General features: G+C 65.9%; 200 protein-coding genes, 5 tRNA genes and 1 pseudogene (2 of these 206 running past the window's edge). 129 read left to right on the forward strand and 77 right to left on the reverse strand.

Going from position 1 to position 230,686, the window contains the following annotated elements; genetic code table 11:
• The 8 genes in view from R9J51_RS12000 to R9J51_RS12035 are tightly spaced (at most 10 nt apart) and all read right to left on the reverse strand, a layout consistent with a single transcriptional unit that may run on beyond the window.
• Positions 1-776 carry the 5' portion of a molybdopterin molybdotransferase MoeA gene (locus R9J51_RS12000; RefSeq protein ID WP_179504572.1) on the reverse strand. Its footprint begins 469 nt before the window's first position, so 776 of the gene's 1,245 nt are visible here — the first part of the coding sequence; its start codon is at positions 774-776; its stop codon lies beyond the left edge, outside the window.
• Positions 773-1,243: a cyclic pyranopterin monophosphate synthase MoaC gene (gene moaC, locus R9J51_RS12005; RefSeq protein WP_169474267.1), complete on the reverse strand. Its 471-nt coding sequence runs from the start codon at positions 1,241-1,243 to the stop codon at positions 773-775. Before moaC ends, R9J51_RS12000 begins: the two co-directional genes overlap by 4 nt.
• Before the next feature lie 7 nt (positions 1,244-1,250).
• Positions 1,251-1,685: a reverse transcriptase-like protein gene (locus R9J51_RS12010; protein ID WP_432787417.1), complete on the reverse strand. Its 435-nt coding sequence runs from the start codon at positions 1,683-1,685 to the stop codon at positions 1,251-1,253.
• Between the two features lie 7 nt (positions 1,686-1,692).
• Complete coding sequence (gene trpC / locus R9J51_RS12015) at positions 1,693-2,481, reverse strand: indole-3-glycerol phosphate synthase TrpC (RefSeq protein WP_179504573.1); 789 nt, start codon at positions 2,479-2,481, stop codon at positions 1,693-1,695.
• Between the two features lie 10 nt (positions 2,482-2,491).
• Entirely contained in the window at positions 2,492-3,487 is a 996-nt protein-coding gene (trpD, locus tag R9J51_RS12020; RefSeq protein ID WP_179504574.1) for an anthranilate phosphoribosyltransferase, read from the reverse strand.
• Complete coding sequence (locus tag R9J51_RS12025) at positions 3,484-4,068, reverse strand: anthranilate synthase component II (protein ID WP_168554679.1); 585 nt, start codon at positions 4,066-4,068, stop codon at positions 3,484-3,486. The genes trpD and R9J51_RS12025 overlap by 4 nt, the downstream gene beginning before the upstream one ends.
• Before the next feature lie 10 nt (positions 4,069-4,078).
• The gene (gene trpE / locus R9J51_RS12030) at positions 4,079-5,626 is read right to left on the reverse strand and encodes an anthranilate synthase component I (protein WP_179504575.1); all 1,548 of its coding nucleotides are present in this window, start codon (positions 5,624-5,626) and stop codon (positions 4,079-4,081) included.
• Positions 5,627-5,630: 4 nt separating this feature from the next.
• On the reverse strand, positions 5,631-7,574 hold the full coding sequence (locus tag R9J51_RS12035; protein ID WP_168554680.1) for a peptidylprolyl isomerase: 1,944 nt from the start codon (positions 7,572-7,574) through the stop codon (positions 5,631-5,633).
• A gap of 276 nt (positions 7,575-7,850) precedes the next feature.
• On the opposite strand from R9J51_RS12035, the gene tpiA reads away from it, so the two are divergent.
• The 3 genes from tpiA to R9J51_RS12050 all read left to right on the forward strand — a co-directional run bounded on the left by tpiA (position 7,851) and on the right by R9J51_RS12050 (position 10,928).
• Complete coding sequence (gene tpiA, locus R9J51_RS12040) at positions 7,851-8,621, forward strand: triose-phosphate isomerase (protein ID WP_168554681.1); 771 nt, start codon at positions 7,851-7,853, stop codon at positions 8,619-8,621.
• A 75-nt stretch (positions 8,622-8,696) separates the two neighbouring features.
• Positions 8,697-9,092: a preprotein translocase subunit SecG gene (gene secG / locus R9J51_RS12045; protein WP_168554682.1), complete on the forward strand. Its 396-nt coding sequence runs from the start codon at positions 8,697-8,699 to the stop codon at positions 9,090-9,092.
• Between the two features lie 204 nt (positions 9,093-9,296).
• On the forward strand, positions 9,297-10,928 hold the full coding sequence (locus R9J51_RS12050) for a CTP synthase (RefSeq protein WP_168554683.1): 1,632 nt from the start codon (positions 9,297-9,299) through the stop codon (positions 10,926-10,928).
• A 91-nt stretch (positions 10,929-11,019) separates the two neighbouring features.
• Here R9J51_RS12050 and R9J51_RS12055 read toward each other — a convergent pair whose 3' ends face one another.
• A complete protein-coding gene (locus tag R9J51_RS12055; protein ID WP_168554684.1) occupies positions 11,020-11,484 on the reverse strand; it encodes an Hsp20 family protein in 465 nt (154 codons plus the stop codon).
• A 170-nt stretch (positions 11,485-11,654) separates the two neighbouring features.
• Between R9J51_RS12055 and grxC the strand changes: the two genes are divergently transcribed.
• From grxC to R9J51_RS12075, 4 genes are all read left to right on the forward strand, one after another.
• Positions 11,655-11,930, forward strand: coding sequence for a glutaredoxin 3 (grxC, locus tag R9J51_RS12060; protein ID WP_179504576.1), 276 nt, complete (start codon positions 11,655-11,657; stop codon positions 11,928-11,930).
• Positions 11,927-12,781 carry a carbon-nitrogen hydrolase family protein gene (locus tag R9J51_RS12065; protein WP_179504577.1) on the forward strand — a complete coding sequence of 285 codons (855 nt, stop codon included), beginning with the start codon at positions 11,927-11,929 and terminating at the stop codon, positions 12,779-12,781. The genes grxC and R9J51_RS12065 overlap by 4 nt, the downstream gene beginning before the upstream one ends.
• Complete coding sequence (locus R9J51_RS12070; protein ID WP_169474275.1) at positions 12,778-13,287, forward strand: DUF1178 family protein; 510 nt, start codon at positions 12,778-12,780, stop codon at positions 13,285-13,287. Before R9J51_RS12065 ends, R9J51_RS12070 begins: the two co-directional genes overlap by 4 nt.
• Before the next feature lie 54 nt (positions 13,288-13,341).
• Positions 13,342-13,418 (forward strand) — tRNA-Arg (locus R9J51_RS12075).
• A gap of 101 nt (positions 13,419-13,519) precedes the next feature.
• Here the strand turns inward: R9J51_RS12075 and R9J51_RS12080 are convergent.
• The 3 genes from R9J51_RS12080 to R9J51_RS12090 all read right to left on the reverse strand — a co-directional run bounded on the left by R9J51_RS12080 (position 13,520) and on the right by R9J51_RS12090 (position 16,170).
• Positions 13,520-14,416 (reverse strand): histone deacetylase family protein, encoded by an 897-nt coding sequence (locus tag R9J51_RS12080; protein WP_179504578.1) that lies wholly within the window; start codon positions 14,414-14,416, stop codon positions 13,520-13,522.
• A gap of 104 nt (positions 14,417-14,520) precedes the next feature.
• Positions 14,521-14,955, reverse strand: coding sequence for a GNAT family N-acetyltransferase (locus R9J51_RS12085; protein WP_179504579.1), 435 nt, complete (start codon positions 14,953-14,955; stop codon positions 14,521-14,523).
• Positions 14,956-15,027: 72 nt separating this feature from the next.
• Positions 15,028-16,170: an FAD-dependent monooxygenase gene (locus R9J51_RS12090; RefSeq protein WP_246865891.1), complete on the reverse strand. Its 1,143-nt coding sequence runs from the start codon at positions 16,168-16,170 to the stop codon at positions 15,028-15,030.
• A gap of 162 nt (positions 16,171-16,332) precedes the next feature.
• On the opposite strand from R9J51_RS12090, the gene R9J51_RS12095 reads away from it, so the two are divergent.
• The 3 genes from R9J51_RS12095 (at position 16,333) to R9J51_RS12105 (ending at position 20,911) form a co-directional block, all read left to right on the forward strand.
• Positions 16,333-18,822, forward strand: coding sequence for a TonB-dependent receptor (locus tag R9J51_RS12095; RefSeq protein WP_432787419.1), 2,490 nt, complete (start codon positions 16,333-16,335; stop codon positions 18,820-18,822).
• A 112-nt stretch (positions 18,823-18,934) separates the two neighbouring features.
• Positions 18,935-19,852, forward strand: coding sequence for an NAD-dependent epimerase/dehydratase family protein (locus R9J51_RS12100; protein WP_179504581.1), 918 nt, complete (start codon positions 18,935-18,937; stop codon positions 19,850-19,852).
• Between the two features lie 45 nt (positions 19,853-19,897).
• Positions 19,898-20,911, forward strand: a complete 1,014-nt coding sequence (locus R9J51_RS12105) for a LysR family transcriptional regulator (RefSeq protein WP_179504582.1) — start codon at positions 19,898-19,900, stop codon at positions 20,909-20,911.
• A 39-nt stretch (positions 20,912-20,950) separates the two neighbouring features.
• Here R9J51_RS12105 and R9J51_RS12110 read toward each other — a convergent pair whose 3' ends face one another.
• The gene (locus tag R9J51_RS12110; protein WP_179504583.1) at positions 20,951-21,415 is read right to left on the reverse strand and encodes a winged helix-turn-helix transcriptional regulator; all 465 of its coding nucleotides are present in this window, start codon (positions 21,413-21,415) and stop codon (positions 20,951-20,953) included.
• Between the two features lie 105 nt (positions 21,416-21,520).
• Between R9J51_RS12110 and R9J51_RS12115 the strand changes: the two genes are divergently transcribed.
• The 6 genes from R9J51_RS12115 (at position 21,521) to R9J51_RS12140 (ending at position 27,707) form a co-directional block, all read left to right on the forward strand.
• The gene (locus R9J51_RS12115; protein ID WP_179504584.1) at positions 21,521-22,333 is read left to right on the forward strand and encodes an SDR family oxidoreductase; all 813 of its coding nucleotides are present in this window, start codon (positions 21,521-21,523) and stop codon (positions 22,331-22,333) included.
• Complete coding sequence (locus R9J51_RS12120; protein ID WP_179504585.1) at positions 22,330-23,916, forward strand: phytoene desaturase family protein; 1,587 nt, start codon at positions 22,330-22,332, stop codon at positions 23,914-23,916. The genes R9J51_RS12115 and R9J51_RS12120 overlap by 4 nt, the downstream gene beginning before the upstream one ends.
• Positions 23,913-24,155, forward strand: a complete 243-nt coding sequence (locus R9J51_RS12125) for a hypothetical protein (protein WP_246865893.1) — start codon at positions 23,913-23,915, stop codon at positions 24,153-24,155. The genes R9J51_RS12120 and R9J51_RS12125 overlap by 4 nt, the downstream gene beginning before the upstream one ends.
• A 135-nt stretch (positions 24,156-24,290) precedes the next feature.
• On the forward strand, positions 24,291-25,328 hold the full coding sequence (locus tag R9J51_RS12130) for a VOC family protein (RefSeq protein WP_179504586.1): 1,038 nt from the start codon (positions 24,291-24,293) through the stop codon (positions 25,326-25,328).
• Positions 25,329-25,342: 14 nt separating this feature from the next.
• Positions 25,343-26,473, forward strand: coding sequence for an FAD-dependent oxidoreductase (locus tag R9J51_RS12135; RefSeq protein WP_179504587.1), 1,131 nt, complete (start codon positions 25,343-25,345; stop codon positions 26,471-26,473).
• Between the two features lie 163 nt (positions 26,474-26,636).
• Positions 26,637-27,707 carry a VOC family protein gene (locus R9J51_RS12140; protein ID WP_246865894.1) on the forward strand — a complete coding sequence of 357 codons (1,071 nt, stop codon included), beginning with the start codon at positions 26,637-26,639 and terminating at the stop codon, positions 27,705-27,707.
• 116 nt (positions 27,708-27,823) lie between these two features.
• On the opposite strand, the gene R9J51_RS12145 is transcribed toward R9J51_RS12140, so the two are convergent.
• Positions 27,824-28,231: a VOC family protein gene (locus R9J51_RS12145; protein ID WP_169474284.1), complete on the reverse strand. Its 408-nt coding sequence runs from the start codon at positions 28,229-28,231 to the stop codon at positions 27,824-27,826.
• 5 nt (positions 28,232-28,236) lie between these two features.
• Complete coding sequence (locus tag R9J51_RS12150; RefSeq protein WP_169474285.1) at positions 28,237-29,388, reverse strand: alpha/beta hydrolase; 1,152 nt, start codon at positions 29,386-29,388, stop codon at positions 28,237-28,239.
• Between the two features lie 357 nt (positions 29,389-29,745).
• On the opposite strand from R9J51_RS12150, the gene R9J51_RS12155 reads away from it, so the two are divergent.
• Genes R9J51_RS12155 through R9J51_RS12165 form a run of 3 tightly spaced genes read left to right on the forward strand, consistent with a single transcriptional unit; the run spans position 29,746 to position 31,996 of the window.
• On the forward strand, positions 29,746-30,702 hold the full coding sequence (locus R9J51_RS12155) for a fumarylacetoacetate hydrolase family protein (protein ID WP_168555493.1): 957 nt from the start codon (positions 29,746-29,748) through the stop codon (positions 30,700-30,702).
• A complete protein-coding gene (locus R9J51_RS12160) occupies positions 30,699-31,232 on the forward strand; it encodes a cupin domain-containing protein (protein ID WP_168554701.1) in 534 nt (177 codons plus the stop codon). The genes R9J51_RS12155 and R9J51_RS12160 overlap by 4 nt, the downstream gene beginning before the upstream one ends.
• A gap of 11 nt (positions 31,233-31,243) precedes the next feature.
• Positions 31,244-31,996 carry an SDR family oxidoreductase gene (locus tag R9J51_RS12165; protein ID WP_179504588.1) on the forward strand — a complete coding sequence of 251 codons (753 nt, stop codon included), beginning with the start codon at positions 31,244-31,246 and terminating at the stop codon, positions 31,994-31,996.
• A 4-nt stretch (positions 31,997-32,000) separates the two neighbouring features.
• On the opposite strand, the gene R9J51_RS12170 is transcribed toward R9J51_RS12165, so the two are convergent.
• The 3 genes from R9J51_RS12170 to R9J51_RS12180 are packed head-to-tail and all read right to left on the reverse strand — an operon-like array spanning position 32,001 to position 35,274.
• Positions 32,001-32,642 (reverse strand): TadE/TadG family type IV pilus assembly protein, encoded by a 642-nt coding sequence (locus tag R9J51_RS12170; protein WP_169474288.1) that lies wholly within the window; start codon positions 32,640-32,642, stop codon positions 32,001-32,003.
• Between the two features lie 20 nt (positions 32,643-32,662).
• Complete coding sequence (locus R9J51_RS12175; protein WP_218847415.1) at positions 32,663-33,262, reverse strand: TadE/TadG family type IV pilus assembly protein; 600 nt, start codon at positions 33,260-33,262, stop codon at positions 32,663-32,665.
• On the reverse strand, positions 33,262-35,274 hold the full coding sequence (locus tag R9J51_RS12180; protein WP_169474290.1) for a pilus assembly protein TadG-related protein: 2,013 nt from the start codon (positions 35,272-35,274) through the stop codon (positions 33,262-33,264). Before R9J51_RS12180 ends, R9J51_RS12175 begins: the two co-directional genes overlap by 1 nt.
• Before the next feature lie 316 nt (positions 35,275-35,590).
• Here R9J51_RS12180 and R9J51_RS12185 point away from each other — a divergent pair, with 316 nt between their 5' ends.
• The 3 genes from R9J51_RS12185 to folE all read left to right on the forward strand — a co-directional run bounded on the left by R9J51_RS12185 (position 35,591) and on the right by folE (position 38,265).
• A complete protein-coding gene (locus tag R9J51_RS12185) occupies positions 35,591-35,920 on the forward strand; it encodes an FtsB family cell division protein (RefSeq protein WP_168554706.1) in 330 nt (109 codons plus the stop codon).
• 175 nt (positions 35,921-36,095) lie between these two features.
• Positions 36,096-37,592, forward strand: a complete 1,497-nt coding sequence (locus tag R9J51_RS12190; protein ID WP_432787422.1) for a phospholipase D-like domain-containing protein — start codon at positions 36,096-36,098, stop codon at positions 37,590-37,592.
• Between the two features lie 46 nt (positions 37,593-37,638).
• Positions 37,639-38,265 (forward strand): GTP cyclohydrolase I FolE, encoded by a 627-nt coding sequence (gene folE, locus R9J51_RS12195; RefSeq protein ID WP_168554707.1) that lies wholly within the window; start codon positions 37,639-37,641, stop codon positions 38,263-38,265.
• A 52-nt stretch (positions 38,266-38,317) separates the two neighbouring features.
• Here folE and R9J51_RS12200 read toward each other — a convergent pair whose 3' ends face one another.
• Positions 38,318-38,797: a peroxiredoxin gene (locus R9J51_RS12200; protein ID WP_168554708.1), complete on the reverse strand. Its 480-nt coding sequence runs from the start codon at positions 38,795-38,797 to the stop codon at positions 38,318-38,320.
• A 218-nt stretch (positions 38,798-39,015) separates the two neighbouring features.
• Here R9J51_RS12200 and R9J51_RS12205 point away from each other — a divergent pair, with 218 nt between their 5' ends.
• From R9J51_RS12205 to trxA, 9 genes are all read left to right on the forward strand, one after another.
• Complete coding sequence (locus R9J51_RS12205; RefSeq protein WP_179504590.1) at positions 39,016-39,540, forward strand: hypothetical protein; 525 nt, start codon at positions 39,016-39,018, stop codon at positions 39,538-39,540.
• 145 nt (positions 39,541-39,685) lie between these two features.
• A complete protein-coding gene (gene ahcY / locus R9J51_RS12210) occupies positions 39,686-41,092 on the forward strand; it encodes an adenosylhomocysteinase (protein ID WP_168554710.1) in 1,407 nt (468 codons plus the stop codon).
• 145 nt (positions 41,093-41,237) lie between these two features.
• The gene (locus R9J51_RS12215) at positions 41,238-43,598 is read left to right on the forward strand and encodes a sensor histidine kinase (RefSeq protein ID WP_179504591.1); all 2,361 of its coding nucleotides are present in this window, start codon (positions 41,238-41,240) and stop codon (positions 43,596-43,598) included.
• Between the two features lie 58 nt (positions 43,599-43,656).
• The gene (gene tsaE / locus R9J51_RS12220; protein ID WP_168554712.1) at positions 43,657-44,103 is read left to right on the forward strand and encodes a tRNA (adenosine(37)-N6)-threonylcarbamoyltransferase complex ATPase subunit type 1 TsaE; all 447 of its coding nucleotides are present in this window, start codon (positions 43,657-43,659) and stop codon (positions 44,101-44,103) included.
• Complete coding sequence (locus R9J51_RS12225) at positions 44,100-45,092, forward strand: phosphotransferase (RefSeq protein ID WP_179504592.1); 993 nt, start codon at positions 44,100-44,102, stop codon at positions 45,090-45,092. Before tsaE ends, R9J51_RS12225 begins: the two co-directional genes overlap by 4 nt.
• Positions 45,089-45,823 carry a nucleotidyltransferase family protein gene (locus R9J51_RS12230; RefSeq protein ID WP_179504593.1) on the forward strand — a complete coding sequence of 245 codons (735 nt, stop codon included), beginning with the start codon at positions 45,089-45,091 and terminating at the stop codon, positions 45,821-45,823. The genes R9J51_RS12225 and R9J51_RS12230 overlap by 4 nt, the downstream gene beginning before the upstream one ends.
• Positions 45,824-45,836: 13 nt before the next feature.
• Entirely contained in the window at positions 45,837-48,845 is a 3,009-nt protein-coding gene (addB, locus tag R9J51_RS12235) for a double-strand break repair protein AddB (RefSeq protein ID WP_179504594.1), read from the forward strand.
• Positions 48,815-52,294 (forward strand): double-strand break repair helicase AddA, encoded by a 3,480-nt coding sequence (gene addA, locus R9J51_RS12240; RefSeq protein WP_179504595.1) that lies wholly within the window; start codon positions 48,815-48,817, stop codon positions 52,292-52,294. Before addB ends, addA begins: the two co-directional genes overlap by 31 nt.
• Positions 52,295-52,395: 101 nt before the next feature.
• Positions 52,396-52,716, forward strand: coding sequence for a thioredoxin (trxA, locus tag R9J51_RS12245; protein ID WP_110760936.1), 321 nt, complete (start codon positions 52,396-52,398; stop codon positions 52,714-52,716).
• Positions 52,717-52,836: 120 nt separating this feature from the next.
• On the opposite strand, the gene R9J51_RS12250 is transcribed toward trxA, so the two are convergent.
• From R9J51_RS12250 to argJ, 3 genes are read right to left on the reverse strand one after another with little or no spacing between them, the layout of a single operon-like run.
• Positions 52,837-53,646, reverse strand: a complete 810-nt coding sequence (locus tag R9J51_RS12250; RefSeq protein WP_179504596.1) for an inositol monophosphatase family protein — start codon at positions 53,644-53,646, stop codon at positions 52,837-52,839.
• Positions 53,643-54,248 (reverse strand): glutathione S-transferase, encoded by a 606-nt coding sequence (locus R9J51_RS12255; protein ID WP_179504597.1) that lies wholly within the window; start codon positions 54,246-54,248, stop codon positions 53,643-53,645. The genes R9J51_RS12250 and R9J51_RS12255 overlap by 4 nt, the downstream gene beginning before the upstream one ends.
• A 5-nt stretch (positions 54,249-54,253) precedes the next feature.
• The gene (gene argJ / locus R9J51_RS12260) at positions 54,254-55,480 is read right to left on the reverse strand and encodes a bifunctional glutamate N-acetyltransferase/amino-acid acetyltransferase ArgJ (protein ID WP_179504598.1); all 1,227 of its coding nucleotides are present in this window, start codon (positions 55,478-55,480) and stop codon (positions 54,254-54,256) included.
• Between the two features lie 127 nt (positions 55,481-55,607).
• On the opposite strand from argJ, the gene R9J51_RS12265 reads away from it, so the two are divergent.
• From R9J51_RS12265 to R9J51_RS12280, 4 genes are all read left to right on the forward strand, one after another.
• Positions 55,608-56,225: an energy transducer TonB gene (locus R9J51_RS12265; RefSeq protein ID WP_179504599.1), complete on the forward strand. Its 618-nt coding sequence runs from the start codon at positions 55,608-55,610 to the stop codon at positions 56,223-56,225.
• 65 nt (positions 56,226-56,290) lie between these two features.
• Positions 56,291-56,557, forward strand: coding sequence for a hypothetical protein (locus R9J51_RS12270; RefSeq protein WP_179504600.1), 267 nt, complete (start codon positions 56,291-56,293; stop codon positions 56,555-56,557).
• A gap of 132 nt (positions 56,558-56,689) precedes the next feature.
• Complete coding sequence (gene secA, locus R9J51_RS12275) at positions 56,690-59,422, forward strand: preprotein translocase subunit SecA (protein ID WP_179504601.1); 2,733 nt, start codon at positions 56,690-56,692, stop codon at positions 59,420-59,422.
• A gap of 81 nt (positions 59,423-59,503) precedes the next feature.
• Positions 59,504-59,704, forward strand: a complete 201-nt coding sequence (locus R9J51_RS12280) for a hypothetical protein (RefSeq protein ID WP_110760943.1) — start codon at positions 59,504-59,506, stop codon at positions 59,702-59,704.
• Positions 59,705-59,756: 52 nt separating this feature from the next.
• Here R9J51_RS12280 and R9J51_RS12285 read toward each other — a convergent pair whose 3' ends face one another.
• A complete protein-coding gene (locus R9J51_RS12285; RefSeq protein WP_179504602.1) occupies positions 59,757-61,772 on the reverse strand; it encodes a M13 family metallopeptidase in 2,016 nt (671 codons plus the stop codon).
• Between the two features lie 139 nt (positions 61,773-61,911).
• Positions 61,912-62,319 carry a low affinity iron permease family protein gene (locus tag R9J51_RS12290; protein ID WP_168554724.1) on the reverse strand — a complete coding sequence of 136 codons (408 nt, stop codon included), beginning with the start codon at positions 62,317-62,319 and terminating at the stop codon, positions 61,912-61,914.
• 513 nt (positions 62,320-62,832) lie between these two features.
• Here R9J51_RS12290 and R9J51_RS12295 point away from each other — a divergent pair.
• From R9J51_RS12295 to R9J51_RS12345, 11 genes are all read left to right on the forward strand, one after another.
• On the forward strand, positions 62,833-65,259 hold the full coding sequence (locus R9J51_RS12295; protein WP_179504603.1) for a TonB-dependent receptor: 2,427 nt from the start codon (positions 62,833-62,835) through the stop codon (positions 65,257-65,259).
• A 2-nt stretch (positions 65,260-65,261) separates the two neighbouring features.
• Positions 65,262-66,647 carry an LLM class flavin-dependent oxidoreductase gene (locus R9J51_RS12300; RefSeq protein ID WP_432787423.1) on the forward strand — a complete coding sequence of 462 codons (1,386 nt, stop codon included), beginning with the start codon at positions 65,262-65,264 and terminating at the stop codon, positions 66,645-66,647.
• Positions 66,644-68,083, forward strand: coding sequence for an MFS transporter (locus R9J51_RS12305; RefSeq protein ID WP_179504604.1), 1,440 nt, complete (start codon positions 66,644-66,646; stop codon positions 68,081-68,083). The genes R9J51_RS12300 and R9J51_RS12305 overlap by 4 nt, the downstream gene beginning before the upstream one ends.
• A 399-nt stretch (positions 68,084-68,482) precedes the next feature.
• Complete coding sequence (locus tag R9J51_RS12310; protein ID WP_179504605.1) at positions 68,483-69,448, forward strand: TauD/TfdA dioxygenase family protein; 966 nt, start codon at positions 68,483-68,485, stop codon at positions 69,446-69,448.
• 83 nt (positions 69,449-69,531) lie between these two features.
• Positions 69,532-69,705: a hypothetical protein gene (locus R9J51_RS12315; protein WP_432787424.1), complete on the forward strand. Its 174-nt coding sequence runs from the start codon at positions 69,532-69,534 to the stop codon at positions 69,703-69,705.
• Positions 69,684-70,205 (forward strand): glutathione S-transferase family protein, encoded by a 522-nt coding sequence (locus R9J51_RS12320; RefSeq protein ID WP_432787426.1) that lies wholly within the window; start codon positions 69,684-69,686, stop codon positions 70,203-70,205. The genes R9J51_RS12315 and R9J51_RS12320 overlap by 22 nt, the downstream gene beginning before the upstream one ends.
• Entirely contained in the window at positions 70,202-71,053 is an 852-nt protein-coding gene (locus tag R9J51_RS12325) for a TauD/TfdA family dioxygenase (protein WP_179504607.1), read from the forward strand. The genes R9J51_RS12320 and R9J51_RS12325 overlap by 4 nt, the downstream gene beginning before the upstream one ends.
• 142 nt (positions 71,054-71,195) lie before the next feature.
• Positions 71,196-71,272, forward strand: a tRNA-Pro gene (locus R9J51_RS12330).
• A 119-nt stretch (positions 71,273-71,391) separates the two neighbouring features.
• Positions 71,392-72,357 (forward strand): thymidylate synthase, encoded by a 966-nt coding sequence (gene thyA / locus R9J51_RS12335; protein ID WP_179504608.1) that lies wholly within the window; start codon positions 71,392-71,394, stop codon positions 72,355-72,357.
• A 118-nt stretch (positions 72,358-72,475) separates the two neighbouring features.
• Positions 72,476-72,552, forward strand: a tRNA-Asp gene (locus R9J51_RS12340).
• Between the two features lie 132 nt (positions 72,553-72,684).
• Positions 72,685-72,761: transfer RNA gene (locus R9J51_RS12345), tRNA-Asp, on the forward strand.
• An 89-nt stretch (positions 72,762-72,850) separates the two neighbouring features.
• Here R9J51_RS12345 and R9J51_RS12350 read toward each other — a convergent pair.
• The 4 genes from R9J51_RS12350 to R9J51_RS12365 form a co-directional block, all read right to left on the reverse strand.
• Complete coding sequence (locus R9J51_RS12350; RefSeq protein WP_179504609.1) at positions 72,851-73,090, reverse strand: DUF2842 domain-containing protein; 240 nt, start codon at positions 73,088-73,090, stop codon at positions 72,851-72,853.
• Positions 73,090-73,725: a 5-formyltetrahydrofolate cyclo-ligase gene (locus R9J51_RS12355; RefSeq protein WP_179504610.1), complete on the reverse strand. Its 636-nt coding sequence runs from the start codon at positions 73,723-73,725 to the stop codon at positions 73,090-73,092. Before R9J51_RS12355 ends, R9J51_RS12350 begins: the two co-directional genes overlap by 1 nt.
• A gap of 156 nt (positions 73,726-73,881) precedes the next feature.
• A complete protein-coding gene (locus R9J51_RS12360; protein ID WP_246865896.1) occupies positions 73,882-74,232 on the reverse strand; it encodes a cell division protein ZapA in 351 nt (116 codons plus the stop codon).
• 55 nt (positions 74,233-74,287) lie between these two features.
• The gene (locus tag R9J51_RS12365; protein WP_168554733.1) at positions 74,288-74,563 is read right to left on the reverse strand and encodes a hypothetical protein; all 276 of its coding nucleotides are present in this window, start codon (positions 74,561-74,563) and stop codon (positions 74,288-74,290) included.
• Positions 74,564-74,811: 248 nt separating this feature from the next.
• Between R9J51_RS12365 and tkt the strand changes: the two genes are divergently transcribed.
• The 4 genes from tkt (at position 74,812) to R9J51_RS12385 (ending at position 80,202) form a co-directional block, all read left to right on the forward strand.
• Positions 74,812-76,779, forward strand: a complete 1,968-nt coding sequence (gene tkt / locus R9J51_RS12370) for a transketolase (RefSeq protein ID WP_179504611.1) — start codon at positions 74,812-74,814, stop codon at positions 76,777-76,779.
• A gap of 68 nt (positions 76,780-76,847) precedes the next feature.
• On the forward strand, positions 76,848-77,855 hold the full coding sequence (gap, locus tag R9J51_RS12375; RefSeq protein ID WP_169474314.1) for a type I glyceraldehyde-3-phosphate dehydrogenase: 1,008 nt from the start codon (positions 76,848-76,850) through the stop codon (positions 77,853-77,855).
• A 93-nt stretch (positions 77,856-77,948) separates the two neighbouring features.
• A complete protein-coding gene (locus R9J51_RS12380; protein WP_179504612.1) occupies positions 77,949-79,145 on the forward strand; it encodes a phosphoglycerate kinase in 1,197 nt (398 codons plus the stop codon).
• A 154-nt stretch (positions 79,146-79,299) separates the two neighbouring features.
• Complete coding sequence (locus R9J51_RS12385) at positions 79,300-80,202, forward strand: fructose bisphosphate aldolase (RefSeq protein WP_179504613.1); 903 nt, start codon at positions 79,300-79,302, stop codon at positions 80,200-80,202.
• Here R9J51_RS12385 and R9J51_RS12390 read toward each other — a convergent pair.
• Complete coding sequence (locus tag R9J51_RS12390; protein ID WP_179504614.1) at positions 80,192-80,554, reverse strand: hypothetical protein; 363 nt, start codon at positions 80,552-80,554, stop codon at positions 80,192-80,194. The genes R9J51_RS12385 and R9J51_RS12390 overlap by 11 nt on opposite strands.
• Before the next feature lie 91 nt (positions 80,555-80,645).
• On the opposite strand from R9J51_RS12390, the gene thiE reads away from it, so the two are divergent.
• The 3 genes from thiE (at position 80,646) to R9J51_RS12405 (ending at position 84,621) form a co-directional block, all read left to right on the forward strand.
• Entirely contained in the window at positions 80,646-81,344 is a 699-nt protein-coding gene (gene thiE / locus R9J51_RS12395) for a thiamine phosphate synthase (RefSeq protein ID WP_179504615.1), read from the forward strand.
• Between the two features lie 122 nt (positions 81,345-81,466).
• A complete protein-coding gene (locus tag R9J51_RS12400) occupies positions 81,467-82,576 on the forward strand; it encodes a L,D-transpeptidase family protein (RefSeq protein WP_179504616.1) in 1,110 nt (369 codons plus the stop codon).
• A gap of 80 nt (positions 82,577-82,656) precedes the next feature.
• Positions 82,657-84,621 carry an OPT family oligopeptide transporter gene (locus tag R9J51_RS12405; RefSeq protein WP_168554741.1) on the forward strand — a complete coding sequence of 655 codons (1,965 nt, stop codon included), beginning with the start codon at positions 82,657-82,659 and terminating at the stop codon, positions 84,619-84,621.
• Between the two features lie 4 nt (positions 84,622-84,625).
• Here R9J51_RS12405 and R9J51_RS12410 read toward each other — a convergent pair whose 3' ends face one another.
• Positions 84,626-85,030, reverse strand: a complete 405-nt coding sequence (locus R9J51_RS12410) for a hypothetical protein (protein WP_179562280.1) — start codon at positions 85,028-85,030, stop codon at positions 84,626-84,628.
• 136 nt (positions 85,031-85,166) lie between these two features.
• On the opposite strand from R9J51_RS12410, the gene efp reads away from it, so the two are divergent.
• From efp to R9J51_RS12475, 13 genes are all read left to right on the forward strand, one after another.
• Positions 85,167-85,730 carry an elongation factor P gene (gene efp / locus R9J51_RS12415; RefSeq protein ID WP_054131025.1) on the forward strand — a complete coding sequence of 188 codons (564 nt, stop codon included), beginning with the start codon at positions 85,167-85,169 and terminating at the stop codon, positions 85,728-85,730.
• 4 nt (positions 85,731-85,734) lie between these two features.
• On the forward strand, positions 85,735-86,553 hold the full coding sequence (locus R9J51_RS12420; protein ID WP_168554743.1) for an inositol monophosphatase family protein: 819 nt from the start codon (positions 85,735-85,737) through the stop codon (positions 86,551-86,553).
• A gap of 104 nt (positions 86,554-86,657) precedes the next feature.
• Positions 86,658-86,741: transfer RNA gene (locus R9J51_RS12425), tRNA-Leu, on the forward strand.
• A 37-nt stretch (positions 86,742-86,778) separates the two neighbouring features.
• Positions 86,779-88,569: a chloride channel protein gene (locus tag R9J51_RS12430; protein WP_179504618.1), complete on the forward strand. Its 1,791-nt coding sequence runs from the start codon at positions 86,779-86,781 to the stop codon at positions 88,567-88,569.
• Positions 88,570-88,627: 58 nt separating this feature from the next.
• Positions 88,628-89,995, forward strand: a complete 1,368-nt coding sequence (gene radA / locus R9J51_RS12435) for a DNA repair protein RadA (protein ID WP_168554745.1) — start codon at positions 88,628-88,630, stop codon at positions 89,993-89,995.
• Between the two features lie 10 nt (positions 89,996-90,005).
• Positions 90,006-90,620, forward strand: coding sequence for a CvpA family protein (locus R9J51_RS12440; RefSeq protein ID WP_179504619.1), 615 nt, complete (start codon positions 90,006-90,008; stop codon positions 90,618-90,620).
• Between the two features lie 3 nt (positions 90,621-90,623).
• The gene (locus R9J51_RS12445) at positions 90,624-91,055 is read left to right on the forward strand and encodes an iron-sulfur cluster assembly scaffold protein (protein ID WP_169474322.1); all 432 of its coding nucleotides are present in this window, start codon (positions 90,624-90,626) and stop codon (positions 91,053-91,055) included.
• Positions 91,056-91,094: 39 nt separating this feature from the next.
• Positions 91,095-92,702, forward strand: a complete 1,608-nt coding sequence (locus tag R9J51_RS12450) for an MFS transporter (RefSeq protein ID WP_169474323.1) — start codon at positions 91,095-91,097, stop codon at positions 92,700-92,702.
• Between the two features lie 42 nt (positions 92,703-92,744).
• Entirely contained in the window at positions 92,745-93,824 is a 1,080-nt protein-coding gene (locus R9J51_RS12455; RefSeq protein ID WP_432787433.1) for an alanine racemase, read from the forward strand.
• A 90-nt stretch (positions 93,825-93,914) separates the two neighbouring features.
• Positions 93,915-94,496 (forward strand): polyhydroxyalkanoate synthesis repressor PhaR, encoded by a 582-nt coding sequence (phaR, locus tag R9J51_RS12460; protein ID WP_168554749.1) that lies wholly within the window; start codon positions 93,915-93,917, stop codon positions 94,494-94,496.
• A 69-nt stretch (positions 94,497-94,565) separates the two neighbouring features.
• Complete coding sequence (gene proS / locus R9J51_RS12465) at positions 94,566-96,113, forward strand: proline--tRNA ligase (protein ID WP_179504620.1); 1,548 nt, start codon at positions 94,566-94,568, stop codon at positions 96,111-96,113.
• Positions 96,114-96,212: 99 nt separating this feature from the next.
• Entirely contained in the window at positions 96,213-97,574 is a 1,362-nt protein-coding gene (locus tag R9J51_RS12470) for a M28 family peptidase (RefSeq protein WP_432787434.1), read from the forward strand.
• A gap of 29 nt (positions 97,575-97,603) precedes the next feature.
• Positions 97,604-98,185 (forward strand): DUF805 domain-containing protein, encoded by a 582-nt coding sequence (locus R9J51_RS12475; protein WP_179504622.1) that lies wholly within the window; start codon positions 97,604-97,606, stop codon positions 98,183-98,185.
• Here R9J51_RS12475 and R9J51_RS12480 read toward each other — a convergent pair whose 3' ends face one another.
• Positions 98,186-98,953: a class I SAM-dependent methyltransferase gene (locus R9J51_RS12480; RefSeq protein ID WP_179504623.1), complete on the reverse strand. Its 768-nt coding sequence runs from the start codon at positions 98,951-98,953 to the stop codon at positions 98,186-98,188.
• An 80-nt stretch (positions 98,954-99,033) separates the two neighbouring features.
• On the opposite strand from R9J51_RS12480, the gene R9J51_RS12485 reads away from it, so the two are divergent.
• Together R9J51_RS12485 and R9J51_RS12490 are read left to right on the forward strand one after the other, a co-directional pair.
• Entirely contained in the window at positions 99,034-99,795 is a 762-nt protein-coding gene (locus R9J51_RS12485; RefSeq protein ID WP_168554753.1) for a helix-turn-helix domain-containing protein, read from the forward strand.
• Between the two features lie 150 nt (positions 99,796-99,945).
• Complete coding sequence (locus R9J51_RS12490; protein ID WP_179504624.1) at positions 99,946-102,240, forward strand: VacB/RNase II family 3'-5' exoribonuclease; 2,295 nt, start codon at positions 99,946-99,948, stop codon at positions 102,238-102,240.
• Between the two features lie 118 nt (positions 102,241-102,358).
• On the opposite strand, the gene R9J51_RS12495 is transcribed toward R9J51_RS12490, so the two are convergent.
• Positions 102,359-102,820, reverse strand: coding sequence for a universal stress protein (locus tag R9J51_RS12495; protein WP_168554755.1), 462 nt, complete (start codon positions 102,818-102,820; stop codon positions 102,359-102,361).
• A 269-nt stretch (positions 102,821-103,089) separates the two neighbouring features.
• On the opposite strand from R9J51_RS12495, the gene R9J51_RS12500 reads away from it, so the two are divergent.
• From R9J51_RS12500 to R9J51_RS12525, 6 genes are all read left to right on the forward strand, one after another.
• The gene (locus R9J51_RS12500; protein ID WP_179504625.1) at positions 103,090-104,388 is read left to right on the forward strand and encodes a pyruvate dehydrogenase complex dihydrolipoamide acetyltransferase; all 1,299 of its coding nucleotides are present in this window, start codon (positions 103,090-103,092) and stop codon (positions 104,386-104,388) included.
• Positions 104,385-104,759, forward strand: coding sequence for an acyl-CoA thioesterase (locus R9J51_RS12505; protein WP_168554757.1), 375 nt, complete (start codon positions 104,385-104,387; stop codon positions 104,757-104,759). The genes R9J51_RS12500 and R9J51_RS12505 overlap by 4 nt, the downstream gene beginning before the upstream one ends.
• Before the next feature lie 12 nt (positions 104,760-104,771).
• The gene (gene lpdA / locus R9J51_RS12510; RefSeq protein WP_179504626.1) at positions 104,772-106,184 is read left to right on the forward strand and encodes a dihydrolipoyl dehydrogenase; all 1,413 of its coding nucleotides are present in this window, start codon (positions 104,772-104,774) and stop codon (positions 106,182-106,184) included.
• Positions 106,185-106,301: 117 nt separating this feature from the next.
• On the forward strand, positions 106,302-107,471 hold the full coding sequence (locus R9J51_RS12515; protein ID WP_179504627.1) for an NAD(P)/FAD-dependent oxidoreductase: 1,170 nt from the start codon (positions 106,302-106,304) through the stop codon (positions 107,469-107,471).
• Positions 107,472-107,651: 180 nt separating this feature from the next.
• A complete protein-coding gene (locus R9J51_RS12520; protein WP_179504628.1) occupies positions 107,652-109,106 on the forward strand; it encodes a M10 family metallopeptidase C-terminal domain-containing protein in 1,455 nt (484 codons plus the stop codon).
• Positions 109,107-109,222: 116 nt separating this feature from the next.
• The gene (locus tag R9J51_RS12525) at positions 109,223-110,944 is read left to right on the forward strand and encodes a M10 family metallopeptidase C-terminal domain-containing protein (protein WP_179504629.1); all 1,722 of its coding nucleotides are present in this window, start codon (positions 109,223-109,225) and stop codon (positions 110,942-110,944) included.
• 281 nt (positions 110,945-111,225) lie between these two features.
• Here the strand turns inward: R9J51_RS12525 and R9J51_RS12530 are convergent, their stop codons facing one another.
• Positions 111,226-111,501, reverse strand: coding sequence for a hypothetical protein (locus tag R9J51_RS12530; RefSeq protein WP_179504630.1), 276 nt, complete (start codon positions 111,499-111,501; stop codon positions 111,226-111,228).
• A gap of 217 nt (positions 111,502-111,718) precedes the next feature.
• Here R9J51_RS12530 and R9J51_RS12535 point away from each other — a divergent pair, with 217 nt between their 5' ends.
• A complete protein-coding gene (locus tag R9J51_RS12535) occupies positions 111,719-113,677 on the forward strand; it encodes a glycoside hydrolase family 127 protein (RefSeq protein WP_432787437.1) in 1,959 nt (652 codons plus the stop codon).
• 21 nt (positions 113,678-113,698) lie between these two features.
• On the opposite strand, the gene R9J51_RS12540 is transcribed toward R9J51_RS12535, so the two are convergent.
• The gene (locus R9J51_RS12540) at positions 113,699-114,337 is read right to left on the reverse strand and encodes a CoA transferase subunit B (RefSeq protein WP_179504632.1); all 639 of its coding nucleotides are present in this window, start codon (positions 114,335-114,337) and stop codon (positions 113,699-113,701) included.
• Entirely contained in the window at positions 114,337-115,047 is a 711-nt protein-coding gene (locus tag R9J51_RS12545) for a CoA transferase subunit A (RefSeq protein WP_168554766.1), read from the reverse strand. Before R9J51_RS12545 ends, R9J51_RS12540 begins: the two co-directional genes overlap by 1 nt.
• Positions 115,048-115,153: 106 nt before the next feature.
• On the opposite strand from R9J51_RS12545, the gene R9J51_RS12550 reads away from it, so the two are divergent.
• The 3 genes from R9J51_RS12550 to R9J51_RS12560 all read left to right on the forward strand — a co-directional run bounded on the left by R9J51_RS12550 (position 115,154) and on the right by R9J51_RS12560 (position 117,702).
• On the forward strand, positions 115,154-116,023 hold the full coding sequence (locus R9J51_RS12550; protein WP_169474338.1) for a LysR family transcriptional regulator: 870 nt from the start codon (positions 115,154-115,156) through the stop codon (positions 116,021-116,023).
• Between the two features lie 63 nt (positions 116,024-116,086).
• The gene (locus tag R9J51_RS12555; RefSeq protein ID WP_432787438.1) at positions 116,087-116,860 is read left to right on the forward strand and encodes a hypothetical protein; all 774 of its coding nucleotides are present in this window, start codon (positions 116,087-116,089) and stop codon (positions 116,858-116,860) included.
• Positions 116,824-117,702 (forward strand): AAA family ATPase, encoded by an 879-nt coding sequence (locus R9J51_RS12560; protein WP_432787439.1) that lies wholly within the window; start codon positions 116,824-116,826, stop codon positions 117,700-117,702. The genes R9J51_RS12555 and R9J51_RS12560 overlap by 37 nt, the downstream gene beginning before the upstream one ends.
• A 286-nt stretch (positions 117,703-117,988) precedes the next feature.
• Here the strand turns inward: R9J51_RS12560 and R9J51_RS12565 are convergent, their stop codons facing one another.
• On the reverse strand, positions 117,989-119,470 hold the full coding sequence (locus R9J51_RS12565) for an exopolyphosphatase (RefSeq protein ID WP_179504634.1): 1,482 nt from the start codon (positions 119,468-119,470) through the stop codon (positions 117,989-117,991).
• 8 nt (positions 119,471-119,478) lie between these two features.
• Positions 119,479-121,635, reverse strand: coding sequence for an RNA degradosome polyphosphate kinase (locus R9J51_RS12570; RefSeq protein ID WP_179506453.1), 2,157 nt, complete (start codon positions 121,633-121,635; stop codon positions 119,479-119,481).
• 570 nt (positions 121,636-122,205) lie between these two features.
• Between R9J51_RS12570 and R9J51_RS12575 the strand changes: the two genes are divergently transcribed.
• Both R9J51_RS12575 and R9J51_RS12580 read left to right on the forward strand, forming a co-directional pair.
• Positions 122,206-122,394 (forward strand): YezD family protein, encoded by a 189-nt coding sequence (locus tag R9J51_RS12575; RefSeq protein ID WP_168554771.1) that lies wholly within the window; start codon positions 122,206-122,208, stop codon positions 122,392-122,394.
• Between the two features lie 143 nt (positions 122,395-122,537).
• Positions 122,538-125,036, forward strand: a complete 2,499-nt coding sequence (locus tag R9J51_RS12580) for a TonB-dependent receptor (RefSeq protein ID WP_179504635.1) — start codon at positions 122,538-122,540, stop codon at positions 125,034-125,036.
• 141 nt (positions 125,037-125,177) lie between these two features.
• Here the strand turns inward: R9J51_RS12580 and R9J51_RS12585 are convergent, their stop codons facing one another.
• Entirely contained in the window at positions 125,178-126,011 is an 834-nt protein-coding gene (locus R9J51_RS12585; protein WP_179504636.1) for an AIM24 family protein, read from the reverse strand.
• A gap of 167 nt (positions 126,012-126,178) precedes the next feature.
• Between R9J51_RS12585 and R9J51_RS12590 the strand changes: the two genes are divergently transcribed.
• Positions 126,179-127,522 carry a cytochrome b/b6 domain-containing protein gene (locus tag R9J51_RS12590; protein WP_432787441.1) on the forward strand — a complete coding sequence of 448 codons (1,344 nt, stop codon included), beginning with the start codon at positions 126,179-126,181 and terminating at the stop codon, positions 127,520-127,522.
• Between the two features lie 61 nt (positions 127,523-127,583).
• Here the strand turns inward: R9J51_RS12590 and R9J51_RS12595 are convergent, their stop codons facing one another.
• The 5 genes from R9J51_RS12595 to R9J51_RS12615 form a co-directional block, all read right to left on the reverse strand.
• Positions 127,584-128,315, reverse strand: a complete 732-nt coding sequence (locus tag R9J51_RS12595) for a TetR/AcrR family transcriptional regulator (protein ID WP_218843468.1) — start codon at positions 128,313-128,315, stop codon at positions 127,584-127,586.
• The gene (locus tag R9J51_RS12600) at positions 128,272-128,541 is read right to left on the reverse strand and encodes a hypothetical protein (protein ID WP_168554775.1); all 270 of its coding nucleotides are present in this window, start codon (positions 128,539-128,541) and stop codon (positions 128,272-128,274) included. Before R9J51_RS12600 ends, R9J51_RS12595 begins: the two co-directional genes overlap by 44 nt.
• A gap of 113 nt (positions 128,542-128,654) precedes the next feature.
• A complete protein-coding gene (locus R9J51_RS12605) occupies positions 128,655-130,127 on the reverse strand; it encodes an efflux transporter outer membrane subunit (protein WP_179504638.1) in 1,473 nt (490 codons plus the stop codon).
• Positions 130,127-131,740, reverse strand: a complete 1,614-nt coding sequence (locus R9J51_RS12610) for an MDR family MFS transporter (RefSeq protein WP_168554777.1) — start codon at positions 131,738-131,740, stop codon at positions 130,127-130,129. Before R9J51_RS12610 ends, R9J51_RS12605 begins: the two co-directional genes overlap by 1 nt.
• Complete coding sequence (locus R9J51_RS12615) at positions 131,740-132,897, reverse strand: HlyD family secretion protein (RefSeq protein ID WP_179504639.1); 1,158 nt, start codon at positions 132,895-132,897, stop codon at positions 131,740-131,742. The genes R9J51_RS12610 and R9J51_RS12615 overlap by 1 nt, the downstream gene beginning before the upstream one ends.
• 516 nt (positions 132,898-133,413) lie before the next feature.
• Between R9J51_RS12615 and ahpC the strand changes: the two genes are divergently transcribed.
• The 5 genes from ahpC to R9J51_RS12640 all read left to right on the forward strand — a co-directional run bounded on the left by ahpC (position 133,414) and on the right by R9J51_RS12640 (position 138,518).
• Positions 133,414-133,977 carry an alkyl hydroperoxide reductase subunit C gene (gene ahpC, locus R9J51_RS12620; RefSeq protein WP_168554779.1) on the forward strand — a complete coding sequence of 188 codons (564 nt, stop codon included), beginning with the start codon at positions 133,414-133,416 and terminating at the stop codon, positions 133,975-133,977.
• A 202-nt stretch (positions 133,978-134,179) separates the two neighbouring features.
• Entirely contained in the window at positions 134,180-135,736 is a 1,557-nt protein-coding gene (gene ahpF / locus R9J51_RS12625; RefSeq protein ID WP_179504640.1) for an alkyl hydroperoxide reductase subunit F, read from the forward strand.
• Between the two features lie 202 nt (positions 135,737-135,938).
• The gene (locus R9J51_RS12630) at positions 135,939-137,411 is read left to right on the forward strand and encodes an ATP-binding protein (protein WP_179504641.1); all 1,473 of its coding nucleotides are present in this window, start codon (positions 135,939-135,941) and stop codon (positions 137,409-137,411) included.
• Positions 137,412-137,529: 118 nt separating this feature from the next.
• Positions 137,530-138,012, forward strand: a complete 483-nt coding sequence (locus R9J51_RS12635) for a MarR family winged helix-turn-helix transcriptional regulator (RefSeq protein WP_168554782.1) — start codon at positions 137,530-137,532, stop codon at positions 138,010-138,012.
• Positions 138,013-138,125: 113 nt separating this feature from the next.
• On the forward strand, positions 138,126-138,518 hold the full coding sequence (locus R9J51_RS12640) for a c-type cytochrome (RefSeq protein ID WP_168554783.1): 393 nt from the start codon (positions 138,126-138,128) through the stop codon (positions 138,516-138,518).
• Between the two features lie 4 nt (positions 138,519-138,522).
• Here R9J51_RS12640 and R9J51_RS12645 read toward each other — a convergent pair whose 3' ends face one another.
• The 3 genes and pseudogenes from R9J51_RS12645 to R9J51_RS12655 all read right to left on the reverse strand — a co-directional run bounded on the left by R9J51_RS12645 (position 138,523) and on the right by R9J51_RS12655 (position 141,936).
• Positions 138,523-139,311, reverse strand: a complete 789-nt coding sequence (locus R9J51_RS12645; protein ID WP_168554784.1) for a DeoR/GlpR family DNA-binding transcription regulator — start codon at positions 139,309-139,311, stop codon at positions 138,523-138,525.
• Positions 139,312-139,415: 104 nt separating this feature from the next.
• Positions 139,416-140,479 (reverse strand): annotated as a pseudogene (gene rhaT, locus R9J51_RS12650) (L-rhamnose/proton symporter RhaT).
• A 32-nt stretch (positions 140,480-140,511) separates the two neighbouring features.
• Positions 140,512-141,936 carry a carbohydrate kinase gene (locus tag R9J51_RS12655; RefSeq protein ID WP_179504643.1) on the reverse strand — a complete coding sequence of 475 codons (1,425 nt, stop codon included), beginning with the start codon at positions 141,934-141,936 and terminating at the stop codon, positions 140,512-140,514.
• A 193-nt stretch (positions 141,937-142,129) separates the two neighbouring features.
• Here R9J51_RS12655 and R9J51_RS12660 point away from each other — a divergent pair, with 193 nt between their 5' ends.
• The 3 genes from R9J51_RS12660 (at position 142,130) to R9J51_RS12670 (ending at position 149,153) form a co-directional block, all read left to right on the forward strand.
• On the forward strand, positions 142,130-144,268 hold the full coding sequence (locus tag R9J51_RS12660) for a bifunctional rhamnulose-1-phosphate aldolase/short-chain dehydrogenase (RefSeq protein WP_432787442.1): 2,139 nt from the start codon (positions 142,130-142,132) through the stop codon (positions 144,266-144,268).
• Positions 144,269-144,290: 22 nt separating this feature from the next.
• A complete protein-coding gene (gene rhaI, locus R9J51_RS12665; RefSeq protein ID WP_179504644.1) occupies positions 144,291-145,583 on the forward strand; it encodes an L-rhamnose catabolism isomerase in 1,293 nt (430 codons plus the stop codon).
• Between the two features lie 252 nt (positions 145,584-145,835).
• Positions 145,836-149,153, forward strand: coding sequence for a glycosyl hydrolase (locus R9J51_RS12670; RefSeq protein WP_432787443.1), 3,318 nt, complete (start codon positions 145,836-145,838; stop codon positions 149,151-149,153).
• Here R9J51_RS12670 and R9J51_RS12675 read toward each other — a convergent pair.
• A complete protein-coding gene (locus R9J51_RS12675; protein WP_179504645.1) occupies positions 149,150-150,235 on the reverse strand; it encodes a LacI family DNA-binding transcriptional regulator in 1,086 nt (361 codons plus the stop codon). The genes R9J51_RS12670 and R9J51_RS12675 overlap by 4 nt on opposite strands.
• A gap of 131 nt (positions 150,236-150,366) precedes the next feature.
• Here R9J51_RS12675 and R9J51_RS12680 point away from each other — a divergent pair, with 131 nt between their 5' ends.
• From R9J51_RS12680 to R9J51_RS12695, 4 genes are all read left to right on the forward strand, one after another.
• The gene (locus R9J51_RS12680) at positions 150,367-152,628 is read left to right on the forward strand and encodes a beta-glucosidase family protein (RefSeq protein WP_432787444.1); all 2,262 of its coding nucleotides are present in this window, start codon (positions 150,367-150,369) and stop codon (positions 152,626-152,628) included.
• A gap of 5 nt (positions 152,629-152,633) precedes the next feature.
• Positions 152,634-154,160, forward strand: a complete 1,527-nt coding sequence (locus tag R9J51_RS12685) for a carboxylesterase/lipase family protein (protein ID WP_432787445.1) — start codon at positions 152,634-152,636, stop codon at positions 154,158-154,160.
• 102 nt (positions 154,161-154,262) lie between these two features.
• Positions 154,263-154,706, forward strand: a complete 444-nt coding sequence (locus R9J51_RS12690; protein WP_168554790.1) for an RrF2 family transcriptional regulator — start codon at positions 154,263-154,265, stop codon at positions 154,704-154,706.
• A gap of 123 nt (positions 154,707-154,829) precedes the next feature.
• Positions 154,830-155,639 carry an outer membrane protein assembly factor BamD gene (locus tag R9J51_RS12695; protein WP_169474351.1) on the forward strand — a complete coding sequence of 270 codons (810 nt, stop codon included), beginning with the start codon at positions 154,830-154,832 and terminating at the stop codon, positions 155,637-155,639.
• An 88-nt stretch (positions 155,640-155,727) separates the two neighbouring features.
• Here the strand turns inward: R9J51_RS12695 and R9J51_RS12700 are convergent, their stop codons facing one another.
• The 11 genes from R9J51_RS12700 to R9J51_RS12750 form a co-directional block, all read right to left on the reverse strand.
• Positions 155,728-156,018 (reverse strand): barstar family protein, encoded by a 291-nt coding sequence (locus tag R9J51_RS12700; RefSeq protein ID WP_179504647.1) that lies wholly within the window; start codon positions 156,016-156,018, stop codon positions 155,728-155,730.
• A gap of 82 nt (positions 156,019-156,100) precedes the next feature.
• Entirely contained in the window at positions 156,101-156,358 is a 258-nt protein-coding gene (locus R9J51_RS12705) for a hypothetical protein (protein WP_169474353.1), read from the reverse strand.
• A 168-nt stretch (positions 156,359-156,526) separates the two neighbouring features.
• On the reverse strand, positions 156,527-156,655 hold the full coding sequence (locus tag R9J51_RS12710) for a hypothetical protein (RefSeq protein ID WP_282435860.1): 129 nt from the start codon (positions 156,653-156,655) through the stop codon (positions 156,527-156,529).
• A gap of 128 nt (positions 156,656-156,783) precedes the next feature.
• Complete coding sequence (locus R9J51_RS12715) at positions 156,784-156,993, reverse strand: hypothetical protein (protein WP_168554793.1); 210 nt, start codon at positions 156,991-156,993, stop codon at positions 156,784-156,786.
• A 70-nt stretch (positions 156,994-157,063) separates the two neighbouring features.
• Positions 157,064-157,270: a cold-shock protein gene (locus R9J51_RS12720; protein ID WP_168554794.1), complete on the reverse strand. Its 207-nt coding sequence runs from the start codon at positions 157,268-157,270 to the stop codon at positions 157,064-157,066.
• A 321-nt stretch (positions 157,271-157,591) separates the two neighbouring features.
• Positions 157,592-158,335, reverse strand: coding sequence for an energy transducer TonB family protein (locus R9J51_RS12725; protein WP_179504648.1), 744 nt, complete (start codon positions 158,333-158,335; stop codon positions 157,592-157,594).
• A gap of 32 nt (positions 158,336-158,367) precedes the next feature.
• Positions 158,368-158,664 (reverse strand): hypothetical protein, encoded by a 297-nt coding sequence (locus R9J51_RS12730; RefSeq protein WP_169474355.1) that lies wholly within the window; start codon positions 158,662-158,664, stop codon positions 158,368-158,370.
• Positions 158,665-158,863: 199 nt separating this feature from the next.
• The gene (locus R9J51_RS12735; RefSeq protein WP_169474356.1) at positions 158,864-159,478 is read right to left on the reverse strand and encodes an outer membrane protein; all 615 of its coding nucleotides are present in this window, start codon (positions 159,476-159,478) and stop codon (positions 158,864-158,866) included.
• A gap of 177 nt (positions 159,479-159,655) precedes the next feature.
• A complete protein-coding gene (gene amyA / locus R9J51_RS12740; protein WP_179504649.1) occupies positions 159,656-161,140 on the reverse strand; it encodes an alpha-amylase in 1,485 nt (494 codons plus the stop codon).
• A 145-nt stretch (positions 161,141-161,285) separates the two neighbouring features.
• On the reverse strand, positions 161,286-162,344 hold the full coding sequence (locus R9J51_RS12745) for a glycosyltransferase family 4 protein (RefSeq protein ID WP_179504650.1): 1,059 nt from the start codon (positions 162,342-162,344) through the stop codon (positions 161,286-161,288).
• On the reverse strand, positions 162,344-163,249 hold the full coding sequence (locus R9J51_RS12750) for a UDP-2,3-diacylglucosamine diphosphatase (protein WP_432787447.1): 906 nt from the start codon (positions 163,247-163,249) through the stop codon (positions 162,344-162,346). Before R9J51_RS12750 ends, R9J51_RS12745 begins: the two co-directional genes overlap by 1 nt.
• 145 nt (positions 163,250-163,394) lie before the next feature.
• Here R9J51_RS12750 and recN point away from each other — a divergent pair, with 145 nt between their 5' ends.
• From recN to R9J51_RS12770, 4 genes are read left to right on the forward strand one after another with little or no spacing between them, the layout of a single operon-like run.
• Positions 163,395-165,059, forward strand: coding sequence for a DNA repair protein RecN (gene recN, locus R9J51_RS12755; RefSeq protein WP_179504651.1), 1,665 nt, complete (start codon positions 163,395-163,397; stop codon positions 165,057-165,059).
• Complete coding sequence (locus R9J51_RS12760) at positions 165,056-165,760, forward strand: GNAT family N-acetyltransferase (RefSeq protein ID WP_179504652.1); 705 nt, start codon at positions 165,056-165,058, stop codon at positions 165,758-165,760. Before recN ends, R9J51_RS12760 begins: the two co-directional genes overlap by 4 nt.
• Entirely contained in the window at positions 165,760-167,838 is a 2,079-nt protein-coding gene (gene ligA / locus R9J51_RS12765; protein WP_179504653.1) for an NAD-dependent DNA ligase LigA, read from the forward strand. Before R9J51_RS12760 ends, ligA begins: the two co-directional genes overlap by 1 nt.
• Before the next feature lie 5 nt (positions 167,839-167,843).
• Complete coding sequence (locus tag R9J51_RS12770; protein ID WP_168554803.1) at positions 167,844-168,470, forward strand: LysE family translocator; 627 nt, start codon at positions 167,844-167,846, stop codon at positions 168,468-168,470.
• 129 nt (positions 168,471-168,599) lie between these two features.
• Here the strand turns inward: R9J51_RS12770 and R9J51_RS12775 are convergent, their stop codons facing one another.
• Positions 168,600-169,556, reverse strand: a complete 957-nt coding sequence (locus R9J51_RS12775) for a 50S ribosomal protein L11 methyltransferase (RefSeq protein ID WP_169474362.1) — start codon at positions 169,554-169,556, stop codon at positions 168,600-168,602.
• Positions 169,553-170,497: a subclass B3 metallo-beta-lactamase gene (bla, locus tag R9J51_RS12780; protein ID WP_179504654.1), complete on the reverse strand. Its 945-nt coding sequence runs from the start codon at positions 170,495-170,497 to the stop codon at positions 169,553-169,555. Before bla ends, R9J51_RS12775 begins: the two co-directional genes overlap by 4 nt.
• A gap of 155 nt (positions 170,498-170,652) precedes the next feature.
• Here bla and sdhC point away from each other — a divergent pair, with 155 nt between their 5' ends.
• From sdhC to R9J51_RS12800, 4 genes are all read left to right on the forward strand, one after another.
• Entirely contained in the window at positions 170,653-171,078 is a 426-nt protein-coding gene (sdhC, locus tag R9J51_RS12785) for a succinate dehydrogenase, cytochrome b556 subunit (protein WP_168554806.1), read from the forward strand.
• A 36-nt stretch (positions 171,079-171,114) separates the two neighbouring features.
• Positions 171,115-171,498, forward strand: a complete 384-nt coding sequence (gene sdhD, locus R9J51_RS12790) for a succinate dehydrogenase, hydrophobic membrane anchor protein (protein WP_168554807.1) — start codon at positions 171,115-171,117, stop codon at positions 171,496-171,498.
• Positions 171,499-171,501: 3 nt separating this feature from the next.
• Positions 171,502-173,307 carry a succinate dehydrogenase flavoprotein subunit gene (gene sdhA / locus R9J51_RS12795; protein ID WP_179504655.1) on the forward strand — a complete coding sequence of 602 codons (1,806 nt, stop codon included), beginning with the start codon at positions 171,502-171,504 and terminating at the stop codon, positions 173,305-173,307.
• A gap of 224 nt (positions 173,308-173,531) precedes the next feature.
• Entirely contained in the window at positions 173,532-175,673 is a 2,142-nt protein-coding gene (locus R9J51_RS12800) for a hypothetical protein (protein ID WP_179562278.1), read from the forward strand.
• A 45-nt stretch (positions 175,674-175,718) separates the two neighbouring features.
• Here R9J51_RS12800 and R9J51_RS12805 read toward each other — a convergent pair whose 3' ends face one another.
• Together R9J51_RS12805 and ypfJ are read right to left on the reverse strand one after the other, a co-directional pair.
• Positions 175,719-176,324 (reverse strand): hypothetical protein, encoded by a 606-nt coding sequence (locus R9J51_RS12805; protein WP_168554810.1) that lies wholly within the window; start codon positions 176,322-176,324, stop codon positions 175,719-175,721.
• A gap of 76 nt (positions 176,325-176,400) precedes the next feature.
• Positions 176,401-177,309, reverse strand: a complete 909-nt coding sequence (gene ypfJ, locus R9J51_RS12810) for a KPN_02809 family neutral zinc metallopeptidase (RefSeq protein WP_179504657.1) — start codon at positions 177,307-177,309, stop codon at positions 176,401-176,403.
• Between the two features lie 196 nt (positions 177,310-177,505).
• On the opposite strand from ypfJ, the gene R9J51_RS12815 reads away from it, so the two are divergent.
• From R9J51_RS12815 to R9J51_RS12830, 4 genes are all read left to right on the forward strand, one after another.
• A complete protein-coding gene (locus R9J51_RS12815; protein WP_179504658.1) occupies positions 177,506-179,113 on the forward strand; it encodes a M28 family peptidase in 1,608 nt (535 codons plus the stop codon).
• 66 nt (positions 179,114-179,179) lie between these two features.
• Entirely contained in the window at positions 179,180-180,637 is a 1,458-nt protein-coding gene (gene guaB, locus R9J51_RS12820) for an IMP dehydrogenase (protein ID WP_168554812.1), read from the forward strand.
• The gene (locus R9J51_RS12825; RefSeq protein ID WP_179504659.1) at positions 180,634-181,815 is read left to right on the forward strand and encodes an RsmB/NOP family class I SAM-dependent RNA methyltransferase; all 1,182 of its coding nucleotides are present in this window, start codon (positions 180,634-180,636) and stop codon (positions 181,813-181,815) included. Before guaB ends, R9J51_RS12825 begins: the two co-directional genes overlap by 4 nt.
• A 65-nt stretch (positions 181,816-181,880) precedes the next feature.
• Positions 181,881-182,387, forward strand: coding sequence for a tetratricopeptide repeat protein (locus tag R9J51_RS12830; RefSeq protein WP_248290293.1), 507 nt, complete (start codon positions 181,881-181,883; stop codon positions 182,385-182,387).
• Between the two features lie 156 nt (positions 182,388-182,543).
• Here R9J51_RS12830 and R9J51_RS12835 read toward each other — a convergent pair whose 3' ends face one another.
• Both R9J51_RS12835 and R9J51_RS12840 read right to left on the reverse strand, forming a co-directional pair.
• Complete coding sequence (locus R9J51_RS12835; RefSeq protein WP_179504660.1) at positions 182,544-183,032, reverse strand: RNA pyrophosphohydrolase; 489 nt, start codon at positions 183,030-183,032, stop codon at positions 182,544-182,546.
• Positions 183,033-183,049: 17 nt separating this feature from the next.
• Entirely contained in the window at positions 183,050-184,033 is a 984-nt protein-coding gene (locus R9J51_RS12840; RefSeq protein ID WP_432787448.1) for an alpha/beta hydrolase, read from the reverse strand.
• Positions 184,034-184,156: 123 nt separating this feature from the next.
• On the opposite strand from R9J51_RS12840, the gene R9J51_RS12845 reads away from it, so the two are divergent.
• Positions 184,157-185,524 carry a cryptochrome/photolyase family protein gene (locus R9J51_RS12845; RefSeq protein WP_179504661.1) on the forward strand — a complete coding sequence of 456 codons (1,368 nt, stop codon included), beginning with the start codon at positions 184,157-184,159 and terminating at the stop codon, positions 185,522-185,524.
• Positions 185,525-185,559: 35 nt separating this feature from the next.
• On the opposite strand, the gene R9J51_RS12850 is transcribed toward R9J51_RS12845, so the two are convergent.
• The 3 genes from R9J51_RS12850 to purF all read right to left on the reverse strand — a co-directional run bounded on the left by R9J51_RS12850 (position 185,560) and on the right by purF (position 188,291).
• Complete coding sequence (locus tag R9J51_RS12850) at positions 185,560-185,910, reverse strand: PilZ domain-containing protein (protein WP_168554817.1); 351 nt, start codon at positions 185,908-185,910, stop codon at positions 185,560-185,562.
• 168 nt (positions 185,911-186,078) lie between these two features.
• Positions 186,079-186,810, reverse strand: coding sequence for an SDR family NAD(P)-dependent oxidoreductase (locus tag R9J51_RS12855; RefSeq protein ID WP_168554818.1), 732 nt, complete (start codon positions 186,808-186,810; stop codon positions 186,079-186,081).
• Between the two features lie 2 nt (positions 186,811-186,812).
• Positions 186,813-188,291, reverse strand: coding sequence for an amidophosphoribosyltransferase (gene purF, locus R9J51_RS12860; RefSeq protein ID WP_168554819.1), 1,479 nt, complete (start codon positions 188,289-188,291; stop codon positions 186,813-186,815).
• Positions 188,292-188,598: 307 nt separating this feature from the next.
• Between purF and R9J51_RS12865 the strand changes: the two genes are divergently transcribed.
• The 10 genes from R9J51_RS12865 to R9J51_RS12910 all read left to right on the forward strand — a co-directional run bounded on the left by R9J51_RS12865 (position 188,599) and on the right by R9J51_RS12910 (position 201,281).
• Positions 188,599-190,371, forward strand: coding sequence for a diguanylate cyclase (locus R9J51_RS12865; RefSeq protein WP_179504662.1), 1,773 nt, complete (start codon positions 188,599-188,601; stop codon positions 190,369-190,371).
• Positions 190,372-190,525: 154 nt separating this feature from the next.
• Positions 190,526-191,767, forward strand: a complete 1,242-nt coding sequence (locus tag R9J51_RS12870) for a lipoprotein-releasing ABC transporter permease subunit (protein WP_179504663.1) — start codon at positions 190,526-190,528, stop codon at positions 191,765-191,767.
• Positions 191,768-191,774: 7 nt separating this feature from the next.
• Complete coding sequence (locus R9J51_RS12875; protein WP_168554822.1) at positions 191,775-192,449, forward strand: ABC transporter ATP-binding protein; 675 nt, start codon at positions 191,775-191,777, stop codon at positions 192,447-192,449.
• A gap of 103 nt (positions 192,450-192,552) precedes the next feature.
• Complete coding sequence (locus R9J51_RS12880) at positions 192,553-192,819, forward strand: hypothetical protein (RefSeq protein ID WP_168554823.1); 267 nt, start codon at positions 192,553-192,555, stop codon at positions 192,817-192,819.
• Between the two features lie 80 nt (positions 192,820-192,899).
• Positions 192,900-193,400, forward strand: a complete 501-nt coding sequence (locus tag R9J51_RS12885) for a glutathione peroxidase (RefSeq protein ID WP_179504664.1) — start codon at positions 192,900-192,902, stop codon at positions 193,398-193,400.
• Positions 193,401-193,474: 74 nt separating this feature from the next.
• Positions 193,475-195,313, forward strand: a complete 1,839-nt coding sequence (locus tag R9J51_RS12890) for a DUF885 domain-containing protein (RefSeq protein WP_179504665.1) — start codon at positions 193,475-193,477, stop codon at positions 195,311-195,313.
• 60 nt (positions 195,314-195,373) lie between these two features.
• On the forward strand, positions 195,374-198,982 hold the full coding sequence (gene dnaE, locus R9J51_RS12895; protein ID WP_179504666.1) for a DNA polymerase III subunit alpha: 3,609 nt from the start codon (positions 195,374-195,376) through the stop codon (positions 198,980-198,982).
• A 45-nt stretch (positions 198,983-199,027) separates the two neighbouring features.
• Entirely contained in the window at positions 199,028-200,629 is a 1,602-nt protein-coding gene (locus tag R9J51_RS12900; protein WP_179504667.1) for a long-chain fatty acid--CoA ligase, read from the forward strand.
• Between the two features lie 32 nt (positions 200,630-200,661).
• Complete coding sequence (locus R9J51_RS12905) at positions 200,662-200,997, forward strand: YbjQ family protein (RefSeq protein ID WP_168554828.1); 336 nt, start codon at positions 200,662-200,664, stop codon at positions 200,995-200,997.
• Entirely contained in the window at positions 200,994-201,281 is a 288-nt protein-coding gene (locus R9J51_RS12910; RefSeq protein WP_179504668.1) for a hypothetical protein, read from the forward strand. The genes R9J51_RS12905 and R9J51_RS12910 overlap by 4 nt, the downstream gene beginning before the upstream one ends.
• Positions 201,282-201,421: 140 nt before the next feature.
• Here the strand turns inward: R9J51_RS12910 and R9J51_RS12915 are convergent, their stop codons facing one another.
• From R9J51_RS12915 to R9J51_RS12930, 4 genes are all read right to left on the reverse strand, one after another.
• Positions 201,422-202,492, reverse strand: a complete 1,071-nt coding sequence (locus tag R9J51_RS12915; protein ID WP_179504669.1) for a PA0069 family radical SAM protein — start codon at positions 202,490-202,492, stop codon at positions 201,422-201,424.
• Between the two features lie 66 nt (positions 202,493-202,558).
• Positions 202,559-203,086, reverse strand: coding sequence for a molybdenum cofactor biosynthesis protein B (moaB, locus tag R9J51_RS12920; protein ID WP_168554831.1), 528 nt, complete (start codon positions 203,084-203,086; stop codon positions 202,559-202,561).
• Positions 203,076-204,851 (reverse strand): lytic transglycosylase domain-containing protein, encoded by a 1,776-nt coding sequence (locus R9J51_RS12925; RefSeq protein ID WP_179504670.1) that lies wholly within the window; start codon positions 204,849-204,851, stop codon positions 203,076-203,078. Before R9J51_RS12925 ends, moaB begins: the two co-directional genes overlap by 11 nt.
• Positions 204,851-205,612, reverse strand: coding sequence for a uracil-DNA glycosylase family protein (locus R9J51_RS12930; RefSeq protein WP_179504671.1), 762 nt, complete (start codon positions 205,610-205,612; stop codon positions 204,851-204,853). Before R9J51_RS12930 ends, R9J51_RS12925 begins: the two co-directional genes overlap by 1 nt.
• 178 nt (positions 205,613-205,790) lie before the next feature.
• Between R9J51_RS12930 and R9J51_RS12935 the strand changes: the two genes are divergently transcribed.
• The 7 genes from R9J51_RS12935 to R9J51_RS12965 all read left to right on the forward strand — a co-directional run bounded on the left by R9J51_RS12935 (position 205,791) and on the right by R9J51_RS12965 (position 213,915).
• Positions 205,791-207,437, forward strand: coding sequence for an electron transfer flavoprotein-ubiquinone oxidoreductase (locus tag R9J51_RS12935; RefSeq protein WP_179504672.1), 1,647 nt, complete (start codon positions 205,791-205,793; stop codon positions 207,435-207,437).
• Positions 207,438-207,455: 18 nt separating this feature from the next.
• Positions 207,456-208,253: a 4-(cytidine 5'-diphospho)-2-C-methyl-D-erythritol kinase gene (locus R9J51_RS12940; protein WP_179504673.1), complete on the forward strand. Its 798-nt coding sequence runs from the start codon at positions 207,456-207,458 to the stop codon at positions 208,251-208,253.
• Positions 208,250-208,981, forward strand: coding sequence for an N-formylglutamate amidohydrolase (locus R9J51_RS12945; protein ID WP_179504674.1), 732 nt, complete (start codon positions 208,250-208,252; stop codon positions 208,979-208,981). The genes R9J51_RS12940 and R9J51_RS12945 overlap by 4 nt, the downstream gene beginning before the upstream one ends.
• Positions 208,982-209,083: 102 nt before the next feature.
• The gene (ilvD, locus tag R9J51_RS12950; RefSeq protein ID WP_168554837.1) at positions 209,084-210,940 is read left to right on the forward strand and encodes a dihydroxy-acid dehydratase; all 1,857 of its coding nucleotides are present in this window, start codon (positions 209,084-209,086) and stop codon (positions 210,938-210,940) included.
• Positions 210,940-211,305, forward strand: coding sequence for a hypothetical protein (locus R9J51_RS12955; RefSeq protein WP_179504675.1), 366 nt, complete (start codon positions 210,940-210,942; stop codon positions 211,303-211,305). The genes ilvD and R9J51_RS12955 overlap by 1 nt, the downstream gene beginning before the upstream one ends.
• Entirely contained in the window at positions 211,286-212,713 is a 1,428-nt protein-coding gene (locus R9J51_RS12960) for an NAD(P)H-hydrate dehydratase (protein ID WP_179504676.1), read from the forward strand. Before R9J51_RS12955 ends, R9J51_RS12960 begins: the two co-directional genes overlap by 20 nt.
• The gene (locus tag R9J51_RS12965) at positions 212,710-213,915 is read left to right on the forward strand and encodes a class I SAM-dependent RNA methyltransferase (protein ID WP_179504677.1); all 1,206 of its coding nucleotides are present in this window, start codon (positions 212,710-212,712) and stop codon (positions 213,913-213,915) included. The genes R9J51_RS12960 and R9J51_RS12965 overlap by 4 nt, the downstream gene beginning before the upstream one ends.
• A gap of 6 nt (positions 213,916-213,921) precedes the next feature.
• Here the strand turns inward: R9J51_RS12965 and R9J51_RS12970 are convergent, their stop codons facing one another.
• From R9J51_RS12970 to R9J51_RS12980, 3 genes are all read right to left on the reverse strand, one after another.
• Entirely contained in the window at positions 213,922-214,344 is a 423-nt protein-coding gene (locus R9J51_RS12970; RefSeq protein WP_349237446.1) for an MAPEG family protein, read from the reverse strand.
• Between the two features lie 106 nt (positions 214,345-214,450).
• Positions 214,451-215,104 (reverse strand): class I SAM-dependent methyltransferase, encoded by a 654-nt coding sequence (locus R9J51_RS12975; protein WP_432787452.1) that lies wholly within the window; start codon positions 215,102-215,104, stop codon positions 214,451-214,453.
• The gene (locus R9J51_RS12980; protein WP_179504678.1) at positions 215,101-216,339 is read right to left on the reverse strand and encodes a DUF3419 family protein; all 1,239 of its coding nucleotides are present in this window, start codon (positions 216,337-216,339) and stop codon (positions 215,101-215,103) included. The genes R9J51_RS12975 and R9J51_RS12980 overlap by 4 nt, the downstream gene beginning before the upstream one ends.
• A gap of 215 nt (positions 216,340-216,554) precedes the next feature.
• On the opposite strand from R9J51_RS12980, the gene R9J51_RS12985 reads away from it, so the two are divergent.
• The 3 genes from R9J51_RS12985 (at position 216,555) to R9J51_RS12995 (ending at position 220,541) form a co-directional block, all read left to right on the forward strand.
• Positions 216,555-217,760 (forward strand): saccharopine dehydrogenase family protein, encoded by a 1,206-nt coding sequence (locus R9J51_RS12985; RefSeq protein WP_179504679.1) that lies wholly within the window; start codon positions 216,555-216,557, stop codon positions 217,758-217,760.
• A gap of 152 nt (positions 217,761-217,912) precedes the next feature.
• The gene (locus R9J51_RS12990) at positions 217,913-219,109 is read left to right on the forward strand and encodes a carboxynorspermidine decarboxylase (RefSeq protein WP_179504680.1); all 1,197 of its coding nucleotides are present in this window, start codon (positions 217,913-217,915) and stop codon (positions 219,107-219,109) included.
• 226 nt (positions 219,110-219,335) lie between these two features.
• On the forward strand, positions 219,336-220,541 hold the full coding sequence (locus R9J51_RS12995; RefSeq protein ID WP_179504681.1) for a type III PLP-dependent enzyme: 1,206 nt from the start codon (positions 219,336-219,338) through the stop codon (positions 220,539-220,541).
• A 223-nt stretch (positions 220,542-220,764) separates the two neighbouring features.
• Here R9J51_RS12995 and R9J51_RS13000 read toward each other — a convergent pair whose 3' ends face one another.
• Entirely contained in the window at positions 220,765-223,839 is a 3,075-nt protein-coding gene (locus R9J51_RS13000; RefSeq protein ID WP_432787453.1) for a TonB-dependent receptor domain-containing protein, read from the reverse strand.
• Positions 223,840-224,341: 502 nt separating this feature from the next.
• Here R9J51_RS13000 and katG point away from each other — a divergent pair.
• Entirely contained in the window at positions 224,342-226,609 is a 2,268-nt protein-coding gene (gene katG / locus R9J51_RS13005) for a catalase/peroxidase HPI (RefSeq protein WP_179504682.1), read from the forward strand.
• A gap of 132 nt (positions 226,610-226,741) precedes the next feature.
• Here the strand turns inward: katG and hemA are convergent, their stop codons facing one another.
• Both hemA and murI read right to left on the reverse strand, forming a co-directional pair.
• Complete coding sequence (gene hemA, locus R9J51_RS13010; RefSeq protein WP_168554847.1) at positions 226,742-227,968, reverse strand: 5-aminolevulinate synthase; 1,227 nt, start codon at positions 227,966-227,968, stop codon at positions 226,742-226,744.
• A 310-nt stretch (positions 227,969-228,278) separates the two neighbouring features.
• The gene (gene murI, locus R9J51_RS13015) at positions 228,279-229,103 is read right to left on the reverse strand and encodes a glutamate racemase (RefSeq protein ID WP_179504683.1); all 825 of its coding nucleotides are present in this window, start codon (positions 229,101-229,103) and stop codon (positions 228,279-228,281) included.
• Between the two features lie 84 nt (positions 229,104-229,187).
• Here murI and plsY point away from each other — a divergent pair, with 84 nt between their 5' ends.
• A complete protein-coding gene (plsY, locus tag R9J51_RS13020) occupies positions 229,188-229,799 on the forward strand; it encodes a glycerol-3-phosphate 1-O-acyltransferase PlsY (protein WP_432787454.1) in 612 nt (203 codons plus the stop codon).
• Positions 229,799-230,686: the 5' portion of a DNA-processing protein DprA gene (gene dprA, locus R9J51_RS13025; protein ID WP_179504684.1), read on the forward strand. 252 nt of this gene lie beyond the right edge of the window; the window shows 888 of its 1,140 coding nt (coding positions 1-888); its start codon is at positions 229,799-229,801; its stop codon lies off the right edge, out of view. Before plsY ends, dprA begins: the two co-directional genes overlap by 1 nt.

Here is a 230,686-nt window from a genome sequence, read left to right on the forward strand (position 1 = left end):
CCCACCGAAGCGCCGCCGCTGGTCACCACCACATCGGCGTCGCGCACGCCATCGATGGCGGCGGCCAGGGCATCGAGCCGATCGGGCACGGGGCCGATGCGCCGCACGTCCACCGGCAGGGCCGCGGCCATGGCGGCCAGCATCGGCCCGTTGCTGGCCGGGATCTGGTGCGGCAGCAGGGGGCGGCCGGGGGCGGCGAGTTCATCGCCGCTGTCGATCACCGCCAGGCGCAGGCGGCGGCGCACCGGCACATGGCCGTGCCCGGCGCCGATCGCCAGGGCAATCTGCGCGGCGCCAAGCCGCGTGCCGGTGGGCAACAGCGGATCGTGCGTGGCAAAATCCATCCCGGCCGGGCGGATGTGCCGCGACGGCGGGCTGGGCGGGGTGCCGGTGAGCATGAGCGCATCGCCCTGGCGCGCGGCGTCTTCCTGCAAGAGCACGCAATCCGCGCCGGCCGGCATGGCCGCACCCGTGCTGATCCGCACCGCCTCGCCATGCCCGACATTGCCGGCAAACGGATGGCCCGCCGCGCTTTCGCCCAATACCGTCCACGGCCCGGGCAAATCCGCGCCACGCAGGGCATAGCCATCCATGGCGGAAAGCGCAGTGGCCGGTTGGGTGCGCGCGGCCAAGAGCGGGGCGGCAAGGTAATGCCCCAGCGCTTCGGCCGTGGCGCGATGTTCTACCGAAAGATGTGGCGCCATGGCGACCAGGCGGGCCTGCGCGTCTTCCAGTTGGAGCGGAGGCTGGCGGCCGTTGCTAACCGGGCTGGTCATGGCGCAGACCAATCGCCCGACTTGCCGCCGCGCTTGGCCACCAGGCGGACCGCGTCGATCACCATGCCCTTGTCCACCGCCTTGGCCATGTCGTAGATTGTCAACAAGGCCACGCAAGCGGCTGTCATCGCTTCCATTTCCACGCCGGTCTTGGCGGTGAGAGAGGCTGTTGCGGTGCATTCCACACCCTGTTCGACGAACGCGAATTCCACCGCCACGGCATCGAGCGACAGGGGGTGGCACAGCGGGATCAGTTCGCCGGTTTTCTTGGCCGCCATGATCCCGGCGATGCGCGCGGTGGCCAGCACATCGCCCTTGGGCACGGTGCCATCGCGGATCGCGGCAAGGGCGGTGTCTGACATGCGGATCATGCCGCGCGCCACGGCCACGCGCTGCGTGGGCTGCTTGGCGCCGACATCGACCATGCGTGCATGGCCCTGGGCATCGAGATGGGTAAGCTGCGTCATGCCCTGCTCATGCCATGTGCGGGAAAACGCGCAAGTCCTGTTGCTCGGCCAGTGGCTGTGGCGGAGCCAACCCGGCGCGCAGATAGTCCAATGCGATGCCGGCCAGGTTCTGCGCGCGGCCGACATGGCGCACCCGCACGCGGGAAAATGAAACGAGGCCGTTCCGATAGGCTGCCAGGTAATCGGCCGAGGCGGGATGGGCGGCGGTGCGACCCCGGATCTGATCGATCACGAAGGCGGAATCGCTGCAGAGGATCACATCGGTTTCGCCCAGGCGGCGGGCCAGGTCCAGCGCGCCAAGCAGGGCCAGCCATTCGGCGCGATTGCTGTCCCCCTTGCCGCAATCGGGCGCAAACCAGGTTTGGCCGTGGGCGACGACGGCCATTTCCATGCGGCCGGGGTTGGGCCGGCAGCCGCCATCGAACCACAGCTTGCGCGCCAAGGCGCCCTCAGCCCTGGAGCAGGGCCTGGGTTGCGGCCGTCACGTCGGGCTGGCGCATCAGGCTTTCGCCCACCAGGAACGTGCGTGCCCCGCAGGCGGAGAGGCGCACCAGATCGGCGTGGTGGTTGATCCCGCTTTCGGCCACCAGCAGGGTACCCTCGGGCGCGCGCGGGGCAAGCCGCTCGGTGTTGGCGATGTCGGTCACGAAGCGCTTGAGATCGCGGTTGTTCACCCCGATCAGCCGCGAATGGAGCTGCGCGGCGCGATCCATTTCGGCTTCGTCATGCACTTCGACCAGCACGTCCATGCCGTGCTCGCGCGCGGCCGCCTCGATCTCTGCCATCTGCGCATCGCTGAGCGCGGCGACGATGATCAGGATCGCGTCGGCGCCGATCGCGCGGGCTTCGGCCACCTGCCAGGGATCGACCATGAAATCCTTGCGCAGGACCGGCAGCGCGCAGGCGGCACGCGCGGCCACGAGGAAATCTTCATGTCCTTGGAAATAGGGCGCGTCGGTGAGCACCGAAAGGCAGGCGGCGCCGCCTGCCTCATAGGCACGGGCATGCTCGGCGGGCTGGAAATCGGAGCGGATCAGGCCCTTGGAGGGGCTGGCTTTCTTGATTTCGGCAATCAGGGCAAAACCGCTGGCGGCGCGGGTGCGCAGCGCGGCTTCGAATCCGCGTGGCGCGGTTTGCGTGGCGGCGCGCGCGGCCAGGTCTGCCAGCGACGTGGCGGCCTTGCGCCGGGCCACTTCGGCGCGGGTGGTGTCGCAGATTTCGGTGAGCTTGTCGGTCATTCCAGGGGCCTTACTTCAGCGCGTCGATCCAGCAACGCAGCAGGGCAAGGGCGAGGCCCTTGTCGATGGTTTCGGCGGCTTCTTCCACGCCTTCGTGCCAGTCGGTCACTTCGCCCGCCACCATCAGCGCGGCCGCGGCGTTGAACAGCACAGCATCGCGATAGGGTCCGTGCTGGCCATCGAGCAGGGCCTGGAGCGCGGCGGCGTTGTAGGCCGCGTCGCCGCCGCGGATGGCGTCGACGGGCGCAACGGCAAGGCCGGCGTCGGCCGGCGCAACCCGGTGCATGAGGATCGCTTCGCCATGCACATCGGCCACTTCGTTGCCGCCGGCCAGGCTCAGTTCGTCCAGCCCTTCGTCACCCGAGACGACGAACGAGCGCGCCGTGCCCAGGCGCGCCAGGGCATCGGCATAGATCGGCACATAGGCCGGGCGCGCGATGCCGACGAGCTGGCGCTGCACGCCGGCGGGATTGGCCAGCGGGCCCATCAGATTGAAGATCGTGCGGCGGCCGATGGCGCGGCGGATCGGCATTATCCGGCCCATCGCGGGATGGTGCTTGCCGGCGAACAGGAAGCAGATGCCCAGGTCCGCCAGCGTCTCTTCCGCCGTTTCCACCGCGCGATCGAGATTGAGGCCCAGTGCCTCCAGCGTATCGGCCGCGCCCGCCTTGGAACTGGCGGCGCGGTTGCCGTGCTTGGCCACGGGCACGCCGCAGGCCGCCACCACCAGGCTGACGGCCGTGGAGACGTTGAGCGTGTGGTGCCCGTCGCCGCCGGTGCCGCACACGTCGATGGCGTTTTCCGGCGCAGCCACGGCGATCATGCGTTCGCGCATGGCCTGGGCGGCGCCGGCAATCTCGCTGGCGCTTTCGCCGCGATCGGACAGCGCGACAAGGAAGGCGATGGTGGCATCGTCGTCCACTTTGCCATCGAGAATGGCGGCAAAGGCGGCCTGCGCTTCGTCTTGCGGCAGCGGGGTTTCCGCCACCTGCGGCAGCAGGCTCATGCCGGCATCCGCACGTTCACCCCGCACAGCGCCAGGAAATTGGCAATCAGCGCGTGGCCATGTTCGGTAGCGATGCTTTCGGGATGGAACTGCACGCCATGGATCGGCAGGCTGGCATGGCGAAAGCCCATGGTGTGGCCATCATCCGAGCGCGCGTTGACCACGAGGCATTCGGGCACGTCTTCCACCACCAGCGAGTGATAGCGCGTGGCGGTGAACGGCGAGGGCAGCCCGGCAAACACGCCGGTGCCATCATGGGTGACGGGCGAAGTCTTGCCGTGCATCAGCCCGCCGCGCACGACCTTGCCGCCGAAATATTGCCCGATCGACTGGTGGCCCAGGCACACGCCGAGCAGCGGCACGCCAGCCTGCGCCGCCGCGCCGACGAGATCGAGGCTGACGCCCGCCTCGTTGGGCGTGCAGGGGCCGGGCGAGAGCAGGAAACCCTTGGCGCCGCTGGCCAATGCCTCGGCCGCGGTGAGCGCATCGTTGCGCACCACGTTCACCTGCGCGCCCAGTTCCATCAGGTAGTGGACCAGGTTCCAGGTGAAGCTGTCGTAATTGTCGATGACGAGGATCATGGCCTAATCCCTATTGCCCGAACGCCGGTTCGGCGGCGACGCGGATGGCTTCGCGGGCGGCGGCGAAGAGGGCGCCGGACTTGTGCTCGCATTCGCGCTGTTCGGCCGCCGGGTCGCTGTCGGCGACGATGCCGGCGCCGGCCTGGACGTGCATCACGCCATCCTTGAGCACGGCGGTGCGCAGCACGATGCAGCTATCGACCGAGCCATCGGGCGCGAAATAGCCCACGCCGCCGGCATAGGCGCCGCGCGTTTCGGGCTCGAGTTCGGCAATGATCTCGCACGCACGGACCTTGGGCGCGCCGCTGACGGTGCCGGCGGGGAAGCCGGCGAGCAGGGCATCGACCGAGTCGGCGCGCTTGGTATCAAGCTGGCCGACCACGTTGGAGACGATGTGCATCACGTGGCTATAACGCTCGATCGTGTAGCTTTCGGTGACTTTCACCGTGCCGGCGGCAGCCACGCGGCCCACGTCGTTGCGGCCAAGGTCAAGCAGCATGAGATGCTCGGCGCGTTCCTTGGGATCGGCCAGCAGGCTTTCCTCGTTGGCGCGGTCTTCGGCCGGGGTGGCGCCGCGCGGGCGAGTGCCGGCGATCGGGCGGATCGTCACTTCCCCGTCGCGGATGCGCACCAGGATTTCCGGGCTCGACCCGATCAGGGAAAAGCCGGGCAGATCGAGGAAATAGAGGAACGGCGAGGGATTGATCCGGCGCAGCGCGCGATAGAGCGCCATCGGCGGCAGGGGGAACGGCGCGGTGAAGCGCTGCGCCAGCACGACCTGGAAGATATCGCCGGCAGTGATGTAGTCACGCGCGCGGGCGACCATCTGGCCATAGCGTTCGGGTGCCATCTGCGGTTCGCGCACCAGATCGACCGGCTCAGGCAGGCGCGGATCGGCCGGCAGCGGGCCGTGCAGGCGGGCAAGCGCGGCATCGATGCGGTCGGCCGCGCGGGCCAGCACCACCTCGGGCGTGCCTTCACCGGCCCAGACCGGTGCCACGGCGGTGAGTTCGTCGGTCAGCCGGTCGAACACCAGCAGCACGGTGGGGCGGACGAACAGCATGTCGGGCAATTCGAGCGCGCTTTGTTCGGCACGCGGCAATTTTTCCACCAGGCCGATGGTTTCATAGCCGAAATAGCCCACCAGGCAGGCGAGCGTGGGCGGCAGGCCTTCCGGCACGTCGATCCGGCAGCGTTCGACCAGCGCGCGCAGTTCTGCAAGGCTGTTGCCGGGCAGCGCGGCAAAGGCCTCGCGGTCGGTCTGCCACGTGGTGTTGACCTCGGCCGCGGGACCAGTGGCGCGGAACACCAGGTCGGGATCGAGCCCGACCAGGCTGTAGCGCCCGCGCACTTCGCCACCTTGCACCGATTCCAGCAGGAAATCGCCGCGTTCGGGCACGAACAGCTTGCGCGCGGCGCTCACCGGGGTTTCGCTGTCGGCAATCAGCTTGCGCCAGACCAGCGCCGGCTTTCCGGCCGCCAGCGCGGCGAAGGCCGCCGCGCTGTTTTCGGGCTGGGCGCCGGTGGGCGGCGCGGGACGCGACAAGGTCTGGGTCATGGTCTTACTGGGCACCGACAAGCTTGGCATTGAGCGCACGCAGCGCGGTTTCATTGCGGGAAACGCCCACGCTCTTGCGGATCGCGAGGCGCAGTTCCTCGGCGAGCTCGCGGCCCATGTCGAGGCCGAACTGCTTGCCCGCCTGGCCCAGGAAGGGATCGCCGGCCGGGATCGTGCCGGGCGTCACGTTCTTGAGCGCGATGACATAGAAGCCGGCCTTGTTCGGCGCTTCGAGCGGCTTGGACGTGCCCTTGGACATGGCGAAGAGCAGCACCAGCGGCGGCGGCAGTTGGCGTCCGCTCTGCTGCATGGCGGCCAGCTGTTCGCGGGTGATGCTCACTGGCTGGGCCGGGGGCAGCGTCACGCCCAGGGCCTTGAGCGCATCGGCCAGCGAAGCACCCTTGGCCATGGCATCAAGCACCTTGGTCGACGCTTCCTTGGCCTTGGCCACGCCCTGTTCGGTGGCGAAATCACGCGCGACCTGGTCCTTGATCTGCGCCAGCGGAGCAGGGGATGCCGGGGTGATCTGGCCAACGTCATAGATCGCGATGCGCTTGCCATCGGCTAGCGGGGTCACCTGGCCTTCGCCTTCGTGTTCCATGGCAAAGGCACCCTGGAGCAGTGCGGCGACATCGGCGGGTGCCTTTTGCCCTGCTTGGCCGAACACGGTGCCATCGGCGGTCAGCGCGGGCGTGGTGGCCAGCGTCAGCCCCTGGGCCTTGGCCACGTCGGCGAGGCCGGTGTGGTTTTCGAATTCTTCTTCCAGGCGGGTCGACAGGTCGAGCAGCGCGGCGTGGCGCTTTTCCACCGTCAGATCGGCCACGATTTCGGACCGGGCCTGCTCCAGCGTCTTGCCGGGCTTCTTGACCACGGCATCGACGCGGATCACGTGCCAGCCAAGGCCGCTCTTTGCCGGGGTGGCGACTTTGCCCTGGGCCGCGGCAAACACGGCATCGGCCACGGCGGCAGACGTCTGCCCAGCTAGCTTGTCACGCGTAAGATCGGCGATCTTGCTGGCGGCAAGGCCCTGGGCACGGGCGGCGGCCTCGATGCTGGTGCCACCGGCCACTTGCGCGGCAAGCGCCTGCGCGGCGGCCTGGGTCGGCACGACGACCTGGGTCACGGTGCGCGTCTCGCTGGGCGCATAACTATCGGCCTTGGCCTTGTAGCGGGCGGCGATATCCGCGTCGCTGGGGGCGGGCACATTGGCCAGCGTGGCTTCGTCGATCACGGCATAGCGCACGGTGCGGCGCTCGGGCTGCTGGTAGCGCGCGGCGTTGGCCTTGTAATAGCCGGCCAGCACGTCATCGGAAGGCTTGTCCTTGCTCGCAAAGGCCAGGCTGGGCAGGAAGGCGATGTCGCCGTCGCGCTTTTCCTTGAGCATGGCGGCATAGCGCGCGGTGGCCGAAGCGGGCAGCGCCGTGCCGACGGAAACCGGCGAGAGCACCTGGCGCACGATCAGGCTTTGCGTGATCGACTTGCGCACGGCCGCGTCGGTCAAGCCGCGCTGGGCCAGGAACGCGCGATAGACCGCATCGCTGAACTTGCCATCCGGGCCCTGGAACGCCGGCTGCTTGGCGATTTCGCTGTCGACCAGGCGGTCGGACACGCCCATGCCAGAGCGCGCGGCCCATTCCTGCAGCGCGGCGCGGTCGGCCAGGCCGGTGAGCGCATCATTGAGCACGCCCTGGGCCAGGAACTGCTTCATCGTCAGCGTCGGGTTCTGCTCCCGTTCCTGATCGAAGGCAGTGGTGATGGTCTTTTCCAGCTCTGCCACGGCCACCTGGCTGCGGCCGACAGTGGCCGCCGCTTCGCCGCCGCCGGTCTGGCCGACGCGAAGGCCGGTCACGTCGGCGCCGGCAAAGGCCAGGGCAAGGAGACCGATGAACACCAGGGCGAAAAGCGCGCCGATGCGGGAATGGATCAGTTTACGAAACAGCGAGAGCATGGGATGCGATCAAATCCGCCATATATCTTGGTTGGCCTGCCTTAGGAGGCTTGCGCCGATCCCGCAATGCCTGTGGCGGGTGCCGGGGCGGGGCGTTTGGCCTGCCCGGCGCACGGCACTTCATCGCGCGGGCCTTGCGCTGGCGGGCCAATTGCAGGCAAGGGGATTGCAAGGAATCGGGATTCTGCAATCCGCCCGCCGGCAGGTGCCGTGCCGGCAGGGGCGGATTGCCAGCACCCGGTCACGGGGCAAACAGCACGAGGGACAAGGCCTGCCATGGCACAACGACCATACATCGTCGGGAACTGGAAGATGAACGGAAGCCGGGCCATGATGGCCGAGGCCCGCGCAATCGACCGGGCCGCGGCGCGCCATCCCCAGGTGGATATCGCGCTGGCCCCGCCCTTTCCGCTGATCGGCCTGCTGCGCGAAGCGGTGACCGGCATCGGCGTGGGCGGCCAGGATTGCCATACCCAGGCCAAGGGGGCCCACACTGGTGACGTTTCGGCCGCGATGCTGGCCGATATCGGCGCCGACTTCGTGATTCTGGGCCATAGCGAGCGCCGCCGCGACCATGGCGAAAGCGATGCCCTGGTGCGTGCCAAGGCCGATGCCGCCCTGGCCGCCGGGCTGGGCGTGATCATCTGCGTGGGCGAAACCCTGGAAGAACGCGACAGCGGCCGGGCCGAAGCCGTGGTTGCCGGGCAAGTCGATGGCTCGCTGCCGACGGGCGACGCCGCGCTGGAAGCGGCCAATGCCGGCAAGCTCGCCGTCGCCTATGAACCCGTCTGGGCGATCGGCACCGGCCGCGTGGCCGACGTGGAAGACGTGGTGGCGATGCACGCGGCCGTGCGGGCACGCCTGGTGGCGGCCTATGGCGAGGCCGGCAGCCGCCCGCGCATCCTGTATGGCGGTTCGGTCAACGCCGGGAACGCCGCGGCGCTCCTGGCCGCGCCCGAAGTGGGCGGCGCCTTGGTGGGCGGCGCAAGCCTGACTGCCGATGCCTTTCTGCCGATCGTGGCAGCCGCCGGCGCGGGCGAGGGCTGAGAGTCGGGAAATCGGCCCCTTGCGCAAGGGGCCGGCGCGCCCTAAGTGCGCCGCAACAGTTTCAGGCGGAACCTCATGTCGCTCTTTATCTTCCTCACCGTCATCCAGGCGCTTGTCGCAGCAGCGCTGGTCGGCGTGATTCTCATCCAGAAGTCCGAAGGCGGCGGCCTTGGCGTGGGCGGCAGCCCGGCCGGCTTCATGTCGGCCCGTGGCGCGGCTGATTTCCTCACCCGCATGACCTCGATTCTCGCCGCGCTGTTCGTGGGGCTGAGCATCGTGCTGGCGGCCATGGCGGTGAACACAGGTGGCACGCGCAGCCTCGACACCTCGTTGCAGCGCACGGCCGATCCGCTGGCCGGGCAAAGCCAGCAAGGTGGGGCACAGCAGCCCGCGGCCCCGGCCGCTGATCCTTCGGCGGCGGCGGCTCCGGCTGCACCGGCCGATCCTTTGGGCGGCGCCGCCAAGCAGTAATACCGTGCAAGCATGAAGCCAGGCGTTCCCGCCGCACAGGCGGGGGCGCCGGTTTTGTTTTTGCGCACCCATTTCGTGACGGTCCCCGCGCCCGCAGGTGGCACGGGGACGGCCACGGTTCGTCTCGCGCTTGTGGATTGCCATGCCATTCGGCGTCGGTTCCGCTTGCGCTCCTGTCCCTTCTGACGCTAAGGCCCAACTCCCATGGCGCGGTACATTTTTATCACCGGCGGCGTGGTCTCCTCGCTCGGCAAAGGTCTCATGGCGGCAAGCCTCGCGGCGTTGCTCCAGGCTCGTGGCTATCGGGTGCGGATCCGCAAGTTCGACCCCTATCTCAACGTCGATCCGGGCACGATGAGCCCCTATCAGCACGGCGAAGTCTTCGTGACCGACGATGGCGCCGAGACCGATCTCGACCTTGGGCACTACGAGCGCTTTACCGGGGTTTCGGCCCGCCAGGCTGACAACATCACCTCGGGCCGCATCTATCGTGACATCATCGCCAAGGAGCGGCGCGGCGATTACCTGGGCGCAACCGTGCAGGTGATCCCGCACGTGACCGACGCGATCAAGGACTTCGCCCAGACCGAGACCGAAGACCTCGATTTCGTGCTGTGCGAAATCGGCGGCACGGTCGGCGACATCGAAGGCCTGCCGTTCATCGAGGCGCTGCGCCAGCTGCACAACGAGCTGGACCGCGACCAGACCTGCTTCGTCCACGTCACGCTGGTGCCCTATATCGCGGCGGCGGGCGAGCTGAAGACCAAGCCCACGCAGCACTCCGTGCGCGAGCTGACTGGCCTTGGCATCCAGCCCGACATCCTGCTGTGCCGCTGCGAAAAGCCGCTGCCCGAGGGCGAGCGCGCCAAGATCGCGCAGTTCTGCAACGTGCGCAAATCGGCGGTGATCCCCGCGCTCGACGCCAGCAGCATCTATGCCGTGCCCTTGCAGTACCATGCCGAGGGGCTGGACGCGGAAGTGCTGCGCCACTTCGGCATGACCGCGCCCGAACCGAACCTGGCGGTGTGGGACGATATCGTCGACCGCTACCAGAACCCGGAAGGCGAAGTGACCATTGGCGTGGTCGGCAAGTATGTCGGCCTGCAGGACGCCTACAAGTCGCTCAACGAAGCACTGGCGCATGGCGGCATGGCCAACCGCGTCAAGGTCAACGTGCGCTGGATCGACGCCGAACTGTTCGAGCGTGAAGACAGCGAGATTGCCGCCCATCTTGAGCCGATGCACGGCATCCTGGTGCCCGGCGGCTTTGGCGAGCGCGGCTCGGAAGGCAAGATCGCCAGCGTGCGCTTTGCCCGTGAGCGCGGCGTGCCGTTCTTCGGCATTTGCCTGGGCATGCAGATGGCCTGCATCGAAGGTGCGCGCAACACGGCCGGGATTGCCGAGGCTTCGTCCACCGAGTTCGGCCCGACCAAGGAGCCGGTGGTGGGCATCATCACCGAATGGATGACCGCCGAAGGCCTGGAAAAGCGCGAGGCTGGCGGCGACCTGGGCGGCACGATGCGGCTGGGCGCCTATGAAGCGCACCTGGCCGGCAACAGCCACGTATCGAGCATCTATGATGCCACCACGATCAGCGAGCGCCACCGCCACCGTTATGAAGTGAACGTCGCCTATCGCGATGCGCTGGAGCAGGGCGGCCTGCGCTTTTCCGGCATGTCGCCCGATGGACTGCTGCCCGAAATCGTTGAGCGACCGGACCATCCGTTCTTCATCGGCGTGCAGTTCCATCCCGAACTGAAGAGCCGCCCGTTCGATCCGCATCCGCTGTTCAAGGGCTTCATCGCGGCGGCGGTGAAGCAGGCGCGGCTGGTTTGATCCTGGCCTCGTTTCAGGGTTTCAACGCATGAAAAAAGGGGCGCTGGCCGCATATGGCCAGCGCCCCTTCTTGTGTCAGGCTGTCAGTGGATCAGGCGGCCGCGCTGGCGTCGCCGCCGTCCACCACCGAAAGCGCCTTCTGGTTGCCGATCAGCACCTTCTTGGGCTTCATCGCTTCGGGCACTTCGCGCACCAGGTCGATGGTCAGGAGGCCATCGGCAAGGTCGGCCGCGCTCACCCGCACGAAATCGGCGAGTTCGAAGCGGCGTTCGAAGCTGCGGTTGGCGATGCCAAGATGCAGGTACTGCTTGTCGGCCAGATCGGCCTTGCTGCCCTTGACCACCAGCAGGTTCTGCTGCGCGGTGATATCGAGTTCCTCCGGCTTGAACCCGGCGACGGCCAGCGTGATGCGATAGGCATCGTCGCCCTGGCGTTCGATGTTGAAGGGCGGATAGTTGTCACCGGCATTGGCGCGGGCCTGGCGTTCGAGCAGGTCGAACAGGCGATCGAAGCCCACGGTGGTGCGGCGATAGGGGGTGAAATCGAAACGGTTCATGGCAATATCCTCTTGTCGAGCAATCTGCACGTGCCCCGGCCCGGGAAACTCCGGCGCTGGAGCGGGTTGAAAGTGATGCGCCCGGCTTGCGGCGCGCCTCACGAACAACCATGTGTGGGCTGCGTCGCGCATTTCAAGGCCCCCATTTCACCATTTCAAGCGGAGCGAGCATGAGCCAGAGCCCAACCCCCAAGGTCGAAATCTACACCAAGTGGGGCTGCCCCTATTGCGTGCGTGCCAAGGCCCTGCTCGACGCCAAGGGCGTTGCCTATGAAGAGCATGACGTGACCATGGGCGGCCCGAAGCGCGCCGAAATGCTGGAGCGCGCGCCCGGCGCCGCCACGGTGCCGCAGGTCTTCGTCAACGACCAGGCGCTGGGCGGTTCCGACGATATCCACGCCCTCGATCGCGCCGGCAAGCTCGACGCGCTGCTCGGCCTCGCATGAGCGAAGCGGTAAAAGTCGCCCTGTTGCAGATGACCAGCGGGATCGACCCGCTGGCCAATGCCGCCACCATCGCCGATGCCGTGGCGCGCGCGGCGGGGGAGGGGGCGGCGATGCTGTTTACGCCCGAGATGGCCGGCCTGATCGATCGCGATCGCGCGCGCGCCGCGCCGCACATCGTGCCCGAAGAGGCCAATCCCGTGCTTGCTGCCGCGCGCGAGGCGGCGGCACGCCATGGTATCTGGGTGCACCTGGGCTCGCTGGCGGTGAAGCCCGATGGCGCCGCCGGCGCTTCGGGTGATGGGCGATCGGCCAACCGCGCTTTCGTGATCGACGCGGCTGGTGACATCGCCGCGCGGTACGACAAGATGCACATGTTCGACGTGGACCTCGCCACGGGCGAAAGCTGGCGCGAATCGGCCGCCTATCGACCGGGCGAGGCCGTGGTGACGGTGGCAACGCCGGTGGGGCGGCTGGGCCTGGCGATCTGTTACGATATCCGTTTTCCGGCGCTGTTCGAGGCACTGGGCCAGGCGGGCTGCGATTGCATCGCGATTCCCGCCGCGTTTACCGTGCCCACGGGCAAGGCGCACTGGCACCTGATGCAGCGCGCCCGCGCTGTGGAAGCGAGCGCTTTCGTCATTTCCGCCGCGCAGACCGGCCGGCATGAAGACGGGCGCGAAACCTATGGCCACAGCCTGGTGGTCGATCCGTGGGGTGATGTGGTGCTCGACATGGGGGGCGACGCCGGCCTGGGCTTTGCCGAAATCGATCCGGCGCGCACCGCGGCCGTGCGGCAGCAACTGCCGAGCCTTGCCAACAAGCGGCCCGTGCCCATATCGCACGCGTCATGATTGTCTTCGATCTGCAATGCACCGGCGGCCAGCACCGCTTCGAAGGATGGTTTGCCTCGTCCCGCGACTATGCACAGCAGCAGGAACGCGGGCTGGTTACCTGCCCGGTGTGCGGCAGCGACGACGTGGTCAAGGCAGTGATGGCCCCGGCCGTGGGACGCAAGGGCAATCAGGCGCCCGCCATGCCTACGGCCGCGCCCGCGCAGAGCGCTGCGCCGGGCGGGGCAGCGGCACCAAAGAGCGCGCCGGCCACACCACCCCCATTGCCGCCCGAAGCAGTGGCCATGCTGCGCGCCGTCGCGCTGGCCCAGGCCGAGGCGATCAAGAGTTCGACCTGGGTGGGCGATTCGTTCGCCCAGGACGCCCGCGCCATGCATTATGGCGACAAGGATGTTGCCCCCATCCATGGCCAGGCAACGCCCGAGGAAGCGCGCGATTTGCTGGACGAAGGCATTGCCATCGCGCCGCTGCTGATCCCGGTGGCGCCGCCTGGCGAAGTCAACTGAACCGGGCCAAACGCACATTGCCTTGCCGCCACCACGCCCTTAAGAGAGGCGCGGGCGCCCGTAGCTCAGCAGGATAGAGCACCAGATTCCTAATCTGGGGGCCATGGGTTCGAATCCCGTCGGGCGCACCAACAAAATGCCCGGTCTCGTAGAGGCCGGGTTTTTTGTTGGTGGGTCACAGGCAGGATTGGAAGTTCGAGCCGGAGCACAGCGGCGGCAACCGCTGGCGGGTTCAGCCAATCAGGGCACCCAGAGTGAGAATCGTGCGGGCGTGGCGGCGGGCCACGGCCTGGCGGTCTGCGCCGTAACCGCCGCCCAGCGTGCTGGCGAGGGGGATGCCGCGTCGCCAGGCTTGCGAGGCGACGAAGCGGTCGCGCGCGGCAAGGCCTTCGTCGGTGAGGGCAAGGCGGCCCAGGCGGTCGTCCGCATGGGCATCGACGCCCCCCTGGAGCAGGATGAGGTCGGGGGCAAAATCATCGAGCACCGGCACGAGGGCGCTGTTCAGGGCTTCGAGATAGTCAGCGTCGCCGGTCTGGTCGGGCAGGGCCACGTCGAGCGAGGAGCGCGCCTTGCAGGTGGGGAAATTCTTTTCGGCGTGGAGCGAGAGAGTAAAGATGTCCTGGCGCCCGGCGGTGAGCATGGCGGTGCCATCGCCCTGGTGCACGTCGAGATCGAGAATCAGGATGCGCGCCACGTCGCCTTCCGCGATCAGCCGGTTGGCGGCCACGGCCAGATCGTTGAACACGCAATATCCCGCGCCGCTCTCGGCCAGGGCATGGTGGCTGCCGCCAGCGCTGTTGGCGGCATAGCCGTGGCGCAAGGCCAGCTTGGCCGCCAGCCAGGTGCCACCGGGCGACAGCTGCGACCGGCGCGCGATCGGCGGATCGATGGGGAAGCCGATGCGGCGCTGCTTTTCGGGCGGGACGGCGCAGGCCAGCACTTCCTGGACATAGGCCGGATCGTGCACCGCTTCGAGCCAGGCGGGCGGCATGATCTCGGGCGCGTGGACCGTCATCGGCGTGCCGCTTGCGTGCAGTGCCTGCATGACCAGCGCGTATTTGTCGTGCGCAAAAGTGCCAGGCCGATCGGCATGCACGACATAGCCGGGATGATGGACGACATGCAGCATGCCGGCCGCGTTACCGGCCCTGGCCGCGCGGGTCGAGCCGTCTTGCCCCAGTGGGCAGGCGCCGAACCCAGACCGGCCCACCGCGAGCGCTTTGCATCACACGCTCAGGCAGCAAGGGGTGCCAGCGGTTTCTGCAGGAAAAAGCGACTTTGCCCGCGCGGGTGGTCTGCCAGGGTGCCGAACACGGCAAAGCCGAGCTTTTCGTAAAAGCCGCGTGCCTGGAACGCATAGGTATCGAGCCAGATGCCGACGCACCCGTGCGTGCGGGCAAGGGCTTCGGCCCGCGCCATCAGGGCTTCGCCATGACCCTGGCCGCGATGGCTTGCGGGCACGGCGAGGAGTTCGATGAACAGCCAGTCGTAGGCGATCTTGCCCCACAGGCCGCCCAGTTCGGCGCCATCGGCATCGGTCAGCAGCAGCGCGACCGGGACGAGGCCGGGGTTCCCCCCTTCGCGCAGGTTATAGGCGCGCAAAGGGGCAAGGATGGCTTCGCGCTGCGCGTCGGTGGGGTGGGCGGCGTGGGTGATAGTAAGCGTCATGGCGCCGTTCTTGGCCGCAAACCGCGCGGGCGGCAACGGCCAAGGCTGGCGCCACGAGCGGCGTTGGGCGGTTCAGAACGGCTGGTTGAGCCGATCGAGCGCGCCTTCCAGGATATGGGCATGCTCGGCCGGGCTGCCATGGGCAAGTTGCAGGCGGCCCACCGCGATCGAGCTGTCGATCACGTCCTGGCAGCGCGGATAGCGGCGTTCCTGATAGGCATGCAAGCCGGCGGCCACGTCTGCCCCGGCGCGGGCGAGTTCCTCGGCCAGGACGATGCCGCTTTCCACCGCCATGCCCGCGCCCGAGGCGAGATGCGGAGTGGTGGCGTGGACGGCATCGCCGAGCAGGACGACGCGACCGGTGTACCACGGGCGCGGCTGAAGCGCGGCGGCTAGCGGGCGATAGTTGATCCAGTCCGCCGGGGTCATTGTATCGCGAATCCAGCCGGCATGGCCGCCGAAATCGGCCAGCAGGGCCTTGAGATCGTCGAACAGTTCCTGCTCGGTACGGAAGGTTTCGCGCTCTTCATGCGCGGTGAGCATCCACATGTAGATGCTGTCGGGGCTGCACGGCGTGATGCCGCAGGGGTTTTCGTGCCCGAGGTAGAATTCGCCCATGTCGAGCGTGGGCGGCTTGCGCATCGAGATGCGCCAGCAGCCCTGGCCGGTGGGCAGGGCGGGCGCCATGTGGGGGAATGCCAGGGTGCGCATGTGCGAGAAAACGCTGTCAGCGCCAACCACCAGGTCATAACGCCCGGCGCTGCCGTCGGAAAAGGTGACATCCACGCCATCGCCGCTTTCCGTGAGGTTGCTGACCGTCAGGCCCAGGCGCACCGGGATGGCCAGTTCGCGCACGCGGCCCTGCATGATCTTGTGCAGCACCGGGCGCATGATGCCCCCGGTGGCCGGCAAGCCTTCCTCGATCACCGGCTCGTCCAGATCCTTGATATGCGCGCCGTCAAAGCGGAAAAGCCGGGTCTTGTTGGTGATCGCGCCCTGCGCCTTGATCTGGTCGAGCAGCCCCAGGCGGCGATAGGCCCGCAAGGTTGGCCCGGTAATGGTGATGCCCGCGCCATAGACGCGCCATTGCGGGTCCAGGTCGATCAGTTCGACCGACACGCCGCGTTCTGCCAAGGCGATGGCTGCGGCCATGCCGCCGATGCCGCCGCCAACGATCAGCGTCTTGGTGACGCCGGTGATGTTCTCCCGTTCCATGCCGCCATGGCTAGAGCGCAGCGCGAAGGACGCAAATCCGAAGCATGGATAGGCGCCCATCCACACAATCGGTAAGACGGGCCGGCATGATTGCCTTACGTGACGCCCCATGAGGTTTGCCGCGCCAAAGATGCGCGGAAATGCTCCGGGGAGGACTTGTACATGACAAAGATGCGCGCATGCGCCGGCTTTTCGGTTTCCGTTCTGGCTCTGGCCGTGGCTGCAACAGCGGCACAGGCACAGGACGCAGCGCAGCCGGTGGCACCCCAGCAAGCCACGCAGGGCGCCGCGAGCGGCGATACCGGCCTGGGCGAGATCGTGGTGACGGCACAGCGCAAGTCGGAAAGCATCCAGAAGGCAGCGATCGCGATCGATGCCGTTTCCGGCAACGACCTGATGCAACGCGGCGTGACCAACGCCCAGGACATCACCAAGCAGGTTCCAGCCATCAGCGTGACCAATGGCGGCGGATCGAACACCTCGATCTTCCTGCGCGGCGTGGGCAACGTGACCAACAGCTCGTACAACGATCCGGCCGTCACGCCCAGTTATGACGGCGTGGTGCTGGGCCGTGCGGCGGGCGCATTCTCGGCCGCGTTCTACGATCTCCAGCGGGTCGAAGTGCTCAAGGGGCCGCAGGGCATTCTCTATGGCCGCAACGCCACGGGCGGTGCCGTTAACATCATCCCGGCGCGCCCGGAACTGGGCAAGAACGGGATGGGCTTCAACCTGTCTTATGGCAATTACGACGCGGTCAACGTCGATGGCCACGTCAACCTGGCGCTGGGCGACAGCACGGCGCTGCGCGTCGCCGGCACCCGCCAATACCACAAGGGCTATAACCGCGATGGTTCGGACGATCTGGATCGCAGCGGGGTGCGTGCGCAACTGCTGTTCGAACCGAGTTCGGATTTCAGCCTGCGCCTGGGCGCGGACTGGACCAAGGTGGGCGGCGTCGGCACGGGCAGCAGCTATGTCGGCTCGTTCGATCCCAGCTACAATTTCATCCCCGCCGGGTTCGATACCAGCGAAGGTCTCAACACCAAGGCCGCCAATGCCTGGCGCCAGCAGCAGCTGGCGGCGCCGGGCTTCGGCTTCCTGAACGCGATGAACCGGCAGCAGTCGATCGACTTCACCTATTGGGGGGTGAATGCAGAGCTGAACTGGAACACCGGCCTGGGCAAGCTGACGATCATTCCGGCCTATCGCAAATCCAGCGGGGAAAGCTATTTCTATGGCCCCGCGTTCAACACTGCCTATGCCAACGAAACCGACAACCAGTTCAGCCTGGAAACCCGCCTGTCGGGAAGCAAGGGCATGGTGGACTATGTGCTGGGCGGGTTCTTCTTTGACGAAAAGATCAAGTCGGTCAGCGAGTACAACCAGGAATTCGTGCTGCCGATCCAGTCATACACGCACAAGACCACGAGCTGGGCGCTGTTCGGCCAGTTGACCGCCCATGTGACCGACCGGCTGCGCCTGGTGGGTGGTGCGCGCTATACGCACGACCACAAGGACATGAACGGGATGATCAACAATTTCATCACGTTCTGCGGCGGTGCCCCCGATGGCGTGGCGCCCGAACTGATCACGCCGCCAGCTTCGTTCGCCTATGGCTGCGCCAGCCCCAGCGCCTTGCCGCGCTACCCCAACCTGCTCAGCACCGGGGCGACGGTCGACTGGCTCAAGTCCAACGGCTGGATCTCGTCCAGCGCCACCGACCAGGCGAACGTGCAACTGTTCGACCTGACCACCGGCAAGGGGCAGATCCTCAAGACCTACAATCCGGTGGTGGCGCAGGGCAGCTATTCGCGCGTCACGTGGAAGGGCGCGGTGGAATTCGACGTGGGGCCGCGCTCGCTGCTCTATGCTTCGGCCGAAAGCGGCTATCGCGCCGGCGGGTTCCAGCTGGCCGAGGGGCGCCCCAGCTACAAGCCGGAATTCATCACGGCCTATACCATCGGTTCCAAGAACCGCTTTTTCGACAATCGCGTCCAGCTGAACCTGGAAGGCTTCCTGTGGAAGTACAAGGACCAGCAGATCACCTATTTCACCTATGATACGTCGGGTACGGTGATCAATTCCAACGAGAATGCCGGCCGTTCGACCATCAAGGGTTTTGACATCGACGCCATGGTGCGCCCGTTTGCCGGCACCACGCTGACCGGCAAGGTGCAATACCTCGATGCCAAGTACAACGACCTGCACCTCTATACCGCCGCCCCGCGCGACAACATCGGTTGCCCTTATACCTATACGGGGGCTTCGGCCGGTGGCGCGCCGGTCAAGGATTTCAACTGCTCGGGCAAGCCGCTGCTGTTTGCGCCCAAGTGGACGGTGAACCTGGGCGCGGAGCAGGTGGTGCCGGTGGGCCAGGAACTGGAACTGGTGGGCAACGTCAACACCGCCTGGCGTGCCGACCAGTGGGGCGCGTTCGAATACCTCGATTTCGAGCACATCCGCGCCTATTGGACCACCGACCTCGCGCTCACCCTGCGCAAGGCCGATGGCGGCTGGTCGCTCGGCGGCTTTGTCAGCAATCTGGAGAACAAGCGCCGGGTGGCAATGCCGCAGCTTTCGCCGATCGGCATGGCCGTTTCGCACTATGGCGCGCCGCGCACCTATGGCGTGCGGTTTTCGGCGAACTTCTGATCCGCAAGGCCACATCGCATTTCCGGGCGCCGGGGGCCACACTGGCCCACGGCGCCCGTCTACCGTTATCCGTTTGACCGCGTTATCCTTCCGCACGAGGAGTTGCCATTCCATGACCATTCTCATCACCGGTGCCGGTGGCTTCGTTGGCCGCGAAATCGTTGCGCGCTTGCTGGCACAGGGACGGGGCGTGGTGGCCATGGACACCGTGCCCGACGGCATTCCTGCCGGCGCGCGGGTGGTGGCGGGTGACCTGGGCGATGCGGCGGTGCGTGCAGCGGCGCTGGGCGAGGGGGTGAGCGCGATCATTCACCTGGCCACAGTGCCGGGCGGCGCGGCAGAAGCCGATCCGGCCGCTTCGCGGCGGATCAACATCGATGCCATGTACGATCTTCTGCTGGAAGCCACCGCGCTGGGCCGGCCGCGCTTTGTCTATGCCAGCTCGATCGCGGTCTATGGCGATCCGCTGCCCGCGCGGGTGGACGATGCCACGCCGCTCAGCCCCAAGATGATCTATGGCGCGCACAAGGCGATGATGGAGCATGCCGTCGCGCTGTTTGCCAATCGCAGCGCGATCGAGGGCGTGACGGTGCGGCTGCCGGGTATCCTGGCGCGGCCCAAGGGGCCATCGGGGATGAAAAGTGCCTTCATGTCCAACCTGTTCCACGCGCTCAAGGCCGGGGAAGCGTTCGTCTGCCCGGTTTCGGCCGGCGCGACCATCTGGGCGCAATCGGTGGCGGCCTGTGCCGACAATTTCCTGCACGCCCTGGCGCTCGATACCGCGCTGCTGCCGCCCACTTATGCCGTGACATTGCCGGCATTGCGGGTGACGATGGGCGATCTGGCCTCCGAAGTGGCGCGGCAATGCGGCGTTCACGCCGATCTGGTCAGCTATGCGCCCGATGCTGCGCTGGAAGCGGCGTTCGGGGCACAGCCGCCGCTGGAAACGCCTGCGGCAGAGCGGGCAGGCTTTGCCCATGACGGTGATATTGCTAGACTGGTGGAAAGCGCGTTGGCGACACTGGCCTGACACAACAAGAAAACGGGCCGCCAACGCCGGGAAGAGGAACAAGCCATGCGTTTCCAACGACTGGATCTCAATCTGCTGGCGGCGCTTGACGTGCTGATGCAGGAAAAGAGCGTGAGCCTGGCGGCCGACCGGCTGTGCCTGTCGCAATCGGCCACGTCGAGCGCCCTGGGCCGCCTGCGCGAGTATTTCGGTGACGAACTGCTGGTGATGAAGGGCCGCTCCATGGTCCTGACCGCGCGGGCGGAGGAGCTGATCGAGCCGGTGCGCGCCGTGCTCGACCAGATCCGCACGACCATTGCCATTGCCCCGCCATTCGATCCGGCAACGTCGGATCGGCAAGTGCGGATCATGGCTTCGGACTATTCGACGCAAGTGCTGCTGGCGGGGGCTTTGGCCGAACTGGCCGAGCGGGCGCCGGGCATGCGCTTTGAAATCCAGCCGATGGGAGACAATCCGGTCGACGTGCTGGAGCGCGGGCAGATCGACCTGCTCCTGACCATCGACCTGGCGATCAGCGCCGATCATCCCAGCCAGTTGTTGTTCGAAGACGATTACGTGGTGGTGGGCGACGCGGGCAATCCGGCCCTGCACGGCGAGATGACGCGCGAGCGCTATTTCGAACTGGGCCATGTCACCGCGCGCTTTGGCAAGACGCGCACGCCGGCTTTCGATGACTGGTTCGTGCGGCGGCAAAAGACGCAGCGGCGGATCGAAGTGATCGCGCCATGCTTCCTTTCGCTGCCCGGGCTGGTGGTGGGAACCCGCCGCGTGGCAACGATGCACCGCCGCCTGGCGCGCCAGATGGTCAAGACCCAGCCGCTGGTGATGCGCGAACTGCCGTTCGACATGCCGACCATCCGCGAAGCAGTCCAATGGCACATTTCCAACAACAACGACCGCCCGTTGCGCTGGGTGGTGGAGCAACTGGCTGCTTTCGCCAACGACGGCGAGCAGTGCGACAGTAGCAACGTGGTGCCGATCGCCGAATTGCGCCGCGATGAAATGGCCATGGAATTCCAGCAGAAGCACGGCCACCTGGCGAGCAAGCCAAACGCCTGAGCGGCAAGGGCAGGCGTTCACGCAGGCGCGGCGGTCGCCTCAATCCTCGTCGCGCGTGTCGAACGCGGCGCGCGCGGCCGCGATCGCGGGGCCGCGCGCATTGACCCAGTCGATCAAGGCGCGCACCTGGCCGGCGAGATCGTGGCCCAGGGGCGTGAGCGCATAGGACACGCGCGGTGGCACGTCTGCCGTGACGTGGCGCTCCACAAAGCCATCGCGTTCCAGCGCGCGCAGCTTGAGCGTGAGCACGCGCTGTGAAATCGCCTGCTCTGCCGATAGTTGCGAAAGCGCACGGCGCAAGTCGGCATGGCGCCAGGTGCCGATCATCAGCACTTGCAGGATAAGCGCGGTCCAGCGATCGCCCATCATGGCCATGACCGCACGCGTGGGATCGGATCGCTGCGTGCCGTGGGCGGCCATGTCGACTGCCAGGGCGATCAGGCCGGGGCGCAGCGCGGCGGGAAAACGGGCGGTTTCCACTGTCACCTCAAGATCGCGTCCCATGGCCGGCCCTTCATGCCGGGACGGGCACAAAAATGTGCCTTCTTCCGGTTTGATGCATGACGATTAAGACCATCCCCAACACGACGAGACAAGGGGAGAGAACACGTGTCTGTGGATGCAATCCGCATGGACGGCAAGGTTGCGATCGTCACCGGCGGGGCCGGCGGCATTGGCGCAGCGACGGCCCGCCTGCTCACCGCCCGCGGCGCCCGCGTGGCTATTGCCGACATCGCCTTTGATCGCGCGCGCGAACTGGCCGATGCGATCGATGGCGCGCTGGCGATCCACCTCGATCTGGAACGCGAGGACAGCGTGGAGGCGATGATCGCCGACACCGTGAAAGCATTCGGCCGGATCGACGTGCTGCACAACAATGCTGCACTGCTCGGCCCCGATATTGCGCAAAACGACGGCCACGTGGAGCACATGGCCACGGCATTGTGGGACCGCACCTTTGCTGTCAACGTGCGCGGCACGATGATCGGCTGCCGCGCCGCGCTGCCCCACCTGCGCGCCACGGGCGGGAATATCGTCAACACCGTCAGCAACCTGGCGTTGCAGGGCCACATGATCCAGGCCGCCTATTCCAGCAGCAAGGCCGCGATCATCCAGATGACGCGCGCGATTGCCGCCAGCCATGGCGTGCACGGGGTGCGTTGCAACGCGGTGGCGCCGGGCATGACGATGACGCCGGCATTGCGCGAAGCCTTTCCCCCGGCGCTGCGCAAGGTGGTGGAAGACGAAACCCTGCGCGACCGCCTGGGCGCGCCGGAAGACATCGCCGAGGCGGTGGCGTTCCTGGCGAGCGATGCGGCGCGCAACATCACGGGACAGGTGCTGGTGGCCGATGGTGGTGGCGCCAGCCACGTGCCCGGCCTGGCCGGTTTCCGTGCCTTCTTTTCGGGAGAACACGCATGAGCCAATACGACATCGTGGTGATGGGCGGCGGGCATAATGGCCTGACCGCCGCAGCCTACATGGCCAAGGCCGGCAAGAAAGTGCTGGTGCTGGAAAGGAAGCCGCACTTTGGCGGCGGCGTTTCCACGCGTGAGTTGATCCAGCCCGGCTTCTGGCATGACGAGCACTCCAACGTGCACATCATGATCCAGGGCAATCCGATGCTGCGCGAAGACGAACTGGGCCTGCTCGGCCGGTTCGGCCTTGAATACATCTATCCCGAACTGCCGCACGCCTCGATCTGGGAAGATGGCACGATCGTGCGGTCGTGGAAGGATCTTGATCGCACCTGCGAGGAAATCGCCAGCTTCAGCCCGCGCGATGCCGAGGCCTATCGCAAGTTTGCCCGCGCCAGCATGGCAGCCCTGCCCATGTTCATGGGCGGCCTTTATGCCCCGCCGTTCCCGATGGGCGCCTTCGTGGCGATGATGGACCAGTCCGACGAAGGGCGATTCCTGCTCGATGTGATGAGCCGCAGCGCGCTCGACGTGGTCAACCAGTATTTCGAAAGCGACCTATTGCGCCTCCACATCGTGCGCATGGTCACCGAGAACCTGCAGATGCCCGATGAACTGGGCACCGGGATGGGCGCGTTCCTGATGCCGGGCATCATCCACACCTATGGCTGTTCGATGCCCAAGGGTGGATCGGGCCAGCTCTCCAAGGCCTTGGTGCGCGCGATCGAGCATTTCGGTGGCGAAGTGCGCTGCAGCGTGGAAGTGAAGCGCGTGCTGGTCTCTTCGGGCAAGGCGGTGGGCCTGGAAACCAGCGAGGGCGAAACCTTCATGGCGCGCGACGGGGTGATCGGTGCGATCCACCCGCATGTGCTGCGCAAGTTCGTGGCCGAAACCCCCGAACCCGTGCTGGAGCGCGCCGAGCGGGTGACGCAGTCGACCTTCTCGATCAATCTCACGCATCTCACGCTCAAGGAGCGGCTCAAGCTCAAGGTTGGGAACGACACCAACGCGATGATGACCGAGCTGATGGATTTCTACACCATCCGCGACATGCTGCTGGAATACGACAAGTTGCGCCGGGGTTTGACCGCGCCGCGCCTGATCGCCGGCGGCGACAACACCATTTTCGATCTCAGCCGGGCGCCTGCCGGGGCAGGGGTGTTCTATGGCGTCAACTTTGCGCCCTATGACTTGTTCGATGGCGGCCCGGCCGCCTGGGACGCGCGCAAGGAAGAAGTCGCCGATGCGGCCCTGGCGCAATATCGCAAGTTCTATTCCAACCTGACGGATGACAACATCACCGGTCGCCTGATCCGTTCGCCGATCGATCACGAGCGCGACAGCCCGGCCAGCTTCGTCAAGGGAGACATCCATGGCTGCGCCCCGTTCATGTACCAGTCGGTGGCGCACCGGCCCACACCCGACCTCGGCTCTTTCCGGGTGCCGGGCATCGAAAGCCTCTATCTGGTGGGGCCGTTCATGCATCCGGGCGGCGGCGTGTTCGGTGCCGGCCGCGCCACGGCGATCCAGATGATGGACGACATGGGGATCGATTACGACAAGGTTTGCGGGAGGGACGTGCAATGAATGCTGCAGTGAACGCCGCCAAGAAGCCGCCGCAAATGCGGGTGCTCGACGCTAGCGACAAGGAGCTGATGACCGTGCGCAAGATCGAGCGCGACGGCAATGCCCTGGTCATTCGCGGCAAGATCTTCGGGGCCATGCCGATGGTGGCCAAGCTGACCCCGGCAGAAGCACGCGCCGCGCTCAGGCTGCTCGATGCGCGCACCATCTGGTTCCTGTTGACCCTGCTGTTCCGCAAATGATGGATCGGCCGCTGGTATCGATTTTGGTGATGCCAGCGGTCGATTTAATCCATGCGATCGAATTGCGGTGGATCAACAAACCCGCCGCGCCACCTCCGCATCATCCGGTCATGAACCAAAGGGAGATGTGCGGATATGGCGATTACCGGAATTCGGCGGCTGGTGTTCCTGGTCGATGACCTTGAGGCCACGAGCCGCTTTTTCGCAGACTATGGATTGAAGCCACAAGCGGCCGATGCCCATAGTGCCCGGTTCGAAGTGCTCAACGGGGCGCAAGTGCATCTCTTGCGCCGGGGGCATCCTGATCTGCCCAAGGGCAGCGTGCAGACCGGCATCGGCGTGCACGAGTGCGTGTGGAGCGTGGATACGCCAGAGGCGCTCGCCGCGCTGACCGCCGACCTGGCGCGTGACCACGAACTGGCCGTGGATGCGCAGGGCGTGGTCCATTTCGTCACGCCGTTCGGCCAGGCCATCGGCCTGCAAGCGTGGCAGCCGCGCCCCGTGTTCGGCGCGCCCAGCCCGGCCAACACGCCGGGCCACATCGGCCGGCTCAACCAGCCGCGCAAGTGGCTGGCCCGCGCCTGCCCCAAGCGCATCCACCATTGCGTGTGGACGTTCTCCGATGTGCAGGAAGCGCTGGAATACTATCGCGACCGGCTCGGCTTTCGTCTCACCGATGTCCAGAAGGGCTTTGGCGTCTATATGCGCGCCGACGGCGCCTATGAACATCACAACATCTTCATCGCCAATGCCCATGCCGGGATGCCAGGCTTTGACGGCACGCTGAAGTTTCACCACGCCAATTTCGAAGTGGAAGACATCGACGAGATGATGGTGGGCAAGAACCATCTCGATCGGCTGGGCTATCGCTTCGAGGGCGGATGGGGGCTGGGCCGCCACCGCCTGACCAGCGCGGCGTTCCTCTACCTGCGCGTGCCCGAACTGGGCGGGGAGATGGAATATGGCGCCGATTGCGATTGCGTCGATGACAGCTGGAAAGTGCGGGTGTGGGACGGCGCCTTTGGCACGCTGATCTTCATGCACGATCTGCCGCAGTGGCTGATGGCCGAACCGCGCTGGGACGTGGCCTATGCCACGGCCGAACAGCTGCGTTACCTGCCCGCCGACCCCAAGCCGGTGGCGGCCGAAAACCTGGCCGAAGCGGCCGAATGAGGGAGAGGGGAACCATGGCACAAGCACGGAAGATTTGCGTGATCGGCGGCGGCGTGGCGGGTCTTGCCGTCGCCATCGGCCTGCACCAGCGCGGCATCGCGGTAGAGGTGGCAGAGCGCGACAAGGACTGGCGCGTCTATCACGTGGGCATCATCGTCCAGGCCAATTTCGTTCGCGCGCTCAATGCCCTGGGCGTGGGCGAGGCAGCGATGCAGGCCGGCTATGCCTATCGCGGCGCGCGCTTCCTCGACAGTACGGGCGTGGTCCTGGCCGAACTGCCGGGTGAAACCGCGGTCGATGGCCTGCCGTCGGACCTCGGCCTCACCCGCCCGGCGCTGCACAGGGTCTTGACCGACAAGGTGCGCGAACTGGGCATCCCGGTTAAGCTGGGGGTGACGTTCACATCGATCGAGGACGCCGGCGATCATGTCGACGTGGCGTTCAGCGACGGCAGCACGGGGCGCTATGACCTGGTCATCGGCGCCGATGGCAACTATTCGGCGGTGCGCGGGGTGCTGTGGCCCGAAGCCCGGCCGCAATACACCGGACAGGGCGTGTGGCGCTACAACGTGCCGCGCCCGGCCGGCCTCGAATGGTCCGACATCTATATCGGCGATCCCAGGAACGGCTATAATGGCAAAGCCGGCTATTGCCCGCTTACGCCCACCGAAATGTACATCTTCGCGGTGGTGGAAGAACGCGGCAATCCGCGCTTTGCGCCGGAAACCCTGGCCGATGAACTGCGCAAGCGGCTGGCCGGCTATGGCGGGCTGCTGGGCGAGGCGGCACGGCATGTCACCGATCCCAAGCTGGTGGTCTATCGCCCGCTCGAAGCCTGCATCATGCCCGATCCCTGGTACAAGGGCCGCGTGGTGTTGATCGGCGATGCGGCCCATTCGGCCACGCCGCACCTGGGCCAGGGCGCGGCCATGGCGGTGGAAGACGCGGTCGTGCTGGCCGAGGAACTGGCCGGCAAGGATACCGATGCGGCGCTGCGCGCCTTCATGGACCGCCGTTTCGAGCGGGCCAGGCTGGTCGGCACCTCGTCGATCCAACTGGGCGAATGGGAAATGCATCCCGAACAGGCCGGCGATCCGGTGGAAGTGACCGATCGCATTCGCCGGAAGCTGGCCGAACCGGTCTGATCCGGGTTGCCCAAAGGCGCGCGCGCTCTTTCCCCGGCCTTCTCTCCCGTCCGGGGCGGGGCGCGCGCCCCATCTGCAAAACAGATAGCGACCATCCTGTGCAATGCGTTTTCGCCCCGCGCCCCGCGCGATCATAACTCCCCTTCAAATGTGGGGAGAATCCATGACAATTCTGGGTGTCGAAAGCGTGGTGTTCGGGGTGGCGGATGTTGCCGAACACGCCCGGTTCTGGGCCGATTTCGGCCTGAGTGCGGAAAGCACCAGCGCGCAGGAGGTGGTGTTTCGCCTGCCTTCGGGCAGCCGCCTGATCGTGCTGGCGCATGGCGATGCGCGCCTGCCTTCGCCCGATCCGTTTCCGGGAGACGGGCTGAAGGAAACCGTGTGGGGCGTGGATACCCCGGAAAACCTGGAGCGCATTGCGGCGAGCCTGGCGAGTGAAGTGGCGGTAACGCGCGACGCGGATGGCACCGTGCATTGCGTGTGCCCGGATGGCCAGCCGATCGCCCTGCGCGTCTGGGCCAAGCGGCCGGTCGTTTCCGAAGCCAGCCCGGTCAACACGCCGAGCAGCTATCCGCGCTTCAACCAGCACCGCATCTGGCGCCACAAGGCGATTCCCAAGACCATCAACCACGTGGTGTTCTTTTCGCCCGATTATGTCGGCAGCTTCGAATTCTACGAGCGCCACCTGGGCTTCCGCTATGTCGACCACACGCGCGGCACCGGCATCTTTGCCCGCGCCGCCGGCACGTTCGAGCATCACTCGATCTTCTGGGTGAACTGCGACCTGCCGATCGCCCCCGATCACTTCAAGTTCATGCACATCGCCTTTGGCATGGACGATATCGACGAAGTGATGCTGGGCGCCAACCTGATGGAAAAGAAGGGCTGGAAGAACCAGTCGATGAATTCGAGCGGCGGCATCTCGCGCCACCGCATCTCAAGCGCGATCTATTACTATTGCGATATGCCCGGCCATGCGGGCGAGGCGGAATACCACGCCGATACCGATTATCTCGACGATAACTGGGTGCCGCGCGCCTGGGATTTCCGCTTCGGCTCCTTGCTGTGGGCCAACAATGCCCCGCCGATCTTCCGTGGCGACAACATTCCCTGGGACATGCAGTTCGACGCCGACCGCAAGAGCTTCGAACCCTTTCGCAAAAGCAAGCCGGGCAAGTTGCCGGTCACCGGCAAGCTGGCCGAGATCACCCAGGACGACGAGCACGCGATCTGAATTTGGGGGAGGGCGCTTGCCGCCCTCCGACAAGCTCAGGGCGAACGGGGCATGGAGATTTTCTCCGGTTCCGTTCGCCCTGAGCTTGCCCAGGCCTCTTGCGCGCCAGTCCCCCGTCAGTCTGCGGCTTCTTCCACGAATTCGATCAGGTTGCCCGCGCAATCGCGGATGAAGCAGCCCTTGCCGAACGCCTCGCGCACCACGAAAGCCACGTCGGCGCCCTTCTGTTCCATTTCCGCAAGAAACACCTCCAGATCGGGCACGCGAAAGGCCACGTGCTTGTTGCCGTGGGTTTTCACGTCACGCGGGGGATGGCGGCGGTCTTCGGGGAGCGGCGCGGCGCCTTCCACTTCGAAAATCTCGAACCGCAGCGGCCCCTTGCGCACCATGGCGGCGTGCGAGCGGGCCGCCTCGATATAGAAGCGGCGCTCAAGCTCGAAACCCAGGACGCGGCCATACCAGGCGATCGCCTCGTCCAGGCTGGGCACGGAAACGCCGCCGTGGTGAAAGGTGAAATCAGCCATGGCCGTCAGCCCATTTCAGCAAACGTCTGCGCGCACCAATCGGCGATGTAGTCGCGCATGCCGGTGCCGTTGTCGGCGCCGCAATGCTCCACTTCGAAATCGGCCTTGGTGAACATGCGCAAGTGGCGCTTGGGGCTGTTGACCGCCTGGTCATAGGAAAGCTGCGCGTTGAACGCCGGGATCTGGCGGTCGTTTTCGCCATGGGTGATCAGGAACGGCACCTTGATCTTCTCTACCTGCCCATCAAGCGTGATCTGGTCGGCATAGTCGAGGAACGCGTCGCGATCGTCGAAGCCGAAGACCCATTGCACGTGGTCCCAATAGTGCGGGACAGGGTTTTCGCCCTCGTTCTTCACGCGCTCGCGCTGGCGCTGGCCCCATACGTGGTTGGCGCCCATCACCGCGCACAGCGCATAGCGGGGATCGTTGGCGGCGATGCGCGGCGCGTGATAGCCGCCGAAAGAGAGGCCGAAAATGCCGATCTTGGAATGGATCACGTCGCTGCGCGTGAGCAGGTAATCGAATGCCGGGCTGCCCCAGCGTTCGGCGTCGAACACGGCAGGCAGGTTGCGCTTGCGGATCGCCTCGCCGGTGCCGGGCTGGTCCACGAACAGGGTGTTCATGCCGCGCTCCAGGTTCGACAGCCCATGGCCGGCCATGTTGACCTGTTCCTTCATGGAATCGAGGCCGTTGACCGAAACCAGCGTGGGGCGGGGCGTGCCGCTGCCGTCGTGCACGAAGATCGCGGTATAGGCGGTGCCTTCGTAGGGGATCTCGACCTTGTCGACATGCAGCCCGCGCAAGGCGCTGCCCTTGTGGTACAGGTCCAGGCCCTTGTCATAGGCGGCCCAGCGCGGGGCATAGTCGCGGCTCTGCATGCGTTCGGCAGCCAGGTAGTAACCGCTCGCGCGCAAGTACTTGGCCCCGGCCGAAAGGGTGAAACCTTCGGCCAGATCGGCATCGGCATTGTGCGTGACCTGGTCGGCAACGGCGATCCAGCTATCGAACAAGAGCGCCGATCCGGCATCCGCCCCGGCCTTGGCGGCCTCGCGCACCGGGCGGCAGGCCTCGTCGATCTCGCCATGGTTGCCGCCGCATACCAGCGCCAGGTTGGTCGCCAGGTTCCACACATAGTTGCCGGGGAAAGGCTCGAACATCGTTGTCTGTCCTTTGGAAAAATCAGTCTGGGGTGCAGCCGGCATCGCGGATGCGGCCCGCTCCCTTGATCGCGGCGCGCGCTTGGCAGGCGGGAGGCACGGCTTTGCGCGGCAGGCCCGCAACCGGGGCCTTGAGGCCGCACCGGTGCCTGCCGGCACGCATTGTGGGCCGATGGGCCATGTGTGAAATCTCCCTGGCACTGCCGTTTTGCGGCGGTTTGGCATGGGGGGCAGGGCGCGACCATCGCATCTTGTCGATAGCTGCCTATCGACGCAAAGCCGTTGCCCGAAGCGCGGGCGGAAGGCATCACGCTGCCCGACATAATCTGGTTGTGACGATCTGGGAGAATGAACGGCATGCGTCTGGCAACGCTCGATGCGAGCGCGCAAACCGGCAAGCGCGACGGTGTGCTGGTGGTGGTTTCGCCCGATGGCGCGCGCTTTGCGCCAGCGCCCGTGGCCACTTTGCAGGAAGCGCTGGAAAATTGGGGCAGCGTGGGGCCGCGCCTGGCCGCGATTGGGGAATTTCCCGAAGCGCTTGATCCCGCCCGCCTGGCTGCTCCCTTGCCGCGCGCCTGGCAGTGGCTCGATGGCTCGGCCTTTGCCAGCCATGGTGACCTGATGGACAAGGTCTTGGGCGTGGTGCCGGAAAAAACCGGCAAGCCGTTGATGTACCAAGGCGTATCGGACTGGTTCTATGGCCCGAACCAAGACGTGCGTTTCCCCTCCGAAGAATTCGGCATCGATTTCGAGGGTGAGTTCGGGGTGATCGTCGATGCGGTGCCGATGGGCACCAGCGCTGCCGATGCCATGGCACACATCAAGCTGGTGGTGCAGATCAACGACTGGTCGCTGCGCAAGCTGGCCGGCCCCGAAATGAAGACCGGGTTCGGCTGGGTCCAGGCCAAGCCGCCTTGCACGATGGCGCCCTTTGCCGTCACGCCCGACGAACTGGGCACGGCGTGGCACAATGGCAGGGTCTGCGCCGATCTGCTGGTCGACTGGAACGGCCAGCGCTTTGGCGCGGCGAACGGCGCACCGATGGGGCACGGCTTCCACGAACTGGTGGCCCATGCGGCGGCCACGCGCGATCTGGTGGCCGGCACGGTGATCGGTTCGGGCACCGTATCGAACGAAAACTTCCGCGAAGTGGGCTCGTCGTGCATCGCCGAACGCCGCGGGATCGAGATCGTGGACGAAGGCGCGCCGCGCACCGATTTCATGAAATTCGGCGATAGCGTGCGCATGGAAGGGCGTTTGCCCGATGGGCGCAGCCCGTTTGGCGTGATCGAACAGAAAGTGGTGAAGGCATGAGCGAGGTGATTTCCGACAGCGGGCTGGTCTCTGATAGTGGTTTGCCGGCCGTGCAGCGCGTGGTGACCGGGCACGACGAAAACGGCCGCGCGGTGTTCAAGAGCGAGGACGTGAGCCCGACGAAGATGATTCCGTCGGGCGATGCGGCCATGCTGTTGATCTGGACCACTGCGACCGTGCCGGCCGACAACAACGACGAGACCGATGGCCGCGCGCGCGAAGCCGGGGTCACGCTGGAAGGTGGCTCGGTCATCCGCATCGTCGATATGCTGCCGGGCCAGGCCAGCCCGTTCCACCGCACCAATTCGATCGACTACGGCATCGTGCTGGACGGCGAGATCGAACTGGAACTGGATGATGGCGCCAAGACCACGATCCGCCAGGGCGGCATCATCGTGCAGCGCGGCACCAACCACCTGTGGCGCAACACCAGCGACAAGGTTTGCCGCATCGCGTTCGTGCTGATCGAGGCGCCCGCCTATCTGCACCAAGGCAAGCCGCTGGATGAAGACCGGCCAGAGCACAAGTGAGCGCTGCGCGAGTGAGCGACCCGTTCCGCCTGGATGGCAAGGTGGGGCTGGTGACCGGCTCCACCCGTGGCATCGGCCGCGCCATTGCCGAGGCGATGATCGCGGCCGGTGCGCGGGTGACGATTTCCAGCGAGGATGCTGCTGATACTGGAGCCGTGGCGGCGGAACTGGGCATGCTCGGCGTGCCCTGCGATGTGACCGATCCCGCTGCGATCGAGCGCTTGGTGGAAGCCACCGCCGCGCCCAATGGCGGGTTGGACATCGTGGTGTGCAACGCCGGGATCACCGGGCGGCCCGGTGGTTTTGCCGATATCGCCATGGACGATTACGACCGGGTGATGGCGATCAACTTGCGCAGCCAGGTGGTGCTGGCCCGCGCCGCGCGGCCGCATCTGCGCGCCGGCGGCAGCCTGGTGCTGATTTCCAGCCTTTCGGCGCTGCGCGGCAATGGCGCGATCAGCGCCTATGCCCTGGCCAAGGCCGGGGTATCGCAACTGGCGCGCAACCTGGCGGTGGAATGGGGGCCGCACGGGCTGCGCTGCAACGCCATCGCCCCTGGCTTCATCGCCACCGAACTGTCGCGCCCCCTGCTGGAAAACCAAGCGTTCATGGCGCGGCGGATGCAGATGACCCCGCTGCGCCGCCCTGGGACGGCTTCCGAAGTGGCCGGCGCGGCGGTGTTCCTGGCATCGCCCGCAGCCGGTTTCATCACCGGGCAGACGCTGGTGGTGGATGGTGGCACGCTGATCACCGACGGCAGTTGAATGCTCAGCAGGTTGCGGCCGTGACCGTGGGCGCCGGGTTGTAGATCTTCGTCAAGTCGCGATCGTCGCGGACATACATGGCCGCTTCCTTGCGGATGACGGTGGTCTTGAAGATCGTGCCGAAGAACAGCGGCTGATATTTGTATGCCACCTCCACGAACATGATCGCATAGGGGCTTTCCACGGTAATGACGTGGCCGGTCTGGCCCATGCCGGCAAACGAGGTGCCGGTGGCGCCCGTGCCTTGCACGCCATAGCGCGAGACATAGGCGGTGTTGCCCCAGCAGCGCTGCCACTGGATCCATTGCCCGCCCGAACTGTTGGTCTGCAGGCTGGAAAGGATCACGCGGCCATTGTCGGCGAAATCGAGATCGCCGACCGAGATGCTGGCGCCGGTGAACACCTGGTTGACATCGTATTCGCGGAACATCGGCGCGCCGCCAACCACCGATTGCTTGGCGCGCGACGCGTTGTCGGCCACCGCGATCGCCAACTGGTTGAGGCGCACGTGGAGGATCGCGAGATTGACCATTTCCATCGATCCCAGCGACAGGACCATCAGGAACGGCAGGCTGACGCCCAGTTCCACCACGGTAACCGCGCTGGTATCGCGGCGCAGGCGTTGCAGCAGGCGCCCGATGGGCATGTGCCGGAGGGACAGGCGCTTCAGCATATCTTGGTGACCGTGCGGGTGGTTTGGGTGGCGAACGGCTGGTTGCGCATGATCGTGCTGGAACTGGCATGCATCGTGGATGGCAGGCCCAGCATCGAGGAAAAGCCGAACAGCGGCGCGTAGCTGACGGTGACGGTGTAGACGACCACGTCGTTGGCGCCGCCCAGGCCGGTCGCGCCCATGTCGGAATCCCAAACGCCGTTGCCATTGGCGTCGTTGAAGCATTCGCCCAGGTCGTACTGCCCGTTCTTGTTGGTGTCGGTGAAGTCTTCCGGTTGGCCGACATTGGTGAAATCGGTGTAGTTTCCACGGTTGAATGCGACCGTGGCCCAGGGGATCACATGGTGGATGCGCGCGGTCACCTGGCTGTCGATGGTGCTGGAGGTGGTCTGCGCGCTTTGCATCGACGAGGCGCGCCCGGCAGCGTTGATCGTGCCGACCAGGACCGTCTGCAGATAATAGGACATGCCCAGTTCGATCAGCACTGCCATGATCATCAGCAGCAGCGGTGCGGCCAGGGCGAATTCCAGCGCCGTTACCCCTTGCGCATCGCGCCGCAACCGGCGGGCCATATGCACGAGCGCGCGCCGCATCACTTGTTCAACCGCAAGTCGGCCACCTGGCCGGCGATGTACTGGAACGTGGTGGTCAGCGTCGTGGTGTTCGAGGCGTAGAACGCCTTGTCGGTGGTGGTGGCGCAGCTTTGCATCGGGGTGGTGAGAGTCTGGCCAAAGCCGATCACCCAGATGGTGTAGCCCATGCTCTTGGCAAGGGTGCAGGCGGCGAGGAAGCGGTTGTTGTGATAGTTGACCAGGTTCGCAGCCGTGGTCGACGTCGGCGCGTCACGCCCATCATACTGCGTCACGCCCCAGGCGGTGTAGTTGGCCGGATAGTTTTCCATCGTGCCGTCGGTCATGAAGATGATGTGGCGGCTGACCGAGGGCAGATCGCCCGCGTTGACGTTGCTGGCAAAGATGCCGTTGGGATTGCCCAGCCGCGCGCCCCAGATCATGCCGATGTCGTGATAGGTGCCGCCGTTGGCCACCAGGCTGTTGACGTACGTGTTGAGCCAAGTGGGGACAGTGTTGGGCGCGGTGGTATCGACCGTGGTGAACAGGCTCATCGGCTGGGGGCAATAGCCGGTCTGGTTGGACATCGCCGTCGAGGTGTTGAGCGGCATGGAATAGCCGTTGAGATAGAATTCCAGGCTTTCCAGGTAGGGCTTCCACCGCGTGGCATCGTTGGTGGGCGCACTGGTGACGTCCATGTCATAGGCACCGCTGGGAATGGGCGACATCGAGAGCTGGTTGACGGTGTTGCGCTCTTCCAGGCAGCCGCTCCACGTGTAGTTCGTGGTGGTGATATTGCCCACCGTGCCCGTGGCCGAGGTGCCCGTGGCCAGGTCGCGCAGGTTGTAGTACGGATTGGAAGACGACGGCTGGACCGAAACGTAGCTGGCGCTCGACGGGTTGCTGCCGGTGTAGAGCGTGATCCCCGTGGCCAGCGCGGTGGCGCCAAAACCCTTGAAGGCCGACACGTTGACCGTGCTTTGCGTGTAGCGATAGGACGTGGCGAGATAGCGCGTCTGGTACGTGGTGGTCGTGACCGACTTGTTGCGCACGCAGGTGCCAAGGGCGGACGTGCCGCTGCCCGACTTTTTCGTCCACGAGTTAGAGGAATAGGTCGTCGTCGTCACATTCGACGGCGGGGTCCCGCTGGTCACCGGCGAACCCGCCGAACCGCTGGGATAAGTGTTGCTGCCATAATTGGTGCAGTTGGCCGACGTGATGTTGGAGCCGTAAGTCTCGGTCGTTACCGTGGGTGACCCGGTGGTACCGATGTACGTGGGCGACGTGCTGAACTGCACCAGCTTGGTGATATAGGGCGAACTGTCGACGAAATAGCTGCTTGGCATGGCGCCGGATGTCAGCAGGTTCGATGCGTTGACCGTCATGGCATAGGGCACGAAGCCGAAGCGGATGCGCGTGTTGGTCTTGTCGGTCACGGCGGTGGCGACGGTCGTGTAGAACGACTTGATCGCGTTGCGCAGGCCCACGATCTTGGAATCCGAGCCGCTGACGCAATTGCTGCCCGAGGTGTTGCAGGCCATCGAACCCGTCGTGTCGAGCACGAACATGACGTCGGCGTTGGCCATCTGCAATTCGGCGCTGCACTGCACGGACAGCGGGATGCTGGTATAGCCCATCAGCTTCATCAGCGTGGTGGGCATCGTCGTGCTGGCTGTGGCCGTGACGTGGCCGGTGGTGTCAGCCGTGCTGGTGAAAACGGCAGTCGAGCTGTCGGTGGCGTTTTCGTTGATATTGAAATTGAACATCTTGTTGGCCTTGGCCTGCTCGGTCGAACCATAGGTTCCCGAAGCCGCCATGGCCTTGCGCCCGGCCAGCACGCCGGCGTCGCAGGCGTTTTGCAGGCTGGTCTTGGTGAGATAGGCGCGCGCCATGTCGGTGCCCAGGCCCGCCAGCGTGATCACCATGAACGCCGTGAGCGTCACGATCGCCAAGGCATTGCCGGCGCGATCGGCGGCCAGGCGGCCGAGGAAACCCGGCGCACGGCGTTTGTGGCCTTGGCCGCGAAGGAGTCCCAAGCGTTGACGCAACCACCCGAAACGCATGATCGAAACCCGAACCTTCCGTTGCCGTGGCGCATCCACGCACCACACCCCGGCTCGATCATGCATCGGCAAGTGCTGCCGACCGGTTAATGTCTCGCGAAATTTTCCAACGCATTGCTACGCAGTGGCGCGCGATCGGCAGGCGCCACGGCCGCTGTGGTGGTTAACGCGCCCTCTGCCAACGGCCTGGCGCAGGGATCATACGTATTGGCCGAATTGCCCGCATTTCTGCGGTTTTTCTGCCGCACCGCGCTTGCAATGGGCCGACAAATGTGATTCTCCTTGGATCATGAAGCGGCGTCGCCCCAATCTCAAGTTGCCCCGCAACAGCGTGACGGAGTCCCTGGCTCTGGTGGCGCTGCTGTTGATGGGTGCCTGGGCGGTGGCGGGACCGAGCGGCCTGCTGGCGTGGAGCGAGAATGCCCACGTGCTGGAACAGCGCCAGCACGAAGTGGCGCAATTGACGGCCGAGCGCGATCGCCTGCAAAACCGCGTCAACCTGCTCGATCCGCGCCACGCCGATCCTGACCTGGTGGGCGAACTGCTGCGGTCGGACCTCAACGTTGCGCATCCCGACGAACTGGTCATTCCGCGCCAGGAAGCCGTGCCGAACCAATAGGTTCAGACCCCGAAAAGAGCGCTGCAACAATCATTTTCGCACTGCGGAACCAGTGGGGCCTCCCGGCGTTTGCGCCGGTATGAATGCATCAGAGGGGCCAAGCGATCCCGCGCCCGGCACGCCACAGTCCATTCCCGCCGATATGGCCGATGGGGAGGGCAAGGGGGAAGGTAGCGTGGAGGAGGGCGTCTGGCGCTATGCCCGTGCCACGCGAGCCCATGCGGTGGTCGACGCGGCGGATTACTTTGCCCTGATGCGCGATGCGATGCTGGCAGCGCGCCAGCGTATCCACCTGATCGGCTGGGATTTCGACACCCGTATCCTGATCGGCGATGGGCGGCGCTGGTGGAACCTGCCGCGCAAGCGCGTGGCGCCGGCCCGGCTGGGCGCCTTCGTGGTGTGGCTGGCCAACCGCCGCAAGGGGTTGGAAGTCCTGGTGCTGAAATGGAATTTCGGCGCGCTCAAGGCCTTGCTGCGTGGATCGATGGTGTTCGACCTGATCCGCTGGTGGCGCCATCCGCGCATCGGCTACAAGCTGGATTCCGCCCATCCGCTGGGTTGCAGCCACCATCAAAAGATCGCCGTCATCGATGATCGCTTTGCCGTGTGCGGCGGGATCGACATGGCCGGCGATCGCTGGGACACGCGCGCCCATCTCGACAATGATCCCCGGCGGCGGCGGCCGGGCGGCAAGCCCTATGGCCCCTGGCACGATTGCACCATGCTGTTGGAAGGGCCGGTGGCCGCCACGCTCGGCGAATTCGGGCGCACGCGCTGGCACCAGGCCGGTGGGCGTGCGCTGGAGCCATGTGCGCCCCAGGCAGAAAGCGCATGGCCCAACGGCATCATCGCGCAGTTCACCGATGTGGAAGTGGGCATCGCCCGCACGCGGTCTCCCTATGGCAACATTGCCGAGGTGCGCGAGGTCGAGGCGCTGTTCTGCCGCCAGATCGCCGCGGCACGCCAGTTCATCTACATCGAAAACCAGTACTTCGCCTCGCGCCGGGTAGCCGAGGCGCTGGCCGCGCGGCTGGAAGCGCCCGAGCCGCCCGAAGTGGTGCTGGTCATGCCCCAGGCCTCGGACGGATGGCTGGAACAGGCGGCGATGGACCTGGCGCGGGTGACGCTGTTCGAAGCGGTGAAAAGCCATGACGTGGCAGACCGCTTTTCGATCTGGCACCCGTTCACCAAGGGTGGCTCGCCGATCTACGTGCATGCCAAGCTGATGATCGTGGATGACACCGTGCTGCGCATCGGTTCGGCCAACATGAACAATCGCTCGCTGGGGCTGGACAGCGAGTGCGACGTGTTCATCGATGCTGCGCGGCCCGGCAACGCCCACGCCCAGCCCGCCATCCGCGCGCTGCGGCATTCGTTGTTGGCAGAGCATTGCGGACTGGCGATAGAGCGGGTAGCGGCGGCCTTGGCCGATGCTGGCGGGATGGCCGCGCTGGCGGTTGAGTCGGCCAAGGGAGGCGGGCGGCACTTGCGGCCTTTCGCGCCCCGGCCATTGACCGAGGCCGAACTGGCCCTGGCCGATTCCGAAGCGCTCGATCCCGAGCGGCCCGAGGAGATGCTGGCGTTCTACCGCCGCGGGCGCCTGTGGCGCGGCGGCCTGGGCAGGCGGCTGGCGCATTTTCGGGCGCGGCACGGCGGCGCGGCAAAGCGTTGAGGCCTGGGCGAACCAGGGCTGGCCACGAATTGAGGATAGCACGACCATGACCAACCTGCCCGGCTGCGGCCACGACCATGGGGACGACGAAGACACCGCGCGCGGCAAAGTGCCGGTGCCGCCCCACGTGCAAGCGGCCATCCGCACGCTGATCGAATGGGCAGGGGATGATCCCACGCGCGAAGGGCTGATCGACACGCCCAAGCGCGTGGCGCGCGCCTGGCTGGAATATTGCCAGGGCTATACCGAAGACCCGTCGGTGCACCTGACGCGCACTTTTTCGGAAGTGGGCGGCTATGACGAGATCGTGGTGCTCAAGGACATTCCGTTCCAGTCGCACTGCGAACACCACATGGCGCCTATCACTGGCAAGGCTTCGATCGCCTATCTGCCGCAGAACCGCGTGGTGGGCATTTCCAAGCTGGCGCGGGTGCTGCACGGCTATGCCCGCCGCTTGCAGATCCAGGAGCGGCTGACCGCCGAAGTGGCGCAGTGCATCTGGGACCATCTCCATCCCCAGGGCGTGGCCGTGGTGATCGAGGCGCAGCATGGTTGCATGACCGGGCGCGGCGTGCGCACGCCGGGCGTGGGCATGGTGACGAGCCGGCTGCTGGGCTGCTTCCTGGCAGATTCGCGCAGCCGCAAGGAAGTGATGAGCCTGATGGGCTATTGACGCCCGCCTTGGCGCCGGCCCCTCGCATGGCGAAGGGCCGGTACGCTTTGGATCAAAGCTGTTCGAGCAGGTATTCGGCCGAGCTGACCTTGAAATCGCCCGGCGCTTCGACGTGGAGTTGTTCGACCACGCCATCGTTGATGACGGCGGCAAAGCGCTGGCCACGCAGGCCCAGGCCAAAGCCGGTGCCATCCAGGGTAAGACCCAGCGCCTTGGCGAAATCGCCGTTGCCATCGGCCAGCATGGTCACGTCGGGCGAACCGGACGCCTGGCCCCAGGCCTTCATCACGAAGGGATCGTTGACCGCGGTGCAGGCGATCTCGTCGATGCCCTTGGCCTTGAGTTCTTCCGCTTTGTCGACATAGCCAGGCAGGTGGCGGGCCGAGCAGGTGGGCGTGAAGGCGCCCGGCACCGAGAACAGCGCGACGCGCTTGCCCTTGAAATAGTCTGCGGCCTGAACCGCTTCGGGGCCGTCCTGCGTGGCCTTGACCAGCTTCACATCGGGCAGGGTTTCGCCAACCGTGATCGTCATCCCCAAGTTCCTTTCATGTCGCGCGCGCCATCAGGGCGCGGCAGCCACGCGGGATATAGGGGGCGGGCAGGGCCGTGCAACCGCCGCGCACGGCAAGACCGGTGAATTTTAGGGCGTGGTGAATTTCGCTTTACCGCGCCTGTTGAAGGCCGGGTAAAGTCTGCCTGTCAGATCTGCGTATGGGCAAATGGTGTGCGCATACCCAAGGAGTGGGGACCATGAGGTATCTCGCCAAGGGGTGCTGCGCCGCGTTGGCGTTGGCCGCCCAGATTGCCGCCTTTGTCGCCCCGGCTCACGCCGGTGCCTGCTGGACCGAGCGGACGATGCCCGCAGCGGGGCTGCGCCAGCTCGATGTCATGTTGATGGTCGGGTCTTTGCAATGCCGCACCGGCGCCGACGATTATCGTGCCGAATACGATCGCTTCCTGTCGCGCCATCGCGCCTATCTGGGCGGCGCCAACCACCGCATTCTCGACGAGTTTTCTGCGCGCCTGGGGCCGCTTGCGGCGATGGACGCGCTCGATCATGCCAGCGTGCGCATGGCCAACCACTATGGCATCCGCCGCACGTATGGCTGCCATGAACTCAAACTGGTTGCCGCCGCGCTGGCCAATGGCCCGGATGAAGAGCTTGACCATGCGGCCGATGTGCTGGTCGGCCCGGAACTGGAGGATGGCGGGTGCCCCGGTGCCGGCGTGGCCGTGGCCGCTGCCGCGCCGGTGGCGATCCCCGGCAATCGATAAGCGGCACTCGGTAGAAATGCCGATATAAAGACATCTTTATATTAACGTTGCCCTGCGCACAGGGACCCGCTAAGAGCGGCCCATCAGCGGCCTGCCTCCTGGCGGGTCTTTTGCGTGAAAACGCCCATTTATACGGAGATGCCTCGTGGCCAGCGCGCTCGAAGCGAACAAGGACTATGTCATCGCCGATCTCGGCCTGGCCGATTTCGGTCGTGCGGAAATCGCCATTGCCGAAACCGAGATGCCCGGCCTGATGGCCCTGCGCCAGGAATTCGGCGCGGCGCAGCCCCTGAAGGGCGCGCGCATCACCGGCTCGCTGCACATGACGATCCAGACCGCCGTGCTGATCGAGACGCTGGTTGCCCTGGGTGCCGACGTGCGCTGGGCTACCTGCAACATCTTTTCGACGCAGGACCACGCTGCTGCCGCGATCGCCGCTGCCGGCATTCCGGTGTTCGCCGTGAAGGGCGAAAGCCTGGCCGATTACTGGGACTATGTGGGCCGCATCTTCGACTGGGGCGATGACACCGCCAACCTGATCCTGGACGATGGCGGCGACGCCACGATGTTTGCGCTGTGGGGCGCGCGCGTGGAAGCGGGCGAAGACCTGTTCGAGCCCAGCAACGCCGAGGAAATCGAATTCTGCCGCGCGCTCAAGGCCTTCCTCAAGGCAAAGCCCGGCTACCTGACGCAGAGCGTCAAGGCCATCAAGGGCGTTTCGGAAGAAACCACCACCGGCGTGCACCGCCTGTACCAGATCGCCAAGGACGGCAAGCTGCCGTTCCCGGCGATCAACGTGAACGATTCCGTCACCAAGTCGAAGTTCGACAACCTCTATGGCTGCAAGGAATCGCTGGTCGACGCGATCCGCCGCGCCACCGACGTCATGCTCGCCGGCAAGGTGGCTTGCGTCGCCGGCTTTGGCGACGTGGGCAAGGGTTCGGCCGCCTCGCTGCGCAACGGCGGCGCGCGCGTTATGGTCACCGAAGTCGATCCGATCTGCGCGCTGCAGGCGGCGATGGAAGGCTATGAAGTGGTGACGATGGAAGAAGCCGTCACCCGCGCCGACATCTTCGTCACCGCCACCGGCAACGAAGACGTGATCACCGCCGAGCACATGAAGGCGATGAAGCCGATGAGCATCGTGTGCAACATCGGCCACTTCGACAGCGAAATCCAGATTTCGGCCCTGTCGAACTACAAGTGGAATGAAGTGAAGCCGGGCACCGACCTGGTCGAATTCCCCGATGGCAAGCAGATCATCATCCTGGCCAAGGGCCGCCTGGTCAACCTGGGCTGCGCCACCGGCCACCCCAGCTTCGTGATGAGCGCCAGCTTCACCAACCAGACGCTGGCCCAGATCGAGCTGTTCACCAAGAGCGAGCAGTACAAGAACGACGTCTATGTGCTGCCCAAGCACCTGGACGAAAAGGTCGCCGCGCTGCACCTGGAAAAGCTGGGCGTGAAGCTGACCAAGCTGAGCGAAAAGCAGGCGAGCTACATCGGCGTGACCCCGCAGGGTCCGTTCAAGCCGGATCACTATCGCTACTGATCGGCCGATTTGCGGTTTTGGTTGCAAGCGCCCTGCATCCCCAGTGGATGCAGGGCGTTTTGCTGCGCGGTGATTGCGCGGGATCGGGCGAAATTGACGGGCTGCCCGGTTGTATTTCGGCCGGTTGCGGCCTAGCCATGGGGCGATGCTGTCCCATTCGCCCGCTGGTGTTGCCGTGACCGTTGCCGTGGCGCTGCTGCTGGCAGGCTGGACTCTGGCCGCGGGCTGGGCGGTGTTGGCCGCAAGGGCACGCATGGCCCGCGCGCAAGGCGCTGAGCGGCTGGCCCGCAAGCTGACCCGCATGGTCGATGAAGCGCCGGCACTGCCCCTGCTGGTGCGGGCCGATGGACGGATCGAGGGGGCTTCGCGCCTGGCTGGCTGGATGGGCCTGGACGCGATGCCGGGTTACCTGACCGAGTTGGACGGCGGGGACGAAGGGCGCGGGCTCGATCCCGAAAGCCTGGCCGCGCTGACCGAGGCGGTGCGCCATACCCAGAAGACCGGCGCGCCGCTGTCGCTCTCGGTGGTGCCGCGCGGGGGCGTGACCGCGCTGACCGTGCGCGGCAGCCTGGCCGATCCGCAGATCGCGCCGGGCGGTGCAGCCCTGCTGTGGTTCTTCGACGCAACCGAAAGCGTTGCGGAAATCCGCGCGCTGCGGGCCGAGGCGGAGCAGGCCCATGCCGATTTTTCGGGCCTGGCCGGTCTGATCGAGGCTGCGCCCCTGCCGATGTGGTTTCGCGACGCGGCCATGCGCCTGCGCTTGGTCAACACCGCCTATGTCCGCGCGGTAGGCGCGGCCAGCGCGGCCGAAGTGGTGGACAACGGCATCGAACTGGTCGAGCCGGTGGAGGGCCTGAGCGCCGCGCACATCGCCGCCGATGTCTTTGCCCAGCGCCGTCCGACCGAGCGCGTGGTTTCCGCCACGGTCAACGGCCAGCGCCGCACCCTGCGCGTCAGCGACTTGCCCATCGCGGGCGAGGGTGTGGCCGGCTATGCCGTGGATATCGAGCAGATGGAGGAATTGACCCGCCAGTTCCGCCGTTTCCGCGATGCCCAGCGGCAAATGCTCGATACGCTCTCGGCCGCGATCGCGCAGTTCGATGCGGGCCGAAATCTCGTCTTTGCCAACCAGCCGTTCCTGCGCATCTTTGGCATCAGCCCGAACTGGGTGAACGACACGCCGCCCTTCGACCGCGTGCTCGACCGCCTGCGAGATGGCGGCAAACTGCCAGAAGTGCGCGATTTTCCGGAATGGCGGCGCGAGAGGCAGGCTTGGTTCATGGCGCGCGAACCGCGCGAGGAACCCTGGCACCTGCACGATGGCACGCATCTGCGCGTGGTGGGCCAGCCGATGCCAGATGGCGGGCTGCTGCTGATCTTCGAAGATCAGACCGAGCAGTTGCAGCTTTCGGCCACACGCGACACCCTGCTGCGCACGCGCACCGCCACGTTCGACAACCTGTTCGAATCGCTCGCCGTGTTCGGGCCGGACAGCCGCCTGCAATTGTGGAACCGCCGCTTCACCCACGATTGGGGACTGGACGAGGAATTCCTCGGCACCCATCCGCGCGCCGACCTGCTGCTCACGCGGCTGGCCGGATCGCTCAAGCGGCCCGCGCAAGTGGGCACGATCGGGCAGGTGATCCAGGCTGCCACGCTGGAGCGCAAGCAGACCAGCGGGCGCCTGGCGCTGGCCGATGGGCGCCATCTGGAATTTGCCGGTGTGCCGCTGCCCGATGGCAATGGCCTGTTGACGGTGCTGGACATCACGGATTCGCAAAAGGCCGAGTCCGCGCTGCGCGAACGCAATGCTGCCCTGATCGAGGCAGACGCGGTGAAGACGCGGTTCATCGCCAACATGAGCTATGAATTCCGCAATCCGCTCAATTCCATCGGCGGCTTTGCCGAAATGCTGCAAAGCGGGTTGGCCGGGGAATTGACCCCGCAGGCGCGCGATTATGTTGCGGCGATCCTCTCCTCGGTGGAGCGGCTGGGCGAGCAGATCGAGAACGTGCTCGACCTCTCGCAAAGCGAGGCGGGCATGCTGCCGCTGGCGCGCGACCCGGTGGACGTGTTCCCCCTGCTGGCCGACGTGGTGCGCGAGCGGGCGGACAAGATCAGTGCGGCGGGTCTGGCGCTCGATCTGCGTGGCAGCCAGGCGGTGGGCAAAGTGACCGGGGACGTGCGCCGGTTGCGCCGCGTTTTCGGGCAGTTGATCGACAATGCCATTGCCGCCACGCCCACCGGCGGGCGCATCCTGGTCGAATGCACCCGGCGCGCGCACGATCTGCGCGTGGTGATTTCCGACAACGGCCGGGGCATGGATGCCGCCGCGCTCGCCCGGGCGATGGAAGGGCTGAAAATGGCTGCCGATGGCCGCACGGCCGAACGGCGCCAGGGCCTGGGCCTGCCGCTGGTGCGCCAGTTGATCGACGCGCATGGCGGCCAGTTCGAATTGCTGTCCGAACCCGGCGCCGGCACCAGCGCCATCGTGACTTTGCCTTGATTTCTTCGCCACCTGCGGACTTGATCCGGGGGCCCGCTTCTCTTTATCGCCACGCCCGATGACCACCATTCCGCTTCCCGACATTGCCGCCACCCAGGCCCTGGCCACCCGCATCGCCGCGCGATTGCGCCCCGGAGACGTGCTGGCCTTGGAAGGCACGCTGGGCGTGGGCAAGACCACACTGGCGCGCGAACTCCTGCGTGCGCTGGGGCACGAGGGCGAGGTGCCATCGCCCAGCTTCACCATCATCGAAACCTATGATCCGCCAGCGGTTCGCCTGCCCGTGGTCCACGCTGATTTCTATCGCCTGGAAGACCCGGCAGAGGCCGAGGAAATCGGGCTGGACGATTATCGCCATGGCGCGGTGCTGATCGCCGAATGGCCCGATCATGCCGGCGGTTTCGGGCACGAGGCCGATTGCCTGACGCTGCGCCTGGAAATCGCGGAAAACGGGCGGCAGGCCATTGTCTTGCCCGGCAAGGGATGGTTAGAGCGGCTGCCATGACCAGCAATCTTCCTGCCGGAATCGATGCGTTCCTGGCCCGTGCGGGCTGGGCAGGCGCCCAAATCGAACCCTTGCCGGGCGATGCCTCGTTCCGCCGCTATTTCCGCGTGCGGCGTGGCGACCAGGCCGCCATGCTGATGCACGCGCCGCCGCCGCAGGAAGACCCGCAGCCATTCCTGCGCGCCGCCCGCTGGCTCGACGGCAATGGCCTGCGCGCGCCGCAGATCCTGGCGGAGGAAGCGGGCGAGGGCTGGGTCTTGCTGGAAGACTTTGGCGACACGCGCATGCGCGAATATGTCGATGCCTGGCCGCAGGACGAAGACACCGTCTATCGCGCGGCAATCGACACGCTGGTGCAACTGGCCAAGCTGCCCGCCGGGCCGTTCACCGCCTATGGCATGGCCGAATACTTGCGCGAAGTGCGCCTGTTCATCGATTGGTTCTGCCCGGCGCGCGGCCTCTATGTCGATGGCGCGGGCTGGCAGGCGGCGTGGGAACAAGTGCTGGCGCCGCTTCTGCCGGCGCAGCGCCCGGGGGTGACCGTGCTGCGCGATTATCACGCGGAAAACATCATGCTGCTGGGCGGGCTGGATGCGCAGGGCCTGCTCGATTTCCAGGACGCGTTGACCGGGCATCCGGCCTATGACCTCGTTTCCTTGTTGCAGGACGCGCGGCGCGAGGTTTCGCCCGAACTGGAAGCGCGCATGTTCGATTACTATGTGCACAAGGCGCAACCGCAGGGCGATTTCCTGGCCGACTATGCGCGGCTGGGTGCGCAGCGCAACACCAAGATCGTGGGCATTTTCGTGCGCCTGTGGAAGCGCGACGGCAAGCCGCGCTATCTCGATTATATCCCGCGCGTGTGGGCCATGCTGGAACGCGATCTGGCGCATCCCGCGCTCGCCCCAGTGGCGGCGTGGTTCGATGCCAATATTCCGGCCGACTTGCGCGATCCGGCCGGGCGCCTGGGCGGGAGCTTTGCCGTATGAGCCGCGATCCCCGCAAACCGCTGGTGTCCGACACCGCGATGGTGCTGGCCGCCGGGATCGGCAAGCGCATGCGCCCGCTCACCGTTACCCGGCCCAAGCCGCTGGTGCGCGTGGCGGGCAAGGCGTTGATCGACCACGCGCTCGACAAGCTGGCCGAAGCCGGCGTGACCCGCGCCGTGGTCAACGTGCATTACCTGGCGGACCAGCTGGAAGCCCATGTCCTGGCGCGCGAGGTGCCCAAGGTGCAAGTTTCCGACGAGCGCGAGACGCTGCTGGAAACCGGGGGCGGGCTGGTCAACGCGCTGCCGCTGATCGACCGTGACACCTTCTTCTGCCTCAACAGCGACAACATCTGGCTCGACGGCCCGCGCAACGCCTTTGCCGCGCTCAGCGATTTCTGGGACGAGAGCCGGATGGACGCGCTGCTGCTGCTGGTCAGCCATGCCCAGGCGTTCAACTACACCGGCATGGGCGATTTCCACATCGACCAGATGGGCGTGATCTCCCGCCGCAAGCCCGCGCGCGTCGCGCCCTATATCTTCACCGGCATCCAGATCGTGTCGCAGCGCCTGCTGCGCGATGCGCCCGAAGGCAGCTTTTCCACCGGCCGCCTGTGGGACCGTGCGATTGCCGAAGGGCGGCTCTATGGCTTGCCGCACACCGGCCTGTGGTATGAAGTGGGGGCGCCCGAGATGATCGCGCCGACGCAAGAAGCGTTGACGCATTTCTGATGGCCAGCATCGGATGACCGCGAAGACCCGGCCCAGCGTTTACAGCATCGCCGCACACCGGGGCTTTGCCGACGCGCTGGTGGCCGGGCTCATCCCTCGCTATCGCGAGGACACGTTCGGATTGGCGCGGCTGACACTGCTGTTGCCCAGCCAGCGTGCGGTGCGTGGCCTGACCGAGGCGTTCATTCGCGCGTCGGGCGGCGGCTTGCTGCTGCCGCGCATGGCGGTGGTGGGCGATCTCGATCTGGACGAGACGCTGGGCGCACTGCTCGATCCGCTGGGCGGCGGGGCAGTGGCGCCGCCGGCCTGCGATCCCGTGTTGCGGCTGTTGCGGATTGCAGAGATATTGCGCGAGGAATTGGCTGCGCAAGGGATCGAGCGGGGCGAGGCCGGCCTGCTGCGCCAGGCGCGCAGCCTGGCCCAATCGCTCGATCGCCTGGCGGCCGAGGAAGTGGCGCCCGAGCAGTTGTTGACCATCGACATGCTGCCCGAACTGGCCGAGCACTGGCAGGACAGCCTGCGCCTGTTCGCCCGGGTGCAGGTGCGCTGGCAGTTCGAACTGGACGAGCGCGAGCAGGTGGATGCCCCGGTGCGCCGCAACCTGCTGCTGGCCCATGCCGCGCAGAGCTGGCGTGCCAATCCGCCGCCCGGCCCCGTGATTGCCGCTGGCGTGACCTCCGCCGCGCCGGCGATCGCGCGCTTGCTGCGCACCGTAGCCGATCTGCCGCAAGGCGCGGTGGTGCTGCCCGATCTCGATCTGGCGCTGGAAAGCGAGGTGTGGGACGCGCTGGGCCAGGCCGGTGCCAGCGAGGAGCCGGGCGGCCCGCCGTTCGGCCGGGGCGACCAGGTCACCCATCCGCAGTATCACTTGAAGCTGTTGCTGCACCGCATGGGCCTGGCGCGCGAGGAAGTGCGGCCGTGGCATCGCGCCGGGATTGCAGCGGCCCCCCCGGCGCGCAGTCGGGCGATTTCCAATCTGTTCCTGCCGCCCGAGGCGAGCACCGCCTGGGTCAAGTTGCCGGCGGCGGACCGGCGTCTTGCCGGCGTGCGCCTGATGCACAGCGCGCATCCTGAAGAAGAGGCGCAGGCGATTGCCGTGCTGGTGCGCGAAGGGCTGGCCGTGCCGGAGCGGCGCGTGGCGGTGGTCACGCCCGATCGCGCCCTGGCGCAGCGCGTGATTGCGCATCTCGGCCGCTGGAACATTGCGGCAGACGATACCGCCGGCCGCCCGCTGCCGCAGACCGTGGCCGGGCGCCTGCTGCTGCAACTCGCGCAGGCCTGGGCCGAACGCGCGGCGCCGGTTGCGCTGCTGGCGCTGTTGGGCCATCCGCTGGTCATGGCGGGGGAGCCGCGCGCGGGCTGGCTGGAACGCGTGCGCCAGCTTGATTTCGTGCTGCGCGGGCCGCGACCGGGGCCTGGGCTGGAGCCGATCCGCGATGCGGTGCGTGCGAAAGAGAAACGTTTTCCTGGCCTTTCCGCCTGGTGGGACGAGGTGGAACTGTTGCTGGCGCCGCTGCTGGCCGGGCACGATGCCCTGCCGCTGGCCGCCACGCTCACTTTGCTGGCCGAGATGGCCGAGGCGTTGTGTGGGCCCGCACTCTGGGCCAATGCCGATGGCCGCTGCCTGGCGCAGTTCGTGGAACAATGGCGCGATGCGGCGGCGCAGGCCGGAGAGCAGACAGGCGGGTTGCCGGTCGATTCTGCGCAAGTGCCCGCCCTGCTGCGCGACGCGATGGACGAGGTTTCGGTGCGCCCGCCTTATGGTGGCCATCCGCGCCTGGCGATCTATGGCCTGCTCGAAGCGCGGATGAGCCGGGCGGACCTGGTGATCTGCGCCGGCATGACCGAGGGGACATGGCCCGCCGCGCCTGCACCCGATCCGCTGCTGGCGCCAGCGGTCTTGCGCACATTGGGCATTCCCGGCGCCGATTTCCGCATTGGTCTGGCTGCGCACGACCTGGCCGCGATGCTCGGCGCGCCCGAAGTGGTCTTGAGCTTTGCCGAGCGTGATGCGGCGGGGCCGGCGATCCCCTCGCGCTTTCTGTTGCGCATCCGCGCGATGCTGGGCGAAGAGGGCGTGGCGTGGGAGCGCGAGGCGGTGAACCTGGCCCAGGCGCTCGACGCCGCGCCCCAGGCGCCCGCCTATCCACGCCCGCGGCCGATGCCATCGCCGCAGCAGCGCCGGGTGGACATTGCCGTGACCGCGCTCGACCGCCTGCGGTCAGACCCCTTTCAGTTCTATGCCTCCGCCATCCTGGGCCTCAAAAGCCTGGACCCACGCGACGCCGATCCCACCCCTGCGTGGCGCGGCACGGCGGTGCACGCCATTCTGGAAGAGTGGCACCAGGCCGGCGCGCCGCCGGGTGAACTGGTGCCGCTGGCCGAGCGCAAGCTGGCCGAAATGAGCGCGCACCCGTTCATGCGCAGCCTGTGGCGTCCGCGCCTGACCGCCGCGCTGGCCTGGATCGAGGACGAGCAGGAGCGCCTGCTGGGCGAAGGCCGCGCGGTCGCCGCGTTCGAATGCTGGGGCGATACCACCGTCGATGGCATCCGCATTTTCGGCCGCGCCGACCGGATCGACCGCTTGCCCGATGGCACGCTGGCCGTGGTCGATTACAAGACCGGCACGCCGCCATCGGGGCGCATGGTGCAGGAAGGCTTTGCCCTGCAACTGGGGCTGATCGGCCTGATCGCGCAAGCGGGTGGCTTCAAGGACAAGCAGGGCCGCGTGAGCGTGGAGGGCGAGCCGACCAGATTCGAATACTGGTCCCTGGCGCGCAACCGCGAGCGCGGCTTTGGCTATTGCGAGGAGCCGATCCTGGAGGGGCGCAAGAAATCGGGCATCCCGCGCGAGGATTTCCTGCCCGAAACCCGCCGCTTCCTGGCCGAGGCGATTGCTCGCTGGATTTTGGGCAACGAGCCTTTCGTCGCGCGGCTGAACCCTGATCTGCCCAGCTATGCCGACTATGACCAGTTGATGCGGCTGGAAGAATGGCAGGGCCGGGGAGGGAACGCCGAGTGAGCAAGGTCTATCCCCTGCAAGGCAACCAGGCCCGCGCCGTGGCGCCGCACCGCACGGTGTGGCTCAGCGCTTCGGCCGGCACCGGCAAGACCCAGGTGCTCTCGGCACGCGTGCTGCGGCTCTTGTTACAGGACGGGGTGGAGCCGGAAAACATCCTTTGCCTGACCTTTACCAAGGCGGGCGCTGCGGAAATGGCCACCCGCGTCAACGATGTCTTGGCGCGCTGGGTGCGGCTCGATGATCTGGCGCTGTTCCGCGAACTGGAGGCGATCGGCGCCGACGGCCGGCCCGAAACGCTGGAGCGGGCGCGCAGCCGCTTTGCCGCAGTGCTCGATTGCCCGGGCGGGGGCCTGCGGATCGAGACGATCCACGCCTTTTCGCAATGGCTGCTGTCGGCCTTTCCGGTGGAATCCGGCCTTCTGCCCGGCACCCGCGCGATGGAAGACCGCGACCGCGAACTGCTGGTGCGCGAAGTTCTGGCGCAGATGCTGGTGGAGGCGGAAGAAAGCGGCGAGGAACGCCTGCTCGATGCCCTGGCCGACATGGCGCTGCGCATGGACCAAGGCGCGGTCATCGGCTTCCTGCTACGCTGTGCCAAGGCGATAGACCTGTGGCAGGAGCCCGGCGCCTGGCGCCCGCCGCTGCGCCCGCGCATCAACCAGTTGCTGGGCCTGCCCGCCGACGAGGACGGCAGCGGCGTGGCCGAGCTTTGCGCCGATGACGCGTTCGATGTCGGCTCCGTCCGCCGCTGCATGGCGGCCAATGCCGCCTGGGGCACGAAAACCGGCATCGATGCCGCCAACATGATGGGCGATTGGCTGGCGGCCAACCCGCAGGCGCGCCTCGCCGGACTGGACGACTTTGCCAAGCTGTTCATGACCGCCAAGGGCGAGGCCAAATCCACCCGCAATCTCGACAAGCACGAGCCGGCCTATGGCGATTACCAGGCCCGCGTGATCGCCGGGCTTGCCGCCGTGCGCGACCGCATCGCGCTGGTGAACCTTGCCGCGCTGCTCGATCCCGCGCTCACCGTGGGGCGCCGCTTTGCCTTGGCCTGGGAAGCCGCCAAGGCGCGCGAAGGCTTCATTGATTTCGACGACCAGATCCGCACCGCCGCCGCGCTTTTGACCGAGCGGACGACGGCGGACTGGATCCGCTACAAGCTCGATCGCCGGTTCGACCATGTGCTGGTGGACGAAGCGCAGGACACCAACGAGGCGCAATGGCGCATCGTGCTCGACGGGCTGGTGCAGGACTTTTTCTCTGGCCAGGGGCAAAGCCAGCGCGACCCGCGCACGCTGTTCGTGGTGGGCGATTACAAGCAGGCGATTTTCCGCTTCCAGGGCACCAGCCCCGAAAACTTTGCCAAGGCGCGAGGCCGCGTGCAGCGCGAACTGGCCGGCCTTGCCCAGGCGATGGACGAGCCGGAGCGCGAACTGCTCTCGCTGGGGCTGGGGCAATCCTATCGCACCGCCATGCCAATCCTGGCGTTTGTCGATCGCGCGATTGCGGCCATCGGCCCCGATCGCTTTGGCCTGCCCGAAGCGCCCGAACCCCATGTGGGCGACATGCGCCCCGGCCTGGTGCGGCTGTGGCGCCCGGTGGGTGATCTTTCGGGAGCCGAGGACGATCTGCCCGAAGCCGGCGACGAGGGCGGCGAAAACTGGCTGTCGCGCCCCGATCGCGACCTGGCCGACCGGTTGGCGCGGCAGGTGCGCGAATGGCTGGATACCGGCTTCCCGTTGCACAAGGGCAAGCCGCGCAATGCCCGCGCCGGCGACGTGATGATCCTGGTGCGCAAGCGCAAGGATCTGGCTGGGCTGATCGTTGCGCGGCTGCATGCGCGGGGGGTGCCGGTAGCGGGGGTGGACCGCTTGCGCCTGGGCGCGCCGCTGGCGGTGAAGGACCTGATGGCGGCCTTGCGCTTCTGCGCGCAGCCGCTCGACGATCTCAATCTGGCCAACCTGCTGGTTTCGCCGCTGATCGGGTGGAGCCAGGAAGACCTGCTTGCGCGTGGCTATCGCAAGGATGGCGTGCGGTTGTGGACGCATTTGCTGCACAACCGGGAGCCGGACACCGTGCAGACGGTGGAGCAATTGCTCGACCTGTTGCGACGCGCCGATTTCGAGCCGCCGGCGCAATTGCTGCACTGGTTGCTGGTGGGGCCCTGGGCCGCGCGGTTCAAGCTGGTGGCGCGGCTGGGGCGCGAGGCGAACGACCCGATCGATGAACTGCTCAATGCCGCCATGGCCTATGCGAGCGGGCAGGTGCCGAGCCTGGTCGGCTTTCTGCAATGGTTCGACAGCGGCGATGGCGAGTTGAAGCGCGAGGCGGGGCAGGCCGCCGATCTGGTGCGGGTGATGACCGTGCATGGATCGAAAGGCCTGCAGGCGCCGATCGTGATCCTGGCCGATGCCGCGGACGATCCCGATGCGTCGATGGCGCGCGGCGCAGAACTGGTGGAACAGGGACCGGGTCAGCGCCCGCGCACCGTGCCGCTGCCGGCCTTGCGCAAGGAAGAAAAAGGCGCGCCGATCCGCGCGGCGGAGGAAAAGGCGGCGCTGGAAGAGCGTGCCGAGCATTGGCGCCTGCTCTATGTGGCGCTCACCCGCGCGGAAGAGGCGCTGTTCATCGCCGGCGCCTGGCCGCCCTCGCGCAAGGAACTGCCGGCCGACAGCTGGTATGCGCGGCTGGCACCGCTGTTCGGCGAAGAGGAGGGCTGGACGCCCGATCCGATATGGGATGGTGCGCGCGATATCGGCGCGCTGGGGGCGCCGGTGGCCGATGTCGGCCGCGCCGCGCAAACCGTGGCTTTGCCGCTGCTGCCGCCGTGGCTGACCACGGCGATCGGACCCGAACCGCGTCCGCCGCGCCCGCTGGCGCCGTCCTCTCTGGGCGAGGACGAGGCCCCTGATCCGCCGACACGGCCCGGACCTGGCGCGATGCAGGCGGCGCGACGCGGCACCCTGATTCACAAGCTGATCGAGCGATTGCCCGCTGTGGCGCATGACGAACGCGCGGAAGCCGCCCTGGCCTGGCTGGCACGGCAAGGGGCGGAATTCGATGTCGCCGCGCACGAAGAAATGTTGCGCGCCGCGCTGGCCGTGCTCGATCATCCCGATTGGCAGGGCGTGTTCGGCCCTGGCTCGCTGGCCGAGGTACCGCTGGCTGCGGTGGTGGAAGGGCGCGTGGTTTCTGGCACGATCGACCGCTTGCTGATCACGCCTACCCAAGTGCTGATCGTGGATTTCAAGACCGCGCGGCGCCCGCCGGAGTCATTGGCCCAAGTGCCGTTGGCCTATCTGCGCCAGATGGCCGCCTATGCCGCCGCGCTCGCCGCGATCCACCCCGATCGCGCGGTGGAAGCCGCGCTGCTTTATACCCACGCGCCGCACCTGATCGCCATTCCGCCGCAGGTTTTGGCGCTGCACCGCCCGCAGCCGGCATAGCTTTGCAAGGGGCCAGCGCAGCAAACCTTTCGCGCCTTGCCGGTTGCCAAGCCGCCAGTGCATCCTAGATACCGTCTCAACTGATCAACGGAGTTTCGTTCATGTCCACCAAAGCCGTCACCGACGCCAGCTTCTCTGCCGAAGTCCTCCAGTCCGACAAGCCCGTGCTGGTGGATTTCTGGGCCGACTGGTGTGGCCCGTGCAAGATGATCGCCCCCGCGCTGGAAGAGATCGCCGAGGAACTGGGCGACAAGGTGACCATCGCCAAGGTGGACATCATGGAAAACACCACGACTGCCAGCGATTTCGGCGTGCAGTCGATCCCGCTGCTGATCCTGTTCAAGGATGGCAAGCCGGTCGCGCAGAAGCTGGGCGCCGCGCCCAAGAGCCAGCTCAAGGGTTGGCTGGAAAGCGTTCTGTAAGAGGGCTTGTGGCGCGCGCTTGCGCCCTTCGACAGGCTCAGGGCGAACGGAAGTGGGGAAGATTACCTCAAAATCCCGTTCGGGCTGAGCTTGTCGCAGCCCCTTGCAGTCAAGCGCACGTTACAAGGCAGCCAGCCGCTCGGCCATGGCATCGAATAGGGCCGGGCTGCTGGCAGCGACCAGGCCTTTTTGCCCCACCTGATCGACGCGATAGGGCCGGCCATCGGGCCGTGCAGCCTTGCCGCCGGCTTCGTTGACGAACAAGACGCCGGCCGCATGATCCCACGCGAGCGTGCGTTCGAAGATCGAGACATCGTTCACGCCGAGCAGCAGGCGGGGGTATTGTTCTGCGGCGCAGCGCGGGATGTCTACCACGCTATAGTGCGGCAGGATGTGCTGGCGCATCGCCTGGCGCTGGGCCATGTCCATGAACACGGTGGAAATCGCGGCCACGGGCGGCACTTGCCCGGTGGCCTGCGCGCGCACCGGCGTGCCGTTCACAAAGGCGCCACGCCCCTTCTGAGCGGTGCACAAGCGGCCTGACAGCACATCGTAGATCCAGCCCGCCACGCATTCGCCATGTTCGGCGAGCGCGATCAGCACGCCGAACGGCGGCTTGCCGGCGGCGAAATTGTTGGTGCCATCGAGCGGATCGATGATCCAGCACAGCCCATCGCCCAGCCGGTCGAGCAAGGTGGGATCGGCATGGGCGGCTTCCTCGCCCACGATCGTCGCCTTGGGCAGCAGGGCCGCCAGGCCTTCGCTCAGCAGCCGTTCGGCGTGGGTGTCGGCTACGGTCACCACGTCGTCGGCGGCCTTGGCGGTCACGTCGTCATCGGCCAGTTGGCGATAGCGCGGGGCAATGGCTTCCTGCGCCACGCGGGCGATCAGGGTGCCCACGGCGGCGTCAATCTCTGCGGTCCAGCTCATGTGAAAGGAACCGCCGCGATGTCCTGAAAGCCGGGGCGGGTGCGCAAACGAGCCATCCAGGCCTCCACATGGGGCAGCGCCGGCCGTTCGATCGGCAGGCTGAACCACGTGTGGGCATATGTGCCCATCGGAATGTCGGCCACGCCGAATGCCTCGCCGGATAGGAACGGCTGCCGGGCCAATTGCGCGTCCAGCATGGCCATGAGTTCAGCGCAAGCAGCGGCAGACTTGGCCACAACCGGATCGTTGCCGTCCTTGCCACCGCGCACGCAGCCCAGGAACGCGTCGCGCTGGGCATCGGCATAGAGGAATTGCCAGTCCATCCACTGGTCCCCCTGCGCGCGTGCCGCCGGATCGGCAGGCCACAGCTGCGGGGCATGGGCGGCAAACAGATAGCGCAGGATCGCGTTGGATTCCCACACCACCACGCCGTCATCCTCGATCATCGGCACCAGGCGATTGGGATTTTTGGCGAGGTAGTCGCTCGAATAGCCGAACGACCCGCCCATATCGCGGCGCTCGAAATCCAGGCCGCACTCGCGCGCGCCCCAGACCACTTTCTTCACGTTGTGCGAATTGATCCGCCCCCAGATGACCAGCATGGCGTTCAGCTCCGGTAGTCGGCGTTGATCGAGATGTAGCCGTGCGTCAGATCGCAGGTCCACACCGTGGCGCGGCCCTGGCCAAGGCCAAGGTCCACCTCGATCGAAATTTCGCGGCCCTTGAGATGCGCCGCCACCGGCGCTTCGTCATAGTCGGCCAGCGGCTGGCCGTCCCTGGCCGCCCAGGTGCCGCCAAAGCCGATCGACAGGCGGTCGCGGTCGGCGGGTTCGCCGGCCTTGCCCACGGCCATGACCACGCGGCCCCAGTTGGCGTCTTCCCCGGCGATCGCGGTTTTTACCAGCGGCGAATTGGCAATGGCCAGGCCCACGCGGCGCGCGCTTTCGTCCGAAACCGCGCCGGAAACGGCCACGGCGATGAATTTCTGCGCGCCTTCGCCATCCTTGACCACCAGATGCGCAAGGTCGCGGCACACTTGCTCCAGCGCGGCGGCAAAGGCTTCGCCGCCCACGCTATCCAGGCTGGTCAGCGGCGCGTTGCCCGCCTTGCCGGTGGCAAAGGCCAGCACGGTGTCGCTGGTGGATGTGTCGCTATCGACCGTGATGCACGAGAACGTGCGCTTGTTCGCGGCCGACAGGCATTCCTGCAGGAATGCGGGTGAAACCGCTGCATCGGTAAAGACATAGCCCAGCATCGTCGCCATGTCGGGCGCGATCATGCCCGAACCCTTGATGATCGCGCTGAGCGTCACGGTCTTGTCGCCCACGATGGCCGTGGCGGTGGCGCCCTTGGCAAAAGTATCGGTGGTGCCGATGGTGTTTGCCGCCTCTTTCCAGGTGCAGGGCGGGGCCAGCAGCGCGGCCTCGATCCCCGCGCGGGCTTTGTCCTTGGGCAGGGGCACGCCGATCACGCCGGTGGAGGAGACGAAGACCGCTTCGCGCGCGCAGCCCAGGTGGGCGGAAACCTGATCCATGATCGCTTCCACCGCCTCGCGCCCGCGATAGCCGGTAAAGGCATTGGAATTCCCGGCATTGACCACAAGCGCGCGCGCGGCGCCTTGCGCCACGTTCTGCCGCCCCAGTTCCACTTCGGACGAGCAGCACACGTTGCGGGTGAACACGCCGGCCACCGCCGTGCCTTCGTCCAGCTCCACATAAGTCAGGTCGCAGCGGCCCCAGTCCTTGTACCCGGCGCGGGCCACGCGCGGGGTGACGCCGGCAATCGCGGGCAGGGCGGGGAAGGGCGAGGCGAGCGGGGAAACGGCGTCTGACATGGCCGCGTTCCCTAGCGATTCGGCTGCGCCGCGTCCATGGCTCAGCTTGCGCCAAAGCGGTGGTGCGCATGGTTGACCCTGGCGCGGGCAATCGGCATCACCGGGAGCGGTAAGAGGGGGAGCACCAATGACTTTTGCACCGCGCAACCTTGCCTGGCTGGGCCTGACGGCGGGATGCGCCATGGCAGCGCCGGCGGTGGCCCGCGCGCCGGCGATCGTTCCGGCTCACCCGCTCGGCAATCCGGGCGATTGGGTGACTCCGTACGACTATCCCGCGCGCGCCTTGCGCAATGGCGAAAACGGAACCGTGGGATTCGCGCTGAGCTACGATGCCCAAGGCAAAGTCACGGCGTGCGAAGTCACCGCCAGCAGTGGATCGGCCGATCTCGACGAGGTCACCTGCCAATCGCTGATGGCCCGCGCCGGCTTCAAGCCGGGCACGAAAGGCGGCAAGCCCGAGGCGGGCGTCTATCGCAGCTCGGTGCGCTGGCAGATCCCCGAAGACGCCGACGATGTGCCCGTGCCGGGCAGCATGTCGTTATCCTACACGATCAACGCCGATGGCCATGTCTCGGATTGCGTGGGCATCGATGAAAAGGGCGTGCAAAATCCGATTCCGGCGGGCAGCGGTCCGCCGGCCTGCGCCAGTGGCGCGTTGTTGAAGCCGGCGAAGGACGCCAGCGGCAAGCCGGTGAGCAAGCGCGTGACGCTGATTTTCACCACCAAGGTGGACGACGTACCCTGAGCTTTGCGCGCAAATCTGCGGATTGCGCTTTACGCGCGGCGAGCCGTTCCCTATCTCCCGTCGTAATGCGCTTTCTGCTCGTCCTGTTTGCCCTGCTCAGCGGCCTTTCGCTGCCCGAGGTGGCCAATGCCACCACGCGCACCGAAGTGGCCGGTGCCGCGCAGGCCGGATTGGCCGTGGCCCCGGTGGCCGCGCATTGCGTGGTGCAGGCCGCCCGCGTGCGTGCCGCGCGCCCGGCTTTCGATGTGGCGCAACACGCTGCATCCGCCCCGCTGGCGCCGCTGGTGCTGGCCCACGCAGCGACCCTGCGCTGCGACCGCGCGCGCGAATAAGCGCCGCATTGCCCGCGTTCCGCCGGGCACCAATCCGTGATTTTCGCGTTGCCGGCCCCATGCACGCATGCTGCGCGCGGCACAAGCCAGGCCTCTTTGGCCACACCCATTTGCACAACAGGAAACACCGCCATGTTCGGCGCCCTTGCCAAGTCCATTTTCGGTTCGTCCAACGATCGCTATGTCAAGTCGCTCGACAAGCAGGTGAAGAAGATCGCCGCTTTCGAGGCCGAGATGCAGGCGATGAGCGATGAGCAGCTTGCCGCCCAGACGGTGAAGTTCCGCGCCGCGCTCGAAGCGGGCGCCAGCCTTGACGATCTGCTGCCCGAAGCCTTTGCAACCGTGCGCGAAGCATCGGTGCGGACCATGGGCATGCGCCATTTCGATGTGCAGATGATCGGCGGCATGGTGCTGCACCGGGGCGAGATCGCCGAAATGCGCACCGGCGAGGGCAAGACCCTGGTGGCGACGCTGGCGGTTTACCTCAACGCACTGGAAAGCAAGGGTGTTCACGTGGTGACCGTGAACGACTACCTGGCCAAGCGCGACGCCGAAACGATGGGCGTGCTTTACAAGTTCCTGGGCCTGACCGTGGGCGTGATCGTGCCCAACCTCAACGAGTACGAGCGGCGCCAGGCCTATGAAGCCGACATTACGTATGCCACCAACAATGAGTTGGGCTTCGATTACCTGCGCGACAACATGAAGCACGAACGCTCGCAGATGGTGCAGCGTCCCTTCAATTACGCCATCGTCGACGAGGTGGACTCGATCCTGATCGACGAGGCGCGCACGCCGCTGATCATCTCTGGTCCCACCGACGACAAGAGCGATCTCTATCTCTCGGTCGATGCGGTGGTGAAGACCATCGATCCCAAGCACTACGAAGCCGACGAGAAGACCAAGAGCATCACCCTGACCGAAGACGGCGTGGAATGGGTGGAGCGCGCGCTGGAGGATGCCGGGCTGCTGGTCGGCACCAACCTCTACGACATGGAAAACACCATGGTGGTCCACCACCTGGACCAGGCGCTGAAGGCCAATGTCATGTTCAAGCGTGACATCGACTACATCGTCAAGGACGGCAAGGTGGTGATCATCGACGAGTTCACCGGCCGCATGATGGATGGCCGGCGCTGGTCCAACGGCTTGCACCAGGCGGTGGAAGCCAAGGAAGGCGTGCGGATCGAGCCTGAAAACCAGACTATGGCCTCGATCACGTTCCAGAACTACTTCCGCATGTATCCCAAGCTTTCGGGGATGACCGGGACGGCCGCGACCGAGGCGACCGAGTTCTTCGAAATCTACAAGATGAACGTGGTGACCATTCCCACCAACGTGCCGGTCATGCGCATCGACGAGGAAGACGAGTTCTACAAGAACACCACCGACAAGTTTGCCGCCATCGCCCGCCTGATCCGCGAAAAGAACGAGATCGGCCAGCCCGTGCTGGTCGGCACCGTGTCGATCGAGAAGTCGGAACTGCTGAGCGAGTTTCTCAACCGCGAGGGGGTCAAGCACGCGGTGCTCAACGCCCGCTTCCACGAGATGGAAGCCCACATCGTGGCCCAGGCGGGCCGCCTGGGCGCGGTGACCATCGCCACCAACATGGCCGGCCGCGGGACCGACATCAAGCTGGGTGGCAACCTGGAATTCCGCATCGACGATGAACTGCGCGATGTGCCCGAAGGGCCCGAGCGCGATGCCGCGATCGCCCGCATGTCGGCCGAGATCGAGGCGGAGAAGGCCCAGGTGCTGGCCGCTGGCGGCCTGTGCGTGATCGGCACCGAGAGGCACGAAAGCCGCCGCATCGACAACCAGCTGCGCGGCCGTTCGGGCCGCCAGGGTGACCCGGGCCTGTCGAAGTTCTACCTCTGCCTTGAAGACGATCTGCTGCGCATCTTCGGGCCGGACACGCTGTTTTCGCGCATGATGAATTCCAACCTGGCCGATGGCGAGGCGATCGGATCGAAGTGGCTGTCCAAGGCCATCGAGACCGCACAGAAGAAGGTCGAGGCGCGCAACTACGACATCCGCAAGCAGGTCGTCGAATACGACGACGTGATGAACGACCAGCGCAAGGTGATCTACGAGCAGCGCGCCGACATCATGGATGCCGACGCGGTGGACGACGTGGTGGTGGACATGCGCCACGACACGATCAATGCCATGGTCGGCGATGCCTGCCCGCCGGGGTCCTATCCCGAGCAGTGGAACGTGGCCGGCCTCAAGGAACGCGTGGCCGACGTGCTGGGCCTGACCCCGCCGATCGACGATTGGCTGGAAGAAGACGCGGTGGAAGCGGAATTGATCAGCGAGCGCCTGATCGCGCTGGCCGATGCGCACATGGCCGCCAAGCTCGACACCGTGGACCGTGCTTCGTGGGGTAACCTCGAAAAGTCGATCCTGCTCGAGCGGCTTGACCACCATTGGAAGGAGCACTTGGCCACGCTCGACGCGCTGCGCCAGGTGGTGTTCCTGCGTGCCTATGCACAAAAGACCCCGATCAACGAATACAAGCAGGAAGCCTTCGGCCTGTTTGAAAAGATGCTCGACGCGATCCGCGAGGACGTGACCCGCATCCTGATGATCAGCGAAATCCGCATGCAGCCGATGGAAGATTTCCAGCTGCCCGAACTGCCCGATTTCCTCACCAGCCACATCGATCCGTTCACCGGCGAAAACGATGCGCAACCGCAAGTGCCGGGCGCCGCGGCAATGCTCGGCGCCCTGGGCGGGGCGCCGGCGAGCGCGCCGGTGGCGGCGGGCGAAGACCCCTATGCCGGGCAGGGCATCAGCCGTAACGCCCCGTGCCCCTGCGGCTCGGGCCAGAAGTACAAGCACTGCCACGGGCTCGCGGCCTGATCGCCAGCCCTGCCGACTATTCCAGCCCCGGCCAGCCCACGCGCCGGCCGGGGCTTTCTATTGCAATCCAAGGAGCCCGTTGTGGACAAGACTATCAAGCTCACGCTGAGCGAGGATGAAGGCGAAATGATCGTGGACGCGCTGGAGGTGGACCTGGAAGGCTACCTCGAATCCGCCAAGGAAGCGCGCGGCAACAACAACCGGGCCGACGTGGAAACCTTCACCGAAGCGGCCGAGCGCATCAGCAAGCTGATCGCCAAGATCCGCGCCAAGCTGGACTGATCACCCACAAAAAAGCCCCCTCCTGAGGAGGGGGCTTTCTTTTTCCGTCAGTTCACCACAGCTTGGCGCGCTTGTCGGCGGGGATGTACATCGCATCACCCGGCTTGACGCCAAAGGCCTGGTACCATGCCTCGATATTGGGCAGCGGGCCCAGGATACGGAAGCGGGCCGGGCTGTGCGGGTCGGTCGTCACCTGGTTGCGCAGGGCATCCACGCGCTGGTTGGCGCGCCAGGCCTGCGCGAACGAGAGGAAGAAGCGCTGGTCGCCGGTCAGCCCGCCGATCACCGGCGCAGGCTTGCCGCGCAGCGACTTGTGATACGCATCGAGCGCCACCTGCAAGCCGGCAAGATCGGCGATGTTTTCGCCCATGGTCAGCTTGGGATTGATGAACGCGCCAGGCGCGGCTTCGAACCGCGCATATTCGTCGCCAAACACTTTCGCTTCGGCTTCGAACCGCTGCGCATCCTGCGGCGTCCACCAATCGGCGATGGCGCCCTTCGCGTCGATCTTGCGGCCCTGGTCGTCAAAGCTGTGGCTGATTTCGTGGCCGATGATCGCGCCCGTTGCGCCATAGTTTACCGCGTCATCCGCGCGCGGATCGAACAGCGGCGGTTGCAGGATGCCGGCCGGAAATACGATCTGCAGCTTGGCCCCGCCGTTGTAGGCGTTCACCGTCTGCGGGTTCATGCCCCATTTCTTGCGATCGACCGGCTTGCCCAGGTCTTCCTTCGCATAATCGGCGTTGAAGCGCGCCGCGCGCACGACATTGCCGTAAAGATCATCGGGCTTGATCGTCAGCGCCGAATAGTCGCGCCACTTGTCGGGATAGCCCACCATCACGTCGATCCGCGCCAGCTTGGCCAGCGCGGCCTGCTTGGTCGGCTCGCTCATCCACGGATTGGCCTGGATACGGGTTTCGAAGGCGGCGCGCAGATTGGCCACCAGCGTCTGCATCCGCGCCTTCGATTGGGGTGGGAAATACTTGGCGACATAAGCCTGGCCGGCTGCTTCGCCCAATTGGCTGTTGACCAGTTCCAGCCCGCGCTTCCACCGGGGCTTGATCTGGGCAACGCCGGTCAAGGTGCGGGAGAAGGCAAAGCGGCTGTCGACCATCGCCTTGGTGAGGAAGGGCGAGGCCTGGTCGGCGACATGGAATGCCTGCCACAGCTTGAGCGTTTCGAGCGGGGTTTGCGCATAGAGCGCGGCGATGTCGCGGATCGCGGTGTTTTCGCGCACGATGATGCGCGGTTGCGGGGCAACGCCGGCGCCGTCGAAATAGGCTGCCCAGTCCAGCCCCGGCGCATAGTCGGCAAGCTGGGCTGAAGACATCGGGTTGTTGGTGGCGCTGCGATCGCGGCGGCGGGCAATATCCCAGCTCAGCGTGGCGATCTGGGTTTCGAACGCCATGATCTTGCTGGCCGCGTCGGCGGGCTGGGGCACGCCCAGGGTTTGCAGGGTGCGGGTGATATAGGCGACATAGGCTTCGCGCTGCGGCGCGAATGCGGGCTTGAGGTAATAGTCCCGCTCGGGCAGGCCCAGGCCGCCCTGGCCGAGCGAAAGGACGTTGAGCCCGGCATTGGCCGTATCGGGCCCCACGCCATAATCGACCATGCTGATGCCGAAGGTGCCTTGGGCCGCGCCCATATAGCGGGCAAAGGCGGCCTTGTCGGGCAGGGCCATCACTTTGGCCACATCGGCCTGAAGCGGCGCGATCCCGCGCTGTTCGACCGCGGCTTCATTCATGAAGCTGGCATAGAGCGCGCCGACCTGGCTGTCTGCTGGCATGCCGGCCACCAGGTCTTTCATCTGGGCCTGCACCTGCTCGTCGATCAGGGCCAGCGTGCCGATGTTGGGCCGATCATCCGGGATCGGCGTGCGCGCTTTCCATTTGCCGTTGGCATACGTGTCGAAATCGTCGCCCGGCTTGACCGAAAGATCGCGGCCGGAAAGATCCACACCCCACCCACCGATTGCTCCCTTCGCCACCGGGGCGGCGGCGGGCCTGGCCGCGGGCGCCGCCAGTGCCGGCTGCAGCGCTGCCACCATGGCCGTGGAAGCGAGAACCATTATCCGCAATGTCACAGTGCCATTATCCTTGCTCTATCCGCATGTTGCAGCCAGCCTAGCCCAAGGCGGTTTCATCTGAAAGTGTCTGATGGTGTCGATGCCATTGAAATAAGGGCAGGTCTTCGCAATCACCACCGCTTCATCGGCGGCGCAGCAGCACTTCCACGCTCTGTTCCACGCTGGCCTGCTTGGTATCGCAGCCGCTTTCCTGTTCCAGCGCGGTGCGGATATCGGAAATCTTGCTATCGGACAGGTGCTCGATCCCGATGAAATCGCCGCGTGCGCCGTCCAGCGCGCGGATCAGTTCGTCCAGCTTGGCCTGCATCGCCGCTGCATCGCGGTTCTGGGCGTTCTGGATCACGAAGACCATCAGGAACGTGACGATGGTGGTGCCGGTGTTGATCACCAGCTGCCAGGTGTCGGACCAGGCGAAGATTGGTCCCGATATGGCCCAGACGAGAATGATCAGGGTGGCCAGGGCAAAACTCGCCGGCTGGCCGGCCAGCGCAGAGATGCGGTTGGCAAATGCGGTAAAGAGCCGGTCCATGGCGCAGGTTCTTTCTGAAAGGATTGCTGTTTTGTGTCTGAACCGCCGGGCAAAGGCGGTGGTTCCCGAAAGGGCAGGGAACCGGTTCCAGCAACCAGGCTTTTGGTGCGCCCAAGAATTGCTTTGCCACGCGAACCTATCACGGTTGCTTGACGGTCAAAACTCTATCAAATAAATAGAGATCAAGACGCAGCGGGCTGGCCCCACGCTGTGCCGGCCCGCGAGGGCCGCGTCGTGGGCCCGCGGCTTTTGATCGGGAAGCAGCTTGCTCCGCGTTACCAACGGCTAAAGCGCGCGAACGCTGGGGCGACATCGCCAGGCTTCGTGTTCCCCGCTGTTTCAGGGGTTATACGATGCAATGCCAATCATAAGATCATAACAAGCGCCGCACGCCCCGCACCCTGCCAGGGAAGGGCCCGCGCGCAAACCCACATCCAGATTTTCCAATGGCTGCGCGGCGTTGCCGTGCGCGGCACGCTTGCCTGCGCGGCCTGTCCATGAGGGACCTGTTTCATGTCGATTTCGTTTGCCACCCGCCCGGCCACGGGCCTGGGCGCGCTGCTGCTTGCCTCCACCGCGCTCGCGCTGCCCGGCCTTGCCCACGCGGCTGATAGCGCCGCGTCCGCCGCAGCCGAACAGGCGCCCGCGCCCACGGCTGACCCTGCCAGCCCCGATGTGATCGACGCCAGCGCCATCACCGTCACGGCGCGTCACCGCGAGGAAAAGCTGCAGAACGTGCCGCTGGCCATTTCCGCGATTTCGGGCGCGGAACTGACCACCAAGCGGATCGAGCGCGTAAGCGAGTTCGCCCTGCGCGTGCCCAATTTCAGCGCGCTGCAACAGAACACCCGCGTCTCGGGCCTCTACATCCGTGGCCTGGGCGGCAATGCCAGCAACGATGGCGCCGAAGGCGGCGTGGGCCTGATCGTCGACAACGTGTTCTTCACCCACGTGGGCTTTTCCTGGCTCGATTTCGTCGATCTGGAAAACATCCAGGTGGTGCGCGGGCCGCAGGGCACGCTGCTGGGCAAGAACACCACCATCGGCGCGGTGATCGTCCAGACCGCCAAGCCCAAGTTCGAACCGTCCTATACCCTCCAGGCCACCTACGGGAATTACGATGCGGTGCAGGTGCGCGCCAACGCCACCGGGCCGATCATCGCCGACAAGCTGGCCTATCGCCTGACCTTTGCCGAAAGCAAGGGCGGCGGTTGGAACACCAACGCCTACAATGGCGCCAAGCTGCTCGACAACAATCGCTGGTCGGTGCGCGGGCAATTGCTGTTCACGCCCACGTCCAACTTCTCCTCGCGCCTGATTGCCGAGCATTACGAGACGAACGAATACAACAACTTCTATCCGCCGGTGGCAGACGTTACGCAGAACCTGAACCTGAACGGCACGGTCAATTCGGCGCGCACCGGCAGCTGGACGGCCAAGCTGGCGCGGTTTGGCTACACCCCCAATCTCAATGGCCCCTACAACGCCAATCTCAACAACCAGGACCGCCTGGTGGCCAACACCGATGGCGTTTCGAACGAGATCAACTGGGATCTGGGCGGCGTCAACCTGACCGGCGTGACCGCGTGGCGCCGGCTCTATTTCCGCCCCTACAACGACAGCGACTATAGCCCGCTGGACATCTATCGTGCCGGCTATGACGTTGACGTCAATCAGTATTCGCAGGAACTTCGGCTTGCTTCGGACAAGGGCAGCACGATCGACTGGCAGGTTGGCGCCTATTACCTGCACGAAAAGCTCCGCAGCAACCTGCGCACGATCTTCGGGTCCGATGCTTCCACCTTCTTCCTCGCCTCGGGCGTGCCGTCCTCCTACCTCAACGGGCTGGAATACGATCGCGACGGGCACCTGACGATCGACAGCATCGCCGGGTTCGGCCAGGTGACCGCGCACGTGACCTCCACGTTCTCGATCACCGGCGGCGTGCGCTATACCTGGGAAAAGAAGCAGGTGAACGTTGCCGGCTATGCCCTCAACGTCAGCAGCCTCAATCCCGCAGGCGCCACCTTGCGCACGGCCTTGCTCAATAATCTGGGCGGCACCACGGGCGCAGCGGCAGGCGCCTATACGCTCGACAACGAAGTCAGCCGTGGCTCGGTCGCCTGGTTGATCAACCCGGCCTGGCAGGTCACGCCGGGCGTGCTGCTCTACGCTTCGGCCAGCCATGGCGAAAAGTCGGGCGCGGCCAACACGTCAGCCACGGCGGCCCAGGCGGCGCTGGTGATCACCCGCCCGGAAAAGTCCACCGATTTCGAGGCCGGCATCAAGACCAGCCTGGCCGGCGGCAAGGCGACGATCAACCTCAACTTCTACAACAACACCATCACCGATTATCAGGGCACCCGCGTCGACCAGACCAACGCCTCGTTCGGGACCTACCTTGCCAACGTGGGCAAGGTGCGCCTGCGCGGTTTCGAGCTGGAAACCACCTATCGCCCGGTGCCGGCCTTGGGCCTGAATGCCAACGTCGCCTATAACGACGCGAAATACCTCGATTATGCCGATGCCCCGGCACCGCTGGAATTCCAGGTGGCCAATGGCGGCGCGGCCGTGCCGCTTTCGCTCACAGGCTACCAGGTGGCCGGCGCAGCCAAGTGGACGGTGCAGGGCGGCATCGATCTCGACCAGCCGATCGGGGGCGAGTGGAACGTCACCGGCTATGCCAACACCAGCTGGAAAAGCCGGATCGCCTATATCAATCCGCGCTCGATCTATGGCTGGCAGGCCCCCGTCGCGATCACCAACGTCGGGCTGGGCCTGCGCACGCAGGACAACCGCTGGCAGCTTCAGGCCTGGGCCAAGAACGTAACCAACGAACGCTATGCGGTGTCCTATGGCGCGGCGAGCGCCTCGGCCCCGGTGATCGAGGTCTATGGCAACCCCCGCACGTTCGGCGGCACCATCACGCGGACGTTCTGATCATGAGCCAGGAAACCGTGGCGGAACAGCCGGCGGGGCGCCGCATGAAACTTGGCGCGTTCCTGTTCGGCGTGGGGCACCACGCCGCCGCCTGGCGGCATCCCGATGTCGATCCGCGCGCGCCGTTCCGTTTCGAATATTGGCGCGATCTGGCCCAGAAGGCCGAACGCGCCAAGTTCGACGCGGTGTTCCTGGCCGACAATGTGGCGCTGTTCGGCACCACGCCCGAGGCGATCAGCTATACTCCACCGGTCTATACCGGCGAGCCGCTGACCCTGCTTTCGGCGCTGGCCACGCACACCAGCCACATCGGCCTGATCGCCACGGTTTCCACCACCTATATGCCGCCCTACCATGTGGCGCGCAAATTCGCCGCGCTCGACCAGCTTTCGGGCGGTCGGGCGGGGTGGAACCTCGTCACGTCGGGCAGCGATGCCGAAGCGGCCAATTTCGGGCTGGACCACCAGCTGGCCCATGACGCCCGCTATGCGATCGCGGCCGAGCACGTAGAGGTCGTCAAGCGGCTGTGGGACAGCTTTGCCGACGACGCGATCCTGGCTGACAAGGCCAGCGGGCGGTTCTACGATCCCGCGCGGCTACGCCGGGTGGACCACGTGGGCGATCACTTCCGCGTGGCGGGGCCGCTGCAGACCGGGCGCCCGCCGCAGGGCCATCCTGTCATCGTGCAGGCCGGATCGTCCGAAGATGGCCAGGCCCTGGCCGCCGCGACGGCCGAAGTGGTCTTCACCGCGCAACAGAGCCGGGCCGCGGCGCGCGCCTTTGCCCAGGGGCTGAAAGACAAGGCGCAGGCGCTGGGCAGGCCGCGCGACAGCCTGGTGGTGATGCCGGGCGTGACCATCTACGTCGCCCCGACGCGCGAAGAAGCCGAAGCCAAGTTGGCCCGGCTGCATGCGTTCGTCGATGTGGCCGGCGCGCTCGCCTCGATCCGCACCTTCCTCGATTGGGACCTGACGACGGTCGATCTCGACGCGCCGCCGCCACCGCCGCCTTTCACCCAAGGATGGCAGAGCCGGCAGAAACTGTTTTACGACCTCGCGGTGGAGCAGGGCCTTTCGGTTCGCCAGCTCGTCTCGCGCATGTCGGCCGCGCGCGGGCACCTGGTCCTGGTGGGCACGCCAGCAGAGATCGTCGACGAATTGCAGGCCTGGTTCGAGGACGGCGCCGCCGACGGGTTCAACATCCTGGCGCCGATCTTCCCGCAAGGCCTGGATGACGTGATCGAGCTGGTTCTCCCCGAACTGCGCCGGCGCGGCCTGTTCCGCACCGAATATGAAGGCTCGACCTTGCGCGCAAACCTGGGCCTGGTCCGGCCCGATGCCGGGTTTGCTGCGCCGCTTTCCCCCGAAACAAAGGAACTTGTGGCATGAGCACGCTTGCCCTCGATGCCGCCGGCCGCGCTCCGGCTGCCGCTGCGCCAGCCAGGCTCGGTCCGGCGCGGCTGATCGCCTTTTCCAGCCTGGGCATGCCGCTCGCGGCCGTGGAAGTGCCGCTCAGCACGTATGTCCCGCCGCTCTATGCCAGCGCGTTCGGTTTTTCGCTGGGCACGGTGGGCGTGATTTTCCTGCTTGCGCGGCTGTGGGACGCGGTGATCGATCCGGCCATCGGGCTGCTGTCCGATCGCACGCGCAGCCGCTGGGGGCGTCGCCGCCCATGGATCGCGGGCGGCGCGGCGATCTTTGCGCTTGGCGCGGTGCCGGTGTTCCTGCCGCCGGCCTGGTTTGGGCCTTTGGCGCTCTCGGCCGCGCTGTTCGTGCTCTATCTCGGTTATTCGATGATGGCCACGCCACTGGCCGCCTGGATGGGGGAGCTTTCGGGCGCCTATCACGAGCGCACCCGCATCACCACTTATGGCCAGGCGCTGACTTGCGTGGCGCTCTTGCTGGCCCTGGTCCTGCCCAGCCTGCTGGTCACCCGGCTGGCCGGGCAGCCGCGGCTGGAACTGGCGGCGATGGGCGCGATGGTCTTTGCCCTGCTGCTGTTCACGCTGCCGCTCGGCATTCGCGCCTTGCCTGAACCCCCGCCGCCGGCCGGCGTGCAAGAGCCGGTGCGGGTGTGGCACACGCTGCGCCTGGTGTTTGGCGAAGGCATGCTACTGCGCGTGCTGGCGTCGAACTTTTCGGTACGCCTGGCGCAAGGGGTGCGCACCGCGCTCTTCGTGTTCTTCATCAGCTTTTACATCGGCAAGCCGGCCTGGGCGCCGGGCCTGTTTCTGCTGCAATACGTGTTCGGCATCTTTGCCTGCCCGCTATGGCTGGCGATCGGCCGCCGCGTGGGCAAGGAGCGCGCCGCGGTTGCCGGCGAACTGACGCAAGTGGCGATCAACCTGGCTCTGCTGGCGCTCGCCCCCGGATCGGTCGCGCTGCTCCTCGTGCTCACCATCGCCCAGGGCCTGACGCAGGGATCGGGCAATCTCATGCTGCGTTCGATCGTGGCGGACGTGGCCGATTACCGTCGCCTGCGCACCGGGGACGATCGCATCGGCCTGTTCTTCTCGGTCTTCTCGCTATCCGACAAGGCCGGCGTGGCGCTTGCCATCGGGGTGGCGCTGCCGCTGGCCGCCTGGATCGGCTTCGATCCGCGCGGCACCAATCCGCCCGCCGTGCTCGAGCATCTCAAGTGGCTGTTCGCGCTGGGCCCGGCCCTGGGGCACATCCTGTCGGCCGCGGTGATCAACGGCTTTCCGCTCGACGAGCGCCGCCATGGCGATGTTCGCCGCCAACTGGCCGCGCGCGATGCCGCCGGCCTGGTTTCCGATGCCAGCCGCGATCGCTGGCTGGCGCAAGCTGATCGCGCTGCGGATTGATAATTCCGCTTGGGGGCGGCCACGCAAATCTTGTTCTCGCTCGCCTTGCATGGAAAATGTCAATTGATAGAGTAGAGATAGTTCGCAAACACCTTTTCCCCGGCCAGGAAAAGGGGGCCTCACCGCCCGAACCGGCTCGCGGCATTTGATGGGAAGCAGCTTGCTCCGCGTGACCAACCGCTAAAGCGCGCGAATGCTGGGGCGACATCGCCAGGCTTCGTGATCCCTCCACCAAGTCGAGGTGATACGATGCACAAGACCAATCGAATGTGTTGATCCGCATGCGCTTTTTGCAGCGCTGCCGAATCTGCCCGATCTCTGTTTCCCGATCGTTGTCCCATGTTTGCGCGCACCGGCTCGATGCCGGCTGACGACGCCCGCTTCACAAGGAACCTGTCCATGGCCACCATCGTTGCCAGCTATCCCAATGCCAAGGATCCGTCCTCGCCGCTCGATATTCGCCCCGTGTGTGGCCGCATCGGCGCCGAAATCCACGGGCTGGCGCTGTCGGGCGATCTCGACGCCGGCACCGTCCAGGCCATCGAGGCCGCACTCGTGCGGCACAAGGTCTTGTTCTTCCGCGGCCAGCAGCATCTCGACAATGCCGAGCACGAGGCGCTGACCGCCCTGTTCGGCGATCCGGTGGCCCATCCCACCGTGCCCGTCGCCGAAGGCTCGAAGTACCTGCTCGAACTCGACAGCAAGGAAGGCTACGCCGCTTCGTCGTGGCACACCGACGTCACGTTCCTGGCTGCCTATCCCAAGGCTTCGATCCTGCGCGGCATCACCATTCCCGAGGCGGGCGGCGACACGCTGTGGGCCAATGGCGAAACCGCCTATGAAGGCCTGCCCGAGCCGTTGCGCCAGTTGGTCAACAACCTCTGGGCGGTGCATAGCAACGATTACGACTATGCCGCCACCCTCGCCGCAGCGGGGGTTTCCGAAACGGCGCAGGAAACCGCCAAGGAGCGCACGCTCTACCACAAGTCGGTCTTCGCCTCGACGGTCTACGAAACCGAACATCCGGTGGTGCGGGTCCACCCCGTCAGCGGGCAGCGCAGCCTGCTGCTGGGCCATTTCGTCAAGCGCTTCGTGGGCTTGAGCGAGGCGGATTCGGCGCGTCTGTTCAACATCCTGCAGGATCACATCACCAAGCCGGAAAACACCGTGCGCTGGCGCTGGCAGCCTGGCGACGTGGCCTTCTGGGACAACCGCAGCACGCAGCACCGCGCGATCGCCGATTTCGGCCTACAGCGCCGCACCTTGCGCCGCGCCACGGTTGCTGGCGACGTGCCGGTGGGCATCGATGGGCGCCACAGCCGCACCACGCGCCAGGAACGCGCCGCCAGCGGCCAGCCGGCCTAAGGCGCGCCAGCGTTTGATAATCGGCGGGGAGGGGGCTTGGCGGCCCGCTCCCCGCTCGTGCATTTTCAGGGATACCCATTTCGATGCAATTGCTTGCCTCGCCTGGCGCAACCAGCCTGCCGGCCCATGTGATCATCCGCGAACTCGATCTGCCGGTGGCGGTCCAACTGTTGCGGTTGGGGCCGGGGGGGATGACCTTGCCGCGCGCACGCCTTACGGCCGCATTCCCGCCCTGGTGCTCGACGATGGCACGGTGATTGGCGAAAATTCGGCGATCCTGCCGTTCCTGGCTGATCAGCGGCCCGGCACCAGCCTGTTCGCGCCCGCCAGCAGTGTGGAGCGCGCGCTGATCCAGTCGTGGATCGGCTATATCAACAGCGAGATCCACGGCGCCACGCAGTGCGTGGGCAATCGCCCGCATCTCTATTCCGACGATCCGGCCGCACATGAGGGTATCCGCCTGGCTGCGCGGCGCCGCCTGCGCGAGGCATACCAGCCAATCGAGGATCATCTCGCCCAGGCCGACTGGCTGGTGGGCGGCCGGTTCACCATTGCCGATGCCTATCTAGGCGTCTTTGCCAGCTATGTCCCGCATTTTGGCCCGGCGCTGGCCGATCTTCCCGCCCTGTCGGCTTTTTCCGCCCGGTTCGAGGCGCTGCCCGCCGTTCAGGCAGCGCGCGCAGTCGAAGGCCCCCTGCCGTTCCGTCCTGGCGCCGCCGCGCCGCAACCTACCGTTTCCAACGAGGTGACCGCATGACACTCGAAATTCGCAAGCATGGGCGCGTCGGCGCCGAAATCCTGGGCGTCGATCTCGCCAGCCCGCTGCCAGAGATCGATCTGGCCGCCATCCGCGCCGCCTTTGCCGATCATGGCGTGATCTTCTTCCGCGATCAGCAGATCACCGAGGAGCAGCACATCGCCTTTGCGCAGAGTTGGGGCCCGATCAACATCAACCGCTTTTTTGCCGCCCATCCGCGCTATCCCGAAATCGCGCTGGTGGTGAAAGAGCCCGATCAGCAACACAATATCGGCGGCGGCTGGCACACCGACCATTCCTATGACTTTGCCCCGGCGCTCGGTTCGATCCTGGTGGCGCGCGAATTGCCGCCGCAGGGCGGGGCGACCGCGTTTGCTTCGATGACCGCGGCCTATGATGGCTTGCCGCCGGCGCTCAAGGCGCAAGTCGATGAACTCCAGGCGGTCCATTCCGCCCGCCACGTGTTCGGCAGCAAGGCGGCAGCCTATGAATCATTGCAGGACACGCGCAGCGATGGCCGCATCGGCAATGCCTCTGCGGCCGACGTGCTGGATGATCCGGTGCACCCGGTGGTGATCACCCATCCGCTCAGCGGCAAGCGTGCGCTCTATGTAAACCCCAGTTTCACGGTGCGCGTGCTGGGCCTGTCGGACGAAGCCTCCGCCGATCTGCTGGCCAGGCTCTATGAGCATGCCAAGCGGCCTGAATTCCAGGAAGACTTCCACTGGCGCCCCGGCTCGATCGCGTTCTGGGACAACCGGTCCACCTGGCACTATGCCTATAACGACTACCACGGCCACCGCCGCGAAATGCATCGCATCACCATTGAAGGCGTATCTTTGTCTTGACGGGAACGGTCTAAGATGTTGATTTACAAAAGATTCACTCAAACTGTTGATAAGTTTTTGAATGAAGGCTTGCGCACCCGAAATCGCCCGCATATAGGGCGGCCCTGCCCAGCGGGGACGGCCTAGCCCGAACCGCTCCGGTCGGGGAGTAGCTCAGCCTGGTAGAGCACTGTCTTCGGGAGGCAGGGGCCGGAGGTTCGAATCCTCTCTCCCCGACCACTTATTCTTCCTGTTATGCAGGACGATGAAAAAGCCGGCGCCATGCCGGCTTTTTTCGTTTCCAGCGTCGTATCGTGTCCCGATTTGACCTTTGCGCTGGCGCACCTAAGGCTGAGGCTATGACCAGCCTGACCGAATCCCGCACCGACCACTTTGAATGGCAATACCTTGACCTGATGCGCCAGATCTGGACGCAGGGGGACGAGCGCATGGATCGCACCGGCGTTGGCACCCGCGCGGTGTTCGGTGCGCAGTTGCGGTTCGATCTGTCGGACGGGCGGGTGCCGCTGCTGTCGACCAAGCGGGTATTCTGGAAAACCGCCACGCGCGAATTCCTGTGGTTCCTGACCGGCGACACCAATATTCGCGCGTTGTGCGCGCAAGGGGTGGAAATCTGGACCGACTGGCCGCTCGATCGCTATCGCCGTGAAACGGGCGAGGCGATCAGCAGGGCCGATTTTTCGGCACGGGTCGTGGCCGATGCCGCTTTTGCCGCGCAATGGGGCGATCTTGGCCCCGTCTATGGCAAGCAATGGGTCGATTGGCCGGTCTATGAGCCGGTGGGGCAGAACGGGGACGGGGGCGTGCTCTATCGCCGCCGCGACCAGGGCGTGAACCAGGTGGCGGACGTGGTCGATAGCCTGCGCCGCAATCCGGGCAGCCGGCGCCACATCGTGGAAGGGTGGAACGTGGCCGAGCTGGACGCGATGGCGCTGCCGCCGTGTCACAAGACCTATCAGTTCCATGTATCGGGCAATCGCCTGTCTTGCGTGCTCTATCAGCGCAGCTGCGACGTGGTGCTGGGCCTGCCGTTCAACCTGTGGGGCGCGGCGCTGTTCGTGCACATGCTGGCCCAGCAGTGCGATCTGGAGGCGGGCGAGCTCGTGTGGATGGGCGGAGATACCCACCTCTATCTCAACCATGCCGACCTGATCGCGGCGCAGTTGCAGCGCGTGCCCAGTGGTGAAGCGCCGCGGCTGATGATCGGACGCCGGCCCGAATCGATCTTTGCCTATGCGATCGAGGATTTCGCCGTGGAAGGCTATCATCCCCAGGGGCACCTGGCCGCGCCAGTGGCGGTTTGATCGCCCGATGTTTGTTGGCGCAGGCGTAAATTTCCACAGCTTGCTGCGAAAATTCTGCATGACCCTTTGTTGACACCCGCCGCCGCCCGGCATAGAGGCGCCTCACCCCAAGGGAACTGCGGGTGTAGCTCAGTTGGTTAGAGTGCCGGCCTGTCACGCCGGAGGTCGCGGGTTCGAGCCCCGTCACTCGCGCCATTCCCTTGGGTAAGGTATTGTTGGTCAATGAAAACCTTGCTCGAACAAGGTTTTATCGCCAGGGCCGGGAGCGGCAGTTTGGCAGTTGACAGGCAAGACCGGGCGCCTTAGAGGCGCAAACCCCAAGGGTACGCGGGTGTAGCTCAGTTGGTTAGAGTGCCGGCCTGTCACGCCGGAGGTCGCGGGTTCGAGCCCCGTCACTCGCGCCACTTGGTGGTTTTCAAAAAGGCTTCCTGCGGGAAGCCTTTTTTGTTTGCGGTGTCCGTATTTGCGCTGCGTTAGGCGGTGTGCCTGGGGCTCAGCCCCAGCGGCCGGTTTCCATCCAGATCAGGAAGCGGCGCAGCGGCAGCAGCCATGCCGTGCCCAGCACCAGATAGACCGGCACTTGCGCCAGCACGGGCAAGCGCCCGATCCATCCGCCCAGGGCCATCACCACGCCGGCATAGATGGCCAAGGCCGCCAGCAGCACCAGGATACCCACCGGCTTGCGCCAGGTGGGCGGGGGTGGCGGGTTGAAGTGCGGGCGCTGCGGGTCCATCAAAACGGCCCGTAGAGCCGGGTGGGCGTAACCACGGCGCGCAAGGGAATGTCGTGCGCTTCTGCGGGTAGGCTTTCCACGCACTGCGCGTCCCAGGCCATGCCGATCGGCACTGCCTGTGGGTTCGCTTCCAGCCAGCGGTCATAATGCCCGCCGCCCTGGCCCAGGCGCTGGCCTTGCGCGGTAAAGCCCACCAGCGGCACGAACAGCACGTCGGGCGTGGCTTCGGGCGCATCGGCGGCCGGCTGCAGCACGCCCCAGGGATCGGGTTCCAGCACGTCTTCCAGCGGCGGGATCAGCCACTGGCGAAACTGCATCGGCGCGGCCCGATCGGCAAACCAGGGCAGGGCGACGGCATGGCCGGCTTCATGGAAAAACGTGGCATAGCTCGCGGCGGGCGCTTCCCACGGGCTGGCGTTGTACAGCGCGATGGTGGAGGCGGGGGGCACCAGCGCGAGCAGCGGCGCGGGCGGGCGGCGAAACAGCAGCGCGCGCGTGCGCGGATCGAGCGCCTCGACATGGGCGCGGCGGCGCGCGCGCAGATCCTTGCGCAGGGCCTGCTTGGCCGCGATGGCTTGCGCTGCGGCCTTTGCGGCCTCTTCCGGCAGCGTGGATGGGGGTGACGGGCCCACCATGGGTCGTTCTCCGGGAAAATCCTCTGACGCCTCAACGTCAGGTGGGGACCATGTGCCTGTGCCAGGGCCCAGGTAGGGACAGCCCCCTTGGATTTGCTTATAGCCTCAGGGATGTTTCATGCGGCGCGTGCCGGGCAGAACCCGTCACTGCGCAATCTAGGCATTCGTGGCGTCGGGCTCAAGGGGTGGTGCCAGTTTATGCGCCAGGTTTTCCACCCGCTCTGCCAACCGCGCCACGCGGGCGACCAGTTCGGGCGAGGGCGCCGCGGGCGGTGCCGGTTGTGGCGCCGGCGCTGGGCGGCTGTGCGCCTCGTGCAGTTCGTCGGCCAGCATGAGCGAGGCGAACAGCAGCATGCGCGCTTCGCCCTGGGTGGCGACGTTGCCCATGCGTCGCACGCGATCGTCGATCATGCGGCCAAGCATTTCCACGTGGGCCTCTTCGCCCGCAGCCACGGAAATGGTGAGCGACCGGCCACCAATCGTCAGAGTCACATTGGTCATCTGCATGGTCGTCGTCGTTCCCCCTGGCCTCTGGCCTTGGTGCTGCTGCCGCGCGTACCGGTTATTGCGGCAGGCTGGACAGCAACAGGTCCAGCTGCTGCAATTCCTCGGTCACGCGTTCGCGCAGCTTGCGGTGGCGCGATTTGAGCTCGGTGAGTTCGGCCTGGGCGGCCCGTTCTTCCTGCGCAGTGGCGGTGCCCTGTGCATCGGCCTGCTGACGCGCCACGACCTCTTCCAGCCGCGTCAGCGCCAGTTCCACCCGTTCGATCGCTGAAAAGAGATCGCCGTTTTCAACTGGCGCAGTGCCGTCTGCCGAATTGCCGTCCAAGATTGCCATGATTCTTGCGGTATCACACTGGCTGTTGGCTGCAAGTTCCCCTGTGTATAGATCGGGGTGCATAGATCGGGCCTACATGCGGTCTTGGCCGCAGATTGCGCTGTCAAACGCGGCTACCTGGCGTACCGGGCGATTTGTTCGGTCCCTTGTGCTTGACGCTGGCAAGCCGGGGAACCAAAGAGGCCGCGATTTCCCCGAATCAGACGCGCCCGTGCGCCGGGCGTGTGAGTAAGGACACCAACCCGAATATGACAAGCGATCCGACCGCGCTGGCACCCATGGCCAACGCGATCCGTGCGCTGGCGATGGACGCGGTCCAGGCAGCGGAATCCGGCCATCCTGGCATGCCGATGGGCATGGCAGACGTTGCCACGGTGTTGTGGTCGCGCTTTTTGAAGTTCGATCCCACCGCGCCCAAGTGGGCCGATCGCGATCGCTTCGTGCTGTCGGCGGGCCATGGCTCGATGCTGCTTTATGCGCTGCTCCATCTGTCGGGCTATCAACAGCCGACGATGGATGACATCCGCAATTTCCGCCAGCTCAACAGCCCCTGCGCCGGCCACCCGGAAAACTTCCTGCTGCCCGGCGTGGAATGCACCACCGGCCCGCTGGGCCAGGGCTTTGCCATGGCCGTGGGCATGGCGATGGCCGAACGCCACCTCAACGCCCAGTTCGGCGACGACCTGGTCGATCACCGCACCTGGGTGGTGGCCGGCGATGGCTGCCTGATGGAAGGCATCAACCACGAAGCGGTGGGCCTGGCCGGCACGCTGGGCCTTGGGCGCCTGGTCGTGTTGTGGGACAACAACAAGATCACCATCGACGGGGATACTTCGCTCTCGACCAGCGAAGATATCCTCGCTCGCTACCGCGCCAGCGGCTGGCACACCGAAGATTGCGACGGTCACGATTTCGCCGATATCGAGCGCGCGATTGCCGCCGCGATGGCCGATGATCGCCCCTCGCTGATCTCGTGCCGCACGGTGATCGGCAAGGGCGCGCCCAACAAGCAGGGCGGCCACAACGTCCACGGCGCGCCGCTGGGCAAGGACGAGATTGCCGCCGCGCGCGAATATCTCGGTTGGACGGCCGCGCCGTTCGAAATCCCCGCAGACATCCTCAGCCATTGGCGCGCCACGGGTGACGCTGGCCGCGATCTGCGCGCCGAATGGGAAGGGCGCCTGGCTGCCAACCCGCAAGGCACCGAACTGATGCGCCGCATGGCGGGCGAACTGCCCTCGGGCGAGGAAGCCGGCCTGGCCTTCGGCGAATGGCTGGGCAAGACCCAGAACATCGCCTCGCGCAAGGCGTCGGAACTCGCGCTTGAAGTGCTCACCCCGCTGGTGCCCGAAATGGTCGGCGGCTCGGCCGACCTGACCGGTTCCAACAACACCAAGACCAAGGCCACCACGCCGTTCGGCCCGGCCGACTATGCCGGCCGCTATGTCTATTACGGCATTCGCGAATTCGGCATGTCGGCCGCGATGAACGGCATGGCCTTGCATGGCGGGATTATCCCGTACGGCGGCACGTTCCTGGTCTTTGCCGACTACTGCCGCAACGCGATCCGCATGTCTGCGCTCCAGCACGCGCGGGTGATCTATGTGCTCACGCACGATTCCATCGGCCTGGGCGAGGATGGCCCCACGCACCAGCCGATCGAAACGGTGATGAGCCTGCGCATGATCCCCAATCTCCAGGTGTTCCGCCCGGCCGATGCGGTGGAAACCGCCGAATGCTGGAACCTGGCGCTGGCTTCGCCCACGACGCCGTCCGTCCTGGCGCTCACCCGCCAGAACCTGCCGCAGCTGCGCCACGATGGTGCGATGCTCAGCGCGCAGGGCGCCTATCGCCTGGTTGCCGCCAGTGCCGCGCGCAAGGTCGTGCTGCTGGCCACCGGTTCGGAAGTGTCCATTGCGGTTGACGTGGCCAAGGCGCTGGAAGACAAGGGCATCGGCGCCGACGTCGTGTCGATGCCAAGCTGGGAACTGTTCGAAGCTCAGGACGAAGCCTACAAGGCAGACCTGATCCCGGCCGACGTGCTCAAGGTCTCGATCGAGGCGGGCACCACGTTCGGCTGGCAGAAGTATGTCGGCGATGGCCTGGCCATCGGCATCGACAGCTTCGGCGCTTCGGCCCCGGCCCCGGTGCTTTACGATCACTTCGGCCTGACCGCGGCCAAGATCGTGCCGCAAGTTCTCGAACGGCTCGGGTAATCGCCCGGGCCGCTCGGCCTCTCATCATGCCAATCCATTCGGTGTCTTCAATTCGAAGGAGTAAGACCATGGCGACCAAGGTTGCAATCAACGGTTTCGGGCGTATCGGCCGCAATGTGGCGCGTGCCATTCTCGAACGGCCCGACTGTGGCCTGGAACTGGTCGCCATCAACGACCTGGCCAGCGCCAAGGCCAATGCCCTGCTGTTCAAGCGTGACAGCGTGCATGGCGCCTATCCGGGCACTGTCGAAGTGGACGGCAACGACCTGGTGATCGACGGCAAGCGCATCAAGGTGACGGCCGAGCGTGACCCGGCCAAGCTGCCGCACGCCGAACTCGGCATCGACATCGCGCTCGAATGCACCGGCTTCTTCACCGATCGTGAAGGCGGCCTCAAGCACATCGAAGCTGGCGCCAAGCGCGTGCTGATCTCGGCCCCTGCCAAGAACGTCGATCTCACCGTCGTGTTCGGCGTGAACCACGACAAGCTGACCGCCGATCACCTGATCGTGTCGAATGCTTCGTGCACCACCAACTGCCTGGCGCCGTTTGCCAAGGTGCTCAACGATGCCATCGGCATCGAACGTGGCCTGATGACCACGGTGCACAGCTACACCAACGACCAGAAGATTCTCGACCAGATCCACTCCGACCCGCGCCGTTCGCGCGCCGCGGCGATGAGCATGATCCCCACCACCACCGGTGCCGCGCGCGCCGTGGGCGAAGTGCTGCCCGAACTCAAGGGCAAGCTCGACGGTTCGGCGATCCGCGTGCCGACCCCCAACGTCTCGGTGGTGGACCTCACGTTCCAGCCCAAGCGCGACACGACCAAGGAAGAAGTCAACGCGCTGCTCAAGGCAGCGGCCGAAGGCCCGCTCAAGGGCGTGCTGGCCTATAGCGAAGAACCGCTGGTCTCGATCGACTACAACCACGATGCCCATTCCTCGACCGTCGACAGCCTGGAAACGGCCGTGATCGATGGCAAGCTGGTGCGCGTGCTGTCGTGGTACGACAACGAATGGGGCTTCTCCAACCGCATGGTCGATACGGCCGGCGCGATGGGCAAGCTGATCTAATCGCCTGAAATGCGAAGGCCCGGCCCCGCGCGTCTGCTTTGAGAGCAGCGGCGGGTGCCGGGCCTTTTCCTTGTGGAACAGGGGTATAGCGCCATGACTTTCAAGACTCTCGATGATCTGGGCGATGTCGCCGGCAAGGCCGTGCTGGTGCGCGAGGATCTCAACGTGCCGATGGCCGACGGCCAGGTGACCGACGATACCCGCCTGCGCGCGGCTGTGCCGACGCTGACCGAACTGGCCGACAAGGGCGCCAAAGTGCTGATCCTGGCCCACTTCGGCCGCCCCAAGGGTGAACGCAGCGAAGCCAACTCGCTCCGCCAGGTCGTGCCCGCGCTGAGCCACGTGCTGGGCCGCCCGGTCGCTTTCATCGACGATTGCGCCGGCGAAGCGGCGGTTGCTGCGGTGGCTGCGCTCGACAACGGCACCATCGCCGTCCTGGAAAACACCCGCTTCCACAAGGGCGAGGAAAAGAACGACCCCGATCTGGTCGCGGCGATCGCCGCGCTGGGCCAGGTCTATGTCAACGATGCCTTCTCGGCCGCGCACCGCGCCCATGCTTCTACCGAAGGCCTGGCCAAGGCCCTGCCGGCCTATGCCGGGCGCGCCATGCAGGCCGAACTCGAAGCGCTGGAAAAGGCGCTGGGCAAGCCGGTGAAGCCGGTCGCCGCCGTGGTTGGCGGGGCGAAGGTTTCGACCAAGCTCGACGTGCTCAAGCACCTGGTGTCCAAGGTCGATCACCTGATCATCGGTGGCGGCATGGCCAACACGTTCCTGGCCGCGCGCGGCGTGGACGTGGGCAAGTCGCTGTGCGAGCACGACCTGACCGGAACTGCCGAGGAAATCCTCGACAATGCCGACAAGGCCGGCTGCACCGTGCACCTGCCCTATGATGTCGTGCTGTCCAAGGAATTCGCGGCCAATCCGCCCAGCCTGCGCACCGCCAACGTGCACGAGGTGGGCGCCGACGAAATGATCCTCGACGTCGGCCCGGCAGCGGTCGAAGCGCTGGGCGATGTGCTCAAGACCTGCCGCACGCTGGTGTGGAACGGGCCGCTCGGCGCGTTCGAGATTGCCCCGTTCGATGCCGCCACGGTGGCCCTGGCCAAGACCGCAGCCGCGCTCACCAAGGAAGGCTCGCTGGTGTCGGTCGCCGGTGGCGGAGATACCGTCGCGGCGCTCAACCACGCTGGCGTGGCGGCCGATTTCTCATATATCTCAACTGCTGGCGGCGCTTTCCTCGAATGGATGGAAGGCAAGGAACTGCCCGGCGTGGCCGCCCTGGAAGCCTGATCGCAACTTTTTTGCAGGCGCGTGTTGCAGTGCAGCGCGCGCCTGTTTATTGCGTGGATGTGCATAGGTATGCGCGGCCAGATTCGCCACCTGCCAGATAGCCCTTTCCACGGCGGCGCCTTGGCGTTGCTCACCCAGATCCACAGGACCGATCATGAACCACGCTGAAATGACCGAAAAGATGGCTGCCGGACATGGCTTTATTGCCGCGCTGGACCAGAGCGGCGGTTCGACGCCCAAGGCGCTCAAGGGCTATGGCGTGGAAGAAAGCGCCTATTCCAACGACGAGGAAATGTTCGGCCTGATCCACGAGATGCGCAGCCGCATCATTCGTTCGGCCGTGTTCAACGGCGACAAGGTGATCGGCGCGATCCTGTTCGAACGCACGATGGATGGCACGGTCGATGGCAAGCCCGTTCCCAGCGCGCTGATCGAAAAGGGCGTGGTGCCGTTCATCAAGGTGGACAAGGGCCTGGAAGACGAAGCCAATGGCGTCCAGCTGATGAAGCCGATGCCCGAGCTTGACGCGCTGGTGGCGCGGTCAAAGGCGCTGGGCGTGTTCGGCACCAAGGAACGCTCGGTGATCCACTCGGCCAATGCCGAGGGCATTGCCGCCGTGGTCAAGCAGCAGTTCGAAGTGGGCCTGCAGATCCTGGCCGGCGGCCTGATGCCGATCATCGAGCCTGAAGTGAACATCAAGAGCGAAACGCGCGAAGCCTGCGACACCATCCTGCGCGACGAGATCCTCAAGGCGCTCGATGCCCTGCCCGAAGGCACCCGCGTGATGCTCAAGCTGTCGCTGCCCAAGGTTCCGGGCACGTTCGATGCGCTGGTCGATCATCCGGCAGTCCTGCGCGTGGTCGCACTGTCGGGTGGCTATGCGCGTCCGGAAGCCTGCGTCGAACTGTCCAAGAACCGCGGCATCATCGCCAGCTTCAGCCGCGCGCTGCTCGAAGACCTGCGTTATCAGATGAGCGAAGCGGAATTCGACGCGGCGCTCGGTGGCGCTATCGACGAAATCTTTGCCGGCTCGACCCAGAAGCTGGTTACGGCCTGACCGCACTGAAATGAAACCGCCATGCGCCCGGCAGGATCCGCCTGTCGGTGCGCTTGGCGGGATCGGCGCTGTCCAGCACCACGCCCGCAGCGTCGGGCTTGCGCAGTTCCAGATTGCGCATGTCGCGTCCCACGCGCGCTTGCACGATCAGCCGGCCAGCCACGATGCAGCGGGCGTTTTCCGGGCAGCGACTGTCTTCCACCACGGCCAGCGGGCGCACGGTCAGCGCACCGACGCGCGTGGTTTCGCCCAGCCGCGCCATGCCATCGCTGCGCGGCTCCTGCGGCAGCGTGGCACAGGCGCCAATCGCGATCAGCGATAGCAGCGGCAAAAGCGGGGGCAGGGTCCTCATGGACCATGCAATGCGCTGCAACAGACGCGGTTCCCGGCGGTTTTGGCGCAAAAAGTGGACGCGCGAGGGCGAAACGGTTAGGGGCAGCGCCATGACCGACCTTGCCAGCCAGCTGTACCTGATTTCGCCGCTCGACGTGGGCGGCACCTTTGCCGATCGCCTGGCCCGTGCGCTCGACGGCGGGCCGGTGGCGGCGTTCCAGTTCCGCGTCAAGGATGTGGACGAGCACACGGCCGCCAAGCTTGCCGATCCGCTCCAGCGCATTTGCGCGGATCGCGACGTGGCGTTCATCGTCAACGATTCGATCAGCCTGGCCAAGCGTCTTGGCGCCGATGGCGTGCACCTGGGACAGGACGATGGCAGCGCGGCCGACGCGCGCCAACGCCTGGGGCGCGACGTGCAGATCGGCGTGACGTGCAACAACAGCCGCCACCTGGCGATGGAAGCGGGCGAGGCTGGCGCCGATTACGTGGCGTTCGGCGCGTTTTATCCCAGTGGCACCAAGGAAACCAAGCACCGCGCCGCGCCCGAACTGCTCGCCTGGTGGTCGGCCGTGTTCGAATTGCCCTGTGTTGCCATCGGCGGGATCACCCAGGAAAATTGCGCCCCGCTGGTAACCGCCGGCGCCGATTTCCTGGCCGTGAGCGGGGCAGTTTGGGCCAATGCCCAGGGGCTTGACGAAGCCGCCGCGGTGGCGGCTTTCGCACGCGCGATCGGCGATGCGCCGCCGCGCAGCACCGAAGGCCTGGGCGACGTTCGCGCGGACGACGCCGACGTCGAGGCGGACTGACCTGCGCGACCGCGTTTGCGCGGGAACCTGGGAACCATCGCGGAACGTGTTGATTGTGGCGTGGCAATGCCGCGCCACGCCTGCCGTCCTGCGGCCTGACTGACCCCTTGCACGGAGACCCGATGACACGCGAACGCCGGCTTGCCGCTTCCGCCTTGATTTCCCTCGCTGCCCTGGCCCTTGCCACTTCTGCCTGCAACCGTTCCGCGCCCGATACCGCGTCCAGCGACGCAGCGAGCGCCACAGCCGCGCTGCCCGGCGCCGACAGCATGGCGTCGGACGATGCCGGCCCCGGCGAGGCGGCGGGCATGCACGACGATCGGCCTCGTCCCGAAATGCAGGCCCAGGTCCTGCTCGAACGGGCCGGCTTTGCACCCAGCGTGATCGACGGCACGATCAACCCATCCACGCGCAACGCCCTGCGCGCGTTCCAGCAGGCCAATGACCTGCCCCAGACCGGGTTGCTCGACGATGCCACGCGCGCGATCCTGTCGCGCCAAAGCAATGTCCCCGCCACGCGCATGGTGACCATTCCGGCCAGCTTTGCCGCGGGCCCCTTTGCCCCGTTGCCGCACGATCCCGCCGCCCAGGCCAAGCTGCCCGCGCTTGGCTATGCCAGCCTCGATGAAAAGCTCGCGGAGCGGTTCCACACCACGCCCAAAGTGCTCCATGCGCTCAACCCCGGCGCGCCGCCGTTTGCCGCCGGGGCCAAGCTGCGCGTGCCCAATGTCGGGGCCGACGCGATCGATCCTGAACAAGTGGCCGATCCTGCCTGGCGCCAGACCCTGGCCGATCTTGGCGTGGGCACCGATGAACCGCATGCCGCCCGTATCGTGGTGAGCCGCAAGGCCGGCACGCTTTCGGTCTATGATGGGCAGGGCGCGCTGGTCGCGCTGTTCACCGTCACCACTGGATCGGCGCACGATCCGCTGCCGCTGGGCAACTGGAAGATCTACGGCGTCGATCACAATCCCAAGTATCATTTCAATCCCGACTTGTTCTGGGACGTTTCCGATAAAAAGCCCGATGCCCTGTTGCCGCCTGGCCCCAACAGCCCGGTGGGCGTGGTGTGGATCGATCTGTCCAAGCCGCACTATGGCATCCACGGCACGCCCGAGCCGGCGATGATCGGCCACACCGAAAGCCATGGCTGCGTGCGCCTGACCAATTGGAACGCGGCGCGCCTGGCGCAGATGGTGAGCCAGGAAACCAAGGTGGAATTCGTTGCCTGAGCCTTGGGCCTGATCTTCCTTTTGCCGCCGCGCCGTGCCACACCGCGCCATATAGCCAGGTTGGCGGCAAGAAGGATGCAATGGTGGCAAGCGGTAGCAATCCCAGCGAATTGACGGCGCGCGAACTAACCTGGCGCGGTGTGGCGCTGGGCGCGGCGCTGACGGTGATCTTCACCGCAGCCAATGTCTATCTGGGCCTGCGTATCGGCCTCACGTTTGCCACCTCGATCCCCGCGGCGGTGATTTCCATGGCGATCCTGCGCCTCTTGCCGGGATCGACCATCCAGGAAAACAACATCGTCCAGACCATCGCCAGCTCGGCGGGCACATTGTCGGCCATCGTCTTCGTGCTGCCGGGCCTGGTCATGGTGGGCTGGTGGACCGGGTTTCCCTATTGGCAATCGGTGGCGGTCATCGCCATCGGCGGCATCCTGGGGGTGATGTATTCGGTCCCGCTGCGCCGCGCGCTGGTGACCGGGTCAGACCTGCCCTATCCCGAAGGCGTCGCGGCGGCCGAAGTGCTCAAGGTGGGTGCGGGCGAGGGCGGCACCGAGGAAAACCGGCGCGGGCTGGCCGCCGTTGCCACCGGCACCGGGCTGTCCGTCGCTTATCCGCTGCTCGCCAAGCTGGGCCTGGTGGCCGAGGAAGCGAGCGGCGTGTTTCGCTTTGCCGGCGGCGCAACCACGGCGGGCGGCGGCCTTTCGCTGGCGTTGATCGGGGTGGGGCACCTGGTGGGCCTGGCCGTGGGCCTGGCAATCTTGACCGGCGTGATCATCGGCTTTGGCGTGCTGCTGCCGATCTACACTGCCGGCGGTCCGCCCGCTGGCACCGAACTGGCCGATTTCGTTTCGACCGTGTTTCGCGCCAAGATACGCTTCATCGGCGCCGGCACCATCGGCGTTGCCGCGATCTGGACCTTGCTGCGCGTGATCGGGCCGATCGTGCGGGGCATCGCCGGGGCGCTGGCGGCCAGCCGTGCCCGCGCGGCCGATGGCTATGCCGGCTTGGCCCTGACCGAGCGCGACCTGCCGATCGGGCTGGTTGGCGGCACCATCCTCGTGCTGATGGCGCCGATCGCGCTGCTGCTCGCCAATTTCGCCAGCAGCGGCCCCGTGGCCGAGCATCTGGGCACCACGCTGCTGGCGGCGGTGGCCTATGTCCTGGTGGCAGGTGTCGTGATCGCTTCGGTCTGCGGCTATATGGCCGGCCTGATCGGCGCTTCGAACAGCCCGATCTCGGGCGTGGGCATCCTTGCCGCGCTGGGCATTGCGCTCGTCCTGCTCGCGCTGTTCGGGCACCTGGCCGATCCCGCCGCAGGCAAGGCGCTGGTCGCGTTCGCACTGTTCGTCACCGCGCTGGTGTTTGGCGTTGCAACCATTTCCAACGACAACTTGCAAGACCTCAAGACCGGCGAACTCGTCGGCGCTACGCCTTGGCGGCAGCAGGTGGCGCTGGTGCTGGGCGTGGTGTTCGGCGCGGTGGTGATCCCGCCGATCCTGACGCTGCTCAACGGTACGTTCGGCTTTGTCGGCGCGCCCGGTGCCGGCCCCAATGCGCTGGCCGCGCCCCAGGCCGCGCTGATTTCCGCGATTATCCAGGGCGTCCTGGGCCAGGGGCTCGATTGGAACCTCATCGCGCTCGGTGCGGCGATCGGCGCAGGCGCCATTGCCATCGACGAGGGGTTGCGCGCCACCGGCCGGGGCTCGTTGCCGCCACTCGCCGTTGGCATGGGCATGTACCTGCCGATGCCCACCACCCTGCCGGTGGTGCTGGGGGCCGTGCTGGGCCATCTCTACAACCGCTGGGCCATGCGGCAGGCCGATCCTGCGCTGGCCGAGCGCATGGGCGTGCTGACTGCAACGGGCCTGATCGTGGGCGACGGGCTGTTCAACATTGCCTTTGCCGCCATCGTTGCCGGCAGCGGCAAGGCCGATGTGATGACCGTGCTGGCCAGCAATCCCTGGGCGATGCCGCTCGGGCTTGTCCTGTTCGGTGCTATCGTGGCCTTTGCCTATGCCCGCATGGCGCGGGGCGGGCGGGCCTGAACGCTCAATTGGCGCCGTTCACCGTGGCTTCGGGCGCGTCGGCAAAGCCGCCACTGGCCGCGCCCTTGCGGGAACAGCGCACGCCGGTGCGCTTGCCATGGGCATCGAGCTGCAGGACCGTGTTGGGCCCTTGCGCTTCGTAGCTGTGCCCGTTGAGCGGGCCGGAAGTGAACACCATGGCCCTGCCCAGCAGCAGATAGGTGCCGCCGCCCTTGCCATCGGGCGTGCGATAGCTGGAATCGGGCGTGATGCGAAAACCTTCGCCCGGCACCTGGCGCGGCTGGGCCGCAGCGTCACCGGGGTATTCGCAGGTCCAGTGGCCATTGTGCAAGGTGGCAAGGTCGCCGCCGGGAGCGGCGCTGGCCGGGGTGGGGGCCAGCGATGCGGCCAGCATCAGGGCCATGGCCATGAGGGGGGCCGCCAGGGAAGCATTGCAAGCGCGCAGGGTCATGGCCGCAGGGGCTAGCATGCAACAGCGGCTTGAAGCAATCGGCCACCTCGGCTAAGGCGCGGCCTTTCCTACTTTGGTCAGGGCTCTTTCCATCATGAAGATCAGCGGCGTGGACATCCGTCCGGGCAACATCCTGGAATACGAAAAAGGCATCTGGAAAGTTGCCAAGACCCAGCACACCCAGCCCGGCAAGGGCGGCGCGTTCATGCAGGTCGAAATGAAGAACCTGATCGATGGCCGCAAGACCAACGTGCGCTTCCGCAGCGCCGACACGGTCGAGCGCGTGCGCCTCGATACCAAGGACTTCCAGTTCCTTTATGCCGAAGGCGAAGACCTGGTGTTCATGGACGTGGAAACCTACGACCAGATCACGCTGCCGAGCGATCTTCTGGGCGACGCCGCCGCGTTCCTCCAGGACGGCATGACCGTCCTGCTCGAAATGTACGACGAGCGCCCGATCTCGGTCGAACTGCCCGAAACCGTGGAAGCCACCATCGTCGAAGCCGACGCCGTGGTGAAGGGCCAGACCGCCTCTTCGTCCTACAAGCCGGCCGTGCTCGACAACGGCGTGCGCATCCTGGTGCCGCCGCACATCGAAAGCGGCACGCGCATCGTGGTGGACGTCTACGAGCGTTCCTACGTCGGCAAGGCGGGCTGATCCCATGGCGATTTCCGGTCTAGTCCGGGTGATGGAGCGTGCCGCGCGCAAGGCCGGCACGCGTCTGCGCCGCGATTTCGGTGAAGTCGAACATCTCCAGGTCAGCCGCAAGGGCCCGGCCGACTTCGTTTCGAAGGCGGACCAGGCTTCGGAACGCACGATCTACGAAGAACTGCGCGCCGCGCGCCCCGACTGGGGCTTCGTGATGGAAGAAGAAGGCGTGGTGGAAGGTGATCCCACCAAGCCGCGCTGGATCATCGATCCGCTCGATGGCACCACCAACTTCCTCCACGGCATCCCGCATTTCGCAATCTCGATCGCGGTGCAGGAAGCCGCCGCCGATGGTTCGGGTTGGGGCGACGTGATTGCCGGCATCGTCTACCAGCCGATGACCGACGAAAGCTTCTGGGCCGAAAAGTCCCGTGGCGCCTGGCTGCAGGATCGCCGCCTGCGCGTTTCGGCGCGCCGCAATCTCGATGATTCGGTCATTGCCACCGGCATTCCGTTCCTTGGCTATGGCGATATGGGCGAATGGACGCGGGTCTATCACGAAATCGGCATGCGCGTGGCCGGCATCCGCCGCTTCGGCGCCGCTTCGCTCGATCTCGCCTGGGTGGCGGCGGGCCGTTACGACGGGTTCTGGGAAAGCAATCTCAAGCCCTGGGACACGGCGGCCGGGTGCCTGCTCGTGCGCGAGGCGGGCGGCTTCGTTTCGGACTATCGCGGCCGTTCGCAGCCGATCTGCGATGAAACCGTGCTGGCCGCCAACGATGCACTGCATTCGCGCCTGCACAAGCTGGTCGCCACCGCGCTCAAGAATTGAGGGCCAGTGGCCACGCCGGCAAGGTGTGGATTTCCAACCGATCCGGTGTGTGCCGGGTTGAACCTTTTTGCCGGGGCCGCTAAAGCGCCCCGGCAAGCTGCAGTGCCCCTGTGGTGGAATGGTAGACGCGACCGACTCAAAATCGGTTGTCGAAAGACGTGCCCGTTCGAGTCGGGCCAGGGGCACCATTCCTTCCGGCCGAGTCCGACGATTGCGGGTTGACCGATGCCCCACTCCGGCCCTTTTTCGCCTCGACGCGGCTTTTCCCACGCTTTCACCACGCTGCTGATCAAACTCGTCGTGCGCCTGCGCCGCCTGCTGCGCGAGCGCGAGGCAGCCTTTATCGTGCTTGCCGCCCTAGCCGGCGCACTCGCCGGACTTTCCACCAATGCCTTGGCTTTCATCGCCCATGCGATGCAGCAAGTGTTCTATGGTCTGGAAGGCAACCGCCTGAGCGCGCTGGCGGAAATTCGGCATCCGTGGCGCCTTGTCGCCCTGCCGCTGGGCGGTGTGGCGCTGGCGCTGTGGGGGCGTTGGCTGCGCCGACGCAACAGGCCGCTGATCGACGTGGTTGAGGCCAATGCCTTGCACGGCGGGCGCATTCCCCCTGCCGACAACCTGATCATCGCCGGGCAGACGGTGATTTCCAACGGCGTAGGTGCTTCTGTGGGACTGGAGGCAGCCTATGCCCAGATGGGCGGCGGCATGGCCAGCGTGCTGGGCCAGGCGATGAAGTTGCGCCGCAACGACTTGCGCACGCTGGTGGGCGCCGGGGCGGGTGCCGCCGTGGGCGCGGCGTTCAACGCCCCGCTGGCCGGGGCGTTCTATGCGTTTGAAATCGTCATCGGCTCGTTCGTGCCGGGGGCCGTGGCGCCGGTGATGGCCGCGGCCCTGGCGGCGGCGGGCATGTCGCGCCTGATGGGCAGCGAACCTTGGCTCATCGCCACCACCGCGGTGGGGCGCAGTCTCACGATCGAACATTACCTGGCCTATGGGGTGCTCGGCGTGGTCGCGGCCATGGTCGGCATCATGGTCATGCGCCTGGTTACGGCGGCGGAGCTGGCGCTGGGCCGCTTCAAGTGGCTGGCGCGCTGGCGCCCGATCCTGGGCGGATTGCTGCTCATCCCCCTGGCCTTGGTCACGCCGCAGTCGCTTTCGGCCGGGCACGGCGCCTTGCATCTCAATCTTGCGCTGCGGCCAGGTCTGGATTTCCTCGCCGTGGTGCTGTTGGCCAAAGTCGCCGCCTGCGTCGTCGCGCTGTCGAGCGGCTTTCGCGGCGGGTTGTTCTTCGCCTCGCTGTTCCTTGGTTCGGTGGTGGGGCAGGCCTTTTCGATCATCGCCGGGCAGCTTTTCCCCGGCCTGGCGCTCGATCCCACCGACGCGGCTCTGGTCGGCATGGCCGCGCTCAGCGTCTCGATCGTCGGCGGGCCGATGACGCTGGCCATGCTCATGCTCGAAATCACGCACGATTTCGCGCTGATGGGTGTGGTGCTGACCGCCGCGCTGGTTTCGGGCACGCTCACCCGCGAAGTGTTCGGCTATTCCTTCTCCACCTGGCGCCTCCACGTGCGCGGCAGCAACATTCGCGGGCCGCGCGACATCGGCTGGATGCTCAATCTTTCGGCCGGGCGGATCATGCGCCGCGATTGGGTTTCGATGCCCGAAGACCTGACCGTGGCCGAGTTCCGCACCCGCATGCCGCTCGGCTCGGCCAGCAAGGCGGTGCTCGTGGACGAGGCGGGCCATTATCGCGGGATCATGGCTACCGCTTCGGCCTACCGCCCTGATCTGACGCCCGAAACCCGGCTTCATGCGCTGGCAACGCTCACCGGCCTGACCCTTTCGCCAGCGGCCGATATCAAGGCCGTGCTCGCCCTGTTCGATGAACACGCCGCCGATGAAATCGCCGTGGTCGATGGCGTGGGCGTGGTGCAGGGCGTGATCACCGAGCGCCACGCCCGCCGCCGCTATCTTGAGGAAGTCGAAGCGGCCCAGCGCTCGACGTTCAGCGAATGATGCCATATCGGCGTTACAGGCTGCTTGCGTTCCCGCTCTGTTCGCGTTAGCGCGGGGCATGGCCAAGCCCAAACGTCGTTATGTCTGCCAGGCCTGTGGCAGTGTCTCTCCGCGCTGGCAGGGGCAATGCCCCGATTGCGCCGAATGGAATACCCTGGCCGAAGAAGCGCCGCAGACGGTGTTTTCGGCCAAGCACGACCTGTCGAGTGGCGGGCGCGCGGTGCAGTTCGTTTCGCTCGATAGCCCCGTGGCCCTGCCGCAGCGGCGCAAGACCGGCCTTGCCGAATTCGATCGCGCGCTGGGCGGTGGGCTCGTGCCCGGCTCGGCCATCCTGATGGGTGGTGATCCCGGCATCGGCAAATCGACGCTGCTGTTGCAGACGGCCGCCTGCATCGCTAACGCGGGTGGTCTCGTGGTCTATATCAGCGGCGAAGAAGCGTCGGACCAGATCCGCCTGCGCGCCGATCGCCTGGGGCTGGGCAAGGCGCCGATCCGCCTCGCCTCCACCACGTCGGTGCGCGATATTCTCACCACGCTGGGCAGCATGGAGCCGCCCGCGCTGCTGGTGATCGATTCGATCCAGACGATGCATTCCGACCAGATCGAGGGCGCGCCCGGCACGGTGAGCCAGGTGCGCGGCTGTGCGTTCGAACTCATCCGCTATGCCAAGGAAAACGGCGTCGCGCTGGTCCTGGTCGGGCATGTCACCAAGGATGGCTCGATCGCCGGGCCGCGCGTGCTCGAACACATGGTCGACGTGGTGATGAGCTTCGAGGGCGAGCGCAGCCACCAGTACCGCATCCTGCGCGCGATCAAGAACCGCTTTGGCGCGGTGGACGAAATCGGCGTGTTCGCCATGGCTGGCGCCGGGCTGGAAGAAGTGGGCAACCCTTCGCTCTTGTTCCTCTCGGGCCGCGAAGAGCCGGTGCCGGGCAGCGCGGTGTTTCCCGCACTGGAAGGCACGCGGCCGGTGCTGGTGGAAATCCAGGCGCTCACCGTGCGCCTGGCCAGCGGGGCCACGCCGCGCCGCGCGGTGGTCGGATGGGATTCCGGGCGCCTGGCCATGCTGCTCGCCGTGCTCGAATCGCGCTGCGGCCTCAGCTTTTCCTCGGCCGAAGTTTATTTGAACGTGGCCGGCGGCTATCGCCTGACCGATCCCGCCGCCGATCTCGCCGTGGCCGCCGCGCTGGTTTCGGCACTGGCCGATCGCCCGCTGGCGGCGGGCTCTGCCTGGTTCGGCGAAGTGTCGCTGGCCGGTGAGGTGCGCCCTGTCGCCCATGCCGGCGTGCGCCTGCGCGAAGCGGCCAAGCTGGGCTTCAAGCAGTTGCACGGGCCCGACGGCGCGGGGGAAAAGGTGGAAGGCTTGCGCTATTCGCCGATCCGACTGCTGCCAAATCTCGTTGACCGGGTGATGAGCGGCGCCTAATCGGCAGGGAATGACCGGCTTCGATTATGTTGTCTTTCTGGTCGTCGCGGTCGGCGCGATCGGCGGTTTCTTTCGCGGCTTCGTGGAGGAAGTGCTCTCGCTTGCGGCGTGGTGCATCGTGCTGGTTGCCGTGCACTATGGCCTGGAGCCCTTGACGGCTGCGCTCAAGCCGCATCTCAAGACCGATACCGGCGCTGGCGTTCTTGCCTATGCCCTGCTGATGATCGTGCCCTGGGGCCTCATGCGCCTCATCGCGCGCAGGATGGGTGCGGCCAGCCGCGATTCGATGCTCGGGCCGATCGACCGGTTGCTCGGCTTCGGCTTCGGCGCGGTGAAGGGCGCCATTCTCATGGTCCTGGGCTTTGCCTTGGTGGTCTTTGCCTATGATGTGGTCTGGGGCGTAAAGGGCCGGCCGGAATGGATCACAGAGGCGCGCACGTATCCCTTCCTCAACGCGGCGAGCGAGGAACTCGTTTCGGTGATTGCCGAGCGGCGCGCCGCAGCGGCCGAGGCAGCCGACGACGATGCCGCCAATGCCGATGGGGATGCCCCGGCGCCCAAGCCCACCGCCGCGCACAGGAAGGCGCACCACCGCAAGCATCCCGCCACCAGCACGGCGGATTGATCGATGTCGGCCGCCGTTCTCTATACGCCCGAAGTGCTGGCCGCTGCCATGGGGCTGGCCCAATGGCCCTGGGACGAGAGCTTGCCCCTGGTTGGAGAGGCGCGCTCGCGCGCATGCGGCAGCACGCTCAGCCTCGGCCTGGCGCTGGATGGGGAAGGGCGCATCGTCCGGCTCGGCCTGCGCCCGCATGCCTGCGCGGTGGGCCAGGCGGCAGCCCATATCTTCGCCACGGCCGCGCAAGGCCGGACCCAGGCCGACGTGGCGGCCGCCCGCGCGGCCTTGTCGGCCTGGCTGGCGGGCGAGGGGGACGAGCCCGACTGGCCGGGCCTGGCGCTGCTGCGCAAGGCAAAGGACTATCCCGCCCGCCATGGCGCCATTCTCCTGGCATGGGATGCTGCACTGGCAGCGCTGGCGGAGCCGGCCAAGGCAGGCTAAGGCTGTCCCCGATAACGAACGCCGGGGGAATTTCACGTCATGAACACCACGCACGCGGAACCGACCGCGGCCGATATCCGGCTGGTCATCGCCGCCAGTAGCGCCGGCACCGTGTTCGAATGGTACGATTTCTTCATCTACGGCACGTTGGGCACGATCCTGTCCAAGGCCTTCTTTCCCACGGGCAATGCCACGCTGGAATTGCTGCTGTTCTGGCTGGTGTTTGCCGTTGGCTTCGGTTTCCGACCGCTGGGCGCGGTGCTGTTCGGCTTCCTGGGCGATCGGCTGGGGCGCAAGTACACGTTCCTCGCCACGGTGGCGCTGATGGGCGTGGCCACCGCCGGCGTGGGTCTGGTGCCCTCGGCGGCCAGTATCGGTTATGCCGCCCCCGCGCTCGTCATCGTGCTGCGCGTGGCGCAGGGGTTGGCGCTGGGCGGCGAATATGGCGGCGCGGCGGTCTATGTGGCCGAACACTGCGCGCCCGCGCGGCGCGGGTTTTTCACCAGCTTCATCCAGGCCGGCGTGGTCGGGGGCTTCATCCTCAGCCTGGTGGTGGTGCTCACCTGCAAGGCCGCCTTTGGGCCGGAACTGTGGGCGGCCTGGGCCTGGCGCGTGCCCTTCGTGCTCAGCCTGGTGCTGCTGGCGATTTCGCTCTGGATGCGCCTCAAGCTGTCGGAAAGCCCGGTGTTCCAGGCGATGAAGGCCGAAAACGAGTTGGCCGGCAATCCCTTCGTGGAAAGCCTGACCGCGCCGGGCAACAAGAAGCGGCTGTTCGTCGCACTGTTCGGCATCGCCGCCGGGCTGACCGTGATCTGGTACACCGCCATGTTTAGCAGCCTCACGTTCCTGAAAACGGCGATGCGCATGAACGACACCGCGGCCGAGATCATCGTCGGGATCGCGGCGCTGTTCGGCGTCGCCACGTTCCTGCTCTTCGGGCACCTGTCCGACAAGGTGGGCCGCAAGGTCCCGATCGTGTGGGGCTATGTCGCCACGCTGGTGCTGCTGTTCCCGCTCTATTGGGGCATCGGCGCGCTGGCCAATCCGCATCTCGCTCGCCAGGCGCGCGAATTGCCGGTCGTCGTTTCCGGGCCCGATTGCCATTTCGATGCCTTTGCCACCGACCAGGCCAACCCGTGCGCCAAGCTGCTGTCTGACCTGACCGCTACCGGCGTGCCCTATCGCCTCGAACGTGCGCCCACGCTTACGCTTCATGCCGGGGCGGCGCGCCTGCCGCTCGAAGCCTATCCCTGGGCAGACAAGAAGGCGCGCGGCAAGGCGCTGGAAGCGCTCCTGGCCAAGGCCGGCTATGATCTGGCGCGGATCACGCCAACGCCCGGCAGGGCGGCGCTCGTGGTGCTGGTGCTGGTCGGGCTCATGGCGCTGTCCGGTGCCACCTATGGCCCGGTGGCGGCCGTGTTGTGCGAGATGTTCCCCCCGCGCATCCGCTATTCCTCGCTGTCCATTCCCTATCACATCGGCACCGGCTATTTCGGGGGCTTCCTGCCGTTTCTTTCCACACTGATCATCGCCAAGACGGGCGATCCCTATGCCGGCTTGTGGTACACCTGGGTTGTCGTGCTGGTGGCGCTCGTGGTTTCTGCCTGGGGCCTCAAAAGTGGGCTGCCGCAAGACGAAGTGGGCTGACCGGCCGCCTTTGCCATCTACGGAATCGATTTCGCCTTGTCCTTGCCTGACCCCTCCTTTGCTCGTCCCGTTGCTGCTTTCGCACCCTTGCCGCCAGCCGCGCTGCGGCTTGCTCTCGATGCCACGGCCCTGGCGGCCAACTGGCGCGCGCTCGATCGCATGAGCGGCGCGGCCAGCGCGGGCGCGGCGGTCAAGGCCGATGCCTATGGCCTGGGGGCCGCGCGCGTCGTTCCCGTGCTTGCGCAGGCGGGCTGCCGCGATTGGTTCGTGGCGCATTGGGGCGAAGTTCCCGACGTGCTGGCCCATGTGCTGCCCGCGTCGATCCATGTGCTGCACGGCCCGATGAACGCGGCTGACGTCGCCTATGCGCAGGCAACCGGGGTTACCCCGGTGCTCAATTCGCTGTCCCAGGTGCGCCGCTGGCGCGAGGCCGGGGGCGGGCGGTGCGACCTGATGGTCGATACCGGCATCAACCGGCTGGGCCTGCCGCTGGCCGATCTGGGCGATCCCGCGCTTGCCGGTCTCGATATCGACTGCTGCATTTCGCATCTTGCCAGTGCGGACGAGGACGTTGCGCAAAATGCGCAGCAACTGGCGCGGTTCCAGGCCGTGCGCGCCCAGATTCCGGCCCAGCGCTATAGCCTGGCCAACAGCGCCGGCATCGCGCTGGGCGCGCGCTGGCACGCCGATGTCACGCGGCCGGGCATTGCGCTTTACGGCGGCATTGTGCGCAGCGAACTGGCCGGCGTGATCGCGCAGGTTGCCCACCCGCAGGCCGCCGTGATCCAGCGACGCCAACTCCAGCCCGGCGATCTGGTGGGCTACAATGCCACGTTTACCGCCGACCGGCCGATTTGCGCCGCCGTGGTAGCGCTGGGCTATGCCGACGGGTACTTGCGCACTTGGTCGGGCAAGGGTGAATTTCGCTGGCGGGGCAGCACCTTGCCGGTGATTGGCCGCGTCTCGATGGATATGACCATTGTGGACGCAACAAGTGCACCCGATCTGGCCGAGGGCGATTGGCTGGACGTTGCCTATGATCTGCCAGAGGCTGCGAAAATCAGTGGCTTGTCCCAATATGAGCTGCTCACCCTGCTCGGACGGCGATTTTTGCGCGACTGAGGCATGCTTGCGTCTTGATTAACTCATATTGCGCCGCACATACTGCATCTGCTAATCGTATGTGACATTCCCAGCGGGGGTCCGATAAAAATGGCAAATCAGGCTAAGGACGGCGATACCGTCATCATCAAGAAATACGCCAACCGCCGTCTCTACAACACGCGGACATCCAGCTACATCACGCTCGACCACCTCGCGCAGATGGTGAAGGAAAACGTCGAGTTCAAAGTGATCGACGCCAAGAGCGGCGCGGATCTGACCCATTCGATCCTCACCCAGATCATCATGGAAGAGGAAGCGACGGGCGAGCAGATGCTGCCCACCAACTTCCTGCGCCAGCTCATCGCCATGTACGGCAATTCGATGCAGGCGCTGCTGCCCGGCTATCTGGAAGCCTCGATGGAGCATTTCCGCGAGAACCAGAACAAGCTGCGCAAGGCGATCGAGGATTCGATCGGCTCCAATCCGCTGGCCCAGATCGCCCAGCGCAACATGGAAATGTTCAAGGCCGCCGCCGCCGCCTTCGTGCCCGGTGCCACGGTGTCCGGCTCCACGGGGCGCGAAGACGACAAGCCGGCCAGCAGCAGCCCCGCCGGCAGCGACAGCGAGCTTTCGGAACTGCGCAAGCAGATGGCCGAGATGCAGAAGAAGCTGGAGCAACTGGGCAAGTAATCCGCTTTTTCCCGGTGCGCGTGCATTGGGGCGTTGCCCCGATCCGCCGCACCGGCTAACCGGCAGGGCATGAACCAGCCCAAGATCAAGCACGCGCTGCCGATCACGCGCGACGAAGACTTTGCCCAGTGGTATCAGGCGGTGATCGCCGAGGCCGAGCTTGCCGAGGAATCCGGCGTGCGCGGCTGCATGGTGATCAAGCCTTGGGGCTATGGCATCTGGGAACGCATCCAGAAGCTGATGGACGCGCGCATCAAGGAAGCGGGCGTCGACAACTGCTATTTCCCGCTGTTCATCCCGCTGTCGTACTTCGCCAAGGAAGCCGACCACGTGGAAGGCTTTGCCAAGGAAATGGCCGTGGTCACGCACCATCGCCTAGTGGCCGATCCCAAGGGCGGGCTGATGCCCGATCCCGAAGCCAAGTTGGAAGAGCCGCTGGTCGTGCGCCCCACGTCGGAAACGGTGATCGGCGCGGCCATGGCGCGCTGGATCCAGTCGTGGCGCGATCTGCCGCTCTTGACCAACCAATGGGCCAATGTCGTGCGCTGGGAAATGCGCACCCGCATGTTCCTGCGCACCAGCGAATTCCTTTGGCAGGAAGGCCACACCGCCCATGCGGACGAGGCCGACGCCATGACCGAAACCCTGCGCGCGCTGGAAATGTACCGTAGCTTTGCGCAGGACGTTCTCGCCATGCCGGTGATCGCCGGGCCCAAGCCCGAAAACGAACGCTTCCCCGGCGCGGTCGAAACCTTTTCGATCGAAGCGATGATGCAGGATGGTAAGGCGCTGCAGGCCGGCACTTCGCATTATCTCGGCACCACATTCTCGCAGGCCGCCGGCATCCGCTATCAGGACAAGGAAGGCCAGCAGGCGTTGTGTCACACCACCTCGTGGGGCGTGTCCACCCGCCTGATCGGGGGCGTGATCATGACGCACGGCGATGACGATGGCCTGCGCACTCCGCCGCAAGTGGCGCCGCACCAGATCGTGATCCTGCCCATGCTGCGCGACAACGATGGCGACGAAGCGCTGCTCGCCTATTGCGAAGACCTGCGCAAGGCGCTGGCCGGCCAGAGTGCGTTCGACGAAAAGGTCCGCGTGCTGCTCGACAAGCGGCCCGGCAAGGCCACGGCCAAGCGCTGGGCCTGGGTCAAGAAGGGCGTGCCGCTGATCCTGGAAATCGGCGGGCGCGATGCGGAAAACGGCCAGGTTTCGGCCGTGCGCCGCGACCGCCTGTGGCGCGAGGATGGCAAGGTCAATTTCGTCGGCCAGGATAGGCAAGACTTCGTCGCCTCGGCCGTGGCCGAACTGGAATCGATCCAGGCCGCCCTGTTTGCCGAAGCGGCAGCCCGCCGCGACGCGCAGATCGAACGCGGCGTGACCGATCTCGATGGCCTGGCGGCCTATTTCGCCGAAGACCGCAAGTTCCCCGGCTGGGTGGAACTGGGCTGGTCGCGCCCCACGGGCGAGGCGCTGGACAAGGTAGTGGAGCAGTTGAAGGCGCTCAAGCTCACCATCCGCAACACCCCGCTCGATGCCCCGGCGCCCACCGGCACTTGCCCGTTCACTGGCGAACCGGCGGTGGAAACGATCTATATCGCCCGGGCTTATTGATCGGGTTATAAAATTCCCTCCCCCAGCCCCTCCCGCTTGCGGGAGGGGAGCCAGGGAAGAAAGCCCCCTCCCGCTTGCGGGAGGGGGTTGGGGGAGGGCATGTTCCCCCTTACCTCGCGCAAAATATCGTTTACCCTGCGCGACATGACCCGCGCTCTTCTTGCCCTCCCGCTCATGGCCCTGGCCCTGCCGCTCCACGCCCAGGAAGTCTCCCCACAGCGCCTCAAGGCGGACGTGGAAACCCTGGTCGGCTTCGGCACGCGGCACACCATGTCTTCGCCCACCGATCCCAAGCGCGGCATCGGCGCGGCGCGCGCCTGGGCCAAGGCGCAGTTCGAGGCGAGCAGTGCCGCCTGCGGCCAGTGCCTCGCCATCGTTACCCCCGAAACCACCGTGACCGGCGAACGCCTGCCCACGCCGACCAGGATCGTCGATGTCGTCGCGATCCAGCGCGGCAGCGAGCGCCCCAACGAAGTGGTGATCGTGGCCGGCCATATCGACAGCCGCGTGTCCGACGTGATGAACGCCACGGCCGATGCCCCCGGCGCCAACGACGATGGCTCGGGCACGGCCCTGGTGCTCGAAGCCGCGCGCGTGCTGTCAAAGCGCAAGTTTCCCACCACCATCGTCTATGCCGTGCTCAGCGGGGAAGAGCAGGGCCTTTATGGCGGCAAGCTGCTGGCCGAATATGCCAAGGCCCAGGGCTGGACAGTAAAAGCCATGTTCAACAACGACATCGTCGGCAATTCGCGCGGGTCTGACGGACTGGTGGACGATACCCATGTCAGGGTCTTTTCCGAAGGGCCACGCGGCGATGGCGATGCCGCGCTCGCCCGCGCGCAACGCGCCATCGGCGGGGAGAACGACAGCCCCTCGCGCAATTTGTCGCGTTGGCTGGCGGGCCTGTCCGATCCGGCCAGGACCGGCTTGGCCGTCCGCCAGGTGTGGCGCGCCGATCGCATGGGCCGCGGCGGCGATCACTTGCCGTTCGAGGCGCTGGGTTATCCTGCCGTGCGCTTTTCCGTCGCGGTGGAGAATTACGACCGCCAGCACCAGGATCTGCGCACCGAACAGGGCCGCGCCTATGGCGACACGATCGAGGCCATGGACTTTGCCTATCTCGCCAAAGTGACGCGGCTCAACGTCGCCGGCCTGGCCGCGCTCGCCCGCGCGCCGCTGCCGCCAGTCGCCACGGTGAAAGCCGCGGTGCAAACTTTCACCGAGGTATCGTGGAAACCGGTGCCCGGCGCGGTGCGCTATGCCCTGTGGCAGCGCCGCACCGACGCACCGGGCTGGCCGGTCAAGCCCGTGCTGCAAACCACGCAGACCCAGGTAACTCTGCCCGGCGTGCGCGGCGATGACTGGTTCTTCGGCGTCAGCGCGATTGCCGCCGATGGCAGCGCAAGCCCGGTGGCCTCGGCCGTGCCGGGCGGCGGTTTCGGGCCGCAGGAACAACGCTGAATCGCGATAACCAGCCTTGGGAGAAGCCCATGCTTCACGCCATCAAACACGGATTGCGCAATCTCTTCAACGTCAACGGCCGCGATGCGCGCCAGACGTTCTGGTATTACGCCTTGTTCCTGTTGCTGCTGCGCTGGATCGCCGGCACGCTCGCTGCCGTGCCGTTGATGCGCAGCACGATGACCACTGCGTTCGACGCGACGCGCAACAGTGCCGATCCCGATGCCACGGCCACCGCGGTCCAGGCGAATATCACCGCGGCCTTGCCCCACCTCATGGTGCTGGGCATCGTCATCGGGTTGATCTCCATGGCAATGCTGTTGGCCAGCCTGGTCCGCCGGCTGCACGATGCCAACCTTTCGGGCTGGTTCGTGCTGCTGCCCGGCGTGCCCTATCTGCTCGCCCTGGCAGCGGCGCCCTCGCAGGTTGCTCACACGATGGAGGTCATGCAGCGGGGCGCACATCAGCCGGGCGTGATGCTGCACGAAACCAATTGGTCGGTTGCCGCGTTGGGCTGGCTGGCCTTTGCGCTGTTGGTTGCACTGGCGGTGCGCCCGTCCACGCCCGGCGCCAATCGCTATGGCCCGCAGCCGTTGGACGGGCAGGTTTGATCAGGCCGCCTCTGCCTCGATCAGCAAGGTGTCGATGGTAAAGCTGCCATCGGCCTCGATCGCGAAGTGGTCCTGCACTTCGCGCGGAGCCTGGCTCTGAAGCTGGCGAATGGCGGTGGCCAGATCGGGCGGGGTGCCCATCCGCGCCGTCCATTGCGCAAAGTCCATGCGCAGGCGCCCCGGCATGATTGCGGAAATCGCAAAGCCGGCCTGGCCCAGCGCGACGGTCCATTCGGCCAGGCTGTAATCGCGAACATGGCTCGCATCGCGCAGCAATTCCACCGCTTGCAGATGCGTGTCGCACAGCGCGCTGGCCGGCGCCACCACATCGGCAAACAGGGCCAGGCCGCGCGGTTGGCACACCCGCCGCGCCTGGGCCAGCCCGCGCGCCAGGCTGTTCCAGTGATGCCCGGAAAAGCGGCTGGCCACGGCATCGGCATGGCCATCGGCAAAGGGCAGCGTCTCGGCTGCACTCACGCAAGTAACCACGTTGGCCAAGGCGCGCCGCGCGCTTTCCGCCTCCACCGCCGCCAGCATGCGGGGCGAAAGATCGGTGGCGATCACTTCGCCACAATGCGGCGCGGCGGCATAGGCCACATGGCCCCCGCCGGTGCCGATGTCGATCAGGCGCGCCGGGCGCCGCGCGGCCAGTGCTTCGGCCATGCGGGCCAGATCGGCGCCCTGGGCATGGACGGCACTGGAAACATAGGCGGCGGCGCGGCTGCCAAACTGGGCATCGGCGTGATCATCGTGGCTGGGTCGGGTCATAGTCGTTCCTTTCGCGTCTCCGTGTGAACCGCGATTTACCCTGTTACAAGATTGGCACTTATCCTGTTATAAGTGATGCCATGACCGACACGAGACAGGAATTGGGCCGCTTCCTGCGCGCCTCACGCGAACGCTGCCCGGCCGAAGGCAGCGGCCGGCGCCGCACCCCCGGCTTGCGGCGCGAAGAACTGGCCATTCGCGCCGGCATCAGCACCACTTGGCTCGCCTGGCTGGAGCAGGGGCGCGAGGCCAACCCGTCACCGCACGCGCTCGCGCGCCTCGCTCGCGCGCTGGCGCTGTCGGTGGCAGAGCGTGCCTATCTGTTCGAGCTGGCGGGCCGGCTCGATCCCGAAGCGCCCATGGCGACAACGCTGGAAGAAGCGCCGGATTCGGTGCGCGTCCTGGTGGAATTCGCGCCGGGTCCGGCTTACGGCCTCGATCGCACCTGGCGCGCCACCTGCTGGAATGCCGGAGCAGAGCGCCTGTTTCCCGGCTGGCTGGACGACATGGGGGAGCGCAACCTCTTGCGCTATATGTTCCTGCGGGCCGAAGCGCGGGCCATGCTGCCCGATTGGCACGAACGCGCGCGCCGCCTGATCGCCGAATTCCGCGCCGATCATGCCGGCCGCCACGCCGACCCGGTGAGCGAGCGGATCGTGGCCGACCTGCGCGTGGAAAGCCCCGATTTCGCCAGTCTGTGGGACGAGCAGGTGGTGCAGGGCCGGGAAGGGGGCCTGCGCCGCTTCGACCACCCCTGGGATGGGCACCTGGCCTTCCGCCAATTCACCTGGATTCCCGCCGATCGGCCCGATTGCAAGGTCGTGGTACTGCATCCCGCCTAGAGCATTTTCAAGGCAGGTGGAATCACCTGCCTTGAAAATGCGGCAAATCAGAAGGCTGGAGCGCCGGCTTTCACGCAGTCAAAGCCGATCGCGCTCCAAGGGCGCTGTGCAAGGTTGCGCTTTTTCGCCCAAGCGCCCACATGCGAGAAGATGGTCAAGACCAAATTTCCCCAGGGACTCCCTTCGCGCCAGCAGGTGCTCGATTTCATCGCCCAGAGCACGGAAGCGGCCGGCAAGCGCGAGATTGCCAAGGCTTTCGGCCTCAAGGGCACCGAGAAGATCGCGCTCAAGGCGCTTTTGAAAGACATGGCCGAAGAAGGCCTGATCGACGGCAACCGCACCGCGTTCCATGCCATGGGCGGCGTGCCCAAGGTGACCGTGCTGCGCGTGGTGGAAATCGACGAGGGCCATGTCCTGGCCATTCCCGATTCCTGGCAGCCCGATGACGCGAGCCCGCCGCCGCGCCTGCGCGTGATCGAGCCCAAGGGCAAGGCGCGCGATCGCCAGGCCGCGCTAAGGCCTGGTGACCGCGTGCTGGCGCGGACCGAGGAAGTGGGCGGCCCCGGCTCCGGCAAGTGGTTGGCCCACCCGATGAAGAAGCTGCCGCAGCAAAGCGAGCAGGTCATGGGCGTGGTCGAACTGGACGGCGCGGGCAAGGGCTGGCTCGCCCCCATCGACAAGCGCGAGCGCCACGCCGCGCCGATTTCCGATCTCGGTGGGGCAGAGGCGGGGCAACTCGTGCTGGCTGAACCGGCAGGCCGCTCGCCCCGCTCGGGCATGCGCGTCACCGCCGTGCTGGGAGATCCGCTGGCGCCGCGCGCGTTCAGCCTGATCGCGATTCACAAGCACGGCATCCCCATGGCCTTCGCGCCCGAAGCGCTGGACGAGGCGCAAGTCGCGGCCAAGCTGCCGCTCAGCCAGGATCGCCGCGAAGACTTGCGTGCCCTGCCGATCGTGGCGATCGACCCCAGCGACGCGCGCGACCACGACGATGCGATCTGGGCCGAGCCCGATGGCGAAGGCGGTTTCCGCGCGCTGGTGGCGATTGCCGATGTCAGCTTCTATGTGCGGCCAGGCGGCCAGCTCGATCGCGATGCGCGCAAGCGCGGCAATTCGGTCTATTTCCCTGATCGCGTCGTGCCGATGCTGCCCGAAGTCTTGAGCGCCGATGTCTGCTCGCTCAAATCCGGTGCGGATCGTGCGGCCATGGCCTGTCATCTGCACATTGCCGCTGATGGCCGGATCACGGATTTCCGCTTCACCCGCGCGCTGGTGCGCATCCATGAAGTGATCGCCTATGAAGAGGCGCAGGCCCGCATCGACGAGGATCGGGCCGAGCTGCACCTGCAAAACCTGTGGGCCGCGTGGCGCCTGTTGGAAAAGGCGCGCTCGGATCGCAATCCGCTCGAACTCGAACTGCCCGAACGCCGCGTGATGCTCGATGAGCAGGGCCGCATCGCCCAGATCGCGCTGCGCGAGCGGCTCGACGCGCACCGTGTGGTCGAAGATTTCATGATCGCTGCCAACGTCGCGGCGGCCAAGGCGCTGGAAGCCAAGACCGCCCCGGTGGTCTATCGCATTCACGAGCCGCCGAGCCGGGAAAAGCTGTTGGCGCTCAAGGACTATCTCGCCACGTTCGATCGCAAGCTCTCGCTCGGCCAGGTAATCACGCCGGGCCTGTTCAACCGCATGCTCAAGGACGTGACCGACGAGGCGGAAAAGGCGCTGGTGATGGAAGCCGTGCTGCGCATCCAGACCCAGGCCTATTACGGCCCGCGCAATGCCGGCCACTTCGGCCTGGCGCTCGGCTCCTACGCGCACTTCACCTCGCCGATCCGCCGCTATGCCGACTTGCTCGTGCACCGCGCGCTGGTCGATGCCTATGGCCTGGAGCAGCCGCGTCCGGAAAACCACGCCATTCCCGCCACCTCCGGCCTGTCCGACCGTGATCGCGGCGATCTGGCCCGCGTGTCGGACGCGATCAGCGCTGCCGAACGCCGCGCGATGGAAGCCGAGCGCGAGACGATCGACCGCTATGTGGCGGCTTGGCTGTCCACCCGCGTGGGCGAAGTGTTCGATACGCGCATCACCGGCGTGCAGAAATTCGGCCTGTTCGCCACGATCCTGGGGCTGGGCGGCGATGGCCTGGTGCCGGTGTCCACCCTGGGCGCCGAACGCTTCAACTATGACGAAAAGGCCCAGCGCCTGGTGGGCGAACTGAGTGGCGAGGAATTCGCCATGGGCATGATCATCAAGCTGCGCCTGGCCGAAGCCAACCCGCTCACTGGCGCATTGAAGTTCGAGCCGGTGGACGTGGCCGAGGGCATCCAGCGGATCGAGCGGCGCGGCAGCAAGCTGGACGTGAAGCCCAAGTTCCGCGGCAAGCACATGGTCGGCCAGCGCGGCCGCCCCGGCAACATCCGCCACCAGGGCAAGCGGCGCTAACCCCCTCCGACGGCCTGCGGCCGCCACCTCCCCCGGTGGGGGAGGATCTGGGTTGAATGATCCTCCCCCGCCGGGGGAGGTGGCAGGCCGAAGGCCTGACGGAGGGGGGCAGACCCCCTCAACTCACCGCGTCGATCGCCTCGTCGTCCACCCCGCCCGGCACGATCATCAGCACGCAGGGCAGGGTGCCGGCGGCCGCAGCAAAGTGGGCGATCAACGGCCCGGAATTGTCTTCCGCCGCGCCCAGCACGAGGGCAGACACTTCCGGATGTTCCTTGAGGTATTCGCGAACCACTTGCGGTCCGTTCCCCTGGCGCACGCTGATCAATGGGGCGAGGCCGGATTCGCTCGCCAGGCTGCCGGCCGCGGCCGTGGCCAAGACTTCGGCGCGGTCGTGCGCTTCCTGCTCGATCGTGGCCTGGACCCCGGCGAAGGCGACGAATTCCTGGCGCGGCACCAGCGCCAGGATATGCACCCCGCCGCCCGTGCGCACCGCGCGCCTTGCAGCAAAGCGCAGCGCGCGGGCCGCTTCCTCGGTCTCGTCCATGATCACCAGATAGATGCGCTGCTGGTCTGGCATGTCGCTGGTCCGCCCCCCCGTTTCGTGGCAAGTGGTACCGCGAATGCGCGGTTCTGGCAAATAGGCGAGGTGCACACCCATGGCAGTATACGTAAACTGCCTGCTTAAAAATCATGCCCCGTGCATGTCGCTTGAGGCTTGACCGAAGGTGCAAGGCTGGTGAAATGAGGTGGTGAAACGAAAATTCGATTTAACCCGAATTTTTGCCAAAAAACCAGTTTTGCAAACCGAATTGACACTTTTGTCAGCAAGGACACGGAAAACAGCCCATGCCCATCGCGATCAAGATGCCCGCCCTGTCCCCGACGATGGAAGAGGGCACGCTGGCCCGCTGGCTCGTCAAGGTTGGTGACAAGGTTGCCTCTGGCGACATCATGGCCGAAATCGAAACCGACAAGGCCACCATGGAATTCGAAGCCGTCGATGAAGGCACGATCGTGTCGATCGACGTGGCCGAAGGCAGCGAAGGCGTGAAAGTCGGCACCGTGATCGCCACGATCGCCGGTGAAGACGAAGATGCCAGCGCCCCGGCGCCCGCTGCTGCTGCGCCCGCGCCGGCCAAGGCTGCCGAAGCGGCACCGGCCCCCGCGGCCAGCGCGCCTGCTCCGGCTCCCGTTGCGGCCGCCGCTGCGCCGGCCGCCAAGGGTGATCGCGTGATCGCCACCCCGCTGGCCAAGCGCATCGCCGCCGAAAAGGGCATCGACCTGGCCAGCGTGAAGGGCAGCGGCCCCAACGGCCGCGTGACCAAGGCCGATGTGCTGGGCGCCAAGCCCGGTGCTGCCGCCCCGGCGCCTGCCGCCGCTGCACCGGCTGCCGCGCCTGCTGCCGCCCCGGCGCCGGCGGCTGCACCCACCCCGGCTGCGGTGCCCGATTTCGGCATTCCTTACGAAGCGCAAAAGCTCAACAACGTGCGCAAGACCATCGCGCGCCGCCTCACCGAAGCCAAGCAGACCATTCCGCACATCTATCTTACCGTCGACGTGCGCCTCGATGCCCTGCTCAAGCTGCGCAGCCAGTTGAACGCCGCGCTCGAAGCGCAGGGCGTCAAGCTCTCGGTCAACGACCTCTTGATCAAGGCGCTGGCCAAGGCCCTGGTGCAGGTGCCCAAGTGCAACGTCAGCTTTGCCGGCGATGAACTGCGCAGCTTCACCCGCGTCGATGTGTCGGTGGCCGTGGCCGCGCCTTCGGGCCTGATCACGCCGATCATCAAGGATGCCGGGGTCAAGTCGATCTCGGCCATCGCCACCGAAATGAAGGCGCTGGCCGGCAAGGCCCGCGAAGGCAAGCTGCAGCCGCACGAATTCCAGGGCGGCACCGCTTCGCTGTCCAACCTCGGCATGTTCGGCATCAAGCAGTTCGAAGCCGTGATCAACCCGCCGCAGGGCATGATCCTGGCCGTGGGCGCGGGCGAACAGCGCCCCTACATCGTCGATGGCGCGCTGGGCGTGGCCACGGTGATGAGCGCCACGGGCAGCTTTGACCACCGCGCGATCGACGGGGCTGACGGCGCCGAACTGATGCAGGCCTTCAAGCAGATCGTGGAAAACCCGCTGGCGCTGGTGGCATGAGCGTCCAGAGCCGCGAACCGGCCATCCGCGTCACGGCCATGCCCGCCGATTGCAACGCCTATGGCGATATCTTCGGCGGCTGGTTGATGTCGTTGATGGACAATGCCGCTGGCCTGATCGCCGCCCGCCGCTGTCGCGGCCGGGCGGTGACCATCGCGCTCGATGGCATGCAGTTCGTCCAGCCGGTCAAGGTGGGGGACGAGGTTTCGGTCTATGGCGAGATCGAGAAGACCGGGCGCACCTCGATGACCATCGCCATCGAGGCATGGCGGCGCGAGCGGCACCGCGAGCAAGCCTCGATGGTCACCCAGGCCAAGTTCACGTTTGTTGCCGTTGACGGCACCGGCCGGCCCCGCCCGGTTGACGAATAAGGAGAATTCCAAGTGGCTGATCAATATGACGTGATCGTCCTCGGTTCGGGCCCCGGCGGCTATGTGGCGGCGATCCGCGCCGCGCAGCTGGGCCTCAAGACCGCGATTGTCGAGCGCGAACTGCTCGGCGGCATCTGCCTCAACTGGGGCTGCATTCCCACCAAGGCGCTGCTGCGCTCGGCCGAAGTCTTCAACAACATGAAGCACGCGGCCAGCTATGGCCTGGCGGCGGACAATATCCGCGCCGACCTGGAAGCGGTGGTCAAGCGTTCGCGCGGCGTGGCCAAGCAGCTCAACCAGGGCGTGACCCACCTGATGAAGAAGAACAAGATCACCGTGCACATGGGCACGGGCGTCTTGAAAAGCGCCACCAGCGTGGAAGTGACCGGCGAGAAGGGCACCGAGACGATTTCGGCCAAGCACGTCATCGTCGCCACCGGCGCGCGCGCGCGTGATCTGCCCTTCGCCAAGGCCGACGGCAACCGCGTGTGGACCTATCGCCACGCGATGACGCCCAAGGAACTGCCAGCTAAGCTGCTGGTCATCGGCTCGGGCGCGATCGGCATCGAATTTGCCAGCTTCTACAATGATATGGGCGCCGAAGTCACCGTCGTTGAGATGATGGATCGCGTCGTGCCGGTGGAAGATGCCGATGTTTCGGCCTTCCTCGAAAAGGCGCTGACCAAGCAGGGCCTCAAGATCCTGACCGGCGCGGGCGTGGAAAGCCTGGCGGTGGGCGCCAATGGCGTGAAGGCCAAGATCAAGGCCAAGGACGGCAAGGTGGTGGAAGGCGATTACAGCCACGTGATCGTGGCCGTCGGCATCGTTCCCAACACCGAGAACATCGGCCTGGAAGCGTTGGGCGTGAAGGCGGAGCGCGGCATCATTGCCATCGACGGCTATGGCCGCACCAACGTCAAGGGCCTGTGGGCCATCGGCGACGTGACGCCCGGCCCCTGGCTGGCGCACAAGGCCAGCCACGAAGGCGTGATCGCGGCCGAAGCGATTGCCGCCGAACTGGGCAACAAGGACGTGCATCCGCACCCGATGGACCGCGCCAACATCCCGGGTTGCACTTATTGCCACCCGCAGATCGCCAGCGTGGGCCTGACCGAGGCCAAGGCCAAGGAAGCCGGCTACACCGTGAAGGCGGGCACGTTCCCGTTCATCGGCAATGGCAAGGCCATCGCGCTGGGCGAGCCCGAAGGTTTCATCAAGACGGTGTTCGATGCCAAGACCGGCGAACTGCTGGGCGCACACATGATCGGCGCCGAAGTCACGGAAATGATCCAGGGCTTCGTCGTGGGCAAGACGCTGGAAACCACCGAGGCCGAACTGATGCACACGGTCTTTGCGCACCCGACGATGAGCGAAGCCATGCACGAATCCGTCCTCGCCGCCTACGGCCGCGCGCTGCACATCTAAGCGCCGGCCCAAACCCCTCCCGCTTGCGGGAGGGTTTTGGGGGAGGGCCTGTTCCCAACAGAACGCCGCCCAACCCGCCCCTTGCCAAACCCTGGCCAATCCCCCACGGCCCCAGCAATGACGCACGACGTGATCATCCTGGGTGCCGGGGCTGCCGGCCTGTTCTGCGCGGCCACCGCGGCCGCGCGCGGGCGCCGTGTCCTGGTGCTCGATCACGCCGAAAAGCCGGGCAAGAAGATCCTGATTTCCGGCGGCGGGCGCTGCAATTTCACCAACCTGCACACCGCGCCCGACCGCTATCTTTCCGAAAATCCGCATTTCGCCCGCTCGGCGCTCAGCCGCTATACTCCGGCCGATTTCATCGCCCTGGTCGATGCCCACGGCATTGCCTGGCATGAAAAGACCCTGGGCCAGCTGTTCTGCGATAGCTCTGCGCGCCAGATCGTGGACATGCTGCTGGATGAATGCGCCAAGGGCGGCGCGCAGGTGCGCTGCAACAGCCCGATCCGCGCAGTGCGCCACGCCGATGGGCTGTTCCAGGTAGAGGCCGGGGAGGGCACCTTCGCTGCCCCCTCGCTGGTCATCGCCACGGGCGGCCCGGCCATTCCCAAGATCGGTGCCACCGGCTTTGCCTATGATCTGGCGCGGCAATTCGGCCTCAAGGTGGTGCAGCCGCGCCCGGCGCTCGTGCCGCTCACCCTGCCTGGCGAAGCGGCGCTGTTCCGCGAACTGTCGGGCATTGCCGCCCCGGTCGAGGCGGCCTGCGGAAAGGCCCGCTTTGCCGAAGCCGCGCTGTTCACCCATCGCGGCCTGTCCGGCCCGGCGATCCTCCAGGTTTCGTCCTATTGGCAGCGCGGCGAGGCGGTGCGCATCGATTTCCTGCCCGGCCGCACGGGCGATTGGCTGCTCGATGCCAAGCGCCAGCGCCCCCGCGCTGCCCTGCGCAGCGTGCTGGCAGAAGCGCTGCCCGAACGCCTGGCCACGGCCCTGGCTGAACAGATCGGCCTTTCCGCCGAAATGGGCAACTTGCCCGACAAGGCCCTGCGCGCCGCACAGGCACGGCTGCGCGCGTGGGAATTCATGCCCAATGGCAGCGAGGGCTTCGCCAAGGCCGAAGTGACCGCCGGCGGCATCAGCACGGCCGAACTTTCCCAAGCCACGATGGAAGCGCGCAAGGTGCCGGGCCTCTTTGCCATCGGCGAGGCGGTGGATGTCACCGGATGGCTCGGCGGCTATAACTTCCAGTGGGCCTGGGCCAGTGGCCACGCCGCCGGAATGGCCGCCTGATGGGCATAAGCCCGTATATCCCGGCCGCATAACCGGCAAGATATTGCCGGATAACGGCGGGATAACGCCGGCTGGGTGCAAGTACCTGCCCTTAAAAATACCCGGTATTGAGGGTCTATGTGGCCTGTTTGCCTTGGAAAGCCCGAAAGCGGGCGTTGCACGATCAAGGACAACACGCCCATGCCCAGCTATACCGATGCTTCGGTCGTTTCGACCTACAGTCTCACCGGCAGCAAGTATTTTGACTCGTTGCTTTATTCCAAGCCGGGCTTTCGGTCCAAGTGGTCTAGCGTGGTCGATGGCAAGACCGCCATTACCTACAGCTTCCCCTGGCTGGACGGTGTGTCCAGCAAGTTTGCCGGCAGCTATGGCACCGAACCGACCGCTGCCACGCATGGGGCGATGCCCAGCGGGCAGATCGCCAATATCCAGGCCGCGTTCCAGGCCTGGGCCAATGTTGCCAACATCACTTTCACCCAGGTGAGTGAAACCGACGCGGGCACCGTGGGCGATATCCGTATTGCGCAATCGTCCAGCGTCACGGGGCAATACTGGGGCTATTGCAAGATCGTGTCCAACGGCGCAGCCAATGCCCACGGCGATATCTGGATTTCCCCCACGTATGGCAGCGGCTCGTTTGCCGTGGGCACCTATAACTACATGGCGATGATGCACGAGATCGGCCACGCGCTGGGCCTGGATCACCCGTTCGAAGGCAACAAGATCCCTTCGGGTTTTGACGTGCGCAGCTACACGATCATGTCTTACACCGATCCCAAGAATGTGTGGTGGTACAACAGCAGTTCGGGGCAGACCGAATACTTGATCAAGTCGCCGATGGTCTATGATATCGCCGCGATCCAATCGATCTATGGCGCCAACACCGGATATAATGCTGGTGACACCACGTATACCTATTCGGCAACGGCCCCATTCTTTGCCGCGATCTGGGATGGCGCTGGCAACGACACGATCGATATCAGCGGCTTTTCCAAAGGCTGCCGTATCGATCTGCACGCCGGCACTTATTCCACCTTGGTGTTCGACAATCTGCAAACGCTGACCAACAACCTGGGCATCGCGTTCAATTGCACGATCGAAAACGCCACCGGCGGCAGCGGGGCAGACAAGCTGGTCGGCAACGACATTGCCAATGTGCTCAACGGGCGCGAGGGCGACGATACGCTGACCGGCAATGGCGGCAACGACACGCTCAATGGCGGCGCGGGCAAAGACGCCCTGCAGGGCGGCAACGACAATGACACGCTGATCGGTGCGGCCGGGCAAGATACCTTGACCGGCGGCGCCGGGGCCGATGCCTTCGTTTTTACCGCCATTTCCGACTTTGCCGGGCTGACCATCACGACCTGCGATGCAATCACCGATTTCAGCAAGACGCAGAAGGACGTGATCAAGCTCAACCAGATCGATGCAATCAGCAGCACCGACAGCGTGGACGATCCGTTCACCTTCATCGGCACCGCCGCTTTCCACCGGGTTGCGGGCGAATTGCGCTATTCCACCGCTGGCAACATCACCACAATCCAGGGCGATGTGAACGGCGATGGCGTGGCCGATTTCTGGCTCAAGGTGGCGGGCAAGGTTGCCTTCGCCGCCACCGATTTCGTTCTCTGACAGGCTTTGCGCCGGGGTGGAGGCGCCCTCACGCCTCCACTTTGAACCTGTCGCTCGTCCCGTAACGCTGGCCGTCCGCCTAACAAGGCGGGCCATAGCTTATCGGGAACGCGCGCGTGGCAACCTATACCCAGGCATCGGCGGTCAAGACCTACAAACTCACTTCGGATTCGCGTTTCAACGCCTTGCTCCAGGCAGATCCGGCCTATCGCATGGCCTGGTCCACCGTGTCGGGCGGGAAGACGGTGGTATCGTACAGCTTCATCTGGGGCGGGGGCGTGGCGTCACAATTCGCCACCGGCTATGGCACGGAAATGACCGCGGCCACGGTCGGCGCGCTGCCATCTGGCGAATACGCCAACGTGGCGCTGGCGTTTCAGCAGTGGGCCAACGTCGCCAATCTCACGTTCAAGCAGGTGACGGAAACCGCCGCAGGCGCCGTGGGCGATATTCGCCTGGGCCTGTCCTCCCGCGTCGGGGATTCCTGGGGCTATACCAAGGTCAACGCCAATGGCACTGCCAACAGCCATGGCGATATCTGGATCAACCCACTCTACGGCAAGGATTCCTACGCCGTAAACACCTATAACTTCACCGCCCTGATGCACGAGATCGGCCATGCCCTGGGCCTGGCGCATCCTTCGGAAGGGAACATCATCCCGGCCGGCTACGATTATCGCAACTACACGATCATGTCCTATAACGATCCCTATGGCGTCTATGCCTACAATGCCGCCAAAGAGGATTTCGACTACATCATCCAGACGCCGATGGTCTATGATATCGCCGCGATCCAGGCGATCTACGGCGCCAACATGAGCTATCATGCCGGCGACAACAAATACGTCTATTCCCCTGACAGCCCGTTCTACGCCGCGATCTGGGACGCGGGCGGCAACGACCTGATCGACTTGCGCAAGTTCAAGCTCGATTGCTGGGTCGATCTTCACCCCGGCGCCTATTCCACCCTGGGTTTCACCAATGTCAGCGTGTCCAACAACCTGGGCATCGCCTACAACGTGACGATCGAGGATTGCTATGGCGGCGCGGGCAACGACACGCTGGTGGGGAACGAGGCGAACAACCGCCTCTATGGCTATGCCGGCAACGATCGCATCTATGGCTATGGCGGCAACGACAAATTGTCGGGCGGCAAGGGGGACGATATCCTCTCGGGCGGCGATGGCAACGACACGTTCCTGGCCGGCGACGATTTCGGCAACGATCGCTATGTCGGCGGGCCGGGGCTCGATCTGGTCACCTATGCCGGGGCCACGGCCGGGATCAGCGTCAATCTTGCCACCGGGATCGGGGATGGCACGGCCGCCGGGCTGGGCAAGGACACCATATCGGGCGTGGAACGCGTCACCGGATCCGCGCACGACGATACCCTTGCCGGTGACGCCAACGACAACATCCTGTCCGGCAATGGCGGCAACGACACCATCAGCGGCATGGGCGGCGCCGATACCTTGCGTGGCGGATCGGGGCAGGACGTGCTGACCGGTGGCGCCGGGGCCGATCGCTTCGTGTTCGAACGCGTGCTGGAATTTGCCGGCACCACCGCCGGCGCGTGCGACGTGATCACCGATTTCAAGCATGCCGAGGGCGACACGATCATCCTGTCGCCGATCGACGCCAACACCCTGACCAGCGCCGACGATGCCTTTGCCTTCATCGGCACGGCCGCGTTCCACCACGTTGCGGGCGAACTGCGCTATGCCATCACCGGCGGCAACACACTGCTCACGGGTGACGTGAACGGCGATGGCGTCGCCGATTTCGCGCTCCTGCTGCAAGGCAGTGTCACGCTGGCAAAGGGCGATTTCGTGCTCTAGGCGGCGTGGACAAATTCCGCAACGCCACGGTTGTCCTTTAAAAGGCCCTGGGGAGGCGCGAGGACGAAGCAAGAGTGGGCCTCTTGTAAGGCCGAGCAACGCTGCCAGGGCCTTTTAAAGGACAACCCCTGCGGGGCTGGACCAAAAACCGCCATTTCTGCGTCGGCTCGTCGCACAATATTCCCGATATTGCGCTTCCTCGCCTCCTTGAACTGGCGGTTTTTGCCTCCAGCCGTGGCGTTGCGGAATTTGTCCACGCCGCCTAGGCCGCGCCGGGCGCATCAGATGCGCCGCATCACCGCGCTTGCCACCACATGCGCTTCGTGCCGGCTGGCGCGCAGCAGTGGGTGCGGATCCATCCGGGCATAGAGGCCGCCGGGCGGTGCCGATTGGGCGCTCTTGCCGTCCCACTGCGCCGCCACCGCGCGCAGTTCGGGCACGATCACCACTTTCACCACGGCCAGCGTGGCCAGCCACAGCGGTATCGAGAGCAAGGTTGACCAAGCAAGGCACACGGCGGCCCTGCGCGGGCGGGGGATGTTGACGTTCCAGACCATGACCAATCCCGATGTTCAGCACTGGTCCCCGCGCAGACGGCTAATCCCGCGCGCCTGACAGCGGGATGAATGTCCAAATGTTCATGTAGCTCGGCGCTATTTTGTCTGACCAATCGAACCGATTGCATCCGCCGATGCATCCATGGCTCGGCGTGCTGAGCAGTTGACGCCAAGCATTACTCCGACAATAAAGCACGCGTACAACGGGGAGATCGCCATGGATACCGCCTGCGCCTGCCACCGTCCGCATGGAATGGCGCTGACTCGGCGTGAACTGGCGCCCCTAGGGCTGGCCGGCATGGCTCTGGCCGGTGTTCCCGTATCATTGCGCGCAGCATCGCCCGGGCCTGCCCCGGCAGCGGGCGCTGGCCTGTCTGCCTTCGCGCTCGATCGCGTGCGCTTGCTCGATGGGCCATGGCGCGATGCGCAGCAGCGGACCCTCGCTTACCTGCTCTCGCTCGATCCCGATCGCCTGCTGCACGGCTTTCGCGTCAACGCGGGCCTGCCGCCGCGCGGGGCGGTCTATGGCGGCTGGGAATCGCGCCCGGATTGGGCCGATATCCATTGCCAGGGGCACACGCTGGGTCATTACCTGTCGGGCTGCGCGTTGATGTTCGCGGCGACCGGCGATCCCCGCCTGCGGCAAAGGCTCGATCACATCGTCGCCGAACTCGCCGCCTGCCAGAAAGCGGCCGGCAGCGGGCTGGTCTGCGCCTTTCCCGAAGGGCCCCGGCTGATGGCCGCCATGCTCGCCGGCCAGCCGGTCACCGGCGTGCCGTGGTACACGCTGCACAAGGTCTTCGCCGGCTTGCGCGATGCCGGTCTGGTGGCCGGTGTGGCCGCCGCGCGGCCGGTGCTGCTTGCGCTGGCAGACTGGACTGTGGTGGCCACGCGCCCGCTTGATGATGCCGCGTTCGAAGCGATGCTGGCGATCGAGCATGGCGGCATGAACGAAGTCTTCGCCGATCTCCACGCGCTCACCGGGCGGGAAGACTATGCCCGGCTCGCCCGCCGCTTTTCGCACAAGGCCTTGCTGACGCCGCTGGCCCAGGGGCAGGACCATCTCGACGGCTTGCACGCTAACACCCAGGTGCCCAAGGTCGTCGGCTTTCAGCGCGTGGCCGAAACCCAGGGCGATGCGGACTATGCCCGCGCCGCGGCCTTTTTCTGGCAGACCGTGGTTTCCACGCGCAGCTATGCCGGCGGCGGCCATGGTGATGGCGAGTTCTTCTTTCCCGTGGCCGATTTCGCGGCCCACGTCTTTTCGGCCAAGGGTTCGGAAACCTGCGGCATCCACAACATGCTCAAGCTGACGCAGATGCTCCTGCTGCGCGATCCGCAAGCGCCGTTGGCCGATTTTGCCGAACGCGCGCTGATCAACGGCATCCTCGGTTCGCAAGACCCGGAAAGCGGCATGGTCACCTATTTCCAGGGCGCGCGGCCGGGCTACGTCAAGCTGTTCTGTACGCCCGAGGATTCCTTCTGGTGCTGCACCGGCACGGGCATGGAAAATCACGCCAAGTATGGCAGCTTCATCTATGCCCACGATGATCGCGGCCTGTGGGTCAACCAGTTCATCGCATCGCGCCTGGCCTGGCCCGAACGCGGCGCGGTGTTGACCCAGCGCACCCGTTTTCCCGAAGCGCCAACCACCACGCTCGCTTGGCAATTGCGCCGGCCCCAGGCGTTGGCGTTGCATCTGCGGCATCCGGGATGGAGCCCCTGGCTCGAAGTGCGCGTCAACGGGGCCGTGGTGGCGCGTTCCGATCGTCCCTCCAGCTATGTCACGGTGGAGCAGACCTGGCACGATGGCGACGCGGTGGAACTGGCCATGGCCATGGCGGTGGAGGCAGTGCCTTTGCCCGGCCATGCAGACATTGCCGCCTTCCGCTATGGCCCGGTGGTGCTTGCCGGCCTGCTCGACGGGCCAGCCATTGCGCCGGGGGCAGACCTGGTGGTCAACGAGCGGCGCTATGGCGAATATTGCGATGCGCCCGTGCCCGTGCCGCAACTGGCGGGCCGGGCGGCAGAGGTGGCGGCGCGGATCAAGCCGTCCGGGCCACCGCTGGAATTCACCACCCCAGCGGCCGATGGCGCCACGCTGCGCTTCGCGCCTTATCATCGCGTCGCGCACCGGCACTTTGCCACGTATTGGAAACTCGCGCCGCCCGCATGAACGGGCGGCGCGCGCATGCGGTCAGGCGGCCACGTAATGGGCCGTGGTCTTGGCCGCCACGTCCTCGGCGGTCACGCCCGGCGCCAGTTCCACCAGGTGGAACGGGCTGTCGTGGTCGGGCCGCTGGAACACGGCAAGGTCGGTGATCACCATGTCCACCACGTTCTTGCCGGTCAGCGGCAGGGTGCATTCGGGAATGAACTTGGAACTGCCGTCCTTGGCGCAATGCTCCATCACCACGATGATGCGCTTCACGCCGGCCACCAGGTCCATGGCGCCACCCATGCCCTTGATCATCTTGCCCGGCACCATCCAGTTGGCAATGTCGCCGCCTTGCGAGACTTCCATCGCGCCCAGCACGGTGAGGTCGATATGCCCGCCGCGGATCATGGCAAAGCTTTGCGCACTGTCGAAATAGGCGGTCTGCGGCAATTGGCTGATCGTCTGCTTGCCGGCGTTGATCAGGTCGGCGTCCACTTCGTCGTCAAAGGGGAAGGGGCCGATGCCCAGCATCCCGTTTTCCGATTGCAGCGTCACTTCCATGCCGGCGGGAATGTGGTTGGCCACCAGCGTGGGAATGCCGATGCCCAGGTTCACATAGAAACCATCTTGCAGTTCGCGCGCCGCGCGGGCGGCCATTTCATCACGAGTCCAGGGCATCAGGCGTTCTCCCGCGCACGGGTGGTGCGGAATTCGATCTTCTTGTCATAAGGCGCGCCCAGCACCAGCCGCTGGACATAGACGCCGGGCAGGTGGATGCCATCGGGATCGAGGCTGCCGGTCGGCACGATCTCTTCCACTTCCACCACGCAGACTTTGCCGCAGGTGGCGGCCGGCACGTTGAAATTGCGCGCCGTCTTGCGGAACACCACGTTGCCGCTCTCGTCGGCCTTCCATGCCTTCACCAGTGCCAGGTCGGCAAAGATCCCGCGTTCCAGGATATAGTCCTGCCCGTCGAAGGTCTTCACTTCCTTGCCTTCCGCCACCAGCGTGCCCACGCCCGTCTTGGTGTAGAAGCCGGGAATGCCAGCACCCCCGGCGCGCATGCGCTCGGCCAGCGTGCCCTGGGGGCAGAATTCCACTTCCAGTTCGCCCGAAAGGTACTGGCGCTCGAATTCCTTGTTCTCGCCCACATAGGACGAGATCATCTTCTTCACCTGGCGCGTGCGCAGCAGCTTGCCGATGCCCTCGTTGTCGATCCCCGCGTTGTTGCTGGCAAAGGTCAGCCCCGTCACGCCGGATTCGCGCACCGCATCGATCAGCCGCTCAGGAATGCCGCAAAGGCCAAAGCCCCCGCAGGCGATCAGCAGGTCATCGCGCAGCAGCCCGTCCAGCGCGGCTGTGGCAGAGGGATAGATCTTGTTGGCCATCGGCACCTCTCCATTGATCGGAAGGGAATAGCCAAAACGATCCATCGAAACCAGCGATACGTTCTTATCTTTTATGATAAGAGGCGGATATGTTACATTGGCGCCCATGAAGCGCCTGGCCATCTATCATCTCGAAACCCTGCTGTGGATTGCCCGCCTGGGCACGTTCCGCGCCGCGGCCGAGCGGCTCAACACCACGCAGCCCGCCATTTCCGCCCGCGTGAAAGAGATCGAGGAGCAACTGGGCGTGGACCTGTTCCGCCGCGAAGGGCGAAACATGGTGCTCACCGCGCGGGGCCGGGCCTTGGTCGCCGATTTCGAGCCGCTCTGGGCCGGCTTCGAACGCGCGCTGTTCAAGGCGAGCGACTTTGCCGGCGCCACCGGCATCGTGCGCCTGGGCACCGGAGAAATCGCCGCCGCCTCTTGCCTTGCCGCCTTCGTCGCGGGCGTGGAGCGGGACTTGCCCGGCGTCACCCTGGAAATCGAGGTGGACCTTACCGCCCGCATGCTCCAGCAATTGCTCGCCGGCACCAGCGACATGGTGTTCCTCGCCGGCCCGGTGGCAAGCCCCGGTGTGCGCACCACCAGCCTGGGCAGCGTCGGCCTCGTCTGGGCCGCCAGCCAGGCCACTGCGCAGGCAGGCGGCTTCAAGCAACCACTGCCCGTCTGGTCGATCCCTGAACACTCCCCCATCCACGGGATCATGCGCGAGTCCCTGGCCCAACACGGCATCACGCCCCCGGTCATCCGCACCTGCAACAACGTGCGCGCCCTGGTCGAAATCATCCGCGAAGGCACCGGCGCCGCCCTGCTACCCGAAACCATGATCCGCAGCGAACTGGCGAGCGGCGCGCTGGTGTCGGTCCTGTCGGCGCCCAAGCGGCAGTTGCGCTTCGAGGCGGCGATTAGAAGTGCGGAGCGCGATCCGCTGATTTTGGAGCTGTTCCGCCGGGTTGGTGGCTTGCGGATTGATTAATTAAAGCCAGATGTTTTCTCAATGAAATTTAAAATATCCATCTGATTTATTAAGAGGGCATTTATGTTGGTGGATTCTTTAAAATTCAATAACGGCCCGCGCGGGCTACATGATGATTGTTTGCTCAGGCCGGGAAGTGTAACAATATTTATCGGCCCAAACAACGGAGGGAAGAGCTCGGCACTTCGCGAAATAAGCAATGAATTTAATTTCAACGGATCTACAGATCGACATATATTCTCCGAAATAAAAATAAATGAAATAACTAGAGAATTAGCCGAGAAAAAAATATCAAGATATAGGTCTAACGAATCTGAAAAAGATTCAGAAAAAGGAATTTTCTTTCGGAGAGGAATGGGTAGGCAAGAAGTAAATGAAAGGCTTCTTTTTGGGATACTTCTTGAAAAATTCAATAAAGGCGAAGAATTTGGGGTAAATGAAAAAGAGTATTTTTGTCATCACTTTATGAGTTCTTATATTATCAATCTTTCTGGTGAAAGCAGGCTGGGGCTTGTTAACCAAGGTCAAGGGCAACGTTTGGATGAGCCTGCTCTTAGCACGATAGCTGCTTTATTTAAAGATGATGATTTGCGGAAAAAATTGTCGGATATTGTATTTGACTCTTTCGGAATGCATCTAGTTATAGACGCGACTAATATGAGTGGATTTTTTTACGCCCTGAGTGAAGAAAGGCCGGAAAAACAGATAGAAAGATCATTTTCTGATGAAGCTATAGCTTTTTTCAAAAGTCACAAAATCTCTCCCGGGCCAGCGATGGCACCAAGGCATTTATCGGCGTCATGTCTGAAGTATTGGCGGGTGATGCCGAAGTCATAATTGTAGATGAGCCAGAAGCATTTTTGCATCCAGGGTTGGCTTATAAATTAGGTCGCGAGATATGCCTCAATATAGGCGAAGGAAAACAATTTTTCGCGGCAACACATAGCCCTCATTTTTTAATGGGATGTCTTTCTACGGGGATGTCAATAAACATTGTAAGACTCACTCATCATGCGGGGAAAGGTACTACTAGGCTGTTGCCGGCTAGTGAATTATCCCAGATGATGAACGATCCGTTATTACGCTCCGTTGGAGTAGTGTCTGCGCTTTTTTATGAAGCCGCAATAATTACCGAAGCAGATGCTGATCGGGCATTTTACGAAGAAATTAATAATAGACTTAATTTATATTCTAAAAACGGCGTCAATCACGCATTATTTCTTAATGCTCATAATAAACAAACTGCTGCTGAGATTGCTTTTCAGTTAAGAAAAGTGGGGGTTCCAGCGGCAATCATACTGGATTTGGATTGGATAAAAGAAGATGGGCAGGTATGTAAAAAATATCTCGATTCTGCTGGAATTCCTGAAAGTATCAGGGATGGTTTTCGTAGTATTAGGAAAAACATTAGAGATAGGCTAAATTTAAAAGATCCTAATTATAAAAGAAATGGTGGAATAAATATTTTAGAGGGTAATGAATTTATCTCAGCTGAATATTTTTTTGATCAGATGGATGACTACGGTCTTTTTACAGTTAGATTGGGTGAGCTGGAGCAATGGCTCAAATACCTCAATTGCTCAAAAAACAAATCTCTGTGGTTAAGTGAAATTTTTTCATCTATAGGTTCAGATCCCACGAGTCCGAATTACCTTAAGCCCCAAAATGGCGATGTTTGAGATTTTATTCGGAAATTATCTAAGTGGTTTTTGAATAATGGGCGATTGGGTATGGAATAATATACTTGAAAGTCAAAGTTTGGTGGTTTAACTCTAGATCGAGTTAGATCGGCAGAAGTCTAATTGCTTTGATGCGCGTCCCCAAATGGCTTACGCTTGCTCACTCGCGTCCCAAACTGCGCTACACCCGCTGTGGCGCAGGCCCCCGCCTTCAATCACCGCGCCCGCCAAAGCCAATGGGGTTGAAGGAGCAATTGCCACGTCGCTTCCCCTTGTTCCTCCAGCCCTACCGCTCCCTAATCGCCCCCTTAAGCCCCAGATGCGCCGCCAGCGCCTTCAAATCCCGTCCCACGCTGTCGTTGATCAGCACGGCGTGGCGGTCTTCCACTTCCATCACCAGGGCGTCGCCTTCGCGGCGCAGGGTGCTGCCGTTGAGGGCGGAGGCGGCGCCGACGGTGAAGCGGCGGCACAGGCGGGTGGCAAGGCCCCAGGCCTGGGCCTGGCGCAGGGCGGCGGAGGAGGCGAGGAGGGGCAGGTCGGGCGGCAGGGTCAGCTTGCCGGTGTTGGCGATCATCGCGGCGGCGAGCATCGCGCGGTCGCGCGCGGTGGCGCCGATCCAGCGTTTGCGCAGGCCCCATTCGTGCGCCAGGTCGCCGCGCAAGTTGGGCTCCACCGTGGCCGAGGCCATGCACAGCATCGTGGCGGCCAGGCGCAGGCGCTCGCGCCGGTCCGGCCCGTCAGTCGGCGCAATGCCGGCGGTCCAGCCGGCCACCATGCTGGCGGAATTGGCGGCAATGCCGTGTTCCTGCGCAAAGGCAGAGGCGCCGGCCACCAGCGGGTCTTGCCCGCGCACCGATTGCGGCATGGCTTCCCACAGCACGCCTTCGCGCAGGCCCCAGGCGGAGAACACCAGCCGTTCGGGCTGAAGCCGGGTGATCAGCACGGCGAGCAGCGCGGCCGTGTCGGGCAGGCTGGCCAGGCGCCCGCCGGAAACCCCTGCGATCGGCGCCACGGCCTCACCCTTGCGCCGCGCCATGGCCTTGGCCAGCTTGAGCGCCACCGCCGGATCGGCGACATAGCCGTGCGGATCGTCGATCGGGAACCGGGTTTCCACCATCACATGGCGGGCAAAGGCGCGCAGCGAGCCGCCCACCAGATAGAGTGTCTGCCCTGGCGTGGCTTTCCATTCCGCCTTGGCCAGCGCCTTGCGGATCTTCTGCCCGAACGCGCGCTGTCCTTCGGCGCGCAGGCCCGGCAGGCGCAGCGTGCCCAGCGGCAGGCTCACCCCATGGGTGCAGCGCTCACCGTCCACGTCCACCAGTTCCAGGCTGCCACCGCCCAGATCGCCCACCACGCCCTTGGCGCCGGGAAACGCGCCCATCACGCCATGCGCGCTGGTGATCGCTTCTTCCTCGCCGGTCAGCAGGCGCGGGGTCAGCCCCAGCTTGGCAATGGCATCGAGAAACGCCGCGCCATTGCCCGCGTCGCGGCTGGCGGCAGTGGCCACCACGTCAACCTGCGTCACGCCCTGCAGCGCCAGGATCGCCTTGAACCGGGCGAGCGAGGCGAGGGCGAGGGCCATGGCCTTGGGTGAAAGGTTGCCGCTGTCGGCCACGCCCTTGCCCAGGCGCGCGGTCACTTTCTCGTTGTGCAGCACTTTGGGCGCGCGCAGCGGCTGGCCATAGATGACCAGGCGCACGGTGTTGGAGCCAATATCGATAATCGCGCGGGCTTGCGCGTCCTTGCCCCGGGACAGTCCGAATGCCATCGAACGTGTCAATCCACCGTCGCGCCGCCGCGCCGCAGCGCCAGCTTGGGCACGCGGCGCCCCTTGGTCAGGGCCGCGCCACGGCCCGAAAGCGAAGGGTTCGTCATGAAATAGCGGTGCACATTGAACGGTTTCTCGCCAGCGTCTGATCGGCACGAAACCCGCTGATAGTCGCCATCGGCGCTCAAAGTCCAGCTTTGCTCGGTATCGATCAGGTTGGCCAGCATCACCTGGTCCAGGATCTGGTCGTGCACGGTCTTGTTGCGGATTGGCACCAGCACTTCCACGCGGCGATCGAGGTTGCGGCTCATCCCGTCGGCCGAGGAGATGAACACCCGCGCCCGCCGGTTGGGCAGGGCCGCGCCATTGCCGAAGGCCCAGATGCGGCTGTGTTCCAGGAACCGGCCGATGATCGATTTCACCGTGATCCGGTCAGACAGCCCCGGCACGCCCGGCCGCAGGCAGCAGATGCCGCGCACCACGAGGGCAATGTCCACGCCTTCCTGCGCGGCGGCATAGAGCCGGTCGATCAGGCGGCTATCGGTCAGCGAATTGAGCTTGGCCCAGATGGCTGCCGGCCTGCCTGCGCGGGCAAAGCCGATCTCGCGCTCGATGCACTCATACAGCGTGCGGCGAAGGCCAATGGGCGAGATCGAGAGGAACTCGGTGTTCTTGGGCTCGACATAGCCGGTGATGAAATTGAACAACTGCCCGGCATCGCGCCCGGCCTTGGGATCGGCGGTGAAGAACGACAGGTCGGTATAGATGCGCGCCGTCACCGGGTGGTAATTGCCGGTGCCGAAGTGGCAATAGGTGCGATAGCCATCGCCCTCGCGCCGCACCACCATGGAAACCTTGGCGTGGGTTTTCCAATCGACGAAGCCATAGATCACTTGGACGCCGGCGCGTTCCAGCTGGCTGGCCCAATGCAGGTTCTGCTCTTCGTCGAACCGCGCTTTCAGTTCCACCACGGCGGTGACGGACTTGCCCTCTTCGGCCGCGGCGATCAGCGCAGCGATCACGGCCGATTGCTTGCCGGCGCGATAGAGCGTCTGCTTGATCGCCACCACGTCCGGGTCGCTCGCCGCCTGGCGCAGGAAATCGACCACCACGTCGAAACTTTCGAACGGGTGGTGGATCACCAGGTCCTTTTCGCGGATCGCGGCAAAGCAATCGCCATCGTGTTCCAGCACGCGTTCGGGATAGCGCGGGTTATACGGCTCGAACTTCAGTTCGGGGCGCGGCATGTCGACGATCTGTGAAAGGCCGTTCATCGCCAGCAGACCCGGCGATTTGACCACCAGGGCATAGTCGAGCCGCAGCTTGTCGCGCAGCAATTGCTCGGCCGCAGGATCAAAGTCCTCCTGCAGTTGCAGCATGATCACTTTGCCGCGCCGGCGCCGCTGGATGGCGGTGCGGAAATAGCGCACCAGGTCTTCGGCGTCTTCCTCGATTTCCATGTCGCTGTCGCGCAGCACGCGGAACGTGCCCGAACCCTGGATGCGGAAACCGGGAAACACCGTGGCGGCGTTGCGGCGCACCAGTTCCTCGATGCTGATCCAGCCGCCGTCATCGGGCAGCCGCACGAAGCGCGGCAGGGCCGGCGGGATCAGGATCATCTCGGTCACGGGGTCGTTGTCGGCCACCCGCACCATCGAGAACAGGATGCCCGTGCCCTGATTGGCAATGAACGGGAAGGGGTGCGCCGGGTCGATCGCCTGGGGGGTGAGCACCGGCATCACATGTTCGCGGAAATAGCGTGCCAGCCATTCCGCCTCGCCGCGCGGCAGGGGCTTGTCGCCCACCAGGTGGATGCCGTTTTCGGCGAGCAGGCTCGACAACTCGCCCAGCACCACGTGCTGCGCGCTCACCAGGTCTTCCACCGCGCCGTGGATGTTCTGCAACTGCTGCGCGGGGGTGAACCCGTCGATCGAAACCTCGTCGATGCCGCGCCGCACCTGGCCGGCCAGGCCCGCTACGCGCACCATCATGAACTCGTCCAGGTTGCTGCCCGAAATCGACAGGAACCGCATCCGCTCCAACAGCGGATAGTTGGTGTTCTGCGCTTCGGCCAGGACCCGGCGGTTGAACATCAGCCAACTGAGTTCGCGGTTGAAATAGCGCATGGGCGGGGGGCCTTCGGCCAGTGGCGAGAGCGCCTGCATCGGCAGTGCGCCGATCGGCACTGCGCTTGATTCTGCCACGATTGCTGTCCTGCTTGCTGGTGTTGCGGTGCCGCGCGCCATCGTTCCGCTTTGCTACTCTTGTATGACTATCCGCACCCTAGCACCGGGCGGGGGCGCCATGGCAAGCCCAAAGCGCCGCTGTCAGGAAAGGTGCGCGGCCGGCCGAATGCCCCGCGTTAATCTCTACTCGTTTTGTCGAGAATCGCGCGCGTTTCAGCGCCTGGGTTCTCGCCAGCGGGCACAGTGACGCTAGATTGCAGCCTGGCCCTGGTGAGTCGTGTTCCACGTCGCGCATTCCCGGCCGATCCGCAGCGGGCTGGCCGCGCATGCCCAAGCCCGCTGCGGACTCTTTCCAATATCGTTTTTCGGCAATGGCTTGGCCACCATGGTGGGATTCCGGCGGGCGCGCGCGGCGCCGTTCATCGCAGGGAAAGTTTCGCTTTCTGGCCCGCAACAACTCGTTTAATGTCTATCTGAAAAGTTGAGTATAAGAAGGGCTCGTCCGGGACACAGACGCCCGGTCATCCACGAGTTTTGAAGAGAGAGCCGATGTCCACCACGCCCGCCCACGATCCGGCCAGCCACGATCCGGAAAGCGCGCGCCTGATCGAGCAGTCGCTCGACAGCGTGCGCGAGGCGCTGGCCGGGCTGCGCTATGGCCATGTCGGCCTCACCGTTCACGAAGGCCGCGTCGTGCAGATCGACGTGACCGAAAAGCGTCGCTTCAAGAACAACTGACCATACCGCTTCACGCCTGATCCATGGCGGCACCACGGCTCTGGGGAGGGCCGCCGGCCATGGCAATACCACAAAAAACCATGCCGGCCGCCGCCACGGAACCCCTCCGCGCGCGTGGCAAGGCATGTCGAAAGGGACTGACCATGCTTGTTCGCGCCAATCTCGCCGCGTCGGTGGCCTCTGCCGGCCTCGCGCTCGCCCTGGCCGCTCCGGCCCACGCCGCTGCCGATGCACCGGCTGCCGAAGCCGCTTCCACCGCCACCGCCACCGCCGCTGACGCAGCGACGCAGCCGGTCGATGACAGCATCGTGGTCACCGCCCGCCGTCGCGCCGAAACGGTGCAGACCGTGCCGCTGGCCGTCACCGTGGTGGGCGGCGCGCATATCGAGAACACCGGCGCGTTCAACGTGGGCCGCCTCACGCAACTCACGCCCACGCTGCAGTTCTATTCGTCCAACCCGCGCAACACCTCGGTCAACATCCGTGGCCTGGGCGCGCCGCTCGGCCTCACCAACGACGGTATCGAGCAGGGCGTGGGCATCTACATCGACGACGTGTTCTATGCCCGCGCGGCATCGTCCACGTTCGACTTCCTCGATGTCAGCCGCATCGAAGTGCTGCGCGGGCCGCAGGGCACCCTGTTCGGCAAGAACACCACCGCCGGCGCGCTCAACATCACCACCCGCGCGCCCACGTTCGATCCCGAAGCCCGGCTTGAAGCATCGGCCGGCAACCTCGGTTTCGTGCAGTTGAAGGGCGCGGTCTCGGGCCCGCTGTCCGATACCCTGGCCGTGCGCCTGGCCGGTTCGTTCACCCAGCGCGACGGCACGGTCTACAACGTCGCCCAGCGCCAGTGGATCAATTCGCAAGACAACAAGGGCGCGCGCCTGCAATTCCTGTGGCGTCCCACCGGCGGCGTGGAAGTCACGCTGTCGGGTGACTACAACAAGCAGAACCCCAATTGCTGCGCCTTGATCTATGTGCGCACCGGCGCGACGCAGCGTCCGCTGACCCGGCAATACGCGGCCCTGGCCGCCGCGCAGAACTATGCCGTGCCCAGCACCAACCCGTTCGACCGGGTGACCGACGAAGACGTGCTGCTGCGCGCCAAGAACGAAGTTGGCGGCGTGTCGCTGCGCGCCAAGATCGATACCGGCATCGGCACGGTCACTTCGATCACCGCGTGGCGCTATTGGGATTGGGACCCGTCGAACGACCGCGACTATCTCGGCCTGCCGATCACCACCAAGTCCAACAACCCCTCGCACCAGGACCAGTACACCCAGGAACTGCGCCTGACCGGCGAAACCGGCCGCTTCAACTATACGGTGGGCGCGTTCGGCTTCTATCAGAAGATCCACACCAGCGGCGTGCAGCAGCAAGGTCCGGCGGCCAGCAAGTTCCTGATCAATCCCACCAGCACCGCGCTCTATAACGATCCCAGCGTGCTCAACGGCCTGACTGCCACCAACGACATCACGCTCAAGAACACCAGCGCCGCGATTTACGGCAAGTTCGGCTACAAGTTGAGCGATACGTTCTCGATCCAGCCGGGCGTGCGCCTGAACTACGACAAGAAGGATGGCGTCTATTCCTCCGTCGTCACCGACGGCAACGGCAACCTCGTGGTCTTCGAAACCAACGCCGATGGCACCAGCGCCAACAGCAGCCGCGAACGCGCGCAGCTTGCCGTGCTCGCCCCGCAGTATTTCAAGGCCAATTTCAGCAACTGGAACGTTTCGGGCGACGTCACTCTGGCCTGGGACCCGACGCGCGACGTCCACGTCTACGGCACCTATGCGCGCAGCTTCAAGTCGGGCGGCATCAACCTCAACGGCGTGCCGGCCAACACCGACGGCACCCCGCTGCTGCAGTTTGCCACGATCAAGCCCGAGCGCGTCAACCACTTCGAACTGGGTGTGAAGACCCAGTTCTGGGGCCGCAAGGGCACGTTCAACGTGGCCGCCTTCCGCACCGATATCAACGACTACCAGGCCCAGGTATCGAACTACACGGTGGGCGCGCTGCGCGGCTATCTCGCCAACGCCGAAAAGGTCCGCACCCAGGGCGTCGAAGTCGATTTCGCGCTGCGCCCCAGCGAACGCTTCAGCGTCTATTCCAACGCGGCCTATACCGATGCCAAGTACGTGCGCTTCAAGAACGCGCCGTGCCCGCCCGAGCTTTCGGGTGGCACGCAGACGGTCGATGCCAACGGCAACCTGGTCGGCACGCCCGCGCCCGCCGGCACGCCCGGCATCAGCCCGCTCTCGTGCGACATTTCCGGCCAGGTCCTGCCCGGCGTTTCGAAGTGGTCGTTCTCCTACGGCGGTGAAGTCAACCTGCCGGTCCAGGCGTTCGGCGGCGAAGGCCAGGTCTACCTTGGCGTCGATGGCAACTACCGCTCGCGCTTCTCGTCCAACCCCACGCCCTCGGCCTATACCTGGGTCGAAGGGTACGCGCTCACCAATTTCCGCCTCGGCGTGCGCCGCGATGCGCGCTTCGATATCTATGGCTGGGTGCGCAACGCGTTCGACACGCACTATTTCGACCAGCTGGCGGTTGCCTCGGGCAACACCGGCCTGATCGTGGGCCAGGTGGGCGATCCGCGCACTTATGGCCTGACGGTGCGGACGCAGTTCTGAAACTGCGCCGGGCCCAGGGCTTCGACAAGCTCAGCCCGAACGGATGTTTTCTGGAATTTCCCAGCCAACGTCCGTTCGATCTGAGCCTGTCGAAGGGCCAGTCCTGAGCGTGTCGAAGGGGCCGCAAGCGCAACGCTGCGATCAGCGATTGCCGTCGATGAAGTCGCCCAGCGGCCCCAGGATCGATCCTTCGCCACGGTTGTTGCCGCCGCCCGGAATGGCTGCGGCCACCACCCGGCCGGCCAGGCGGGCAAAGGGCAGCGACTGGATCCAGACTTTGCCAGGGCCGGTCAGCCGCGCAAAGAACAGCCCTTCGCCGCCGAACAGCACGCTGCGCACGCCGCCCGCGCTCACCAGGTCGAATTCCACAGAAGGGGTATAGGCGGCCAGGCACCCGGTATCGACATGCAGTTGTTCGCCCGGTGCCAGTTCGCGTTCCACCAGCGTGCCACCCATCTGGACGAAGACCCAGCCATCGCCGTCCAGCCGCTGCATCACGAAGCCTTCGCCGCCAAACAGCCCGGTCATGATCCGCCGCTGAAACGCGATGCCGATCGAAACCCCGCGCGCCGCGGCCAGGAAGCTGTCCTTCTGGCAGATCAGCGTGCCGCCCAGTTCCGACAGCTTGAGCGGCAGGATCGTGCCCGGCACCGGCGCGGCAAAGGCCACCCGCGCCTTGCCCACGCCGCGGTGGGTGAACACGGTGGTAAACAGGCTGGCGCCGGTCACCAGGCGCTTTCCCGCACCCAGCAGCTTGCCCATGAAGCCGCCGCCGTCGTTTTCGCTGCCATCACCGAACACGGTGGTCATCTCGATCGAGGCATCCTTCCAGACAAAGGCGCCGGCTTCCGCCACGGCGCTTTCGCCCGGATCGAGTTCGATCTCTACAAACTGCAAATCATTGCCGCGAATGGCAAAGTCCACGTCGTCGGCGATGCCGGCGCGGCGGCTGTGGCTCCAAGGGTTGCTGCTCATGAAAAATGCACTCTCCTTTCCGCGCCGGCAATCTGCCACGCCGCACGGGACGCGACCAGCCGGGTTCGGCGCAGCGACGATGGCCATCGATCGATGACATGCGATCGTTGCCGTGCTGCCAACGGCCCGTGCAGCGGCCCGCATCGGCACAGTAGGAAAAGCCCACCGTGCCTGATAAGAACCACGCTGGGTCACCCAAGGACGCAGGAGAATTCGGCCGCATGAACCAGACCTTTGCCACAGGCCTTTCGCCACGGCGCTATGCGCTCAGTGCGATCGTGCTTCATTGGACCATCGCGGCGCTGCTCCTGTTCCAGGTCTCGCTCGGCTGGCGGCTGGAAGACCTGCCCAAGGGCACCGCGCAATTCGCCGGTTATCAGTTCCACAAGTCGGTCGGCTTCCTGATCCTGGCGCTCAGCCTGGCCCGCCTTGGCGTGCGCCTGTTCGCGCGGCGGCCGGCCCCGGCCGAAGGCACCCCCGCGGTCAAGCTGCTCGTCAAGGTGGTGCACGTGCTGCTCTACGCGATCATGATCGTCGGGCCGCTGTCGGGCTGGATCATGGTGTCCACGTCCAAGATCCGCATGCAGACCATGGTGTTCGGCACGCTGCCGGTGCCCAACCTGCCGGTGGGGCAGGGCTGGCACGAAGGGGCGGAAACGATCCATGGTGCGCTTGGGCTGGTCACGATCACGCTGTTCCTGCTGCACGTGGCCGGCGCGCTGCGCCATCATTTCATGGGCGATGACCTGCTGGCGCGGATGATCCCGGCGGCCACGCGGCGGGGCTTGACCATCGGCGCCGTGGTCGCGCTGGCGGGGTCGGTCGGGGCCATGGCCCTGGCCAAGGTCTGGCCATTCGGCGCAAGCGCGCCAGCGCCAGCCGCGCCGGCTTCGGCCGAGCCAAGCGATGATCCTTCCGCCGACGCGGTCGATCTGGCCAGTGCCGCCCCGCAAGAAGCCGCCAGCGCGGCCCCGGCGGCCGATGCCTCCGGTGCTGCCGCGGCGGCGCAGGGGGCCGTCGCCTGGCAACTGGCACCAGGCGGGCGGCTGGGTTTCCACGCGACGTATTCGGGTGACGCCATCAACGGCAGCTTTGGCCGCTGGGACGCGCGCATCCGCTTCTCGCCCGATGACCTTGCGCATTCCAGCCTGCGCGCCACGATCGACCTTGCCTCGGTCGCTTCGGGCGATGCCCAGCGCGACGATATGCTAAAGGGCGACAACTTCTTTGGTGCCGCCGCCCATCCGCAGGCGATCTACACCGCCTCGCGCTTCCGCGCACAGTCGCCGGGGCACTATGTGGCTGAAGGCACACTGTCGCTGGGTGGCAAGATCCGTCCCGTGCCGCTTGCCTTCGTGCTCACCATCGATGGCGATCGTGCCAATGCGCGCGGCACGGCCACGCTGTCGCGCACGGCGTTTGGCGTGGGGACCGGTGAATGGGGCAGCACTGATACGCTGCTCGACAACGTGACGGTCGATTTCGCGCTCAAGGCCACGCGCCAGCCTTGAAATGCAGAACGGCACGCCCGGCGGGCGTGCCGCCAGCGAACCCGGCAATAGCGGGGCGCACTCAGCCCAGCGGACCGCCCGGCGAGCCCTGCTGGCGCACCCCGGCAAAGAAATACCCGACATAGCGATCGGCCCAGCGCATGTGCTGGGCGCGGTCCTGCCCATTTTCCGAACTGGCCATCTTAAAGTGGCCCAGGATGCCTTCCAGCCAGAACCGGGCTGCGCTTTCGCAATCGCCGATCACGATGTCGCCGCGCTGCTGGGCCGCTTCAAAGTTGCTGCGGATGGTGTCCACCGCCGTGCGATAGACCATGGCGCGATAGCCGCCCTGGGGGCTGCCGGCGTCGGTATCGAGCCAGTCGATCAGCCGTTCCATCAGCTTGCCATCGGGCGAATGGAGCAACTCGAGCGTTTCCACCGCCCGCAGGCGAAAGGCATCGGCCAGGGGGGCATTGCTGCCCATCGCGCTGATCGCCGCGCGCCGCTTGGCCATGCCATGGTGCACCAGCGCTTCCATCAGTTCGCGTTTGCCGGCAAAGCGGGCATAGATCGTGGCCTTGCCGATGTGCGCCCGGCGCGCCACGCGATCGAACGTGAATGTGTCCAGCCCGGTGTCGAGCAGCACTTGCCAGCTGGCTTCCAGGATCTTGCCGTAAAGCTGCTCGGCTTCGGCCACCGAGGGGCGGCCACGTCGCACCGCCTGGTTGGCCGTGGTGCCGTTGCCGCCGCGCGTATCGGTGGCGGACGCTTCAGTGCCGGGCGCTGGATCCGTCGTGGAACGTGATGCCGTCATCGTTCGGCCCCCCGTTCCCCGGCCCCATCGGCGTTTCGATCCGCGCACCGAACGTGAAGGATGCGCTGAATTCCGTTGGGCGCTGCTGCGGCAGGGCGGAAGCGCTGTCGCGCGCCGCGATCTGGCCAAACCGCGTGCCACATTCGCGATGGGCCGGACACGTCATCTCCAGCCCTTCCTGATAGGCCAGCCAGACGCGGCGGCCGATGCCCGAAAACCAATCCATCCTTCCCGACCCTCGATCCGAGTGGTTCGCGCCTTTGCGGCGCCTTGTCGAGAAAGACTGACATAAATTCGATTCGCCGCAAAGCGCTATAAACGGAACGCGAACGGTTCATTTCAGTGGTCCTGCGCGGGAGCCTGCCAGCCAAGGCCGAGAGCCTTTTCCACCGCGATGAAATCGGTGGTCAATTCGGCGGCAGCGGCGGCGGCGGCCTGCTGCGCCTGAAGCTGCTGGCGTCGCGCGGTCAGCGCATCGGATTGGCCGACGGTGCCGGCATCGGCCCGCTGCTGTTGCAGGGCCTGCGCGCGCGTGGTCTGCACCTGCGTGTCCAGCGCCTTGCCATAGACCTGGCGCTGGCTGCCAAAGCGCGTCAGCGCGCCTTCGGCATCCTGCAACGCGGTCAAGACCGTGTTGCGATACTTGGCTTCCGCTTCGGCATAGGCTTCGCGCTTGTTGGTCACCTGGGCCTTGTTGCGGCCGCCATCGAACAGGTTCCAGCGGATCTGCGGCAAGGCTAGGCCGATGATCTTGCCCGGATCAACCACGTCGCCGATGCTCGTGCCACCCAGGCCCAACAGGCCCATGAAGCTGATCTTGGGCAGGCCAGCGGCAATCTGCGCGCCGATATCGGCATTGGCGGCGGCCAGTTGGCGTTCGGCCATGCGGATGTCGGGCCGGTTGCGCAGCAGGCTGGCGGGATCGCCCACGGCAACGCTCGCCGGGGGCAGGGGCAGGGGGGCGGGCGAGGCCAGCGTGGCATCGAGCGCGCCGGGTTCCTGGCCCGTCAACACCGCCAGCTGGTCGATCAGCACGGTGATGTCGGCGCGCGTCTTGGCGCGGTCGCCTTCGGTCTGGGCGGCCTGGCCGCGTGCCTGGGCCAGCGGCTGTTCGGGCGCGGTGCCGCGTTGCAGGCGCTGCTGTGCCAGATCGACCAGCTGGGCGTCGACGGCCGCCTGCTGGTCTTGCAGGGCAAGCACGGCCTGGCGGGCGCGCAACGAGACATAGGCACGCGCGATTTCCGCCGAAAGCGTGACGCGGGCATCGTCGGCGCTGGCCTGGGCGGCTTCGGCGCGGGCGCCGGCCGCAGTGATCTTGCTGCGGGTGCCGCCGAACAGATCCAGTTCCCAGCTCGAATCGAAGCCCACGTTGTAGATCGTGGTGTCGGTCCGCCCGGTGTTGTCGCCGCCCAGGATATCGGCCGGCACATTGATATAGGGCACGGCGCCCGACACGTTGAGCGTGGGGACCAGCGCGGTCTTGTTGGCGGCAAGGCCGGCGCGCGCCTGGGCGATGCGGGCATTGGCCGCGGCGATGTTGGGCGAGCGGGCCAGGCCCTGCTCGATCAGGCCGCTCAGCACCGGATCATTGAGCGCATCCCACCAGCGCGCGGCCGGCGCGGCCGGCGTGGCGCTGGCGTCACCGCGCAGAAACGCCGATCGCGCGGCAGCGCCCGGCGCCGCATCGGGAGCGCCCGTGTACTTGGGGCCAACCGTGGTGCAGCCGGCCAGGGCCAGCGAGGCCAGCAGCGTGGTGGCGACCGCAGTTGTGGCGGGCGGGCGGTGGGCCAATCGGCGGAAGGAAGTGTGCATCAGTGCATCGCCATCTTGTGATGGCCCTTGGGCAGGGGCCGGAGAAGGAAAACGAGCGGGAGGACGACGGCAATGCCGACCATCAGCGCGATGAATTCATCGGTATAGGCCATGACCATGGCCTGCTTGACCACGGTGCCGTCGATCGCGCGCAATGCGGCGCCCAGGCCTTCGGGCCCGCCACCGAACTGCGCGGCCTGGCTGGAAACCCAGTCCTGCACCGTCGGGCTGTTGGCCGGCAGTGCCTCGTGGATCGTCCAGCGGTGGTATTCCTCGCGCCGCTCCTGCAGCGTGGCGAGCAGTGCCAGGGCGATCGAACCGCCCAGGTTGCGGGCCGCGTTGAACAGGCCCGACGCGTCACCCGCTTCATCGGGCTTCACGCTGGCGATCGCCGCCTGGTTGAGGAACAGCATCGACAGCGCCTGGCCCAGGCCGCGCATCAGCTGCGAGATCACGAAGTCCGATCCATCCGAATTGATCGTCAGCGTGGTATCGAGCCAGCACGAACCGGCCATGATCAGCATGCCTGTAAGCACGACGTAGCGCAGGTCGAACCGCGCCACCAGGATCGGGAACAGCGGCATCATCATGGCCGCGGGTATCCCCGAAAGGAACACGATCTGGCCCGATTGATAGGCATTGTAGCCGGCAATCGCGGCCAGGAACTGCGGGATTACATAAGCCGTGCCATAGAGCACCGAACCGATCAGCAGGCCCAGCACGAACACCGCGGCAAACGCGCGGTTGCGCAGCAGCGCCAGCTTGATCACCGGTCGCTTGGCATAGAGCTGCCCTATCCCGATCAGGACGAAGCCGACCACGGTGACCCCGGTCAGCTTCCAGATCAGGTCAGACTGGAACCATTGCTCGCGGTTGCCTTCTTCCAGCACCACGGTCAGCCCACCCAGTCCCATGGCCATGCCGACGATGCCCAGCCAATCGGCGCTGAACAGTTCGTCCAGCCGCATCTTGGCGTTGGTCAGGCCGATGACCAGGAACACCATCAGCAGGATGCAGATCGGGATGTTGATGAAGAAGGCATAGTGCCACGAGAAATTCTCGGTCAGCCAGCCGCCCGCCAGCGGGCCGAGCACCGGCCCCAGGATCAGGGTGGAGCCGAACAGCGCCGTGCCCACCGGTTGCTGGTGGCGCGGCAGGCGCGTGGCGATGATCGTCATGCCGGTGGGGATCATCGCCCCGCCGGTAAAGCCCTGGCCCACGCGGCCGATGATCATCATCGTCAGCGTGGTGGAAAGGCCGCAGACGATCGAGAACCCGGTGAACAGCACCGAGGCGATCAGCAGGAAGCGCTTGAGCCCGAACACGCGTTCGAGCCAGGCGGTCAAGGGAATGATCACGATTTCGGCCACCAGATAGCTGGTGGCGATCCACGTGCCTTCGGTGGAAGACGCGCCGATTTCGCCCTGGATCGTGGGAAGGGCGGAATTGACGATCGAAATGTCGAGCGTGGCCATCAGCGCGCCGATGGCCCCGGCCACCACCGCCAGCCAGGCGGTGATGTCGGCATTGCCATTGGCCTGTCGGCCGGGCGTCTTGCCCGACGCGCTGCCGGCCCCGCCGCCGGCATCGGCGGGAAGGGTTGCGGCGGCCATTACTTGGCTCCCTGATCCTGCTCGGCGCGGATCGCCTTGATCGCGCCCTTGGCAGCCTTGGTATCGACCTTGACCGTCAGCGACAGGCCGGGGACCAGCACCTTGCGCGATTCCTCACCGGCATTGATGCGGATGCGCACGGGCACGCGCTGGACGATCTTGGTGAAGTTGCCGGTCGCGTTCTGCGGCGGGATCAACGAGAAGTTGGCGCCAGTACCCGGCGTGATCGATTCCACCACGCCATGGAAATCCACGTCGGGCAGGGCGTCGACATGCATCGTCACCGGCTGGCCCGGGCGCATCAGGCCGATCTGGGTTTCCTTGAAATTGGCTTCCACATAGATCGCCTGGGTCGGCACGATCGTGAGCAGGCGCTGGCCGGGCTGCACATACTGCCCCAGGCGCACCGCCGAGGAGCCGACCTTGCCGGCAATCGGGGCGACGATGCGGGTGGTGCCCACGTCGTTGCGTGCGGCCGCTTGCGTCGCCTGGGCCGAGTTGATCTGCGCATCGGCCTGCTGCACCTGCGCCTTGATCGTGGCGATCTTGGCGGTGGCCGCCTCGACCATGGCCTGCTTGGCCCGCACGTCGGCGGCGGCCTTGTCGCGGGCGCTGGTCAGCTGGTCCAGCTGGGTGCGCGGTTCGGCGCCACTCGCGGCCAGCGGGGCATAGCGTGCCGCTTCGCCGCTGTAATAGGCCAGGTCGCGCTGCGAGGCGGCGAGGGCGGCGCGGGCCTGGTTCAGGCTGGCCTGGGCTTCGGCAATGCCGGCGGCCGTTGCCTGCTGCGCTGCACGCGCCACATCCACCTGGGCCTGCGCCTGGTTCAGCTTGGTGCTGTAATCGGTGGGATCGATCTGCACCAGGAACGCGCCGGCATTGACCTGCTGGTTATCGGCCACACCGATCTGCCGGACATAGCCGGCCAGCTTGGAACTGACGGTCACGCCATCGGCCTTGACATAGGCATCGTCGGTCGACTGTACGTACTGGCCGTTGTTGCGGTAATCGATGAAGGCATAGATGCCGTAGACCAGGCCAACGGCCGCCACCCCGATGGCAATGCGGCCGATCAACTTCTTGCGCCCGCTGGGTGCCGGGGTCTCTTCGGCGGCAGGCTGGGCGGCGGACGTTTCGGCAGGGGTGTCGGAGGCGGGCATCGGGGGGCTTCCTGTCAGACGGCAAAAAATGGAACGAGACAGTTCAGTTCTATATCGGCGCAATTGGCGGGCGGCCAGTGGCGTTTCAAGTGCAAGTTTGGAAAATGCCTTTGCAGAAAACGCAATCACGGTGGCGCCACGCCGGGGGGCGGGCTGGGCAGGCGACGCGGGCTGCCCGGGCGAACCGTGGCAAAACGCGAGGATTTGCGGGGGATCGCGCCGATGCGACCAGGCCGCGCCATGCCCGATCCGGGCTTGCGCCCCTGCAATTCGCAACCCCGCGATTGGTTCCCGCCGGTGAAGAGGGCAAATCCGGCCCTTTCGGGCAATCCGGCGATGGCGCTTGGCGCAGCGGGTCTTATCGAAAGGATCAATCAATCTAGGCAGAATTGATCATTGGTAATCCCGGCCTCCGGCGCCTAATTGCTGCCTTGCAACCGGGCCGTGGCGCCTTTGCCGCGCTGCGCCCGGGTTGCCTGACCGCTTTTCACGACCAACCATAAGGAAGTCGAACTCATGTCGATCGTCGGAACCAAGCTCAAGCCGTTCCAGGCCACTGCCTATGTCCAGGGCAAGTTTGTCGATGTCAGCGATGCTGACGTGCTGGGCAAGTGGGGCGTGTTCTTCTTCTACCCGGCCGACTTCACCTTCGTGTGCCCGACCGAGCTGGAAGACCTTGCCGACAGCTATGAAGAGCTCAAGGGCCTGGGCGTGGAAGTCTATTCGGTGTCGACCGACACCCACTTCAGCCACAAGGCCTGGCACGACAGCTCGCCGGCCATCGGCAAGATCAACTACTACATGCTGGGTGACCAGAACCACACCATCTCCAACAACTTCGGCATCCTGCGCGAAGGCGTTGGCCTGGCCGACCGCGGCACCTTCGTGGTCGATCCGGACGGCACCATCCAGCTGGTGGAAATCACCCCCGAGGGCGTGGGCCGCAACGCTGCCGAACTCGTGCGCAAGATCAAGGCTGCCAAGTACTGGCGCGAAAACCCCGGCCAGGTCTGCCCGGCCAAGTGGGAAGAAGGCGCCGAAACGCTGGCTCCCTCGATCGACCTCGTCGGCAAGATCTAAGCGTCTTCGTACAAGTTTTCCGGGGCGGCGCTGGCCGTCGCCCCGGCACTCTGGCGGCGGCGCCCCGGCATACAGCCTTTGAGCCATGCCCTTTTACCCGCGCAAGCCGCTCCGATATTCTGTTAAATTCCGCCCCATCCCAGGCGTGAGGCCGTCCATGGCCCCACGCGGCACGCACCCTCCTGCCTGAGAGAGACAGACCATGCCCGTTCTTGACGCCCCCACCACCGCCCAATTGAAGGGCCTGCTTGGCAACCTGCGCCGCCCGATCGAACTGGTCGCGAGCCTGGACGAAGGCGCCAAGTCTGCCGATACCCGCAGCCTGGTCGAGGAAATCGCCGCGCTGAGCGACAAGGTTTCGGTGCGCCTGGATGGGCAGGACGAACGCCGCCCCAGCTTTGCCATCCGCGCCGATGAGGGACGCGCCCAGGCCGTGTTCGCCGGGCTGCCGCTGGGCCACGAATTCACCTCGCTGATCCTGGCGCTGCTGCACGTGGGTGGCCATCCGCCCAAGGAAGAGGCCGAACTGCTCGATGCGGTGCGTGGCCTGGAAGGCCCGCTGCATTTCGAGACGTTCTTCTCGCTCTCGTGCCAGAACTGCCCGGATGTGGTGCAGGCGCTCAACATCATGGCCGCGCTCAACCCCGCGATCACCCACGTGGCGATCGATGGCGCGCTGTTCCAGGATGAAGTGGAGCGGCGCAAGGTCATGGCCGTGCCGACCGTCTACCTGAATGGCGAACAGTTCGGCCAGGGCCGCATGGATCTGGCGCAGATCGTGGCCAAGCTCGACACCGGATCGGTGGCGCGCGCGGCGGAAAAGATCGCTGCCAAGGACCCGTTCGACGTGCTGGTGGTGGGCGGTGGCCCGGCTGGCGCTGCCGCCGCGATCTATGCCGCGCGCAAGGGCATCCGCACCGGCGTGGTGGCCGAGCGTTTCGGCGGCCAGGTGCTCGACACCATGGGCATCGAGAACTTCATTTCCGTGCCGCACACCGAAGGGCCCAAGCTGGTTGCCCAGCTGGAACAGCACGTGAAGGACTATGACGTCGATGTCATGAACGTGCAGCAGGCGGTGAAGCTCAAGCCGGCCAATGGCGACGGGCTGCACCACATCGAACTGGCCAGCGGCGCCAGCGTCAAGGCCAAGACGGTGATCCTGTCCACCGGTGCGCGCTGGCGCCAGATGGGCGTGCCCGGCGAAGACGAATATCGCAACAAGGGCGTGGCTTACTGCCCGCACTGCGATGGCCCGCTGTTCAAGGGCAAGCGCACGGCGGTGATCGGTGGCGGCAATTCCGGCGTGGAAGCGGCGATCGACCTGGCCGGCCTGGTGGCGCACGTGACGCTGATCGAATTCGACAGCCAGTTGCGCGCTGACGCCGTGCTGCAGACCAAGCTGCGCAGCCTGCCCAATGTGACGGTGATCACCTCTGCCATGACCACGCAGGTGCTGGGTGATGGCGGCAAGGTGACTGGCCTTGTCTACAAGAACCGCGAAACCGGCGAAGAGCACACCGTGGAGCTGGAAGGCATCTTCGTGCAGATCGGCCTGGTGCCCAACACCGAATGGCTCAATGGCAGCATTGCCCTGACCAACCGTGGTGAGATCGAAGTGGATTCGCACAACGCCACCAGCCTGGACGGCGTGTTCGCCGCCGGGGATTGCACCACGGTGCCGTTCAAGCAGATCGTGATTGCCATGGGCGAAGGGTCCAAGGCTTCGCTTTCGGCGTTCGATTACCTGATCCGGCATTGATGATCGCTGGCGTCTAACATTCCCTCCCGCGTAACATTCCCTCCCCCCGACCCCCTCCCGCATGCGGGAGGGGGAGAGCAAGAAGCCCCTCCCGCATGCGGGAGGGGTTGGGGGAGGGCATGTTCCCCATCATACCCCCGCTTTCGACAATCTTTTGCCCCGATCCCCTTGCCGCCGCGCCCCTGCGCGCTAAGAGCGAGGCGTGAGCGCAACCATCGTCATTGGCGCCGACGACAGGTCGGGCGCCGCCGTCCGTATCGATGTGGAAGAACTGCTGGCCACGCGCCTTCTGGTGCAGGGCAACAGCGGCTCGGGCAAGTCGCACCTGCTGCGGCGCATCCTGGAACAGAGCGCCAGCGTGGTGCAGCAGGTGGTGATCGACCCTGAGGGCGATTTCGTCAGCCTGGCTGAACCGTTTGGCCATGTCGTGGTTGATGGATCGGCCTATGACGGCACGGAAATCGTCAAGCTGGCCGCGCGCATCCGCCAGCATCGTGCCTCGGTCATCCTCGCGCTCGACGGGTTGGAACTGGAAGCGCAGATGCGCTGCGCCGCCGTGTTCATGAACACCCTGTTCGATGCCCCGCGCGACCAGTGGTATCCCGCGCTGGTGGTGGTGGACGAAGCGCAGATGTTTGCGCCCGCTGCCGCCGGCGACGTGGCCGACGATGTGCGCCGCCTGTCCCTGGCGGCGATGACCAACCTGATGTGCCGCGGGCGCAAGCGCGGCCTGGCCGGCATCATCGCCACGCAGCGCCTGGCCAAGCTGGCCAAGAACGTGGCGGCCGAAGCCTCGAACTTCCTGATGGGGCGCACCTTCCTGGATATCGACATGGCGCGTGCCGCCGACCTTTTGGGCATGGAGCGGCGCCAGGCGGAAACCATCCGCGATCTGGAGCGCGGCCATTTCCTGGCGCTGGGGCCGGCGATCTGCCGCCGCCCGGTGGGCGTGAAGATTGCCGACGTGGAAACACGTGCGCGCAACGTGGTGCACGGCCTGATGCCGATGCCCAACGCCGCGGGCGAGGAAATGGAAGCCCTGCTGATGTCAGAGCCGCTGATGTTCGATCCGCTGCCCACGCCGCCCGAGCCGGAAGAAGCCGCGCCCGACAGTGGCGAACTGATCGAGCAGATCGCCAGCAGCGTGCCTGCCGCCGAGAAAGTGGAGCCGCCGGCCGAACCCAGCCTCTTCGCCGCCGAGGAAACCGCATCCGACATCGCCGCGATCCTGGCCGAAATGGCGGCCGAGCCCGATTGCACGTTCCAGGCCGCATCGCAGCTCTACCAGGATTTCACCGTGCGCTGCCGGATGCAGCGACTGGGCCAGGTGGGCGTCGACCTGGCGCAGTTCCGTCGCCGCTTTGCCATGGCCGTGGCCGGCATTCCCGACGACCGCGAACCCAAGTGGCAGCCGGCGCTGAAACTGGCCGAGGGCGTGGCCGACGATGTGCTCGCGCCGTTCCTGGTGCTGGCGGTGGCGGCGGTGGAGGGGCTGCCTTGCCCCGACGATGAACGCATGGCCGAAATCTATGGCACGCGCAGCCCGGGGCGCATCCGCCGCCTGCTGGACCATCTGGAAAAAAGCGGGCTGATCGTGGTGCGCACCGATTACGGTGGCCGCCGCTCCATCGGGATTCCCGGGCTCGGCATGACGACTGCGCCCGTGGAAGCGTGAGTTTTGCGGAAGTTCGGACCTGCTGCGCCGCAAAACATTTGCGCAAAATCGGTTCGTATGCCTAATGGACTTCAAGCGGTAACACTGGGTTGTCGCTGATGTTGCGAAAGGCCTGGCTTTGACTTCCGAAGTCCTTACTCGTCAATCGGTTACGCCCGAACTGGCGCTTGACGGGCTGGATTCGGTCCTGGGCCTGCACATCGGCACCACCAACACGCTGTTCGTCTCGCGGCTGGAACGGCAGCTTGAACCCTTGAACGCCACGCCCAAGCAGGTGGCGATCCTGTGGCTGGTCAACGCCAACCCTGGCGTGAAGCAGACCGACCTTTCGCGCTTCTTCAAGATCGAGCGGCCGACGGTGCACCAGTTCGTGCGCCAGTTGATGCGCAACGGCTATCTGGTCAACGAACCTTCGAAGCTCGATCGCCGCGCGGGCGGGCTGTGGATCACCGAAAGCGGGCAGATCACGCTTGCCGAAGCGCGCCGGGTGATCGTGGCGCACGAGGACGAACTGACCGCCTGCCTGACGGTGCGCGAGCGTTCGGAACTGTTCCGCATCCTCATGAAGGTTTACCTGTCGGCGCCGTCGAAAGACGTCTGACCGGTTTCCTGCCTGAACGCACGCCCGCTGCGCCGTTCAGCGCTGTGTCAGCCGCCTTTTGCCATGATGTGCAACATGGGGCGCCAGATCGGCGGCCCGCTTGGGAGACCGTCATGACCCTAGTTCGTTTCCATCTTGCCGCGTTGGGTGCGCTGGGCCTGGGCCTGGCGGGAATGGCCGTGCCGGCCGCAGCGGCCGATGGCGATCCGGTGCATGGCCGCACCGTGGCGGCGCGTTGCCTGGCCTGCCACGATCTCAACACCGGTGCCACGCGCCTGGGGCCCTCGCTCAAGGGCGTGATGGGGCGCAAGGCGGGCTCGCTGCCGGGCTATGCCTATTCCGACGCGATGAAGACGCGCGGAGTGACCTGGACGCCCGATACGCTTGATGCCTATCTGAAAAGCCCGACGACCTATGTGAAGGGCACCAAGATGGCCTTTGCCGGCCTGCCCGATGCCAAGGATCGCGCCGACGTGATCGCCTATCTGCAACAGGCGACCAAGTAAGTTCCTATTCGGCGATCAACAGGTTGACGCCGGCCGCGCGGATGGCGGCGGCGGCGCTTTCGGTGATGCCGGCATCGGTGATCAGCGTGTCGACTTCATCCAGGCCGCACACGATCGTGCCCGAACGGGTGGTGAACTTGCTGCTATCGACCAGCAGGATCACTTGTTCGGCGCGGTCGATCAGGCGGCGTTCGGCGGCCACCAGCACGACATCGGCCTGCATCACCCCGGCCGGGCCGACCGAGGCCGCGCCCATGAACAGCTTGGGCGCGTGGAAGCGTGGCATCGATTCCTCGCCCGCGGCTGCCAGGATGATGTTCTGTTCGCGAAACACCGCGCCCGAAGGCACCAGGATGCGCGTGCCGGCCTGGGGCAGCAACGCGTTGACGATGTGCAGCGAATTGGTGAGCACCTGAAGATCGAGCCCGGCCAGGTGCGGGCACATCTGCAAGGTGGTGGTGCCGCCATCGACCATGATGCCTTCGCCCGGCTGGCACAGCGCGGCGGCGGCGCGGCCGATGGCCTGCTTTGCACCCAGGTTTTCGGTGATGGCCTGTTCGAACGGCGTGCCCGAAAGGTGGAAACCGGCCGGGCGTGCAGCGCTCTCGGCGCTATCGGCCAGCCGCGCGCCGCCGTGCACGCGCACGATCCGCCCTTCGCTTTCCAGCCGTGAAAGATCGCGCCGGATCGTGGCTGGGGACGCATCGAGCAGGGCTTCCAGATCGCGATAGCTGACGAAACCCGTGGGGCCGATCGCTTCGACGATCAACCGTTCGCGTTCCGCTGCATGCATGGCCCTGTTGCGTCCTGTTTCGTGGCGTGAAGCCCTGGCTTATGCCGCGTCTGCCGCTCAAAAGCCATCATCTTCGCGCAGATGTCCTGGTTTTCGGCACCGCTTCAGGCCGAGGCCTGAAGCATGTTGCCCGCGCCGATCACCACCGTTGCACCCACCAGCAGGCCGATGCCCGACCACACGATGGCGCGGGTCCGCGGCGAGGTGCCTTTCCATTCCTTGAGCGCGAAGCCCCAGAGCGTGGAAAACAGGATGATCGAGGCCATGTGCAGCGTCCACGAGGAAAAGCCGTACTTGCCCATCTGGCTTTCGCCCATGGTGTAGAAGAAGAACTGGCCATACCACAGCGTGCCGCCCAGCGCCGCCAGGGCATAGTTGCGCCGCAGCGGCGCGCGCGGGCCGCCATCGTTGGCCGCGCCCAGGAACTGGCCGGCGCTGCGATTGCGTGCGATCAGGATCAGGCACCAGACGAGATTGGTGGTGAGCCCCCCGGCAAGCACAACGCAGAGCACGGGCAGGCCCTGGCTGAGCGGATCGGTGCCGGCGGCCAGCGTCAGATCGCGGATCGGCTGCCCGGCATCGAGGCCCCAGGCAAAGCAGCCCGACATGACGCCGGAAAAGATCGCGATGAGAATGCCCTTCTTCAGGTCGAATTCGGCCACGCCCTCGCTGGCGGTGCCGCCCAGGTCGCGCTGCTTGGCGCTGCCGGCGCGCGCGACGACGACGATACCGGCGAGCGTGATGGCAATGCCGAGCAGGGTCAGCTGGCCACTGGTGGTGGCGGCGATGGCCCCGATCGTGCCATGGAAGATGGGCGGCCCCATCGTGCCGATCACGGTGGTGAGGCCGAGCGCCACGGCCATGCCGAGCGAGAGGCCGAGATAGCGCATGGTCAGGCCGAAGGTCAGGCCGCCAAAGCCCCACATCGCCCCCAGAACCAGCACCACAGCAGCGTGGCGCGCGGCGCAGCGGCGAGCACGCCAAGCAGATCGTGCGTGCGCAGCGAGGCAAAGGCCCAGGGCGCGATGGCCCAGGAAAATAGCCCGCCGGCCAGCCAGAACACTTCCCACGACCAGCGGCTGATGCGCTTGTAGGGCACATAGAAGCTGGCCGAGGAGAACCCGCCCAGCCAGTGGAACAGCACGCCCAGTGCCGGATTTCCGCCCATCTTCGTTGCTTCCTCTCGTTTATGTTGTCTTGTCAGGCCGGCACGGTGATCGCCGCGTGCCAGGCCGCGCGGTAGGCGGCGATATCGCCCTCCAGCGGGGCCACGGGCACGAGTTCGCCTTGCGGCTTGAGCGCCGGATCGATCAGGCGCAGCGCGCCGAACGAAACGTCGTTGTGGGCGTTGGCGGTGTACACCGCCACATCGGGCCGCAGGGCGGCGAGGGCGCGGACGAACACCTCGGCTTCGGCAAAGCGGCCTTCGACCAGCAGCCGCCCCTTGGCGCCGATCAGGCCGAGCGAGACGTCGGCGACGAGCGCGGCATAGAGGCAAGCGGCGGCGCGGCGTTCGTACCAATCGTCGGGCCGCTCGATCCAGCCGAAGCGACCGTGGGGCAGGGGGCCAAAGCCCTGGCACAGCGTGGGCAGGATCATCGTGCCGCGCGCCAGAACGGCGGGCACAGCGGCGAGCAGCGCGGGTTGATCGGGCTTGATGTCCACGCGGCGGGTGTCGATCTCGATCAGGCTTTCGATCTCGCGCCCGCCCATGAACCGCGCGGAGGGCACGGGCTGGCCGAACACGTCGACATTGACCAGGCAATCGCGCGCCTCGGGCAGCATGGCCAGGTCCACCGGCTCGGCCGGCAGGCGCATGGCGATGAACCAGGTGCCGGTGGACAGGATCGTGGCATCCTGCCCGGCGAGTTGGTCGAACCCGCGCGCGGCCATCAAGGCGGCGTTGGAATCGTGCAGGCCGGCGCGCACTTGGACCGTGGCGGGCAGGCCGGTGGCGCGGGCGATGCGCGGGGACAGCCGGCCGACCACGGCGCCGGCCGACACGAGCGGGGCGAACTGGTCGGCCCAGCCGCGCCGGACGGCCAGCGGCGAGAACGTGCCTTGTGCCGGGCTCCACACATCGGAATGGCAGCCCAGGCTGGTCACTTCGCTACTGGCAATGCCGGTGAGGAACCAGGCCCAGTATTGTGCCCAGGGCATCAGCGTGGCGCGGGCGGGGCCGGCGGCAAAGGCCGCGGGATAAAGCTGTTCGAGCCAGAACAACTGGCTGCCGAAGTTGAGCCCGTCGGGCAGGGCAGGCGATCCGGTGAGGGCAAAGGCATCGCGCTGGGCACGATAGGCCGCCATCATCTCGGCCGGGATCGCCTGTTCATAATCGAGCGGCGGAAAGGCCAGGGCACCCTGCGCCACGCCGACCACGCCAGCGCCGTGGCCCACCGGCACGATCGTGTCGATCGCGGCATCGAGTGGAAGGGCAGCGAATTCCCGCAACGTGGCGAGCAGCCAATCGCCGATGCCCTTGGCATCGAGCCGGCGCAGGTCGTCAATCTCCACCGGTGCATTGGGGCGCACCTTGCGATCGAGCAGGGTGCCATCGGGGCGCCACAGGCTGACCTTGCTGAGCGTCTTGCCCAGATCGATGACGATGATGCTGCCCCGTGCCAAGCTGTTCGCTCTCCATAAATCATGGCGCTTGTCCGCGAATCTCGCGGCCTCGCCCTGTGTGGAAATGATCATTATCAATCAATGTTGATCATTTCCACCAAAAATGTTAGCAGCCTCGTGACGCGATGCAATCACCGGGCGATCCTCCGGCGTGCATCGCCCCATGTTCACCGGCCGATCGGGCAGCGACTCGATGGCCCAATCCACGCAGGATGCCATGACCGTCGAAACGCTTGCAGTTGCGGATGCCGCCATTCCGTTTGCCGTGCCGGCCAGCCGCTGGGACGATGCCCATGCCGCCACGCTCTCGCCCGCAGAGCTTCTGCTCTATCGGTCGAACCTGCTGGGTTCCGACCTGACGGTGACCAACTTTGGCGGGGGCAACACCTCGGCCAAGCTGGAGGAAGTCGATCCGCTGACGGGCCAGAAGGTGGAAGTGCTGTGGGTCAAGGGTTCGGGCGGTGACATCGGCTCGATGAAGCTGGATGGCTTTGCCACGCTGTACCAGGACAAGCTGCTGGGCCTGGAAGCGCACTATGCCGGGCCGGAAGACGACGACAAGATGGTCGGCTACCTGCCGCACTGCACGTTCAACCTCAACGGCCGCGCCGCCAGCATCGACACGCCGCTGCACTCGCTGCTGCCCTTTGCCCATGTCGATCACGTCCACCCCGATGCGATCATTGCCCTGGCGGCCTCTTCGGGTGGCGAAGCGGCGACGCAGGAAATCTGGGGCGGCAAGATCGGCTGGCTGCCGTGGAAGCGCCCTGGCTACACCCTGGGGGTAATGCTGCGCGACTATGTGCGGGCCAACCCGCATGTCGAAGGCGTGATGCTGGCCGGGCACGGCATCATCTGCTGGGCCGACAGCGCCAAGGCGTGCTATGAACACACGGTGCAACTGATTGCCGATGCGGCGGAATATCTGAACGCCAAGCTGGCCGACAAGCCGGCGTTCGGCGGCCGCAAGGTTGCGCCCAACCCGGATCGCGCAGCCATCGCGGCCGACCTGATGCCCCGCCTGCGCGGTTTCATGACGGGAGCTCGTCGCAAGCTGGGCCACTGGTCCGACGATGCCGAGGCGCTGGAATTTGCCGGGTCTGCCGAGTTCGAGCGCCTTGCCGCGCTCGGCACCTCGTGCCCCGATCACTTCCTGCGCACCAAGATCGCGCCACTCACGCTCGATCCCGCGCGCCTGCAGGACGATGCCTATCTCGCCGAAAAGATCGCCGATTACCGCGCGATGTATGCAGCCTACTACGAGCGCTGCAAGCGCGCCAACAGCCCGGCGATGCGCGACCCCAACCCGGTCGTCGTGCTGGTGCCGGGCGTGGGCCGCATCACCTTTGCCACCGACAAGACCACGGCGCGCCTGGCCGGTGAGTTCTATGGCAATGCCATCAACGTGATGCGCGGCGCCGAAGCAATTGGCGAATACATCGCGCTCGACGAGCAGGAAGCCTTCGACATCGAGTACTGGCTGCTCGAGGAAGCCAAGCTGCAGCGCATGCCCGCGCCCAAGCCCATGGTGGGCAAGATCGCGCTGGTCACTGGCGGCGCCGGCGGGATCGGCGCGGCCACGGCCGCCCGCTTCCTGCGCGAAGGCGCCTGCGTGGTTCTGGCCGACCGTGATGCCGCCGCCGCCGAAGACGTGCGCGCCGGTTTTGCCAAGCAGTTCGGCAAGGACGTGGTGCGCGCCGTGGCCTGCGACGTGACCGACGAAGCCCAGGTGCAGGCTGCCTTTGCCTATGCCGCGCGCGAATTCGGCGGGCTCGACATCCTGGTCGCCAATGCCGGCATCGCCTCGTCCGCGCCGATCGAGCAGACCACCGTGGAATTGTGGGACAGGAACTTCGACGTTCTGGCCCAAGGCTACTTCCTCACTGCCAAGCATGCCTGGGGCCTGCTCAAGCGGATGAAGGCGCAGGGTGGCACGTCGGTGGTGTTCATCGGTTCCAAGAATGCCGTGGCCGCCGCGGCCGGGGCTTCGGCCTATGCCAGCGCCAAGGCCGCCGCCAACCATCTGGCCCGCTGCCTCGCGCTGGAAGGCGCGCCCGAGGGGATCCGCGTCAACGTTGTGAACCCCGATGCCGTGATCAAGGGCAGCAAGATCTGGGACGGCGATTGGCGCAAGGAACGCGCGGCGTCGAACAAGATCGATGCCGGCGAGGAACTGGAAGCGCACTACCGCAACCGTTCGATGCTCAAGCGCGACGTGCTGCCCGAAGACATTGCCGAAGCCGCCTATTGGCTGGGTTCGGAAGCGTCAGCCAAATCGACCGGCAACATGATCAATGTGGACGCCGGCAACGTTCAGGCCTTCACGCGCTGAACGACCGGGAGAGGACAAGACCATGACACAATTGCCCCTTTCGGCCGACCTGATCGCCGAAACCAACGCCCGCCATGCCGAGGCGCTGGAAGAAGACTATGGCGCGCTGGGCCGCAAGCTGGCGCGCAGCGGGATCGATATCGATGCCGTGAAAGATCGCGTTGCCGCATTCTCGGTGGCCGTGCCCAGCTGGGGCGCGGGCCGGGGCGGCACGCGCTTTGCCAAGTTCCCGATTGCCGGGGAGCCGACCAACATCCATGAAAAGCTGGAAGATTGCGCCGTGATCAACCAGCTGAGCCGGGTGACGCCGCGCGTCTCGCCGCATTTCCCGTGGGACAAGGTGAGCGATTTCAAGGCGCTGCGCGAGGAAGCGGCTGCCCTCGGGCTGGGCTGGGACGCGGTCAATTCCAACACCTTCCAGGACCAGGTGGGCCAGGCGCATACTTATGCCAACGGCTCGCTGGCCGCGCAGGACGCCGCCACGCGCCAACAGGCGGTGGACCACAACATCGAATGCATCGAGATCGGCCGGCAGCTGGGCTCCACCGACCTGACGGTGTGGGTGGGCGATGGCACCAATTTCCCTGGCCAGCAGGACCTGGGCCGCAGCCTGGACCGCTATCTGGAAGCGGCGGCCAAGGTCTATGCCGCGCTGCCCGACGATTGGCGCATGCTGCTGGAACACAAGATGTTCGAGCCGGCGTTCTATTCCACGGTCATTTCCGACTGGGGCAGCTCGATCCTGGCGGCGCAGGAACTGGGCCCCAAGGCCAAGTGCCTGGTCGACCTTGGCCATCACGCGCCCAACGTGAACATCGAACAGATCGTGGCGCGGCTGCACCGCTTCGGCAAGCTGGGCGGGTTCCACTTCAACGACAGCAAGTATGGTGACGACGATCTCGACTCTGGGTCGATCAATCCGCACCAGTTGTTCCTGGTGTTCAACGAACTGATCGAGGCGGAATTGAACCCGCGTGACGGCTTCAACCCCAGCTACATGATCGACCAGTCGCACAACGTGACCGATCCGATCGAATCCATGCTGTCTTCGGCCGAAGCGATCACCAGCTGCTATGCCAAGGCCGTGCTGGTGGACCGCGCGGCGCTGCATGGCGCGCAGGAAAGCAACGACACGATGATGGCGTTTCAGGCGCTGCGCCGTGCCTACAACGTCGATGTCTCGCCGATCCTGGCCAAGGCGCGCGCCGAAGCCGGCGGTGCGATCGACGTGCTGGAGGCCTATCGCCTGAGCCAGTACCGCGCGCGCAAGGCGCAAGAGCGCAAGCCCGTGGGGCTGGGCGCCGGGATCGTCTGATCAAATGCCGGGCGGGGCGGAAGGCCTTGCCCCGGCAGGCCAAATCGCCAAAACGACAATTTGTGTTCCCAGGAGAGACTGCATGATCGAGCCGGCGTTCTGCCGCATTCGCACCGCCCTGCTGCTGGCCAGCGCGCTTGCTGGAATGAGCACGCTGCCGGCCCGGGCCGCGCCCGGGTCCGCGCCAGAACCGGGGCCGCTGCGGCCGCCAGTCCGGTGCCGGGCGCCGGGGGTGTCCACGCTGGCACGGCCGTGCCGCTCGATCTGCAATTCCGCGATCCGCCGGCTTCGGCCCGGCCGCGCGTGTGGTGGCACTGGATGAATGGCAATGTCACCAAGGATGGCATTGCCAAGGACATCGACTGGATGAGCCGCATGGGGATCGGCGGGCTCCAGGCGTTCGACGCCGGGTTGATGACCCCGCAGGTGGTGGATCACCGCCTGGTGTTCATGACGCCGGAATGGAAGGACGCTTTCCGCTTTGCCGCGCAGAGCGCCGATGCGCGCGGGCTGGAACTGGCGATTGCGGCTTCGCCCGGCTGGTCGGAAACCGGCGGTCCCTGGGTACAGCCGGCCGACGCGCTGAAAAAGGTGGTGTGGAGCGAGACACTGGTGCCCGGCGGCAAGAAGCTGGCCGGCCCGTTGCCCGCGCCGCCCCACAACACGGGCACGTTCCAGGACATGGAACTCAATGATCCGCTGGCCGCGCTGACCAAGGAAGGGCCGGAGCAGGCCCATGAATACTACGCGGACGTGGCCGTGCTGGCCGTGCCGGTGGCGGGCGACCAGGCCGACCTGCCGCTACCCGCGATCACCGGTCCCGACGGCAAGCCGCTTGACGCCGCCTTGTTGACCGGGGCGAGCTTTGCCAAGGGCCAGATGGTGCCCCATGGCACGCCGGAGCAGCCTTCGATCGTGCTGGCACGCTTCGATCGGCCGCAGACGGTGCGCGGGGTTACCCTGTTCCTGGCCGGCGCCAAGGGCATGTTCTCGGGCGCCGTGGTCGCGCCCCGGCTGGAAGCGAGCAGCGACGGCGCGATCTGGACCAAGGTGGCCGATGTGCCCATTTCGGCAGCGCCCACCACCTTGAGCTTTGCCCCGGTTACCGCGAGCCAGTTCCGTGTGGTGCTGGCGCCGCTGCCGTTCCAGGGATCGAACCTGGGCGATCCGGCGCCCGGCGCGGCCACCGACGTGGGCTTCATGAAAATGATGTCCGCCGGCGCCACCGCCCCGTTCGATCTGCGCCATTTCCAGCTGCATGGCGATCCGCGCGTCGATCGGTTCGAGGCCAAGGCCGGTTTCGCCATCGAGCAGGACTATTACGCGCTGGGCACGCCCGATGCCGGCGCCGCCGGGCCCGATGCGGCCAAGGTGGTGAACCTTACGGCAAAGCTGCGCCCCGATGGCACGCTGGACTGGACGCCGCCGGCAGGGTCTGCCTGGCGCATCCTGCGCTTTGGCACCACGTTGCTGGGCACCACCAACCATCCCGCTGCGCCCGAGGCGACCGGCCTGGAAGTGGACAAGTTCGATGGCGCGGCGGTGCGGCGCTATCTGACGCATTACCTGGGGATGTATCGCGATGCCACCGGGCCGGACCTGATCGGCCGGCGCGGGGTGACCGCGCTGCTCACCGATTCGATCGAAGTGGGCGCCGCCAACTGGACGCCCAAGCTGATCGACCAGTTCAAGCGCCTGCGCGGCTATGACCCCACGCCCTGGCTGCCCACGCTGGCCGGCGTGCTGATCGGCAGCCGGGCCGATGCCGATCGCTTCCTCTACGATTGGCGCCGCACCCTGGCCGACCTGCTGTCTTCGGAACACTATGGCATGGTGGCCCAGGTGGCGCACGAGAACGGCCTCAAGGTCTATGGCGAGGCGCTGGAAGACAACCGCCCGATGCTGGGCGATGACATGGCCATGCGCGCGCGAACCGACGTGCCGATGGCGGCGCTGTGGACCTTTGGCCGCGCCACCGGGCCCAACCCCAGCTACCTGGCCGACATGAAGGGCGCTGCGTCGGTGGCGCACGTCTATGGCCAGAATCTGGTCGCGGCCGAATCCATGACCTCGGCGCTGGCGCCCTGGGCCTATACGCCCAAGGACCTGCGCCGGATCATCGACCTGGAATTCGTGAGCGGGATCAACCGCCCGGTGGTGCACACCTCGGTCCACCAGCCGACCGACGACAAGGTGCCGGGCCTGTCGCTGATGATCTTTGGCCAGTTCTTCAACCGGCACGAAAGCTGGGCCGAGATGGCGCGGCCCTGGGTGGATTACATGGCGCGCAATTCGCTGCTGCTGCAGCAAGGGCGCAACGTGGCCGATGTCGCCTATTTCTATGGCGAGGAAGCGCCGCTGACCGGGCTTTACGGCAAGGCGCCGGTGGCCGATGCGCCCAAGGCCAATGCCTATGACTTCGTCAACGCCGATGTGCTGGGCGGCGTGCTGCTCAACCAGGGCAACGAACTCGTCAGCCAGGGCGGGGCGCGTTACCGCGCCATCTACCTGGGCGGATCATCGCGGATGATGACGTTGAAAACGCTGCGCCGCCTGGCCGAACTGGTCGATGGCGGGGCGAGCGTGATCGGCTTGGCGCCGCAAGGTTCGCCCGCGCTCGACGATGCGCAGCCCGCCAAGGCGGCGCAGTGGCAGCAACTGGTGGCGCGCCTGTGGCCCGGCAGCGGCGATGCCATGGTGGGCAAGGGGCGGGTGATCGCCCTGGCCGACGTGGACGCAGGCCTTGCCCGGTTGGGTGTGGCCCCCGATTTCCGCGTGGTGGGCGCCAGCGACGCGCAAGTGCCGTTTCTGCACCGCCAGTTGGCCGATGGCGACGCTTGGTTCCTGGTCAACCGCCTGAACCGGGAAGAGACGTTCGAAGCGCATTTCCGCGTGGCGGGCAAGCAGCCCGAACTGTGGCATGCCGATAGCGGCAAGGTGGAGCCGGTCAGCTATCGCATCGAAAACGGCGAGACGATCGTGCCGCTCAGCCTGGCGGCGGAAAGCTCGGTCTTCGTGGTGTTCCGCAAGCCGGCAACGGCCAGCCAGGTGCAGCTCAAGCCGGTGCGCGATGTGCCGCTGGGCGAACTCGCCGGGGCGCCGCGCACCGGGTGGAGCGTGGCGTTCCAGCCGGGCCGAGGTGCGCCGGCCAGCATCGCCTTGCCCACGCTGGTGCGGCTGGACCAGAATGCCGATGCCGGGGTGCGCTATTTTTCGGGCATTGCCACGTATACGCGCAGCTTCCGGCTGCCCAAGGGGTGGAGGCGCAACCAGCCGCTGTGGCTGGACCTGGGCGAAGTGCACGATATCGCGCAGGTCAGCGTCAACGGCCATGACCTGGGTACGCAGTGGCACGCGCCCTATCGCTTCGACGTGGCAGGCGCGGTGCGCAGCGGCGCGAATACCGTGCAGGTCCGCGTGGCCAACAGCTGGGTCAACCGCCTGATCGGCGATGCGCAGCCGGGCGTCACCACCAAGGTGACGTGGACGACCATCCCGACCTACAACGCCGATGCGCCGCTGCGCGCCTCCGGCCTGGTCGGCCCGGTCGTTTTGGGTACGACGCGCTAAATCTCGGGTTGGGGCGGGGCGATCGAGTCCCGCTCCACCAGGCGATAGGGCATCTGGCGCAGCGGCGGGGCGTCGCTGCCGTCGCGGTCCATCAGCAGGGTGGCGGCGGCATAGCCCATCTCTTCGATCGGCTGGTACACCGTGGTGAGATAGGGCCAGACCGAGCGCGCCACCCAGCTATCGTCGAAGCCGCAGAGCGAAATGTCTTGCGGCACCGTCAGTCCGGCTTGCGCGCAGGCGACCAGTGCCCCGGCGGCGGAATCGTCGTTGGTGGCAAAGATCGCGGTGGGGCGTGGCTGGCTGGCCAGCAATTGCGCCCCGGCGCGGATGCCGCCTTCGAATGCAAAGCCGCCATTGGCCTCGGCCACGTGGCCGCGGTGGCCAAGTTCGGCAAGCGCGGCGAGGAAGCCGAGGCGGCGGCGCGCGGCCGCGCCATGGTTGGCCGGGCCGGTGATCACGCCGAAGCGGCGATGCCCTGCCCGCCATAGCAGGCGCGCCACCGCAGCACCCGCGCCGGTATCGTCCATCCCCACGCCAGGGGCTTGTGCGCTGGGGTTTTCCGGGGCGACGCGCACATGGCGCACGCCCTGCGCCCGCAGGAAATCGAGCACGACCGGTATGTCGGCCAGCGGCGGGGTCAGCACGAAGCCATCGCAGCGGCCATTGCGCAGCAGCGCAGCCAGTTCGGCCACGATCTCGGCATCGGGACGCGCGGAATCGATGCGGTCGATCCGCAGGTGATACTGGTGATCGACACAGGCGCGATAGGCGCCGGCCTGCAGCTTCATCGTGTAGTTCGGGCTGGGGTTATCGAACAGCACGCTGATGATGAATGAACGCGCCCCGGCCAGCGAGCGGGCGGCGGTATCGGGCACATAGTCCAGCTCGGCGATGGCCTGTTCCACTTTGGTGCGCAGCTTGTCCGACACGTGCGGCTCGCGATTGATCACGCGTGACACGCTCTTGAGAGAAACGCCGGCGCGGCGCGCAACATCGTGCATCGTGATGCTGCCAGCGGCACGCGCTGGTGCGGGCTTGGCGGGGGCAGGCGGGGTGGCGGCGTCTTGCACGGGATCTGGCATGGCGTCCGATATGAACCGGATTGGCGGGCAAGCCAACGGTCGCGACAATTGACAACGCTGACAAGTGCAGGCACGATGGCCGCACAAGCGTTTGGTGGCAGGGCCGCCGTGGGAAGGATGCGACAATGGGCATGAGATTTTTGTCGGTGATGGCATTGGCCGTCGCCGGGGCGGGCATGGCGCACGCGCAGGCCGCGGGCAACGCGGCGGCCAACCCGGCGCCCGGTGGCGCGCCGGTTGACCTTGCAGCGGCCGATGCGCGTGCCGCCCAGACCGTGAAGGCCCTGCAGGCGGACGAGCGCACGACGCTGACCCACGGCATCATGGCGATCCAGCTGTTTCCCAATTCGCCTCCGATTCCGGCCGATGCCGTGCCGGGTGCCGGCTATATCGCCGGGTTGCCGCGCCTGGGCATTCCCGCGCTCAAGGAAACCGACGCGAGCCTGGGCGTTGCCTGGGTTTCGGGCGCCCGCAAGCGGGGCGCCACGGCCCTGCCATCGGGCATTGCCCAGGCTGCCAGCTGGGACCCGGCGGTGCTGCATGATGGCGGCGCGATGATCGGGGCAGAGGCGCGCGCCAGCGGCTTCAACGTGTTGCTGGCCGGCGGCGTCAACCTGACGCGTGATCCGCGCAATGGCCGCACGTTCGAATACCTGTCGGAAGACCCGCTGCTGTCGGGCGTGCTGGTCGGCGCGGCGATCCGGGGCATCCAGTCCAACCACATCATTTCCACGATCAAGCATTTCGCGCTCAATGGCCAGGAAACCGGCCGCCAGTTCGTGGATATCCAGATCGACAACGCCGCCGCGCGCGAAAGCGACCTGCTGGCGTTCCAGATCGGTATCGAGCAGGGCCAGCCCGGCTCGATCATGTGCGCCTATAACCGCGTCAACGGCCCGCGCGCCTGCGCCAGCGACTGGTTGCTCAATTCCGTGCTCAAGCGCGATTGGCGCTACAAGGGTTTCGTGATGTCGGACTGGGGCGCGGTGCCGGGGATCGAGGCCGCGACGGCGGGCCTTGACCAGCAATCGGGCGAACAGCTGGACAAGGCGGTCTATTTCGGCAGCAAACTGGCGGAAAAGGCCGCGGGCAACAAGGCCTGGGCCGCGCGCCTGGAAGACATGAACCGCCGTGTGCTGACCGCGATATATGCCACCGGTGTGGACCAGCACCCGGTGACGGCGGGCGGAACGTGGGACGAGGCGGCCCACGCCGCCGTGGCCGAACGGGCGGCGATCGCCGGCATCGTTTTGCTGCGCAACCAGAACAATGCGCTGCCTTTGCTGCGCGATGCCAGGAACGTGGCGGTGATCGGTGGCTATGCCGATGGCGGTGTGGTTTCGGGCGGCGGGTCGAGCCAGGTGCAGGGCGATGGTGGCCCGGTGGTGGCGCGGCCGGTGCTCGCTTCCGGTCCGTTTGCGGGGATCATGCAGCAGCAGTTCCACCGCTCCAGCCCGCTCGATGCGATCAAGGCGCGCGTGCCGCAAGCCGCGGTGCATTTCCGCGACGGGCGCTATATCGCCGATGCGGTGGAAGCAGCGCGGCGGGCAGACGTGGCGATCGTGTTTGCCACCGAGTGGCGCACCGAAGGGCTGGACCAGCCCGACCTGTCGCTGCCCGATGGCCAGGACGCGCTGATCGCGGCGGTGGCAGCCGCCAATCCGCGCACGATCGTGGTACTGGAAACCGGTGGGCCGGTGGCCATGCCCTGGCTGGACAAGACCGCTGCGGTGGTGGAAGCGTGGTATCCCGGCGCGCGCGGTGGCGAAGCGATCGCCAAGGTGCTGTTTGGCGAGGCCAATCCGGGCGGGCGCCTGCCGGTGACGTTCCCTGCCAGCGTGGACCAGTTGCCCCGGCCCAAGGTGGACGGCAGCGATACGCTCGATCCCGATTTCATGGGCACGCCGCCCACGCCCGATGCCACGCTCAAGGCCGATTACAACATCGAAGGGTCTGACGTGGGCTATCGCTGGTTTGCGCGCAAGGGTGCCAAGCCGCTGTTTCCGTTCGGCTATGGCCTGAGCTACACCACCTTTGCCAGCGAGGGGCTGAGCGTGGACGGCAAGACCGCGCGCTTTACGCTGCGCAACACCGGCAAGGTGGCGGGCGACGATGTGGGCCAGGTCTATCTGGTGGATCGCGCCGGCAGCCCCAAGCGCCGCCTGGTGGGCTTTGCCCGCGTGCATCTTGAGCCGGGCGAGGCCAAGACGGTGAGCGTGCCGATCGATCCGCGCCTGCTGGCCGATTGGCGCGATGACACGAAGGGCGGGGCCAAGAGCAGCGGCGGCTGGACGATGCCGGCGGGCAGCTATGGCTTTGCCCTGGGCAGTGATGCCCAGACGCTGGGACAAGTGGTGACGGTGCGCCTGCCGGCGCGCAATTGGAAGGATTGAGGGCGATGAACATGCACAAGATCTTGCTGATGGCCGGCGCCCTGGCGCTGCCGCTTTCCGCGCTGGCCAAGCCGGCGCCCACGCCAGCCGCCGCGCCCACCGTCACGGTGGCGCAGGGCGCGCTGGTGGGCGCGGTGGAGGGTACCGTGGCGAGCTTCAAGGGCATTCCCTATGCCGCGCCGCCGGTGGGCGACTTGCGCTGGCGCGCGCCGCAACCGGCGCCGGCGTGGAGCACCCCGCGCGATGCCACGCAATATGGCCATGATTGCGCCCAGGCGCCGTTCCCGCCCGATGCTGCGCCGATCCGGACGCAGCCGGCCGAAGATTGTCTCTATCTCAACGTGTGGAAGCCTGCCGGCGCCGCGGCAAACGCCCGCCTGCCGGTGATGGTGTGGGTGCACGGTGGCGGCTTCGTCAACGGCGGCACTTCGCCGGCGGTCTATTCCGGCGCGGCCTTTGCCCGCGACGGGGTGGTGCTGGTCAGCCTCAACTATCGGCTGGGCCGGTTCGGGTTCTTTGCCCATCCTGCGCTCAAGGCCGAAGGGCTGGGTGGCAACTTCGGCTTTCTGGACCAGATCGCCGCGCTCAAGTGGGTGCAGGCCAATGTGGCCGCGTTCGGCGGCGATCCGGCCAACGTGACCGTGTTTGGCGAAAGCGCCGGTGGCATGAGCATGCACATGCTGCTGCAATCGCCGCTGGCGCGTGGCCTGTTTGCCCGTGCCATCATCGAATCGGGCGGCGGGCGTGATGGCACGCTGCCGATGCCGACCATCGCGCGCGCAGCAAAGATCGGCGCCGACTTTGCCCCCGGCCTTGATGCGGCGGCCCTGCGCGCCTTGCCCGAAGCGAAGGTGACCGGAAACCTGAGCATGATGACCATGGCGCAGACCGGTTATTCCGGGCCGATGGTGGATGGGCAGACGATCGTGGGCGCGTCCAACGATGCGGCCGCCGCGGGGCTCGACGCGCCGGTGCCGGTGTTGATCGGGTCCAATTCGGCTGATGGTTTCCCGAGGACGACCGACAAGGCGGCGATCTTTGCCAGCTATGGTGCCGATGCGGACAAGGCGCGCGCGCTTTATGATCCGCAAGGCACCGCCACCGGCCTGGTGGTGGGGACGATGACCAGTGCCGACAGCATGTTCATCGAGCCCGCGCGCGCCGTGGCGCGGCTGCTGGCGCCGCGCCAACCGGTGTGGCTCTATCGCTTTGCCTATGCGCATCCGGCGCCGCTGGCGGCGATGGGCGGTGCGCCGCATGCCTCGGAACTGCCTTATGTGTTCGACAGCCTGGTCGGGCGCAAGGAGCCCACTGCCATTCCTGCCGAACAGCCGGTGGCGACGCTCACGCACAAGCTGTGGGTGGCCTTTGCCAAGACCGGGCGCCCCGATGGGCTGCCCGGCCTTTCGCCCTGGCCGCAAGTGACGCCCACCGACACCACGGTGCACGTGATCGATGCATCGGGCGCGGCACAAGTGGAAGACCCCTATCGCGCGCGTCTCGATTTCGTGGAGCAGCGCATCAAGCCGTAAATGGCGTTTTCCCGGTGCAGCATGGCTGCAAAAGCGATGCTGCACCGGGATATTCAAGTTGTGGCGTTGACATTCGCGGCCAACCGTCTTTTTGTATTTCACATGCTCTCGCAAAAAACGCGTTATACGATCCGTGCCCTGCAACATCTGTCCGACACGTTTGGACAAGGGCCGGTGCGGCTCGACGCGATTGCCGAGGCGCAGAACATCCCGCGCAAGTTCCTTACGGTGATCCTTTCGGAAATGGCCCGCGAAGGCGTGGTGATTTCCCAGCGCGGGCGCGACGGCGGCTATGAGCTGGCGCTGCCCCCGGTGGATATCCGCTATGGCGATATCATCCGCCTGACCCGTGGCAGCCTGGCCTTGGTGCCCTGTGCCAGCCGCAACGCGCACGAACACTGCGCCAATTGCCTGCCCGAGGCGGAATGCCGCCTGCGCGGGCTGATGATCCGGCTGCGTGACGAAATGGCCGACATGCTCGACAAGGTGACGCTGGCCGATGGGATCACGCTGGTGCCCCCGTTCGACGAGGCGGCAGAGGCGTGAATCCGCGCGAGCGGATCGCATCTTAGGCCCCGGATGCACCCAAAAACGCAATCAACCGCAACTTTTGCGTGTGGCTTCAACCTTCGCTTGGCGTGGGCCAAGCCGCTGGCTATAGGACGGCCCATGACCCTTCTTGCTTCTGGCCGCAGCCCGCTGCGCATCGCCGTTCTTGCCGCCGCAACCGTTGCCATTGGCCTGACCGCAGGCTGCGCGGGCGGCAACAAGGCCAAGAAGGACGTGGCCTATGTCGCGCGCGACGTGGACACGCTGTACATGACCGCCAAGGACCGCCTGGACCGTGGCGATGCCAAGCAGGCGGCCGCGCTGTTCGACGAAGTGGAGCGCCAGCATCCCTATTCGCCCTGGGCGCGCCGGGCGCAGCTGATGGGCGCCTTCAGCTATTACGTGGCGCGCGACTATGCCAAGTCGGTGCAGACCGCGCAGCGCTTCCTGTCGATCCACCCCGGCAACAAGGACGCGCCCTATGCCTATTACCTGGTGGCGCTGTGCTATTACGAGCAGATCAGCGACGTTACGCGCGACCAGAAGATCACCCAGCAGGCGCTGACCGCGCTGACCGAAGTGATCCGCCGCTATCCCAACACGCAGTATGCCACGGACGCCCGCCTCAAGCTCGACCTGGTGAACGACCACCTGGCCGGCAAGGAAATGGAAGTGGGCCGCTTCTATGAAAAGAGCGGCAAGTGGCTGGCCGGCACGCTGCGCTTCCGCGTGGTGATCGACAAGTACCAGACCACCAGCCACACGCCCGAGGCGCTGTTCCGCCTGGTCGAATGCTACCTGGCGCTGGGCGTGCGCGACGAAGCGCAAAAGGCCGCCGCCGTGCTGGGCACCAACTACCCCGGCAGCGAATGGTACAAGCGTGCGTTCAAGCTGATGAACGCCAAGGGTGACGATATCACCGCGGCGTGATTTTTCGGACGCAGAGACGACATGCCAAAAGGGCGCCTTGATCAGGCGCCCTTTTTTGTGAAGGCTGGTTTTGGTGGAGAGCGGAAGTTTAAGGACGAAGCTCCAAGTAGGCCTCGCCTCCCGACGCCCTGCGACCTTCCTCGAACATTTGAGCCGCCATCAGCAAGGTCGCCCTTAGGTCACCTGGTAGGGTGCTGGTCTTATGGACAATAATCCGGAAAGGCGGGCTAACCTTGTTGATGTCGCCAGTGAAAATGCTGTCGCCTAAGGCGTCAAGGTTGTGTCCATGCCAATCCGGCGCTCCGAGCGTCGCCAGTAACGCTTTATAAAAATCGCCTGACGATTTCCAGGCAGTGGCATGAAGCTCAAACTCGATCATCGCATCAGATTAGCTTGAGCCGGCGCACTGGCAATGTCCGCAAGTGTGCCGGCCAGGGCGCTTGCTCGGACGAGGCCAGCTTTCAGCCAGGATCGACGACCATCGCGAAAAGCCGGTCCAGGTTGAGCTGGATGTCCTGCACGGAAGGATTGTCGGCATACTTGGCCATGCCCAGCGGCAGGCTCATGCTTTCGTAGAGTGCCGAGGCTTCGGCGTCGCTCAGGATGTTGCGGCCGCGCAGGATATTGGCGAGGCTGACGATGCCGTTGATCGCCGAAATGTCGGAGGCTTCGTGTGCCTCGAGCAACTGCTGATCGGTCAGGTTGGGAAGCGCGTTCATCAATGGCGTGTCCTCCACGTGATCGCGAGCCTGGCGCATCGTGCCATCGCCCGGAAATGGGGAATTGCCAGCAACAAGCTTGCGATAGAAAATGCCTGCACGGCACGTGCCCGTCGCGGGCGAATGCAGGCATTCGCCGGCGTGCGGCCGGGCCGGTGCGGGCTGCCGTCAGGTCTTGATCGTGACGATCCCGACCGGCGCAGGCTTGGTGGCATGGTTGGAAGCGTTCAGCTTAGGCGGCTTGGCGGCCTTGGGCTTGCGGATTTCCTTGTTCGATTTCTTCTGGCTCTTGGCCATGGTCTTCCTTTCGGCTCGGGGGCGCGGGCACATCACGCTTGGCAATCGAAACGATCGGGTTTGCCAAGCGGTTCGTCACACGTTGGCCGTGGATGTGCGCAACCGCGTTCGCGCGGATGCGGTAACGGCTATTTCGACGCGTATTCGCCCGGCTGCGCGTTGAAGTTTTCCCGCGCAAACAGGCGAGCCTTCGCCATGGTCTGGAACACTTCGTCCTGAAGCGACGCCGTGACCACGGGGTAGCCCTGCGAATTGTAGCGCGTGGTGCGCACGGTCAGCCGGAAATGGCCCTCGTCATCCTTGTTGATCAGGAACGGGCGATTTTTCGGATCAGTCATGTCTAGGCTCCAGCTTGTTCAACGCGAGGGTGGGGCGATGCGACCGGTTGGCCGCACCGCCTCGCATCCATCACGCCGGCTGAAGGTTCACGGCCGAGGTCTTGCCGCGCTGGTCGGTTTCCAGGTCATAGGAAACGGCCTGGTCCTTTTCGAGGGTCTGCATTCCGGCGCGTTCGACGGCCGAGATATGCACGAACGCATCGTTACCGCCGCCATTGGGCGCGATGAAGCCGTAGCCCTTGTCGACGTTGAAGAATTTCACGGTTCCGGTGGTCATATGGATAGTCCTTTATCCCAGGTATGACGGGCATGCGCCAAACGCAGCGCATCCCGGCTTCAATAGTGCTAGAAAAGGATAAAGGGGTGGCATAAAGCTGCCGATTATCCGTCGCATGCGACGTAAGCAAAACTCTAATAACACGTTGTAGAAAAATTGAAAGACAATTCTGGTTCCAGCCCATGGGCTCCAGATTTTTCGGGCCAATTTATCGATTTTCTGCACAACGATTTTACCGGGATTGCCGGGGAATTTCGGGCCTGCGCCAAAAATATTTCCAACTTCAAATTGCCGATGGCGGCTGGGCCAAGCCGATCGGCGCTATGGCGCGTCAGAGAGGATGCCCATCGTCCATTCCTGGTCGTAATCCACTTCGCCTGCGACCGCGCGGCCCGATGCGTCGCGCGCCGGGCGGAAGCGGAAGCGCTTCATCGCCAGGTCGCATGTGGTGGCGTCCAGCGCCGGGTTGCGGCTGGATTGGGTGACGCGGCAAGCGCTGGGGCGGCCTTGTGCCGTCACGGAAATGGTAACCGAGGTGGTGCCCTGGGCCTGGGCGGCGCGCGCGGCCGGCGGGTAATCGGACGATTTGATCTTGCCGCCGGTCCATTCGGGATCGCTACCGCCGTCGCCATCACCGGTGCCGCTGGTGCCCGAACCCGTGCCATTGCCCTGGCCGCCCGCCCCATTGCCCGGTCCGGGTACGAGCGCGGCGCCGCTATGGGACGCGAGCCCCAGGGCAACTTGCGGCGCGACGGGAATGGGCGGCGGCTTGGCCCAAGGCGTGACCGCAGCAAAAACCGGAGCGGCCTGGGCGCGCAGGGCGGCGGGTGCGGCCTTGCCGGTGGCGTGTGGGTGGTGCGGCTGCGGTGGCGGCGGTTTGCTGGCGATGGCCGCTGGCGGGTGCGACAGTGTTATCGCGGTAATTCCGTTGCGCATGGCCTCGCCCGCGCCGTGGGGCGGGGCGAGGCCAAACAGCAAGAGCAAGGCCAGGAGGATCTCCAGGCCTGCCGCAACGCTGGCAGCCGCAATGCGATTGCCGCGCGCCTTTGCAGACAGGCCTGCCATCGGCAATGTCGCAAAGACGACGGCAGCCGGCCTTAGCGGCAGCGCTTCTTGGCGGTCATCGTGCGATCGATGGCCCGGCCACCCAACGCGCCGCCCACGGCACCGGCCGCGATGCCCACGGGGCCGCCGATCAAGGCATGGCCGAGCAGCGCGCCGCCCGCACCGCCAGCAATCAGGCCGGTCGTGCCGCTGGAATGGCGGCACCAGCGGTAGTGCGCGCGCGAATGATAATGATGGCGCGCAAAAGCCGGTGCAGCATCGAGCGCGCTGAGGCTGAGCGCGGCGACGAGCGCGGGCGCAAAGGCAATCTTGGTGGAAAATCGGCGCATGATGGTGTCCTTCCGGTGGTTACAATCCAGCAACAATGCCTGCGCAACGACCGAACCGCCGGTTGGTTCACGCGCGCAACGACGAAATATTCCGAGCGTAAGCCAAGGCGAAGGAACATATTGGTTTAAGGACAGAAAATGCAAAGCGGGGTGGCCGCGTTGCCGCGCCACCCCGCAGATCGTGCCGCGTTGGCTGCGCTTACTTGAAGCGCACGCCCACGCCAGCCATCACGCGCTGGCGCGACGAATGGCCATGATAGTTGGAATAGACGTACTGCACGTTCATGTAGAGCGGGCTGTGCGTGGGCGAGAATTCCATGCCGCCACCCACTTGGTAGCCATCGGCGCGATAGTGATCGTAGACCAGCTGCGTGCCCGAAGGATCGTCGATCCGCTTGCGCTGTTCGCCGTTCACATAGCCGGCCTTGCCGAAGAACAGCACGCCCGACGAAGTGATATAGCCGGCGCGCACGGCGGCGCCCCATTCCTCGAACGACTTGTGGCAGATGCTGTTGCCATCGGCGAGGCCGGTGCAGTTTTCGTTCCAGTTGTTGGCGCGCCAGTAGCTGCCCTCGGCGCCGACCAGGATGTGCTGGCCATAGGTGCCGTCGAAACCGACCGTGGCGCCATAGCCGAACTTGTCGTTATGGTTACCTTCCGACTGGAAACGGTCCCCACCCGCGTTTCCTTCGACACGAATGCCACGGAATGTCGTCCCGTTGGAGGGCGCTGCGGTGTCGTCCTGGGCGAAAGCGGGCTGAGCCAGTAGACCGGCTGCGGCGATAGCGATTGCGGTAAGTGATTTGATAGTCATGATATTCCCCATGATGCTGTCCCACCTGCTGAACATCGCTGGGAAAATGAGGTTCCAAATCGTGCCGCTGCCAGAAACTTCCGCCGCCAGCGTGTTGCAGATTGGCAACAAGTGGCGGCGGGCAGTCCCTTGCCAATTTCGATTAGCCGATTTGGAACATTCGGTAACAATTCCGCGTCACAGTGCGGCCTTGTTGACCCACACGCTGACGCTACCACCCTCGCAACGCACCTCGAGCCGCCCGGCCTCGTCTGCCACGCATTCGCCTTCACAGTGGCCGAGCCAATCGACGAAGGAGGCGCCAGCGTGGTCGGGGCCGAGCTCGGCCGAGAGCGAGGCCGGCTCGCCGTTGCTCAGGATCGTCACGCACCCCGGTGCCTCGGCCGTGCCATGGCGGATGAAGCCGATGCAGGTGGCGCTGGCGAACAAGTCGGTCTGCGGCCCGTGGGCAAATCGCTGGCGCGCCTGCGTCAGCTTGGCAAGGCACGCCACGGGGGCCAGCGTGATGTCGTGCGTCTGCCCGTCGTTGCCCGTATCGGCATAGCTCGCGCCGTAGAGATCGGGGTGGAACAGGCAGGGCACGCCGCCCTCGCGCAGCAGGATCAGCGCATAGGCGAGCGGCTTGAACCAGTCTTCCACCGGCGCTTCGAGCGCCTGGAGCGGCTGGGTATCATGGTTGGCCACCAGGGTGACGGCGTGGTCGGGCTGGCTTTGCACCAGCGTGCCATCAAAGATCGTGCGCAAGTCGTAATCGGCGCCTGCGCGCGCGGCATCGTGGAAACGGTGGACGAGCGCGGCGTCGAACAGCGAAAGCTGGTGATCGGTGCGTTCCAGATAGGTGGCCAGCGCATCGCGATCCGGGTGCCAGTATTCGGCCACCACGAACAGATCGGGGCTGATGCTGTCACGGCAATGGCCCACCCAATCGAGGAAGAACCAGGCGGGAATGTGCTTGGCCGCATCCAGGCGAAAGCCGTCCACCGGCACCTGCTCGGCCAGCCAGCGGCCCCAGAACTTCAATTCCTCGTAGACCGCGCGGTTGCGGAACTCCACGTCGGCGCCCATCAGGAAATCGAAGTTGCCGAGTTCGTCGTCCACCTCTTCGTTCCATTCGCCGTCGCCATACTGGTTGACGAGGCGGAACACGCCGTCTTCTTCCGGGTCTTCGATGCGATCCACGCCCGAAAAGCACTTGTGGTCCCATACAAAGCGCGAATGCGCGCCGGCGCGGCCGGGGAAGGTGAAGCGGGTGTGGGTGGTGGCATCGAAGGCTTCGTCCTCGATCTCGGTGCGGTTCTCCGGATTGGCGCGGCGCACTTGCACCCGCTCGGTCTCGTCCGCGCCCATCTTGTGATCGAACACCACATCGTGGATCACGCGCAGGCCATGGTCGCGCAGCGCGGCGCAGGCCGTCTCCAGCGCGGCGCGCGTGCCATACTTGGTGGGGACGGTGCCCTTCTGGTCGAACTCGCCCAGGTCGAACAAGTCGTAGGTGTCATAGCCGACCGACATCGCGCCGCTGGCGCCTTTGGTGGCGGGCGGCAGCCACACGTCGGTCACGCCCATTTCCGCCAGGCCTGGTGCGGCGGCGGCGGTGTCGTCCCACAAGCGGCCCTCGGGCAGGTACCAATGGAAGAACTGGATCAGAGTGCGCTGCGACATGGAAGGCTCCGTGCGGTGGGGGCGTTCCGGGCAAATGCGTCAGGCCGCAATTGGTTGCAGTGCACCATGGGGCGGGACGGCGCCTCCGTCGGGCCTGCCGCCCGCCGCCTCCCCATCGCTTTGCGACAGGGAGGATCTTGCGCCGTCAGGCGGCCTGGGCGATCTGTTCCACGGCCGTGGCGAGCGCCGCTTCGAACTGGTCGGTGGCCGCTTCCCAGGAATAGCTGGCGCCATAGCCGGCGGCATCTTCGCGGCGGCAGGCGAGCGCCGTGGCAATCGCTTGCCCCAAGTCTTCATTGCAGGCGCCGATCGGGCGGAGCAGGTTGCCTTGCGCGCCAAGGCCCGCCGCGCCCACCACGTCGAGCGGGCCGGCGACGGGAAAGGCCGCGACGGGAACGCCGCAGGCCATCGCTTCGATCATCACCAGGCCAAAGGTATCGGTGCGGCTGGGGAACACGAAGCAATCGGCGGCGCGATAGGCTTGCGCCAGCGCCGTGCCAGACAGTGCGCCGGTGAAATGCGCGTGGGGATAGCGGGCCTTGAGCATGGCCAGATCTGGCCCATCGCCCACCACGACCTTGCTGCCGGGAACCGCACAATCGAGGAAGGCGCCCAGGTTTTTTTCCACCGCCACCCGGCCGACATAGAGCAGGATCGGGCCGGGAAGCGCCGCGATCTCGGGCAGCGGGCCGTGACCGGGATTGAACAGATCGGCGTCGATCCCGCGCGACCATAGCCGGGTCTGGTGAATGCCGTGCCCGGCCAGTTCGCGTGCCAGGCTGGGAGTGGAAACCAGCACGGCGGCGCTTTGCGCGTGAAAGCGGCGCATCACCGGCCAGAACACATCGGGGCTCAGGCCCGTGCGCATGGCGGCATAATCGGGAAAGCGGGTGTGGAACGCGCTGGTGAACGGCACGCCCGAGGCCTTGCACCAGCTGCGTGCGGCCCAGCCGATCGGGCCTTCGGTGGCGATATGGACGATATCGGGGGCAAAATCGCGCAGTGTGCGCCGCGTGCCGAACCGCGGCGCCATGGCCAGACGAATTTCACCATAACCGGGCAGGGCGCATGTGCGGAACTGCTGGGGCGTGAGCAATTCCACCACATGCCCCCGCGCGCGCAGATGGCCGACCGTGGTGGTGAGCGTGCGCACCACGCCGTTGACCTGCGGGGTCCAGGCGTCCGTCGCCAGGGCAATGCGCATCAGACGGTTTCCGCTTCGGCCGGGCTGGGCAGTTCGAGCGTGGTTGCCGGGGTGAACGGCGCCTGCTTGCGCAGTTCCTCGGCCCAGTCGACGATGCTCATGGCGCCGGTGAAATCTTCCACCAGCGCGGTGCAGCTTTCCACCCAGTCACCATCGTTGTAATAGGTGACATCGCCGATCTGGCGGATTTCGGCGCAGTGGATGTGGCCGCACACCACCCCGTCCACGCCCATGTCGCGCGCGGCGTGGGCCACGGCTTCTTCAAAGTCGCAAATGAATTGCACGGCGTTCTTCACGCGCTTTTTCATGTAGGCCGAGAGCGACCAGTAGGGCAGCTTGAACTGCCGGCGCACCAGGTTGACCCAGCGGTTGGCGCGCAGCAGCACGGCATAGGCGGCATCGCCCAGGAACGCGAGCCAGCGGGCATAGAGCACCACGCCATCGAACCCGTCGCCATGCGTGACCAGCAGGCGGCGCCCATCGGCCGTGCGATGGATGGTATCGAGCGCAAGTTCCACGCCGCCGAAGGTCATGCCGGCATAAGGGCGCAGCATCTCGTCATGGTTGCCCGCGATGAGCACCACGCGCGTGCCGCGGTGGGCCATCTTGAGCACGCGGCGCACCACTTCGTTGTGGGCATCGGGCCAGTACCACCCGCGCGACAGGCGCCAGCCATCGACGATATCGCCCACAAGATAGAGCGTTTCGCATTCGATCGCCGAGAGGAAATCGAGCAGCATGTCGGCGTTGCAACCGCGCGTGCCGAGGTGGAGATCGGAAATCCACACGGTGCGCACGCGCCGCTTGGGCCGGAAGCCCCGCGGTTCGGGCTTGTCCAGCCAATCGGGGGCACCCTTGATCCATTCGCCAAGAGGGGCAAAGCTACGGTCGGTTGGGCGATCCATGACCCATTCCCTTCATATGCTGCCGTTGTCTTGCGAATCCCATACGGCCGTCACATTGCGGCGAGGCGACACCGTGTCACCGATGTGAAACAAGACGGGAACGCAAGGGCGTGACGAGGGCGTTGCAACACGCTAGGAACAAGGGATGCTGACCGGGCTTTCCATCCGCAATGTCGTCCTGATCGAGGCACTGGACCTCGCGTTTCCGGGCGGTTTGGGCGTTTTGACCGGGGAAACCGGCGCCGGTAAATCGATCCTGCTGGATTCGCTGGGCCTGGTTCTGGGTGATCGCGCCGATAGTGGGCTGGTTCGCGCCGGAGAAGACGTGGCGAGCGTGACGGCCACGTTCGAATTTGCCCAACGCCCCGGTGAGGTGGAAGCTGTGCTGGCCGAGGCCGCGATCGATTGGGAGCCGGGCGAGCCGCTGCTGCTGCGCCGCCGCCTGCGCGCCGATGGCGGCAGCCGTGCCTATGTCAACGATCAACCCGTGGGAGTGGCGCTGCTGCGCGAACTGGCGCGGTTCCTGGTGGAACTGCACGGGCAGCATGACGATCGCGGCCTGGTCAATGCGCGCGGGCACCGCATGCTGCTCGATCGCTATGCCCGGGCCGATAACGCGGCGGTGGCGCGGGCGTGGGAAACCTGGCGCGCGGCCGAGCAGGCCCTGGCCCAGGCGCGCGCGCAACTCGCCAGCGCGGCGGCCGAGCAGGACCTGATCGAGGCGCACCTGGCCGAGCTCGATGCCTTGGAGCCCGTGGCGGGCGAAGAGGAGGAACTCGCCCTGCAACGCGCGACGATGCAGAAGGGCGAGAAGCTTTCCGGCGATCTCAACGAATTGCAGCACTTGTGGCAGGGCTCTGACGCGCCGCTGGTGCAACTGCGCAGCGCGGCGCGGCGGTTGGACCGCATCGCCGGCGAGCATCCCCTGCTGGCCGAAGCGCTCGAGGCGCTGGACCGCGCGGTGATCGAGGCGGGGGAGGCGGAAGACAAGCTTGCCGCCGCCGCCGAAGCGCTGGCCCACGATCCTGGCCTGCTCGACCGCATCGAGACGCGGCTGTTCGATCTTCGCGCCGCCGCGCGCAAGCACGGCTGCACGGTAGACGATCTGCCGGCGCGGCGGGAGGCCTTGCAGGCCGCGCTGCAATCGATCGAAGGCGGCGAAGCGCAGATTGCCGGTCTGGCGCGCGCGGCGATGGATGCCGGCCTCGATTATCGCGCCAAGGCAGAGGCGCTTTCGGTGCAGCGGGCCGAAGCGGCGCGCAAGCTGGACAAGGCGGTGGCCGCCGAACTGGCGCCGCTACGCCTCGACGCGGCGCGGTTCCACACCGCCGTGGTGCGCCTGCCCGAAGACCGCTGGAGCGCGCAAGGCATGGACGGGGTGGAATTCCTCATTTCCACCAACCCCGGCAGCGATTTCGCCCCGCTGGGCAAGATCGCCTCGGGCGGGGAACTTTCGCGCTTTATCCTGGCGCTGAAAGTGGCGCTGGCCGAAGAAGGCGGCGCGGCGACCGTGATCTTTGATGAAATCGACCGGGGCGTGGGCGGCGCGGTGGCGAGCGCCATCGGCGAGCGGCTGGCCCGCCTGGCGCGCGGCGGGCAATTGCTGGCCGTGACGCACAGTCCGCAAGTGGCTGCACGCGGCAATGCCCATTACCTGATCGCCAAGACCAGCGAAGGCACCGTCACCCGCACCTCGGTGAGCAAGCTGGACGCGGCGGGCCGCAAGGAAGAAATCGCGCGGATGCTGTCGGGCGCGGAAGTGACCAAGGAAGCGCGCGCCCAGGCAAGGCGGCTGCTGGAACAGGCATGAGCGCCGGGTTCGTGCCGCTCGATCGGCCAGTGTGGCATGCCCTGAACGGCCCGCAGCGGGCACTGTCCCGCTGGACGGGCGCAGAGGCGGCGTGTCGGATCGATCCGGGCTATGGCCCGTTTGCCGCTGCTGCGCCGGGAGCGGAGGAGCATCTGGCCAAGTTGTTGGCAGCGCCCGACGATGAACTCTGGACGGTGGAGCCGCAGGCCGTGGTGGCGCCATCCGGCCTTGCCGTGCGCCGCGTGGCGCCGCTGGTGCAGATGGTGGCCGATGCCCGCCTTGCCGTGTCCGAACGGATCGACGCGCCGGACATTGTGCCGCTGGGGGAGGCGGACGTGCCGGCCATGACCGCGCTTGCCCTTGCAACCAAGCCCGGGCCGTGGGGCCCTGACACCTGGCGCTATGGCCAGTTCTACGGCATTTTCCTGGATGGGCGCCTGGCGGCGATGGCCGGCGAGCGGATGCGCCCGGCGCCCGGTTTTGCCGAAGTGAGCGGTGTTGCCACCTGGCCCGAGTTTCGCGGCCGGGGCCTCGCCGCGCGGCTGATCGGCCACGTGCGCGATCGCCTGTTGGAACGGGGGGACAAGCCGTTCCTCCACAGCTATGCCGAGAATGCAGCGGCGATCCGGCTTTACGAAACGCTGGGATTTCGTATCCGCCGCCCTCTGTGTGCAACGGTCTTGGCGAGAGTGTGCGAGTGATGAGCAATCCGGCAGCGATGAACGAGGCGGAAGCCGCCAACGAGCTGATGCGGCTGGCGCGGCAGATTGCCTATCACAACCGGCGCTATCACGCGGAAGATGCGCCGGAAATTTCCGACGCGGAATATGATGCCCTGGTGCGGCGCAACGCCGAACTGGAAGCGGCGTTTCCCCATCTGGTGCGCGCGGACAGCCCCTCGCGCGCGGTGGGGCACGAGGTTTCGTCCTCGCCCTTGCGCAAGGTAACGCACGAGGTTCGGATGATGAGCCTCGACAACGCGTTCTCCGATGAGGAGGTGGAGGAATTCGTCGCGCGGGTGCGCCGCTTCCTCGCCCTGCCAAGCGACGCGCCGGTGACGATGACGGCCGAGGACAAGATCGACGGGCTGTCCTGCTCGCTGCGCTATGAACATGGCAAGCTGGTGCGTGCGGCTACCCGTGGCGATGGCCAGGTGGGCGAGGACGTGACGGCCAACGTGGCCCATATCAGCGACATCCCGCAGGAACTTGCCACGGATTCGGGCGTGGCGCCGCCTGCCGTGTTCGAGATCCGCGGCGAAGTGTTCATGGCCAAGGCTGATTTTCTGGCGCTCAATGCGGCGCAAGAAGAAAAGGGCGACAAGGTCTTTGCCAATCCGCGCAATGCCGCTGCCGGATCGCTGCGGCAGAAGGACGCGAGCGTGACGGCCAGTCGGCCCTTGCGCTTCTGGGCGCACGGCTGGGGCGCGGCGAGCGAAGTGCCCGCCGCGACGCAGTGGGACATGATGCAGCAGATCGCCGCCTGGGGCGTGCCGGTTTCGCCCTTGCTGACGCGGTGCGAGGATGTGGCGCAAATGGTGGCGCATTATCGCAGCATCCAGGCGCAACGCGCTGATTTGCCGTATGATATCGACGGCGTGGTATACAAGGTTGATAGCCTGGAATGGCAGCGCCGGCTGGGTTTCGTGGCCAAGGCGCCGCGCTGGGGCATGGCGCACAAGTTCCCTGCCGAGCGCGCCGAGACAACCGTGGAGGCGATCGACATCCAGGTGGGCCGCACCGGCAAGCTGACGCCGGTGGGTCGCTTGCGCCCGGTTCTGGTAGGCGGCGTGACCGTTACCAACGTCACGCTTCACAACCGTGATGAGATCGGCCGGCTGGGTGTGCGCGTGGGTGACCGCGTGGTTTTGCAACGCGCTGGCGATGTCATCCCGCAAGTGGTTGAAAACCTGACGCGCGACGACGAGCGCCCGGCCTATGTGTTTCCCGATCACTGCCCGGAGTGCGGCAGCGAGGCGGTGGCCGAGGAAGGCGAAGTGGACGTGCGCTGCACCGGCGGGCTGGTCTGCCCGGCGCAGCGGACCGAGCGCCTCAGGCACTTCGTCAGCCGCGCTGCGCTCGATATCGAAGGCCTGGGCGAGAAGACCATTGCAGAATTCTTTGCGCTGGGCTGGCTGGAAAGCCCCGCCGACATCTTCCGCCTGCGCAAGCGCCGCGATGACATCGTCGGGCGCGAGGGGTGGAAGGACAAGTCGGTCGACAACCTGATCGCCGCGATCGAGGCCAAGCGGCAGCCCGATGCCGCGCGCCTGCTGTTCGGCCTGGGCATCCGCCACGTGGGCGCGGTGACCGCACGCGACCTGATGAAGCGCTTCGTCACGCTGCCCGCCTTGCGCGCCGTGGCGGAAAAAGCCCATGGCGGCGATGAAGACGCCAAGGCCGATCTGCTCGGCATCGATGGCGTTGGCCCGGTTGTGGTCGAAGCGCTGGGCGACTTTTTCCATGAACCGCACAACATCGCGGTGTGGGATGATCTGTTGGGCGAAGTCAGCCCGCCCGATTTCATCGTGGAAACCCGCGCCAGCGCGGTGGCGGGCAAGACCGTGGTGTTCACCGGCAAGCTCGAAACCATGAGCCGCGACGAGGCCAAGGCCCAGGCCGAGGCGCTGGGCGCGCGCGCGGCAGGCAGCGTTTCGCCGAAGACCGACCTGGTCGTGGCCGGGCCGGGCGCGGGCAGCAAGTTGAAAAAAGCCGCCGAATTGGGCATTGAGGTAATCGACGAGGCCGCCTGGGCCGAAATCTTCAAGGCAGCGGGATAAACGGCATGGCATTGCATACCTGGTGGCTGTTCGTGGTCACCGTGTTCTTCATCTCGGTTTCGCCCGGCCCCAACATGCTCCACGTAATGACGCGCAGCGTCACGCTCGGCTTTGGCCATGCGATGTTTGCCATGTGCGGCTGCTTCCTGGCGGTGCTGTGCCTGCTCAGCCTTTCGGCGGCGGGCCTTTCGGCGGTGCTGGTGGCGATGCCGCAGCTGTTCACCGCGCTCAAGATCGTGGGTGCGGCCTATCTGCTTTACCTGGGATACAAGGCCTGGACCGCGCAGGAAGCAGCGATCGATGTGGGTGCCGGTGATCCCGTGGCAGCGCCAAGGCCGCTGGCGCTGTTCCGCACCGGCTTCCTGATCGGCATCAGCAACCCCAAGGCGCTGTTGTTCGCCGGGGCGTTCCTGCCGCAGTTCATCGATCCGGCGCGGCCCAAGCCGCTGCAATTTGCCGTCATGGTCGCCACCTTCGGGGTGATCGAGATCACGTCCTACATGTTCTATGCGCTGGGTGGCCGCTCGGTGGCGCGCTGGCTGGAAAAGCCTTCGCCGCGCAAGCTGTTCAACCGCGTGACCGGCGCGATCTTCGTGGCGTTCGGGCTGGCGATGGTGGGAAGCCGGGCTTGAGAGGTTGTGCTTGGGTTCCACCACCCCCCGACCCCCTCCTCTGAAGAGGAGGGGGAGTTAAAGGACTGATTTTAAAGCCCCCTCTTCTTTAGAGGAGGGGGTTGGGGGTGGTGGACGCCTTCACCGAACCTACCACTTCTGCGACCATGCCGGCAGCGTGCCGGGCTTGCTGGCGCGGATGCGGGTGGTGGGGCGGCGACGCAGCCACAGGATCGACCAGTCGCCGCGCACCTGGCGCGCCGCCAGGCGCAGGCCGGCGCGGGCATAGGCCGCGCGCACCGCGCGTTCCTGCGTGGCGAGCAGGCCGGCGAGCAGGACATGGCCGCCCGGCTTGACCGCCGCGGCGAATTCGGGGGCAAGTTCGATCAGCGGCCCGGCCAGGATATTGGCGATCAGCAGGTCATAAGGGGCGGAAAGGCGCAGCAGCGGGTGGTCCATGCCCGGCGCGATGACCATGGCCAGCTTGCCCGGTCCATCGCCCAGCGGCACGCCATTGGCATCGGCATTGGTGGCCACGACCGGGCCGCAGACCGCATCGATATCGCTGGCGATGGCGCGTGCGCCGGGCCACAGGTGCAAGCCGGCAAAGGCGAGCAAGCCGGTGCCGGTGCCGATGTCGGCCAGGCTGCGCACCGCCGCGCCATGGGCCTTCATGTGGGCCAGCATGGCAAGGCAACCGGCCGTGGTGGCGTGCTGCCCCGTGCCAAAGGCCTGGCTGGTGGGGATCAGGAAATTGCGGATGCCGGGCTGGTCCACCGCCGGATATTCGGGCGTGTGTACGTGGAACGGCCCTTCGTGGATCGGCTCCACGCCATGCTGGCTGAGCGTGACCCAGTCTTCTTCAGGCAGTTCCTCGATCTGCATCGGCGGCGCGCCATCGGCGAACAGCGCGGCGATTGCGGCGCGTTCCGTTTCGCCCGGCTCATCGGCCAGCCAGGCTTCCAGTTGCCAGTCCTCGGGTTTGTCCTCGGCAATCTCGCTGCCGGCGATAACGATCTCCGGATCCCAGTCGAACACGTCTTCATGGGCGATCAGCGCGGCCTGAACCACGGCGCGCGGGGCAAGGATAGTGATTTTCCAGCTCATGGCGTGGGTCTTTGTGGGCTGGCGGCTTCCTTGGCAAGGGTCTCGTCCAGCTTTGCCCGGCCACGCGCGGCATAGGCGCGGCAGGCACCGGGCGCTGGCCGCGGCGCGCCGGCGGCAAGGCGGTCGAACAGGTCGCTGGCGCCGGGGTGAGGGGTGATCAGCAAAGTGCAGGGCAGGCGCGCGATCCGGGCGAGCGAGGCGCGAAACGCCGCGACATAAGCGGGATGATCGGCAAAGCGCCAGCCCGGCGCGGCAAGGGCCGTCACGCTGTCGACATAGGCGATCGCGCGGCAATCGCGGCCGGCGCAACTGGTCCAGGTCCAACTGGTCGAGCCGGGCGCGTGGCCGGGCGTGGCATGGGCCACCAGCCGCAGCGCGCCCGTTGCCAGCACGTCCCCATCGCGCAACACCCGGTCAACATGAACGCCGGGGAAGGGTTTGAGCCAGGCGGCCTGCGGGTCTTCGGTAGGAACCTTGCCGGTTTCCAGCACGCGGGCGGCTGCCGGCAGGGCGGCAAGGCGTGCGCCCGTCATGCGCTTGAGCGCGGCAAGGCCGCCCGCATGATCGGAATGCTCGTGGCTCAGCACGATCCAGCGAACGTCCGCCAGGCGAAACCCGGCAGCCTCGATATTGTGGGCCACGCTTTGCGCAGCATCGGCCACGCCGGCATCGACGAGCACGTGTCCCTGCGGCGAGGTGATCAGCACGGCGCTGATCCCGCACGTGCCGACATACCAGGTGTTGGCGAAAATCCGTTGCGGCGGAGCGGGATCGGCCCAGCCATCGCGACCGGCACAAGCACTGGCCAGGACCGCGCCCGGCGCCTTGGCCGGGGCTGGCTGGCCAAGGGCGGGCTGGCCCAGAGCAGGTTTGGCGGGGGTGGGCAGAGGCGACAGCACAAGGCCGGCCAGTGCGGCTGCGAAAGGAAGTTTGGCGCGCATGGCCTGTGGTTTGCGCGCGATCCTGCCGCATGACAACATACGAATTCGGCTTCACCCTTTCGCCGGCTTGCACCCCGGGGCTTTTCGACTAATAGCGACTCGTCCTGACCGGAAACCTCATCCCGGTCGCCTTTGCGATAAGAAGGGGAAGTTCCATGGCGCTGGCGCGCAGCAACCGGCCACTTTCGCCGCACCTCCAGATCTGGCGCTGGGGTCCGGCCATGCTGGTCTCCATCCTCCACCGCGTTACCGGCAACGGCCTGGCCTTCGTGGGCCTTTCGCTGCTGCTGTGGTGGCTGGGTTCGATTGCCAGCGGCCCGGAAGCCTATGAAACATTCATCACCTACGTGTGGACCGGCGCCAGCGGCGGCCTTTCCGCCGTGACCGCGATCCTGGGCAAGATCGTGCTGGTGGGCCTGTCCTGGGCGTTCTTCCAGCATGCTGCCACCGGCATCCGCCACCTCGTGCTCGACATCGGCGTTGGCTACGAACTTTCGGTCAATGCCCGTTGGTCGGTCTTCACGTTGATCGCGTCTGTCGGTCTTACGGCTCTGTTCTGGGGCTTCGTGCTGCTGCGCTGAGCGCCGGCACGCCCTTACCTGATTTTCGGAGGTACCATGGGTAACGGAACTTCGATCGGACGCGTGCGGGGGCTGGGTTCCAGCCACGCCGGCACGCATCACTGGCTGGCCCAGCGGCTGACGGCCGTGGGCAACCTGATCCTCATCCCCTTCCTGGGCGTGAGCCTGGCACTGCTTCCCGCGCACGATTTCGTCACGCTGCATGGCTGGGCGGCCAAGCCGCTCAGCGCCACTATGCTGGTGCTGCTGGTGGTCAACACGCTGTACCACGCACGCCTGGGCGTGCAGGTCATGCTGGAAGACTATATCCACGAAGAAGGCGGCAAGGTGGCTTCCTGGCTGCTGATCAACTTCGTGCCTGCCGCCGCTGCCGTGTTCGGCATCGTCTCGATCATCCGCATCGCACTGGGGGCCGCGTAAGCCATGTCTGCTGCCTACAAGATCATCGATCATACCTATGACACCGTCGTTGTCGGCGCGGGCGGTTCGGGCCTGCGCGCCACGATGGGTTCGGCCCAGGCCGGCCTGCGCACCGCCTGCATCACCAAGGTGTTCCCCACGCGCTCGCACACCGTTGCGGCGCAGGGCGGGATTGCCGCTTCGCTGCAGAACAACACGCCCGATCACTGGACCTGGCACATGTACGACACCGTCAAGGGGTCTGACTGGCTGGGCGACCAGGACGCCATCGAATACATGGTGCGCGAAGCCCCGGCGGCGGTCTATGAACTCGAGCACGCCGGCGTGCCGTTCAGCCGCAACGCCGATGGCACGATCTATCAGCGTCCGTTCGGCGGCCACATGCAGAACATGGGCGAAGGCCCGCCGGTGCAGCGCACTTGCGCTGCGGCCGACCGCACCGGCCACGCCATGCTTCACGCGCTCTATCAGCAGAGCCTGAAGTATGATGCCGACTTCTTCATCGAATACTTCGCCATCGACCTGATCATGGAAAACGGCGAATGCCGTGGCGTGATCGCGCTGTGCATGGACGACGGTTCGATCCACCGCTTCCGTGGCCATGCCGTGGTGCTGGCCACCGGCGGCTATGGCCGTTGCTATTTCACCGCCACGTCGGCCCATACCTGCACCGGCGACGGTGGCGGCATGGTGCTGCGCGCCGGCCTGCCGCTGCAGGACATGGAATTCGTGCAGTTCCACCCCACCGGCATCTATGGCGCGGGCGTGCTGATCACCGAAGGCGCGCGCGGGGAAGGTGGCTATCTCACCAACTCCGAAGGCGAGCGTTTCATGGAACGCTATGCTCCGTCGGCCAAGGACCTGGCCAGCCGCGACGTGGTGTCGCGCTCGATGGCGCTGGAAATCCGCGAAGGGCGCGGGGTTGGGCCGCACAAGGACCACATCTACCTGCACCTCGACCACATCGACGCCAAGGTGCTGGCCGAGCGCCTGCCGGGGATCACCGAAAGCGGCAAGATCTTTGCCGGCGTCGACCTGACGCGCCAGCCGCTGCCGGTGGTGCCGACCGTGCACTATAACATGGGTGGCATTCCCACTAACTATCACGGCGAAGTGATGACCATCGGCGCCGATGGCAATCCCGAAACCGTGGTGCCGGGCTTGTTCGCCGTGGGCGAAGCGGCCTGCGTTTCGGTGCACGGCGCCAACCGCCTGGGCTCCAACTCGCTGATCGACCTTGTCGTGTTCGGCCGCGCCACGGGCCTGCGCCTCAAGGAACTGATCAAGCCGGGCACGGCGCACCAGTCGCTGCCCAAGGACAGCGCCGACCTGGCACTGTCCCGCCTGGACCACTTCCGCAACGCCAAGGGCGGTTCGCCCACGGCCAAGATCCGCACCGAGATGCAGCGCGCGATGAGCCAGCACGCGGCGGTGTTCCGCACCGACGAGCTGATGGCCGAAGGCAAGCAGAAGCTGGGCGAGATCTATGCCTCGATGCAGGACATCGGCGTTTCGGACCGCTCGCTGATCTGGAACTCGGACCTGGTGGAAACGCTGGAACTGGACAACCTGATCAGCCAGGCTTCGGTCACGATGCATTCGGCATACAACCGCAAGGAAAGCCGCGGCGCCCATGCGCACGAAGACTTCCCCAACCGCGACGACGCCAACTGGATGAAGCACACCGTGGGCTGGTTTGAAGGCTGGGGCGGCAAGAGCGGCGACATCAAGCTCGATTACCGCCCGGTGCACGAATATACGCTGACCGACGACGTGCAGTACATCAAGCCGAAGGCGCGCGTGTACTGATCCGTTCGCTCAGCGTTAGGTTGCGGAAAGGCCGGGGTGGCGACGCCCCGGCTTTTTTGTCGTCCATTTTGGTGCATACCACTCGACTGTAACATAGCGATACAATATCAACCCTTCGTCGGCGCGAGCCAGGACGAACGGGGATTTCAATGACGTTTTATCGCAATGGCTCGGAAGTGACGCTTCAGCTGTCAGCGCAGCAGCAATACCATGCCTTTGGCAGCTTGCTTGCCGATGGCGACGTGCTGGTTCAGAGCGAAGATCGCACCAACCCCAATTCCGGCAATTATACCTATACGATCTTTGATGGCAGCGGGGCTGCAGAGGGCACCGCGATCACGTTGCATGCCTCCAAAGTCTTTGGCCTCGCCCACGGCAATCTCATTACGGTTGCGGAGCCATCGAGCAATGGCGACAGCATTGTTCTCAATATCGCTGACACCAACGCATCGAATGGCGTGAGCACGGGGACTTATACAATTTCGCCTCGGTTCAGCTCTATCAGCCTTTCGGAAGTATCAGTCGTATCGCTGACTGGCGCGAATGCCGGCAAGATCGCTGTCGTCGACAACGTCGTTTTCAGTTCAGGAGATACGAGGGCCACGTTCCACATCATTGATTTAGCCACTGGCAGCGTCGGCGCAGAGGTATTCGCGTCCTATTCCGGTCGCGACATGCCACCTACTCTGACGGAGTTGGCTGACGGCTCATTACTGACAACCGCTTGGGACAACGGCGTGCGGTCTGGCCAGCATGGCTTCACGATTTCCATTCGGGGTCTGGACGGCGTTGCAGTAGTGGCACCCACGATTCTGCCGCTTGATTACTCGCTAAACCCCTCGGAATTGCAGGTGGCGGCGCTGGCCGATGGCGGCTTCGTGGTCACCTGGTCGGAGAACAAATCGAGCAACGGTTATGCGGGTTTGGGAACGCTTCACGCGCAAGTGTTCGATGCCAAGGGCCTGGCCGCAACTCAGGACATTATCATTAGTCAGGATGGTCCGCGCTTTGTTGGGTCGACAGACGTGGCCGGACTGGCTGATGGCGGGTTCGCCATTGTCTGGGCAAGCAAGAATGCCAGCGTTGGTACCGACGGTTATAGCGAGATTTCAGTTCGCGCGTTCGATGCAAGTGGGGCTGACACCAGCGCCGAGCAAATCGTCAACACCACGACCGCCGGCGACCAGATGAACGCCCAGGTGATCGGTACACCTGATGGTGGCTTCAAGGTGTTGTGGCAGGACGCGAATTCCAAGCTGCATAGCCAAGAGTTTTATGCCAATGCAGGCCAGACATTCGAAGGCACCAGTGGTGCCGACAAGTTGACCGGAACCGACAAGGACGACTTGTTCCTGGGCCACGGCGGCAACGACACGATCGTCGGCGGCGACGGGATCGATACGGTGAGTTTTGCCGATGCGGTAGGCGGCGTCTATGTCACGCTGGCAACGACGAAGCCGATCGATACGATTTTCGCTGGCACAGTGGTGCTCAAGGAAATCGAAAACGCGATCGGATCCGATTTCAACGACACGATCTATGGCAGCAAGGCGGACAACCGCCTTGAAGGCGCGGGGGGCGACGACACTATCAAGGGCGCGGAAGGTAACGACACCTTGCTGGGTGGCGGCGGCCACGACGTGCTCGATGGTGGCGCCGGCGCGGATCGCCTGGAAGGCGGCGCGGGCAACGACAAGCTCTATGGTGGCGCCGGCAAGGACGTGTTGCTGGGCGGTGATGGCGACGATCTGCTCGATGGCGGAGCCGCTGGGGATACCATGACCGGGGGCACTGGTAGCGATACGTATTACGTCGATAGCCCGAATGATCGGGTTCTTGAGAATGCCGGCGATGCCGGCATCGACAAGGTCTATGCCCGGGTCAGCTACACGCTGACCGATGGAGTGGAGCGGCTGACGCTGGTGGAAGGCGCGGGCAACCTGAAGGGCACAGGCAACGCGGCCAACAACGTGATCGTCGGCAACAGCGGCAACAACGTGCTGAGCGGTGGCGGCGGGGTGGACGTCGTCACCGGCGGGGCGGGCAGCGACACGTTTCTGTTCGATCTGCGGCCCGAAGCGGCGAGTCGCATGGCGATCACCGATTTCACCACGGGCGTGGACAAGATCGCTCTTGCCCTGGGCGCGTTCGACGACGGATTTCCCGGCGCCCATGCCGGCGCTGTGCTGGCGGTGGAATTCGGCTATGGCACGCGGGCGGCCAACCCGGTGCAGAGCCTGGTCTATGACCAGGCGACCGGCAACCTGTGGTACGACGCCGATGGCAGCGGCAGTGGCAAGGCAATCCGTATCGCCACGCTCAATCACGCGCCCGACTTGCATCTTTCCGACATCATCTTCGTCTGAGCAAAACCCCCGGCGCTGCCAGCGGCAGAGCCGGGGGAACAGGCATCAGCGGTTGCGCTTGTCCTGCTTTTCCTTTTGCTTGGCAGCCTCGGCGGCGGCCGCTTCGCGCGCACGGGTGGCGGCGATGGCCTTGGCGTCCTTGGCCGTGGCAGCACGTGCCGGATAGGGGCAGCCGCGCGACTGGCCCACGCCCTTGAGGAACGAGCGACGCGCGGTGCCGGCAAACAGCGCCACCTGCCACTGCCGCTGCGCTTCGTTGGCGCCGGAGATTTCGCGGATGATGCCGCCGAACGGGATCAGTGAGCCGACGATCGACTTGGCGGTGTTGCCCACCATCATGCCGCCCTTGGTATAGTCGGCGATGTCGATATCGTCGCCCAGCACGGCATCAAGCCGGCGGATTTCGCCCGAGATCGCAGAGCAGCCCTTGAGGCCGACCAGCGTATAGGGCGATTGCCGCGCCTTGAGCAGGATCGGCGGGATGTCTTCCTTCTTGAGATTGACGGTTTCGAGCGGCGTGGCGACGACATCGCCGACCTTGGCATCCTTGGGGGCGACAGCGGTCTGGGCCTGGGCGTTGAGCCCGGCGAGGGCGAGCGGGGCCAGCGCGCCGAACAGGGCGGCGCGGGTGGCAAGGCGGTGTGCGAACATAATTGGTAAAACTCCCCGGTTTCCCCGCATTACGCGGCAAGCCGGGCAAGGTTCCTGACAAGGCGTTGCGACCGCCTTACACCGCGCCATCGGTGAAGGTGTTGCACGCCGCCGGGTTGCCGCTGTCCAGGCCCTTGCGCAGCCAGGTCATGCGTTGCGCGGCGGTGCCGTGGGTAAAGGCTGCTTCCACCGGCGTGCGCCCGGCGGCCTTCATCAATGTGTCGTCGCCGATCTGGTGCGCGGCACGCAGGCCTTCCTCCACGTCGCCCGGCTCGATCCGCGCGCGATTCTGCGCGGCCCAGACCCCGGCATAGCAATCGGCCTGAAGCTCAAGCCGCACCGACAGGGGATTGGCGGCGTCGGGATTCGCCCGCTGCGCGCGCGTGACTTTGGCAGAAGTGCCGACCAGGTTCTGGATGTGGTGGCCATATTCGTGGGCCATGACATAGACGCGGGCGAAATCGCCGCCAGCGCCGAGCTTCTTGTCCAGCTCGGTATAGAAATCGGTGTCGATGTAGATGCCCTGGTCGCTGGGGCAATAGAACGGGCCCATCGCGCTTTGCGCCGCGCCGCAGCCCGACGAGCCCTGGCTGGAATAGAACACCAGCTTGGGTGCGCGGAACGCGACGTTTTCAGTTGCCAGCAGTGGCTTCCATGTCTTGTTGAGCGAGGACAGGGCGTTGCAGCTTTCATGACTGAACGCGTTGACATCGCAGGCCTGGGCCAGCGTTTCGCCGCCGGGCCGGCCAACCTGTTGCGATGGGGTTTCGCCCACTGGCCCTGTCAACTGGCGCGGCAGGCCGCCGAACAGGAACGAGGCACCGACGACCAGCAGGATACCCAGGATGCCGAAACGCGAGCCGATCAGGCTGAAGATCAGGCCGAGCGGGAAACCGCCACCGCCGCCGCCGCCCAGGGAAAAGCCGCCGCCCTGGCCGCGCTGGTCTTCCACATCGATATTGTTGTCGTAATCGTCGAGCCGCATGGCGTGCCTGTTTCCGTTGCTGTGCTTGCGTGAGCGTATAGCCGAAATGGCAAGCGCTGGCGTGGCACAATGTTCCGTATGGCGATGCAGGAAAAACCGCGCCACATCGGTTCACCGTGCTTTACAGTTTCGGAACTTGCGCCCGTTGGTGGGTTTTGTCAGCAAGAGGACTGCGCTCAAGCGTTTGAGGTTGTCGATGAGTCGTGGCGCATGGGTGTTGCGGGCACTGGCCCTGGTCTTGCTGGCAGCACCGCTGCTGGCAGCGCCCTTGTGCCTGTCTGCCGCCCCGGCGGCCGTGGCCGCCTCGTTGGAACAGCGCCTGCGCGGCCATGTCGAAACATTGGCCAGCCCGGCGTTCGGCGGGCGCCGGCCGGGTACCGACGGGGAGACGCAGACGCTGCGCTACCTGGCGCGGCAATGGTTCGAGATGGGCCTGGAATCAGGCACCAATCTGCCGGGCAATCCGTGGTTTGCCCCGGTGGAACTGGTGGCGCGCGAGCCGGTGCTGTCGCGCGCCACGTTCACGCGCGGGCGGCGGCACTTGCTCGCCGACGAGCGCGACGTCTTCGTGGTGACGTCGGGGGTGCGCAACCTGGTGGAAAGCGCGCCGGTGCTGTTCGTGGGCCATGGCACTGTGCCCTCGCGCACCGAGCTGGCCGGCCGGGTTGCCCTGCTGCTCGACAGCAAGAGCCGGCCGACGCGCGCCTTGCGTGGCAGGGACGGCGGCGATGGCGCCGCCGATGGCCATGAAGCGGTTGGCCGGCTGCTCGATGGTGGGGCCATGGCCGTGATCACGGTGCTGGATGGCGCGCGCAGCCTGGATGACGTGGCGATGCGCCGCCGCAAGGCGGGGACGGCGCTGGCGGGCGAGCGGCTGGACAACGAGATCGAGGCGTTCGTCACGCCCGACATGGCCGATCGCCTGCTCGGCGGCACGCCCGCTGCGGCGGGCCAGGCCCTGGCCGCCGCACAGACGGAGGCCGACCAGCCCGATTTCACCCCGCGCCTGATCGGTGCCACGGCCACGCTGGAGGCGACGAGCAAGGAAACGCGGGTGCGGACCCACAACCTGGTGGGGCGCATTCCGGGCCGTGATCCCGAGGCAGGCGCCGTGCTGCTGGTGGCGCACTGGGACCATTTCGGGGTTTGTGCCGACAATGGCGCGATCTGCCCCGGCGCGGTGGACAATGCCAGCGGCGTTGCCGTGATCACCGAAGTGGCGCGCCAGGTGATGGCCGGTGGCCCGCTGCGCCCCCAAGGTCGTGATATGCCCGAGCGCGACATCTATGTCCTGGCCACCACGGGCGAGGAAATGGGATTGCTGGGCGCGCTCGCCTTTGCCGAAAATCCGCCCTTGCCGCTGGGCCGCATCGTGGCGGCGTTCAACGTGGACAGCACCGGCCTGGTGCCGCCGGGTGGACCGGTGGCGATCGTCGGGCGGGGGATGACGCCGCTGGACGAGGAAGTGGGCCGCGTTCTGGCGCGGATGAAGCGCAAGCTGGTCGATGGCCAGGCGGCCAATGCTTATGTGCGGCGGCAGGACAGCTGGGTGCTGATGCAGCATGACGTGCCGGCAATCATGGTCAGCACCAGCTATGCCGACGAGGCGCGGCTGGGGCGGTTCATGGCCGGCGCCTATCACACCCCGGCCGACACGCCCGACCAGGTAAACTATGCCGGCATGGCCGACGATGTGCTGATCACCACCGAACTGGTGCGCGATTTTGCCGACCCGCGACGCTATGCGGGAGCCGGTTTGCCATTGCCCGCCAGCCCCCCGACAAATAGCCGGCGAACCCCCTAGCCAATTGTTCCCGGCTTGATTACATGGGCCGCCACGATTCTACCCGGACAGGAAGTGGCAGCTAACATGGATATCCCTCTCGGCCTTACCTTTGACGACGTTCTGCTGCGTCCGGCCGAGTCAGACATCCTGCCTTCGCAAGCCGATACCCGCACCCGCCTGACCAAGGCGATCGCGCTGAACATTCCCGTACTCTCGTCGGCGATGGACACCGTGACCGAGGCCGACATGGCCATCGTCATGGCCCAGCTTGGCGGCATCGGCGTGCTGCACCGCAACCTGTCGGTCGAGGAACAGGCCGCCGCGGTGCGCGCGGTCAAGCGCTATGAAAGCGGCATGGTCGTCAACCCGATCACCATCGGGCCCGATGCCACGCTGGGCGATGCCCAGGCGCTGATGAGCATGCACCGCATCAGCGGCATTCCCGTGGTGGAAGCCGGTGGCAAGCTGGTGGGCATCCTGACCAACCGCGACGTGCGCTTTGCCGCCAACCTGGCCCAGCCGGTGCGTGAGTTGATGACGCACGAAAACCTCGCCACGGTAAAGCTGGGCACGAGCGGGGACGAAGCGCGCCGCCTGCTGCACCAGCGCCGCATCGAAAAGCTGCTGGTGGTGGACGATGCCTATCACTGCATCGGGCTGATCACGGTGAAGGATATCGAGAAGTCCGTCACCTATCCCAACGCCACCAAGGATGCCGCCGGGCGCCTGCGCGTGGCGGCGGCCACCACCGTGGGGGAAAAGGGCCTGGCCCGCACCCACGCCCTGGTCGATGCGGAATGCGATGTGATCATCATCGACACCGCCCATGGGCACAACCGCGACGTGGCGCGCGCCGTGGAAGCGGTGAAGAAGCTGTCCAACGACGTGCAGGTGATTGCCGGCAACGTTGCCACCGCCGAAGCGACCCGCGCGCTGATCGATGCCGGGGCTGACGGCATCAAGGTGGGCATCGGGCCCGGCTCGATCTGCACCACCCGCATCGTGGCGGGCGTGGGCGTGCCGCAGTTGACCGCTATCATGGAATGCGCGGCCGAAGCGGAAAAGTCCGGCGTGCCGGTGATCGGCGATGGCGGCCTGCGCACGTCGGGCGATGCGGCCAAGGCGCTTGCCGCCGGGGCAAGCTCGATCATGATCGGTTCGATGCTGGCTGGCACCGAGGAAGCGCCGGGCGAAACCTTCATTTACCAGGGCCGCGCCTACAAGGCCTATCGTGGCATGGGTTCGGTGGGTGCCATGGCGCGCGGTTCGGCCGATCGCTATTTCCAGCAGGACATCAAGGATTCGATGAAGCTGGTGCCCGAAGGGATCGAAGGCCAGGTGCCCTACAAGGGGCCGGCCAAGGATGTGGTGCACCAACTGGTGGGCGGCATCAAGGCGGCCATGGGCTATACCGGCAGCGGCACGATCGAGCATCTGCGCAAGAATGCCAAGTTCGTGCGCATCACCAACGCGGGCCTCAAGGAAAGCCACGTCCACGACGTGACGATCACGCGTGAGGCGCCGAACTACCCCACCCGGTGACGCCGGCCGCGCGGGTTCAGGCCGCGATCGACATTCTTGACGAAGTGATCGCGGCCGCGCGCGGGCAGGGGGCTTCGGCCGACCGGCTGGCGGCCGAATGGTTTCGCCAGCGCCGCTACGTGGGATCGAAAGACCGCCGCGCCATTCGCGAACTGGTCTGGGCGGCAATCCGTGCTTGTGGCGACGTGCCCGTATCGGGGCGCGCTGCGGTGCTGGCGTTGGTACAGGACGATGCCGCCCTGGCCGCGCTGTTTGACGGATCGACTTATGGCCCCGCGCCGATCCGCGCCGGAGAGCCGGTGGCAACGGGCGGAGCCATGCCGGGATGGCTGGCGGCAGAAATGGCCGCATCGGGCCTTGATGCGGCGGAACAGGGCGCGCTGCTGGGCCGTGCGCCGCTGGACCTGCGCGCCAATACCTTGAAGATCGACCGCGAAAGCCTGGCCGCGCGCCTGCCCGTGGCGGCCGATGCGACGGCGGCGCCACACGGGCTGCGCCTGCCCGTGGGGACGCAGGCGGAAACCTGGCCGGAATTTGCCCAGGGCCTGTTCGAAGTGCAGGACACGGGCAGCCAGATCGCGTGCCAGGCGCTGGACGCGCAGCCGGGTGAGAGCGTTGTGGACTTGTGCGCCGGGGCCGGCGGCAAGACCCTGGCACTGGCGGCTGCGATGCAGAACACCGGCCGCCTGCTGGCCTGCGATATCGACCGGGCGCGCCTGCAGCGCCTCGCCCCGCGGGCAGAGCGGGCCGGGGCCCTGGTCGAAACGCGGCTGCTCAATCCGGGGCAGGAAACGGCGATCTTGGCCGATTGGCAGGGACAGGCCGATGCCGTGCTGGTGGATGCGCCTTGTTCCGGCACGGGCACTTGGCGGCGCAATCCCGAGGCGCGCTGGCGCCTGACGCCGGCGGCGATCGCCCGCTATGCCCAAATGCAGGCCCATGTCCTGGCCGTGGCGGCAGGGCTCGTGCGGCCTGGGGGGCGGCTGGTCTTCATCACCTGCTCGCTGATCGATGCCGAGGGCGCCGATGGGCTGGCCGCGTTCCTGGCGACTCATCGCGGGTTCAGGTGCGAACCGCTGGATATGGCGGTGGGCCGTCCGCATCGCGGCGGTTGGCGTTTGTCTCCGTATCATGACGGTACGGACGGGTTTTTCTTCGCGCGGCTGGTGCGTCTGTGATAGACCCATCGGCCATGAGGGTGGTCTATCGCCGTGGTGAGCAGTCCCGGCTGAAGGAGTTCTTGATGCGCTATACGCCCGCGGCCCTTGCGCTGTCCCTGCTTGTGGCCGTGACCGGCAGCATGGGTTCGGCCCGCACCAGCGATCCTCTCGATCCGCGTGCACAGGCGCTGTTGCAGGATGGGCGTGCGTCTTTGGCCAAGGGCGAAGTTGACGCCGCGACCGACAGCCTGGAAGCGGCCCTGGCAATCGACCCGGCCAACCCCGGCATCCTGGTTGCGCTGGGCGATGCTTCGCGCCAGGCCGGCCTGCAGGGCAAGGCGATCCACTATTATCGCAACGTGCTGGAGCGCGAGCCCAACAATCTTTCCGCCATTGCCGGCGAAGGCGCCGCGCTGGCCGAAAAGGGCGCGGTGGACAAGGCCAAGGCCAGCCTTGCCCGGCTGGAGGGCCTGTGCGGCAAGGCCTGCCCGGAAACGGCCGTGGTCAGCAAGGCGCTGGCCGCCGGGCCCAAGCCACAGGTTGTGGCGGCCGAGACGGTGACGCCCAAGCCGGAAGTGCAGGCGAACTGAGGTTTTTGGGGTGGGGTTGGGTCTTTGGCGTCGGTCCAAGGCTTCCACCACCCCCCACCCCCTCCTTTGAAGAGGAGGGGGAGTGGAAGGGTTAAGCCCCATCCTCTTTAGAGGAGGGGGCTGTGGGTGGTGCGAAGCCTTGCGCAACCCCGCCGATCAAATCAGTGCGCGGAATTCGTCGACGACTTGGCGGTAGACGCGGCGCTTGAACGGCACGATCAGATCCGGCAACTGTTCGGGATCCACCCATTTCCATTCGCAGAATTCGGCCGGGTCGTGGGCATCGAGCACCACGTCGCTGTCCTGCCCGTTGAAGCGCAGCAGCAGCCAGGACTGGCGCTGGCCGCGATAGCGGCCATGCCACAACTTGCCCACCAGTTCGGGCGGCAGGTCGTAGAAATGTTCCTCGCGACTTTGCGCCAGCACGGTGACGTGATCGGCGGTCAGGCCGGTTTCCTCATGCAGTTCGCGCAATGCGGCAGGCACGAGTTCCTCGCCCTCGTCGATGCCACCCTGCGGCATCTGCCAGGCATCGCCTTCCTTGTTGTCGATGCGCTTGCCGACGAACACGCGGCCTTGGGGATTGACGATCATCAGCCCCACGCAAGGGCGATAGGGAAGAGCGGCAAAGGGGTCCGCACTCATCGATAGGTGGTCCTTGTTCAAGCAGTCGGGCGCAGGGCGTCGAGTACACCGCGCAAGCCCGACAGGATCGCGTCCAGATCGGTCTGCGCGCTGGGGATCGCCTTGCGCACCTGGATAAAGCCGTGGATCGTTCCTGTGCGTTCCATGAACACCAGGGGCGATCCGGCGCGTGCCAGGGCCGCGCCGTAGACCCGTCCGCTATCGCGAATCGGATCAAGGCCTGCGGTCACTAGCACTGTGGGGGGCATCTGGTCATGCCCGCTGTTGAGCGGAAAGGCGCGCGGGGCACCATCGGGCGCGGCATAGGCTTCGCCAAACCATTGCATAACCTTGGCATCCAGCAGGAAGCCTTCGGCAAACTGGTGGAACGAGGCATGGCCTGCCACGGCATCGGTCAGGGGATAGATCGGCACTTGCGCGATCACCGGGGCCGCCGCCGGCCGCGCAACGAGCGCCTGGGTGACGACGATCGCCAGGTTGCCGCCGGCCGAATCGCCGATCGGGACAAGGCCGGTCACGGTGCGGCCCAGTGCATCGGGGCTGCCGGCAACCCAGCGGGCGGCCGCTTCGGCATCGTCGGGCGCGGCGGGAAAGGGATGCTCGGGCGCAACGCGATAATCGACCGCGATCACCGGAAGATCCACTTGTGCGGCAATGTCGGTGCACACGTGGTGATGGCTGTCCAACCCGCCCAGAACGAACCCGCCGCCATGATAGAACACCAGCACCGGGCCAGGCTCGCGGCTTTCGCGGCTGTCATACAGGCGCAGCGGAATGTCGCCCGCCGGGCCGGGGCACGCCAGGTCCCGGATCACGGCGAGGGGCCGTGGCGGCAGGTCGGCCAACTGCTGCATGGCGACATAGGCGGCGCGGGCCTGGTCCAGCGGCATCTCGTGCATGGCCGGCACCCCGCTGGCAGCGGCCTGGCGCAGATAGTCGAGGAAGGCCTGAACATCGGGGCGGACGACCACGTCGGGGTGAACGGGAGGCAGATCGGCCAAGGCTGGTTTCTCCGGTTGCGGCGCACGGCGTGCGGCGCGGGGGACGCTGTACAGCACACCCTGCACCAAGGGGCAGGGTGCTGGCCATGGCCAAATGCGTCAATAGCCGCCACATAGCAGGGCATGACGAGCCCAACAATTGTCTGGCTGCGCCGCGATTTGCGCCTGCACGACCAGGCGGCCTTCGTGGCCGCGGCGGCAGCCGGCGGCCCGGTGGTCCCCGTTTACGTGCTGGATGACGATAGCCCCAAGCATCGCCGCATGGGCGCGGCATCGCGCTGGTGGCTGCACCACAGCCTGCAAGCGCTGGACCAGCAACTGCGCGCGATCGGGTCACGCCTGATCCTGCGGCGCGGGAAATGCGATGCGGCGCTCGCTGCGATCCGCCGGGAAACCGGTGCGCGCGTGGTGCATGCCCTGCATCATTACGAACCGTGGTGGCGCATGGCCGAGCGCGCGGTGGGCAAGGCGTTCGACTTGCGGCTGCACCATGGCAATTTCCTGCTGCCGCCCGGCACCGTGCAGAACGGCAGCGGCCAGCCTTACAAGATCTATACGCCGTTCTGGCGTGCCAGCATGCAGCAACTGCCGCCGCCACCGCCGCAGCCCGCCCCGCGCCAGCTACCCGCCCCGGCATTCTGGCCAGCGAGCGACAATCTGGCCGATTGGCAGCTCTTGCCCACGAAGCCGGACTGGGCCGGGGGCATGCGCGAAACCTGGACGCCGGGCGAAGCTGGCGCGCAAGAGCGGCTCCACACCTTCGTTGGCCGTGCCGCGCGCTATGACCAACAGCGCAACCTGCCGTCATGTCCCGGCACGTCGATGCTTTCGCCTCACCTTCATTTCGGGGAGATTTCGCCGGCCACGGCCTGGCACGCGGTGGCCGATGCAGGCGGCAGCGTGGACGTGTTCCTGAGCGAACTGGGCTGGCGCGACTATGCCCAGAATCTGATCCTGCAATGCCCGGACTATGGCATGCGCAACGGCCGCGAAGCGTTCGACGCCCTGCCATGGCGCCACGCGCCCAAGGATCTGGCCGCCTGGCAACAGGGGCGTACCGGCTATCCCATCGTCGATGCGGGCATGCGGCAGTTGTGGCATACCGGGTGGATGCACAACCGCGTGCGGATGATCGCGGCCAGTTTCCTGATCAAGCACCTGCTGATCGACTGGCGCGTGGGCGAGCAGTGGTTCTGGGATACCCTGGTCGATGCCGATTACGGCGCCAATGCCACCAACTGGCAATGGGTGGCGGGCAGCGGGCTGGATGCCAACATGTTCGTGCGGATCATGGCGCCGCTGACGCAATCGGCCAAGTTCGATGCGGCGGGCTATATTCGCCAATGGGTGCCCGAACTGGCCGAGCTGGACGATGCCGAGATTCATGATCCACAGCGCCGCCCTGGCGGATATCCGGGCAAGATCATCGATCACGCCCAGGCCCGTGCCCGCGCGCTGGCAGCCCATGGCAAGATGAAGGAACACGGTTGACGCAGCGGCTGGGCTGCTGCGTCACGCGTGGTCGGTCAGCGTTCCGGCACGCCTTCGTCGCCGCTGTAGCGCAGCAACAGGGCATCATGTTCACGCTGCGACAAGAGGTTGGCAAACGCGCAACCCACCAGCCCGGCGTGCCACCATACCACGTCAGCCTCGCGCGATTCGAGGCCGGGGAGGGTGAGATAGACCTTGCTGCCTTGCGCGATGCGGGCCGGCGCGAGCGCGGAGAAGCCGGCAAGCGAAAGATCGAGCACCAGCGTCTGGACCGCCCGTGCGCCATGGCGGCGCAGCTTGGACGGAATGACGAGGCGTGAACGAGGAGCGCAGCGATCGTCGCTGGCGGCTGCTTCGTAGTTTTCCTGCCATTTGATAGTTGGCATCGGCCGTGACCCGCTGATCGATTCGACACGGCAACGGATCGCTGCCGTTGGCGAAGCATGAGCAAATTGGCTTACCAGCAGGTTAACGCCAGCGCGCCGATCCTAAGATTTCCTACGATGGCAATCTTTTACAAAACGCCGCGTTGCACAACGCGCGTTTGGCATCGTTCAGGCCGGGGCGTCCACGCGCTCGCGATGCGGGCTGGCGAAATCCTCTGCCGCCAGCGCAGCGATGCGCGCGGCAACCGTTTCGGGCGGCTTGACGCTGGATGGATTTTCGCCGGGATAGGCCTTGGCCCGCATCTTGGTGCGCGTGGCACCGGGATCGACGATGGCCACGCGAATGCCGGAAATGGCCGCCACTTCCTGGGCATAGCTTGCCAGGAGATTGTCGAACGCCGCCTTGGTTGCGCCATAGGCCCCCCAATAGGCGCGCGGCTGCGCGCCGACGCTGCTGGTCAGCCCGATCACGCGGGCATCCTGGCTGCCCTTGAGCAGGGGATGGAACGCGCTGATCAGTGAATGCGTGGCCAGCACGTTGAGCGTGATGGCGCGGCTGAAATCGCGCGGCTCGATCTGCCACACCGGGGTGAGGGCGGGCAGCACGGCGGCGTTGATCACCAGGATATCGAGCGCGACCCAGCGTTCCGAAATTGCGGAAGCGAGGCGGGCCACGCCATCGGGTTCGGCCAGGTCCACCGGGGCGATGGTGGCATGGCCACCAGCCTGGAAGATTTCGTCTTCCACCTTTTCCAGCTCGGCCGCGTCACGCGCCACGAGCACGACATGCGCGCCCGCCGCGGCCAGGGCCCGGGCCGTGGCCGCGCCGATCCCGCGACTGGCGCCAGTGACCAGCGCCACGCGCCCGGCGAGCGGGGTATTTGCATCGGTGGCGGCCACGGTCAGGCGACCTTGGCCGGCTTGGCCTTGAGCTTGACCGGCGAACAGCCCGGATCGCGCTCGCCCAGGTCGGTCAGACGCGTGGGATAGTCACCGGTGAAGCAGGCATCGCAATATTGCGGGCAGGCGCTGCTGCGCTGCGCTTCGCCAACGGCGCGATAGAGCCCGTCGATCGACACGAACGCGAGGCTGTCGGCCTGGATGAATTCGGCCATGGCGGCAATGTCCATCCGCGCGGCCAGCAGCTTCGACCGCTCGGGCGTGTCGACCCCATAGAAGCACGAATGCTCGGTCGGCGGGCTGGCGACGCGGAAGTGCACTTCGCGGGCACCGGCCTCGCGCATCATCTGCACGATCTTGAGGCTGGTGGTGCCACGCACGATCGAATCGTCGATCAGCACGATGCGCTTGCCGGCCACCAGGGCGCGGTTGGCATTGTGCTTGCGCTTCACATCGGCGTGGCGCGCGCCGTCAGACGGCTGGATGAAGGTGCGGCCGACATAGTGCGAGCGGATGATGCCCAATTCGAACGGAATGCCCGATTGCTGGGCATAGCCGAGCGCGGCAGGCACGCCGCTGTCGGGCACGGGAATGACCAGATCGGCATCGGCCGGATTTTCCAGCGCCAATTGCATGCCGATGGCCTTGCGCACTTCATAGACCGAGCGGCCACCCAGGATGGAATCCGGGCGGCTGAAATAGACATGCTCGAAAATGCACGGGCGTTGCGGCGTATCACCGAACGGGCGGTGCGTCTGGATCGAACCGTCGAGCGCCACCTGGACGAGTTCACCCGGCTCAACTTCGCGCACCATGTCGGCGCCAACCACGTCGAGCGCGACGCTTTCACTGGCAAAGATCACCGCATCGCCCAGCTTGCCCATGACCAGCGGACGGATGCCGAGCGGATCGCGGCAAGCGATCATGCCTTCTGGCGTCATGCAGATCAGCGAATACGCGCCTTCGACCAGGCGCAGCGCATCGACAAAGCGATCGAGCAGCGTGGGATAGCGGCTGGTGGCCACAAGGTGGATGATCACTTCGGTATCGGAAGTGGACTGGAAGATCGCCCCCTTCTGCACCAGATCATGCTTGAGGAACATGGCGTTCGAGATGTTGCCGTTGTGCGCGATGGCAAAGCCGCCGGCCGCCAGATCGGCAAACAGCGGCTGCACGTTGCGCAGGCCCGAACCGCCCGTGGTGGAATAGCGTACGTGGCCTGCGGCCATCATGCCCGGCAGTTCGGCGATCGCCTGGCCGCTGGAAAAGTTCTGCGCGACATGGCCGATGCCACGGCGGGAATAGAATTCCTGCCCGTCGAAGCTGGTGATGCCCACCGCTTCCTGGCCGCGATGCTGCAGGGCATGGAGCCCCAGCGCCGTTATCGCCGCCGCGTCGCGCGCGCCCAGCACGCCGAAAATGCCGCATTCCTCGCGCAGCTTGTCGCCGTCGCGGTCCTCGAAGGGGTTGGTGGTGATCATCTGTCTCGCAAGCGCTCGCGCCAAAGACTCGCACCGGTGCGAAGTGCCCCGGCCGAGCAATGCGGCCCATGTGGCGACGTTTGCCGGTAAAGGCAAGGGCGCGCGCGGCAGGCTGCATGGGATGGCCGCCATTGAGCAAAAATTATCTCCTGCTGTCATATGCTTGGCATCACGCGGCGCTTACGGTGCAGGTGGTTTGAAAAATTTTACCATCAAAACGGCCGTAAGGGGCGGCTCTTAGCCCTGAATTAACCATTTGCTGGCCAATATATGCGCCATGCAAACGACGGTTCCCCCCCGGCCACGCATGGCCATAACCCCGGCAGCTTCGCTGCGCGCCGCCATCGTGACGGGACTTGCCTTTTTCATCAGCGCCTTCGTTGCCGTGCACTACAGCCGGCTGAGCGGCGGTGTGGCCATGGTGTGGCTGGCCAATGCGATTCTCGCGGCGCGGCTTCATGCCCTGCCAGTGCGGTGTTGGCCCGCCACGATCCTGGCATGCGCGGTGGCTGGGCTCATGTTGACCAGCCTGTTCGGGCTGGGTTGGCGGGCTGCGCCGTTCCTGACCGCGGCAAACCTGTTCGAAGGCGTGGCAGCGGCCGCAATCCTGCGCCGCATCACCCGGTCGCATTGGCCCGACGATACCGCCGAATGGATGGCCGGCTATAGCCTGGGCATCGGCCTGGCGGTGCCTCTGCTGGGCGCGGCGGTTTCGGCCATCACGCTCTCGCTGGTGGCGGGCTTGCCGATGCGGGTCAATTTCGTCGATTGGCTGATCGGCCATTCGCTGGGCCTGCTGATTTTCCTGCCCTGCGGCAGCCTGGTGTGCATGGCGTGGCAAACGCGCGAGCCATTGCTGCCCCAGGGCGCCGGCACGCGGGCCATGCTGCTGGCCGGGACCATGGCCGTGCTGACGCTGGCGGTGTTCATGCAGACCGCGCGCCCGCTTCTCTTGTTTCCCTTGCTGCTGGTGGTGTTCGGCGGGATCTGGGCCAACGCTTTCGTTGCCCTGATGCTGCCGATGATCCTGGCGACCTTGGGCGGGCTGCTCACGCTTTACGGCCACGGCCCGATTGCCGACATGCAACCATCGCCCACCGATCTCAACGTGCTGGCCGGCCGCTTGCAGTTCTTCCAGGTCTATCTTGGCGTCACCGTGCTGTGCGTGCTGCCGATCGTGGCCGAGCAGGAGCGTCGCCGCCGCCGGATGCGCGATCTGGCGCATAGCGAGGCCCGCTATCGCCTGCTTTCCGACCATGTCAGCGACGTGATCATCCACATGGCCCGCAGCGGCACGATCCGCTACGCCTCGCCGGCGATCACCCAATTGACCGGCCATGCGCCCGAACAGCTTTCCGGCGTGGATTTCCGCCAGATCGTGGTGGAAGAACATCGCGCCGCTGTTGCTGCAGCATGGAATGCGGCCGTGGCCAGCCCCGGTGAACCGGTGGCCGTGGAATATCTCAGCCTGCCGCTGGGCGGACCGAGCCGGTGGTTCGAAACCCACTTCCGCGCGGTGACCAACGAAACCGGCGATGTCGATGGCCTGGTTTGCGTCACGCGCGACATCGCGCAGCGCAAGCGCATCGAGGAAGACCTTTCGCGCGCCGCGCTGACCGATCCCCTAACGGGCATTCCCAACCGCCGTGCCTTTTTCGAAACGGCCGAGCGGGTGGGCGCAAGCGGCGTGCCATCGGCGCTGGCGGTGATCGACATCGACTATTTCAAGCTGGTCAACGATCGCCATGGCCATGCGGTGGGTGACCGGGTGCTGCGCGCCTTTGCCGAAACGGCCGTGGCGGCGGTGCGCTCCACCGATTTCGTGGCGCGCATCGGCGGCGAGGAATTCGCCGTCCTGCTGCCCGATACCGAACTGGTCCATGCCGAAAAAGTGTGCCAGCGTCTGGCCAAGGCGGTCAACGCCCTGGCGGTGGACACGCCGCAGGGCCAGGTGAAAATCACCATAAGCGCCGGCATCGCGGCGCTGGGCGCCCATCCCGATGCCGCCCTGGCAGCGGCCGACAGCGCGCTGTATCACGCCAAGGCCGAGGGCCGCGCCCGCCTGCGCGTGGCGGCCTGACGGGCTTGCAACAACCCGCGATCGGGCGGGAACCGAACCGGCCGCGCGCGATTGGGCAGGGGCGTCTTGCCCTGCCGCGCCCGCCGTCCTAAAGCGTCGCGCGACAATTCGTTCACCATTGCCCATCCCGTTCCAGCGCGAAAGTGTGCCGCCTTTGATCCTCTCGCCATTCGAATGGACCATCGCCAAGCGTTACATGCTGCCGGGACGCGGGGAAGCGTTCATTGCCATGGTCGCCGGGATCAGCCTGGTCGCCGTGATGCTGGGCGTGGCTGCGCTGGTCATTGTCATGAGCGTAATGAACGGCTTTCGCGCCGAACTGCTCGACAAGATCGTGGGCCTCAACGGCCATGCCGTGGTGCAGGCCTATGGCGGCCGGCTGGATGACTGGCAGGAAATCCTGGCCAAGCTGGAAAAGACCCCTGGCGTCACCCGCGCATCGCCGCTGATCGAGCAGCCGCTGCTGGCCAGCTTCAACGGCCGGGTGGAAGCGATCCTGGTGCGCGGCAACACGCCCAAGGACATCGATCGCCTGGGCGACAAGCTCAAGGCCGGCAGCCTGGCGGCCTTGCAGCCGGGCAGCAACAACGTGGCGATCGGTTCGCGGCTGGCAGAAAGCTTGGGCGCGCAACTGGGCGATACGATCACGATCATCAACCCGGCCGGGCGCTCCACCCCGTTCGGCACCGTGCCGCGCCAGGTGGGCTATCGCGTCGCCGCGATCTTCGAGATCGGCGTCTATGATTATGACAACGCCTTCGTCGTCATGCCCATTCCCGACGCGCAGACGCTTTTGCTCACCGGCGATTCGATCGGCATGATCGAAATCACCACGACCAATCCCGATACGGTGATGACCACGCTGGGCCCGCTGAAAAAACAGTTGGAGGGCCGCGCGCAGATCACCGACTGGAAGACGCTCAACGCCAGCCTGTTCGAAGCCCTGGCGGTAGAACGCGTGGCGATGTTCGTGGTGCTGTCGATCATCGTGCTGGTGGCGGTGTTCAATATCCTTTCGTCGCTGATCATGCTGGTGCGCGCCAAGACGCGCGACATCGCGATCCTGCGCACGATGGGGGCCTCGCGCCGCAGCCTGCTGAAAATCTTCATGGCCATCGGCTTTGTCATCGGCGCGCTGGGCACGGCGGTGGGATTGCTGCTGGGCTTCGTGTTCCTCTATTTCCGCCAGCCGATCGTGCATCTGGTGGAAATCGTTACCGGGCAGAACCTGTGGGACCCTTCGATCCGCTTCCTCACCGAACTGCCCAGCCGCAGCGATCCGGTGGAAATCATCGTGATCGCGCTGATGGCCCTGGTGCTCAGCTTCCTGGCTACGCTCTATCCCGCGCTCAAGGCGGCGAGCACCGATCCTGTGCAGGTCTTGCGCTATGAGTGAGCCCGCCATGAACGAACCGGTCGTCCGTTTGCGCAACTTGCGCCGCAGTTTTGAGCAGGGTGGCGTGCGCATCGACGTGCTGCGCGGCGTCAACCTCGATATCCGGCCTGGCGAGATCGTGGCCCTGCTCGGGCCGTCCGGCTCGGGCAAGTCTACCATGCTCCAGGCCGTGGGCCTGCTCGAAGGCGGGTTCGAAGGCATGATCGAGATTGCCGGCACCGATGCCGCCGCGCTCAATGGCGACGCGCGCACCGTGCTGCGGCGCGATCACCTGGGCTTCGTCTATCAGTTCCACCACCTGCTGCCCGATTTCAACGCCACCGAAAACGTGATCCTGCCGCAGCTGGTCTCGGGCAAGGGCGAGCGCGCCGCGCGCGAGCGGGCAACCGAACTGCTCACTGCGCTGGGGCTGGGCCATCGCCTGGATCACCGGCCCAGCCAGCTTTCGGGCGGAGAGCAGCAGCGGGTGGCCGTGGCGCGCGCGCTGGCCAATCGCCCGGCGCTGGTTCTCGCCGACGAGCCGACCGGCAACCTGGATGAAGCCACGGCCGATCGCGTGCTGGACGAGTTCCTCAAGCTGGTGCGCGGCGAAGGCAGCGCCGCGCTGGTGGCCACGCACAACGAACGCCTCGCCTTTCGCATGGACCGGGTGATGCGGTTGCACGAAGGTGTGCTGGAATAGGGGGCGTGCTGGAATAAGCTCCGGTTCAGATGCGTCTTGCTTTCCTGCGGAAACCGACAAGGGCCATATGCGTTTGTCGGGGACCCAAGGAGGGTTTTTTCAGATGAATACCACGATCCGTGCCGAATCCCGCGATGGCGCACACGACTTCTGGAACGATCATGCCACGATCGTCACCCGTGAAGCCGCCGGCAGCGTCCTGCATGCGTTTGGCGTGCTGCATTCGGGAACCTTTGCCGAAATGGTCCGCCTGATGGGCCGCATGCCCGAAGCGGACCGCGCCGAACTGATCATCGAAAAGTCCGGCGATCGCCATTATGGCCCGGCCGAAGCGCTGCAATTGTTCAAGCGGGCTGATTTCCCGCTCTGACGGCAGCAGCCTGCTAGCATTGATTTCGGGTGCCATTACGTGACAATACGGATGGCCGTGGACCGGCCCGGAGCAATGCCATGACAGCGACGGATACAAGCCCGCAGACAATTGCCGATTTCGATGTGCGTCTGCCCAATGGCGAGCGTACCAGTTTGGCCGACCGGTTGGGCAAAGTCGTGCTGGTGGTGAACACCGCGTCCAAATGCGGTTTCACCCCGCAGTACGAAGGTCTGGAAGCGCTTTGGCGCAAGCACCGTGATGCCGGTTTGGAAATTCTTGCCTTTCCCTGCAACCAGTTCGGCGCCCAGGAACCGGGCAGCGCGGAAGAAATCGAAAGCTTCTGCAAGGTCAACTTCGGCCTGAGTTTCCCTCTGATGGCCAAGGTGGACGTGAACGGCGACCATGCCGAACCCCTTTTCGACTGGCTCAAGGCCGAGGCACCCGGCGTTCTGGGCACCAAGGCGATCAAGTGGAACTTCACCAAGTTCCTGATCGACCGCGAGGGCCGTGTCGTGCGGCGCTATGCCCCATCGGACCGGCCGGAATCGCTTGAGGCGGATATCGTCGCGCTGCTTTAGGTTCTGTTGGTTTCGGTTGTAAGCAACTGGACTTTTTGCCAAAACCCCCGGCAAGCAAAGATCAGGGGGCAATCATGACCAAGCCATTCCACGCCATGCTGGCCGCGACCGCTATGGCTCTGTGCCTGCCAGCGGCGCCGACCATGGCCAAAGCGGCGTCGGCGGCGGCACCCGCTGACGCAGCTGTGCAAGACACGCGGCTGGCAGCCTTCCTCGACAAGGAGTTTGACGCAGAACTGGCATTGCGCCCCCAGCTTGCCACGCGCCTGGGCCGCAAGGAAGGCATGGACCGGCTGGACGACAACAGCGACGCCGGCATCTTGCGCCGCCTGGAATGGCGCCGGGGCAGCGTGGCGCGGATGAAAGCCGCATTCGTGCGCGATCGGCTGTCGGCCGAAGGGCGTATCAACTACGATATCTGGGCGCTGGAACTGGAGCGGGCCGAACTGCAATACCGCTTTCGCCGCTATCAGCCGCCGTTCTATTCGTTTCTTTATTCGGCCCATGCCGAAGTGCCGAACTTCCTGATCAACACCCACCTGGTGCAGGATGGGGCCGACATGGCCGCCTATATCGCGCGGGTAAAAGCCACGCCCGCGATGCTGGACACCGCCATTGCCCAAAGCACGCAATCGGCCGCGATCGGCGTGCTGCCGCCGCGTTTTCAGCTGGAGCGGGTGATTTCGGGTAGCCAGGGGCTGATCACCGGGGCGCCGTTCGATGATGGCGCGCCGTCGCCGCTCTGGGCCGATGCCCAGGCCAAGATTGCCAAGCTGATAACGGCCAAGGCGATTTCGGCCGACCAGGCCACCGCGCTCACCGCGCAGGCGCGTGAGGCGATCCTGGCGCTCAAGCCCGCCTATCAGCGCGTGATTGCCTGGGCGCAGGCCAGCTTGCCGAACGCCAAATCCGGCGTGGTGGGCGCCGGCACGCTGCCAGGCGGGGCGGATTGGTACGCCGCCGCGCTACGCCTCAACACCACGACCGCGCTGACGCCCGAGCAGATCCACCAGACCGGGCTTGCCGAAGTGACCCGTATCAACGCGGCCGAAGATGCCCTGGCCCGCAAGGCCGGCTTTGCCGATGCGGCCGCGCTCCGGGCCGATCTGGTGGCGAAAGACCCGCCGCGCCCGTGGACCGACGAATTGCGCGCCGCGCGCCTGGCCAAGTCCAACGCCATCGTCAATGCCAACCGCGCGCTGCTGCCCAAGGTGTTCACCGCGCTGCCCGCCTATGGCACCGAAGTGGTGCGTGAGCCCGCGTTCAGCGAAGTGGCCGGCGGCGCGGCCCATGCCGCCTATGCCAGCGCCGATGGCAAGCGACCGGGCCGGGTGTGGCTGCACATGCTGGGCGAGAAAGACCCCGACGCCACGCTGTACACGCTGATGTGCCACGAAGGCATTCCCGGCCACCTGATGCAGGGCGATATCCAGGTGCGCCAGACCGGCACGCCGCAGTTCCGCAAGGCCTATACCTATGTCGCTTTCAACGAAGGCTGGGCGCTTTATGCCGAGCGGCTGTGCAGCGAGATGGGCGCGTTTCCCGATGCCGCGGCCGATCTGGAGCGGCTGGACGCCGAACTGTTCCGCGCCGCGCGCCTGGTGGTGGATACCGGCATCCACGCCAAGGGCTGGTCGGAAGACCAGGCTGTGCAATACCTGATTGATACCGCGCACTTGCCGGCGCAGCAGGCCCGGTCGGAAGTGCGGCGCTATATCACGCTGCCCGGCCAGGCGACGGGCTACAAGGTGGGCATGCTGCAGATCGTGGCCCTGCGCGAAAAGGCGCAAGGCGCGCTCGGTGCCAGGTTCGACTTGCGCCGGTTCAACGACCTGGTGGTGAGCGCCGGCTCGGTGCCGCTCTCCGTCCTGGCCGAACGGGTGAACACATGGGTGGCGGCGCAAGGCGTCTAATCTGTTGATGAGGGCGTGCCCCCTCTCAAAAAGGTGCGAAGGGCGTGCTATCTTCCAGTCATGGCCTTTGCACCCTTTGTCCCGCTGCGCGTCTTTTCGTCGTACACCATGCTGGATGGGGCGATCGACCCCAAGGCCATTGCCAAGACGGCGGAAAAGCGCGGCTTTCCGGCAATTGCCATCACCGATCGCAATGGCCTTTACGGCAGCGCCGCCTTTGCCAAGGCGTGCAAGGACGGCGGGGTGCAGCCGGTCATCGGCACGATGCTGGCCGTCGCCCGGCCCGAGCGCGGCGGCGCTTCGGCGCCCGGCTTTGGCCCGCAGGCGCCCACCATCGATTGGCTGGCGCTCTATGCCCAGGACGCGCAAGGCTATGACAACTTGTGCCACCTCGTCAGCCGGGCCCACCTCGATCGTCCGCTGGAACATGCGCCGCATGTGCTGCTGTCTGATCTGGAAGGCCATACCGACAGCCTGATCTGCCTGACGGCGGCAGGGGAAGGCGCGCTGGTACGGCTTCTGGCAGGCGGACAGCAAACTGCGGCGGACAGCTATCTCGAAAAGCTCAAGACGCTCTTCCCGGGCTCGCTCTATCTCGAACTGGTGCGGCGCAACGAGGCGGCGGAGGAAGCGGCCGAAGAGGCGCTGATCGCGATGGCCTATGCCCACGATCTGCCGCTCGTGGCCACGAATCCGGCGTGCTTTGCCGACGCCGGTTTCTATGACGCGCACGACGCCATGCTGTGCATCGCCAGTTCCACCCACGTGGATAGCCCCGATCGGCCGCGATCATCCAAGCACTGGTGGATCAAGCCGGTCGAGGCGATGCAGGAGCTGTTCGCCGACCTGCCCGAGGCACTGGCCAACACCCTGGTGGTGGCGCAGCGCACCGCGTGCATTCCCCCCAAGCGCAAGCCGATCCTGCCCAGCCTGGCCGGTGACCAGAAGGGCGAGGCGCTGGCCTGCGCGCGCGACAGCCGCCTGGGCCTGGTCGCACGCATGCGGCCCTATTACCCCGAAAGCTGTCACGGCGAACTGGCGCAAGTCTTGTGTCTTGAGCCGGAGGAAACCCCGCAGGCCGCCGACCATCCCGAACTGGTGGCGGCGGGCGCCTGGGACGAAGTGCTGGAATATCGCCAGCGCCTGGAATTCGAGATCGCGATCATCAACCGCATGGGCTTTGGCGGTTACTTCCTGATCGTGGCCGACTTCATCAAGTGGGCCAAGGATCACGATATTCCGGTGGGGCCGGGGCGTGGTTCGGGCGCCGGCTCGCTGGTCGCCTGGGCGCTGACCATCACCGATCTCGATCCGATCAAGCTGGGCTTGCTGTTCGAACGCTTCCTCAACCCGGAACGCGTTTCGATGCCAGACTTCGACATCGACTTCTGCGAAACGCGGCGCGGCGAAGTGATCCGCTATGTCCAGGCCAAATATGGCGCCGATCACGTGGCGCAGATCATCACCTTCGGTAAGCTGAAAGCCCGCGCCGTGCTGCGCGACACAGGGCGCATCCTGCAGATGAGCTATGGCCAGACCGACCGGCTGTGCAAGATGGTGCCCAACCATCCCACCGATCCATGGACGCTGGAACGCGCGCTCAACGGCGTGGCGGAATTGAAGCGCGAGTATGACCGCGATCCCGAGGTCAAGCGCCTGATCGACCTGGCGCGCCAGCTCGAAGGCCTGCCGCGCAACAGTTCCACCCATGCCGCCGGCGTGGTGATCGGAGACCGGCCGCTCGCCCAACTCGTGCCGCTCTATCGCGATCCCCGGTCCGATATGCCGGTGACGCAGTTCGACATGAAGCATGTCGAGGATGCCGGCCTCGTCAAGTTCGACTTCCTTGGCCTCAAGACCCTGTCGGTGCTGCGCAAGGCGGTGGACCTGCTCGCCAAGCGGCAGATCTCCATCGATCTTTCGCTGCTGCCGCTCGACGACAAGGATGTCTATCGGCTGCTCCAGGTGGGGGATACGGTCGGGGTGTTCCAGCTGGAATCCGAAGGCATGCGGCGCACCCTGGCGGCGGTGAAGCCCACCAATTTTGGCGACATCATCGCGCTCGTCTCGCTCTATCGCCCGGGTCCGATGGACAACATCCCCTTGTTCGGGCGTCGCAAGAACGGGCTGGAAGCGATTGAATACCCGCATGAAAAGCTTTCGGGCATTCTGGCCGAGACCTACGGCATCTTCGTCTACCAGGAACAGGTGATGCAGGCGGCGCAGATCCTGGCGGGGTACTCGCTGGGGGACGCAGACTTGCTGCGCCGTGCCATGGGCAAGAAGATCCAGGCGGAAATGGACCAGCAGCGCACCCGCTTCGTGGCGGGTTGCAAGGAAGTGTCGCAGATCGAGGCGGGCAAGGCCAACGAACTGTTCGACTTGATCGACAAGTTCGCCGGCTATGGCTTCAACAAGAGCCACGCGGCCGCCTATGCTCTGCTGGCCTATCACACCGCCTGGTTCAAGGCGCACTATCCGCATGAATTCTACGCCGCTTCGATGTGCTTCGACATGCACCAATCGGAAAAGCTCAACATCTTCGTGGATGACATGCGGCGCAACGGCGTGGCCCTGGCCGGGCCGGACATCAACCATTCCGAAGCCGAATTCACCGTTGAGCGCACCGCCGATGGCCATGCCGTGCGCTATGCCCTGGCGGGCCTGCGCAACGTGGGTGAAAAGGCGATGGACGCCATCGTGGCCGAGCGGGAGGCCAATGGCCCGTTCGCCACGCTGGACGATCTGTTCAAGCGCATTCCCGCAGGTTCCATGAACCGGCGCCAGCTGGAAGCCCTGGCCGCGGCCGGTGCGCTCGACGGGCTGGAACCGAACCGCGCGCGCATCATTGCCAACGCCGAATTGCTGATGGCCGTGGCCGATGAAGCGGTGCGCAGCCGCACCTCGGGCCAGGGCGGCCTGTTCGGGGGTGACGGGCACGACCAGCCCGCCACGCGCCTTGCCGAAACCAAGCCATGGAGCCGGGCCGACCAGATGGCGGCGGAGCGTGAGAACTTCGGCTTCTATTTCGCCGCCCATCCGGTGGAGGAATATCGCGCCGTGGCCAGCGCCAATGGCGCCCGCACGTATGGCAGCCTGATGGCGGGATCGGGTGATGGTGCCAATGGTGGGAGTGGCGGGGCTGCGCGATCGGCCGCAGTGATGGCGGCGCTGGTGGAAAACGTCCAGAAGCGCAAGACCAAGCGCGGCAAGGACTTTGTCATGGCCGACTTTTCCGACAGCAGCGGGCTGTTCACCGCCTCGTGCTTTGAAGAAACCCTGGTCGATGATTTCGTCACCTGGGCGCGCGAGGGCACCTGCGTGCTGCTCAATGTCGAACTCGACCGGCCCAACCCGGATGAACCGCCGCGCGTGACCGTGCGCGGGGCAAGGCCCCTGGCGAGCGTGACCAGCGCAGCGCGCATGCACCTGACGCTCGACGTGCTGCGCGAGGATGCCATGCGCGAACTGGCGCTGCTGCTGCCGCGCGAACCCGATGCCAAGGGCGAAGTGATCGCCCGCCTGCGCACGGCCACCGGGGCCCAGCCGCGCGTGCGCCTGGGCCGCAATTTCAAGCTCGACAGCGACCTGATCGAGCGGCTGATGCCGATCGAGGGGCTGGCCAACCTGGCGCTGACCGCCAAGGCCGACCTGCGGCTGGTGTCATAAGCATAAGGCCGGGCGCCACGACCCGGCGGAAAGGAAGGCACGAGGATGCTGGGCGGAATGCAGGACTGGCCGCTGCGCGTGGGCCGGCTGATCGACCATGCCGCGCGCGAGCATGGCCATCGCGCGATCGTCAGCCGCTGGGCCGATGGCCGCGAGACGGAAACGACCTGGGCCGGCGTGCGCCACGATGCCGCGCGGCTGGCCGCCACCTTGCACCGCGTGGGAATCACGCCGGGCGACCGCGTGGCGACACTGGCGATGAACAATGCGCATCACCTGGCTGCCTGGTATGGCATTCCCGGCGCCGGGGCGATCCTGCACACCGTGAACCCGCGCCTGTTCGAAGACCAGCTGGATTTCATCGTCAACCACGCCGAAGACCGCGTGTTGTTGTTCGATGCGGTGTTCGCCCCGCTGGTGGCGCGAATGAAGCCGCGCTGGCCAACGGTCGAACACTATGTCTGCTTTGACAGCAGCGGCCCCGCGCCGGCATTTGCCGATTGGATCGGCAGCGACACCACCGACTGGACGGAAGGGGACGAGCGCGAAGCCTGTATGCTGAGCTATACCAGCGGCACCACGGGCAATCCCAAGGGTGTGCTCTATTCGCACCGCTCCACCGTGCTGCACGCACTGGGCGTGTTGCAGCCCGAAGTGTTTGGGATGGAGAGCCGCAGCGTGGCCCTGCCGGTGGTGCCGATGTTCCACGCAGCCTGCTGGGGCCTGCCCTGGGCTTCGGCCAGCGTGGGCGCCAAGCTGGTCTTGTCTGCCGTGGCCGAGCCGGCCGTGTTGTGCAACCTGATGGCGCGCCATGAGGTGACGGCGATGGCCGGTGTGCCGACGGTGTGGTTGGGCCTCGCGCAGCATGCCGATGCCACGGCGGGCGGCGCGTTTCCCGCGGCGCTGAAAGACGTGCTGTGCGGCGGATCGGCCCTGCCGCGCGCGCTGATCGAACGGTTCATGGCCGCGGGCCTGCGCGTCAGCCATGCCTGGGGGATGACCGAAACCTCGCCCATCGGCACGGCGGGTGGCGAGCCGTGGAACTGGGACGGCATGGACTTTGCCGCGCAGGTTTCGCTCAAGGCCAAGCAAGGCCGCCCGCCGTTCGGCGTGGAGATGCGCTGCGTGGATCTGGGTGACCCCGCGCACGTGCTGCCGCGCGATGGACAGACGGCCGGCGCCCTGCAGGTGCGCGGGCCATGGGTGATCCAGCGCTATTTCAAGGCGGAGGCCGATGCAGTGGACGCGGATGGCTGGTTCGACACTGGCGACGTTGCGATCCTGCATCCCGATGGCACGTTGCAGATCACCGACCGCACCAAGGACGTGATCAAGTCGGGCGGCGAATGGATCAGTTCGGTGGAGCTGGAAAACGCCGCCGTGGGCCACCCCGCCGTGGCCGAAGCCGCCGCCATCGGCATTGCCCATCCCAAGTGGGACGAGCGGCCGCTGCTGGTGGTGGTGCTGCGTCCGGGCATGGCCACAAGCCCGCAGGAACTGTGCGACTATCTGGCCACCCGCGTGGCGCGGTGGTGGTTGCCCGATGCCGTGGTGTTTGTCGAAAGCCTGCCGCATACCGGCACGGGCAAGATATCCAAGAAGGATCTGCGCGCACAATTCCATGGCTTTTCGTGGGATCAGGCGTAATTTGCAGGCGATAAGAACGCTGGGAGAGTGCCATGATCGTGACGACCACCGAAAACATCGCCGGCCATGATGTGGTGGAAAGCCTGGGCCAGGTTTTCGGCGTGGTGGTGCGCAGCCGCGGGCTTGCCGGCAATATCGTGGCGGGCTTGCGCACGATCATCGGCGGGGAAATCAAGGAATATTCGGCGCTGGTGGAAGACACCCGGCGCCACGCGATCGATCGCCTGGTGATGAACGCCCGGCTGATGGGGGCAGACGCGGTGGTGATGATGCGCTTCGATTCCGGCTCCATCGGCCAGACCATGAACGAAGTGGTGGCCTATGGCACTGCCGTGAAGCTCGCACGCCCTGGGCCTTCGGTGGCATGACGGGCGGGGCGCGCGTTGCCGCGCTGATCACCGCTGGCCTGTTCGGTGCTGCCGGCCTGGCGTTGCATCTGGCAACGGGCAACGGCTGGGGCCTGATCGGCCTGGGCGCCGTGATCGCGCTCGCCACTCTGTTCGAAGCCCGCTATCGCGCGCGCCAGCCCGAAGGCGCCGTGCAGTGGCAGCGCACCGGCGAATGCGAAGTGGACGTGGAGACCGGCGCGGTGGTGGAAGTGTGGTACGACCCCGTGACCGGCGCGCGCAAGTATGAGCCGGTGGCGGATTGAGTTGGCGTTTGCTCAGGTTTCCACCACCCCCCAACCCCCTCCTCTGAAGAGGAGGGGGCTTTTTTGTCAACACTTTAGCGCCCCCTCCTCTTCAGAGGAGGGGGATGGGGGGTGGTGTGAAGCCTGGCGCTGCACGCCCATCAGAACAAATCCATCTGCCCATCGCGCGAAGGCGGGCGGAACTGCGTGCAATCGAGATCCAGCCGTTCCTGCACGATCCCGGCCCTGCGCAGGGCGAGGCGGAAGCGGGTGCGGATGAGATCGGCCCAGACACCCTTGGGTTTCATGCGGGTGTGGAAGCTGGCGTCATAATCCTTGCCGCCGCGCATCGATTGCACCGTGTGCATCACCTTGGCGGCGCGATCGGGGAAATGCACGTCCAGCCATTGCCGGAACAGCGGCGCCACTTCGTGGGGCAGGCGCAGCATGATCCAGCTGGCCGAGCGGACGCCCAGAGTCCCAGCCTCCATCAGGATCTGTTCCAGGAACTGGTCGGTGATCGCGGGGATCACGGGAGAGACACCGACGTGAGCAGGGATGCCCGCCGCCACCAGCGTGCCCAGCGCCGCCATCCGCTTGGCTGGGCTGGAGGCGCGCGGCTCCAACAGGCCCGACAGGCGCGGATCGAGGCTGGTGATCGAAAGGCCCACCGCCACCAGGCGCCGCGCCGCGAGCTGGCGCAGCAGGTCGAGATCGTCGAGCACGCGGGCCGACTTGGTCGTGATCGTCACCGGATGGCCCACCTCCAGGCACAGTTCCAGCACCTGGCGCGTGATGCGATACTCGCGCTCGATCGGCTGGTAGGGATCGGTGTTGGTGCCCATCGCCAGTGGGCGCGGGCTGTATCCGCGCTTGGCGAAGGCTTTGCGCAACAGTTCGGCCGCCTGCGGCTTGGCAAACAGTTTCGTCTCGAAATCGAGGCCGGGCGAGAGATCGTGATAGGCATGCGTTGGCCGGGCATAGCAATAGATGCAGCCGTGCTCGCACCCGCGATAGGCATTCACCGAACGGTCGAAGGGAATATCGGGCGAGGCGTTGAAAGTGAGGACGCTTTTGGGAAATTCCTGCGTGACCGTGGTGCGCAGGCGCGGAGCCTCGCCATCGATGGCTTGCGCCATGTCGCGCCAGTCGCCGTCGGCCTCCCGCTCGGCCAGGCCAAAGCGCGTGGGCACCGCGCCAGACTGCGCACCCCTGCCTTTGATGGGTTGCATGCGCAGAACATAGCAGGAACATAGCGGCAGGAAAAGGTGTATCCTCCCGTGCCGGGGAGGAGCGCGCTACTTCTCCAGCAGCCTGGGCATCAGTTCCACGAAATTGCAGGGACGGTTCCGGCTGTCGAGCTGTTCGGCGAGGATGCCGTCCCAGCCGTCCTTCACTGCGCCGTTCGAGCCGGGCAGGGCGAAGATGTACGTGCCGCGCGCCACCACCGCGCAGGCGCGGGATTGGATCGTGCTGGTGCCGATCGTTTTGTAGCTGAGCCAGCGGAACAGTTCGCCAAAGCCGGGAATATCGCGCGTTTTCACGCGGTCGAGCGCTTCGGGGGTAACGTCGCGCCCGGTCAGCCCGGTGCCGCCGGTGATCACCACGGCGTCTACCGCAGGATCGTCGATCCAGTTGTTCAGCCGCGTGGCGATGCGGTCGGCATCGTCCTTTTCCAGCGCCCGCGCGGCGAGGCTGTGCCCGGCGTCGCGGATGCGCTGCGCGAGAATGTCGCCCGAGGTGTCTTCATCCGGGCCGCGCGTGTCCGAAACGGTGAGCAGGGCAATCTGGATCGGCTTGAACGTGCGCGTGGTGTCAATTGCCATTGAGCGCAACCCGCACGTTGTCGGCACCCGAAAGGCCGGGGAACTTGGGCCACAGGCCCTGGACAAGGCCGATGCGGCTTTCCGAGGGGCCGCCGGCCTGGCGTTCATACATCCAGTAGTTGCGCATCACTGCCGATACATAGCCGCGGGTTTCCCAATAGGGGATCGATTCCATCCACAACAGCGGATCGCCCTGGTCCTTTACCTGGCTGTTCCAGCGCGCCACCGGCATCGGGCCGGCGTTGTAGGCGGCGATCACCTTGGGCAGCAGGCCGCCGGTGGCGCCATTGTCGCGCAGGCGGGTGAGATAGGTCTGGCCGAACGCGAGGTTCACGTCGGGCAGGTCGAGCTGGCTGTCGCGGCCCTGCATGGCCGGATCGGCGCGGGCCATGTCGCGCGCGGTGCCGGGCAAGACCTGCATCAGCCCCTTGGCGCCGGCCGGGCTGGTCACGGCGGTGCGGAAGTTCGATTCCTGCAGCGAATGGGCAAAGAGCAGCGCGGGATCGACTTTCCAGCCATTGGCCGGAACCCACTTGGGCGCCGGAAAGCGGGCGGCTTCGTCTGCGCGCGCGCCGGGCGGGGCATTGTAGGCCATCCACAACTGGGTGGAAGGGAGGCCCAGGTCACGCGCCAGGCGCGAAAGCGGGGCATACTGGCTGGGGGCGCCGATCCGCGCCTGGTAGCGCAGCACGTCGTCGGCCAGGCCATCGGCGCCGATTTCCGCCAGTTGCACGGCCAGGCGCACGTTGTTGACATCGCGCAGCGATTGCCAATCGGCGGTGGAGAAGTCGGGCGCGGCGGCGGGCGTGGCATTGCGCAGGCCCAGCGCCTCTGCCGCCATCATGCCATAAAGCGTATCGGCATTGCGCGCGGCGGCGCGCAGCATATTGGACACCTTTTCGGGCTGGCGGCAGCGCACCAGCGCGCGGCTCGACCAATAATAGCCGGCGGCGACGAGTTCGGGATTGCTGCCCTGCGTGGCGGCCTGCTGGAACGCATCGGCCGCGGCCATGCAATCGTCCATCCGCCAGGCGGCAAGGCCCGCGGTCCACAGCGCCTCGGCCACCCACGGGCCAGACCCGCCCTGCGTGGCGGACAGCGCGACGAGCCGGGCATTGGCATCGTCGTTCTCGATATAAAAGCTCCAGCCCACCTTCTGCCGCCATTCGGCGCGGGCTTCGGGCGAAAGGCCAGCGTCGATCCCGTCGAGCAGCACGCGCGCGCTCATCGGGTCATCCGCCTTGATGCGGTCCTGGATCGCCTGGGCCACGGTATCGGGCATCGTGCCATCGGCGGTGCTGCGCGGGCGGGTGCGGCGCGGCGTGGTGGGCAGCGCGGCAAAGGCCTGCGCGCTGGGAGTGATCGGCAGCGCGGTGGCGCCGCGCTTCATCGCCAGGCGGCCAAGCTGATCGGCCCAGGGCAGATCGGGCGCACGGCCGATCAAGTCGGTCAGCGAGGCGAGATCGGCCTTGGGCGATGTGGCGGCCAGATAATACTGCGCGCGGGCGACCGCGTGCAGCGGTCCGTCGCTGCGCTGCGCGAGCATGGTCTGGACATTGGTCCAGTCCTGGCGCTCGATCGCGGCGAAAAGTTGGGTGTAATAGGTGCGGTCTTCCTGGCTGAGCAGGGTGGGCACGGCCGTGCGGTCTGCCCGGCTGCGGAAATATTCCGCTGCCGCGCTGTTGGCGTGTGCAGGCGCAGCCAGACCGGCGGCGCAGGCAAGAGCCAGGGCCGGCAGGCATGCGCGGTGAAAGCGCCGGATCATCACGTCAGATCTGTTCCCGTCCAGTCGAGCAAGCGGTTCCACAAAGCCGCCTTGTGCGCCGGGCGAGCCACGAGCGCCGCAAGATCGTATGCGAAAACCGCCGGTACGCATCCCCTGTCATGGTTAAACTCTCGTAAAGCGGCAGCATTATTCGGCAAGTCGTGGCCAAGAAGCGTTGAAATGCCGCTGCGGCCCAGGATCAGCACCCGTTTGGGCGCGGCCAGGGCGACGTGGTGGGCCAGCAATGCGCCCAATCCCTGCTCGCGCAATTGCGCCCAATCGGGCATCGGGACGTGGGTGGGCAGCGCCGCCGCGCAATAGACCGCCTCGCGCGCCAGGCCGAGCGCGGCGAGCATGCCGTCGACCAGCTTGCCGCCACGCCCGCTGAGCAGCCCGTCGGCATCGTCTGCCTCGGGCATGGGCAGCAGGATCATCAGCGGCGCGTCGGCCGGGCCGGCAGGGGGCAGGCGCCGCGCGGACGGGAAGGGCAGGCTGGGCGTTTCCAGCCACCAGCGGTGGAATTCGTCCAGCGTCTGCGGCCAATCGCCTGGCCGGCCGCCCATGGCCGGCGGCGGTGGCGGCGGCGCAAAGGCTGGCGCGGCAGCGGCCGCCTTGGCCGCCACCTTGCGTTCGCTGGCCAGCCAGGATTGCGGCGTGTCGGCCAGGGCGCCGTCCACCCCGGCATCGCCCCACCAATCCAGCGCGGCTTCGACCAGCGCGGCAAGATCGTGGCGGGGCTGTGGCCGCTCTGGCTGGCTCATGTGCCAGCCTGCGGCATCATGCCTTTTTGTGTCATGGGATGGATGGTCATGCGCACCCTATTGACCTTGGGCGCCCCAGCTTTCAAGGCTGCGCGGCATAATCGCGTGATTAACAGCCCGGATGCGAGCGGGCACCAAGCAGGCCCGGTATGCAGGAATGGGCGATGGAGCGGGGACGATGAGCGAACGGGAATCGATGCCTTATGACGTGGTGATCGTCGGTGGCGGGCCGGCAGGCCTGGCCGCGTCGATCCGGGTGAAGCAACTCAACCCCGACCTGACGGTGTGCATCCTGGAAAAGGGTTCGGAAATCGGCGCCCACATCCTGTCGGGCGCGGTGGTCGATCCCAAGGCGCTGGACGAGCTGCTGCCCGAATGGCGCACGATGGATTGCCCGATGGCGCAAGTGCCGGTGACCGACAACTGGCACTGGGTGCTGAGCAAGAAGAAGAAATACGCACTGCCGCACTGGCCGATGCCGCCGTTCATGTCGAACGATGGGAACTACACCGGCAGCTTGGGCAACCTGTGCCGCTGGCTGGCCGAGCAAGCCACTGAACTGGGCGTGGAAATCTTCCCCGGCTTCCCGGCGGCCGAAGTGCTGTTCAACGAAAGCGGCGCGGTGATCGGCGTGGCCACGGGCGACATGGGCGTGGCCAAGGATGGCAGCCACAAGGGCGATTACCAGCCCGGCATGGAACTGCACGCCAAGTACACGCTCTTTGCCGAAGGCGCGCGCGGGCACCTGACCAAGCGCCTCAAGCAGCATTTCGATCTGGAGCGCGATTGCCAGCCGCAGGTCTATGGCCTGGGCATCAAGGAGTTGTGGGACATCGATCCGGCCAAGCACGTGCCGGGCCGGGTGATCCACACCCAGGGCTGGCCGCTTTCGGAAAGCAATTCGTGGGGCGGCGGGTTCCTCTATCACCAGGCCAACAACCAGGTGGCCTTGGGCTTTGTCACCGCGCTCGATTACGCCAACCCCTATGTCTATCCGTTCGAGGAATTCCAGCGCTGGAAGCAGCACCCGGACATCCGCGCGATCCTGGAAGGCGGGCGCCGCGTGGCCTATGGCGCGCGCGCGATCAACGAAGGCGGCTGGCAGTCGGTGCCGCGCCTGTCGTTCCCGGGCGGGGCGCTGATCGGCTGTTCGGCCGGGTTCGTCAACGTGCCGCGCATCAAGGGCAGCCACACCGCGATGAAAAGCGGGATGCTGGCGGCCGAGGCGATCGTGGCAGCGGCAGCGGCGGGCCGCGAGCACGACGACATGGTTGAATATGATGCCGCCGTGCGCGACAGCTGGATCGCCACCGAGCTCAAGCTGGTGCAGAACGCCCAGCCTCTGGTGGCCAAGTTCGGCGGTTCGTGGGGCACGATCCTGGCGGGGGCCGACATGTGGGGCCGCGTGCTCAAGATCAATCCGATCAAGGGTCTCAAGCACCATACCGATGCCGAAGCGACGCAGCGCGCCGACCTTTACAAGCCGATCGCCTATCCCAAGCCCGACGGCTTGATCACTTTCGACCGGCTGACCAGCGTGGCGTTTTCCTATACCAACCACGAGGAAGACCAGCCCTGCCACCTGGTGCTGAAAGACCCCGAGGTGCCAACGCGGGTCAACCTGCCGCTCTATGCCGGTCCCGAGGCCCGCTATTGCCCGGCCGGCGTCTATGAATTCGTGGGCGTGGAGGAAGGTACGCCGCGCCTGCAGATCAACGCCCAGAACTGCGTCCACTGCAAGACCTGCGACATCAAGGACAAGACGCAGAACATCGATTGGGTGACGCCAGAAGGCGGCGGCGGCCCCAATTATCCCAACATGTAAGGGCCGGTTTTTCACAGCATGCATGAAACGGCCTTTGCCAAGATCAACCTGGCGCTGCACGTGCGGGCGCGGCGCGAGGATGGCTATCATGACCTGGAAACTGCCTTTGCCTTTGTCGACGCGGGCGACGAACTGGCGGTGAGCCCCGCCGCGCAGGATGCCTTGCGCGTGGTGGGCGAATTCGGCGGGGAACTGGCCGATCCGTTCGGCAATATCGTGGCCAAGGCGCTGGGCACGCTGCCGCGCGCGGGCGGCTGGGCGGTGACGCTGGAAAAACGGCTGCCCGTGGCGGCCGGCCTGGGCGGCGGTTCGGCCGATGCCGGCGCGGTGTTTCGCCTGGTGGAGCATGCCCAGGGACTGCCGGCCGATTGGCACGACAAGGCCGCATCCCTGGGGGCAGACGTGCCGGCCTGCGTGGCCAGCCGCGCCTGCATCGGCCGGGGCACGGGAACGGAACTGGAAGCGGTGGACAACGATCTGGCCGGGTGCCCGGTCTTGCTGGTCAACCCGCGCATTCCGCTCGCCACCGGTCCGGTGTTCAAGGGTTGGGACGGGATCGATCGCGGGGCGCTGCCGCAGGGCGACTTGCGCACGATCGCGCGCGAAGGGCGCAACGACCTGGAAGCGCCGGCCCTGGCGCTGGTGCCGCAGATCGGCGATGTTCTGGCGGCGCTGCGCGCAACCGGCGCTTGGGTGGTGCGCATGTCCGGCTCGGGCGCGACGTGCTTTGCGCTTTATGACCAGGCATCCGCGCGCGATGCAGCGCAGGCGGCCATGCCAGCGGCATGGTGGACGCTGGCAGGAGCGCTGCGATGAGCCATGAAGCCTGGGCCCTGCTGGGCACGCCCACCAAGGGCGGCGTGCTGATCGTGTCGGACCACGCCAGCGCCCATGTGCCGGGCGATATCGACCTTGGCATCGATCCGGCGCTGCTGACCCAGCATATGGCGATTGATGTCGGCGTGGCGGCGATCGGTGCCGTGCTGGCGCAGAGGCCTGGCATTGCCGCGTTCCAGGGCGGGGTGAGCCGCCTGGTGTGCGATTTCAACCGCGATGCCGATGCGCCTGCGGTGGTGCCGGTGGCGAGCGATGGCCACGCCATTCCCGGCAACATGCTGGACCATGCCGGGCGCGAGGCACGGCTGGCGCGCTTCTTCCATCCCTACCACGCCGCGCTGGCGCAGATCCTGGCCGCGAACGAACCGGCGCTGATCCTTTCACTCCATAGCTTTACGCCGCGTCTTTCAAGCGATCCGGCACAAGCGCGGCCCTGGCACGTGGGCGTTTTGTATAACGAGGACGATCGCGCGGCGCGGCTGGCGCTGCCGTGGCTGGAGCAAGAGCCGGGCCTGTGCGTGGGCGATCAGCAGCCCTATTCCGGCCGCCTGCTCAACGCCACGATGAACCGTCACGCCGAAGACCATGGCCGACCCTATCTGGGCCTGGAACTGCGCCAGGATCTGATCGGTGACGCCGCCGGCCAGGCCGAGTGGGCAGAGCGGCTGGCAAGACTCTTGCCCGTGGTGGTTGCAGGCCTGGCCTAAAAGTCGCAAATGTAACCTTGGACGCTGGCCCTTGCCTGGAGTAGGGGCACGTCCTTGCGCCCGCGCGGCGCGAAAGAATTGTACGTCTGGAGTCTCCGAACAATGCCCGCCTATCGCTCCCGCACTTCGACCCACGGCCGCAACATGGCGGGCGCGCGCAGCCTGTGGCGCGCCACGGGGATGAAGGATGGCGATTTCGGCAAGCCGATCGTGGCGGTGGTGAACTCGTTCACCCAGTTCGTGCCCGGCCACGTCCACTTGAAGGACCTGGGCCAGATGGTCGCGCGCGAGATCGAGGCGGCCGGCGGCGTAGCCAAGGAATTCAACACTATCGCGGTGGATGATGGCATCGCCATGGGCCACGATGGCATGCTCTATTCGCTGCCTAGCCGCGACCTGATCGCCGATAGCGTGGAATACATGGTCAACGCGCATTGCGCCGACGCCATGGTGTGCATTTCCAACTGCGACAAGATCACGCCGGGCATGCTGATGGCGGCGCTGCGCATCAACATTCCGGTGGTGTTCGTTTCGGGCGGGCCGATGGAAGCGGGCAAGGTTGTCGTGCGTGGCAAGGAACACGCGCTCGACCTGGTCGACGCGATGATCGTCGCCGCCGACGACAGCTATACCGACGAGGAAGTGGCCGATATCGAACGTTCGGCCTGCCCCACGTGCGGCTCGTGCTCGGGCATGTTCACCGCCAATTCGATGAATTGCCTGACCGAGGCACTGGGCCTGTCGCTGCCGGGCAACGGCTCCACTCTGGCAACCCATGCCGATCGCCAGCGCCTGTTCCTGGAAGCCGGGCGCCTGGCGGTGGACTTGTGCAAGCGCTATTACGAAGAGGGTGACGAGACGGCGCTGCCGCGTGCGATTGCCAACTTCCGCGCCTTTGAAAACGCGATGAGCCTCGACATCGCCATGGGCGGTTCGACCAACACCGTGCTGCACCTGCTGGCCGCCGCGCAGGAAGCCGGGGTGGATTTCACCATGGCCGATATCGACCGGCTGTCGCGCCGCGTGCCGGTGCTGTCCAAGGTCGCCCCCGCCAAGAACGACGTGCACATGGAAGACGTGCACCGCGCGGGCGGGATCATGGCGATCCTGGGCGAGCTCGATCGCGCCGGGCTGCTGCACACCGACACGCCCACCGTGCACGCCCGCACGATGGCTGACGCGCTGGCGCAGTGGGACGTGGCGCGCACCAACGCGCCGTCGGTCCAGGAATTCTATCGCGCCGCCCCCGGTGGCGTGCCCACGCAGACCGCGTTCAGCCAAAGCCGCCGCTGGGCCGAACTCGATCTCGACCGCGAAAACGGCGTGATCCGCAGCGCCACCCATGCATTCAGCCAGGATGGCGGTCTGGCCGTGCTGGCCGGCAACATCGCCGCTGACGGCTGCATCGTGAAGACGGCCGGCGTGGATGAAAGCATCCTCAAGTTCACCGGCCCGGCCAAGGTCTATGAAAGCCAGGACGCCGCTGTGACCGCAATCCTCACCGGCCAGGTGGTGGAAGGCGACGTGGTGCTGATCCGCTATGAAGGGCCGAAGGGCGGGCCGGGCATGCAGGAAATGCTCTATCCCACCAGCTACTTGAAGTCCAAGGGCCTGGGCAAGGCCTGCGCGCTGGTGACCGATGGCCGCTTTTCGGGCGGCAGCTCGGGCCTGTCGATCGGCCACGTCTCGCCCGAAGCGGCGGAAGGCGGGGATATCGGCCTGGTCGAGAACGGGGACCTGATCGCCATCGACATTCCCGGACGCAAGATCGACGTGCTGGTTGCGGCGGACGAACTGGCCCGCCGCCGTGCCGCGATGGAAGCCAAGGGTGCCGATGCCTGGCAGCCGGCCAAGCCGCGTGCGCGCAAGGTTTCCGTCGCCCTGCAAGCCTATGCCGCGATGACGACCAGCGCCGCGCGTGGCGCGGTGCGCGATCTGTCGCAGCTCAAGCGCAACTGATGCGGCGCTCGGGCGCCTTGCTGCCGGTCTTTGCCCTGGCCGCATGCGGGCAGGGGACCGGCTCGGCGCCCGAACCGCCGATGGTGACCATCGAATGCGCCACCGACGGCGCCAGTGCGTTCAAGCGGGATTGCCGCGTGGAACCCGTGGTTGAAGGCACGCGTCATCTGCTGATCGTCCATCATCCCGGCGGGGGATTTCGGCGCCTGCTCAAGGTGGACGACGGGCGCGGCGTGGTGGCTGCCGATGGCGTGGTGCCCGCGCAAGTCGCATGGCTTGTCGATGGCCGGCTGGAAGTGACCGTGGGCGGCGATCGCTATCGTTTTCCCGCAAAGGTGAAAGCCGATGGGCCCAAGACACCCTGATCTCGCCCAAGTTCTTACCGTGGCGCAGATGCGCGCGGCGGAAGAGACGCTGATCGGCGCCGGCACCGATGTTCACGCGCTGATGCAGCGTGCCGGGCGCGGGGCGGGCGAATGGGTGCGCCGGGTGGCCGCCGGGCGCCGCGTGACGGTGCTGTGCGGCCCGGGCAACAACGGCGGCGATGGTTATGTCATCGCGCAATACCTGGCCGACGCAGGCGTGCGGGTGCAGGTCGTTGCCCCGCACCCGCCGCGAACGGAAGCGGCACTGCGTGCGCGCGCTCTCTACGCCGGGAGCGTCAAGGAAAGCGGAGCGGGCGTCGAGAGTAGTGTGCTGGTCGATTGCCTGTTTGGCAGTGGCCTGGCGCGCCCGCTGGATGCGCCATTGCTGGCGCTGCTGACCGATCTTGCCGCGCATCACCCCTATCGCATCGCGGTTGACGTGCCGAGCGGGGTGGACAGCAACAGCGGCGCTTGCCTCAATGCAGGGCTTCCCGATTGGCACCTGACACTGGCGCTGGGCGCGTGGAAGCATGCCCACTTTGCCATGCCGGCTTGCGCCACGATGGGCGCGTTGCGCCTGGTGGATATCGGCGTCGAAGCCGTGCCAGGCGCGGCGCGGGTGCTGCAACGCCCAGTGCTGGCGGCGCCCGCCGCTAACGCGCACAAGTATCGCCGGGGCCTGCTGGGCATCGTCGCCGGCGCGATGCCGGGAGCGGCCTTGCTGGCAGCCACGGCGGCCTTGCGCGGCGGGGCCGGCTATGTGCAGGTGCTTGCGGCCGACGCCGGGCTGCCTGGCGCACCGCCGGAACTGGTGGTGCGGCATGACGCCCTGGAGACGGATCTGGCCGATGATCGCTTTGCCGCTTTGCTGGTGGGGCCAGGGTTGGGGCGCGACGATGCGGCCAAGGCCAGGCTGGAAGCAGTGCTGGCGGCGCGCAAGCCCACCGTGATCGATGCCGATGCGCTGGTCTTGCTGGCGCCAAAGATGCTTAAGGGGGACATGCTGCGGGGTGCGCCGATGGTGTTGACCCCGCATGAAGGAGAGATGCAGGTTTTGGAACGGAATTTCGGGCTTTCGGGCCATGGCGAACGACGCATCCGCGCCGTGGCATTGGCGCAGGCCGCAGGCGCAGTGGTAATGCTCAAGGGGCCGGACAGCGTGATCGCCAGCCCGGCCGGTGAAGTGACGGTGGCGCCGCGCGCGTCTTCCTGGCTTTCGGTGGCGGGCACGGGCGATGTCCTGGCCGGCGCCGTGGCAAGCCGGCTGGCCGTGCGGCGCGATCCGGCGCGCGCCGCGCACGAGGCGCTCTGGCTGCATGGGGAAGCTGCGCATCTGGCCGGGCCTGCCTTTACCAGCGGCGATCTGGCCCATGCCATCGGTGGCGCGCTGCGACAGGCCCTGTCGTGAGCGGCGCCCCGATCGTGCGCGTCGCCGCCAAGGGCGAGGGCGCAACGGCCGATGGGCGCTATGTTGCCCTTTCTGCCCCTGGCGACGTGCTGGAAGACGATGGCACGCTCACTTGGGGGCCAAACCATGTGGAGCCGCCCTGCCGCCATTTCCCGGCGTGCGGGGGGTGCCAGTTGCAGCACTTGTCGGAAGATGCGCTGCGGGACTACGTGGGCGACCGCGTGATCGGCGCCGCGCGAGGGCAGGGGCTTGACCCCGGCGTGGCCGAACCAACCCACCTTTCCCCGCCGCGCACGCGCCGCCGCGCCACGCTGCACGGCCAGGCGATCGGCCGCCGCGTGGTGCTGGGCTTTCGCGAGGGTGGCAGCCACAAGACCGTGGACATGCGCGAATGCCATGTGATTGCGCCGGAAATCCTTGCCCTGGTTGCGCCGCTGCGCGCGCTGCTGGAAAGCTGGCAGGATCGCAAGCTGGCGGTGGACGTGGAAATGACCCTGGCCGACCAGGGCGTGGCGCTGGGCCTGTTCGGCCTGGCGGCCGAAAACCTGACGCAGACCGAAGCCTTGCTCGATTTTGCCCGCACCCATGGCTTGGCGCGGCTGACGCTCGATACCGGCTATGGCCCGGAAACCACGTGGGAACCCGATCCGGCCACGGTGACTCTGGGTGGCACGGCGGTGAGCCTGCCGCCGGGCGCGTTTCTTCAGGCGACGGCCGATGGCGAAGCGGCGCTGGTGGAAGCGGCCAAGGGCTGGCTGGCTGGCGCCGCCACGGTGGCCGATCTCTTTGCCGGGCTTGGCACGTTCGCCTTTGCCCTGGCCGGGCCGGGCACCAAGGTCTTGGCGGTGGAAGCGGCGCGCGATGCGCATCTGGCGTGCCAGGCCGCGGCACGGATGAAGGGCAGGCCGGTCCATGCCTTGCACCGCGACTTGTTCCGCAACCCACTGCGTGCCGAAGAGCTTAACCGGTTTGCTGCGGTGCTGCTCGATCCGCCGCGCGCCGGTGCGCGTGAACAAGTGGCCCAGATCGCCGCGTCCACCGTGGGCCGGCTGGTCTATGTCAGCTGCAACCCGGCGAGTTGGGCGCGTGATGCCGCCACGCTGGTGGCTGCCGGCTATCGGCTGGCGGGATTGAAAGCGGTGGGACAGTTCCGCTGGTCCACCCACGTCGAACTCGCCAGCCTGTTCGTGCGCAAAGGGTAAGCCCGGCTAATCGATGCGCAGGGCCAGCACCGCGGCGCGGATGGCCAATGCCACGAGGCAGAAGGTGGCGGCGCCGAACAGCGCCAGCCGCGCCGGGATCGTGTTGATGCGCGCCTGCCACAGCGAATGGATGACCCGCAGCAAGACATAGGCCCAGGCCACCAGGATATCGTCGCGCTGCGGGCCCAGCACCGCCAGGATCAGGCAAACCGCGTAGAACAGCGTGGGCTGCTCCATCAGGTGGGCATAGTTGTGCGATGGCCAGCAGGCACCTGGTGGCAGGCGACTCTCGAGTTCCTGGCCGCGGCTGCCGGGCGGCAGATCGTGCAACTTGCCCGAGGTCCGGGCGAACGCCTGAATGCGCGCCACCCCAAGCCAGCCCAGCATGACCAGCGACCACAGCACGAGCACGGCCGCGGGTGCCAGCATCGGCGCCTCCATCCCAAACCCCTTTCGTGCCCACGTTATCCACAGGCGGCGCAGGCATTATCCACAGGGTTGTGCGCTGCCATGCAAGCGTTGTCAAATATGCGGCTCAGCGCGCGCGGGTCATCGTCACCAGCCGGTAATAGCCCAGCGGACCGGTATGAACGTCGCACGCCAGGCCCGATTGCGCTGCGAGTGTGCGGCTCACGGCGGCCAGGTCGGTCCGTGGCGTGACGTGAAAGCGTGCCAGCCATGCCTGCAGCCCACGCCGCAGCGGGTTTGGCAGGCCGGCAGCATCATGGAAATCGACCATGTGCAGCGATCCGCCCGGTGCCAGCAGATGCGCGGCCTGGGCGATGGTGTCCTGCCACGGCGGAATCATCGACAGCGCAAAGGAAATCACCACGCGGTCGAACAGCGGCGTGCCCAGCAGGGCTTGCGGATCGAACTGGCTCGCATCGGCCAGGGCAAGGCGGGCGTCCGCCCCCAGCCGCCGCCGCGCCGCACCGAGCATGTCTTGCGAAATGTCGATCCCATGGAGGCGCATGCCCGGCCATCGCTGCCCGATCAGCGCGAGGTTGCGGCCGGTGCCGCAGCCCAGTTCGAGCACGCGCGCGCCGGGTGGCGCATCAAGGTCACGGATCAGCCGGTCGCGCCCGAACAGATAGTATTTGCGCGTGGCGTCATAGAGCCACACCTGCCGCCGATAGATGGCATCCATCAGCGCGGCATGGTCGCGCGCCGGCCCGGCCAGGGTGGTCACGCGGTCAACTCGTAAAGGTGCACCCCGCCATAGATCGACGAGCGATCGCGCGTGGTGAACCCGGCGCTGGCTTGCGCATGATAGGTCCAGCGGTCGAGCAGTTCGGGCGCCACCCGGCCTGGCAGTAACGTGGGCGCCGCCGCGGTGCGGAACAGCACGCGGGCAGCGGGCCGCGCGGTTCGGGTGATTTGCTGCCAAAGGGCGTTGAGCTGTTCATCGGTCATCCAGTCCTGCGCATCGAGCAGGACGTAGCGATCACGCGAGGCATCGGGCAGGGTGGCCAGGTGCTCGGTGAAATTGGCGTGCAGCACGGTAACGCGATCGGCGCGTTCGCGCACCGCCTGCCAGTTCGCCGCCTGGAGGTAGGGCGGCAGCGGCCCTTGGCCATTGCGGGAATAGCCGCGCGAAAAGGCCTGCCAGGCGAAATAGTTTTCCTCGACCGGGAAATCGCACGCCAGCTTTTCCAACCGGCGGCGCAGCACTTGCGCCATGGGCTCGTCCCCGGCCAGCGCGTCGAATTGCGCGGGCGGGATGCCCAGGCCGAACAGCGCCGCCGGCTGATCGACCAGCCAGCGCACGAAGCGCTTGTCAAACACCGGCGCCAGTTCGCGCTCGAACACGGCGCGCTGTGCATCCTGGGTGGGGGCGGCAAGGATCGCGGCCAGGTCGATGCGGTAGAGCCTGGCCAGAAGGTGCGCGACGCCGATGAAATTCCCCAGCAGCCCGCGCTTGTAGATGCCCTTGCCGAACCCGCCGATGCGCCGCCGGCCGATCAGGTCGCGCCCTTCCCAATAGCGCCGCGTCGGCTCGTCGAGCAGCGGCAGCAGATGCGCGCGATAGGCGGCGATGTTGGCCGCGCTGTCGGCCTGGGCGAAGAAGCGGTGGAACTGTGCATGATCGGGCAGCCCCTGCGCGGCCGCCAGTTTCAGCTTGTTGAGCGCGATGTGCGCGGTGTTGAGATCGACCGCGGTGATGCTGGCCGGATCGGCGACCAGATAGGACAGCACGTTGCACCCGCCGCTGGCGATGGCCACCACGCGGCTGTCGGGCCGAATCTGCAGGGCGTCCATGTCCACTTCGGGGTCTTCCCAGATCTGGGCATAGACCAGCCCGCGAAAGGCCTGGGCAAAGGCATGGTCCAGCAGGCGATGGGCCATCCCGGTACCCTTGCGCACGACCGAGCGGGTGATCGGGTTGGTGGCGCCGGGGTTTTCCCGGCTTTTCCGCAATTCCATGGCCTTGCCTTTCCCATTCGTATGGATGGGCGTCGCTCTACGACAGTGGCGTTGCGGGATTATGGCAGGCGCGCCGCGCCGGCCGGGCGGGGCGAATGCGCGGGGTGCAATAGGACTTGGGTTTGTCATGTGCTTGCCCTATGTGCCCTGCCCATGATGGGCAGCCCGTGCCGGACTGCCTCCAAACCCCCTGTTTTGACGATTATGGAGTGACCATGGCTCAGGTTCTTGTGATTGGCGCCGGCGGCGTCGGCTCGGTCGCGGTCCACAAGATGGCGATGAATGCCGATATCTTCACCGGCATCGCCCTTGCCAGCCGCACCAAGAGCAAGTGCGACGCGATCGCCGCCTCGGTGAAGGAACGCACCGGCGTGGACGTGGCGACCTATCAGATCGACGCCGACGACGTGGCCGCTACCACCGCGCTGATCAACGAGGTGAAGCCCGTGCTCGTGGTCAACCTGGCGCTGCCGTACCAGGACCTGACGATCATGGACGCGTGCCTGGCGGCCGGCGTGCACTATATGGACACCGCCAACTACGAACCGCGCGAGGAAGCCAAGTTCGAATACAAGTGGCAGTGGGCCTATCAGGAACGCTTCAAGGAAAAGGGCCTGATGGCGCTGCTCGGCTCGGGCTTCGATCCGGGCGTGACTTCGGTGTTCGCCACCTGGCTCAAGAAGCACAAGCTCGACACGATTCGCACGCTCGACATTCTCGATTGCAACGGCGGCGACCATGGCCAGGCCTTTGCCACCAACTTCAACCCCGAAATCAACATCCGCGAAGTGACCGCCCCGGCGCGTCACTGGCTGAACGGCGAATGGGTGGAAACCCCGGCGCTGACCATCCGCGAGCAGTTCGATTTCGAGGCGGTTGGCCCCAAGAACATGTACCTCATGTATCATGAGGAAATCGAAAGCCTGAAGACGCACCTGCCCGAAATCGAGCGCATCCGTTTCTGGATGACGTTTGGCGACGCCTATATCACGCACCTCACCGTGCTGCAGAACGTGGGCATGACGCGGATCGATCCGGTGGTCTATGAAGGCAAGGAAATCATTCCCTTGCAGTTCCTGAAAGCCGTGCTGCCCGAGCCGGCCTCGCTGGGCGCCACCACCAAGGGCAAGACCAACATCGGTGATATTGCCACCGGCCTCAAGGACGGCGTTGAAAAGACGTTCTACATCTACAACATCTGCGACCATGAAGACGCCTTTGCCGAAACCGGCAACCAGGCGATCAGCTATACCACCGGCGTTCCGGCGATGATCGGTGCGGCGCTGGTGGTGCAGGGCCTGTGGAAGGGCGAGGGCGTGTTCAACATCGAACAGCTCGATCCCGATCCGTTCATGGATATGCTGAGCCAGCATGGCCTGCCCTGGCAGGTGAAGGAACTGGCAGGTCCGCTGCAGTTCTGATTTGCAGGTGAGGGGGTGTAAGGCCCCCACCACCCCCCAACCCCCTCCTCTGAAGAGGAGGGGGAGCAAGATACCGATAGCCCCCTCCTCTTCAGAGGAGGGGGTTGGGGGTGGTGGAAGCCATGCCCCAAGCCCTCAGAAAGGCCCCACCGATGGAAACCAGAGCCGGCGATCCGGGCGCCTTTGCCCATTTCGACCTGTCGCGCGTCGATAGCCCCGCCTTCGTCGTCGATGTCCAGGCGCTGCGGCGCAACCTGGCTACGCTGGCCGATATCCGCGACCGCGCCGGGATCAAGGTGCTGGCCGCGCTCAAGGCTTTTTCGATGTGGCAGGTGGCCCCGGTGGTGGGCGAATACCTCGATGGCGTGTGCACCTCGGGCCTGTGGGAAGCCAAGCTGGCGGACGAGCACTACCAGGGCGAGATCGCGACCTACTGCGCGGCCTACAAGGCCGAAGACCTGCCCGAGATCTGCGCGCTTTCGGACCATGTGATCTTCAATTCGCCGTTCCAGATCGCGCGGTTCAAGCCCGTGCTGGAGGCGGCGCGGGCCGCCGGCCATGCGTTCGACGTGGGGCTGCGCATCAATCCGCTGCACCAGGAAGGCGAAGTCCCGCGCTATGACCCGTGCGCCCCGCATTCGCGCCTGGGCTTTCCGGTGGACCAACTGCGCCCCGAACATCTCGAGGGTGTTTCCGGCCTGCACTTCCACACCCTGTGCGAGCAGGATTTCGAACCGCTGCGTCGCACCTGGGATTCGCTTGCCCCGCGCATCGCGCCGTTCCTGGGCCAGCTCAAGTGGCTGAACTTTGGCGGCGGGCACCACGTGACCCGCGCCGATTACCAGCGCGACGAACTGGTCGCCTTCCTGCGCGACGTGAAGGCGCAGACTGGCTGCGAGCTCTATCTGGAGCCGGGCGAGGCCGTGGCGCTCGATGCCGGGATCCTGGTCGGCACCGTACTCGATCGCCACTGGAACGGGATGGACATTGCCATCACCGACATTTCGGCCACCTGCCACATGCCCGATGTGATCGAGGCGCCCTATCGTCCGGCGATGCTGGGCGAACTGCCGATCGATGACTATGAGGACGGGGCAGGGGATGCCCCGGTGCGGCTGGGTGGGCCATCGTGCCTCGCGGGCGACGTGATCGGGGACTATCGCCTGCCCGCGGCAGCCGAGCCAGGCACGCGGTTCGCGTTCCTGGACCAGGCGCACTATTCGATGGTCAAGACTACCACGTTCAACGGCGTGCCTTTGCCATCGATCTGGCTGTGGGACAGCAACACCGATCAGCTCGATCGGATCCGCAAGTTTGCCTACGAAGATTTCCGTGACCGCCTGAGTTAATCAAATTTATCATATGCTTGCTGCCATATTGCTGCGCGCATTGTGCGCCCGCCGGGGGCGTGCGTGCGCCAGCCCGTGGCCCGGTGTGTGACAGATTTGTGAAAGGGGGATTTTTTCGCTTGAAGTTCGCCCCCTTCGGCTTATTTAGCGCTTCCTCGCTGCCCCATGGGGACTTCCAAACCGCAAGGCAGCTTTCGTTCCACGTTCCGTTTGGGGGTCCCTTGAGTTGCACATTCATCCTGATGCACGGGCTGTAGTTCGCGCCACCGCGCCTGACCAACCCGCCATTCTGAACCGCCCGCATGCAGCTGCGCGCGCCGCCCGCTTCTTTGTCGAGAAGTTTCCGGGCAAGTCGCTCTATGCTGTCAAAGCGAATCCCTCTCCAGACCTGCTGCGCATCCTCTGGGATGCCGGCGTCACGCACTATGATGTTGCCTCGATTGCCGAGGTGAAGCTGGTGCGCGCCACGCTTCCGCAAGCGACGCTGTGCTTCATGCACCCGGTCAAGGCCCCCCGCGCCATCGCGCAGGCCTATCACGAGTTCGGCGTTCGCACCTTCAGCCTCGATTCGCTCGACGAACTCGAAAAGATCCGCGAAGCCACCGATGGCGCGAGCGATCTGACGCTTTGCGTGCGCCTGCGCGTCTCGTCGGAACATTCGGAACTGAGCTTGGCCTCCAAGTTCGGCTGCGATCTGGTTGATGCGCGCGAACTGCTGCAGCAGACCCGCCAGCTGGCTGATTGCCTGGGCGTGTGCTTCCACGTGGGCAGCCAGGCGATGAGCCCGCATGCCTATGTCCTGGCCCTGGAAAAGGCCCGCGCAGCGATCGTCGATGCCGCCGTCACGGTGGACATCATCGATGTCGGCGGGGGCTTCCCCTCGGTCTATCCGGGCATGGAACCGCCCCCGCTCGAAGATTACTTCGCGCTGATCGACCGCACTTATGAATCGCTGCCGGTGTCCTACTCGGCCGAGCTGTGGTGCGAACCGGGCCGTGCGCTCTGCGCGGAATACAACTCGATCATCGTGCGCGTGGAAAAGCGTCGTGAGAACGAGCTGTTCATCAACGACGGCGCCTATGGCGCGCTGTTCGATGCGGCCCACGTCGGCTGGCGCTTCCCCGTGCGCCTGCTGCGCGAGGCGGACAACGATGCTGATGGCTCTGCCGAAGCGCAGGACTTCAGCTTCTACGGGCCGACGTGCGACGACATGGACTATATGGAAGGGCCGTTCCCGCTGCCCGGTGATGTCCGTGCCGGCGACTACATCGAGATCGGCATGCTCGGCGCCTATGGCGCGGCGATGAAGACCGCGTTCAACGGCTTCGAAGCGGTGGAAACCTACACCGTGTCGGACGAGCCGATGGCCAGCCAGTACAACGGCAGCCGCCGTGGCCAGCGCCTGAGCGACAACGTGGTGTCGCTGCGCTGAAACGATGAACCGGCGGACCACTTGCGTCCGCCGGTTCATCTTTTCGTCATCTGACAATCGATAGAACAGCCGCACATCCCGAGTCCAATCGGGTCGCAACCCAGAGAAAAGGCCCCGCCGATCCGATCGGCGGGGCCTTTTTCTTGGCCAGCTGCCGGGGCGCGGATGGCCCTGGCAAACGTTCGACGCGCGTGGCGGCCTGAACCGCCACGCAACACCTTGATCAGAACTTCACGCCGGCCGTGATCCGCATGTAGCGGCCCATGATGGCGTCGAAGTAGCGGGTCGCACCGCCAGTACCCAGGTAGTAGGGGAAGGGCACGCTGCGGTTGAACACGTTGTTGACGTTGAGGCGCAGGCTGAACCGATCTTGCACGTTGAAGCCGATGGCCGTGTTGAACAGCACGTAGGCGCCAATGCGGGGATATTGGTAGACCGTGTCGGGCGAGTTTACCGCAACGCGCGACGGGCCATAGTAAGTGGCCTGCCACATCCAGTTGAACGTCCGCTTGGCATAAGTTGCCGAGGCGGTGAAGTTATCGGTCGGCTCGCTCACACCGCCCACCGTGTTGGTGAAGTCGCCTTCGCCGATCTGGTAGTAGTGGCGGAAGGTGTGCAGGTAGTTGAAGTCGAACATCAGCTGACCAGCCGAGGTGGGCAGGCCGAAGCGGCTAAGCGGCAGATTCCATTTGGCCGAAGTCTGCAGTGCCCGGAACACTTCCAGGCCGATGTTGTAGTTGCCTTCGGCAAAGTTGGTGACTTGGCCGTCCGCATCGCGCGTGAAAGAGTTGCAGTAAGAGCTGCTGCCCGATGCCGAGTCATAGCATGCGTTCATCAGATCGGTCAGGCTGAGCGTCGCGATCTCGTTCTTGATCTTGATGTTCACATAGTCGCTGGTGACAGTGAGGCCAGGCAGGAACGAGGGTTGCAACACACCGCCCACGGTCCAGCTGTTGGCAACTTCGTTCTGCAGCTTCGGATTGCCACCCGAGGTGCCCTGCGCGGTATAGTCAACGACGTTGGAGGTGAAGTTGGCTGGAATGCCGGCAGCGGCACAATTGGCAGCACGACGCGAAGGGTTGGGGCCCTGGTTGATGTAGCGCTTGTCGCAGGGGTCGTTGGCGGTGTCGAAAATCGACCCGACTGGTGCGAACAGTTCGGTGATCGCAGGCGCGCGGAAGGAGCGGGTGTAGTTACCGCGCAAGGTCAGGTCCTTGACCGGCGCATACGTGGCGCCCCCGGTATAGGTCCAGAAACCACCGGCGATGCTGTTCTTCACGTAACGGCCGGCAGCGTTGACTTCGAGGCGATAGACTGCAGGCACGGCATTGTCGGGGGCGACGAGCGGCAGGCTGAGTTCGCCGAAGCCTTCGTTGGTGTTGTAGCTGCCCGCGACCGGGTCGATCGGAATCGAATTCCCGTATTGCGTGCGGGCGCCATCTCCGTTGTCCTGGCCGTAATAGAACGCGCCCGGATCAAAGCTGGCGCTTTCATAACGGTGTTCGTAGCCCAGCACGAACTTGGCAAAGCCGCCCGGCAGCTTGAACAGGTCGCCCTTGATGTCGGCAATGATGTCGGACTGCTTGTTGATCTGGCGCGTGGTGGCCTGCGTCGTGATGTAGTCGAGCGCAGCCTGGCTGGCGTTGCCGTTGCCGAAGATGTTGAGCGGCGCGCACGTGGCGCTGCCCGTGGCGATCGCGGCGTTGGTATAGCCAGGACGGCAAATGATGTTGCCGCTGCCGTCGGTGGTGGCATCGATCGCGTTGAAGAAATTCTGCGTTACGATCTCGCGCGACGTGGTGCGCGAAATGGTGCGGCCGTAGGTCCCGTTGATTTCCCAGGTAAACTTGCGTTCGCCAGCCTCGATGTCGCCGGTCACGCCACCCACGAAGCGCAGCAGGTCGTTGCTGGTGCGGAACGAACCGGTCGAAAGATCGGTGTTCGCCCGCGCCATGTAGAACTTGCTGGTGTCTGCGCCTGCCGCAGCAAGGTTGCTGACGATCGTGGCACGGTCGGCGGCGCTGAGATACGGGTTGGCCGTATTGATGATCAGGTTGCCGTTCGCGTCACCGGCATCGCCAAAACCGTAGTAGTTGTAGAACGGCTGGCCGACGGTGTTGGAGGCATAGTTGCGGCTGAACCAAACTTCGCCGTTGAAGCGGATGCTGTCACTGATGTCGTAATGCGCCAGGATCGTGCCCTGATAGCGTTCAGACGCGACAAGGAAGTTGCTGTAATCGCCGATGGCGAACCCGTCACCGCCCGACTGGTAGATCGCGCTGCCGGTCGCTTGGCCGTTCTTGAACGGAACGAGCTGGCCGGCCTTGTTGAAGACCAGGGTGCGGCCAAGTGCATCGGTGATGCCCGCCGCAGCCTTTTTACCCAGCACGGCGTAATAGTCATCCACCATCGGCATGCCGGTGTTGGTAAAGACGTTGTAGTGACGGCCGCGCGTGTAGAGCTGGTAGGCATAGCTGGCATCGCCGGTCGACGTGCCGAAGAACGGAGCCGAACCGCCATACGTGTTGGGCCGTTGGGCGCCGGTGATGCCGTTCTGGTGGTCGTAATAGAAGTTGGCGGTAATATTGCCGCGCCCTTCGGCGAAATTCTTGCCGGCGAGCAGCGAGACGTTGTAATCCTGCCCGTCACCATACTTCGAAAGACCATAGGAGCCGGTCGCTTCGAAGCCGTCATAGTTCTTCTTGAGCAACACGTTCACGGTGCCCGCGATGGCGTCGGAACCGTAGATCGGCGCGCCGCCGACCGAGACTACTTCAATGTGATCGACCAGGCTGGGCGCGATCTGGCCGAGATCGACCGGGCTGCCCGCCACTGCGCCGAAGATCGAGGTGCTGGCCGGGCTGACGAAGCGCATGCCATTGACGAGCGTCAGCGTCCGCTGCGAACCCAGGTTGTAGAGGTTGGCAAAGGTCTGGCCGGCACCGAAGCTGCCCTGATCACCCGCCACGCTGTTGCCCGGCACGCCAAAGCCCGGCAATTGCTGCAGCGCCTGGCCCACGTTGGTGAAACCGCGCTGTTCGATCAGTTCACTGCTCAGCGTGGCAACCGGCTGGTCGGTGATTGGCGCGCGGGTGATGCGCGAACCAGTTACGACGATTTCGGACTGATTGTCATCGGCCGGGGCGGTGGTGGCAGGGGCGGGGGCCGCTGCAGCAGCACCGGATTGGGCGTCGGCAGACTGGGCATATGCCCCGCCAGCCATCACCAATGGAAGGAACACCGACGCCGTTGCGGCCAATGCCCGCATGCGGCGCTGCGAAAAAGAAGTCGCGGCCATAAAGCCCCCGTTTGTTGCAAGTGCTACCAAGTTTGCGTGATGCGTATCGCAATGCAACCATTTTGCGCCAATTTGATCAAGGGTTTGCCAGGGTGTTGCGCCGATGTTACACCATGCCCCTTGGTGCAATGCTGCAGTAAGCATTTGCAACATACGGCACCGCTCGCGCGTTGCAACGCACCCATTCCGGCTCGGTTCCCACCGTCCGTCGCATGATCGATTCCGGCAATCTTTGTGACCGGATAAATGCGTTTCCTCTTGTTCATGATTTGCGAAACAACGCTGACTGAACACGGGATGAAGGGAGAACGCAGCGGCATTGTCATACTGACATGATCTGAAAACCTGTTGAACACGGTGCCAAGATCGCCGGGCTTGATTTGCCCGGAAGGTGCCTCTCGTCGTGCCTTTTGGAAAAGATCCAGAAACAATTCAGGCTGCAGGCTCTCGTGTCTGCGGCAACGCCTTTTCTTGTCCTAAATTGATGCAGGAGATTGTTGCAATGCGTCGCATTCATCGTCCGCTGGGCGCCTTGGCGTTCGCCATGATTGCCCCATGGTCCATATCCGCCGCGCAGGCCGAAACGGGCACCGCGCCCACCGTGGCCGCTACAGCGCCCTCAACGCCGGAAACCGCCACCACCAACAAGGATTGGTGGCCCAACCGGCTCGACCTGTCGCCCTTGCGCCAGAATGACGTGAAGTCGAATCCTTATGGTGCCGATTTCGATTATGCTGCGGCGTTCAAGGCGCTCGATCTGGCAGCCGTGAAGGCTGACATCGCCAAGGTGCTTACCACCTCGCAGCCTTGGTGGCCGGCCGATTATGGCAGCTACGGGCCGTTCTTCATCCGCATGGCCTGGCACAGTGCCGGCACTTATCGCACGGTGGATGGGCGCGGTGGTTCGGCCGGCGGCGAGCAGCGGTTCGATCCGCAGAATTCCTGGCCCGACAACGCCAATCTCGACAAGGCGCGCCGCCTGCTCTGGCCGATCAAGCAGAAGTATGGCCGCGCCATCTCGTGGGGCGATCTCATGGTGTTGACCGGCAATGTCGCGCTGGAGCAGATGGGCTTCAAGACCCTGGGCTTTGCCGGCGGCCGTGTCGACGCGTGGGAGCCGGACATGGTGTTCTGGGGCAGCGAGAAGAAGTGGCTGGATGGCGCCAAGACGCGCATCGGTGCCAATGGGCAGCTGAAAGGGCCGCTTGCCGCCGTGCAGATGGGCCTGATCTATGTGAACCCAGAAGGGCCGGGCGGCAATCCCGATCCCATCGCGGCGGCGGCCGACATTCGCCGCGCGTTCGGCCGCATGGCAATGAACGACGAGGAAACCGTGGCCCTGATCGCCGGCGGCCACACTTTCGGCAAGGCGCATGGCGCGCACAAGCCCGAGGAATGCACCGGGCCGCAGCCGGCTGGCGGCAGCATCGAGGACCAGGGCATCGGCTGGAAGAACAAGTGTGGCAAGGGCAACGCCGAAGACACCGTGACCAGCGGGCTGGAAGGTGCCTGGTCGGCCAACCCGATCGCGTTCACCACGCAATACCTGGATAACCTGTTCCAGTTCGATTGGGTGCTCACCACCAGCCCGGCCGGCGCCAAGCAGTGGACGCCCAAGAACGCCAAGGACGTGCAGATCGTGCCCGATGCCCACGTGGCGGGCGTGACCCATGCGCCGATGATGTTCACCACCGATATCGCGGTCAAGGAAGACCCCGCGTTCCGCGCCATAGCCCTCAAATTCCGTAAGGATCCGCAGGCCTTTGCCGATGCCTTTGCCCGCGCCTGGTTCAAGCTGACCCACCGCGACATGGGGCCAAAGGCGCGCTACATCGGGCCCGACGTGCCGGCGCAGAGCTTCCTGTGGCAGGACCCGCTGCCCAAGGCGGACTATGCGGCGATCGATGCCGGTGACGTGGCCACCCTCAAGGCGCAGATCCTGGCGAGCGGCCTCACGCAGCGCGAGCTGATCCGCGCCGCATGGGCTTCGGCCAGCACGTTCCGCAGCACCGACATGCGTGGCGGGGCCAATGGCGCGCGCATCCGCCTGAACCCGGAAAAGAGCTGGGCGGTGAACGATCCGGCCGAACTCGATGCGGTGCTGGCCAAGCTGGGCGCGATCCAGGCGGGCTTCAACAAGAGCGCGCCGGGCGGCAAGAAAGTGAGCCTGGCCGATCTCATCGTGCTGGGCGGCAATGCTGCGGTGGAGCAGGCGGCCGCGAAGGGTGGCGTGAAGCTTGACCTGCCGTTCACGCCCGGCCGTGTCGATGCCACCCAGGCGCAGACCGATCCGGCCAGCTTTGCCGTGCTCGAACCCGTGGCCGATCCGTTCCGCAACTATTACGACGCGCCGGCCAATTGGCAGGGCCCGGCCGAAGCCATGGTGGACAAGGCCGACATGCTGGGCCTGAGCGTGCCGGAACTGACCGTGCTGGTGGGCGGCATGCGTGCGCTCGATGCCAATACCGGCCATTCGCCCAACGGCGTGCTGACGGCCAAGCCCGGCACCTTGAGCAACGATTTCTTCGTCAACCTGCTCGACATGGGCACGGCGTGGAAGAAGTCCGACAAGGCGCCCGGCCTCTATGAAGGCGCCGATCGCACCACCGGCAAGCCGCGCTGGACGGCCACGAGCGTCGATCTGATCTTCGGCTCGAACTCCGAACTGCGCGCCGTGGCCGAAGCCTATGCCATGGACGATGCCAAGGAACAGTTCGTGCGCGATTTCGGCGCGGCCTGGACCAAGGTGATGAACGCCGACCGGTTCTGATCGCGTGGGGTGGTGGAGCTTCCACCACCCCCGAACTCCGCCTCTGGAAAGGCGCGGGATTTCAGACAAGCAAAAGGCCCCCGGATTGCTGTCCGGGGGCCTTTTCCTTTTTGTCGGAAGGCGATCAGGCGATCAGGCAGCCTGGCGTTCGGCCATTTCCAGGTCGAGCCGTTCCCAGATTTCCACCAGGGCGCGGGTCAGGTCCTGCATCATGGCTTCGGTATGGGCGGGACCGGGCGTGAAGCGCAGGCGCTCCGTGCCGCGCGGCACGGTGGGGAAATTGATCGGCTGCACATAGACGCCGTATTCGGCCAGCAGGATGTCGGACACCTTCTTGGCGCGCACCGGATCGCCCACCATCAGCGGGACGATATGCGTGGTGCTGTTCATCACCGGCAGGCCGGCGTCGCGGAACAACTGCTTGAGCGTGGTTGCAGCAGCCTGCTGCGCCTCGCGCTCCTCGCTTGAAGCCTTGAGATGGCGGACCGAGGCGAGCACGCCGGCCACCAGCACCGGCGAGAGCGACGTGGTGAAGATGAAGCCCGGCGCATAAGAGCGGATCACGTCGATGATCCGCGTGTCGGCCGCGATATAGCCGCCCATCACGCCGAACGCCTTGCCCAGCGTGCCTTCGATGATGTCGATGCGGTGGGCCGCCTCGTCGCGATCGGTGATGCCGCCGCCGCGCGGGCCATACATGCCCACGGCGTGCACTTCGTCGATGTAGGTGAGGGCGTTGTACTTTTCGGCCAGGTCGCAGATGGCGTGGATCGGGGCCACGTCGCCATCCATCGAATAGACGCTTTCGAAGGCAATCAGCTTGGGCAGCGCCGGGTCGGTTTCGGCCAGGAGTTGTTCGAGGTGTTCGACGTCGTTATGACGGAACACGCGCTTTTCCGCGCCGGAATTGCGGATGCCGGCAATCATGCTGGCATGGTTCAACTCGTCGGAAAAGATCACGCAGCCCGGCAGGACCTTGGCCAGCGTGGACAGCGTGGCGTCGTTCGAGACATAGCCCGAGGTGAACAGCAGCGCGCCATCCTTGCCGTGCAGGTCGGCCAGTTCGGCTTCCAGATCGACGTGATAGTGCGTGTTGCCGCCGATGTTGCGCGTGCCGCCGGAACCGGCGCCCACGTCGTGCAGCGCTTCTTCCATGGCGGCGATGACCTTGGGGTGCTGCCCCATGGCCAGGTAATCGTTGGAGCACCACACCGTGATCGGCTTGGGGCCATTGTGGCCGGCAAAGCAGCGCGCATTGGGGTAGGCCCCCTTGTTGCGCAGGATGTCGATGAAAACGCGATAACGACCTTCGGAATGCAGGCGATCGATGGCAGCATCAAAAATCTGGTCGTAGTTCACTGCTTGCTGCTCCTTCGTTCCTGCAGCTGACCGGCTGGGCCCGGATCGCTTCGGGGTGAAGCATGGCCGGGCGGCCGCGTCTTTGTCTTATCGCAACAATTGCCTCCCAGGCGTGAAGGTCCGGGTCGGCTATTGCCACATCGTTTTGCGCACGTCCGCTCGCCTCTCTCCCAACAGGCTTTTGTCGCGGATGCGGGCCGCTTCTACTCCCCGCGACAAAGCCTTGCCAAGTGACTTTTGCGCTTTGTGTGATCGAACAGATTGCACTTTGGGCCAATATGGCAAATTGACCCACCTAGGCAGCACGTGTTCATGCCTTGCCGGTGCGATCCAGGCCATGCGCGGCGAGAGTCGGCGCCAGGTCTGCCACGGCCTCGTCCAGCCGGGTGAACAGCGCCAGATCGGGCATGCTGCGCGCAAAATCCTGCCCTTGGGTGAGGAAGGCGATGCGCCGGGCGATGCCGTCCGAACCATCGATGAAGCGCACGCCCGGCCCAAAGGCGGTGGCCAGTTCCGCCTCCACCAGGGGAAAATGCGTGCAAGCCAGCACGACGGTGTCGATCGCTTCGCCGCCCGGCTGGTCGCGCAGCGCCTGGGCCGCCCGCGCAAACACGGCCGGATCGGCTGCGTGGCCGCGCAGCTGCGCTTCGGCCGCAGCCACGAGTTCGGGCGCGCCATGGCGCAGCAGGCGCTTGTCGGCGGCAAATTCCGCCTCGAGGCGATCGACATAGCCCTGGCGGATCGTGGCTTGCGTACCGAGCAGGCCGATCACCCCGGTCTGCGTCATTGCGGCGGCGGGCTTGATCGCCGGCACCGTGCCCACGATCGGAACTTCGAGCACTTCGCGCACCGAGGCGAGCGCGATGGTGGAGGCGGTGTTGCAGGCAATGCAGACCAGGCGTGGGCGCAGCCGCTCGGTCAATCGGCCCAGCAGGCCCGAAACCCGCGCCGCGATCTGCGCCTCGGTCTTGGTGCCATAAGGCAAGCCTGCATTGTCGGCGACATAGATCACCGGCGCTTGCGGCAGCACGCGCCGCACCTTGGCCAGCACCGAAAGCCCGCCCACGCCGGAATCGAACAGCAGGATCGGCGCATCGGCCGGAACGGAGGGAGCATCGGGGGCAGGTGCGGTCATCGCCGGGCTTATAACGAGAGTGGTGGTAAAAAGGGAGAGCGTGCCACCTTTCGATTGTGCGCAAGCCTCGCTAAGAGCGCAGGCGTGACCCATGATCTCATCCTTCCCGCCTGCATTCTGGGCTATCTGCTCGGTTCGATCCCGTTCGGCCTGATCCTTACCCGCTTGACCGGGGCGGGGGATCTGCGCGCCATTGGTTCGGGCAATATCGGCGCCACCAACGTGTTGCGCACCGGGCGCAAGGGGCTGGCAGCGGGCACGTTGCTGCTCGACCTGCTCAAGGGCAGCGTGGCGGTGTGGCTGGCCCGCGCCCTTGCGCCGGGCAGCGAAGGGCTGGTGGCGCTGGCGGCGGTGCTGGGGCACTGCTTCCCGGTGTGGCTGCGCTTCAAGGGCGGCAAGGGCGTGGCCACCACGATGGGCGTGGCGCTGGGCCTCGCCTGGCCGATCGGCCTGGCTTATGCGGTGGTTTGGCTGGGGATGCTGGCGGCGACGCGGATTTCGTCGGTTGGCGGCATGTCGGCCGCCGTGGCGGCGCCACTGGCGGCGCTGGCCACGGGCCATGCCGAGTATGCCGTGGTGCTGGCGGTGATCGCGGCGCTGGTCGTGTTCCTGCATCGCGCCAATATCGGCCGCCTGCTCGCTGGCACCGAACCGCGTGTTGGTGGCAAGAAGGCCGAGGGGGAGGGCGCCGCCTGATGGCCGGTGGGGGCGAAACGGCGGTGCCGTCGCTTTCGTCCGACGAGGCGCTGGCCCGGCTGCGCCTGCTGCGCTCGCCCAACGTGGGCCCGGTTTCCTATTACCAGTTGCTGCGCCGCTTTGGCACGGCGGCCGCCGCAATCGAGGCATTGCCGGGCTTGGCGGCGCGCGGCGGTGCGCCCTATCGCCCGGCAGAAGCGCCGCGCATCGCGGCTGAAGCGGCCAAGGTGCGGGCGCTGGGCGGCCGCTATCTCTTTCACGATTCGCCGCAATATCCCGCACTGCTGGCGCAGACCGACACGCCGCCGCCGATCCTGACGATGCAGGGCGATGCAGCTTTGCTGGCCCGGCCCGCGGTCGCCTTGGTGGGCGCGCGCAATGCCTCGGCCGGGGCGATGCGCCTGGCGCGCGAATTCGGCGCGGCGCTGGCGGCGGCCGGCTTTGCCGTGGTTTCGGGCCTGGCGCGAGGGGTGGATGCGGCCGCGCACAAGGGCGCGCTGCTGCCGGGGGCGGCGGCGGGCGGTGGTGGCACCATCGGGGTGATCGCGGGCGGTCTCGACAGCGTTTATCCGCCCGAAAACGCCGATCTTCAGGCGCAGATCGTGGCGCAAGGCATACTGCTGGCGGAAATGCCGCCGGGCACCGAGCCGCAGGCGCGCCACTTTCCCCGCCGCAACCGCATCATCGCCGGGCTTTGCGCGGGCACCGTGGTGGTCGAAGCCGCGCCCAAATCCGGTTCGCTGATCACTGCGCGGCTGGCGGCAGAGGCGGGACGCGAGATCATGGCCATTCCCGGCTCGCCGCTCGATACGCGCAGCCAGGGGTGCAACCAGTTGATCCGCGAAGGCGCGATCCTGGTGCAGAGCCCGGCCGACGTGATCGAACTG

It is taken from the genome of Novosphingobium rhizosphaerae (assembly GCF_050920675.1).
Lineage (GTDB): Bacteria > Pseudomonadota > Alphaproteobacteria > Sphingomonadales > Sphingomonadaceae > Novosphingobium > Novosphingobium rhizosphaerae.

Coding starts and splice junctions, on each gene's coding strand:
- moaC (WP_169474267.1), bottom strand. CDS start 1,243: ATGACGCAGCTTACCCATCTCGATGCCCAGGGCCATGCACGCATGGTC.
- trpC (WP_179504573.1), bottom strand. CDS start 2,481: ATGACCGACAAGCTCACCGAAATCTGCGACACCACCCGCGCCGAAGTG.
- trpD (WP_179504574.1), bottom strand. CDS start 3,487: ATGAGCCTGCTGCCGCAGGTGGCGGAAACCCCGCTGCCGCAAGACGAA.
- R9J51_RS12025 (WP_168554679.1), bottom strand. CDS start 4,068: ATGATCCTCGTCATCGACAATTACGACAGCTTCACCTGGAACCTGGTC.
- trpE (WP_179504575.1), bottom strand. CDS start 5,626: ATGACCCAGACCTTGTCGCGTCCCGCGCCGCCCACCGGCGCCCAGCCC.
- R9J51_RS12035 (WP_168554680.1), bottom strand. CDS start 7,574: ATGCTCTCGCTGTTTCGTAAACTGATCCATTCCCGCATCGGCGCGCTT.
- tpiA (WP_168554681.1), top strand. CDS start 7,851: ATGGCACAACGACCATACATCGTCGGGAACTGGAAGATGAACGGAAGC.
- secG (WP_168554682.1), top strand. CDS start 8,697: ATGTCGCTCTTTATCTTCCTCACCGTCATCCAGGCGCTTGTCGCAGCA.
- R9J51_RS12050 (WP_168554683.1), top strand. CDS start 9,297: ATGGCGCGGTACATTTTTATCACCGGCGGCGTGGTCTCCTCGCTCGGC.
- R9J51_RS12055 (WP_168554684.1), bottom strand. CDS start 11,484: ATGAACCGTTTCGATTTCACCCCCTATCGCCGCACCACCGTGGGCTTC.
- grxC (WP_179504576.1), top strand. CDS start 11,655: ATGAGCCAGAGCCCAACCCCCAAGGTCGAAATCTACACCAAGTGGGGC.
- R9J51_RS12065 (WP_179504577.1), top strand. CDS start 11,927: ATGAGCGAAGCGGTAAAAGTCGCCCTGTTGCAGATGACCAGCGGGATC.
- R9J51_RS12070 (WP_169474275.1), top strand. CDS start 12,778: ATGATTGTCTTCGATCTGCAATGCACCGGCGGCCAGCACCGCTTCGAA.
- R9J51_RS12080 (WP_179504578.1), bottom strand. CDS start 14,416: ATGCTGCATGTCGTCCATCATCCCGGCTATGTCGTGCATGCCGATCGG.
- R9J51_RS12085 (WP_179504579.1), bottom strand. CDS start 14,955: ATGACGCTTACTATCACCCACGCCGCCCACCCCACCGACGCGCAGCGC.
- R9J51_RS12090 (WP_246865891.1), bottom strand. CDS start 16,170: ATGGAACGGGAGAACATCACCGGCGTCACCAAGACGCTGATCGTTGGC.
- R9J51_RS12095 (WP_432787419.1), top strand. CDS start 16,333: ATGACAAAGATGCGCGCATGCGCCGGCTTTTCGGTTTCCGTTCTGGCT.
- R9J51_RS12100 (WP_179504581.1), top strand. CDS start 18,935: ATGACCATTCTCATCACCGGTGCCGGTGGCTTCGTTGGCCGCGAAATC.
- R9J51_RS12105 (WP_179504582.1), top strand. CDS start 19,898: ATGCGTTTCCAACGACTGGATCTCAATCTGCTGGCGGCGCTTGACGTG.
- R9J51_RS12110 (WP_179504583.1), bottom strand. CDS start 21,415: ATGGGACGCGATCTTGAGGTGACAGTGGAAACCGCCCGTTTTCCCGCC.
- R9J51_RS12120 (WP_179504585.1), top strand. CDS start 22,330: ATGAGCCAATACGACATCGTGGTGATGGGCGGCGGGCATAATGGCCTG.
- R9J51_RS12125 (WP_246865893.1), top strand. CDS start 23,913: ATGAATGCTGCAGTGAACGCCGCCAAGAAGCCGCCGCAAATGCGGGTG.
- R9J51_RS12130 (WP_179504586.1), top strand. CDS start 24,291: ATGGCGATTACCGGAATTCGGCGGCTGGTGTTCCTGGTCGATGACCTT.
- R9J51_RS12135 (WP_179504587.1), top strand. CDS start 25,343: ATGGCACAAGCACGGAAGATTTGCGTGATCGGCGGCGGCGTGGCGGGT.
- R9J51_RS12140 (WP_246865894.1), top strand. CDS start 26,637: ATGACAATTCTGGGTGTCGAAAGCGTGGTGTTCGGGGTGGCGGATGTT.
- R9J51_RS12145 (WP_169474284.1), bottom strand. CDS start 28,231: ATGGCTGATTTCACCTTTCACCACGGCGGCGTTTCCGTGCCCAGCCTG.
- R9J51_RS12150 (WP_169474285.1), bottom strand. CDS start 29,388: ATGTTCGAGCCTTTCCCCGGCAACTATGTGTGGAACCTGGCGACCAAC.
- R9J51_RS12155 (WP_168555493.1), top strand. CDS start 29,746: ATGCGTCTGGCAACGCTCGATGCGAGCGCGCAAACCGGCAAGCGCGAC.
- R9J51_RS12160 (WP_168554701.1), top strand. CDS start 30,699: ATGAGCGAGGTGATTTCCGACAGCGGGCTGGTCTCTGATAGTGGTTTG.
- R9J51_RS12170 (WP_169474288.1), bottom strand. CDS start 32,642: ATGCCCATCGGGCGCCTGCTGCAACGCCTGCGCCGCGATACCAGCGCG.
- R9J51_RS12175 (WP_218847415.1), bottom strand. CDS start 33,262: ATGCGGCGCGCGCTCGTGCATATGGCCCGCCGGTTGCGGCGCGATGCG.
- R9J51_RS12185 (WP_168554706.1), top strand. CDS start 35,591: ATGAAGCGGCGTCGCCCCAATCTCAAGTTGCCCCGCAACAGCGTGACG.
- folE (WP_168554707.1), top strand. CDS start 37,639: ATGACCAACCTGCCCGGCTGCGGCCACGACCATGGGGACGACGAAGAC.
- R9J51_RS12200 (WP_168554708.1), bottom strand. CDS start 38,797: ATGACGATCACGGTTGGCGAAACCCTGCCCGATGTGAAGCTGGTCAAG.
- R9J51_RS12205 (WP_179504590.1), top strand. CDS start 39,016: ATGAGGTATCTCGCCAAGGGGTGCTGCGCCGCGTTGGCGTTGGCCGCC.
- R9J51_RS12215 (WP_179504591.1), top strand. CDS start 41,238: ATGCTGTCCCATTCGCCCGCTGGTGTTGCCGTGACCGTTGCCGTGGCG.
- tsaE (WP_168554712.1), top strand. CDS start 43,657: ATGACCACCATTCCGCTTCCCGACATTGCCGCCACCCAGGCCCTGGCC.
- R9J51_RS12225 (WP_179504592.1), top strand. CDS start 44,100: ATGACCAGCAATCTTCCTGCCGGAATCGATGCGTTCCTGGCCCGTGCG.
- R9J51_RS12230 (WP_179504593.1), top strand. CDS start 45,089: ATGAGCCGCGATCCCCGCAAACCGCTGGTGTCCGACACCGCGATGGTG.
- addB (WP_179504594.1), top strand. CDS start 45,837: ATGACCGCGAAGACCCGGCCCAGCGTTTACAGCATCGCCGCACACCGG.
- addA (WP_179504595.1), top strand. CDS start 48,815: ATGGCAGGGCCGGGGAGGGAACGCCGAGTGAGCAAGGTCTATCCCCTG.
- trxA (WP_110760936.1), top strand. CDS start 52,396: ATGTCCACCAAAGCCGTCACCGACGCCAGCTTCTCTGCCGAAGTCCTC.
- R9J51_RS12250 (WP_179504596.1), bottom strand. CDS start 53,646: ATGAGCTGGACCGCAGAGATTGACGCCGCCGTGGGCACCCTGATCGCC.
- R9J51_RS12255 (WP_179504597.1), bottom strand. CDS start 54,248: ATGCTGGTCATCTGGGGGCGGATCAATTCGCACAACGTGAAGAAAGTG.
- argJ (WP_179504598.1), bottom strand. CDS start 55,480: ATGTCAGACGCCGTTTCCCCGCTCGCCTCGCCCTTCCCCGCCCTGCCC.
- R9J51_RS12265 (WP_179504599.1), top strand. CDS start 55,608: ATGACTTTTGCACCGCGCAACCTTGCCTGGCTGGGCCTGACGGCGGGA.
- R9J51_RS12270 (WP_179504600.1), top strand. CDS start 56,291: ATGCGCTTTCTGCTCGTCCTGTTTGCCCTGCTCAGCGGCCTTTCGCTG.
- secA (WP_179504601.1), top strand. CDS start 56,690: ATGTTCGGCGCCCTTGCCAAGTCCATTTTCGGTTCGTCCAACGATCGC.
- R9J51_RS12285 (WP_179504602.1), bottom strand. CDS start 61,772: ATGGTTCTCGCTTCCACGGCCATGGTGGCAGCGCTGCAGCCGGCACTG.
- R9J51_RS12290 (WP_168554724.1), bottom strand. CDS start 62,319: ATGGACCGGCTCTTTACCGCATTTGCCAACCGCATCTCTGCGCTGGCC.
- R9J51_RS12295 (WP_179504603.1), top strand. CDS start 62,833: ATGTCGATTTCGTTTGCCACCCGCCCGGCCACGGGCCTGGGCGCGCTG.
- R9J51_RS12300 (WP_432787423.1), top strand. CDS start 65,262: ATGAGCCAGGAAACCGTGGCGGAACAGCCGGCGGGGCGCCGCATGAAA.
- R9J51_RS12305 (WP_179504604.1), top strand. CDS start 66,644: ATGAGCACGCTTGCCCTCGATGCCGCCGGCCGCGCTCCGGCTGCCGCT.
- R9J51_RS12310 (WP_179504605.1), top strand. CDS start 68,483: ATGGCCACCATCGTTGCCAGCTATCCCAATGCCAAGGATCCGTCCTCG.
- R9J51_RS12315 (WP_432787424.1), top strand. CDS start 69,532: ATGCAATTGCTTGCCTCGCCTGGCGCAACCAGCCTGCCGGCCCATGTG.
- R9J51_RS12325 (WP_179504607.1), top strand. CDS start 70,202: ATGACACTCGAAATTCGCAAGCATGGGCGCGTCGGCGCCGAAATCCTG.
- thyA (WP_179504608.1), top strand. CDS start 71,392: ATGACCAGCCTGACCGAATCCCGCACCGACCACTTTGAATGGCAATAC.
- R9J51_RS12350 (WP_179504609.1), bottom strand. CDS start 73,090: ATGGACCCGCAGCGCCCGCACTTCAACCCGCCACCCCCGCCCACCTGG.
- R9J51_RS12355 (WP_179504610.1), bottom strand. CDS start 73,725: ATGGTGGGCCCGTCACCCCCATCCACGCTGCCGGAAGAGGCCGCAAAG.
- R9J51_RS12360 (WP_246865896.1), bottom strand. CDS start 74,232: ATGCAGATGACCAATGTGACTCTGACGATTGGTGGCCGGTCGCTCACC.
- R9J51_RS12365 (WP_168554733.1), bottom strand. CDS start 74,563: ATGGCAATCTTGGACGGCAATTCGGCAGACGGCACTGCGCCAGTTGAA.
- tkt (WP_179504611.1), top strand. CDS start 74,812: ATGACAAGCGATCCGACCGCGCTGGCACCCATGGCCAACGCGATCCGT.
- gap (WP_169474314.1), top strand. CDS start 76,848: ATGGCGACCAAGGTTGCAATCAACGGTTTCGGGCGTATCGGCCGCAAT.
- R9J51_RS12380 (WP_179504612.1), top strand. CDS start 77,949: ATGACTTTCAAGACTCTCGATGATCTGGGCGATGTCGCCGGCAAGGCC.
- R9J51_RS12385 (WP_179504613.1), top strand. CDS start 79,300: ATGAACCACGCTGAAATGACCGAAAAGATGGCTGCCGGACATGGCTTT.
- R9J51_RS12390 (WP_179504614.1), bottom strand. CDS start 80,554: ATGAGGACCCTGCCCCCGCTTTTGCCGCTGCTATCGCTGATCGCGATT.
- thiE (WP_179504615.1), top strand. CDS start 80,646: ATGACCGACCTTGCCAGCCAGCTGTACCTGATTTCGCCGCTCGACGTG.
- R9J51_RS12400 (WP_179504616.1), top strand. CDS start 81,467: ATGACACGCGAACGCCGGCTTGCCGCTTCCGCCTTGATTTCCCTCGCT.
- R9J51_RS12405 (WP_168554741.1), top strand. CDS start 82,657: ATGGTGGCAAGCGGTAGCAATCCCAGCGAATTGACGGCGCGCGAACTA.
- R9J51_RS12410 (WP_179562280.1), bottom strand. CDS start 85,030: ATGGCCATGGCCCTGATGCTGGCCGCATCGCTGGCCCCCACCCCGGCC.
- efp (WP_054131025.1), top strand. CDS start 85,167: ATGAAGATCAGCGGCGTGGACATCCGTCCGGGCAACATCCTGGAATAC.
- R9J51_RS12420 (WP_168554743.1), top strand. CDS start 85,735: ATGGCGATTTCCGGTCTAGTCCGGGTGATGGAGCGTGCCGCGCGCAAG.
- R9J51_RS12430 (WP_179504618.1), top strand. CDS start 86,779: ATGCCCCACTCCGGCCCTTTTTCGCCTCGACGCGGCTTTTCCCACGCT.
- radA (WP_168554745.1), top strand. CDS start 88,628: ATGGCCAAGCCCAAACGTCGTTATGTCTGCCAGGCCTGTGGCAGTGTC.
- R9J51_RS12440 (WP_179504619.1), top strand. CDS start 90,006: ATGACCGGCTTCGATTATGTTGTCTTTCTGGTCGTCGCGGTCGGCGCG.
- R9J51_RS12445 (WP_169474322.1), top strand. CDS start 90,624: ATGTCGGCCGCCGTTCTCTATACGCCCGAAGTGCTGGCCGCTGCCATG.
- R9J51_RS12450 (WP_169474323.1), top strand. CDS start 91,095: ATGAACACCACGCACGCGGAACCGACCGCGGCCGATATCCGGCTGGTC.
- phaR (WP_168554749.1), top strand. CDS start 93,915: ATGGCAAATCAGGCTAAGGACGGCGATACCGTCATCATCAAGAAATAC.
- proS (WP_179504620.1), top strand. CDS start 94,566: ATGAACCAGCCCAAGATCAAGCACGCGCTGCCGATCACGCGCGACGAA.
- R9J51_RS12470 (WP_432787434.1), top strand. CDS start 96,213: ATGTTCCCCCTTACCTCGCGCAAAATATCGTTTACCCTGCGCGACATG.
- R9J51_RS12475 (WP_179504622.1), top strand. CDS start 97,604: ATGCTTCACGCCATCAAACACGGATTGCGCAATCTCTTCAACGTCAAC.
- R9J51_RS12480 (WP_179504623.1), bottom strand. CDS start 98,953: ATGACCCGACCCAGCCACGATGATCACGCCGATGCCCAGTTTGGCAGC.
- R9J51_RS12485 (WP_168554753.1), top strand. CDS start 99,034: ATGACCGACACGAGACAGGAATTGGGCCGCTTCCTGCGCGCCTCACGC.
- R9J51_RS12490 (WP_179504624.1), top strand. CDS start 99,946: ATGGTCAAGACCAAATTTCCCCAGGGACTCCCTTCGCGCCAGCAGGTG.
- R9J51_RS12495 (WP_168554755.1), bottom strand. CDS start 102,820: ATGCCAGACCAGCAGCGCATCTATCTGGTGATCATGGACGAGACCGAG.
- R9J51_RS12500 (WP_179504625.1), top strand. CDS start 103,090: ATGCCCATCGCGATCAAGATGCCCGCCCTGTCCCCGACGATGGAAGAG.
- R9J51_RS12505 (WP_168554757.1), top strand. CDS start 104,385: ATGAGCGTCCAGAGCCGCGAACCGGCCATCCGCGTCACGGCCATGCCC.
- R9J51_RS12515 (WP_179504627.1), top strand. CDS start 106,302: ATGACGCACGACGTGATCATCCTGGGTGCCGGGGCTGCCGGCCTGTTC.
- R9J51_RS12520 (WP_179504628.1), top strand. CDS start 107,652: ATGCCCAGCTATACCGATGCTTCGGTCGTTTCGACCTACAGTCTCACC.
- R9J51_RS12530 (WP_179504630.1), bottom strand. CDS start 111,501: ATGGTCTGGAACGTCAACATCCCCCGCCCGCGCAGGGCCGCCGTGTGC.
- R9J51_RS12535 (WP_432787437.1), top strand. CDS start 111,719: ATGGATACCGCCTGCGCCTGCCACCGTCCGCATGGAATGGCGCTGACT.
- R9J51_RS12540 (WP_179504632.1), bottom strand. CDS start 114,337: ATGCCCTGGACTCGTGATGAAATGGCCGCCCGCGCGGCGCGCGAACTG.
- R9J51_RS12545 (WP_168554766.1), bottom strand. CDS start 115,047: ATGGCCAACAAGATCTATCCCTCTGCCACAGCCGCGCTGGACGGGCTG.
- R9J51_RS12550 (WP_169474338.1), top strand. CDS start 115,154: ATGAAGCGCCTGGCCATCTATCATCTCGAAACCCTGCTGTGGATTGCC.
- R9J51_RS12555 (WP_432787438.1), top strand. CDS start 116,087: ATGTTGGTGGATTCTTTAAAATTCAATAACGGCCCGCGCGGGCTACAT.
- R9J51_RS12560 (WP_432787439.1), top strand. CDS start 116,824: ATGTCTGAAGTATTGGCGGGTGATGCCGAAGTCATAATTGTAGATGAG.
- R9J51_RS12565 (WP_179504634.1), bottom strand. CDS start 119,470: ATGGCATTCGGACTGTCCCGGGGCAAGGACGCGCAAGCCCGCGCGATT.
- R9J51_RS12570 (WP_179506453.1), bottom strand. CDS start 121,635: ATGCAGGCGCTCTCGCCACTGGCCGAAGGCCCCCCGCCCATGCGCTAT.
- R9J51_RS12575 (WP_168554771.1), top strand. CDS start 122,206: ATGTCCACCACGCCCGCCCACGATCCGGCCAGCCACGATCCGGAAAGC.
- R9J51_RS12580 (WP_179504635.1), top strand. CDS start 122,538: ATGCTTGTTCGCGCCAATCTCGCCGCGTCGGTGGCCTCTGCCGGCCTC.
- R9J51_RS12585 (WP_179504636.1), bottom strand. CDS start 126,011: ATGAGCAGCAACCCTTGGAGCCACAGCCGCCGCGCCGGCATCGCCGAC.
- R9J51_RS12595 (WP_218843468.1), bottom strand. CDS start 128,315: ATGACGGCATCACGTTCCACGACGGATCCAGCGCCCGGCACTGAAGCG.
- R9J51_RS12600 (WP_168554775.1), bottom strand. CDS start 128,541: ATGGATTGGTTTTCGGGCATCGGCCGCCGCGTCTGGCTGGCCTATCAG.
- R9J51_RS12605 (WP_179504638.1), bottom strand. CDS start 130,127: ATGCACACTTCCTTCCGCCGATTGGCCCACCGCCCGCCCGCCACAACT.
- R9J51_RS12610 (WP_168554777.1), bottom strand. CDS start 131,740: ATGGCCGCCGCAACCCTTCCCGCCGATGCCGGCGGCGGGGCCGGCAGC.
- R9J51_RS12615 (WP_179504639.1), bottom strand. CDS start 132,897: ATGCCCGCCTCCGACACCCCTGCCGAAACGTCCGCCGCCCAGCCTGCC.
- ahpC (WP_168554779.1), top strand. CDS start 133,414: ATGTCGATCGTCGGAACCAAGCTCAAGCCGTTCCAGGCCACTGCCTAT.
- ahpF (WP_179504640.1), top strand. CDS start 134,180: ATGCCCGTTCTTGACGCCCCCACCACCGCCCAATTGAAGGGCCTGCTT.
- R9J51_RS12640 (WP_168554783.1), top strand. CDS start 138,126: ATGACCCTAGTTCGTTTCCATCTTGCCGCGTTGGGTGCGCTGGGCCTG.
- R9J51_RS12645 (WP_168554784.1), bottom strand. CDS start 139,311: ATGCATGCAGCGGAACGCGAACGGTTGATCGTCGAAGCGATCGGCCCC.
- R9J51_RS12660 (WP_432787442.1), top strand. CDS start 142,130: ATGGCCCAATCCACGCAGGATGCCATGACCGTCGAAACGCTTGCAGTT.
- rhaI (WP_179504644.1), top strand. CDS start 144,291: ATGACACAATTGCCCCTTTCGGCCGACCTGATCGCCGAAACCAACGCC.
- R9J51_RS12675 (WP_179504645.1), bottom strand. CDS start 150,235: ATGCCAGATCCCGTGCAAGACGCCGCCACCCCGCCTGCCCCCGCCAAG.
- R9J51_RS12680 (WP_432787444.1), top strand. CDS start 150,367: ATGAGATTTTTGTCGGTGATGGCATTGGCCGTCGCCGGGGCGGGCATG.
- R9J51_RS12685 (WP_432787445.1), top strand. CDS start 152,634: ATGAACATGCACAAGATCTTGCTGATGGCCGGCGCCCTGGCGCTGCCG.
- R9J51_RS12690 (WP_168554790.1), top strand. CDS start 154,263: ATGCTCTCGCAAAAAACGCGTTATACGATCCGTGCCCTGCAACATCTG.
- R9J51_RS12695 (WP_169474351.1), top strand. CDS start 154,830: ATGACCCTTCTTGCTTCTGGCCGCAGCCCGCTGCGCATCGCCGTTCTT.
- R9J51_RS12700 (WP_179504647.1), bottom strand. CDS start 156,018: ATGATCGAGTTTGAGCTTCATGCCACTGCCTGGAAATCGTCAGGCGAT.
- R9J51_RS12705 (WP_169474353.1), bottom strand. CDS start 156,358: ATGAACGCGCTTCCCAACCTGACCGATCAGCAGTTGCTCGAGGCACAC.
- R9J51_RS12710 (WP_282435860.1), bottom strand. CDS start 156,655: ATGGCCAAGAGCCAGAAGAAATCGAACAAGGAAATCCGCAAGCCCAAG.
- R9J51_RS12715 (WP_168554793.1), bottom strand. CDS start 156,993: ATGACTGATCCGAAAAATCGCCCGTTCCTGATCAACAAGGATGACGAG.
- R9J51_RS12720 (WP_168554794.1), bottom strand. CDS start 157,270: ATGACCACCGGAACCGTGAAATTCTTCAACGTCGACAAGGGCTACGGC.
- R9J51_RS12725 (WP_179504648.1), bottom strand. CDS start 158,335: ATGGCAGGCCTGTCTGCAAAGGCGCGCGGCAATCGCATTGCGGCTGCC.
- R9J51_RS12730 (WP_169474355.1), bottom strand. CDS start 158,664: ATGCGCCGATTTTCCACCAAGATTGCCTTTGCGCCCGCGCTCGTCGCC.
- R9J51_RS12735 (WP_169474356.1), bottom strand. CDS start 159,478: ATGACTATCAAATCACTTACCGCAATCGCTATCGCCGCAGCCGGTCTA.
- amyA (WP_179504649.1), bottom strand. CDS start 161,140: ATGTCGCAGCGCACTCTGATCCAGTTCTTCCATTGGTACCTGCCCGAG.
- R9J51_RS12745 (WP_179504650.1), bottom strand. CDS start 162,344: ATGCGCATTGCCCTGGCGACGGACGCCTGGACCCCGCAGGTCAACGGC.
- R9J51_RS12750 (WP_432787447.1), bottom strand. CDS start 163,249: ATGGATCGCCCAACCGACCGTAGCTTTGCCCCTCTTGGCGAATGGATC.
- recN (WP_179504651.1), top strand. CDS start 163,395: ATGCTGACCGGGCTTTCCATCCGCAATGTCGTCCTGATCGAGGCACTG.
- R9J51_RS12760 (WP_179504652.1), top strand. CDS start 165,056: ATGAGCGCCGGGTTCGTGCCGCTCGATCGGCCAGTGTGGCATGCCCTG.
- ligA (WP_179504653.1), top strand. CDS start 165,760: ATGAGCAATCCGGCAGCGATGAACGAGGCGGAAGCCGCCAACGAGCTG.
- R9J51_RS12770 (WP_168554803.1), top strand. CDS start 167,844: ATGGCATTGCATACCTGGTGGCTGTTCGTGGTCACCGTGTTCTTCATC.
- R9J51_RS12775 (WP_169474362.1), bottom strand. CDS start 169,556: ATGAGCTGGAAAATCACTATCCTTGCCCCGCGCGCCGTGGTTCAGGCC.
- bla (WP_179504654.1), bottom strand. CDS start 170,497: ATGCGCGCCAAACTTCCTTTCGCAGCCGCACTGGCCGGCCTTGTGCTG.
- sdhC (WP_168554806.1), top strand. CDS start 170,653: ATGGCGCTGGCGCGCAGCAACCGGCCACTTTCGCCGCACCTCCAGATC.
- sdhD (WP_168554807.1), top strand. CDS start 171,115: ATGGGTAACGGAACTTCGATCGGACGCGTGCGGGGGCTGGGTTCCAGC.
- sdhA (WP_179504655.1), top strand. CDS start 171,502: ATGTCTGCTGCCTACAAGATCATCGATCATACCTATGACACCGTCGTT.
- R9J51_RS12805 (WP_168554810.1), bottom strand. CDS start 176,324: ATGTTCGCACACCGCCTTGCCACCCGCGCCGCCCTGTTCGGCGCGCTG.
- ypfJ (WP_179504657.1), bottom strand. CDS start 177,309: ATGCGGCTCGACGATTACGACAACAATATCGATGTGGAAGACCAGCGC.
- R9J51_RS12815 (WP_179504658.1), top strand. CDS start 177,506: ATGAGTCGTGGCGCATGGGTGTTGCGGGCACTGGCCCTGGTCTTGCTG.
- guaB (WP_168554812.1), top strand. CDS start 179,180: ATGGATATCCCTCTCGGCCTTACCTTTGACGACGTTCTGCTGCGTCCG.
- R9J51_RS12830 (WP_248290293.1), top strand. CDS start 181,881: ATGCGCTATACGCCCGCGGCCCTTGCGCTGTCCCTGCTTGTGGCCGTG.
- R9J51_RS12835 (WP_179504660.1), bottom strand. CDS start 183,032: ATGAGTGCGGACCCCTTTGCCGCTCTTCCCTATCGCCCTTGCGTGGGG.
- R9J51_RS12845 (WP_179504661.1), top strand. CDS start 184,157: ATGACGAGCCCAACAATTGTCTGGCTGCGCCGCGATTTGCGCCTGCAC.
- R9J51_RS12850 (WP_168554817.1), bottom strand. CDS start 185,910: ATGCCAACTATCAAATGGCAGGAAAACTACGAAGCAGCCGCCAGCGAC.
- purF (WP_168554819.1), bottom strand. CDS start 188,291: ATGATCACCACCAACCCCTTCGAGGACCGCGACGGCGACAAGCTGCGC.
- R9J51_RS12865 (WP_179504662.1), top strand. CDS start 188,599: ATGGCCATAACCCCGGCAGCTTCGCTGCGCGCCGCCATCGTGACGGGA.
- R9J51_RS12875 (WP_168554822.1), top strand. CDS start 191,775: ATGAACGAACCGGTCGTCCGTTTGCGCAACTTGCGCCGCAGTTTTGAG.
- R9J51_RS12880 (WP_168554823.1), top strand. CDS start 192,553: ATGAATACCACGATCCGTGCCGAATCCCGCGATGGCGCACACGACTTC.
- R9J51_RS12885 (WP_179504664.1), top strand. CDS start 192,900: ATGACAGCGACGGATACAAGCCCGCAGACAATTGCCGATTTCGATGTG.
- R9J51_RS12890 (WP_179504665.1), top strand. CDS start 193,475: ATGACCAAGCCATTCCACGCCATGCTGGCCGCGACCGCTATGGCTCTG.
- dnaE (WP_179504666.1), top strand. CDS start 195,374: ATGGCCTTTGCACCCTTTGTCCCGCTGCGCGTCTTTTCGTCGTACACC.
- R9J51_RS12900 (WP_179504667.1), top strand. CDS start 199,028: ATGCTGGGCGGAATGCAGGACTGGCCGCTGCGCGTGGGCCGGCTGATC.
- R9J51_RS12905 (WP_168554828.1), top strand. CDS start 200,662: ATGATCGTGACGACCACCGAAAACATCGCCGGCCATGATGTGGTGGAA.
- R9J51_RS12910 (WP_179504668.1), top strand. CDS start 200,994: ATGACGGGCGGGGCGCGCGTTGCCGCGCTGATCACCGCTGGCCTGTTC.
- R9J51_RS12915 (WP_179504669.1), bottom strand. CDS start 202,492: ATGCAACCCATCAAAGGCAGGGGTGCGCAGTCTGGCGCGGTGCCCACG.
- moaB (WP_168554831.1), bottom strand. CDS start 203,086: ATGGCAATTGACACCACGCGCACGTTCAAGCCGATCCAGATTGCCCTG.
- R9J51_RS12925 (WP_179504670.1), bottom strand. CDS start 204,851: ATGATCCGGCGCTTTCACCGCGCATGCCTGCCGGCCCTGGCTCTTGCC.
- R9J51_RS12930 (WP_179504671.1), bottom strand. CDS start 205,612: ATGAGCCAGCCAGAGCGGCCACAGCCCCGCCACGATCTTGCCGCGCTG.
- R9J51_RS12935 (WP_179504672.1), top strand. CDS start 205,791: ATGAGCGAACGGGAATCGATGCCTTATGACGTGGTGATCGTCGGTGGC.
- R9J51_RS12940 (WP_179504673.1), top strand. CDS start 207,456: ATGCATGAAACGGCCTTTGCCAAGATCAACCTGGCGCTGCACGTGCGG.
- R9J51_RS12945 (WP_179504674.1), top strand. CDS start 208,250: ATGAGCCATGAAGCCTGGGCCCTGCTGGGCACGCCCACCAAGGGCGGC.
- ilvD (WP_168554837.1), top strand. CDS start 209,084: ATGCCCGCCTATCGCTCCCGCACTTCGACCCACGGCCGCAACATGGCG.
- R9J51_RS12955 (WP_179504675.1), top strand. CDS start 210,940: ATGCGGCGCTCGGGCGCCTTGCTGCCGGTCTTTGCCCTGGCCGCATGC.
- R9J51_RS12960 (WP_179504676.1), top strand. CDS start 211,286: ATGGGCCCAAGACACCCTGATCTCGCCCAAGTTCTTACCGTGGCGCAG.
- R9J51_RS12970 (WP_349237446.1), bottom strand. CDS start 214,344: ATGCTGGCACCCGCGGCCGTGCTCGTGCTGTGGTCGCTGGTCATGCTG.
- R9J51_RS12980 (WP_179504678.1), bottom strand. CDS start 216,339: ATGGAATTGCGGAAAAGCCGGGAAAACCCCGGCGCCACCAACCCGATC.
- R9J51_RS12985 (WP_179504679.1), top strand. CDS start 216,555: ATGGCTCAGGTTCTTGTGATTGGCGCCGGCGGCGTCGGCTCGGTCGCG.
- R9J51_RS12990 (WP_179504680.1), top strand. CDS start 217,913: ATGGAAACCAGAGCCGGCGATCCGGGCGCCTTTGCCCATTTCGACCTG.
- R9J51_RS13000 (WP_432787453.1), bottom strand. CDS start 223,839: ATGGCCGCGACTTCTTTTTCGCAGCGCCGCATGCGGGCATTGGCCGCA.
- katG (WP_179504682.1), top strand. CDS start 224,342: ATGCGTCGCATTCATCGTCCGCTGGGCGCCTTGGCGTTCGCCATGATT.
- murI (WP_179504683.1), bottom strand. CDS start 229,103: ATGACCGCACCTGCCCCCGATGCTCCCTCCGTTCCGGCCGATGCGCCG.